Raw genomic sequence first — 202,500 nt, forward strand, 5'->3', positions numbered from 1 at the left:
ATGGACGCAAGGAACGGAGCAGTGAGCGGAGAAGCCGCTACGCTCTGGCCGCGCGTCGCCGAAGGCCTGCGCCGCGATCTCGGCGCGCGTACCTTCGACCATTGGCTGAAGCCTGTCCGCTTTGCCGATTATTGCACCCTGTCGGGCGTCGTGACGCTCGAGACGCAGAGCCGCTTTTCGGCGAACTGGATCAACGAACGCTTCGGCGACCGGCTCGAACTCGCATGGCGCCAGCATCTGCCCGCCGTGCGCGGCGTGACCGTGCGCGGCGGAGCCGCCGCGGCCGCCCGCGCCGAGACGCTGGCGACCCAGCCGCTGCCGGCGTTCGAGCCGCCGCAGCCCGTCGCCGCCAACCCTGCATTGCTCGGCTTCGATCCGCGCCTGTCGTTCGATCGTTTCGTCGTCGCGCGCTCGAACATCCTCGCCGCCAACGCCGCGCGCCGCATGGCGATGGTCGAGACGCCGCAGTTCAATCCGCTCTATCTCTGCTCGGGCACCGGCCAGGGCAAGACGCATCTGCTCCAGGCGATCGCGCAGGATTATGCCGCGGCGCATCCGACCGCGACGATCATCCTGATGTCGGCCGAGAAGTTCATGCTCGAATTCGTCGGCGCGATGCGCGGCGGCGACATGATGGCGTTCAAGGCGCGGCTGCGCGCCGCCGACCTGCTGCTGCTCGACGATCTGCAGTTCGTGATCGGCAAGAATTCGACCCAGGAGGAACTGCTCCACACGATCGACGATCTGATGACCGCGGGCAGGCGCCTCGTCGTCACCGCCGACCGTCCGCCCGCGATGCTCGACGGGGTCGAGGCGCGCCTGCTGTCGCGGCTGTCGGGCGGTCTCGTCGCCGATATCGAGGCGCCCGAGGATGACCTTCGCGAACGGATCATCCGCCAGCGGCTCGCCGCGATGCCGATGGTCGAGGTGCCCGACCCGGTTGTCGCTTATCTGGTCAAGCATTTCACCCGCAACATCCGCGAGCTCGAAGGCGCGCTCAACAAGCTGCTCGCCTATGCCGCGCTGACCGGGACGGTGATCGACCTGGCGCTGGCCGAGGACCGGCTTGCGGAAAATGTCCGCAGCGCGCGCCCGCGGATCACGATCGACGAGATTCAGCGCGCGGTCTGCGCACATTACCGGCTCGACAAGGCCGAAATGGCGTCGAAGCGCCGCGTCCGCGCGATCGCGCGCCCGCGTCAGGTCGCCATGTATCTGGCGAAGGAACTGACGCCGCGCTCCTATCCCGAGATCGGCCGCCGCTTCGGCGGGCGCGATCATTCGACGGTGATCCACGCGGTGCGCACGGTCGAGGCGCTCCGCGTCCACGACAGCGAACTCGATGCCGAGATCGCGGCGATCCGGCGCAGCCTTAACGGCTGATCCACAGCTTTATCCCCAGGATCATCCCCGCCGCTGACGTTTGCTTTAGGGTGACGAGACGTGGAAGGTTCGCAACCGGTCGACCGCCGTCGTTCGTCTCAGCCCTCGGCCGGGCCCTCGAACGCCTCGATCACCCAATCCTCGGCCTGCGCGCCGCCGATCCATTCCTGCATGTGCGGGTGGCTGATCACCGCCTGGCAATAGGGAATGGCGAAGCGGGGGAGCGGGATCGAGTAAGTGATGAAGCGGGTGACGACGGGCGCGAACATCATATCGGCGGCCGACCAGTCGCCGAACAGATAATCGCCCTCGCCGCCGAAACGCGCGCGCGCCTCGGCCCAGATCTGCATGATGCGGATGACGTCGGCCTGGACGTCGGGCGCGAGTTCGGCGGCGGGATAGATGCGGCGGATGTTCATGCTGCAACTGCGGCGAAGCGCCGCGAAGCTCGAATGCATTTCGGCCGCCATCGACCGCGCCATCGCCCGCGCGGCCATATCTTCGGGCCAATAGCCGCGGGTGCCGCCAGTCTTTTCGTTCAGATAGTCGATGATCGCCAGGCTGTCCCAGACGACGGTGTCGGCACCGTCCCACAGGATCGGCACCTTGCCGCCCGACGGCGCGAACTCGTCGCCCTCGCGGCGGTTCGACCAATCCTCGTCATAAAGCGGGACGGCGACTTCCTCGAAGGGCAGCCCGCTGTGCCGCGCCGCGAGCCAGCCGCGCAGGCTCCAGCTCGAATAGGCCTTGTTGCCGATGAACAGTTTCATCTAAATTCTCCTCCCTCCCCCTGAACGGGGGAGGGTTGCGTAGACTTGCCAGCTTGCTGGCTAGTCGAAGCTGGGAGGGGGTGATGCGAGCTTTCGGCTCGCGCGGCCCCGCTACCCCTCACCAAGTTTCGGTAGCGGACAAGTCCGCAACCTGCATTATCCTCTCCCGCAAGGGGAGAGGATAAACCAGTCCTAACTTTCCACCGCCTCCAGCACCGCAGTGCGCAGCTCGGCGATGCCCAGGCCCTTTTCGCTGCTCGTCGCGATCACCTCGGGATGCGCGGCGGGGTGCTTGCGGGCTTCGGCTTCGGTCGCGGCGTGGACAGCGGCGAGGTCGGTCGCCTTGATCTTGTCGGCCTTGGTGAGCACGAGGCGATAGCTGACCGCCGCGGTGTCGAGCATTTCGAGCACCTCGCGGTCGACGTCCTTGATGCCGTGGCGGCTGTCGATCAGCACCAGCGTGCGCTTGAGCACCTGCCGGCCGCGGAGGTAATCGTTCACCAGAAATCGCCATTTCTTGACGACATCCTTCGGCGCCTTGGCGAAGCCATAGCCGGGCATGTCGACGAGCCGGAACGCCAGGGGCGCGCCGACGTCGAAATAGTTGAGTTCCTGCGTCCGCCCCGGCGTGACCGAGGTACGCGCGAGGCCGTTCCGGTTCGTCAGCGCGTTGAGCAGCGACGATTTGCCGACGTTCGAACGGCCCGCAAAGGCAATCTCGGGCACCGAAGGCGCGGGCAGATGCTGGAGCGCGGGCGCCGATTTCAGGAAGGCGATCGGGCCCGCGAACAGCTTGCGCGCGCGTTCGGGGAGCGTGGGGTCGGTTTCGCCGCCGGTCATGGCATGTGTCCCCGCGCAGGCGGGGACCCAGAGAAAGGTTGCGCCAGCGCCGGCGTCCTGCCGCTCTGGACCCCCGCCTTCGCGGGGGAACACAGATGGTTGGCGCAGGTTTCCGTCACTTGACCGGCGCCGCCCGAAGCTGCGGGAACTTGCGGTACATGAACTGCTGCTGCGCGATCGACAGGCAGTTGTTGGTGATCCAGTAGAGCAGCAGGCCCGCCGCGAAGGGCGCCATGATGAACATGAACAGCCACGGCATGATCTTGAACACCTGCTGCTGCACCGGGTCGGTCGCCTGCGGATTGAGGCGGAACTGCAGGAACATGGTGACGCCGAGGATCAGCGCGAGCGGCCCGAGGGCGAGCAGCGACGGCGGCGTGAAGTTCAGGAGGCCGAACAGGTTGAGGAAATGCGCCGGATCGGGCGCCGACAGATCCCGGATCCACAGCGCGAAGGGCTGGTGGCGCATTTCGATCGTCAGCATCAGCACCTTGTAGAGCGCATAGAAGATCGGAATCTGCAGGACGATCGGCAGGCAGCCCGCGAGCGGATTGATCTTCTCATCCTTGTAGAGCTTCATGAGCTCCTGCTGTTGGCGTGGCTTGTCGTCCTTGTAGCGTTCCTGCAGCGCCTTCATCTTGGGCTGGACGAGGCGCATCTGCGCCATCGAATGGAACTGGCGCTGCGCGACGGGGAACATCAGCGCGCGGATGATCACCGTCAGCAGCATGATCGCGACGCCGAAATTGCCGACCTGCTGGAACAGCCAGTCGAGCAGCTTGAAGATCGGCTTTTCGAAGAATTCGAACCAGCCCCAGTCGATCGCGTTCGACAGGCGCGGGATGCCCGCGTCCTGATAGGCCGACAGGGTGCTGACCTCCTTCGCGCCGGCGAAGATGCGGCTGGTCGTCGTGACCTGCTTGCCGGGAGCAACCGTCGCGAAGGGGCGCGCGAAGAGCGTCTGGTACGTGTCCGCCGCGGGCGCGGTGATCGACGCGGTGACGCGCTCGTCCTGCGCCGGGATGACGGCGGCGAGCCAATATTTGTCGGTGAAGCCGAGCCAGCCCGCCGCGCCATATTTGAACGCCTCGCCCTTATCGAGATGCTTGTAGTCGACGTCGAACACCGACTTGCCGTCGAGGTAGCCGGTCGGGCCGATGTGGTTCGTCCAGCTGCTCTGCTCGTGCGGGTCGGTCGGCTTGCCGAGGCGGTCGATCAGCGCGAAGCTGCTGGCGTTGACCGATGCCGTGCCGGTGTTGGCGATCGTCTGCTTCGCGGTGATCAGATAATCGGCATCGATGCTGTAATCGATGCGAAAGCTCTGGCCGGTGCCGTTCGCCCAGCTCAGCGTCACCGGGGTTGCCGGGGTGAGCTTGGCGCCGCTCGCGGTCCACACGGTTGCGGGGCCCGGAACCTCGACGCCCTGCTGCGCGGCCCAGCCGACGCTCGCATAATAAGCGGCCTTGGTGTTGCCGGGGGCGAAGAGCCGGACGGGGGGCGAATCCTTCTTGATCGTCTGGCGATATTTGGTGAGCGTGATGTCGTCGATGCGGGCGCCGACAAGGTTGATCGAGCCCGACAGCGCCGGGGTTTCGATCGCGACGCGATTGCCTGCGGCGAGCGCGGTTTCGAGCGGCACGACTGCCGGGGCGGCCGGAGCGATGGCGCCGGGTGCCGCCGGGGTGCCGGGCTGCGCGGGCGCCGCCGGGTTCGCCGCCCCGTTCGCGCCCGCGACGGTCTTCGTCACATCGGGTTTCGGCGGGGTGGGCAAGAATTTCTGCGAGACGAAGTTCCAGCCGAGCAGGATAGCCGCCGACAGCAGGATTGCCGTGATCCAGTTACGCTTGTCATCCACGCTGCTTGGTCTCTCTTCGTCTCAAAATGTCGGGAAAGGACGCCTTACGGCACCGGGTCGGAACCATGGCCCCCCCAAGGGTGGCAGCGCAATAGCCGCTTTGTCGCCAGCCAGCCACCCTTGATCGCACCATGGCGTTTCAGCGCAATGATCGCATATTCGCTGCACGACGGCGCATAGCGGCACGTCGGCGGCAGGATGCGCGACGGGCCGAGCTGCCAACCGCGCGCGATCAGGATGAGCAGGCGGGCGATCATGCGAAAGGCTCGGAAAACTGCGCAACTTCACTCGCAATGCGCATGTTCGACACGGGCAGAAATAGGCTCATGCCGAAATCTTATGCCAGCGAAGCAATGTAGGACAGCCGGTCATTTCGCGAGCTTCTTCGCCGCGCGCTTCAGCGCCGATTCGAGATGGCCGGCCAGTTCGGCAAAGGCGATGGCGTTCCCGCCCGGCCGGCCGATCAGCACATGGTCGGCACCGGCGATTCCCGATTCGGGCAGCGCAGCGCGCGCCAGTTCGCGAAACCGCCGCTTCATCCGGTTGCGGGTGATGGCGTTGCCGACTTTTTTGCTGACGGTAAAGCCGATGCCCGGCGCAGCGTCATCGTCGCCGCGCGGGCGGACGAGGAGGACGAAGCCGGGCATGGGAAAGCGAAGGCCGCGGTTCGCGGCCAGAAATTCGCTGCGTTTGTAAAGCGTTCGCACCAGCCCAGATCCTTCCAGGCTCGGCGGCGAAGCGTCGGCGCTTAGGCCGACAGCTTCTTGCGGCCCTGCGCGCGACGGTTGGCCAGAACCTTGCGGCCGCCGACGGTCGCCTTGCGGGCGCGGAAGCCGTGACGGCGCTTGCGCACGAGGCGGCTCGGTTGATAGGTGCGCTTCATCGCGGTTTTCCCTAGATCTCGTCAAATGCTGCAACAGAAAAGGGCCGCCAAACGTGGGCGGCCACTGTCGGGGGCGCGGATAAGCGGGATTCGGGACAAAGTCAATCATCATCGAGGATATCCTCGATCCGGTCGCGGGCGCGGCGGCGCGCGGCGCTGACGCGGCGCATCACCCGGTCGGTCCAGTCGCCGTAGCGCGGATGGCGCCATTTGAAGCGGACGTAGCGGCGTTTCGCCCAGGCGTTGTTCTGCAAGGCCAGCATCAACCCGACCGGAAAGAGGATGATGAAGCCCGGGCCGGGGAGCGGGCCGATAATGACGCCGGCGATCATCAGCAGCACGCCGAGGCAGAACAGAAGCGTGCGGACCTGCGCGTTCGATCGCAATCGCTGGTAGAGGCTGCGCTTCGCCATGCAGGGCGATGTGGGAGCGGGCGAGGTGAGTTGCAAGGGTAAAACACGCCGCCTTCGCGCGGGCGGAGATGTTGCGCTGTAGTGAACTCAGTTCAGCGTCACGAAGCGCGCCATGTCGGCGCGGGTCAGATACCGGACATCGTCGAACGGCGTCGCGTTGGTGAGCGCGTAAAAGGCGCGCGCCTTGGCGTCGTCCATGCCCATTTCGCGATAATAGCTCAGATATTCGGCGTGGACCGGATCGTCGGCGGGATAGTCGTTGGCTTCGCGGCCGGTTTCGTCGGCCCAGCTATGGACGCCGAATTCGGCGTCGGCCGCGGCGCGGCGGACGGCGCCGGCCAGCCAGAGCTCGACCGCGCCCGACCGCACCGAACCGCCGCTCGGGACGATGGTTTCGAGGCCGGCGCGGCGGATCGCGCGGGCGAGGATCAGATTCGCTTCCTCGTCGAGGCTGCCGGGGCAGTCGATCATCTCGAGCCGCTTGAGGCCCGGAAAGGCCGCGAGCATCGCCGCGAACTGGCGCGGCGTTGCCGAGGTGACGTCGCCCGCCATCCGAACCGTCGTTCCGTCGATGACCGCGAAGGGGCCGAAGCGCGCCTTCGCCTGGCCGAGCGTCGCGAGAGTGGCCGAGGGCGCATAGCGGCGCGTCGCGCCGAGGTCGGCGTCTTCGGCGAGCCTCCCGTCAGCAAGCTCTTCATCGGCGAGCAGCGCGGCGCTTTCGTCGATGACGTCGCCATCGTCCGCGTCAGCGCTGTCATCGCCCGTGTCATGGGTCCACGTCACCGTCGTGGTGACGGTCACGATCTGCTGGGCGCTGGCCGGGACGAACGCCAGCAGCGCCGCGAAAGCGGCGATAAGGAGGGTGCGGACGAGAGCGGCCGGCGAAACCATGGGCCCGCCTTCGCGCGCGCGCGGTTTCCAAAGGACGAAGCGGCAGCGTCAGTGCGGCGTTAACCGCGATATGGGACGGCGTTTGTAATATCCTCGTCATCCCGGCGAAGGCCGGGATCTCGCCCTATCGGAATAACGCTCCGATGAGATCCCGGCCTTCGCCGGGATGACGGAGGGGCGTTCAATCAACCTCGCACAGCGCCTTCAACTGCTCGGCGACCGCGCCCCAGCCGGGGGTGAAGCCCATCTCCTCGTGGCTTTTCACCGCCTCGTCGGTCCAGTGGCGCGCCCAGCCGGTGAAGCGGGTGCCGCCCGCTTCGGGTTCGATTTCCCAGCCACCGATCATGAAGGGGCCGGCGGGGGCGAGGCGGCCGCTTTCGTCGCGGACGACCGCGTCGGTGGTGACGAAGCGTCGGCCCGGCACGACTTCGAGGAATATCCCGTCGCTCGGCATCGTCTCGCCCTCCGGCCCGTGCATCGTCATCGCGCAGCGACCGCCGGTGCGGAGGTCGATCGCGTCGAGCGTGACGGTCCAGGGTTTCGGGCACCACCATTCGGCCATGCGGTCGGTCATCGCCTGCCAGACCTTGTCCGGCGGCGCGGCGATGAAGGTCGATACCGAGAGTTCACGGGGTTCGCTCATGTCTCTTCTCCTGACGTCAGTCGCGGTCGGGGGCGCCGAGCGGGAAATAGGCGCGATAGGGGCGGGCGTCCTCGACGCAGCGCGCGACCGATGGATGCGCGAGCAGGCGGGCGCGATAGGCGCGCAAATTCGCGTGGGTTCCGGCGATCGGATGGACCCAGTCGGCGTAGAAGAGCGACGGCGCTGCGGCGCAATCGGCGAGGCTGAAGCCGCCCGGCGCCGCCCAGCCGCCCGCCGCCAGTTCCTTGTCGAGCCAGCCATAGATGGTCTCCAGCCGCGCTTTCGCCTGATCGACGATCATCGGCAGGTGATTTTCAGGGCCGCGCAGCGCGTCGTTCACCACTTCCTGCATCGGGGTCATGACATGATTGTCGAAGACGCGGTCGAGCAGGCGGACCTGCATCGCCGCTTCGAAATCCTGCGGGATCAGCCGCGGTTCGGGCGTCAGCCGGTCGAGATATTCGATGATGATCGATGCCTCGAACCAGGCGCGGCCGTCGTCGCCGACGAGCAGCGGGAATTTGCCGATCGGCCAGTGCGATTTCAGTTCCTCGCCATGCTGCGGCCATTCGGCCTCGAGGATGCGATAGTCGAAGGCGATGTCCTTTTCGTAGAGCGCGATCAGCGCCTTCCAGGTGTAGCTCGAAAAGGGGTGACCATAGAGGATCGGCATCAGACGGCCTTTCGTGTCAGCCATGCCAGCGGCAGGCCGATGAAGAAAATGTGGGGAAAGAGCGCGACCGCGCCCTTGACGAGTTCGGCGGGCGGGAAGGGTGCGCCGAAGCGGAGCGGCAGCACGAGTGCGTTCATCACCAGATAGAGGATGACGCCATAGAGCGTGCCGGTGAGCCACCATGGTTCGCGGAGCACCGGCGCGCGGCGGGCGGCGGCGAACCAGAAAGCGACCATCGCACCCATGATCGCATAATGCGTCGCAAGCCCCGCGAGCGCGCCGCCGAGGCCCCAGTCGGCGGTGCCGTCGCCGAACGGTCCCTTGGCGACGCCGCGCAGCATTCCGCCGACGGTGCCGCCCGCAAGCACGCTCCACACCGAGGCATAGACGATGTCGAGCGTGCCGCAGAGCGCCCAGGCGAAGAGCGGGCGATTAGCCAACGGCCTCACCCCGGACCGCGGCCTCGATTGCGGCGATGTCGATCTTTTTCATCGTCATCATCGCGTCGAAGGCGCGCTTCGCGACCGCGGGGTCGCCGCCCATCGTCGCGTCGGTCAGGGCGCGTGGGGTGATCTGCCAGTTGAGGCCCCATTTGTCCTTGCACCAGCCGCAGGCGCTTTCCTGCCCGCCGTTACCGACGATCGCGTTCCAGTAACGGTCGGTCTCTTCCTGCGTGTCGGTGTGGACCTGAAAGGAAAAGGCCTCGCTCTGCGGAAAGACCGGACCGCCGTTGAGGCCGACGCAGGGAATGCCGAGGACGGTGAAATCGACCGTCAGCGCATCGCCTTGCTTGCCGCCGGGAAAATCGCCCGGCGCGCGGTGGACGCTGCCGACCCGGCTGCCCGGAAAGGTCGCGGCATAGAAATTGGCGGCTTCCTCGGCATCCTTGTCGTACCAGAGGCAGAGGGTCACGGCCTGGCCCGTGGGTTGATTTAGGGGTTGGTTCGACATTATTTCTCTCCTTTGACGGGCCCGCCGATCGACCAGAGATGGCCGAACGGATCTTTCACCTGGGCATAGCGGTCCCCCCAGAAAGCATCGTGCGGTTCGAGCGTCGACGCGGCTCCCGCCGCGAGCGCGCGTTCGTACCAGGCGTCGGTGTCATCGACGCTGAGGTGCAGGGTCATGCCGGTCGGTGCCGCCATCGCGTGCCCTGTATATTCGGGGAAATCGTCGTGCATCATCAGCGATGCGCCGTTGACGGTGAGGTGCGCGTGCATCAGCCGCACCCCGTCGTCGGCGGGGACGCGCATCCGCTCGGTCGCGCCGAACGCCTTGCGATAGAAATCGATCGCCTCGGTGCCGCGCTTGTCGGGGATGGCGATATGCGGGGTCAGGCCCGAGCTCGGGCGCTGGTCGGGTTGGTTCGGCATGTCTCTCTCCTTTCAGTTCGTCACCCCGGCGAAGGCCGGGGTCTCGCCCGCGCTTCTTGACCGATCCGTCGAGATCCCGGCCTTCGCCGGGATCTCGAATGGGGGCGAGTGTTTATCGTTCAGCTCTTCCGCGGTCCCACCAGGCCGAAGGCGGCGCCTTGGGGATCGACGCCGTTCATCGCATATTCCCCGCCGGGGATCTCCATCGGTTCGGTCAGGATGCGGCCGCCGTTCGCGGTCACCGCGGCATGGGCGCGGTCGATGTCGTCGACGCCGATGTAGAAGCTCCACATAGCGGCAGGCATGCCGGGCATCAGCGGCATCACCGCGCCGATGCCCACGTCGCCGCGCTGCAGGAAGCGGTAGGCGCCCATGTCGCCCATATCCATCGCGCCGTCCTGCCCCCAGCCGAAATGCCGGGTGTAGAAGGCGATGGCGGCGTCGGGATCGCTCGTCGACAGCTCGTTCCAGCGGACGCGCTGCGGCTGGTCGACCGAGAAGACGTCGCTCTCCATGCCCTCCATGCCCGGGGGCGGCACCGGGTCCATGATGTAGAAGGCGGCGCTCTGCGGGTCGGACACCATCGCGATGCGCCCGACGGGCAGGTCGGTCGCGGGCATATGCACCGCGCCGCCGTCGGCCTTGATCGCGGCGATCGCGGCATCGACGTCGGGGGTGTGGATATAGCCGAGCCACGCCGGCCGCGCGCCGCCGGCGAGCATGTCGGCATTCAGCGCGAGGATGCCGCCGGCATTGCCGCCGTCGCTGCGGCCGATCATGCGATAGTCGACGTCGCCCGCGGCGGGGTCGCGTGTCGCGGCGATCGTCCAGCCGACGACGGCGCCATAGAAGCGCGCGGCGCCCGCCGGGTCGGGGGTCATCAGTTCGTACCAGATGAAGTTGGCGGCGTCGGTCATGGCTTGGTTCCTTCCACGGTCGGGAAATAATCCCCGCGGCCCTCGGGGGTCATGTCGAGCAGGCCCCACAGCGAATCGACGAGGTCGCCGGCGCGGTGGTGCTGGCCGGGGTCCGACGGTGCGAACGCCATCTCGCTGCCCCAGTGATGGCGGACGGTATCGCCGTCCTTGCGGAAGACGTTGAAGATCGTCTCGTCCCACTCCTCGCCGTCGTTCAGATTGCGGTCGGCGCGCATCGCGGGCGGAAATTTGCGCGTGTCGCCGAAATAATCGGCCGAATAGCGGGTGGTGACGTCCGACAGGAAGCTCAGGTGATGCCAGCCGCGCAGCCGCGCCCATTCGACGAGCCGCGCGATCGGCGATTTGGCGACGATATAGAGCGGCGCGCGGTCGTCGATATAGCGCGCGCCGCCGTCGACCGAATCGAGCATGTGCGTGCAGCCGGGGCAGGGGACATCGCGGTCGGGGCCGAACATGAAGCTGTAAAGGATGATACTCGGCCTTTCGCCGAACAGTTCGGATAGCGTCACCGTCTCGGGCCGCTGGTGCGTGCCGATGCGTTCGAAGACATAATCCTCGGCGATCTCGCCGCCGGGCGGCAAGGCGCGGCGCTGCGCGGCGACCGCCTCGATCCGACGGCGGAGCGCGATCTCCTCGTCCAGAAGCGCGTTGCGCGCGGCGCGATAGGCGGCGCTTTCGTTGGGATAGGCGATATGGTTCATAATCTCTCTCCAGATCCTCCCTGCCGCGCAACGGTGGGGAGGGGGACCGCCGCGAAGCGGTGGTGGAGGGGCCGCGACGTCGCGCCAGTGCCCCTCCGTCAGCCCTTGCGGGCTGCCACCTCCCCATGGCTTCGCCACAGGGAGGAAAGGGCTTACGCCTCGACGATCGGCGCGAAGCCGCCGTAGATCATGCGCTTGCCGTCGAAGGTCTGGTCGTTCGGATCATGCTGCATCCGCTCGTCCTTCATCACCTTGTCCCAGCCGGCCATGCGCGTGTCCTTGTCGGGCCATTCGACCCAGCTGAAGACGACCGTCTCGCCGTCCTGCCGGTGCGCGGCGCGGTGGTAATCGGTCACCTTGCCGTCGGGCACATCGTCGCCCCACGCCTCGACGACGCGCGTCGCGCCATGGTCGCGGAAGACTTCGGAGGCCTTGGCGGCCATCGCGCGATAGGCGTCCTTGTTGCCGTCGGGGACGGGGACGAGATAGCCGTCGACATAGCCCATCGTGCCCGCTGCCCGATCGTCGATCATCGAATCGAAACCGGCGAAGATCATCCGCATTCCGTCGAAGGGCATGTTCGCGCCCATCGCCTCCATGCGCGGATCGCTCATCATCTTTTCGTTCGCGGCGTTGCGGGTGGCGCGGTCGGGATATTCGAACCAGCTGAAGACGACGGTTTCGTCGGGCTTCGCCTGCACCGCGCTCTTGAAGTCGTTGACCTTGCCGTCGGGGACGTCGTCGCCCCAGGTCTCGACCATCCGGGCCGCGCCATATTCCTTGAACAGCGGGGCCGCGTCGGCGGCGTGCTTGCGATAAGCTTCCTTGTTGGCGGTCGGTACCGCGAGCACGAATCCTTCCACATAGGTCATCTTGTCTCTCCTCGGGGGCTGGAGTTCGGGATCAGGCGGCGGGCGGTCCCGCTTCTTCGCTGAAGGCGGCAAGCTGCGCGGCGAGCGCGCGCTGGAAGGCGGAGCGAGCGAGGCAGCGGTCCAAATAGCCCTGCAGCCGTGGCTGCTCGGCGACCAGGCCGGCCTCGACGGCTTCGCGGAGCACGGTCGCCATTGCGATGTCGGCGACGGTGAAGTCGCCCGCCAGATAGGATTTGTCGCCGATGGCGTCGTTCAGGCGGCCGAGCCGGCCCTGAATGAACTCGATCAGGCTCGGGCGGCGGAGTTTCGCCCATTCCTCGTCTTTCGCGAACAGGTCGACATTGCCGAGTTCGAACAGCATCGGCTCGACGCTGTTATAGGCGGCGAAGAGCCAGGCGAGGGTGTTGGCGCGCGCCTGACCGTCGCGGGGCAGCAGCCGCGCGTCCTTTTCGGCGAGATGAAGCAGGATCGCGCCGCTTTCGAACAGGCGGACGCCGCCGTCGTCGAGCACCGGCACCTGACCCCACGGCTGGAACAGGAAATGATCGGCGGGGCGGTTGATCGCGCTGATCAGATGCTCGGCATAGTCGAGTCCGATCTCCTCGCACGCCCAGCGCGGGCGGAGATCGCGGACGAAGCCGCGCGCGAAGTCGGGCACCCAGTCGAAAGCGGTGATTTCGAGGCGGCTGTCGGGGTTCACGGGCATGGCTCTATTTCCTCGCTTGAGTTTGGGGGTCAGGCAGGCAGCGGTTCGCCGACCGCGCAGTCGGCGAGATGCGCCGCCATCGCGCTTTGAAAGGCCGGGCGCGACGTGCCGCGCGCGACATAGGCGGTCAGATTGGGGTGCGGGGCCAGCAACTCCGGGTTTGCGTTGCGCAGCACGTCGACCATGACGATGTCGCCGATCGAAAAATCAGCTTCCAGCCAGTCGCGGTCCCCGAGCGCCTGTGACAAGCGCGCCAGCCGCTGCTCGGCAAAGGGTTTCGCCGCTTCGATCGCGCCGGCGAGCCAGTCGGTGCCCTGTCCCTTGACGGTCAGCACGACGAGGGTCTGGATCATCGGTTCGACGCTGTTGAGCGCCGCGATCATCCAGCTGATCGCGCGTCCGCGCCCCTTCGCATCGCGCGGCAACAGGCGCGCGTGGGCTTCGCCGATGTGGATCAGGATCGACCCCGTTTCGAACAGGATCAGGTCATCCTCCTTGTAGACCGGAACCTGTCCGAACGGCTGATCGGCGAGATAGGCGGGCGCCTTGTCCTCGAAAATGCCGCCGATCAGCCGCGTGCTGTAAGGCCTTCCGATTTCGTCGAGCGCCCAGCGGACACGGATGTCCTTGATGCGGCCGTAGGCAAAGTCGGGAACCGATCGATAGGCGGTGATTTCAGGCACGGCGCTTCCTCCTCTTCCCCGGCGGGATCGTCAGGCGGCGGCTTCTGCGGGCTCGCCGGCCGGGATCGCTGCCGGGTCCATCCACATCACTTCCCAGATATGGCCGTCGGGGTCCTCGAAGCTGCGGCCGTACATGAAGCCATAATCCTGCGTCGGGGTCGGGTCGGCCTTGCCGCCGGCGGCGACCGCCTTGTCGACCTGTCCGTCGACCGCGTCGCGGCTGTCGGCCGAGACGCAGAGCAGCACCTGCGCGGTCTTATGCGCGTCGGGGATCGTCTTCGAGGTGAAGGTCGCCCATTTGGCGTGCGTCAGCAGCATGACGTGGATCGACCCTTCGGCGACGACCATGCAGGCGGCGGTATCGTCGGTGAAGGCGGGATTGTTGACCGCGCCGACCGCCTCGTAAAAGGCTTTCGACTTTTCGAGGTCGGTGACGGGCAGGTTCACGAAAATCATCTGGGGCATCGTTTCTCTCCTGGGGATATATGCTGTTGTCAGGCGGCGGCCTCGGGAGCCGGCGCCTCGCCACTGGCGACCGCGGGGTCCATCCAGAACGGGCCCCAGACATGACCGTCGGGGTCGAGGATGTCGCGGCCGTACATGAAGCCATGATCCTGCACCGGGTTGATGTCGGCGGTGCCGCCGGCGGCCGCGGCGGCCTCGGCCATCGCATCGACCGCCTCCTTGCTGCCGAGCGCCAGCGCGAGCGACACCTCGCTCGACCCGCGGTCGGCGATCGGGCGGTCGGTGAAGCTCTTCCACTTGTCGTGGGTCAGGATCATCACGAAGATCGTCTCCGACCAGACCATCGCGGCGGCGGTGTCGTCGGTGAAGCGCGGTTCGTTGGTGAAGCCGATCGCTTCGTAAAAGGCCATCGAGCGGGCAAGATTCGCGACCGGCAGATTCACGAAGATCATCCTGGGGGTGTCGGACGCAGTCATGGGGGGACTCCTCTCGCTTGTCGGCTTGGTCAGGTCCGCCCGAAGATCATGCGGACATAACGTGTCAGGTGGGCGACGCTTTCCCGGGCAATCGCCGGATCGTTCGTCGTTTTCGCCAGAACGAAGCCGCCTTGCAGCACCGACTGGATATGGCGCGCGAGATCGAGCGCGGTCATGCCGTCGGGGGCGCCATAGGCGTCCATCGCCGCCTCGATATCGGGTGCCAGCGCTTCGCAATAGGCGGCGATGCTCGCCTCGCAGGCGAGGCGGATCGGCTCGCTCGTCGCATAGGCGTCCTGCACCATCGTGCCGATGAAGCAGGTGAAGCCGTCGACCGGGCCGTGGAGCAGCGAAAAGCGGAAATCGATATGGCCGAGCAGGCGGTCGAGCGGATCCTCGAGTTTCGTATGCGGCAGCATGTCGAACATCGGCCGTGCGCGTTCAGTCCACGCCTCGGCGGCGGCGACCGCGAGCGCTTCCTTCGATTCGAAATGATGGAAGAAGGCGCCCTTGGTGACCCCGGCGGCGGTGCAGATCTGATCGACCGTGGTCGCGGCATAGCCCTGCCGCCGCACCTCCTGATGCGCCGCGGCGATCAGCCGCGCGCGGGCGCTGCCACGCGGGGTGCGGGCGGGAGGGTTGGAGGAGGAGTGAGTCGCGGTCATGCGAATCCACATACCGACTGGTTGGTATGTTGTCAAATCATCTGCGATGACGAAACCAAGACGGTGCTAAAAGGACTCGACCTTCATGCGCCTCGGTTTAAAAGCATAAAAGAACAAAGGGGGATCATGGTCGCGATCGTTTCAACCGCCGCCTATCTCGGCATCGAAGCGCGCGGGGTCGAGGTGCAGTGCCAGATCACGCCCGGCCTGCCGCGCTTCGTCGTCGTCGGTCTGCCCGACAAGGCAGTCGGCGAAAGCCGCGAGCGGGTGCGCGCCGCGATCGCCGCGATCGGGCTCGCGCTGCCGCCCAAGGTGATCACGGTCAACCTGTCGCCCGCCGACCTGCCCAAGGAAGGCTCGCATTACGACCTGCCGATCGCGCTCGCTTTGCTCGGCGCGATGGGGGTGATCGATGCCGAGACGCTCGCTTCCTACGTGGTCGTCGGCGAACTCGGCCTCGACGGGCGCGTCGCGCCGTCGCCCGGCGTGCTGCTTGCCGCGATCCACGCGGGGAGCGTCCAGCGCGGGCTGATCTGCCCAGCGGCGCAAGGCTCCGAAGCGGCGTGGGCAGGGCATGTCGAGGTGATCGGCGCGCCCGACCTGCTGGCGCTGCTCGGCCATTTCAAGGGGCAGGCGATCCTGCCGCCGCCGCAGCCGGGCGAGGTCGAGGCGCCGATGCGCACGGCGGATCTCGCGCAGGTGAAGGGGCAGGAGACCGCCAAGCGCGCGCTCGAAATCGCCGCGGCGGGCGCGCATAATCTGCTGATGTCGGGGCCGCCAGGGTCGGGCAAGTCGCTGATGGCGGCGTGTATGCCGGGCATATTGCCCGACCTGACTCCCGCCGAAGCGCTGGAGGTGTCGATGATCGCCTCGGTCGCCGGCGGGCTCGAGGGCGGGCGGCTCGTCCGTGCGCGGCCGTTTCGGGCGCCGCATCATTCGGCGTCGATGCCCGCGCTCGTCGGCGGCGGGCTGCGCGTCCGGCCTGGTGAGGTCAGCCTCGCGCATCTTGGCGTGCTGTTTCTCGACGAGCTTCCCGAATTCCAGCGCGGAGTGCTCGACAGCCTGCGCCAGCCGCTCGAGACCGGCGAGGTCAGCGTTGCGCGCGCCAATGCGCATGTCACCTTTCCGGCGCGGGTGCAGCTCGTCGCGGCGATGAACCCGTGCCGCTGCGGCCATCTCGGTGACCCGGCGCTCGCGTGCAGCCGCGCCCCGCGCTGCGCCGCCGACTATCAGGCGAAATTGTCGGGGCCTTTGCTCGACCGCATCGACCTGCATGTCGAGGTCGAGGCGGTGAGCGCCGCCGACCTCGTCCTGCCGCCGCCCGCCGAGGGCAGCGCCGAGGTCGCGGCGCGCGTCGCGGCGGCGCGCCGGGTCCAGACCGAACGCTATGTGGGGCACAAGGCGCGCACCAATGCCGAGATCGACGGCGAACTGATGGAGGCGGTCGCGACCCCCGACGAGCCGGGGCGGCAATTGCTCGCGCAGGCGGCCGCGGCGATGCGGTTGTCGGCGCGCGGCTATACGCGGATGCTCCGCGTCGCGCGCACCATCGCCGACCTTGCGGGGGCGGAAGCTGTCGGCCGCATCCATATCGCCGAGGCGCTGAGCTATCGGCGGCAGGCGCCGCGGAACTGAGCGATGGACGACGAAGCGATCCTGTTCGATGGGGTGATCTTCGAATGGCGGGGCCCGGCGCCCTTTCTGTTCGTCGCGGTTCCCGACGCGCATCTCGGCGCGATCCGCTATGCGGGGCTGTCGCTAAGCTATGGCTGGGGCGTCGTTCCGGTTGTCGCAGAGATCGGCGAAACGCGCTTTGCGACATCGCTCTTTCCGCGTGACGGCGGCTATCTGGTGCCGGTCAAGGCCGCAGTCCAGAAGGCCGAGCGGATCGGGATCGGCGACCGGGTGGAGGTCGCGCTGAAAGTCGGCCGACCGTAAAGGCGCCAAAGACAGGCAGGGAGAGGTTGAATGCCGGAACCAATCAGGGGATCGTGCCTTTGCGGGGCGGTCTCGTTCGCGATCGAGGGCAAGATCGGTCCGGCCGGGCAATGCCATTGCTCGAAATGCCGGAAGGTGTCGGGGACCGACGGTAATGCCGTTTTCTATATGTCGGCGCAGAGCTTCCGCTGGCTGGGCGGCGAGGCGAATATTGCCCGCTTCGTGGTGCCGGGAAGCGATGGCTGGACGTCGAGCTTCTGCGAGACGTGCGGAAGTCCCACGCCGCATACCGACCCCGAAGAGAAAATCTATTTCGTGCCCGCGGGCCTGCTCGACGACGATCCGGGATTCCGGGGCTATGCCGCGCATATCTTCGTCGGGTCGAAGGCGCCGTGGGTCTGCATCACCGACGACGCGCCGCAATATGTCGAGGGCTTCGGGTCGCCGTTGGTGGAGCGGGCGCGTTCGTGAGCCCCGGGCATGTGCCCCCGCCCTTTCGTCATTCCCGCGAACCCGGGCACACCTTTGTTATAACTCGGTCGGCGCCCGGTTGCGCGTTGTCATTCACGAAGTCGAGAATGCCCATCAGTGAGCCGTGGAGCGTCGCATGAACCTCACCGCGTTTCTCACCAGAATGCAGCACGATCTTGCCGACGAGTGAGCGGATGTCGGCTGACGCATCAAGCCGCGTCTCCGGGTCTTTGAGCGTTTCCGTGAGCCGTGCGACCTTGCGCTTGTAAATTTCGGCAATGCCGGGATGGATATCGGGAATACCGGCAGGTGCTTCGGCGAGCCGCGCGGTGATCTCCGCTTTCTCGCATTCGAGTTCAGCCATGCGCGCCTTCATGCTCGGCTGATAAAGCCCGTCCTCGATCGCGGCCATGATTCCCGCAACGGCCTTGTCGATCTTCGCCAGCGCGCGCGTGTCGGCATCGGCCTGGATGCGACGCTCACGGTTCTCGCGGTTGATATGGTTCGCATAGGCGGCAACGGCGGCGTCGATCTTGTCGGCCGACACCAGCCGGTCGGCGATACCAGCAAGCGCCCGGCGCTCCAGTTCCTCGCGCCGGATCGTCCGACTGTTGGAGCAGGTACGGCTGCGATGATGGCCGACGCAGCCGTAGCGGTCGCCGACGACGATGGCATAGGTGCCGCCGCACTCACCGCATTCGAGCAGGCCCGACAGGAGATAGACCGGACGCCGCAGCCCGTTGACGCTTCGCGCCTGGGCCGCTTCCTTCATGCCCTTGTTCCGCGCGGCGAGTGCTTCCTGCTGGCGCTTGGCTGCGTCCCATAGTTCGTCGCTGACGATCCGCAGGTCGGGCACGGCCTTGCGTACCCATTCGGATTCGGGGTTGAGCCGCGTGACGTCCTTGCCGGTGTTCGGATCTTTTACGTAGTGCTTGTGGTTCCAGACGCGAACGCCGACGTAGAGTTCGTTATTGAGGATACCGAGCCCCCGGCGCGGGGTGCCCCGGATACTCGTGTCACGCCATGGCTTTCCCGAAGGCCCGGCGATGCCTTCGGCGTTGAGATCGCGGGCGATGGCGATCGGACTTTTCCCGGCGGCAAACTCGCGAAAGATGCGCTCGACGATCAGCGCCTGCGCCGGATCGATCTCGCGCTCACCGCGGACCAACTCGCCTTCGCTATTCAGGCGCCGGACCATCCGATAGCCATAGCCGACCGCCCCAGCGGAGAAGCCCTTCTCGACCCGGCCGCGCAGGCCGCGATGCGTCTTCTTGGCAAGGTCTTTCAGGAACAGGGCATTCATCGTGCCCTTGAGCCCGACATGCAGTTCGGAGATTTCACCTTCGGCCAGCGTCACCAGTGGGACGCGCGCGAACTGCAAATGCTTGTAGAGCGTCGCGACATCAGCCTGATCCCGCGACACGCGGTCGAGGGCTTCCGCCACCACGATATCGAACTTGCCGGCCTGCGCATCGGCCAGCAGCCGCTGGACACCGAGGCGCAGGATCATGCTCGATCCGGAGATGGCGGCGTCCTCATAGGTCGCCTCAATGTGCCAGCCCTCGCGCGCGGCGTGCTCGCGGCAGAGGCGCTGCTGGTCGGCGATCGACGCAGCATTCTGCTGGTCGGACGAATAGCGGGCATAGAGCGCGGCGCGGATCATGACGTTTTCCCCTTTCTGTCACGCGGCTTTGGTCAGCATGAAATCGACATGGACCGCATCATAAGGAAAGACGATGCCGCGCTCGGCACGGTCGATCACCCCGGCCGCGAGCAGCGCCTGGACATCACCATGCACCGCCTTGACGTCGCGCCCGACGCGCCGCGCGGCTTCGCGGATCGACATTACGCCTTGCCCCGTCATCGCCTGGAGCAGTTCCCAGCGCTTGCGCGTCAGCGTCTGCCAGAGCAGGTCGGTCGACCCGAAAGAATAATGCGCACCCTGCGCCTTCCCATCGAACGCCGCCAGCGCGCGGGCATCGACCGCTTCGCGCGAAGCGACGGAGAGGGTCACGATGTTCATTCGGGTTTCCATTGATCGACATCCTTCCAGAAGTCCGCCAGCAGAGCCGCCGGAGTGTTGAAGGCATAGGGTGTCTCGCTCTTGCCGACGTGGCGATGGTCGCCTTTGCCGGCCTCGTTGTCGTAGCGCAGCACACAGATGCCGCCGACGACATAAGCGAGGGCATATTTGAGATCATGGTCCGACCCCGGCACCCGCCGGGGTACGCGCCATATCCGCAATTCCACGAATGCCTCGGCGCTGAGTTGGTGGCGTTCGTGAAGAAGCGGCTCCGCCTTCATGTTGGATTTTCTACCAACGATCGGCCTCATTGTCAATGACTCCATCACCCTTTGTCGATGGGATCATTGTCATTCGCGGCGCGAAGCGCACGAATATGCTCGCGCGCGATATGGCGACCGATCGCCTCGGCGATCCGCGTCAGCGCGGCATCGGCATCCGCCGCACGCAGTACGGGCGCATTGTCGTTGGCCGGGACGATGCCCCGTTCGGGCCGCGCATCATCCTCGTGCATGGCTCGTCCCCGCGTCGTCGTCATTGTCCGCACGATAGGCGGCGGGATTGGCGACCCAGCGGTCGATCGCGGATTCATGCCAACCGGCGCCGTGGACGCTGATCTTCACCTGACGCGGGAAAGTGCCTTCGGTGATCTTGCGGTAGACGGTTGAGCGCGAAAGGCCCGTACGGGCGAGGACGGTCTTGAGACGGACAATTCGTTCGGGAGCGGACACGGGGGCTATCTCCAACTTCTGGCGGTTGACGATGCTCCCTGCGAAGCAGCTTTCTTGATCGAAACCCGATTTGCAAGTGCCTCTTCGAGGCAATCCGGCGCAATCGAAGCATAGGATGCAAAGACAGGCGATAGCTCACAATAGCGCATGAACGGCGGCTCGCGGCGCGAAGAGGCAGGAAAAGGAAAGCTTAGCGCAGGATAGCGCTGGCTCTTGTAGGCGGCGCGGATGGACGATCGCTTTGCGGTATCTGTTCGCATGTCTTCGCAGACCTCCGACTCGGTGGTCCGCCCGCCGTGCGCCAGTCTGCGTCACCCTGTCCGATCCATGCAATGGGGAAGGCATTGTCGTGCCGATCCGGGCACACATCTACAGCGTGGTGCCGATAAGTCTTGCCAAGGACCGGAGATTGGCTGAAGATTCCGGCGATGCGCACCGACGTCGATTTTCTTCCTGCCGCGAAGCAGCGCGAGCTTGAGCGCGTCGTCGAGATATTGTTCGACGAGTTCGGCCAGAACACCGAAAACGCGACCGGGCGCCGCAAGGCCGCCCGCATTTTGAAGATCATCCTGTTCGGCAGCCACGCGCGCGGCGATTGGGTTGATGCGCCGCTGTCAGCGAACCAGTATAAATCCGACTACGACATTCTCGTCATCGTCAGCCAGAAGGAGCTGACCGACCGCGCCGCCTATTGGGCGAAGGCCGAGGAACGGCTCATTCGCGCCTATACGATCGAGAAGACGCTGCGGACACCGGTCAATTTCATCGTCCATTCGCTTCACGAAGTGAACGACGGACTCGCGCATGGCCGGGTCTTTTTCATGGAAGTCGCCAAGGATGGCATTGCGCTGTATGAAGCGGATGACCGCGAACTGGCGACGCCCAAGCCCAAGACGTCTGAACAGGCGGCGGGAACAGCGAAGGAATATTTCGAGGAATATTATCCGAGCGCCGCCGCCTTCAAAGACGGTGCAGAATTTTATGTCGGCAAGGGGCGCCTAAAAGAAGCTGCGTTCTCGATGCATCAGGCAACGGAGCGACTATACGTCTGCCTATTGCTGACGCTGACCTTCTACACGCCGTATAACCACAACATCGCATTCCTGCGTGCGCTGGCCGAAGGGCTCGACCGTCGACTGTATGGCATCTGGCCTGAGACCAATCGTCGCGAGCGTGCGATGTTCCAGAAGCTCAAAGAAGCGTATACGAAGGCAAGGTATTCAAAACACTACCGGATCAGCGAGGAAGAGTTAACGTGGCTCGGCGAACGCGTCGAGGAACTCGGCCGCGTCGTCCATCAGGTCTGTTCGGAATGTATCGCCGAACTCGAAAAGGCCGCGCGCGAATAGGCGCATCTCCGCTCGGCTTGCCGGGACTCCGAGATTCTGGCATGATCCGCTGCACGGGATGGAAAGACTGGCGGCCATCCCCGGGATAACCCTGCCAGGCATCATGTAGGTTCGGCCATCACGGTCGGGCAGTTGCTGTAAGCCGCAGTTGCGGCACCAGACAGCGGACACTGCTTGCACATTCGCGCCTCGACGCGCGGACCGCCGGTGTGCGAGCTGCAAATGAATACCCCGAAATCGAAAGCGAACGACGTTTACGCGCGCGAAGTCGTGATGGCGCGCGTTGACCATCTCATCCGCCGCAAGCAGCAGGAGGTCGAGCGTATCGCGCGCATATTGCGCGCCTGCTTCGATCCCGATGCTGTGCAGGCACCCGAGCCGGGCGAGATTCGCCGCATCATCTTGATCGGACCCTATGCCCGGAAGAATTGGTATGAAGACGACGAGACGATCAATTTCTCCGATTACGAGTTCTGGATCGTCGTCAATCATCCGCTGTTCAAGGAAGCGGAATGCTGGACCCGCGCCCGCGATGTCATCGACAGCGAGCTTGGCAACCGCTGCGCGGTCGGCCTTGAACTTTACTCCAAGGCCGACATCCGCGTCGCCAGGGCGGAGCGCGACACCTTCATCCTCGACCGCATCGAGGCGGGCATTTGTCTCTATCGCGCCTCGCGCGATGCGCCGCTGAATGCGCGCGAGCGCAAGGGAGCGCGGGAATGACCGCCCGCCCGGAGATCGCGACATTCGAGGATGTCTACCGTGCCGAATATCCGCGCCTGCTGCGCAGGCTGACGCGGCGGGTCGGCCCCGATGATGCGCGCGACTTTGCGCAGGAGGCCTTCGCCCGGTTCCACCACAGCGGAAAGCTGCCGGTGCTCAACCAGCCGGGCGCCTATCTCAACCGGATCGCGCGCAACATGCTGATCGATCGTGCCCGTCGGAGGAAGAAGCAGGATCGACCGATCTTCTTCCCGTTCGAGGAAGACCGTGACGCGGTTTCGCGCGCCGAGCAGACATGGCGGATCGAGGCAATCGACCTGCTGCGCCTCTATCGGCAGGCGGTGCGCGCCATGCCGCCCAAAACGCGGCGCGTCTTCGTGATGCACCGCATCCACCGCCTGACCTACAAGGAGATCGCGGAGCGGGTCGGCATTAGCGCCGCGACCGTCGAGTACCACATGATGCGGGCGTTGACGCTTTGCCGCGCCGCGGTCGCCGTACAATGGTGATGACCACGCATGTCGGCTGCGGTGACGCCGACACAAGCAAACGCGAGGCCCGTTCGGCTGCCACGTCGCCCCGTTCGCCTGCCGTTGCATTCGATGCCTTCTATCGAGCCGAACACGCACGGATGCTCGGCTATTTCAGGCGAAAGGCTGGACGCGACGACGCCGCCGACCTGGCGCAAGACGCCTTCACGCTGTTCCTGCGCAGCGGCGCGCTGGACAGGGTCGATCATCCCCAGGCCTATCTGATCCGGATCGCGCGCAACTTGCTGATCAACCGGGCACGCGGGCAGAAACGGGCTGGCGCCGTCTTCTATCCATTCGATGAAGAATGCGATGCGCCGGTTCCTCCCGATCAGTTGCGACGGATCGAAGAAATCGACATCCGGCGCGTCTTTCGGCCGACGCTACTGGCGATGCCGCCGAGGACGCGGCGCATCTTCCTGATGAGTCGGCTGCGGCAGCAGACTTACCGCGAGATCGCACAGCAACTCGGCATCACCGACAAAGCCGTCGAGCACCATATATCGCGCGCGCTGGCCCGATGCCGCAAGGCGTTCGCCGCGCGATACGCTTGAAGCGGCGCCGACATATCCCGCCTCATGGCGCGCCCATGGCAATCGAATTATTGTCGGGCAAGGCGTCCGCCTCGAACGCGCGCTTGCCGCGACGCTTCCACAGCGCGGCGGCATGATCTCCCCGTTCGCTTCGCAGCTTGTCGGCCATCCATAGGAACGCGCCATAGAGCATCGCGCGATCATCGTCGGTGAGATCGACAAGTCCCGCTTTCGTGACGAGGCCGCCCAACTCGATCAGTTGGCGCGTTCGCTCGCGGCGTTTCACGACCCATTCGCGCATGTCGGTCCGAGCCTTTCGTGCTTCAATGCGATGCCGCGCCGCCGTCGAGCGGTAGAGTGCCGTCCGGCTGGCGTTCAGATCGCGGCGCAGACTTGCGTTCCTTGCTGCGAAAGAATGCGGCGCCCGCCTTGCGCCAGCCCTCCTTCGCGCCTGCGTCTTTCATCGCAACCGCGCCGAGCAATGCGCCGGCGAGGATGTCGGCGTCGAGCGCATCGGCGCCCGTCGCAATGACGAGTTCACCGAGTTGACGAACGCGGCGTTCCTTGAGGGTCTTCGCCTTGGCTTCGAGCGCGGCGAGTTCCGAATCGATATCGCGGGGTTTACGCATCGCAAAGTCTCCATTGAGTGACGATGCCACCATGATAGAAGAAGCGTGACACCAGCGCAGTAGAGTCGCCGGGACAGTCTGACACCGCCTAGTCCCTGCCGAGAATTTATTCGAGGAGGGCGCGCTTATACGTCGTGCCGACGTGCGCTTGAGGCAGTAGATGGTATGTCGCTATGGCGATCTACCATTTCTCCGTTCAGGTCATCGGCCGCGCGCAAGGGCGCAGCGCCGTCGCAGCCGCCGCCTATCGGGCTGGCGAGCGGTTGCACGATGAGCGGCTGGACCGCGACCATGATTTCCGCGCCAAGTCAGGCGTCGAGCATAGCGAGATCATGCTGCCCGAAGGTGCGCCTGAACAATGGCGCGACCGCGAACGCCTCTGGAATGACGTCGAGGCGTTTGAGAAGCGCAAAGACGCACAGCTCGCCCGCGAGGTGGAATTTTCCATTCCGCGCGAAATGACGAAGGGCGATGGCATCGAGCTTGCCCGCGACTTTGTGCAAGCCGAGTTTGTCGAACGCGGCATGATCGCCGACCTCAATGTCCATTGGGATATCGGCGCGGACGGCATAGCGAAACCTCATGCCCATGTCATGCTGACAATGAGGGAAATTGGGCGCGAGGGGAGCGAAGAAGGCTTCGGGCAGAAGGTCCGCGACTGGAACCGCACAAGCCAAGTCGAGCAATGGCGCGAACGTTGGGCCGATCACGTCAACACGCGCCTTGCCGAACTGGACATAGACGCTCGCATAGATCATCGCAGTTTGGAAGCGCAGGGCATCGACCTGGAGCCACAGGGCAAGATCGGTCCCGCCGCTTCGCGCATGGCGACACGCGGTCTGGAATCCGAACGCGTCGAGGATCACCGCGCCGTCGCGAGAGCCAATGGCGAGCGCATCATTGCCGAGCCGCGTATCGCGCTGGATGCGATCACGCACAGCCAAGCCACATTTACGAACCGCGACATGGCGATGTTCGTGCATCGCCACACCGACGGCAAGGAACAATTTGATGCCGCCATGTCGGCAGTACGTGCATCGCCTGACCTCATCGAACTGGGCAAGGACGGGCGCGGCGAAGATCGGTTCACCAGCCGCGACATGATCGAGACCGAGCAGCGGTTGCAGCGCGCCGCTTCGATAATGGCCGAGCGCGAGCAGCACACCGTCAGCGAGGCGGACCGGGAGGGCGCGCTGGCGCGCGCGGCGGAGCGCGAGCTTGTCCTGTCCGGGGAGCAGCGCGCAGCGTTCGAGCATGTGACCGACCGGCAGGGGTTGAGCGTCGTCGTCGGCTACGCAGGCACCGGCAAAAGCGCGATGCTGGGCGTCGCGCGCGAAGCATGGGAGGACGCGCGGCTGAACGTGCGCGGCGCGGCACTGTCAGGCATCGCGGCGGAAGGGTTGGAGAATGGTTCTGGCATCGCGTCGCGGACCATCGCCAGCATGGAATATGGCTGGTCGCAGGGCCGCGACCTGCTGACCTCGCGCGATGTGCTTGTAATCGACGAGGCGGGCATGGTCGGCACGCGCCAGATGGAACGGGTGCTGTCCCATGCCGCCGATGCCGGCGCGAAGGTTGTGCTGGTCGGCGATCCGCAGCAGTTGCAGGCGATCGAGGCGGGCGCGGCGTTCCGCGCGATCCATGAGAGGCATGGCGGCGTCGAGATTACCGAGGTGCGCCGCCAGCATGAAGGCTGGCAGCAGGACGCGACCCGGCATCTGGCCACGGGCCGAACCGGCGAGGCGATCCATGCCTATGGCGAGCGCGGCATGGTCCATGCGGCCGACACGCGCGAACAGGCACGCGGAGAGCTTGTCGAACGGTGGGACCGCGAGCGCATCGCAGCACCCGATCAGAGTCGCATCATTCTCACGCACACCAACGCCGAGGTGCGTGACCTCAACGAGGCCGCCCGCGACCGGATGCGGGACGCAGGCCAGCTTGGCGACGATGTCCGCGTGAAAACCGAACGCGGCGACCGGGACTTCGCATCGGGCGACCGCATCATGTTCCTGCGGAATGAGCGCAGCCTTGAGGTCAAGAACGGGACGCTCGGGACCGTCGAGCGGGTCAGCCAGCAAAGCATGACCGTCCGCACCGATGACGGACGCAGCGTCGCGTTCGACAGCAAAGATTATGCCCATGTCGATCATGGCTATGCGGCGACGATCCACAAGGCGCAGGGCATGACCGTGGACCGCAGCCATGTGCTCGCCACTCCCGGCATGGACAGCCATGGCGCCTACGTCGGCCTGTCGCGTCACCGCGAAGGCATGGCGCTTCATTATGGCCGCGACGACTTCAGGGACGATGCGCGCCTTGTCCGCACCCTGTCGCGCGAACGCGCCAAGGATATGGCGAGCGACTATGCCACGGCCGATCCGGCGCGCGACTTCGCTGAACGGCGCGGGATCAGCATCCGCGAACGGGTCGCGGAGATTGTTCGCACCGGGAAAGAGAAGGCGCGCGGGATCTTCGACGGCTTGCGCCTCTCGCGGCCCGGTCCGCAGCGCGAGCCGGGCATGTTCGCGGGCTTCCGTCCGCCCGAACGGACGAGCGAGCAGGCGAAGGCGGAGCCTTTCCATGTCAGCGGCCAGCGTCGCGCGGTCGAACGCTATGCGCGCGCTGTCGATGACATCGCCCGGATGCGCGACAGGGGCTTGCCGGTGTTGCCCCACCAGCTTGACGCCCTGAGCCGGGCAGGAGAGGCGCTGGACGCGATTCGGCCTCATGCCACCACCGACCTCGGCCATGCCCTCCAGCGCCAGCCAGAGCTCGTCCACGAGGCCGCACAGGGTCGAGGTCAGGCCGCGGTGCGCGCGATGAACAACGAGGCGGAACTTCGCGCCGACCCCTTCCAGCGTGCCGACCGCTTTGTCGAAGGCTGGAAGCAGCTCCGGCAGGCCCATGACGATCTACGCCGCGACGGCGATGTCCGGGGCGCGAAGCGCGTCGGCCAGCAAATGGCAGTCATGGCGAAAAACCTCGAACGCGACGCGCAGGTCGAATCGCTGTTGCGCGGGCGGCGGCAGGACCTTGGCATCAGAACCAATATGGCACGCGACGTTGGGCGCGACCTCGCGGTGTCGATCCCCGCCGATCTGGGCAAGAATCTTGGCATGAGCCGATAGGAGGACGATATGAACGACGACAACGCGATACCCCGACTGCCCTATGACGATCCCGGCCCCGATCCGGCGACAGAGGCGTTCACCCGCCTCGAAGGGGAAATGGCGATGATGCGCCGCGCGGTCGAGCACCTCGCCACCGAGAAATCCGAAATCGACATTCCGGACTACAGCAAGACGCTGGGCGAGATAGCGAACCGGCTTATCGCCATCGAGCGCCAACCCGCCATGCGGATGACCCCCGAAGACTTCGAGGCGCGGATGACGGCGGCGGCGGCGCGAGCGCGACGCGACGACGAGGTCCTGATTGTGGCTGCGAAGCGGGAGCGTGGCGAGGCCATCCGCGACCTGCGGGCGATCATCGGCACGGCCAACTCCATCTACGAGCAAAAGCGACTCCGCTGGTGGTATGTCGGCGGCGGCTTGTTAGCCGGGTGTCTCCTGTGGTCGGTGCTCCCTGGTTTTGTCGCGCGTATCCTGCCGACAAGCTGGCATCTCCCCGAGCGTATCGCGGCGCGCACCGTTCGCGCGCCAACCCTGTGGGAGGCCGGAACCCGGATCATGCAGGCCGATAGCCCGGAGGCTTGGGCGGCTATCGCCGAAACCGCCGAGATGCGCCTTGAAAACAGCGAAGCCATTGATGTTTGCCTCCTGAGGGCAGTAAAGGTCAGGCAGCCGGTGCGGTGCACGATCAGGGTGAGGGCGCGGCGACCTTGAGCGCGCCGCGTCGGTCAAGCCGACCGTCAGCAATCGTCCGTTGTCAATCAGAAGCGACACCATGCACCGTTCTCGCTGACGGAACTTTGCCGGTTGGGATCCGTGTATCCGCGGAGGGACTTTGATCAAAGATGGGAAGCGCATGACCTACACCGCATTGGCGTTCTAATATCCCTGGCATCGCGGGCCCAAGATCTCGCAACGAGGACTTCAAAATGACAAGCCCCACTACAGGTGCCGTCACCAAACCGAGACTATGTTCGGCCACCTGCAAAGCTGTAGGCGTTGCGCAACGAGCTCTATCGTATGTCGCGCCCAGGGGATGAACGCGCATACTTTTTGGCTCTATCCCACTAGATCCCACTAGCGGCCGCCGAATTTGACGTCCAGGGCGACGCCCAAGAGCCTCTCAGCGTCCGGGCTGGGCCATTGGACCGAGATTCCCGCGCCGCCATACACGCCCTGGCCGGTGACCCGGTTGACGAAGTGCTGGTCCAGGATGTTGCGGGCAAAGAAGGACAGCCGCCACTTGTCGTCGTCGGGCCCGAAGCCAATATTGGCGTTCAGCAGGCCGTAGGCGCCCTGCGTCATCAGCGGATTGCCGGCTGCGTCAAAGCTTACTTTGTCGCGCCAGAACCAGTTCAGAGATGTGTCAATGCGATAGTCGCTCACCCTGCGCTGATAGCTTGCGGTGACGCTGTAGGTTAACTTCGGCGAGTTGGAGAGCGGATTGCCGTCGCCGTAGGTAACCGACTGCGTCGGCGTGATCAGGATGCACTCGCGAGGAGAGGTTCGCGGCGTCCCGAGCGGCAGCACCGTCTGGCCCGAGTAGCAGGAGATGTTCTTGAAATCGGCATAGGTGCTGTCGGCATAGGTCAGCGAACCGTTGAAGGACAGGCTGGGCAGGGGGCGGACCTGCAAATCTGCTTCCACGCCGCGTGTGCGCAGCTTACCCGCATTTGAAAGAATGAATCGCGCGGGCATCTCCCTGACATCGAAGACCGAAGCCTGAAAATCCTTGAAGTCGGTAGCGAAGCCGGTGATGTTCAGGGTGACGGCGCGGTTCAGGAACTGCGACCGCAGCCCGATCTCATAGCTCGTCGGGATTTCCGGTCGGATTATCGTGAGGTTGGATGATATAACCCCCTGCGTGTCGACGCCCGGTCCCTTGTACCCACGCGCAACCGACGCATAGACCATGATGTCCTTGTCGAAGGAATATTGGAGCGTTGCCCGGCCGGAGAAATTCTCGACCGACGAGCGCCCTTGCACCGGCCCGATGAATCGCCCTGGAGTCCCCAAGGTAGATGATGGCATCGTGTACATATTGCCGACAAAGTCGACCTTTTCCGCCGTGTAGCGACCACCGACAATCAATTTCAGTCTCTCGATGGGCTCGTATGACAGTTGTCCGAACACCGCCGCACTGTTGTTCTTCGTCACGCTGTCGAGTGCGCTGCCGTAGTACAGGGTACCGGGCTGGGTCTGCCCGCGATTGCCCGCCGCCTCCACGAGGCCACGATTCTTGGTATAGTTCAGGAACAGTCCACCGACCCATTCAAACGGCCCGCCGGAAGGCGATGTGACACGGAATTCCTGTGAATATTGGTCCAGCCAGCTGGCGCCGCTGTTAATCTCCAGAAAATTGATCGGAAGAATATCGGCATCGTTATTGTCGGCCGTCTTCCAGAATCGATAGGCGGAAATCGACGTAAGGGTCGCCCAGCCGGCATCGAGGTCGACCTGAAGCGACGCGCCCCAGTTCTCGCTATTCTGATAATATGGTGCGTTCGCCGCGATTTCCAGATTCTTCGGCCCCGGCGTGATGCCCTCGGCGGCATTCAATTGACCGAATAGCGATGTGACAGGCGCGGTGCGTGCGGTCCAGGCGCAGCAGAGCTGCTTGCTCTTGCCCCAGTCGGCGAGCAGGTTGACGGTGAGATTGGACGCCGGTTCCCATAACAGCCTTGCGCGAACGCCTCTGGAATCGCGGCCGTTGAGCAGCTCGTTGCGTTCGATGTTCCTGATGATGCCGTCCCGCGTCGTCTGTGCATAGGCGATACGAAATGCCGCCGTATCGGACAGTTTCAGGTTGGCGATCAGGTTCGCTTTCACCTCGTCTTTTGTAGCGTATGAAATACGGCCCTGCAGGCTGTTGGCATATTCCGGCTTTTTCGTGGTGATCGAGATGACGCCGGCGGAGGCGTTTTTCCCGAACAACATACCTTGCGGCCCGCGCAATACTTCGACCCGCTCGATGTCGATCAGGTCGGCCACGGCCTGCCCGGGCCGTGCTAAGGGCACGCCGTCGATGACGACGCCGACGCTCTGCTCGACGGTGTCGGAAAAGACGGCCGTGCCGACGCCGCGAACGGCGAAACCTTCGCCGCGGGTGTTGACGGAATTCTGGAAGTTCAGGCTCGGCGCCACATAGCGAAGCTCCATCGGATTATTGATGCCAAGCGTCTCCAACTGATCGCCGGATACGGCGCTGACGGCCAGCGGCACATCCTGCAATCGCTCGGTCCGCTTCTGCGCGGTGACGATGATCTCCTGACTCTCGCCCCCACTGGCTTCCGGAGCTTCCTGAGCAAAAGCAGGCGTGACCGCGCTGAAAACCGCCGCCGCAGTCACCAACAACTGCTGCTTCCTGAACTTGCTGGACATAAATCCTCCCCAAGGTTTCTCCGATTCCGGATGTCTTCGGGAGTCTTGTAACAAAGCATATGAAATTATAAAAATTCATATAATGAATTTTTTATAATTCATCGTAAGAATGACATGCGGGCTCGGAGTGCGCCATTGCGGCCACATCCATCCGCTTCCAAAATATTAAAATACTTTAGAATCAAATTTTTGCCTCGGAAACTGACGATTTCTCAAACCGCAGATTCATCCCGTGTCGGCTCGCCCTATTGTACTGATATGCATCTGTATCAGGCAGGCATTAGATGACGCCTTGTGTGCGCAGCGCTTCAATCTCATGTTCCGGGCGGCCGAGCAGGTCACGCAGCACCCGATCGGTATGTTCGCCGAGCGCCGGGGGCGGCAGGCGCGGCTCCCCCGCCGCGCCGTCTATGCGGATCGCCGTGCCGACCTGCGGCACATCGCCGCCGCGTGCGGGCGTGCGGTAAAAGATCCCGCGCCGCAGCATCTCCGTGTCGGTCACCACTTCATCGATACGGTTGATTGGTCCCGATGGCACGCGCGCGCGCGTGAATTCAGCAAGCCAGTCCGCGCGCGGCCGCGTGAGCAGGATCGCCTGGATGCGCTCGACGATCGCGGTGCGCTGCTCGCGGCGCAGCGCATTGGTCGCATAGCGCGAATCGCTGACCATCGACGGATCGCCCAGAACCTCCCAAAAGCGCGCCCAGATCGCGTCGTTTCCAAGGCCCAGGGTGATCGGCTCGTCGGCAGTCTCGAACGCCTGATAGATGGCAATCACGCTGTCCTTCGCGCCCGTGCGCTGCGGCACTTCGCCCGATCCCAGATAAGGCGTGATGCGGCAGGCGAGGAAGCGCGTCATCGAATCGACGAGTGCGATATCAACGAGGGCGCCTTCCCCTGTCGCCTTACGGCGGAACAGCGCGGCGAGCGCACCAAAGGCAGCATCCTGCCCAGCAAGCATGTCTGCTGCGGGCGCACCAATTTTCTGTGGTTCGCCGCCCGCTTCGCCCGTGATGTCCATGATCCCCGAATAGCCCTCGGCGATTAGGTCATAGCATGGCCGGTCGGCCCGGTCGCCGTCTACGCCAAAGCCGGTGATCGAGGCATAGACGAGGCGCGGGTTAAGCGCACGCATCGCACCATGGTCGATACCCAGCTTCGCCGCGACGCGCCCCGGTGCATTGACGATCATCACATCGGCCGCGCGTACCAGATCCTCCAGGATCGCACGGCCCTCGGGCTTTGCATAGTCGAGGCGTACGCTTTGCTTGTTGCGGTTGACGCTGAGGAACCAGAGCGATTCCCCGTGCAGGAAGGGTGGCCCCCACGCACGCGCATCGTCGCCGCCGGGCCGTTCGACCTTGACCACCTCGGCGCCCATGTCGCCGAGCAGCATCGCCGCATAAGGACCTGCGACCGAGCTGGTCAGGTCGAGCACGCGCACGCCCGTCAACAAGTCGAATCCGCCCCCGGACGGCACGAGCGGAAGCGCTTCGAGAGGAAGCGTGTGGTTCATGTCAGATCGCTCCCCGGCCTTTTCGACCGGCAGCGGCGGCAAGGCCTCGTTTGAGCCACGCGCGCGTGTCGGCGGGATCGATCACCGCGTCGATATCGATGAATTGTGCCGCCGCCACGGCTTTCCCACTCGAATAAAGCGCGGCAACGAACTCCTGGAAACGAGCTTCGCGCGCCACCGGATCGGCGATCGCCTCCAGCTCGCGGCGATGGCCGAGGCGGACCGCGCCCTCCAGCCCCATGCCGCCCAACTCGCCGGTCGGCCATGCGATCGTGAAGGCGCCGGCGTGGAGCGATCCGCCCGCCATCGCCATAGCGCCGAGGCCATAACCCTTCCGGATCACGATCGTGAACATTGGTACGCGCAGCGAAGCAGCGACGGTAAACATATGCGCGCCTTTGCGCACCGTGCCGGTTTTCTCCGCCTCCGGCCCGACCATGAAGCCGGGTGTATCGCACAGCGACAGGATCGGAATTCCGAACCTGTCGCAAAGCTCAAGGAAATCCGTTGCCTTGCTGCATCCGTCAGCGTCCATCGCGCCTGATAGGCGACGGCAGTCATTGGCGATCAGCCCCAGCGGGCGCCCGTCGACCCGCAGCAGCCCAGTTATCATCCCCGGGCCGAACCCGGCGCGCAGCTCGGTCCAGCTCTCATGATCGGCGATCACTTCGATCGCCTTGCCGATATCGAATATGCGCAGCCGGTTTTCAGGGACGACCTGGCGGAGCAAGCGCTGGTCGGCATAGTCGGCCTGGCCGGTTCGACCCTGGAAATAGCCTAAGAGTTGCTTGGCGGAGGCGGTCGCGGCGGCTTCGTTGACCACACTTACGTCTACCACGCCGTTCGCCCGCATCACTTCGATCGCCCCGATCTCCTCGGGAGCGAAGGTGCCAAGTCCTCCGCCCTCGATCATTGCCGGGCCGCCGAGCCCTATGTTCGAATCCTCCGTGGCGATGATGATGTCGCAGCAGCCGAGCATGACCGCATTGCCCGCGAAACAGCGCCCCGAAGCGATCCCGATGCGGGGGATAAGCCCAGAAAGAGCAGCGAGATCGTGAAAGCTCGGTCCGGCTAGGCCGGTCGACCGGCGCCCCTCGCTGCCGTCGCTGGGGCGACCTCCGCCGCCCTCGGTATAGAAGACCAGCGGAAGCTCGAGGTCACGCACGACGGCGAGCAGCCGGTCGGTCTTCGCATGATTGATCCGGCCCTGCGTGCCCGCAATTACCGTGAAATCATAAGCGAGCGCTGCGCATTTCGCCTTTTCCTCGCCGAATTCGGCGGCATTGACGGTGCCAATACCGGTGACGAGGCCATCGCCCGGCGTCGTCCGCATCAGATCTTCAACAGTGCCGCGCCGCCCGCTGGCTATGGCAAGGCCGCCATATTCGATGAAGCTGCCAGGATCGAACAGGTCGGAAAGATTCTCACGCACCGTCCGCTGGCCGGACCGGCGTCGCTTGGCGACCGCGTCCGGGCGATGCTCGTCGAGCGTTAGCGCGATGCGCGCATCCAACTCGACGAGATCAGGTCGGCGCGCATCGAGATCGATCGCCGTCGATTCAGACGTCTCACTTTCGCCGATCTCGGCGGGCTCGAGGAACAACAGCGGCGCCCCTTCACCGAACACCTCTCCCGGCGTCGCGACGATCGCGCGAACCAGCCCGGAAAACTCCGCCGTGATGACATGCTGCATCTTGAGCGCTTCCATCACCGCGAGCGGCTGTCCCGCGCGTACGGCGTCGCCGGGACCTGCGTCAAAAGAAACCAGCAGCCCCGTCAGCGGCGCCGGAACCGCGACGGTGCCAGGCGGGGTGACAGGATGAGCGGCAGAGGGCGCCCGCATGGCCAGGCCGAAATCCCGCTCGACACGGACCTCAGCGGCCAGCAGGTCCGGCAGCGCCCGTTCGAACCAGCGCGTATCGATCGTCGAAGCGGCGAATTCGGGGCGGTCGAGCAACGCCGCCAACAGCGCCAGATTATTCTCTGCCCCGTCGATCCGAAAATCGGCGAGCGCGTGGCGCGCCCGGCGAATCGCGGCGGCAAAATCCTCACCATGGACGATCAATTTGGCTACCAGCGAGTCGAACCGCGGATTGACCATGTAGCCCGTATAGCCCGCGCCATCGACGCGCACGCCCGGTCCGCCCGGCACCTCATAGGCAGTGATCGCGCCGCTGGCGGGACGGATGTTGCCCTCAGCGTCGATGCTTTCGGCATTGATACGCAACTGGATCGCGCATCCGCGCGGCGCAGGGCCTTGATCCAGCCCAAGGTTGACGAGCCGGGCGCCGCCCGCGATGTGAAGGCTCGCCTTGACCAGATCGACGCCAAAGACCTCTTCGGTGACGGTATGCTCGACCTGGATACGCGGATTGACCTCGATGAAAGCGAAAGCATGCCGGTCCCCCGGCGCGGCGTCGCAATCGACCAGGAATTCCACTGTCGCCAGTCCGCTATAAGGCGCGGCGGCGATCAGACGGTGTGCGGCAGCAACGATGCGCGCTTCCAGATCGGAGGCGAGCGCGGGGGCCGGCGCGATCTCCACCAGTTTCTGGTTGCGGCGCTGGAGCGTGCAGTCGCGCGTGCCGATCGTAGTGACCTTGCCGTCGGCATCGGCGACCACCTGCACCTCGATATGGCGGGCCCGCTCGACGAAGCGTTCGACGATCACCGCTCCCGATCCGAACGCGGCCTCCGCCTCCGCCGCGCAGGCTGCCATCGCGGCCTCAAGCTCGGCAGCGTCGCGGACCAGCCGGATACCGCGCCCGCCTCCGCCCGCGACGGCCTTCACCATCACCGGCCCCGTGGCAAGCAACGCTAGCGCCGCCGAGAGATCGGCATGATCGATGCCCTCGAGCGTGGGCACCCCCGCGCTTTCGGCCAGCTTCTTGGCGTGCAGCTTGTCGCTGAACCGTTCCAGAGCTTGGGGCGACGGGCCAATGAACCGGATTCCTGCATCAGCACACGCACGGGCGAAGTCGGCATTTTCGCTGAGAAGCCCATAACCGGGATGCATCGCATCGCATCGGTGCACGACGGCCGCTTTCACCACTTCCGCAATATCAAGGTAAGCGGCGGGCCCGTTGCCCGGAAGCTCCACCACTTCGTCGGCCAAACGAAGGTGAAGCGCCCGCGCATCGTCGGACGAATGGACCGCGACTGTCGCGATGCCGAGCTCCCTTGCTGCGCGTGCGATGCGGATCGCGATTTCTCCGCGATTGGCGATCAGCAGTTTCTCGATCTTCCCGCTCACGTCATTCCGCTCCGGCCTTCACAGCATAGCTCCAGGCCAGCTTCGCTAGCGCCGCGACGCGCGGTTCCGCATTGGCCGCGTCGGGATGGTTCGCGGTCCCGTCACGCACGCGCCCCAATATGCCCTGCGTGATGCCCGCCAGCCGGAAGAAATTATAGGCGAAGAACCAGTCGAGATTTTCGATCCCCGACCGTCCGGTGAGGCCGCAATATTGCTCGATCGCTTCCTCCATCGCCGGAATACCGTGCGCCGCGAGATCGGTGATCTGTGAAACCGGTCCATTGATCCAGTTGGTCAGCACATAGGTAAAATCCGCAAGGGGATCGCCCAGCGTTCCGAGCTCCCAGTCCAGAACCGCGGCAACATGCGGCTCCGTCGGATGGAAGATCATATTGTCCATGCGATAGTCGCCATGCACCACTGACAGGCGGTCCTGCGGCGGCACCGTCGTCGGCAGCCAAGCGGCCAGGCGCTCCATCTCATCGATATGACGGGTTTCGGAAGCTTTGTACTGCCGCGCCCAGCGATCGACCTGTCGCGCCATATAGTTGCCGGGCCGACCATAGCGGGAAAGGCCGATCGCCGCATGATCGAGATTGTGCAACGAAGCGAGCGTCCCGATCTGCGCCTTGAAAATAGCGTTGCGTTCGACGGGTGCGAATTGCGGCAAGCTCTGGTCCCAGAAGATCCGTCCCTCCACCATCTCCATGATATAAAACCATGTTCCGATGACATCATCGTCCGTGCAAAGGGCAAAGGGACGCGCCACGGGAAAGCCGGTTGGGTAGAGCGCAGAAATCACTCTGAATTCACGGTCGACCGCGTGAGCGGAAGGCAGAAGCCTGCCCGGAGGCTTGCGCCGCAGGACATAGCTCGCCGTGGGAGTGCGGAGTTGGTACGTAGGATTGGATTGCCCGCCCCTGAATTGACGGACCGCAAGCGGGCCATCATAGCCTTCGACATGGGCCGTCATCCACGCGGCGAGCGCGGCAGGATCGAAGCGATGGGCCTCTTCGGGCTCCTTGGTGCCGGTATTGGCCCGCTCGCGCGCCTGCGCGGCGGAAAAGCCCGGGATTTCGGACATGGCCTGCTCTTTCATGTATCGCTGGGAATCGATGATCCGGGACCGGAAACGGAGCGAGCCGCCAAGAAGAACATCACGGCGGCTGCTAGAAACGCGGCGCAAGGGACGAGCAGCGCCCAGCGCAATGCGTCCTCTCCAAAGCGCGGTGTGATGATGTCGCTGATAGCACCCGAGATGAAGGGACCCAGCCCGTTGCCGAATATGGCGATCGCAAACACCATAATCGCAATCCCCATGGCCCGTCGATGCGGTTCACAAAACGACTGGATCGAAGACAGCGCGACGCCCGATGCGCCGCCAGCAGCCATCGATGCGAACACCTGCATCGACAGGGCGGTCGGCACGTCCGGACTGAGGAGCACAAGACCATATAGCGGGGCAGATGCAATGGACGTGATCATCGGCAGCCGCATTTCCCAGCGCGCATCCTTCTGTATAAGACGAACAGAGAGCCCGCCCCCCAGCAGTACGCCGAAAATTCCCCCTGCTGCCGAGGCGGCCCCCATCCACGCCCCAGCCTCCGCCACGCTGAGGTGATGAGAGCGTATGAAATAGGGAATCATCCACAATTTCAGACTGTAGCTGGCGAACGCTCCGAATGTGTTTGCCGCCACAATATGACGGTAAGGCGCCCGCTTCATCAAAGCCACGAAAGCCGTATGCCACGGCTCGCCTGCCTCGGACCGGGCTTCCCGCGGCGCTGGTTCGGGTAGAGTGAGGAGGATGAGCAGTGCCAGCGGCAGGCCGCATAACCCGAAAGCCAGAAGCGTCATACGCCAGCCGAACTGCCCGGTCAGATAGGCCGCAATGATCAACCCGATGCTCAGGCCCGCGATACCACCGGCCTGGAACAGGCTGATCCCCAGCGCCCGGCGTCGCGGAGACATATAGTCACCGATAACAGAATGCGATATTGGTATACAGCCAGCTTCCCCGATCGCCACGCCCATTCGGGCGACCGCGAGAGACAGGAACGAGCCGGCGAACCCCATCATTGCGGTCGCCACACTCCAGATCGCAACGCACAATCCCAGGATTCTGACGCGCACGGTCCGATCTGCTAGCCGCGCGATGGGAATGCCGGCGGCGGCATAAACCAGGGCGAATATCAGCCCCGACAGCAACCCCACATTCGCGTCGCTGAGGCCAAGCTCGCGCTTGAGCGGCTCGGCGATCACCGACAGGACCATCCGGTCGGCATAATTGAAGAAGCTCACCAAGGCGAGAACACCAAGCGCATATCCCGTCATCTTTGGACTGATGCCGAATTGCTCCGGACTGGCTTGCTCGCGCTGATCCGCGATGTCCGACATCTCAGACATCGTCCTGAAGCATCACGCCATGCCCACGAGGTCCATGCGACAAGCGCAGTTTTCTTGGCCTTTTTGACATGACCTCTCCCAATGCTCTCGCCCGTCGATTCCGGGGCGACAATTAGTGCAGCCTAGGGTTGTCGATTCAATTATCAAAATTCATACGTTGAATTTTTCATAATTCGTAATACGAATGAGATATGGTGGACCTCCCCGACAAGACCCCAAGTCTCAAGCGCCTTCGGCGACAGGATCTGAACCTCTTCGTCGTGATGGACGCTATTTATCGCGAACAAAGCCTGACGGCGGCCGGAGAGCGGCTAGGCTTGACACAGCCTGCGATGAGTCATGCCCTCAGGCGGCTCCGCGAAATGCTCGGCGACGACCTTTTCGGTCGGCAGGGCGCCAGCATGACACCCACCCCTTTCACTCGAAACATCATCTCCGACGTCCGACGGGCCCTACTGCTTCTGGAAGGGCGTCTCCACGAACAGCGGCGCTTCGATCCGGTCAACGCGAACCAGATATTTCGCCTTGGCCTTTCGGAGCGCACGGAAATCATCGTGCTGCCGGATTTGATCGACTGGCTTGGCCGGGAGGCGCCGGGCGTTAGCGTTGTCTCGGCCAGCACGCGATCCGACGAGATCGAAAGCGGCCTTGCCAGCGGTCACGTCGACCTTGTCCTGGAGGCATCCGTCCCAGTTGGTGCTGCGATACGACGCCGAATGCTGACACAAGACGAACTGGTGGTGGCGGTTCGTCGCGGGCATCGCCAGCTAAGCGGCAAGCAGTTGAGCCTAGAGGAATATCTTGCGCTGAATCATGTTCTCGTCGCCGGAAATCGAGGCGCCGGCGTGGAGGATCACGAACTAAGCCGACGCGGATTGCGCCGGACCGTGGTCGTTCAATGCCAGTCGCACAAAAGTGCGCTGGAAATCATCCTGCGTTCCGACATCGCGCTTACGCTCTCACGGTTGGAAGCAGAAACGATCACGGCCGCAGATGAACTCGAATTCCACCCGTTCCCGCTCGATTCCCCTATGCCGCCACTAACGCTATATTGGCACGCGTCGATGCAGGACGACCCCGCCAATTCCTGGCTTAGACAGGCCATCAGCTTGTTGATGTTGCAAGATAAAATCCCGTAATCCGGAATCAGGCCAGCGCACCGCGCTTTTGCGTGGTCAGCACACCCAGAAGAGCAAAGAGATTTTTCCTCAATGTTTCCGCCGCTTGGTCGGGAACGCGCGGATGCCGCCAGGCGCTTCCTTCCACGACCGCAGACCAGAGGTCGGCAGCCTCGGCCGGCGACATGACAAGCTGCAGGCCCACGGCATCCACCAGTTCCGCGATCCGCTGGCCGAGGTTGGCCGCCAGCCGTTCGGCGATCGCCTCATAGCGTTCGGCGACATTCGCATTTCGCGCGGCCAGCAGGCGGAATTCGGCGTGCAAAAGCCTCCACTTCGCGTCATTCGCTTCCGTCAGAGCATAACGGTGGGCAGCAGCGCCCAGCGGGTCGGGATGATCCGCAACGCCGATCCACAAGCGCGCCAAGCGGCTGGCTAGACGCCGAGCCTCCTCGTCGAACACGGCAATGAACAGGTCTTCCTTCGATGCATAGCTGGAATAAAAGGCTCCTCGCGTCATATTGATGCGCTGACAGATCGCATCGAGGCTCGCCGCCTCGAAGCCCCGTTCCGCAAAAATATCGCAAGCCGCCTCCAAAAGTCGCGCCGCCGTGTCGGCCCGGCGCATCTTCACCCTCGGCATGGGCGGCTTAAACGCCGTTGCCATCATCATCCTCCGCAATTGACATACCAATCTGAATCGGCCTACCAAGCAAATATACGAACTCGTATATTAGCTTGGACCCGTTGAGAGGATAGCACGTGGCCACTGCAAAGTCCGATGAAAAAGCCGTTCCATCCAAGGAGGAGGAGCGTACTTCGCGCCCCATCGCTCCTCCGCCCCATCTGAGCGAGATGGCGCAGCAGCTTCTCTCGACGCCGCCCGCAGCCAGGCCTCCGTTCCCGTCGACGGACGATCCGGAGAGTTGGATACCCTATATTGAATCGATGAACGACCGGTTCCGGAACTTTATGAACCCCCGCCTGCGCGAACGGATGCAACGAGTCCGGACTACCTCGCTGGGAGGCTCCTTGTGCTATGTAGCCGAACCGGAGCAGAATGTCGTCGCGGGCAAGGTTTGCCTGTCGCTCCACGGCGGTGCGCTGATGCTTCAGGGCGGCGATCTCGTTGCCTATGATGTTCTGAAGACAGCCTCGCAAAGCGGCTACCTGACCTTTTCGGTCGACTATCGAATGCCGCCGCACGATCCCTATCCCGCCGGTCTCGATGATTGCCTTGCTGCCTATGCCCACCTGCTGGAAAGCTGGCGCGCGCAGGATATCATTGTCATCGGCATTTCGGCGGGGGGCAATCTCGCCGCGTCGATGGTCCTGCGCGCCATCGACGAAGGGCTGCCCGCTCCAGCCGGGCTTGTGCTGCGCTCGCCAGAGGTCGATCTCACGGAATCGGGCGACACCTTCCACACAAATTTCGGGATCGACAATGTCCTGCCGGTCAAGTTGATGCCGATCAACCGCGTCTATGCCGGGGGACAACCGCTCGATCATCCCTATATCAGCCCGCTCTTCGGCGGCTTCACGTCGGCTTTCCCGCCAACCTTCGTGCAGTCGGGCACGCGCGACCTGTTCCTGTCGAACTCCGTTCGCATCCACCGGAAGCTGCGCGATGCGGGCGTCGATGCCGAACTCCATGTCTGGGAAGCCATGCCGCATGCGGGTTTTGGGGGATTGAGCCCCGAGGATGAAGAGGTTTGGGCCGAAATCCGCCGGTTCATGGCCAGATGCTTCGGCAAAAGCAACGGACAGGCTCCGCGCGCCCGCAAGTCGCGCTGAACGGCAACACCAGATAATAAAAGAGAGGAATGCCACAGTGGCAATTGATTTCGAGATTCCCGAAGAAGCCCAGAAAATCCGCGACGAAGTGCGCCAATGGGTGCAAGACGAATGCATCCCGGCGGAAAAGCGCGTTGTCGACGAAGAATCCTACAAGTCCGTTTTAGCCGAGCTTCGCGCGAAAGCGCGCGCCCAGGGTCTGTGGCTGCCTTTCGTGCCCAAGGAATATGGCGGCATGGGGTTAGGGCCGCTCGCCAACGCGCTGGTGCAGATGGAACTCAGCCAGAGCCATCTCGGTACACTCAGCCTGAACACGCAGGGACCTGACGACGCCACCATCCTCACGCTGCTGGAATATGGCACCGACTATCAGAAGGAGAAATTCCTCAAGCCGCTACTGAACGGCGACAAGCGCGTCTGCTATTCGATGACGGAGAAGGCCGCGGGCGCCGACGCCACCGGTATGCGAACCACCGCCGTCAAGGATGGCAACGCGAACTATATCCTCAACGGCGAGAAATGGTTCACCTCTGCTGCCAGTGCTGCCGATATCGCCGTCGTAATGGCGCGCACCGACCCGGACGCGCCGCGCCACCGGCAATTCTCTACCTTCATCGTCGAACTGCCGAATCCTGGCTATGTCATCAAGCGCGATGTCCCCACCATGGCCCTCGCAACCCCTATGTCGCACGTCATGGGCGCCAGCCACTCCGAGATAGAGATCAGAGATCTGGTAGTTCCCGCGGAGAACCTGCTGGGCGGCGAAGGAAACGGCTTTGCCATGGGGCAGCATCGGCTTGCCTATGGCCGCCTGCGACACGGCATGCGCAACATCGCCATGGCGCAGCGCGCGCTGGACCTTGCCGCCGCGCACGTCACCAGCCGCGAAACCTTCGGCAAACCCCTTCATGAGCGCCAGGCCGTGCAGTTCATGATGGCCGAGTGTGCAAGTCAACTCTACATCGCCCGCCTCATGCTGCTGCACATCGCCTACAAGGCGGAGAAGGGCGCGGACCTGCGCCAGGAAAATTCCATAGCCAAGGTCTACCTCGCCCACATGGTCCACAAGGTCGTGGACACCGCGATCCAGCTTCACGGCGCGCTGGGCTATAGTCAGGATACGCCGCTGGCGGCCTGGTATGCGGATATCCGTTCACAGCGGCTGGTCGACGGTCCGGACGAGGTCCATCGTTGGATGGTCGGGCGCAACGTCATCAAGGCCTATCAGCAGACGGGGACGACGGCGAGCGCATGCGGCGGGGACATGCTCTGAACGGCATGGCGGCCATGCCGTTCGGCCCGGTCTCCGCCGATGGAAAGAAGAACACCATGAAATGGCTGTCACTCACGGCGTTGGTGCTCCTGCCGGCGCCGGCACTCGCCCAGAACATCTCCGCACCCACGCTCGCTTCTGCACCAACCGACAATATCAATGGAGATCGCATGATCTATCGTGACAGGACCGCGCCGCGCGAGGATCGCGTCGATGACCTGATGGCGCAGCTGACGCTGGACGAGAAGATAGCGCTGCTCGCGGGCGCCGGATCGATGACGCTCAACGCCGTTTCCCGGCTCGGCATCCCGGAGATCAAGATGACCGACGGACCGACCGGCGCACGCTCCCCCCAGGGCGATCCAGCGACAGTCTTTCCCGTCGGCGTGGCGCTGGCGGCGACATGGAATCCCGACCTCCTGCGCTCAGTCGGCGGCGCGATCGCCGAAGAGGCGCGCGGCTATGGTGCATCGGTGCTGCTCGCTCCGACCGTCAACATCGTCCGCACGCCGCGATGGGGGCGCAACTTCGAAACATATTCGGAAGATCCGCTGCTGGCCGGCCGGCTTGCGGTCGGCTACGTTCAGGGCGCCCAGCAGGCCGGTATCGGTGTCTCACTCAAGCATTTCGCCGCCAACAATCAGGAAACCCACCGCTTTGTCACCAACTCGCGGGTGAGTGAGCGCGCGCTGCGCGAAATCTATCTGCCTGCGTTCGAAATGGTGGTGAAGGAGGTGGATCCGTGGTCGGTGATGGCTTCATACAACAAGCTCAATGGCCCCCATGCCAGCGAAAATCGCTGGCTGCTCACCGACCTGCTCAAAACAGAATGGCATTATCAGGGGTTCGTCGTGTCGGACTGGGGCGCGACGCGGTCGACCGCCGCGGCGGCCAATGCCGGGCTCGACCTCGAAATGCCGGGGCCGCCCCGATTTTTCGGCGACAAGCTGGAGGCCGCAGTCCGGTCCGGTGAGGTCAGCAAGGCGCAGATAGATGACAATGCCCGCCGGATCGCGCGCCTGATCGTACGCAGCGGATTGCTCGACGGCCCTTTGCCGCCCGGCGAGATCGGCGGCGACCATCACCGCGCGATCGCGCGCGCAGCGGCCGACGAAGCGATCGTGCTGCTCAAGAACAGTGGCGTGCTGCCGCTCAGGCCGGGAATAAGGACGCTGGCGGTGATCGGGCCCAACGCCGATGTCGCGCGTATTCAGGGAGGTGGTAGTTCGGCGGTGAACCCCTTCGCGATGCTCCAGACTCCACTCGATGCGATCCGCGCTGCGCTGCCCGGCGTCGACGTGATCCATGAGAAGGGCGTCGACAGCGAGGAAACGCCGCCCACAGCGGACCCGGCGCTGTTCAGCCCGGCGGCCGACAGCGACGAAATCGGACTCACGGCCAGCTATTTCGCCGATTCCGACCTTGCCGGCTCGGCGCTTCGGACCGAACGCGCGACCAGCTTTGTCAAGCGGATCAGCGGAAATATCGCGGGGCCGCAAGCAAGCGGATATGCCGCGTTGCGCTGGGCGGGTGTGTTCCGCGCGCCCGTCAGCGGAACCTATGAGTTCAGCGTACGCGGCACTGGCGCCGCTATGCTGGACTTCGACGGCAGGACCATCCTCGACGGGACAACGCCGTCCGTGATCGACAATCGCGACGTCATCGGCTCGCCGGTTGAGCGCCGGACGATAAAGGTCGAACTGGAAGGCGGCAAAACCTACCCCGTCCGTCTCGATTATCGCAACGGCCAGACGCGATACGAATATCTGTCGTTCGACGTTCGCCTGCCACGACCCGATTTCGATGCGGCGATCGCGGCGGCGAAGCGTGCCGATGTCGCGATCGTCATTGTCGGATCGGGAACGCTGACGGAGGGCGAAGGTTATGACCGTCTGTCCATCGACCTGCCCGGCGATCAGGACAGGCTGGTATCACAGGTCGCGGCCGTCAATCCATCGACAGTGGTCGTCGTCAACGCAGGCGCCGCAATGGCGATGCCCTGGGCCGAACAGGTGCCGGCGATCCTCGATATGTGGCTGCCCGGACAAGAGGGGGCGGCAGCGCTGGCCGATGTATTGACCGGCAAGACCAATCCATCGGGCAAGCTGCCGGTCAGCTTCCCGATGCATACCACCGATGATACCGTGGTATTAGACACGGTAGAGAGCGACTATGACGAAGGCCTGCTGGTCGGATATCGCGGTTATGAAGCGCGGGGCATCACACCGCTCTTCGCCTTCGGCCATGGGCTGTCTTATACCAGCTTCGACTACGAGGAGATGGCGATGGCAGCGCCGCCCGAGCCCGGCGCGCCCGTCAAGGTCCGCCTTTCGCTGCACAACAGCGGCAAGATGGCCGGCAAGGAAGTCGTCCAGCTTTACATCGCGCGCGCCGACCGCACGCCTGACGAACCGATCAAGCAACTCGCGGCCTTCGCCAAAGTCGATCTCGCTCCCGGCGAGACGCGAAGTGTCGAATTGACGCTCGATCCACGTGTCTTTTCATCCTGGGACGTGGGGGCGCAGCGTTGGACGGCGCGCCCAGGCGCCTATCGGTTGCTGGTGGGCGGCGCGTCGGACGCTATCCGGTTGACCAAAGCCGTACGCCTCACGCCGACAGGCGAGGTCCGGCCGCAAGTCGGGGATTGACCATTGTTCCTCACAGATACTCTTCCCCCTGTATGGCCCGCGATGTCGCTTGCCGAAGCAACGGCGACGCTGACCGCGCCCGGTGCGAACTTCGAAATGGAGACGATCCCTATCCAGGGAATCGCGACGCGCGTGTGGAAGAATGCGCTGCCCGGCCTCGACGCGCTACTCGACCTGTCACGCACGCACGGGGAACGGCTGTTCACCACCCTCGACGACCAGCGCATCAGCTATGAAGCAAACTGGCGCGCGACCGCGGCGCTGGCGCGCGCTTTCTTCCAAATGGGAGTGCGCAAGGGCGACCGCGTGGCTTTTGCGATGCGTAACCTGCCCGAATGGCCGGTGATCTTCTTCGCGATCACGACGATCGGTGCGATCGCAGTGCCGCTCAATGCATGGTGGACGGGGGCCGAACTGGCCTATGGTATCCGCGATTCCGGCGCGAAGCTGCTGATCGTCGACACCGAGCGCCATGCACGCCTCGCCGGACATCTGGACGCGCTGACCGAGCTTGAACGGGTGATCGTCGCGCGCGCGACAGAGCCCGTCGCGGGCGCTACGGCGCTGGAGGATATTGTCGGCGTCCCCGGAAACTGGGCAGACCTTCCCGATCTGCCCCGCCCGCAGGTCGATCTCGATCGCGACGACGACGCGACCATCTTCTACACCAGCGGCACGACAGGCAGCCCCAAGGGCGCGCTCGGCACGCACCGCAACCTGATGACCAACATATTGTCAGCCGCTTTTTCGGCCGCGCGCAGCTTCCTGCGCCGTGGCGAACTGGTGCCGGAGCCACAACCGCGCACGACGCTGACCGTCATCCCACTGTTCCACGTCACCGCCTGCTCGGCCATATTGATGGGCGCGATGGCTGCCGGGCACAGGATCATCTTCATGCGCAAGTGGGACACGGTGCAGGCGATGGAGATCATCGAGCGCGAGAAGGTCAATATGACGGGCGGGGTTCCAACGATCGCGTGGCAGTTGATCGAGCATCCCGACCGCACGAAATACGACCTCTCCTCGCTGGACGTGATCTCCTATGGCGGCGCACCTTCCGCGCCCGAGCTGGTGAGGCGCATTCATGAGGAATTCGGCGCGCTGGTCGGCAATGGCTGGGGGATGACGGAGACGATGGCAACGGTGACTTCGCACAACGCGGAGGACTATCTGAACCGCCCGGATAGCGCCGGGCCGCCGGTCGCGACCGCCGACCTCGAAATCCGCGCCGACGACGGCGTGACGGAGCTGCCGACAGGCACGGTCGGCGAACTATGGGCACGCGGGCCGATGATCATAAAGGGCTATTGGAACAAGCAGGAAGCGACCGCCGAAACCTTCGTCGACGGATGGGTGCGCACTGGCGACCTCGCGCGGATCGACGATGAGGGCTTCCTCTTCATCGTCGACCGCGCCAAGGACATGGTGTTGCGCGGCGGCGAGAATATCTATTCGTCGGAGATCGAGAATATTCTTTACGAGCATCCAGCGGTCACCGACTGCGCGATTGTTGGCATCCCGCACCGCACACTGGGCGAGGAACCAGCGGCGGTCGTCCATCTCGCGCCGGGCATGAGCGCAACCGAGGCCGAGTTGCAGGACTGGGTGCGCGCTCGCCTCGCCGCATTCAAGGTTCCGGTCGTAATTCGCTTAGTTGCGGACACATTGCCACGCAACGCCAACGGCAAGATATTGAAGAAGGATTTGAAGCTATTGTTTACTCCGAGCGAATGAACGGTTTTCGAGCTTCATAGCCGGCCTGGGCTTTGAAATTCCTTCTGGCACGGATTCTGCGGGTTCGTCGGACGATGAGAGAAAAAGATCCTTGCTCAATGTCGACCTCGGCGCTTTCACCGTCGGATCGAACACTTGGCCAGAAACTCCGACACGACGCGCATAACCATCGCATTCTCGCACCCAAACGCTTCAAATGGCGACAGCGAGCAAGTTATAACATCGGTGCCCCCGCGAAAGCGGGAATCCAGCTTCCCTCTCTCAATTCTTCGCGCCTTTGCGCGAGACTTCAAAAACCTCACGCAAAGGCGCGAAGGAAGAAGAAAAAGCTGGATTCCCGCTTTCGCGGGAATGACGAGGGTTCGGTGTTAGGGCGGGGTGCTTCTCCGCGGTAAAGATTTCCCAAGATATTGGTGCGATAGGGGCGCGCATGACTGCCGGGGGAGCTCTTCTGACGAACATGTGCGGCCGGCTTGCGCTCGGCTTCGCGATGCTCGTCGCCGTGCTGCTGGGCGGGCCGGCGCAGGCCGAGACGCTGGCGATCGATCGCCAGCTTTGCCATGCACAAAGCGCGGTGGACGCCCCCGACGACAGCCTGATCGCGCTTCGTTTTTCCTGTGCAGGAACTCCTGCGGGCTATCACCGCGCGAGTCTGTGGCTGCGCACCGACCCCGCGCGTTTGTCGATCGCGCGCAGTGACCTGGCGCTGCTGATCCACCAGTCGCGTTTCGACCGGCTCGCGGTTGCGTTCACCTATGCCGACGGCGGGGTCCGCTGGCAGGAGGTGCGGCAGGGCGACTATGGATCGCACTGGCGCGCCGGCGGGCAGATAATGTTCGAGGCGCCCGAGCGCGGCGCGCCGCTGACCGGGGTGACGATGCGCTTCGACCGGCTCGCGAGCCTTGGCCTGCTGCATGCCCGGCTGATCCCCAAAACCGACGCCGTTGTTCAGTCGACGGGGATGGCGGTCGCGGTCGGCGCCGCGCTGACCTTGCTGCTCGTCAGCGCGATCTACAGCCTCTCGCTCGCGGTGGCGGTGCGCCGCCAATATCTCGCGTGGCAGGCGGGCTGGTCAGCGGTCATGCTGCTGTGGGGCGCGGTCTGGTCGCAGGCGCATCTCGGCCTGTTTCCGGGGCTCGCGGGCACGGTGTCGGCGCAGCTCGGAACCTTCCTCGCCTGTCTTGCGATCGCCATCGCGACCGCGAGCGCGGTGCTGGCGGTCGCGCCCGAGCTCGTGTCGCGGCGCCTGCGCGCCGCCGCGCTGCTGCTCGGCGGCTTCCTCGGCCTCGTCGGGGTGCCGCTGGCGCTGATCCGCAGCGAAAACCTGACCCTATGGGGTGACATGCTGGCGCTGGTCATTCTCGCTGACCTGCTCGCGGTTGCCGTCTACCTAGGGCTGGCGTGGCGTCGCGGTTCGGTGGAGGCGCGCGACTTCCTCGCCGCCTGGTGCCTGCCGATGGCGGTGCTCGCCTTCGTCCATATCGTCGATGTCGACGACGGGCTTTGGGGCGGCGGGTCGAAGATCATGGTGCTGCTCGCCGCGACATGGCAGGCGCTCTGGCTTTCGGCCTCGGCGACGCGGCGGCTCGCGCTGCTGCGGGTCGAGCGCGACCGCGCCCGTGCGGCCGAGGCTTTTGCCCAGCAATTGGCGGCGCGCGACCCGCTGACCGGGCTGCTCAACCGGCGCGGTTTCATCGACAGCGTGACGCCGCTGCTCGACCGCGCCCATGCCGACGATCTGGCGGCGGCGCTGCTCGTCGTCGACATCGACCGCTTCAAGGCAATCAACGACGTCCACGGCCACGACATCGGCGATGCGGTTTTGTGCGAGGTCGCGCGCCGGATCGAGCGGTGGGAAGGGCCGATGTGCACCGTCGCGCGGCTCGGCGGCGAAGAGTTCGGCCTGCTCAGCGTCGGGATGGAGGGGCTGGTCCTCGCGCGCTTCGCCGAAAGCGTGCGTCGCGGCATCGCCGCCTGCGACCATAGCGCGGTGATCGGCGAGGGAACGGTGACCGCCAGCATCGGCGTCGCCGAGGTGCGACCCGCGAGCGATTTCCAGAAACTCTACCGGCTGGCCGACGAAGCGCTCTACGACGCCAAGCGCGCCGGGCGCGACTGCGTCGTCGTGCAGCGCTATTTCACCGACGTCGCGGGCAATGCCGGGAACGGCGAGGCGGCGGCGCTGTCGAGCTGAGGCTCCCCTCCCGACGGCTGGGAACGATGCGCGCTGCCCCGCGTATCGCAGGACGCAGGAGAAACGCCATGCTCGACATCATCGACAGCGCTGACGACGTGATCGCCGTCCGGGTTGCGGACCGGATCAGCGGCGATGAACTTGATACGATCATGGACCGTCTCGACGGCGCGATGGCGCGGCATGACAAGGTGCATGTCTTCGTCGAGACGCGATCGATCGACGGGATCGAGATCGCGGGCCTTGGCGCCTATATGGCGCGGGCGATGCCGCTGCTCGGCAAGCTCGATCGTTTCGGGCGGGTCGCGGTGGTCGCCGATCAGGCGTGGATCCGCACCGTCACCAGGATGGAAAGCGCGGTCCTGCCGCACATCAGCTATCGCGTCTTCGAGCCCGAAGACCGCGACGCGGCCTTCGCCTGGGTGACCGGCGGCGCGTAAGCGCCGGGCCGGGTCAGAGGCCGACCGACTTGTTCTCGACCACTTCGAGCGGCGGCGGGGCCTTTGCGGCACCAGCGCCGGCACGGCGGTGGCTGAGCTTGCCTTCGACCTTGCCGCCGTTCTCGATCGTGATGTTTTCGTAGAAGACGTCGCCGGTGATCCGCGCGCTGGCGTGGACGATCAGCGTCTTGGCCTCGATCGAGCCGTCGACGAGCCCCGCGAGTTTCGCGGTCTCGGCGGTGACGGCGCCCTTGATCTCGCTCGCCTCGCCCTGGACGAGGTTCGCGCATTTGAGGTCGCCCTCGATCTTGCCGTCGACGTGCAGATCGACGCTGGCCGCGACATTGCCGGTGATCGCGACGTCCGACCCGATGATCGAGAAGGTGGTATGGCGCGCGCCGGTCGCCATCTTAGCGGGCACCGCTGCGGGCGGGGACGGCGGAAGCGAGGGCGCCGACTCGCTGTCGGGCGTCGGCTTTGACTTCAAGAACATCGGCTTTGGCCTCCAGGAAGCGGCGCGGATTGACCGCGACGCCGTTCAGACGGACTTCGAAATGCAGATGGCTGCCGGTCGAGCGGCCGGTCGAGCCCATCTTGGCGATCTGCTGACCGGCGGCGACCTGCGCGCCGACCTGCGTCGTGAAGCCCGACAGATGCGCGTAGCGGGTGAGGATGCCCTGACCGTGGTCGACCTCGACGACATTGCCATAGCCCGACCTCTGCCCGACGAAAGTGACGCGGCCGGGCGCGGCGGCGAGGATCGGGGTGCCGAGCGGGCCGGGGAAGTCGAGCCCCGAATGCATCGCGCCCGCGCCGGTGAAGGGATCGCTGCGATAGCCATAGCTCGACGACAGCATCAGCACATGCGCGGGCTGGCCCGAGGGAATCGCGACCAGCGTGCGTTCGAGCACTTCCATGCGGAACAGCGCGCCTTCGAGCGCCGCGAAGCTCTTGCCGAGCGCGCCGGCCTGGCCGGTGCGGCCGCGGAAGGGAATGAAGGGACCACCGCGCCCGGCCGCGGCGTTGCGGACGAGGCCGGCCGGGTCGAGCCCGAGCTGCGCGACCGCGACTTCGGCCTTGGCGGCGCGCGCCTTGACCGCCGCGAGCAGGTGCGCCGAAAAGGCTTCCTGGCGCGCTTCGAGACGTGCGAGCGCCTGCGCCTCGGGGGGCAGGCGCGGGTCGATCGCGCTGGTTTCGAGCGGTTTTGCAGCGGTTTCGCCGGTGCCAGCCTCGCTCTTGGCGTCGGCGGGCAGCGGCTCGTCGCCGAAATAATCCTTCTTCCACTCCTCGAGCTGGCCCTGGCGCTCGTCGAGGTCGGCGGCAATCTCGGCGACACGGTCGCGATATTTGGCGATGCGGGCTTCGGAGGCGGCGGCGGCGGCCTGCTTGGCGGCGACTTCGGCGCGCTCGCCCGAGGTCAGAAGCTGGTTGACGAACACCGCGAGCGTCACCCCCGCCCAAGCGAAGAGGACGAGCCCGGCGATCAGCGCGACACGCTTTTGCCAGACCGCGCTGATACGCAGGAAACGCACGTGACCGTGCGTGCGAATGAAGATTTCATGGTCCTGGAACAGCGCCGAAAAGCGCTGGCGCCAATGGCGCAGACCCGTCGATTGCGAAGACAAGCTACGACCCCGTCTTGTTGTTTTTGTGGAGCCCTCCGCCCCGACTTGGCGGCGCGTGTAACAGGGTGCGGGAGTGGGGGCGAATCTTTGGGGGATGACTCGCGCCGAATCGAAATGGACTCGCGGTGAACGGTGGCAGGTGCAGGAAATGCTGCCATTTTGGCGGGAAATAGCACCGCGAATCGGCCGCTTTACGTGGGAGCGACAGTGCGGGGAGATTGTCATTGCGAGCGGAGCGAAGCAATCTCCAGCTATCGGTGACATGGAAGGCTGACTGGAGATTGCTTCGTCGCTGCGCTCCTCGCAATGACGCAAAGTAAAGGGATGCCGCAATATTATTGACGGCTTGCTTACCATTTCCGCCTAAGGGGGGCCAGTGACTCCTATGCCCGATATCGTGTCGCCCGAAGGGGCGCGGTCTGTCGAAGCCGCCGACTCACAGGCGAATCGGCCGCGTTCGGCGGTCAGCGCCGGGGTGGGGATCGTCGGTCTGATCGGCCTCTTCACCTATCTGCTCGCCGCGCGTCACGCGCCCGCCATCGCGGGCTGGCTCGGGATCGACTGGGGGCAGCGCGGCCCGATGAACGGGCCCAATTCGGCGATCGCGAGCGTTCTCGCCTGCGGCGTCCCGATGGTGCTGTGGTCGGTCTTCGTCGACAAGGTGCACCGCAATCCGTCGACGGGGATCGACTGGTCGCTGCGCCGTCCGTGGCGCGAGACGATCGACATCAGCCTGACCAAGCTCGCCGGCCTGTGGGCGACCTGGGCGCTGATCGCGGGCTTCTACGTCACGATGCGCTATTATTGGGAAGGCAGCTACGCCTTCTCGATGAACCTGCTCGAACGGGTGGCGCCGTGGCTGCTGCTCGTCTCGATCCCCTATATGCTCTGGCTCGACCGCCGCATGGTCGAGCCGCGCGACGGCTGTTACCAGTTCGGTCGCTGGCTGACGGCCCCCGGAAGGCCGGTCGACGGCCGCGCGATCGCGCATCATTTCCGCGCCTGGGCGGTGAAGGGCTTCTTCACCGCCTTCATGCTGTCGATCGTGCCGGGCAATTTCGCGGCGCTCGTCTCGGTGTCGATGAACGAAGTTCTGGCCAATCCCTATATGACGAGCCTGTGGACGATCAATCTGCTCTACCTCGTCGACGTCCATATCGCGACCGTCGGCTATATATTGACGATGAAGCCGCTCGATTCGCACATCCGCACCGCGAATCCCTATTTCATGAGCTGGATGGCGGCGCTCGTCTGCTATCCGCCCTTCGTGATGATGGACGGCGGCCCGCTCGACTATCGGGTGAACGGCGCCGACTGGGGCTATTGGCTACAGGGCCACGACCATCTGATGATGCTGTGGGGCGCGGTGCTGGTTGCGCTGGTGGCGGTCTATGCCTGGGCGACGATGGCGTTCGGCATCCGCTTCTCGAACCTCACGCATCGCGGCGTGCTTACCCACGGGCCTTACAGGCTGACGCGTCACCCCGCCTATGTGTCGAAGAATCTGAGCTGGTGGGTCGGCTCGATGCCCTTTCTCGTCACCGCGGGCGGCTGGGCCGAGGGGCTGCGCAACACGCTGCTGCTCGCGGCGGTCAGCGGCATCTATTACTGGCGCGCCAAGACCGAGGAGAAGCATCTCCTCGCCGATCCCGCCTATGTCGCTTACTGGAACTGGGCACAGGGAAATGCGCTGGTGCCGCGGCTGTTTGCGAAGCTGAGCGGGCGCGACCGGCCGTTGATCCGGCTGGAACCCGATCCGCGCGTGGGACCGGTGGCGTAATTCTTTTTTCCCCTTCCGCCTGCGGGAGAAGAGATTCAGGTCAGAAGCTCAGCTCGTCATAAATCTTCGACAGATCGTGGCCCCACGGCCCTTCGTAGCGGTCGAGCAGGTCGTGCGCGGGGGATTTGCCGCTCGCGGCGATGCGGCGCAGCGGTTCGAGGAAGCCGACCTCATTATCGCCCATCGAATTGACCTCGCCGCGCGCCGCGAGACCCGCCGCCGCGATGTCGAGGACGCGATGCGCGAGGTCGCCGACGGTGCCGCCGCCCGGCGCGGGCGCGCAGAGCCCGTCGCGCGGCACCGCGTCGCGCAGCGCCTGCTGCTCGGCGATGCTCCAGCCCTTGACGAGATCCCAGGCGGCGTCGAGCGCGCCCTGGTCATAGAGCAGCCCGACCCACAGCGCGGGGAGCGCGCAGATGCGGTTCCACGGGCCGCCGTCGGCGCCGCGCATTTCGAGGAAGCTCTTGAGCCGCACCTCCGGGAAAGCGGTCGAGAGATGGTCGGTCCAGTCGGACATGTGCGGCAGCTCGCCGGGCAGCGCGGGAAGCTCACCTTTCAGGAAGGCGCGAAAGCTCTGCCCCGCGGCGTCGATATATCGGCCGTCGCGAAAGACGAAATACATCGGCACGTCGAGCATATAATCGACATAGCGGTCATAGCCGAAGCCGTCCTCGAACACGAAGGGCAGCATTCCGGTGCGCGCGGGGTCGGTGTCGGTCCAGATGTGGCTGCGATACGACATATAGCCGTTCGGCTTGCCGTCGGTGAAGGGCGAGGCGGCGAAGAGCGCGGTCGCGAGCGGCTGCAACGCCAGGCTGACGCGGAATTTCTGCACCATGTCGGCCTCGCTCGCATAATCGAGGTTGGTCTGGATCGTGCAGGTGCGCAGCATCATGTCGAGCCCCATCGTGCCGACACGCGGCATATGGTCGAGCATGATCTTGTAGCGCCCCTTGGGCATCCGCGGCAGCTCGTCGCGGCTCTTGTCGGGCCACATGCCGAGGCCGAGGAAGCCGAGGCCGAGTTCGGCGCCGATTTCCTTGACCTGCTTCAGGTGGCGGCCGGTCTCGGCGCAGGTCTGGTGGAGATTTTCGAGCGGCGCGCCCGACAGTTCGAGCTGCCCCGCGGGTTCGAGGCTGATCGCGCCGTCGCTGCCCGAGAGGGCGATGACGTTCCCGCCCTCATAGACGGGCTCCCAGCCGAAGCGGGTGAGCGCCATCAACAGGTCGCGGATGCCGCCGGGCTCGTCATAGGAGGGGGCGCGGTGATCGGCGGTGCGATAGACGAATTTCTCGTGCTCGGTGCCGATGCGCCAGCGGTCGCGGGGCTTTTCGCCCTTGGCCATGGGGGCCGCGAGCTGGTCGCGGCTTTCGATGATGGGATCGTTTTGATCTGAAACCGTCCGCGTGCTCATCTCCGCGCCATTAGGGCCGTGCGCGAAAAATGCAATCGGGCGCGTCGGCCGATCCGGGTTTCGCCGGCCGTCGCGAATGAGGTCGGAAGATGTTGCAACGGCGAGGACCGGGCAAGCATGGTCGCGTCGCTCGCCAAGGTGCGTCTACTGGCCCCCACGCCAGCGAATGGGCACCGGTCCTGCCGTTGCGGATACGGCATTGCAGCAATCATGGCTAATTTGAAGTTAATCGCTGCCAGGTTGAAAGCAATTTCTGTCTCGAAACGGGACATTATCTCCAGTCGCCGTGGAGCCCCATCCACAGCCCGACCGCGGCGATCGCGGCGGTTTCGGCGCGCAGGATGCGGGGACCGAGCGACAGGCGGCAGACCGCGGAGCAGCCGAGCAGCGCCTCGCGCTCGCGCGGCGTAAAGCCGCCTTCGGGGCCGGTCAGGATCGCGGCGGGGGCGGGCGCATCGATCGCGGCGAAGGGCGTGCCGCCTTCCTCGTCGGCGAAGAGAAGCGCGCGGTCGGCGGGCCAGTCCCTGAGCAGGTGCGGTAGCTTCACGGGTTCGGCAAGCTCGGGAAGCGCGGTGCGGCCGCATTGTTCGCAGGCCTCGACGATCTGCGCCTCGATCCGCTCGCGCTTGACCCGCTCGACGATCGTCCGTTCGGTGATCACCGGCTGCAGCCGCGCGATGCCGAGTTCGGTCGCTTTCTCGATGATCCAGTCGAGCCGCGCTTTCTTGACCGGAGCGAAGCAGAGCCAGAGGTCGGGCACCGTTTCGCGCGCGCGGGTCCGGCGTTCGATCCGGACGGTCAGCGATCTCTTGCCCGCGTCGGCGATGACCCCGAGCCACTCGCCGCTGCGATCGTCGAACAGCAGCAGCGGATCGCCGACCCGCAGCCGCATGACGTTCAGCAGATAATGCGCCGCTGCCCCCTCGATGACCGGGGCGGCGTCGGGTCCGAGCGGGAGGGGAGTGAACAGGCGGGGCGTACTGGCGGGCGGCCAGGCGGGGATTGCGGGCATCGCGATGCGATAGCAGACCGCTTCCTGTTGCGCACCTGCCGCCGAGACGGGCCGCCTCTGTCCCGATCCGGGTCAGAAGCCGCCGAATTGCCGCGCGCGCGCCGGCCCCGCTTAGCAATTTGGTAAGCAGTTTCCCCCTAGTGCGAGGATACCAGTCGCGCATCTGGGTGGGTGGCGCCTCTGGCTAGAGGGGTTTAGACCATGCGAGGGACCATTTTCAGCCGCCTGCGGGCTGGCGCCTCGAACCTGTTTCGCGATCAGCGCGGCAACGCGATGATGCTGACCGCGGCCGCGATCGTGCCCGTTGTCGGCATCGTCGGGTCGGCGGTCGACATCGGGCGCGCCTATATGACCCAGCTTCGCCTGCAACAGGCGTGCGACGCCGGCGTGCTCGCCGGCCGGCGCGCGATGGCCGGCGCCCTCTATACGGACCCGGCGAAGACCGAAGCGAACAAGATGTTCAACTTCAATTTCCCGGACGGAAATTTCGGCAGTCACGCGGTGTCCTTTTCCTCCTGGGGTGTCGGGTCGTCGGATGTCGCCGGCCGCGCGACCGCGATCCTGCCGACCGCGCTCATGTATATCTTCGGCAAGGACCAGTTCGACCTGGCGGCCAATTGCACCGCGAAGCTCGAAATCTCGAACGTCGATGTGATGATGGTGCTCGACGTCACCGGGTCGATGGCGCGCAAGGCGGACAGCGACGACGACGACACCAAGATCGAGGCGCTGCGCAAGGCGGCGGTCGATTTCTTCGATACGCTGACCAACGCCGACGTCGGCGACGGGCGGATTCGCTTTGGGGTGGTTCCCTACAGCTCGTCGGTCAACGTCGGACAGATATTGATCGCGAAGAATCCCGACTGGCTGGCGGACTCCGAGTGGCTCCCCTCGCGTTCGCCGAAAACCAAAGAAATATGGAGCGATGCGCGAACGGTCGATTCCACGGACTTTGACGCGACCCCGCCCATCGCCGACAAGAAAAATGGGAAGGACAACTGGCAAGACGCAGGGACGGTCGACAAGGTCCAGGAGGATTGCGTCGACTGGGATGAGAGCGCGTCACCCAAGATCATCGATACCAAGAACCAGAATGTCCAGAATCCCGTTATCGACGGCAGCACACGTATCACCGTCAGCGATCAGAAGCGGACGTATGAATATTATTCCTATGACGCCACTTGGCAGCCCGCCACCAAGAAGAAGCCCGGCAGTTGTCAGATCAAAAAGCTCCGCTGGACGTTCACGCGCACCTATTACAAGGTGCAGACGGTCGAGACCCTGACCAGGGTTTTCGACGGCGCCTATAATTATCTCGATCGCGAATTCGACACGCGTCCGCTGAAGACCGGATCGACGATCGAGTCCGATACCGGCGATGAGGGCGCGACGGTCACCACGAGCTGGGGCGGGTGCATCATCGAGCGGATTACGACGAAATTCGCGTCCAACGAGACGGCTCCTTCGAACGCCCTCGACATGGATATCGATACGCTCCCGACAGCTGGCGATGCGGATACCCAATGGAAGCTGTTCCTCCCCGACGTCACCTATAATCGCAGCCAGGAGAAGCCGCTTTCGGGCTCGACGAAAGATCTCACCAATTTCGTCGAAAAGGGCGGTGACTATGCCGCCTGTCCGGCGGCGGCGATGAAGCTGGAGACGATGACGAAGACGGACCACGACAAGTTCGCGGCCTATATCAACACGCTGCAGCCCAAAGGCTATACCTATCATGACGCGGGCATGGCGTGGGGCGCGCGGCTGCTGTCGCCGAGCGGCCTGTTTGCCGACGAGAACGGACCCTATAACGGCCGTCCGGTCAGCCGCCACGTCATCTTCATGACCGACGGCGACATGATGACGCCGCGCGACAATCTGTCGCATCAGGGACAGGAACGGTCGATGCCGCGAATCGGCGCGACGAGCGACGATGACGCGATCGCGCGGCACAACAACCGCTTCGTCCAGCTTTGCCGGGCGGCGCGCCAGCGTGCGATCACCATCTGGGTGGTGTCCTTCGGGGTCGGCAGCAACGCCAACCTCAACAGTTGCGCCTCGTCGGGCCAGGCGTTCGAAGCCAGCAATGCGTCGCAGCTCAACGACCAGTTCCAGGCGATCGCCCGTCAGATCTCCAAGCTGAGGCTGTCGCAATGAGCCCGGTGTCCGCTCTGCTTCGCCGCCTTCGCCGCCATCAGCGCGGCACGGCGCTGATGGAATTTGCGCTGACGGCCCCGGTCTTTCTCCTCGTCCTGATGGGGATCTTCGACTATTGCTGGCAGATGTATGCGCAGCAGGTGCTGCAGGGCGCGGTCGCCAAGGCCGGTCGCGACGCGACGATCGAAACCTATGCCATCGATCAGTCGAAGCTCGATACCTTCGTGAGCAACCAGGTGCACAAGGTGTTCAAGGGTGCCGAAGTGAGCTTCAAGCGCCGTGCCTATGACGATTTCAGCAAAATGAAGGAGCCGCGCACGGTCGATTATGACGGCGACGGCGTGGTCGACTGCGTCGAGGACGGAGGCAAGACAGGCAACGGCGGTGCCGACGACGTGGTTCTCTATACCGCCTCCATGCGATTCAAGCGCATCCTGCCCGTGTGGCGGATGTTGGGGCAGTCCGAATATAAGACGCTGTCATCGACGACCGTGCTACGCAACCAGCCCTTTGCTGCGGGAAGCGAAATAGCGGCGGAGATATGCGCATGACCGGCCCCGTTCTTCATCGTCTGCGCGTTCAGGCGCGGCGCCTCGCCCGCAGCGTTCGCGCGACCGTGCTCATCGAAATGGCTTTTTCGATCCCGCTCCTCGTGCTGCTTGGCTTCGGGGGGCTGGAAATCGCCAATCTGACGCTGATCAACACCCGCATCAGCCAGATCGGACTCAACACCGCCGACAATGCCTCGCGCATCGCGGCGGGCAGCAACCTCGCGCAGCCGCAAGTTCGCGAGATCGACGTCAACGAGGTCTTCACCGGGGTCGAGAAGCAGGCGGGTGGCCTCGACTTCAAGAACCGCGGCCGCATCATCCTGTCGAGCCTCGAGCAGAACAAGGAAGGCGGCCAGTGGATCCACTGGCAGCGCTGCTATGGCAATATGAAGGTTACCTCGGCCTTCGGTCCGGAAGGGACCGGGGCGACGGGCACGAACTTCAAGGGTATGGGGCCGAAGGATCACGAGGTCACCGCGGTCAGCGGCACCGCGGTGATGTTCGTCGAGGTCGTCTATCAATATAAGCCGCTCCTCTATGGCAAATGGCTGGGACCGAAAACGATCCGGTCGGCCGCCGCCTTCAACATCCGCGAGCCGCGCGACCTGACGAAAATCTACCCCTCGACCGGGGTGACCGCGTCGACCTGCACCACCTGAGTCCCCTGAACGGGCGCGCGGCGGCGATAGGCATTTATCCCGCGCGCGACTGCTGCTATCGCCCGCGGCATCGATGACCGCCGCGACGCATCCTCCCGACAGCCAGCATCAGGGCTTCCTCGGCCTGCTTCCCGCGCCGCTGCGCCCCTATGCGCTGCTCGCGCGCTTCGACCGGCCGATCGGCTGGTGGCTGCTCTATTGGCCGTGCGCCTGGGGGCTGGCGCTCGCGGGCGGGGTGCGGAGCCATTGGCCCTTGTTCCTGTGGATGCTGCTCGGCGCGATCGTCATGCGCGGCGCGGGATGCGTCTATAACGATATCGTCGACCGCGACCTCGACGCGAAGGTCGCGCGCACCGCATCGCGCCCGGTCGCAAGTGGCGCGGTGTCGGTGCGCGGCGCCTTGCTGTGGACCGCGTTGCTGTCGTTGATCGGGCTGGTCGTGCTGGTGCAATTGCCGCTTCCCGCCGAGATCGTGGCGGTCGCAAGCCTCGCGCTCGTCGCTGCCTATCCCTTCATGAAGCGCATCACCTGGTGGCCGCAGGCGTGGCTGGGCCTCGTGTTCAGCTGGGGCGCGCTCGTCGGCTGGATCGCGGTCGGCGGAGGGCAGGGGTTGGCGCTGCCGTTGCTCTATGCCGGCTGCATCGCCTGGGTGATCGGCTACGACACCATCTATGCGCTGCAGGATATCGAGGACGATGCGCTGGTCGGCGTCAAGTCGAGCGCGCGCGCGCTGGGGCGCCATGTGAAGGGCGGGGTTGGCCTCTGCTATGGTTTCGCGCTCGCGGGCTGGGCGGGGGCGCTGTGGAGTGTGCGGCCCGATCCGCTGGTGCTTGTGGCGCTGGTGCCCGCGGCGCTGCACCTGACAGGACAGGTGGTAACGCTTGACCCCGCGAACGGCGCCGATGCGCTGGCGAAATTCCGCAGCAACCGCTTCGCCGGGCTGCTCGTGTTCGCGGCGATGCTGGTGGTGGGCAGCGCGCCCTGAATAATAGGGACTGTCCCTATTTAATCATTCCGCCGCCAGCAATTCCTCCGCCCCACCGAGGTCGACCGACACCAGGCGGCTGACGCCCTTCTCGATCATCGTCACCCCGAACAGGCGATGCATCCGCGCCATCGTCACCGCATTGTGAGTGACGATCAGATAGCGGGTGTTGGTCTCGCGGCTCATGCGGTCGAGCAGGTCGCAGAAGCGCTCGATATTCGCGTCGTCGAGCGGCGCGTCGACCTCGTCGAGGACGCAGATCGGCGCGGGGTTGGTGAGGAAGAGGCCGAAGATCAGCGCGACCGCGGTCAGCGCCTGCTCGCCCCCCGACAGCAGGGTCAGCGTGCCGAGCCTTTTGCCCGGCGGCTGCGCCATGATTTCGAGACCAGCCTCGAGCGGATCGTCCGAATCGACGAGTTCGAGGTGGGCCTGACCGCCGTTGAACAGCGTGGTGAAGAGGCGCTGGAAATGCTCGTTGACGGTCTCGAACGCGGCGAGCAGGCGGACGCGGCCTTCACGATTGAGATTGCCGATCGAGCCGCGCAGCCGATTCACCGCCTGCGTCAGTTCCTCGATCTCGGCAGCGCTCTTCTCGCGCTCGACGTCGAGTTCGGCAAGCTCGTCGGCGGCGACGAGATTGACCGGGCCGAGCCGCTCGCGCTCGGCGATCAGCCGGTCGTGCTGCGCCGATTCGGTGCTCGCATCGCCGACGCTCGCGCTCTCGAAGCCCGCCTTTTGCGGCAACAGCGGCGGCGGGCACTCGAAGCGCTCGCCCGACAGGCGGCCCATTTCGACGCGCCGCAGCTCGGCATTCTCGGAGCGCGCGGCGGCCCCGGCGCGGGTCTCGCGCGCAGCGGCGACGCGCTCGCGGATCGCGGTGAGCGCGGCCTCGGCTTCGCGGAGCGCGGCCTCGGCCTCGCGTTCGTGCGCTTCGGCGGCCGCGACCTGTTCGCGCAGACCGGCCTGCCGTGTCTCGGCATCGGCGCGGTCGGCGGCGAGCTTGTCGGGGAGACCGGCGAGCTTCGCGGCCTCGGCGGCGAGCGCTTCGGCGCGCTTGTCCATGTCGGTGACGCGCCGCGCCGCCTCGCCCGCGCGCGCTTTCCAGCTCTTGATCTCGGCGCCGACGACCGCCTGGCGTTCGCTCAGCGCCGCGAGTGTGCGGTCGTGCGCGGCGAGCGTGCCCTGCGCGTCGTTCGCGCCGGCGCGGGCGCGGTCGGTCGCGGCTTCCTGGGTGTCGAGCGCGGCGCGCGCGAGGCTTTCGTCGGGGAGCGCTGCAAGCACCGTTTCCTGCGCGGCGAGTGCTTCGGCGGCCTCCGTCGCGGCGGCGGCGATTTCGGCGAGGCGGCGACCCAACAGCGCGGCGGCGTCGCGGTGGCGGTCGAGCGCCGCTTCGGCCTGATCGGCGGCGCGCAACGCGGCGCGGCGGGCCTCGTCGGCCTGTGCGAGACCCTTGCGCGCGGCGGCGGCGGCTTCGGCGAGTTCGGCGGCTTTTGCCGCGGCGGCGTCGCGGCGGTCCGTCAGTTCCTGCACACCGAGCTCGACTTGCGGGCGCTGCGCCGCGAGCTCATCGAGCCGGTTCTGGCGTTGCAGCCGCTCGGTCGCGGTCGCACCGTCGCCGCGCGTCACGAAGCCGTCCCAGCGGCGCATCACTCCGTCCAGCGTGACGACGCGCTGGCCGACCGCGAGCGGCTGACCGCTGTCGGTTTCGGCGACCGCGACCTGCGCGAGACGGCGCGCGAGCGCGGCGGGGGCCTGCACATAGTCGGCGAGCGATTCGGTGCCGGCGGGCAGAGGCGGGTCGTCCGGGCGCTGCTCGGCGCCGCCCCAGACGCGTGCGGCGGCGGTGTCGGTCCCGGCGTCGAGATCGTCGCCGAGCGCGGCGGCGAGCGCGGCTTCGTAGCCGGGAGTCACGCGCAGCCGGTCGAGGATGCGGTCGTCGCCGCTGCGCGCGGCGGCGAGCGCGCGTTCGAGTGTTGCGGCTTCGCCGTCGAGCGCCGCGAGCGCGGCGCGCGCTTCGGCGAGCCCGGCTTCGGCGGCGGCGAGGTCGGCGGCGGTCGCTTCGCGGTCGGCCTCGGCCTCCTGCAAGGCGGCTTCGGTGGCGGCGATCGCGGCTTCGGCCTGCTCGGCCGCCTGCGCGCTTTCGGCGCGGGCCGTAGCGAGCGCGGTGCTGTCGCCGAGCGCGGCGATGTCGGCATCGACGCGCGCTTTTTCCTGCTCGACGCGGCGGACGGCGGCTGCGGCACCATCGTGCGCCGAGACCGCGATGCGGCGGTCGGCCGCCTCGCTCGCGGCGCGTGCGCGCGCCTGCGCCAGCGCGACCTCGGCATCGCGAAGATGCGCCTGCGCGGCCTGATGCGCCTCGACGAGCGTGGCCCGGCTCGCCCCGTGCGCGGCGATATCCTGCGCAAGCTGCTTCGCCTCGGCATCGAGCGCGGTGAGTGCGGCGTGGGCTTCGCGCGCGAGTTCGCCTTCGCGGGTGCGGTCGTCGGCCAGGCGTTGCTGCTGCGCCGCGAGATCGTCGAGCCGCTGGCGCGCGGCGCGTTCCTCGCCCTGCAGGCGGACGAGCGTCGCGGTCGCTTCCGCGAGCGCGTCGCGCCGCGCCTGCGCCTCGGCGCGGGCGGCGCCGACGCGGGTCGCGACTTCGACCTGCGCCGCCGAGACGGTTTCGAGTTCGGCCTGCGCCGCCTTCACCGCGGCGTCGGCGGCGTCGGCGTCGCGGCGCGCCTGGTCGGCGGCGGCCGCGGCATCGCGCCAGCGCGCATAGATGAGCCGCCCCTCGGCGACGCGGATGTCTTCGGACAGCTTCCGGTATTTTTCGGCGGCGCGCGCCTGGCGGCGCAGTGCATTCGCGCGCACCTCCATGTCGGTGACGATTTCGGAGAGCCGCGTGAGGTTGGTCTCGGTCGCGCGCAATTTCTGCTCGGCGTCCTTGCGGCGGACGTGCAGGCCCGCGATTCCGGCAGCCTCTTCCAGCATCGCGCGGCGGTCGGTCGGCTTGGCGGCGATGACGTTCGCGATCTTGCCCTGGCTGACGAGCGCCGGGCTGTGCGCGCCGGTCGCGGCGTCGGCGAAAATCAGCGCGACGTCCTTCGCGCGCACGTCGCGACCGTTGGCGCGATAGGCCGATCCCGCGCCGCGTTCTATGCGGCGGATGATTTCGAGCTCGTCGCCCTCGCTGGCGTCGGACAGGCCGGCGACGACCCCGCCCTCGGTATCGCAATGGATTCCGACCTCGGCGAAATCGCGCGGCGGGCGCTGCGCGGTGCCCGCGAAGATGACGTCCTCCATCCCGCCGCCACGCATCGATTTGGGCGAGGATTCGCCCATCACCCAGCGGATCGCTTCGAGCAGGTTCGACTTGCCGCAGCCATTGGGGCCGACGACGCCGGTCAGGCCGGGCTCGATGCGCAGTTCGGTGGGTTCGACGAAGCTTTTGAAACCGGTCAGGCGCAGGCGCTTTATCTGCACGGGCAATCCCCGTGCAGGCGGCCGAATCGGAGCTGTTGCAACCTTTGCGTCACATTTCCCCCTGACGCTGTCATGGCGCGCTCAGGGGGGAGTCGCAAGGGCTCTCACATCTTGTTATCCCGGCGAAGGCCGGGATCTCATCCTTGCGTTCTGGCGCATCGGCGAGATCCCGGCCGTCAGCTTTGCTGAAGTTTATCCTGAGCGCCTGCCAAGGCAGTCGAAGGGCCGGGATGACGGAGATGAGCTAAACCGTCGTTCAGCGCGCACCCATGGTGCGCAGATGATCGCGCAGCGGACCCCAGGCGGCGACGCCTTCGAGAACCTGGCCGTTGACGACGAAGGTCGGGGTGCCCTGGATCTGATATTTCTCGGCCGCGGCGTTGGTGCCCTGTTCGAGCTTCGAGATATTGTCGACGTTGGACAGGCAGGCGTTGATCTGCTCGCCGGTCACGCCGCGCGATTGAAAGAAAGTGTCGAGCTTCAGCGCCTTGGCGAAAGCGGGGAAGCGCTGCGCGGGGGGCAGTTTCATCGCGGCGTCGGCGGCGGCTTCATTGCCCTTCACGCCCGCGAACAATTCTTCCTGCGAGGCGAAGACATTGTCCTGCAACGGGAAATAGCGGTCGACCGGCGCGCAGCGGATGATCGCGGCGGCGGTGGCGTCGAGCGGGTCGCGGATGAAATTATGGACCTCCAGGCTGACGCGGCCGGTGTCGATGAAGTCGCGGCGGAGTTCCTCGTGGCTTTCGGTCGAGAAGACCGCGCAATGCGAGCAGGTGATCGACGCGAATTCGATGACCTTGATCGGCGCGTCGGGGTTGCCCATCACATAGCCGCCGTCGGCATTCTTGCTGACCGTCTGCGACCAGCTCTTGCCCGCGGGCGCGGCGACCTTGGCGATGACGTCCTGCTGCTTGGTCTGGTCGGTCTTGCTTTCGCCGCATGCGCTGAGCGCGAGCGCGCCGAGCGAGGCGAGGAGGAGGATGCGCAGCTTGGGCTGGATCATGGTCGGGCTTTCCTTGGGCATGATTGGGGGATGATGACTGGAGCGGGCTTTTACGAGCCCTTGAGCGCGGCGTCGAGTTTCGTTTTCAGCGCGGACCAGGCGGTGACTTCGGCGTCGCGGCCGTTGACGAAGAAGGTCGGGGTGCCGCGGACGTGATCGGCCGAAAGCCCGATATTGGTCATGCCGGTCACTTCGGCCTGCGCGACTTCGCTGTCGAGGCAGGCGTTCACCTGCGCCGCCGAATAGCCGCGCTTCTGCATCAGTGCGGCGAGGCCGGTGTCGGCGGCGATCTTGCGCGCGCGCGCGCCGGGTTCGCCCTGATACCAGCTTGCCCTCTGCGCTTCGCTCATCTTGACCACCTTGTTCAGCCATACCGGCTGCGCGGCGAAGATCGCCTCGTGGTTGCCGGCGAAGGCGCTCGCCGGGCCACAGCGCGCCAGCAGCGCGGCGGTCAGGTCGACGGGGTCGCGGACGAGGTTGCGATATTCGAAGAGGACGAGACCCTTGTCGATATATTGCGCCTTGAGCGGCGCCGAGCCGAGCTTCGCGAAATCGGCGCAATGGCTGCAGGTATAGCTGAAATATTCGACCAGCTTTATCTTCGCCTTGGGGTTGCCGACGACATAGGCACCGATCGAATTGACGCTGACGGTCGCCGACCAGCGTGCCGGTTTCGCGGGTGTGGCGGCGACGAACAGGGTGAGCGCGGCCGCCGTCAGGGTGGCGATCGCGGCGCGGCGGGCGAGAGGCGTGACATGAATTTTCGACATGGCGAACCTTCAACTGATCTTGGGGATGTTCGGCGTTCCCGCTAGCCCCGCCGCCATGCGTTCGAGCACGGTGCGCAGTTCCGGGTCGCCGATGTCGCGCAGACTGTCCCCCAGTTCGGCGGGTACGGGTTTCAGCATTGCCGGTGGCTGAACGGCGGCGGCGGGGGTGACCTGGCCGTGGGTCATGCGCACGGTGGCGATCGCGGCATAGCCGAAGAAGCGGTTGACCGACGCGATGATGTCGGGTGCGACATGCTGGAGCATCGGGGCGTGTGCGCCGCTGATCGTCAGGTGCAGCGTCCCCCCCGCCTTTTGCCCGGCGGGAAAGCGGATCATCGCGGGCTGGGTCACGTCGGCGAGCCGGTCGCCGACGATTTCGCGCCAGCGGCTGACCACCGACGACTGGATGAAACCGAATTTGCGGAAGGCGGTGCGGCCGATTTCGGGGACGAGGTCGGCGATCGAGCGCGCCTCGCCGCCGCGCGGCCGCTCATAGGCGCGCGCTTCGGGCTTTTTCTTCGCCTTCCGCTTGGCGCCGTCGCCGTCGTTGCTCCCCGCTTTCGCCATCGCCGCCGCCATGCCATAGGCGGGGGGTGAGCGTCCAGAGCATCGATAGTTTCGCAGGCCGTCTGCTCGGCTGGTACGACCGCGCGGCGCGCGATCTGCCATGGCGCATACCGCCGGGCCGCGAGACGGTTCCCGACCCCTATCGCGTCTGGATGGCCGAGATCATGCTCCAGCAGACGACGGTCGCGGCGGTCGCGGGCTATTTCATGCGCTTCGTTCGGCGTTGGCCGACGGTGGCCGATCTGGCGGCGGCCGACGACGCCGACGTCATGGCGGCGTGGGCGGGGCTCGGCTACTATGCCCGCGCGCGCAACCTGCTCGCCTGCGCGCGGACGGTGGTCGCCGGGCATGGCGGGCGCTTTCCCGACAACGAGGAGGGGCTGCGCGCCTTGCCCGGCGTCGGCGATTATACGGCGGCGGCGGTCGCGGCGATCGCGTTCGGCCGACCCTCGGTCGTCGTCGACGCCAATATCGAGCGGGTGATCGCGCGGCATCGCCTGATCGAAACGCCGCTGCCCGCCGCGAAGCGCGAGATCCGCGCCGCGCTGGCGCCGCTCGTCCCGCAGGGGCGCCCCGGCGATTTCGCGCAAGGCTTGATGGATCTCGGCGCGACCATCTGCACCCCGCGCGCCCCTGCGTGCGGCATCTGCCCGGTGAGGACCGACTGCCGCGCGCGTGGACGCGCCGATATCGAGAAGCTGCCGGTCAAGCCGCCGAAGAAGGCGAAGCCGCAGCGCTATGGCGTCGCCTGGTGGATCGAGCGGGACGATGCGATCTGGCTGGTGCGCCGCCCCGGCAAGGGGATGCTCGGCGGGATGCGCGCGCTGCCCGGTGGCGAGTGGACCGACGAGGCGCCGCCCGAGTCCGGCCTCGTCCATGTCGATCATGGCTTCACCCATTTCGACCTGCGGCTGACCCTCATCGCGCGCGAAAGCGAGCTTGCCGCAGGGGAAGGCGAATGGTGGCCGCTTTCGGCGCTTGACGCGGCGGGATTGCCGACGCTCTATCGAAAACTGACCGACAGGATGCGGGAGAGGATTGCATGAACATGATGGTTTCGCGCCGCGCGATGCTCGGCGGAATCGCGCTCGGCGGCGCGGGGATGCTGCTGCCGCGCGCGGCCTTCGCGTGGAAGGCCGACGGCGCCGCGCTCTATCCCGCGACCGATGCCTTCATCGAGGGCTTCGTCGACCGCCGCGAACTCGCGGGCACGCTCGCCGCGATCGGCAAGGCGCAGGGGGCGCTCGACGTCTTCGGCGCGGGGACGCAGGCGATGGATTCGGCGAAGCCGGTCGATGGCGACACGATCTGGCGGCTCTATTCGATGACCAAGCCGGTCACCGGCATGGCGGCGATGATCCTGGTCGAGGAAGGCAGGCTGAAACTCGACCAGCCGATCGCCGACATATTGCCCGCCTTCGCGAAGATGAAGGTGCAGAACACCCCCGACGGCTCGCTGACCGATGTGCGCGACGCGAAGACGCTGATCACCGTGCGCCACCTGCTCACCCACACCGCGGGGCTCGGCTATGGCATTATCCAGAAGGGGCCGCTGCGCGACGCCTATAATGCGGCGGGCATCCTTGGCGGGCAGGTCAGCCGACTGCCGATTCCCGGCATGCCGACGTCGGCGTCGGCGCCGAGCCTTGCCGAATTCGCCGACCGGCTCGCCAAGCTGCCGCTCGTCTATGAACCCGGCACCCAGTGGAGCTATTCGGTCGGGCTCGACCTGATGGGCCGCGTGATCGAGGTCGTGTCGGGACAGCCCTTCGACGCTTTCCTGAAGGCGCGCATCTTTGATCCGCTCGGCATGACCAGCACGGGCTTTCAGGTCGCGGCGGCCGATGTCGCGCGGCTCTCGACCAACTATGCGCCCTTCGGCGGTGCGCTGCTGCCGATCGATCCGGCGACGAGCTCGATCTATCTCGACAAGCCGCCGATCCCCTACGGCGGCGGCGGCCTCGTCGCGAGCGCGCGCGATTACGACCGCTTCCTTGCGATGTTGCTCGGGGAGGGCGAGACGGGCGGCGTCCGCATCCTGAAACCCGAAACCGCGCGGCTCGCGATGTCGAACCTGCTGCCCGAAGGCGCGACGACGAAGAACAGCTTCGTCGAGGGCGAAGGCTTCGGCGCCGGTGGGCGCGTATCGCTGGCGTCGTCGCCGACGGGCGAGGGCGTCTATGGCTGGGGCGGCGCGGCGGGAACGATCGGCTTCGTCGATCGCACGCGCGGGTATCGCGTTGGCGGCTATGCCCAATATATGCCCGCCGAAGCGCTGCCCTTCCAGCGCGATTTCGGCAAGGCCTTCTACAAGGATGTGATGGCCTGATGCCGCTGCCGCTGGGATTCACCGGCGCGCGGCTCGACCGCGCCGATCCGCTTCGCACCGATGCCGAGGCGTTCGCGGCGGCGACGCGCGACCCGCGCGCGACCTGTCTCGCGATGGACGGGATCGACCCGGTGCCCGGCGAGCGCGGCGGGCTGATCTGGGAGCCGCTCGATCCGGCCGACGAGCGGCCGCTGCTGCTCCTCGGGATCGACGATGCCGGGGCGCCGCGCTTCGTGCGCGGTCCGGCGCCGGGGGCGCGGATCGACGCGCGCTCGCGCACCGTGATGCGGCTGCTGCCCCTGCTATCGCCCGAGGAGGCCGCGCTCTACGGCGGCGCGCGCAGCCTCGTCGACTGGCACGCGCGGCATCGCTTTTGCGCGGTGTGCGGACAGGGAACCGAGATTTTCCGCGGCGGCTGGGGGCGTAATTGCGGATCGTGCCGCGCCGAGCATTTCCCGCGCGTCGACCCGGTGGTGATCATGCTTGCCGAATATGAAGGGCGCGTGCTCGTCGGGCGCCAGCCGGGCTTTCCGCCGGGATTCTTCTCGGCGCTCGCGGGCTTCGTCGAGCCCGGCGAATCGCTTGAGGAAGCGGTCGCGCGCGAATTGTTCGAGGAGGCCGGTATCCAGGTTTCGGACGTCAGTTATGTGGCGAGCCAGCCCTGGCCCTTCCCCTCGTCGCTGATGATCGGCTGCCGCGCGGTCGCGCGCGATCCCGCGCTGAGGCTCGATACGACCGAGATCGAAGCGGCGATGTGGGTCGACCGCGCCGAGGTGCTTGCGGCGCTCGCGGGCGACATGGGCGCGAGCTTCGTGGCCCCGCCGCCGCTGGCGATCGCAAGATATCTGCTGGAGGATTGGGCGGGATAGAGTGCTGCACCTTCATTTGACTCACCGTCCCGTTCGTGTCGAGCGAAGTCGAGACACCCATCGGCCTTGCGCTGCCCCGATGGGTGTCTCGACTTCGCTCGACACGAACGGAATGGGGGTGGTGCCGATTTAACGCGCGGCGCTCTAAAATTCTCCCCATCGCTGCGCGGCAGGGATGATCGCAGGGCCCTAGAATTTCTTCCCGGTAATCCGGCTGATTTCCTTCGCCACCATCGCCTCGACCATCGCGGGGAGATTGGCGTCGAGCCAGTCCTTGAGCATCGGGCGAAGTGCTTCCAGCACGACCTCTTCCATCGTGCGGCCCCCCGCGGGAGCGGATGCCGTGGGCGCGGCCGGCGAGACCGCGGCGTTCAGCGCCTCGAGCGACTGGCGTGCGGCGTGCGCGCTCGCGGCCGACACCAGTTCCTCTTCGGTCGGGATCGCGGGGGTCGGGATCGCCGCCGTCTCGTCGGCTTCGTCCGATTCTTCGTCGTGAAGGTCGAGCACGTCCTCGCCGCGCTGGATGCGGGCGCCCGGTGCCTCGTCGCGGGCAATCACCCGCCGAATCGACGACAAGATATCTTCCATAGACGGCTCGCGCGACAGATCGCCCATATTTGCCCCCTTACCCCACGAATCCGGGCCCCACGCCATCGTGGGTTGCCCTTCAAGGGCGGTTAACCATCATCCTACCGGCGCGAAGCGGCTTTTGCCAAGCTTATTGTGGCTATTGGGGGAGCGGGGTGTCGATCGACGGCGGGACGCTTGCGTCGGCGGCGGGGATGGCCTTGGTGTCGGTCGCGACCTGCTGCGGCTTCGGATCGTCGGCCCAGTCCCAGATCTGACCCTTGACGCGGCGGTAATTGGCCTCCGGGTCATAGAGCGCGCCGCCCTCGATCCCCAGATCGCGCGCTTCGGCCTTGCCCATCGCGGCGAGCACCGAGAAAGCGGCGACATAGCTATTGCGGCGCGCCGAGACGAGCTGGACCTGCGCGTTCAGATATTCCTGCTCGGCGTTCAATATGTCGAGAATCGAGCGGGTGCCGACGCTGTTCTCGGCGCGGACGCCTTCCAGCGACAGGCCGTTGGCGCCGACCGCCTGCTCGGTCGCGGCGATGATTCGCTCGTTCGCCTGCCACGCGGCATAGGCGCCGCGCGTCTGCGCGATCACGTCGCGTTCGACCGCGACATAATTTTCGATCGCCTGGCTGCTGCGCGACTGCGCCTGGCGCACTTGCGCCGAACGGCGGCCGCCGGTGAAGATCGGCAGCGTGACCTGGACGCCCGCCGCGGCGCTCGACGTCTCCTGCAGGACGCTGACGCCTTCGACGCCGCTGTTCAGCGAGCCGAGATAATTATTGTAGCCGCCGTTCAGGATCGCGGAAACCTTGGGTGCGCGCGTCGCCTTGGCGGTGCCGATATCGGCGTCGCTCGCCTTGAGCAGCTGGTTCGCCGAATCGATGTCGGGGTTGTTGTTCAGCGCGATCGCGACCGCATCCTCCGCGCTCGCCGGCAGGTTGGGCAGCGCCGGCGGCGGCTGCAGGTCGACGGGCGCGTCGCCGACGAGCTTGATATAGGTTTCGCGGCTGCGGATCAGGTTCGATTCGGCGGTGCGCAGATCGCCTTCGGCCAGCGCCAGCCGCGCCTGCGACTGGGCGACGTCGGTACGCGTCAGATCGCCGATCTCGAAACGGTCGCTCGTCGCCTGCAAATTGGTCTTGAGGACCGCGACATTCTTTTGATTGAGCTGGACGATCGCGATGTCGCGGATGACGTCCATATAGGCGCCGACGACCTGCGAGAAAATGCTCGCTTCGGTTGCGCGGAGGTCGGCCTGCCCTGCCTCGACGCGATATTTGGCGGCCTTCACCGCATTGCGGACGGCGCCGCCCTGATACAGCGGCACCGTCAACTGTCCGCCGGCCGTCAGCGAACGCGCGGGAGAATTGAAACTGTTGCCCGGCACGATGACATTTTCGTCATAGCTCGCCTGCGCCCCGACGTCGGGGAGTCCGTAGCTTTTCTGGATCGGCACATTCTCGTCGTTCGCGCGCTGGCCCGCGCGCGCGCCGGTCAGCGTCGGGTTGTTCTCATAAGCCTTGGCGAGCGCGCCCTGCAGCGTTTCGGCGTGCGCCGGCGCGGTCAGGACCAGCGCCCCCAGCGCCAGTCCGGCAAGCCAGCGAGCGCGTCGGCCGATTTCGATATGTCTCTTGTCGTGCATTATGATGTTCAGCCTGAAGCGGGGAGGAAAGGGGGCCGTCGGAAGCCCTCAGAATCGGAAACCCTTCGGCGCCGCAAAGCCGGGAAGCGGCGCGACATCCATGTCGGCAAACGAACGGAGCGCTACGGCGCCGCCGGTCTTCACGCCTTGGACGAGGCGCGTCACGCTGCCGTCGCGCTGTGCGGCGACGATCCGCCCGCCCTCGGCCAACTGTGCGGTGAGGGCATCGGGCAAGATCTCGATCGCGCCGTCGATGATGATGCGGTCGAAGGGCGCGGCCTTCGGCGCGCCGGCGGTGAGCGGGCCTTCGGTCCAGTGGACAGTCGCGTCGGGCGTTGCAGCGCGCGCGGCGGTGAGCAGGTCGGACGATTCCTCGACCGCATGGACCTCGGCGCCGAGCCGGGCGAGCAGCGCGGCGGTATAGCCCGTCGCGGCGCCGATCAGCAGCACGCGCTGGCCGGCACGGATGTCGGCGGCCACGAGCAACCGGCCGGTGACGAGCGGCGGGTTGAGCGCGCGGCCCGCGCCGAGATCGATCGCGCGGTCCATATAGGCGACGCCGGCAAGCGCCGCGGGCACATGCGCCTCGCGCGCCACCGCGCCCATCGCGCCGATCACCGCGGGGTCGATGACGTCGTTCGTCCTAAGCTGGCTGTCGATCATCGCGGCGCGCATGTCGGCCGCCCCCATCTCGCTCAATTTCGTCGCCATCATCCGATTCCGATTCTCTGGACCCAAAGCGTTGCGCGCAGCCCTAGCCCATGCCATGCTGTATTGCAATAGTAATACAGCCCTGCCGTCAACCTGCGCCGCGCAATAGCTGGCAACGGGGGAGCCGCCAAGCCCGCATCGTTGCGGATCGATGCCAATCGTCGGCGATCGCCCAATAATCGCATTGCCAGTGCGAAGCGAAATCGCTAGGGGCGCTCTCTCCACGCAAATCTGCGCCTGAGGCCCGATGGCGGAGTGGTGACGCAGCGGACTGCAAATCCGTATACGCCGGTTCGATTCCGGCTCGGGCCTCCAAAAACCTGTCATCCGAGGTGTGCTGGTGGTTGAAAAAACCGCTGATTTCCGATAGTTTAGGACCATTCGCTGATTGCCAGTGATGGCCTCTGTTTGCCTGTAGTTGCAAACGTTGGGGGCCTAATCAGGGGGCTCCGCCAAGCCTCCATGGATGCGAGGCCCCCATCGTGCTAACCGACACCGCAATTCGAAAGGCGAAGCCCAAAGAGAAGCCTTACAAGGTCTCGGATTCGCAGGGCTTATACCTGCTGGTCAATCCAAGGGGTAGCAAACTGTGGCGCGTCAAATATCGCATGAACGGCGTAGAGCGGAAACTGGCGTTAGGTTCCTACCCTGAAATCACCTTGGCCGAAGCGCGTAGCGCCCGCGACGCAGCACGAAGGCAACTGGCTCATTCGATCGATCCCAATTTTGTTAAGCGCCAAGAGCGCATCGAGGCGGGGATTCGCGCCAGCAACAGCTTTTCCAGTGTGGCGCAGGAGCTGATCGAGAAGAAGGCGCGCGAGGGGATGGCGGAGCCCACCCTCGCAAAGATGCGCTGGTTCGTGAAACTTCTCGGAAACGATTACGGCAAACGGCCGGTGGCCGAGATCACCCCGCAGGAATTGTTGCACGAGTTGCGGAAGCACGAGCGTCGGGGCCGGCTGGAGACCGCAAATCTCTTGCGCGCCTTTGCCAGTCGAGTGTTTCGCTATGCAGTTGCGACGGCGCGGGCGGAGCGCGATCCGGCTCAATTGCTGATCGGCGCGCTGACAACCCCGAGGGTCAAGCATTTTCCGGCAATCACCGATGCGGTCACATTCGGGGCGTTGCTTCGCGCGATCGAAGATTATCAAGGTGACCCAGCCGTGATGCACGCGCTTAAGTTGACGCCCCATGTGTTCCAGCGCCCCGGCGAAATACGTCATATGGAATGGACGGAGGTAGATTTTGGCAAGGCGGTCTGGATCATTCCGGAAGGGAAGATGAAGATGCGCCAGCCTCATTCGGTGCCCTTGTCGCGGCAGTCGCTAGCGATCCTCACCAACATGCGGACCCTGTCCGGTTCTGGACGCTATGTGTTCCCGTCGATCAGATCGCGGACACGGCCGATCAGTGAGAATACGATCAATGCGGCCCTCCGCCGGATGGGCTATCCCAAGGACCAGATGACGGCCCACGGCTTTCGCACATCGGCATCCTCGCTTTTGAACGAATCCGGTAAATGGAACCCCGACGCTATCGAGCGGGCGCTGGCGCACATGGTCGCGGGCAGCGTCCGGCGCATATACAATCAGTCGGCCTATTGGGCTGAACGTGTTGAAATGGCGCAGTGGTGGAGCGACTATCTGGACGAACTGCGCGAAGGAGGAAACAGATGACAGGTCGTCCCGGAGAAGGTTGGAAAATCTTCGCAGACGGGGACGAAGCCGATAATGTACCTCTCTGGAAAGTGTTGGCTCAATTCAGATCGGACGATCTGGATGAGGGCTTGAGCCTTAACGCCGCGATCATCAATCACGCCAAGCCATCGCCGGTTCGATATTATAATCTAGCCTTCATCATCAGCTTTGCTTTCGGGTTCCTGTCCGTCCTCCTCTTGATCGGCCTCCTTGTATCGGGCCACTCGGCAGCAACGGACCTCTTCTTCTACCTCACATTGGCCGCGCTAGCGGCGACGATAGCGCCCCACCTTTGGCGGCAGGCTTATCAATATGGCCTGAAAATCCCCGACGCGCCGTTGAAACTGCCCCACGCGCCGGACAGGCTCTTTGACGAGGTGCTGGGCTATTTGCAGAAGGTGGACGGCCCGAAAGCCTATTATCTTTCCCGCTTCCGCAAGCAGCGGGTTCCTCTCAAACGCAGGCAGTTTTTCGGCAGGCTGCGCTATTTTCTGTTCTCCGAACACAGCAAGGATCGGGGGATGGTCATGCGTTACCCGACCGCCATGTCGCTACCCACCGACGTTTATCTTCATCGCGATGATGTCGAGACGATGCTCGCGATGAGCAGACCCAAGCGCCGAGGTGGGCCCGGTCGAAATACCAAATACCGCTATGACGATGCGATTATCGCCCTGATCGGCGATCCCCGGCTACGGGCATTGGATGTGAAGGATCGACCGGCGGCGATTAGCACCGTCAAGGATTGGTTGTCGGAATGGTTCGAAACAAATGCCGATGCGTCCGGTGACGTGCCGCGCCGCGATCAGTTGACGCGCTATGCGGAAAAAATCTGCACGCATTTGGAGACGAACGCGTCCGCCGAAGGCCGCTGACCAGCGTTATTGTTTTTCGATCGCCGCCATTGGATTTTTGGACCCCAGCCGTGCATTTCTGTAATGCGCGTCATCGGCAGACTTCGACGGCTTTCGCATTGCTGGACGACACGCCAGCAACCATGTGCAACTTGGCATGTCTCTCGCCGCGAATCGGCAGCATGGAGACACGCACATGGAACCTATTGCCATATCGATTAATGACACCGCCAAGGCGCTCGGCGTCGGACGGTCGTCGGTTTACGCCCTGATAAAATCCGGTGGCCTCGACGCCATCAAGATCGGCAGGCGAACCCTGCTGACCACCGAATCCATCCGGCGCTTGGCACAATCCCGCACCGCCGTCTGACCCGTAGGCGCTCCACGGCCCCAGCCTTTTGAACTGGCGGGCCGCTCCGCGCCTGCTCCCCGAAGCACCTGAGAGCTTTGCATCGTGATTTCACGAAAGGATTCCCCATGTCCATTTTTCGCCGCGTCATGGATCGGCTGGCCCATCACTTATGGGTGGGCCGCGAGGTCACGCTCCACTTCACTGCCGACTATCGCATCGCCCGATTCACCCTGCCGCTCATCGAGCGGCTGCTCGCGGACGACGAGGACGGCGAAACCTATCGCAGTTCCATCGCGCATTGGACGCTCAATGAGCGCCCGTCGCTCCATATCCACCGGGGCGAGGTTTCAAGTTTGCGGATCGACGGCCCGTTGCAGAAGGCAGGCGTGAGCTATCTTCCGCTGGGCGGGTTGATCGAGTCTCCCGGCGTGACCACGCATCTCGATCCGGTTGAAGCCCATCGCCTCGACCGGCGCGTGCAGGAGGCGGTCGAGCGAGCAATACGCGACTGGATCGTCGAACATGGTCTTTACGATCAGCCGCGCCAGCGCCGCGAGATCGACAGCCCCAAGACCGACCGAGAAGTCCGTGCGGTAATCGCCCGATGGGTGGACGAGCATTCCGCCAAACGGGCAACCGGCGCCATGCCGAACGCGAGCGATCGACCTGGCGATTGCTGCTCCGGCGAACCCGACGGCTCCTTGTGCGATGCTTGCCGGAAAGGTTCGGACCATGCCTGATCCGGCCGCCCTTATGGCGAGGTCGCAGGGCCGCGATGCTACGCATCGGACCCATAAATTAGATACACACCTCACGCACGGGTGCATCCAGCTTTTCCGCCACTTTTCGAGGCGGCGATCCGACAGCGGCTTTTCTGGCGCACTCGGAAAGCACGGATTTCTGCCGTTGGATGAGGCAGCGGATCGCTGTCGCATGGGAGGCGGCCGATGAAACTCGTCCGCCACACCATCCGCGTGCCCGTGTCGCTCGACAAGGCGCTTCGCGCGCTCGCCGAGCGCCGAGGCATCAGCGTCTACGCGATGCTCCAGCGCAGCGTGAAGGCGGGCGTCGCGACGCTTGCCGATCCCGCCGCGCGCGATGCCATATCGGGGGAACTGGTCTCCGAACTGACGTCGATCAGCAACCGCATTGTCGATGTCGAACATATGTTGGACCGGGCGTTGTTCACGGCTTGCGCCGCTTATTGCTACGCCCGCAGCGCGGGGCTGGGCGAGCGCACCACTGATGAGATCGCCGTCGCCGAGATCAACGAGGCCTACGATCGCCAGCGGCGCCTCTCGAAGGGGAAGCGGCCATGACCCAATCCAACGATCGCCGCATCCATGCCGACGCGTTGCGCCGGCATCATAGGCTGAGCCAGTGGCAGCGGTTCAAGCGACAGGCCGGCATTATGCTCGCATCGGTCGCCTTGGGTTCGATCGGCGCGCCCTACGCGATGCTCCACAAAGACGAGCAATGGGCGATCGGCGTTTATGCCTATGCGCGCGGAGCGCTTTGGATCGCTTTCAGCCCCGATCCGGCGATCAACGTCACATATCAGGGAAAGCAATATCGTGTCCCCGCCCGCGCGGTGGTTGCTGATCGCTATTATCGCGGATCGATATCACGTCTCTTATCGCTATCGGTCAAAGGCGGCCTGCTCGGCTTCGTGGTCTGGCTGTCATGCCTGCTCCTTTTGCGTAACGTCAGGGCGCGTCGCCGCGAGCGCGCCTTGCGCGATCGTGTCATCGCCGGAACCCTCGTCACCACCGAGAAGCAGCTTGCGGCGCTAACCGCCGCCGAAGCCGGCACCCGCGCGCTCGCCATCGGCGCGGTGCCGATCCCGTCGCGGCTCGAGACGCGGCACATGGCGATGATCGGGACGACCGGCAGCGGCAAGACTACCGCTCTGCGCCAGATGCTCGATGGGATCGAGGCGCGCGGCGAAGCGGCGCTGGTCTATGATACCAGCGGCGAGTTCATCGCGCATTATTACGATCCAGCGCGTGGCGACATCATCCTGAACCCGTTCGATGCCCGCTGCGCCTTCTGGTCGCCCTTCGCCGAGATCGCGCACCCGGCCGACGCCGACCGCATCGCGCAGCAGCTTATCACCGAGACCGGCCAGCACGATCGCGATGTCTGGCTCGAAACAAGCCGCATCCTCGTCGCCAACATGATCCGGGAATTGTGGAAGGAGAAGAAATGCACGCTGCCGGACCTGCTCGACGCGCTTCAAAAGTGGGACAAGGACAAGCTGAAGAGCTGGCTGAAAGACACATCGTCGGCCCGGACATTCTCCGACGATGCCGACCGGGCCACCGGCAGTGTGCTGTTCATGCTCGCGAAGGCCGCGAATCTCATCCAGTTCCTGCGAATGCCGAAGGATGGTGAGAATGCCTTCGCCTTCCGCGATTTTATCGCGGGCCTCGACAGGCGCACCGGCGTCCGCCCGTGGATATTCGTGCCGCGTAAGGAGGATTATTTCGAGGCGTCGAAGCCGCTGCTCGCTTGCTGGCTCGAATGTGCGGCGAGCGCCGTGCTGGGGCTTTCCCCATCGCCCGACCGCCGCATCTGGTTCGTGCTCGACGAACTGGCCGACCTGCCGCGCGTCGATAATCTTGCGCGGCTGCTCCCCGAGGGCCGCAAGTTCGGCGCGGCAGTCGTGCTGACCTTTCAGGCGCTCGGCCAGATGCGGCACCGCTATGGACCGCAGATCGCGGAATCGATGCTGGGGTGCTGCAACACCAAGCTGTTCCTCCAGACCATCGACAGCGAGACGCGCGTCTGGGCCAGCCAGACGATCGGCGAATGCGAAGTCGAGATCCAGACGATCACCGACGCGCTTGCCGATGGCGACGATACGGCGCGCACGACCTTGGGCCGGATGCGAAAGATGCGGCCCGCCATTCTCGAAAGCGAACTCCGCCTGCCGAAGTTTGAGGGCTATTTGCTCTTCCCCGATGGCTTGCCGGTCGCGCGGATCAAACTCACCGCCGATCATATCGCGCGGCGCGGGAAAGCGCGCCAGCGGGTGTTTGTCGCGGGCGATCCGAAAACCACGCTTTGGCAGCAGGCGGTGCAGACTGCGCCTTCGTCTCCGGCTCTGCCTCCATCGCCGCCCTTGCCGCCGACACCCAAGAGCCGGGGGCCGGTCTGATGGTTGCGTCGGTATCGGCGCTGACAAGTTCGGCGCAAGCCGCGAGCTATTACGAGGCCGACGATTATTATTCCGAAGGCGGGTTATCGCCTTCGGAATGGCACGGCGCGGGCGCGGAGGCGCTGGGCCTGTCCGGCGAGGTGGACCGCGACCAGTTCCGGGATTTGCTGGACGGCAAGGTGGCGGGCGAGCAGCTTGGCACGTTTCGCGACGGCCAGCTTGAGCATCGCCCCGGCTGGGACGTGACCTTGAGCGCGCCCAAGTCGGTGTCGATCATGGCCGAGGTCGCGGGCGATCGGCGTTTGATCGCGGCGCATGGCGAGGCAGTGAAAACCGCGATGGCGCATGTCGAGACGCATATGGCCGCGACCCGCATTCGCGATGGCGGCACCGTCGCTCGCGAAGCGACCGGCAATCTGGTCGTCGCCAGCTTCCAGCATGGCACCAGCCGCGCCCAAGACCCGCAGCTTCACACCCACAATATCATCATAAATGCGACGAAGGGCGAGGACGGCACATGGCGCAGCCTTGAACCGCGCGCCATCTATCAGCTCCAAAAGCAGATCGGCGCGATCTACCGGCAGGAACTGGCGCTGAAGGTTCGCGAACTCGGCTATGAGATCGAGGTGGGCAAGGACTCGCTGTTCGAGATCAAGGGCGTGCCCAGCGAGATCATCGGCGCGTTCAGCACCCGCAGCGCCGAAATCGAGGCGGCATTGGCCGAACGCGGCACCTCGCGCGACGCCGCCAGCGCCGCCGAAAAGCAGGTCGCCGCGCTAGACACCCGGCAAGCGAAGGTTGCGACCGATCATGCCGCCCTTGTTGCCGATTGGCGGGAGACGGCGAGCGCAGCCGGGTTCGGAACGGACGCGCGGGTGGCGATGGTCAGGCAGGCCGAAGCTCATGCCGCCAGCCCCGCGCATCGCGCCGACATGGCGGAGGAGGCGATGATGGCGGATCGCGCCGTCGCTTACGCCGCCGACAAGCTCGGCGAGCGGCAATCGGTCTTCTCTGCCGCCGCCTTGCAGGAGGAAGCCGGGCGGATCGGGTTGGGCAAGGTAAGTTATGCGGAGATTGGTGCTGCCATCGACGCCGCCGCGAGACAGGGCGAGTTGATCGATCGGACCTATCTTGACCGGCGCGGCGCGGAGTTTGCCGGGTTCACCACCCGCCAGAATGTCGAAACCGAAGCAAAGATGCTCCGGATCGAGGCCGAGGGGCGCGGTGCGCTGTCTCCGATCGCTTCACCGCTCGCCGCCGCCAAGGCTGTTGCCACCGCATCGGCGCAGGCCGAGCGCGCGGGTTTCGGCTGGAACGCCGATCAGCGCGCTGCCACCGAGCGACTTTTGGCCAGCGGCAACCGCGTCACCGCCGTTCAGGGCTATGCGGGCACCGCCAAGACCACGACTGTTCTCGCGACCTTCGCCCGCGAAGCCGAGGCACGGGGCGTATCGGTCGTGGCGCTTGCTCCCACCGCATCCGCAGCGATGGTGCTGGGTGAGGCGCTGGGCGCGCGCAGCAATACGGTCGCGCGCCATTTGTTATCGCCCGAGCAGTCTCCTCTGGGTCAGCCCGCCGTGTGGATCGTGGATGAGGCATCACTTCTCTCCGCCCGCGACACCGCGCGGCTGTTCGACCTGGCCGACAAGCATGACGCCCGCGTCATCCTCGTCGGCGACGTGAAACAGCTTGGCTCGGTCGAGGCGGGTGCGGCGTTGGCGCAGTTGCAGAGCGCGGGCATGGAAACCGCTAAGCTCGGCGAGATCGTCCGACAGACCAATGCAGCGACCAAGGAGGCGGTGTTGGCGTCGATCGAAGGGGACGCCAAGAAGGCGCTCGCGGCGCTCGATCGCGGCGGCGGCCAGATCATCGAGAGCGCCGATCGCGCGGAACGGTTCGCCGCTATCGCCGAGCGATATGCCGGGCTGGACAAGGCCAACCGCGCCCGCACGCTTGTCATCGAACCCTCGCGTGAGGGGCGCGATGCGCTGACGGCTGATATTCGCGCTGCGCTCACCCGGAGGGAGGCGCTCACCGGCCCCGCCGTCACCATGCAGAGCCTTGCCAACAAGGGGCTGACCCGCGCCGAGGCGCGCGATCCATTGAGCTATGACATAGGCGATGTGGTTCGGTTCGCCCGCGACTATGCCGACAAGGGCGTGAAGCGCGGCGAAGCCTATCGCGTCGAATCCATCGACCCAGCTAAGGCCGCCGTCGCGCTCAAATCGGAGGATGGGCGCGAGGTGGATTGGCGGTTACGACAATGGGGTGCGGGCAAAAGCCAAGCGTTTGCACCGCAGCCGCTGGACCTGAAATCCGGTGAAAGCATCCGGTTCACCCACAACGATCGCGAGGCGGGCCGCGTCAACGGTGGGCGCGGTGAGGTGATCGCCGTGGATGAGCAGACTCGCACCGCCATCATCCAGACCCCGGACGGCAAGACCGAGACGCTCAATCTCGATTCCGCCCGCGACCGGCATATCGCCCATGCCTATGTTGACACCGCCTTTGCCGCCCAAGGCCGCACCGCCGATCATGTGATAATCCACGCCGACAGCAAGGCGACCAACCTTGTCGATCAGAAATCCTTTTACGTGGGCATATCTCGCGCAAAGGAATCCGCCACAATCTTCACCAATGATCGCGGCAAGTTGGTGTCCGCCATCAACGAGCGCGCCGGTCAGTTGCAGACCGCCATCGCGCAGGCCGCCATGCCGACGCCAGTTGCCGAAAAGGCGATGGGGGCCGGAATAGGGTAAAGCCGGGAAATATGTCGCGACCCCCCATGGTTTGGGATGACATTCTTAGTCCGTCCCTCTAGTTCTCCATTAGGGGAACGCATCTTGGCATTCGCCACGCGCCGCACGCCCACCTAAATAAAACTGGAATATGGTTGAGTAATGAACGCCGTTGAGATCGAAGAAGCTGTTTCCGCACTGGCGGAACGCCCGTTCGATGCGGCGGAATTTCCGTTTCAGTTCCTTGAAGCCTTTGGGAACAAGGCGACAACAATTAAGCGCTTGCGCGCCGTCAAAGGCTCGACCAACGCCTCTGAACTTCCCGGCGCGGTATTGCAGCGCAACAATATCCATATTGCCGTTGCCGCGCCCGGCGAGGTTTCTGCCGCCTTCGCCGCGCTCAAGGCCAGTCCCGCGACCGCCAAGGCAAAGGCCAAGTTCATCCTCGCCACGGACGGCGACACCTTTGAAGCCGAGGACACCGATTCCGGCGAAACCGTCGCCTGCACCTTCGCCGAGTTTCCTGACCATTTCGGGTTTTTCCTGCCGCTTGCTGGCATCACCACCGTCCGGCAGGTCCGCGAAAGCAGTTTCGACATCCGTGCGACCAGCCGCCTCAATCGGCTGTATGTGGAACTGCTGAAAGACAACCCCGAATGGGGCAGCGCCGAGCGTCGCCCCGACATGAATCATTTTATGGCCCGTCTGATCTTCTGCTTTTTCGCCGAGGATACGGACATCTTTCATCGCAGCTATCCTTTCACCGGCACCATCGAGAAGATGAGTGATCGGGATAGTTCCAACACCCATGAGGTGATCGGTGAGCTGTTCCGCGCGATGAACACGCGCAAGGAGGATCACGAAGCCTCGAATATCCGCAACTGGGCGCGTCCCTTCCCTTACGTTAACGGCGGACTGTTTTCCGGCAGTCTCGACGTGCCGCGATTCAGCCGCATCGCGCGATCCTATCTGCTGCATATCGGCAGTCTCGATTGGACCAAGATCAACCCCGACATCTTCGGGTCGATGATTCAGGCCGTCGCTGATGATGAAGAGCGCGGCGCGCTGGGAATGCACTACACCAGCGTTCCCAACATCCTGAAAGTCCTGAACCCACTCTTTCTGGACGACCTGCGCGCGCATCTGGCCGAGGCTGACGACAACCCGCGCAAGCTGTTGAACCTGCGCAACCGCATGGCGAAAATCCGCGTGTTCGACCCCGCGTGCGGCAGCGGGAATTTCCTTGTCATCGCCTACAAGGAAATGCGGGCCATCGAGGCCGAGATCAACCGGCGGCGCAATGAGGACGGCCGCGTGTCCGATATTCCGCTCACCAATTTTCGGGGGATCGAGCTTCGCGATTTTCCCGCCGAGATCGCGCGCCTCGCGCTTATCATCGCGGAGTTCCAGTGCGACGTGATGTATCGCGGAGAGCGGCTCGCCTTGGCCGAGTTTCTGCCGCTCAACGCGCAGAACTGGATCACCTGCGGCAACGCGCTGCGGCTCGACTGGTTGAGCATCTGCCCGCCGACCGGAACTGGCGTGAAGCTGACAGGGGATGACCTATTTGCGACGCCGCTCGATCAGGCGCAGATCGACTTCGAGAACGAAGGCGGCGAAACATACATCTGCGGCAATCCGCCGTATCTCGGCTCTACATGGCAGGATAGTGAACAGAAGGCCGAATTGCAGGCCATCTTCGGTTCCAGAACGAAAAACTGGAAATCTCTCGACTATGTGGCGGGCTGGTTCATGAAGGCGGCCGATTACGCCACAGCGACCAAGGCTGCCACGGCCTTCGTGTCCACGAACTCAGTCTGTCAAGGTGAGCAAGTGCCGGTCCTTTGGCCGCTGATATTTGGGACCGAGAATAAAATAGCCTTTGCCCACACCTCATTCAAATGGGCCAATCTAGCAAGCCACAATGCTGGCGTGACTGTGGCAATTATCGGCTTGGAAATCGCACCTAGCCCTACCCGAAAACTATATTCCATTGGCGATGATCGCGCAGCCATCGTCAAGGAGGTTTCCAATATTAACGCTTACCTTGTCCCTGGCCCAGACTTAATCGTGGAAAAGGTAAACCGAACATCGCTGGACCGGGCACTTATGCTGTGGGGGAACAAGCCCACCGATGACGGCAATTTCTTCATGGACCACGATACAGCCAACCGCTTGATTGGCGAATATCCAGAAGCCCGCGAATTTATCAGACCTTACTATGGCTCAGCGGAATTTATCCGAGGCATACAACGGTATTGCCTTTGGATTGACGACCGCGACGCGGACAGGGCCGCGCAGATACCGGAGATCGCGCGCCGGTTGGAGAATATCAGAGAGTTTCGTGCGAATAGCATTGCAGCCGAAACGCGACCTGCCGCCGATTTTCCGCACCGCTTCCGGCAGATTCAGGGTGTCGGTGAACGCATGTCACTGATTGTTCCCCGCGTAAGTTCTGAGAGAAGGCCATATCTACCCATCGGTTTGCTACCAGAGCGTTCCATCGTCGCCGATAGCTCATTTGCTCTCTATGATTCCCCCCTTTGGAACATGGCTCTGATAGCCTCACGACTCCACCTTGTCTGGGTCGCCACCGTGTGCGGCAAGTTGAAAACCGACTTTCGCTATTCCAACACGCTCGGCTGGAACACCTTTCCGGTGCCGACGCTCACCGAGAAGAATAGGGATGACCTGACCCGCTGCGCGGAGGACATTCTGTTGGCGCGGGAGGTGCATTTCCCCGCCACAATCGCCGATCTCTACGATCCCGAAGCGATGCCCGACGAATCGGCGCGGAAACCGCGCGTATTCTCGCGGAACGCGGCGCCAAGGTGGCCATCGCCGCGCGGCGCAAGGACAGGCTCGACGAGGTCGTCGCGGACATCGCCGCAATTGGCGGCACGGCACGTAGCTACGCGCTGGACGTGACCGACAAATCGGCGGTCCAGTCCGTGGTCGCCGCAATCATTGCCGACTTCGGCCGCCTCGACGTGCTGATCAACAACGCCGGGCTGATGCCGATCCGTCCGATGGCCGAGGTCAACACCGACGAGTGGGACCAGATGATCGACGTCAATCTGAAGGGTACGCTCTACGGCATCGCGGCGGCCCTTCCCGGTTTTCTCGAGCAGGGCAGCGGTCACATCATCAACTTGAGCTCGGTTGCGGGCATCAAGGTCTTCGCACCGGGCGGCACGGTCTACTCCGGCACCAAGTTCGCCGTCAGCGCGATCAGCGAGGGCTTGCGCCACGAGGTGGGGGAAAAGGTGCGGGTCACGTCAATCGAGCCTGGAGCTGTCGAAAGCGATTTGAAGTTCACGACCTCTGGCGCGGCCGCCGAGACGGTGCTGGACTTCTACAAGCAGGCCATCCCGGCGGCATCGGTGGCGCGTGCTATCGCGTTCGCTGTCGAACAACCTGATGACGTCGACGTCAACGCGATCGTCATCCGGCCGACCGCACAGGAGTTCTGATTTCCACGAGGAGGCGGGGCCGCGTGTGCTCCGCCTCATGGGGAACGTACCGGCCCGCTCGTCCGTTACCTTGCCGTATAATATCTGTCCGTTTCACTTGAGGAGTCATTTATGCCCAAACTTGCCCTGTATGTACCACTGAAGGCCAAGCCCGGAAAAGAGCGCGATGTCGCCGATTTCCTGACCTCGGCATTGCCGCTCGTTCAAGCTGAGGCGGGCACTCTGACCTGGTATGCGATCGAGGAAGGTCCCGGTGCGTACGCGATCTTCGATACGTTCGACACTGAGGAGGATCGGCAGGCCCATCTTGACGGCAAGGTTGCCGCCGCACTGATGGACAAGGCAGAAGAACTGTTTTCCGAACCGCCGCAGATTCACAAGTTTACCCTGCTGGCCGCGAAATAGCGGAGCGGTCGGCACCCTAAGCTGCTGTTTGGCTGCAGGGTAAGGCTCGTGTTCCATCCGGAATGGATGGCCCGACCGAATCGGGAAATGAATAAATGAATACGACAGGCCATCCGCGATAGTGGATGGCCTTTTCTTTTGCGCTCATCACACCTCTGCATTTGCTGATATGGCGCCGTTGATGTGTCGCGGCGGAACGGCACTATTGGTTAGCGGGAAATTCCTGAGCACTTCAATTTGGCGCGTTGTTCGGCCGTTCTGGCCCAATCGTTCAGAAAACCGCCGTAAATCGATCAAAGAATGGCCCTCCGGGAAGGAACCTCTCAGGTAGCAGCAGGTTCAGCAAACTGAGAACACTTGGAAGGGTGCGATGTCCTCCACCGTTGCGATGGACCGGATCACCACAAGCTCTCGATTTGATGACGCGTTGAGAAGAGCTGCGAAAGGAAAAGATCCGTGAAAGCTGTCGTATACAACGGGCCCAAACCCTCCTTAAATCACAACCTCAAATCTGTGCCATGGGCGCTGACGGCGGACAGGACGATCGAGATCATCAAGCGGTCCGACCACGCCAAGGGCTTCGAGGTCTTGCCCAGACGCTGGGTCGTCGAGCGGACCTTTGCATGGCTCGGTCGTAACCGGCGTCTTGCCAAGGAGTTCGAGCTGACCATCGCCTCAGCAACCGCCTAGCTCTTCATCGCCTCAATCCAACTCTTCACACGTCGCATCGCAAGACTATGAAATTACGCTGGATAATTTCGAATCAGACTCTCAGAGGCCGTCCGGAATTGCACCAAAGATGATGAAAGCTGGCAGGAGATCGTCAGGCCTCCTTGAAAAGTATGCTGACTTGCTGCCGGAGCCATTGATTTGCAGGATCGTTATGCGCCCTGGAATGCCAGACCGAGCTGATGGAATGCTTGGGCAGATCAACCGGGAATGGCATGCTTTTCAGTCCGAAAGCCTCGTCGATCACTGTGGTGTATTTTTCCGGTACGCAGGCGGCGAGATCGCCGACCGCTAGCAAAGGGGCAAGCGTTCCGAAGTTGGATGTCCAGACCACGATGTTGCGATCCATGCCCACCTTGAGCAATTCGGCATTCACGCTTGCCAATCCGGATCCCTCAGAGCGTACGCCAATCCAGCGACAGGCCAGCAGGTCCTCGCGCGGCGCTTTGCTCGAAAATATGGGATGATCTTTACGGGCCAAAATGCTCCAACCCTGATAAAATAGACGGAATACGAACATGTTTGTTATGAGATCGGGCCGAAACCCGATAAGTATATCTACTTCACCATTTTCTAAAGAGTCGACAATATGTGGCCTGTTGTTTCTAACAAACTCTATAGTTATATCCTGTGATATGTCTCTGATATGAGAAATGAACTTTGGCCCGAAATACATATCTCCTAGGTCAGAGGTTGCGATTACGAAATGCCGTTTGTCGCGCTTGGGATCGAAACTCTCCGATGCCTCTATGGCGATTTCGAGCGTCTTGAGCGCGTAGGAGATCGGTTCGGCCAATTGCATGGCGTATTGTGTCGGGGTCATGCCACTCCTGGTGCGGACAAACAATTCATCGTTGAACAGCTCGCGCAGCTTTTTGAGCGCGTTGCTGACAGCAGGCTGCGAGATCCCAAGGATCTCGGCTGCCTCCATAACCTTTCTGGTTTGAAACACGCATTCGAAGACGCGCAGCAAGTTCAGGTCGACATCGCGGATCTTCACCACACCAACTTCCCTCAACCAAGAAATCGTTCCGCAGCGTAAACAGGCCCAACAAGGCGCGCAATCGCCTTGGCTGCGCCTCTGTCCGTTCTCGACCCCGACTGCCCAGGCCAAAGGACTGGTGCCCGGGTTCTGCAACCTCGCCTCAATTCCGCAGGCCGCCCCCCGCGTTCGGGAGACTCGGGTATTCGAGGAAATATCACTGTCCGTGATGGAGTCTATTTGAACCTGCTGTTTGACGCAACGAGGTTCCAAGCTATCCGCATTAGGAGACTTGGGGACTTGAATTCTGGATAAGGCGCGGGTGAGCACATGCGAAAGGCAGTGGCAAAAGTTGAGGCAGTTCCGCCGGGGGAGATGCTTCCCGTGGACATCGAGGGGCTGCCTCCAATCGTGATCTTTAATCTGGATGGAGAATTATTCGCGACCAGCAATATTTGCACGCATGCCGTCGCCCGGCTCAGCGACGGTTTTTTCGAGGAGGGGGTTATAGAGTGCCCGCTTCATTCCGGGTGCTTCGATGTGAGAACCGGCGAGGCCACGGAATTTCCATGTGAAATACCGCTCAAGACCTACAACGTCGAGGTCGATGGCGATGACATCCTGGTTGAATTTGACGAGGCGTGAATTGAATTCAGTTAGCCCGTGAAATGGGCCTAGTGCAGGAGAATGAGGAAGATGACTGGGGATCAATCAGTTATTAAGCGCCATCAGGAATTGGCGCAAAACTTGCTCCAGCCGGTTTACGGGCACTACATCAATGGCGAGTGGGTTGAGTCTCGCTCGTGCGAGACGATTGACATGGTCGATCCGACGACCGGCCAGACGCTAGCGAAGATCCAGTCAGGCGTTGGGGAGGATGCTGTGCGTGCCGTTGAGGCAGCGGCGGCGGCTTTCCCATCCTGGTCTGCGACTTCGCCGGCCCAGCGCCAGGAGATCCTGGCCGAAATGGGGCGCCGGCTGAAGGCGCGGGCCGAGGATTTCGCGATGATCGACACGCTCGACAATGGCAAGCCGTTCATGGAGGCGATGCATTTTGACATCCCGATGGCCATTGAGCAGTTCCAGGTCTTTTCCGGGATGCCATGGTTGATTCATGGTCTCACCATGGAGGTGCCGAACGGCTTGGGGTTGGTGTTGCGCGAGCCGCTGGGGGTTTGCGCCCAGATCATCCCCTGGAACGTGCCACTCATCATGATGGCGTCGAAGATTGCGCCCGCGCTAGCGGCGGGCAACACCGTTGTCCTCAAGCCGGCCGAGACGGTCTGTCTTTCGGTTCTCGCATTTGTCAAGGAAGTGCAGGATCTCCTGCCGCCGGGCGTTCTCAACGTGGTGACCGGCTATGGGCCGAATATCGGCGAGGCGCTCGTCACGCATCCCCTGGTGCGCAAGGTGGCGTTCACCGGCTCGCGTCCCACGGCGCAAAAGCTGATCCAATACGCATCGGTCAACATCATTCCCCAGACCATGGAGCTGGGTGGCAAGTCGGCCAACATCGTTTGCGCCGATGCCAATCTCGATGGCGCGGCCGAAGGGGCTGCAATGTCGACTGTGCTCAACAAGGGCGAGGTGTGCCTTGCCGGCAGCCGGACCTTCGTTCACGTGGATGTTCTCGAGGAATTCACCGAAAAATTCCTGGCCTTGCTTGCTCGCGTGCCTTCGGGCGACCCTACCGAACCGGGGACGGTTCTGGGGCCGCAGGCTTCGCGGATGCAATATGACAAGATTTTGGGCTATATCGATGCGGGGCGCAAGGAAGGCGCGCAATGCCTGATTGGGGGTGGCCGTCGCGAGGTCGAGGCTTGCCCGGACGGGTTGTTCATCGAGCCGACGGTGTTTGCCGGTGTGCGCAATGAAATGCGTATCGCGCAGGAGGAAATCTTCGGACCGGTCAATGTCGTGATCCCATGGAGCGACGAGGATGAGGTCATTCGCATGGCCAACGATAATCTCTATGGTCTGGGTGGTGGCCTTTGGACGCGCGATCTCAATCGTGCGCACCGCATGGCGCGTCGGATGGAAACGGGAACCGTCTGGATCAACCGCTATTACAACTTCGTCGGCGGCATGCCGATCGGCGGTTACAAAGGCAGCGGCTTCGGCCGCGAGTTTGCGGCCGAAGTTCTCAACCATTACACGCAAACCAAGAGCGTCATCATCTCGCCCGACGATGGCCCGATGGGGGTCTTCGGCGCATGAAGACGGGTTCATGCCCCGGCAAGGTCTCGATCCGAATCGCCGACAGCGATATCGACTTCCATGCCGAGCCGGGCGATCCGCTTTTGCGCGCGGCCCTGCGCAGCGGTATCGGCATGGCGTATGACTGTAATTCGGGCGGCTGCGGTTCGTGTCAGATCGAGCTGGTGGAAGGCGAAATCGAGGACACCTGGCCCGAAGCGCCGGGGATTGGCGCGCGTGCGCGCAAGAGGGGGCGGTTGTTGGCGTGCCAGTGCCGCCCCCTTTCCGATTGTGTGGTGGAGGCCCGTGTCGAGGATCGTTTTCGTTCCGTTGTCTTGCCGCAAAGAAGGTCGGTCCGGTTGGTCGGTTTCCGACCCATCACGCATGATCTGGCCGAATTCACCTTTGCCAGCGAGGATGGAAAGGCCGATTTCCAGCCCGGTCAATATGCGATGCTGGCGATTCCCGGTGTCGAGGGCGAGCGGGCTTATTCGATGGCCAACCTTGCCAATGCCGAGGGGCAATGGTCATTCGTGATCAAGCGGATGGCCGGTGGCGCCGCTTCGAACCGCTTGTTCGACGAGCGCGAAGCGCTCGAAGGGCTTGAGCTCGATGGACCCTATGGCACCGCCTACCTGAGAGAGGAAACGCCAAGAGACATCATTCTCGTGGCCGGTGGTTCAGGCCTTTCGCCCATCCTGTCGATTGCCGCTGGTATCGCCCGGAGCGAGAAGCTGGCGGGCAAGCGCGTCATGGTCTTTTACGGTGGGCGCGAGGCCAAGGATCTGTGCGCGGCCCGCCAACTCGACCGCCTTTTCCCGGACGGGCATCGGTTTGAAGTGATCGAAGCGACTTCCGAAGGCGAGGAAGGCGCCTGGGAGGCGGGAGCTTCGCGCGTGCAATACAAGGGCTTTATCCATGAGGTCCTTGCCGCGTATCTCAAGGAGAACGCATTGGATTTCGGCGGCTTTGGTTATTATTTCTGTGGCCCTCCGCCGATGACCAACGCATTGCTCAGAATGCTGCAGCTGGAATTCAATGTTCCAGAAGATCAGTTGTTCTTTGATAGCTTTCTCTGAGCGGTTTTGGATTGGAGAAAGCAATAATGTCGACGATACGAACTCTGGAACATTCGACGCCGAGCAGCATAGATTACCGGATCTACGATGATCCCGAGATATTTGCCCTCGAGCAGGAAAGGATTTTCCGGGGTCCGGTGTGGAGCTTCCTTGGGCTTTCAAGCGAGGTTCCTGAAGAGAATTGCTACAAGAGCACCTTCGTCGGCGAAACTCCGGTCGTCTTGGTCGGGGGCAAGGATGGCGCCTTGCACGCTTGGGTCAATCGCTGCGTACACAAGGGGGCCAAGGTCTGCCGCAATGCGCGAGGAAGGGCGGAGGGCGGCGCCTTCGTTTGCGTCTATCATCAATGGGCTTACGATGCGACCGGCGCCTTGCGCTCGGTTCCCTATCGCCGCGGCATGGTGGGCAAGGGCGGGATGCCCGCAAGCTTCGACATCAAGGCGCACAGGATGATGCCGCTACGGGTCGATAAGGTGGGCGACATGATATTCGCAACATTCTCGGATGAGGCGCCCGATCTGCGCAGCTTTCTCGGTCCGGCCATGTGCCGGGCCATCGAGCGGATCTTTGTCCGCCCAACCAAGGTAATCGGACGGGTTGCGCAACGCATAGAGGCGAACTGGAAGCTCTATGCCGAGAACAGCCGTGACAGCTACCATGGCGGCCTGCTGCACCTGTTTTACACCACTTTCGGGCTGTGGCGTCCGGCTCAGGATTCCAAGGCCGAGATCGACGAGGTTTATGGATTTCACAACTCGTTCCAGATCCGCAAGCCGCAGCAAGCAGAAGATCCTCAGAAGCACAAGGAGGAAACCGCCCGTCCGCTCGACGCGATGACCTTGCTTGACCCCACATTGCTTGAATTGCGACAGGATATCGGGGACGACATTTCCCTTTCGATCCAGTCGATTTTCCCATCCGTCGTATTGCAGCAGATTGGCCAGGCCCTTGCCGTGCGGCACATGATCGTCCGCGAACCGGGCGCCATGGACCTTGTCTGGACCTATTTCGGTTTCCAAGATGATGAGGAGGAAATGACACGTCACCGCTTGCGGGCCATCAACATGGTCGGGCCGGCTGGCTATGTTTCGGTTGAAGATGGAGAGGCGGTCGAAATCTGCACCGATGGCATCAAGGGCCCTGACTGCCATTCGCTCATCCTGATGGACATTGAGAAAGCCGAAAACCCAACGGTCCCGATGGGGCTCGATGAGAATGCTGTGCGCGGATTCTGGAAGGGCTATCTTAAACTGATGCGCGCGGGAGAAGGGCAATGACAGGCGATCGGAAGATGGAGGGGCTTGCCGCGGCCGTCGATCGTTTCAATACGCATTACGTCTATGTTGTCGACAATGACGTTTCCAGCTGGCCGGAGTGCTTTGCGGAAGATGGCGGCTATCACGTCCTGACGAAGGACAGCGCATCGGAAGATCTTCCGGCGGGTTTCCTCTTCTTCGAGCGCAAACCCCAGCTTATCGACCGGATCAATGCCTTGCTCAATGCGAGCATCTATCCAAAGGCAAACCTGCGCCACCTGATCGGCGCATGCAAGATCCACGAGGCAACAGGCGATCGGATCAAGGCGACCGCGCCCTTCGTGGTTTACGAATCGCGCGAACAGGAAGTGCCGAGCGTTTACGCGACCGGCCAATATGAAGACGAATTTATCCGGAACGAGGGCGGAGAATTGCTCCTCTTGTCGCGGCGATGCGTGCTCGACAATGACATCGTCCGCACGATGATGGCGCTTCCTCTTTGATACGCATTTGCTGAAAAATCGAATAAGATCTCAGTCAGGAGAAGAATAGATGTCTGGTCCAATTATTGAGCTCGGCTACATGGGCCTTTCGGTTTCGAACGCAGATGCATGGAAGAATTATGCCGGAAAAATAATGGGCCTTGAGATCAGCGACGAAGGTGAAGGCGACCGCTTTTACCTTCGAATGGACGAGTGGCATCATCGTTTCGTCGTTCATGTCGATGGCCAGGATGACCTTGCTTACATGGGGTGGCGCGTGGCCGGCCGACAGGAACTCGATCAAGCGGCTCGGCTGCTGGAAGCCAATGGAGTCGAGGTCAGCTTCGGTTCACCCGAGGAAGCGGCCGAACGGCGCGTTCTTGGCTTGCTCAAGCTCCAGGACCCGGGCGGCAATCCCACGGAAATCTTCTATGGCCCGCAGGTCGATGCCCATCGTCCCTTCCATCCCGGTCGGCCCATGCACGGTCGTTTCGTCACCGGCGCGCAAGGCATGGGGCACAGCATCCTTCGCCAGTCGGACGATGACGCGGCCTATGCCTTTTACGAAATGCTCGGCTTTCGTGGCGACGTGGAATACCACTTGCCCCTGCCCAATGGGATGACGGCCAAGCCGATCTTCATGCACTGCAATGAGCGCGATCATTCGGTCGCTTTTGGCATGGGTCCGATGCCCAAGCGCATCAATCATTTCATGTTTGAATACACCGATCTGCGCGATTTCGGCAGGACGCATGATCTTATTCGCAAGGAAGGCACCGATGTTGCGCTGGCACTGGGGATGCACTCCAATGACCGGGCGCTCACCTTTTACTGCGCCAATCCATCGGGCTGGCTGTGGGAGCCGAGCTGGAATGGACGGCCGTCGAGCGATGTGCAGGAATATTACGTTTCCGATATTCTTGGCCATGACAATGAAGCAGAAGGCTATGGGATGGACCTTAGGCTGAAGTCGTAGCCTGTGCGGGAGTTGCGAAGTCGTAGGCGGAATTCGGCGCAACCATCAAGGGGCTGAGAGCGGATTCGGTCGAGCGAATTTGCCGATGCGCTACGCCAGCATGGCTCGATTTGAGGCTGCCTTGGAATCGGATTACTTCATGGCCTCGCGATCTGTTTGCGTGATCGCTTGGCGCAAGGACTTGGCGTGATCGCTTGACCTCTTGGCGGTGCGATCCAGAAAGCAAGGCGCAGCCGATGCCGCCTGCGCGCCATCCTCTCCACGCCGCCCGCATATCATCTGGGATATGGCGAAGGGGGGGCGGGGCGGCCTTTGGCGAGAGCCCAATATCGGATCTGGTGATATGGTTTATCAGGCAATCGGTCTGTGCATATATCGCTGACCCCTTTAAATTGGGTTCTAGCCTAACCGAGTGAGGCGTGGACGTGCGTCGATGCCTGAAAGCTCTGTCGAATTAACAGATCCAACGAACTGGGAGGGGGTGAACATGTTGATGAATGAAGCAACCGGTAAGAAAAATATCTCTACGAAATTGACCGGGTCGGTCATGGTGCGCGGATCGCTATTGGCTTTGGCTGTCAGTCTGGGGTCTGCGGCTCATGCGCAAGATCAAGGCTCTGCGGCTCATGCGCAAGACCAAGGCTCTGCGGCGCAGGCTCAAGACCAAGGCGAAGGCGGCGACGGCGCCGTGGAACAGGCGCGATCGGGCGGATTGGATGAAATCGTTGTGACCGCCCGGAAAAGGGAGGAAAATCTTCAGGACACCCCCATTTCCGTGACGGCCTTCAGTAATGAGGCGCTTGAGCGGCGTCAGGCGGATACGGTTGGCGATGTAGGTCGTTTTGCGCCCAACGTAAGCCTTGAACCGGCCGCCAATATTTCCGGCTCAAGCGCATCGATCACCACCTTCATTCGCGGTGTCGGACAGACCGACTTCAATATCACCGTCGATCCAGGCGTGGGGCTATACTACGACGGAGTTTATGTCGCGCGGACAGCGGGGGCATTGCTCGACCTTGGAGATGTGCAGAGCATCCAGATCCTGCGTGGACCGCAGGGAACCTTGTTCGGCAAGAACACTATCGGGGGCGCCATTATCGTCAATTCAATTCCGCCTTCCAATGACTTTGATCTGGAAGGCGAGATCGCAACCGGTAGCTTCAATCGTCTCGATGCCAGGGGGATGATCAATGTCCCCGTCTCCGATCGGGTCGCTGTTCGCGCTGTGGTCGGATTGCGGACCCGCGATGGCTATCAGGAGCGTCTTTCCGATGGGGGACGCCAGGGCAACGTCGACACTCTGGGCGGTCGCATTGCCATTCGTGCGGAGCTGACCGATGATTTCAAGGCGACGCTCAGCTTCGACGCCAACCGGCGGCGCGAGCAATCCGCGGCCAACACATTGCTTCAAGTGTCTGAAGGATTTGATGTTATCGGAGTAGCGGGTGGCTTTCCGGTAACCAATGGTGGCTTTCAGAGTTTCTTCTGGAACAAGGTGCTTCAGGCGCCCAATTGCGGACCGGTGGGAACTCCGGCTCCGGCAACAGTCAATTGCTATGGGCCGCACTGGTTCACCAACAATATCGATAAAACCTGGGGGACGAACCGGAATCTCTCCAATTTTGATCTGTGGGGCACAAACCTCACACTCGATTGGGAAATCGGTTCCGTAGACTTCAAGTCAATTACCGCCTATCGAGAAACCAAGGCACACTTCTCCTTTGATTTTGATGGCTCGCCCATTCCTCTTGGTGAGAGCTTCAACAATATCGATCAGAAGCAATTCTCGCAGGAGTTCCAGTTAACCGGAACTTTATTCGATGGCGTGGTCGATTTCACTGGAGGCCTTTATTACCTGAAGGAGAAGGCCACCGATAGCAATCTTCTCACCTTCGCCTTTGCAGACTTTGTCAGCGGCGGTGATGTCGACAACGATAGCTATGCGGCCTATCTCCAGGCAACCATCAATGTAACGGATCGGTTCTCGATCACCCCGGGCATCCGTTATACCGACGAGACCAAGCGTTTCGACCCATCGCACCAGCGGATCACCGACGATCGAACCGGGGGCGCCTTGCTCCTTCTGAGCCGCTGTTTCGTGCGGCAGACGCCAATCATTCCGCCCGATCCGGCGCTGTGCCCTACGCCGGATACGACGCTCAATCCGCAGGGTGACCATATTCTGCCGGCTGTCGAGGTGCAAACGAAGGCGAGCGAGTGGACGCCCGCGCTCTCGCTGGACTACAAGGTCACCGACCAGACGCTGATCTATGCCTCCTATTCCAAGGGGTTCAAGAGCGGTGGCTTCACACAGCGTATCTTCCCGCCCGAGCCGGCGGCCACGCCGTTCGCGCCGGAATTCGTGGAAAGCTATGAAGTCGGGGTCAAGAGCGAATGGTTCGACCGTCGCCTGCGGCTCAACATTGCGGCGTTCCAGGCGGATTACACCGACATTCAGATTGTCGTGAACGAAGGAATCGCACCGAAGGTTCGCAATGCGGGTCGTGCGCGTATCCGGGGTATCGAGGTCGAAACGCAGGCGAAACTGGCTGACTTCCTTACCATTCAGGGTGGCTTTGGCTATCTCGATGCCTATTACCGGGAGGTTTCGCCGACTGCCGCGCCGGTGAACGTCAATTCGCGCTTCCCTCAGGTGCCGAAATGGACAGCCTCCGGTTCGTTCGACGCTGAGCTTTACAAGGGCGATGCGGGCACACTCAGCCTCCATGGCGACTGGAGCTACAAGGGTGGCCACTTCAAGGACGCGATCAACACGCCCGCGCTTTACCAAGACGGGTACAGCATGTTTGGCGCGAACCTGAGTTACGAACTGCCCGGGGGTAACTGGGATGTGAGAGTCGGGTTCACGAACCTGACTGACAAGCGCTATCTCCTGGGCGGATATTCCGACCTTCAACAGACCGGCGCCACGACTGGGGCCTATTCTCGTCCTCGCGAGTGGTTCCTCAAGCTTCGTTATCGTTATTGAACGGTTGAGCCAGAGGCAGGAAGGATCGGATTATTGCAATGGCTAGTCATAGAGTAGGGGTGGCTGATGTGCAGGGGGTGTGGGCCATCATGCCCACACCGTCCAAGCCCAACGCAGAGGACCCTAATGCGCGCGATACGGTGGATCTCGACGAAACCGCGCGGGTCGTCAAAGCGCTGATCGACTCAGGGGCCGACGGCATCCTGACGCTCGGTTCGCTGGGGGAGGTGGCCACGCTGACCTGGGATGAGAAGCGCGATTTCATGAAGGCGCTTGTCGAGGCTGCAGGCGGCAGGGTGCCTGTCTTTGGGGGGACTTCGACCCTGTCGACGCGCACCACAATCGATGAAACGCGCGCGGCGCGCGATATCGGGGTCGATGGCACCATGGTCGGTCCGCCGATGTGGTGCGCGCCCGATGTTCCCACGGCCGTGCAGTTCTACCGCGATCTTGCGGAAGCCTGCCCCGACATGTCGATTTGCATCTACGCAAATCCGGAGGCCTTCAAATTCGAATTCCCGCGCCCCTTTTGGGCGCAGGTTTCCGAGATCCCGCAGGTTGTCACTGCAAAATATCTGGGCATTGGCGCACTGGTGCCGGATCTCAACCTGACGAAAAGACGGATCCGCTTTTTGCCGATCGATATTGACTACTATGCGGCGGCGAAGATCGATCCGGAATTCTGCACGGCCTTCTGGTCGAGCGGCGCGGTATGCGGTCCCAACCCGGTGATCGCTTTGCGTGATGCGGTGGCGCAGGCCAAGACGTCAGGCGATTGGAGCAAGGCCGAAGAGCTGACCGGCGCGATGGCACAGACCTATCAGACGCTCTTTCCGCAGGGCTCGTTCAAGGTCTTTTCTTCCTATAACATCCCGCTCGAAAAGGCGCGGATGGATGCCGCAGGATGGATGAAGGCTGGTGCTTGTCGTCCGCCCTACAACATTGTTCCCGAGGATTATCTCGAAGGCGGGCGCGAGTCCGGGCGGCGTTGGGCAAAACTTCACAAGAGCTTGGCGTGAGGCGCGAGTGATGGAGCAGCGCACCAAGGTGATCGATTTCTTTTTCGATTTCATGAGCCCGTTTGCCTATCTGGCGCATAGCAAATTGCCGGAGCTTGCGCGCAAGCACGGTTATGAACTGCGCTATCGCCCGATCGATCTGCCTGCGGCCAAGTTGGCTGCAGGCAATACCGGTCCGCCCAATGTGTCGATGCCTATCAAGTTGCGCTATCTGCGTAAGGATCTCGATCGCTGGGCTGAGCGGTACAAGATCCCGATCTCCTTTCCTCCATCCCTGAAGTCGGAGCTGGCCAATAAGGGCGTGTTTTTCGCCGAGGCCAAGGGGCAGTGCGAGGATTATGTCCGCCATGTTTGGTCCCATTCCTGGGGTGAGGGGCAGGACATGTCGAGCGAGGAGCTGCTGGCTGAGATTGCGAGCGAGCTGAGGTGGGAGCCAGATCCCTTTCTCGCCTATGTTCACTCCGAAGAAGCCGAAGATGCCTACCGATTAAGCAATGAGGAAGCGCATTCGCGCGGCGTATTCGGCGCGCCGATCATGATGATTGGCGAGGAAATGTGGTGGGGGAACGACCGATTGTTCTTCCTTGATGAATATCTATCGAGCCAGTGAAGAATTGAAATAGGGATTTATGCTATGGATGACCTGATCGACACCAAGCGTGGTTTGCAATCCGCCAGTATGTTCATCGATCCACATCTTTATGAGTTGGAGATGGAGAAGATTTTCGGCCGTTGCTGGCTCTTTCTCACTCATGAGTCGGCCATTCCGAATTATGGCGACTTTGTTACTGCGAAAATGGGCGAAGACGAAGTCCTCGTGGTTCGCCAAGCGGACGGAACGGTCAAGGCCTTTCTCAATGTCTGTCGGCACCGCGGTGCTCGCGTATGCCCTGTCGAGGCGGGGAACCGGCGTGCCTTCGTCTGCAGCTATCACGGGTGGTCCTACGCCGCCGATGGGTCATTGGCGACCGTCCCCTTCGAGAAGGAGCTTTATGGCGGCAAGATCGACCGCTGCGCGCACGGTTTGAAAGAGGTGGCAAAGGTTGATAGCTATCGCGGCTTCCTGTTCGGCAATTTCGATCCAGGGGCGATCTCGCTTGAAGACTATCTGGGCGATGTCCGCTGGTATCTGGATATCTGGATGGAAGCGAGCGGGGGTGTGGAACTGATCGGTGCGCCGGCGCGCTCGATCGTTCATTGCAACTGGAAAGCGCCGACTGAAAATTTTGTTGGTGATGCCTATCACGTTGGGTGGACTCATGCTTCCTCTTTGGCGGTGAGCCGTTCGATGTTTTCCCCGATGTCGGGAAATCAAAGGCTGCCCCCCGCAGGGGCTGGTGCGCAGATTGCAACGCGCTTTGGCCACGGGCTGGGCATTCTTTACGATGTCAATCCGGGCGGCCAACCCGCGCAGACGGCCGAGAAAATCCTGGCCTGGCAGGCCACGAAAAAGGGCAAGATCGCGGAGAAATACGGGGAGCTCAAGGCACGTTTCTACGGTTCGCATCTCAACGGTTCGTTGTTCCCGAATGTTTCCTACCTTTGGGGGACCAACACGTTCAAGATCTGGCAGCCGCGTGGTCCGAGCGAGACGGAAGTTTGGACCTGGGCGATCGCGGAAAAGGATACGCCCGAGGATCTGAAGCGGGATATCTACAACGGCGTACACGGAACCTTCGGAACCGCAGGCTACTGGGAAGCTGACGACAACGACAACATGGAATCGGCTTCGCTTCTTCCGACAGGTTGGCAGTCGCGCAAGTTGCGACTCAACGCCCAGATGGGGATCGGCAACGACACGGTGATGGACGAAATGCCCGGCGTGATCGGCCAGGCGGCGATCGGCGAAACGTCCTACCGCGGATACTACCGCTTTTATGACGAGATCCTGAAGCTTCCTTCTTGGGATGCTTTCGATCTGAATGACGAGGGATGGAAGCAGCAATTGATCGACGCCGATTGCTGATCATCCCTTTGCAAAATCTAGGCTTTCAGGATGCTATAAAATGGAAAACGCAAATCAAATCGTCAAAACGATGGGCGCGGATGTATGGGATGGCGATCCGGAGCTGATCGCCGATCACGATCTGCTTCACAGGGTGCAGGCTTTCACCAATCGCGAAGCGAGGTTGCTCGATACCGGGCGGGTGCGGGAATGGCTCGACGAGATGATCCATCCCGACATTTGTTATGTCATAATCAGCCGACAGCTGCGATACATCGAAGAGCGTCGCTATTCGCTGCCCGACAGCGTTTTCATCTACGACGATGATCACGGTGCGCTCGATGCACGTGTGGAGCAGCAGTTGCATCCGCAGAATTGGCGCGTCAATCCACACGAGGCTTATGTGCGGATCGGCACAAACCTCGAGGTTACCAAAGGTAGCGCAAAAGACAGGCTTTTCGTGCGGACGAATTGGCACCTTCGTCGCATGCGTCGGCAGTATGAGGTCGACGATTTCATCTATTCCCGACACGACGAGCTGGTCATCACCCCGGATCAGGGGTTCAAGTTCGTGAAGCGCTTCATTGCGTTCCCGGAGCGCTGTGTGCAGGGCCGTAATATGACGCTGTTCCTGTAAGCGCCTGCATAAAGCAAGAAATCTGTAGGCTCGACCTTGTTTGAGCGCTGGGTCGGCGTGCGGATCAAGGAGGACAAGAATGGGTTGGTTGGAAGGTAAGATTGCGTTGATCACTGGCGGAGGCGCTGGCCTTGGGCTGGCACTGACGCGGCGTTTTGTCAAAGAAGGCGCGCGTATTCTCGTCATGGAGCGCGATGCAGAGCGCGCGGCCAAGGTCAAGGACGAGCTGGGCGACAAGGTGGAGATTCATGTTGGCGATGTCACGTCTTATGCCGACAATGAAGCCGCGGTTGCCAAGGCGGTTGAGAGCTTTGGCCAGCTTGATTGTTTCGTGGCCAATGCGGGCGTCTTTGACTTTTTCAAGCCCCTTGCCGAATACAAGGGGGATGAGCTGGCGGCCGCTTTCGATGAGCTGATGACCGTCAACCTCAAGGGTGGGCTCCTTGGCGCTCGCGCTGCTTTGCCCGAGCTGGTCCGCTCCAAGGGCAACATGATCTTCTCGATCTCCAACTCCGGGTTCTATACTGGTGGAGGCGGACCGGTCTACACTGCGTCCAAGCACGGGGTGGTCGGGCTGGTGAGGCAACTGGCTCACGAGCTGGCGCCCAAGGTGCGGGTCAATGGGGTCGCGCCAGGCGGAATGCATACCAATCTCTCGGGGCTCAAGGCGACCGATACGGACAACCAGAGCCTCAAGGAGATGGAGGGTTTCGACGAGCTGATCATCGGAATCACGCCGCTGCGTATGGCGCCGACGCCCGAGCAATATTGCGGGCCTTATGTCCTGCTCGCCTCTGAGGAGAACGCGGCACCGACGACGGGCGTCGTCATCAATACCGATGGCGGCCTTGGCGTGCGGGGTATCATGAACGTCAATGGCGGCGACGAGCTCGAGATCTGAGCGCAGACACACAGAGAGGCGGAGCAGATGAGAATCTGCAGGTTCAATACGGATCGGGTCGGGATCGTCGAGGGCGATGAAGTTTTCGACGTCAGCGGGGCATTGGCTTGCCTTCCCGACAGCCGCTGGCCGTTTCCGCAAAAGGACATATTCATCGCGGAGCTTGCACGATTGCTCCCGCTCATGTCGGAATTGAAGGAACAGGCCACGCCCACGCCGATCGCGGATGTCCGGCTCGAAGCCCCTGTCGCCAACCCATCGAAGCTGATCAACGCGCCGATCAACTATCGCGCGCACATCGAGGAAACGGCGGCCAACCAGGAAATTGCCCATGGTCGCGACATGACCAAATGCATCTGGCATTGGGGGCTGTTCCTAAAGGCCAACAGCGCCCTTTCCGGGGCTGGCGAACCTATCCGCCTGCGTTATCCAGGGCGCAGGATCGATCATGAGATCGAACTTGCGGTGATCATCGGCACACAGTGCCACGGTGTGACGCGCGATGAGGCCCTGAAATATGTGGCGGGCTATACGGTCGGATTGGACATCACCATCCGGGGGCCGGAACTGCAAAGTTTCCGCAAGTCGGCTGATAGCTTTGCGGTGCTTGGCCCGTGGATGGTCACAGCGGACGAGATTGACGATCCGGGGTGTCTCGGCCTGGAATTGCGGGTCAACGGCCAGATTCGTCAAAAGGCCAACACCCGCGATCTTGTCTACGACGTTCCCAAGCTGATCGAATACGCCTCCTCGATGTATCAACTCAATCCTGGCGATGTCATTTTTACTGGCACGCCGGAAGGAGTCGGGCCCATCGAAGCGGGAGATAGGATCGAGGCGAGGATCAGCGAGATCGGCGAATTGCGCGTCGATGTGGCTCCTGAAATTGTCGCGCTTCCGCGACACGATCCTGTTCTCAAGGAAATGCAATGCTGAAATCGGCATGATCGTCCAAGTCAAACCGATACGCAGGATCGTGCAATGCGACGAAGGCGAAGGGTTGCTCGACGTGCTTCTTCGGGAAGGTCTGCCCATTTCTTACAGCTGCAAGACCGGCAATTGCGGTATGTGCGAGGTGGAACCTTTCGATCTGTTTGCGCCCGATCGCCACAAGCAGTCTGTCCTGATGCAGAAGAACAAGGCCTTTCTTGCGTGCCAAAGAAACATCTCGATGGACATGGGGGTGCGTCTCCCATCGGTCAGACCGGCGGTGAACGTCCCCTTCCAGTATCATCGCGGCCGGATCACTGCTCTTGAAGAGATAGAGACCAACGTCATCCAGTTTGACTTCGATATCGGGCGAAGGCCGGCGCGTTTTTTCCCAGGGCAGAAATATGCTCTTGCCATGGATCGGGGGCGCTCCCCTCTCCTGTTTCCCGCCAATGCACCTGGTCAGTCGACCCTGAGCTTCCTTGTCGAAGCAGACACAGCGCCACAGTTCCTTGTTGAATTGAAGAAGGGGATATCCGCCGGGCAGGAATTCAAGCTCGTCGGACCCATCGGAAAGGGCTATGTCCTGCCGCAAGACGAGGCCGCTGCCCTGGTTTGCGGGGTTGGCCCTGGAATGGTCGCGGTGCGCTCGATCGTTGAGGCGCTGATCGCGCAGAATCCGAACCGAGCGGTGCAGTTTCTGTTGCAGCCGTCGGCTTCCTTCATGCACCTGGTCGACGGTATCTGCAATTTGTGCACGCAACATCTGCCCAATAGCGAGCTCGTCGTGTTCAACGGACCGCAGCCGAAGGCATCGATGAGGCTGACCAGCCGACGTGGTTCGACGACCGAGATGATCGATTTCATCCAGCTCGAACGCCATCGGATCAAGGCGGAGCAGGCCAATGTCTTCGCCCCCGGCTTCGCTGTTTTGCCCCTCATGATGAGCCTGATGAAAGCTGGCCTCGATCAGGACGCAATATTTTTCACCGAGGCCGAGATCAATTTTGTTGAAGAGGAGGGCGTCAATGTCTCCTGATGGTAAGACGGCGAGCCAAGGGCACAATATCCGCCAGGCATTTTATGAAAAAATTGATCCTCACAACCTTACCCCCTTGTGGGAAGTGCTCGGAGCGCTCGTTCCCGAAACGCCCACTCCTCGCGCGCAAGCCTACAAATGGGATTTTGCCCAGGCGCGGGACTATCTCATGGAGGCGGGCGATCTGATCTCGGCAGAAGAGGCCGAGCGCCGGGTTCTGGTGCTGGAAAATCCGGGCTTGCGCGGGCAATCGCGCATTAGCGACGGTCTCTATGCGGGCCTTCAACTGATCCTCCCCAACGAGGTGGCTCCTGCGCACCGCCACACGCAATCGGCTCTCCGCCTCGTCTTGTCGGGGGAGGGAGCCTATACGGCCGTCGATGGCGAGCGCACGACCATGCGGCGCGGGGATTTCATCATTACGCCGGCCTGGACCTATCACGATCATGGCAATGAAGGTGACCAGCCAGTCATCTGGCTCGACGGGCTCGATATCCCGATCGTTGAATTGCTGAACGCCGGTTTTCGCGAGGGCGCTCCGGAAAAATCGCAGATCGTTCAGAGACCGGAGGGCGATGCGCGTGCGCGTTACGGTAGCAACATGCTGCCCGTCGATTTCGAAGGCGAGCAGGGGATGGCCACCAAGCTCTTCGTTTATCCCTATGTCGATGCGCTCCGATCGGTCGAAAAGATCGCCAGTTCGCCGACCGATGACCATTTTGGATACAAGCTTCGCTATATCGATCCGACGACGGGCTCCTCCCCCATCCCGACGATCGGAGCATTTCTCCAGCTCTTGCCCCGAGGGATGCGCACGCGAGGCTATCGTTGCACGGATTCAACAATTTATGTCTGCCTCGAGGGGCGAGGAACTTCCTTTATCGAAGGCCAGGAATTCCCCTTCGCACAGAACGATATTTTCATCGTGCCTTCTTGGCATCAGCTGGAAATCGCTGCGGCCGAAGAGACGGTTCTCTACAGCTATTCGGACCGGCCCGTCCAGAAAATGCTCGGCTTGTGGCGCGAGGCGCGATTGTAACGTGCATGACTGAATTTTCAGGGGAATTATCTTGAGAGAACTTTGCTTTGAACTTCCGCCATCTCCTACCTTGACGATCGAGGAGAGCGATAAATGCTTTCCGGTCAACCGTATCTACTGTGTGGGAAAGAATTACGCGGCCCATGCCCGGGAAATGGGGCGGGATGAACGCGAGCCGCCGTTCTTCTTCATGAAGCCGGCCAATGCAGCGGTGGATGCAGCCCATCCGATCGAACTCGAATATCCACCGCAGACCAGCAATTTCCACTATGAGCTCGAACTGGTGGCCGTGCTGGGGGCGCCATTGCAAAACGCCACACAGGAAGAGGCGATCGAAGCCATTTTCGGCTATGCTGTGGGCCTCGACATGACCCGGCGCGACCTGCAGCTCGAAGCGCGGGAAAAGGGGCGCCCTTGGGAGCTTGGCAAATCCTTCAGCCGATCAGCGCCGATCGGAGCGATCCGTCAAGCCAAGGAGTGGCCGGATTCGCAGATCGTCCTCACCGTCAATGGCGAGGCCCGCCAGGAGAGCCGAACTTCCATGATGCTTTGGGGCGTGGCGGAGAGCCTCGCCTTTCTCTCGCAATTTGACACGCTTGAACCAGGCGATGTGTTGATGACCGGAACGCCTGCCGGGGTCGGTCCGGTAACACCCGGCGACAAGATGGTGGGAACGATCACGCAATTGCGGCCCATCGAGGTGCTCATCACCGAGCCCAAGCAGGATAGATGACCGGAGGTTAAGGCAATGAAACAGGATGACCTGAAAGAAGCGATCGGATGGGAAGGCGGAGATTGCGCGACTATTCCTCTCAGCATCTATACCGATAGAGAGGTTTACGAGCGTGAACTGGAACGTCTCTTTTACAACGGGCACTGGTGTTACCTTGGGCTTGAGGCAGAAATTCCCAATCCGGGCGATTTCAAACGCACGGTCATCGGGGAGCGTTCGGTCATCGTCGTGCGCGACAAGAGCGGTGCGATCAACGGCTTTGAAAACCTGTGCGCACACCGCAAGATGAAATTCTGCCGGGCTCGCGATGGCAATGTTGGGGAATTCGTCTGCCCCTATCATCAGTGGATTTATGATCTGCAAGGCAATCTGCGCGGCGTGCCTTACCAGCGCGGACTGCGCCAGGACGGCAAGCTTTCCGGGGGTATGCCTTCCGATTTCAAACGGGAAGAAAATGGCCTTCGCAAGCTGAAAATTGCGACACGCGGGGGCGTGATCTTCGGTTCTTTCGATCAGGATGTCGAGAGTTTCGAAGATTATCTTGGCGAAGAGGTGTTGCGCTATTTCGACCGGATATTCGATGGCCGCAAGCTCGTCATCCTTGGCTACAACAAACAGAGGATCCCTTCCAACTGGAAGTTGATGATGGAGAACATCAAGGATCCTTATCATGCGGGCCTTCTGCACACCTGGTTCGTGACCTTCGGTCTGTGGCGCGCTGACAGCAAAATGAGGCTCCTGATGGATCCGACAAAGCGCCATGCCGTGATGGCGGGCACGCGCAGTGTTCAGCAAGCGCAGGCCGAGCTCGTTTCCGGTGTCACGAGCTTCAAGGCGGACATGGCCCTTAACGATCCCAGCCAGATCGACATCGTCCATGAGGAATGGTGGGGCGAATATACGGCAACTATGATGACCTTGTTCCCAAGCGTCATCATCCAGCAGCAGGTCAACAGCCTTTCCACCCGGCATATCCAGCCATCCGGACCGAATGCCTTTGACTTTGTCTGGACTCACTTCCGCTTTGAGGACGACGACGAGGAAATGCATGCGCGCAGGCTCAAGCAGGCCAATCTGTTTGGTCCTTCGGGCTATGTCTCTGCCGATGATGGAGAGGTGCTCGAATTTTCTCAGGAAGGCTTCTCGGCCAATCCGTCGGATCGGATGATTGCGCTCATGGGTGGGCGTGGTACCGAAGAAGCCAACGTCATTGCAAGCGAGAACCTGATCCGCGGCATGTATAAATACTGGCGCGAGGTAATGGAGGTTTAAGATGCCTGACAATTTTGAATTGAATAGGATAGCGCAGCTTTATGCCTCCTACGAAAGAGCGATAAACCAGCGTGAGTTTGAATCCTGGGTAGATATTTTTTCATCGGAACCATACTACCGTATCACCGCGCGCGAAAATTTCGAAAAAAATCTGCCGCTTTCCACTCTTGTCCTGAGCAGCAAGGGAATGATGAAGGATCGCGCCTATGGTATTACGCAAACCATTTTCCATGACCCTTATCATCAACGCAACATAACCGGTTTGCCCTTCGTCTCCAGCGTCGAGGACAGTGCATCAGGCAAGGGCAGGCTCGTGCAGTGCGAGGCCAATTTCAGCGTCTTTCGCACCAAGCTGGATAAGTTGAGTGAGGTCTTCTGCGTCGGTCGTTATTTCGATGAAATCGTCGAGGAAGACGGCGCATTGAAGTTCGCCAAGAGGGTGTGCGTCATCGACAGCGAGATGATCCCCAATGCGATCATCTACCCGATCTAGGAACCCGATCCCATGCTGAAACTCTACGAATTTTTTCGTAGCTCTGCATCATACCGCGTCCGGATTGGGCTCAACCTGAAGGGTCTGGACTACACGTCTTGTCCGGTCAACTTCCGCAAGGACGAGCAAATGTCGGAGCCATTCACCTCCCTCAATCCGGCAAAGCTCGTCCCAGTGCTGGAAACCGGGGATGGTTGGTCTTTGGCCCAATCGGCGGCCATTCTCGAATATCTGGATGAGGTCTATCCGGAAAAACCGTTGCTGCCCAGGGATGATCCGAAGGATCGTGCCTTTGTCCGACAATGCGCGCTTGCTGTCGCCTGCGACATTCACCCTTTGAACAACCTGCGCGTTCTCAAATATCTCGTTGGCCCGCTGGGTCTGTCCGATGAAACCAAGAACGAGTGGGTCCGGCACTGGATCTGCGAGGGGTTCGAGGCGCTCGAAGCGATCATTTCAGCGCACAATGGACAACAGGCGCGCTTTTGTTTTGGCGATGCGCCCACGCTCGCGGATTGCTGCCTGATCCCGCAGATATACAATGCGCGCCGTTTTGAGGTCGATATGGCGCAATTCCCGATTCTCGAAAGAATCGACAAGAACTGTGGGGCATTGGAGGCTTTCGCAAAGGCTCATCCCGACGCCGTAGCCTGAAATGGATGACCGCCCAGCTTGCCAAGCTTTCACGCAATCACGATCTCGCCAAGGCGATCAACTATATGTTGCGCCGCTGGGATGCGTTCACGTTGACGTGACCCCCTGATTTTCCTCCAAGCTTGATTAGAGTCCGGCCCTACGAGAAGGACGGACGAGATGAAGAGATCGAGGTTTACAGAGGAGCAGATCATTGGCGTGCTGAAGGAGGCGGAGGCAGTCGCGAAGACTGCTGACGTAGCCCGGGCGGCACGGGGTGTCGGAAGCGACGATCTACAACTGGAAGTCGAAGTATGGCGGGCTGGAGGTGTCCGAGGCCCGTCGGCTGAGGGAGCTTGAGAGCGAGAACGCGAAGCTCAAGCGACTGCTGGCCGACACGATGCTGGACAACGTGGCGTTGAAGGATCTCCTGGCAAAAAATGTATGACCCGCCCTGTCCATGCAAGGGTCGATTGGTGTTGACGGTGCCAGTCTGCACAAATGTATCCGGCCTCTCGCGAGTGGGCCGCTGTTGCGGCCAGGCCTTGATGAGATCCGCGCGCCTCGTTCCCAGATATGAGGATCAGCGTGCAATAGGCACCCCCTTCGTGGGGTGATCGGCGTGCAAAAAGGACCCCTTCATCCCGGGGATTTAGTCGGCCGACTGGTTTTGATCAGTTGGCGAGAACGGGATGTTGATCGTGGAGACAGTGGTTCGGATTCGGCGTGAGCATGCAGCGGGTAAGGCGATCAAGGCGATCGCTCGTGACCTTCGTTTGTCGCGGAAGGTCGTCCGCAAAGCGATCCGGTCGCCGGAGGCGGCGTTCAACTATCAGCGCAAAGTCCAGCCGCTGCCGCGGATCGGTCCTTATCAGGATCGTCTCGATGCGCTGCTTGAGGAGAACGAAGGTCGCGGCCGCCGCGATCGGCTACGGATGACGCGTATCCATGACCTGCTGGTGCGCGAGGGGTTCGATGGATCCTATGATGCGGTGCGCCGCTATGCGGCGCGCTGGCGTGCTGCGCGGCGGAAGGATGCTGGCGAAGGCGCACCGGCGTTCATCCCGATGACCTTCCAGCCGGGTGAGGCCTACCAGTTCGACTGGAGCCACGAGGATGTGGAGATCGCCGGCAAGCCGATGCGGGTGAAGGTGGCGCATATGCGTCTCTGCGACTCGCGCGCACCCTATGTCCGGGCCTATCCGCGCGAGGGCCAGGAGATGCTGTTCGATGCCCATGCCCGGGCGTTCGCGTTCTTCGGCGGTGTGCCGCGACGCGGTATCTACGATAATATGAAGACGGCGGTGACGGCCGTGTTCACCGGCAAGGAGCGTGTGTTCAACCGCCGCTTCCTGATCATGACCGATCATTACATGGTCGAGCCGACCGCCTGCTCGCCGGCGGCGGGATGGGAGAAGGGCCAGGTCGAGCAGCAGGTCCAGACGATCCGAGGCCGCTTCTTCCAGCCGCGACTCCGGTTCGCCAGCCTGGCCGAGCTCAACGGGTGGCTGGAGGCCGAGTGCCGGCGCTGGGCCGAGCATCATGCCCATCCCGAACGCGGGGATATTACCGTCGCCGAGGCGCTGGATATGGAGCGACCGGCCCTGCAGCCGATCCTGGCACCGTTCGACGGCTTCCATGAGAGCGAGCATGCCGTCACCGGCACCTGCCTCATCAGCTTCGATCGCAACCGCTACTCGGTCATGTCGACGGCCGCACGCCGGACCGTTCAGGTGCGCTCCTATGCCGATCGCATCGTCATACGCTGCGGCGATGCGATCGTCGGGGAGCATGAGCGCCACTTCGGTCGGAACCGCACGATATACGATCCCTGGCATTATCTGCCGGTCCTCGCGCACAAGCCCGGCGCGCTGCGTAACGGCGCACCGTTCCAGGACTGGGATCTGCCGCCCGCCCTGCACCGATTACGGCGAAGGCTCGGCACCGGGGACGAGGCCGATCGCAGGTTCGTACGGGTCCTCTCGGCGGTGCTCACCGATGGCCTGGAGCCGGTAGAGGCTGCCGTGCGCGAAGCGTTGGCGAACGGAACGGCCAGCGACGAGCTGATCCTCAACATCCTCTCCCGGCGCCGCGAGCCGGCGACACCCCACAGCATCGTCACTTCGGAAGACCGGATGCTGCAGCATCCTCCGCTCGCCGACTGTGCCCGCTATGATCTGCTGCGAGGCTATGATGCAGCGGCATGATATGATCGACACGATGCGCGGCCTCGGACTCAAGGGCATGGCGGCGGCGTTCGACGAGGCGGTCACCACCGGCCTCCAGCGCAAGCGCACCACCATGGAGATACTGACCGACCTGCTCCGTGCTGAGGCGACCCACCGGGATGCAGCCTCCATCCGCTATCGGATGACGGCTGCGAGGCTGCCCGTGGTGAAGGACCTGGAGCGGTTCAGCTTCGAGGGCACACCGATCAATGAGGAGATGATCCGCTCCCTTCACGATGGCTCCTTCCTCCCGCCTCGCCGCAATATCGTGCTGGTCGGCGGCACGGGGACAGGCAAGACCCACCTCGCCATCGCGATCACCGCCAATGTCGTGCGAAGGGGCGCTCGCGCCCGCTACTTCAACACCGTCGATCTGGTGACACGCCTCGAAGAGGAGACCCGGATCGGCAAAGGCGGGACCCTGGCGGCGCAGCTGTCGCGGCTCGACCTGATCGTGCTCGACGAGCTCGGTTATCTGCCGTTCGCCCGCTCGGGAGGGCAGTTGCTGTTCCACCTCATCAGCAAGCTTTATGAGCGGACCAGCGTCATCATCACCACGAACCTCGCCTTCGGCGAATGGCCGACCGTGTTCGGCGATCCCAAGATGACCACGGCGCTGCTCGACCGCGTCACCTGACCGGCCCCCACCGAGTGGTCCGATCGGATTGTTAGTGCATTGACGCCTCCATCGCCAGTGTTGGCCGTAGGTGGAGCGAAGCGGAACCGGAGGGCGACACTGGCGATGGAACAGCCTCTGGCGCCGGTGGTCGATATCCCAGCGAGCTGTGCGGCCGGACGGTGTTGTAATGACGCCTCCACGCCTCGATCAGGATACGAGCCTCGGCGAGCGAGTAGAAGATTTCGCCGTTGAGCAGTTCATCGCGCAGCGACCCGTTGAAGCTTTCGCAATAGCCATTCTCCCATGGCGATCCGGGCGTGATGTAGAGCGTCTTCACGCCGATCTGGGCGAGCCATTGCTGCACCGCCGTCGCGATAAACTCCGGACCATTGTCCGACCTGATATGGGCCGGCGGCCCACGCGCGACGAACAGCTCGGCGAGTGCCGCCAGCACGTCATCGCTCCTGAGCTTGCGCGCGACCGGCAGCGCCAGGCACTCCCGGCTCGCCTCGTCGATGATCGACAGGATCCGGTATTTGCGACCATCGTGGGTCCGCCCTTCGACGAAGTCGTAGGACCAGACATGCCCGGGATATTCCGGCCGGAGCCGGATGCACGATCCGTCGTTCAGCCACAGCCGCCCGCGCTTCGGCTGCCTTTGCGGCACCTTGAGCCCCTCGCGCCGCCAGATGCGCTCGACCCGCTTGCGGTTCACATGCCACCCCGCATCGCGCAGCAACGCCGTCACCCGGCGATAGCCATAGCGACCATATTGCCGGGCCAGCGCGATGATATCCTCGGTGAGAGCGGCTTCGTCATCCGCCCCGCGAGGCGCCTTGCGCTGTGTCGATCGGTATTGCCCGAGCACGCGGCAGAGCCGCCGCTCGGACACCGGCATCATCCTTCTGATGTGGTCGATACAGCGCCTTCGGCGCGCGGGGCTCAGAAGTTTCCCCGGGCAGCTTCCTGCAGGATCAGCTTGTCCAGCGTCAGGTCGGATATCGCACGGCGAAGCCGCGCATTCTCTTTCTCCAGGTCCTTCATCCGGCGCGCCTGATCGGTCTTCAGGCCGCCGTATTCCTTGCGCCAACGATAGTAGGTCTGCTCGCTGATCGCGATCCGACGGCACGCCTCGGCGGTCGTGGCGCCCTGCGCCAGCACAACCTCCGCTTCACGCAGCTTGCCAATAATCTCTTCCGGGCGATGCTTCTTGCTCGGCATTCCGTATCTCCTTCGTCGTCCAAAATATCATCAATTTTGGACCACTCAGAAGGGGGCAGATCATTATTTCAAGACCGTGGGACGCTCGCCGATCCCCTTGCCCGCCACATCGCTCGCCGCACAGCCGGACTTGCTGGAGCGGAGCCGGGGACAGGTGGCGCATGATGGTGATGTCTGGTTCGCCGAACCATGCGAGGAAATCGCCCTCGCCTCGGATCAATATGACTTCACCATTTCCCTGCTGCATCTTGAACCCGTCATTCGCCTGAGCCGCTTTGACGAGGCCGAGGAGGACGAGGACGCTTTCGACGTGATGAGCCGCCGCCTGACCGGCAGACGCTAGGTTTCCCGCGCCTTTGCGGTGAATAGCCGCCCTATTCGCCGCAGGATATGCGGTGATTAGAGATGGGGGTTTATGGATGGCACGAAACGCTAAGTGAGACTTAGCGTTTTGGTAGAATTATAAACTCGACAGTGGTTTACGAATCTGTCAAAATGCTAAGCATGGCTACGCGTTTTGACAGCAAGTTAAACCGGCTCCAGCAGGAACTCCCCGAGGGTTTGCTTGCCGATGCCGCGTGGATGCAAGCCCACGGCTATTCATCGGCCCTGCGCAGCCAATATGTCCGCGCCGGTTGGCTCGATAGCCCCGCGCGGCGCGTCTATCGCCGCTCGCGTAGCCCCCTGACATGGCAGCAGGTCGTTATCTCGCTTCAAAGCGTGCTCGACCTGCCGCTCGCCGTTGGTGGGCGCACCGCGCTCGAACAGCAGGGCTATGCTCATTATCTGTCGGCGGCGGTGCGGGAAGTGCACCTTTACGGGCCGAAGCATCCGCCGACCTGGCTGGCCAGCCTGCCGCTCGACGTGGCCTTTCGCTGGCACAACAGCCTGCGCCTGTTTCCCGGCGATGCTGATGCACCGCCCGAACCCGCGCCAGTCATGGTCAGCGCCGCCGGTCTGACCCTGCCCATCCGCTATTCCAGCAAGGAACGCGCCGTCCTCGAATTGCTCGACGAACTGCCCGAGCATGAGAGCTTCCATCAGGTCGATGCCCTGATGGAAGGCTTGAGCGATTTGAGCCCACGCCGCCTGCAAACGCTCCTTGAGGCTTGCGCCAGCGTGAAGGTGAAGCGGCTCTTTCTGTTCTTCGCCGACCGTCACCGCCATGCGTGGCTATCCCGCCTCGACACGTCCCGCGTCGATCTTGGTGCGGGCAAGCGCGTCCTCGTCAAAGGCGGCAAGCTCAACCCGCGCTACAATATCACCGTTCCCGCCGATCTTGAGGCGCATTGATCGTCATGACATTTCTCGACACCTACCGGCAGCAAGTCGCCCTTCTTATCCGTACGCTTCCCTTCGTGGCGGAGGAGAAGATATTTGCCCTCAAGGGCGGCACCGCCATCAACCTGTTCGTGCGCGACCTGCCGCGTCTCTCGGTGGACATCGACCTGACCTATCTGCCGGTCGAGGATCGCGCCGCTTCGCTTGCCGCGATTGACGCCGCCATGCTGCGCATCAAGGAGCGGATCGAAAAGGGGATAAAGAGAAGCCGGGCCAATGCCTCGCGCTCGGCTGATGAGAAAATCGTAACCAAGCTGATCGTCCGCGCCGACGACGTGCAAATCAAGATTGAGGTGACGCCGGTGCTGCGCGGCACCGTTTACGATCCCGTCGTGACGGGGGTGACGCCCGCCGTCGAAGATGCCTTCGGCTTTGCCGAAATACAGGTCGTGTCCTTCGCCGACCTCTACGCAGGCAAGATCGTGGCGGCGCTTGACCGCCAGCATCCCCGCGACCTTTTTGACGTGCGCGACCTGCTGGCAAACGAGGCCGTGACGGACGAATTGCGCCGCGCCTTCCTCGTCTATCTTGCCCGTCATAACCGCCCGATGGCCGAAGTCCTGGCCCCGACCCGCAAGCCGCTCGGCTACGAGTTCGAGCGCGGTTTCGCCGGAATGACGCAGGAGCCGGTCGCGCTTACCGAGCTTGAAGCCGCGCGCGAGACGATCATCGCCGCGATGGTCGATGATATGCCCGACGATCACCGGCATTTTCTGCTCGGCTTCAAGCGGGGAGAGCCGGACTGGAATCTTCTTGGTATCGCCGACGCGCAGAACCTGCCCGCCGTCCTGTGGAAGCAGCGCAATCTTGGCAAGCTGCCCGACGACAAGCGGCGCGAGCTGACCGACGCGCTTGCGAAAGTGCTGTTCCCCACGCGAGGCGGAAAATGACGGATGGGCTAGGCCCGGACAACGCCATTTGGGATGATGGCGAGTGGGTGAGCTGGGACGAGATCAACCAGCAAATCCAGTATAAGGAATGGCGCGCCCGCTATCCCAACGCCGACCTGTCGTTGGTCCCGGTGTTTGAATCGCTGATCGGCACCGCCGAGGAATACTCTATCTCACCGGCAGGCACCTGCAAGTCTATGGCGACATAGGCGAGTTGTATGGCGCGATCACGCACGGCATCAAGCTGCATCGCAATTACGCCAAAGGGTCGGATGGCCGTCTCGGCAATCATTTCGTGGAAGTGAAAACCATCACGCCATTCAAGAATTGCGATGTCGTCGAGATCAATCTTGAGCGCCATTTCAGCAAAGTGCTGATCGTGAAGATCAACGCCGATTTCGAGGTGCGGGGCAAACTGATCGACCGCAAGGCCCTTCCCAAAGGCGAGATCAAGGGCAACCGGCTCCGCATCGACTGGGCGCACGTCGAAGCGAAATAGCCAACACCTATTCAATATCGGCGGTTTTTTGGCGTCCCCTACGGGCCGGGCTTTATCGCTGGCGCGACGGAACCCCCATGCGGGGTTTCCGCCCCTTCGGATGACAATCCCTGACTCGGAATAGGGTGGGCAAGCCCGCCCCGCATTGAGCGCCGCTGGCGGCGCACCTTCAACATTTGATCGAGGAAGAAAGAGGCGCTGCCTCTCTCTCCCTGCAAGGTGCCGCTTTGGGGCCGTGGCTCACTGCGCTGCGCCCGCACCACCCCCGGCACCGGACCTTGCCCCCACTCTCTCCGCCCCTCGCCGGGTCGGCAGGGGTCATGCGCGGCATGACCCCTGCGCGGATCGGAAGGGAGTGAACATCATGACCAAGCAAGACCCTCACAGCCGCATCACGGACCGCATCTTGGCCGAGCTTGAGCAGGGCACTCGCCCGTGGCTCAAACCGTGGAGTGGCGGCGAAATGGCGGCATCAGGCCAGACCCGCCCCTTGCGCGCCACCGGCCAGCCCTATCGCGGGATCAATGTGCTGCTATTGTGGATCGAGGCGCAGGCGTCCGGTTTCGTCAGCCCGTCATGGATGACCTACAAGCAGGCGCAAGCCTTGGGCGCGCAGGTCCGCAAGGGCGAGCATGGCGCAACCGTGGTCTACGACGGCGACAGCAGCAAGACCGTGCGGGACGAGGGCAGCGGCGAGGACCGGGAACAGGCGTTCCGATTTCTGAAAACCTATACCGTGTTCAACGTGGCGCAGATCGACGGATTGCCCGAGCGATTTCATGTCGTGCCGGCACCCGCGCCGGAGGTGGAGCGCATCGAAGCGGCGGAGGCGTTCTTTGCCGGCATTCCCGCGACCGTGAACCACGGCGGCGACAAGGCATATTATATCCCGTCAGCCGACCGCATCCAGCTTCCGCCGTTCGCCGCGTTCCACGATGCCCACGGATATTACACCACGAGGGGCCATGAAACCGTGCATTGGACTCGCCATGAGAGTCGTCTTGATCGCAGCTTTGGCCGCGAGAAATGGGGCGACGAAGGCTATGCCCGCGAGGAGCTTGTTGCCGAAATGGGCGCCGCTTTCCTTGCCGCCGACCTTGGGCTTTGCATCGAGCCGCGCCCCGATCATGCCAGCTACATCGCGAGCTGGATCAAGGTGCTGCAAAACGACACGCGCGCCATCGTGCAGGCCGCCGCCCATGCCGAACGCGCCGTTGCCTATCTTCATCAACTGGCGAACCCCGAGGAGGTGAAAGAGGCGGCGTAGCCGCCGATCGGCGAGGCCGCCCCTGTCAGGGGCGGCCGCTTCGTTTGCCCGCCCACCCGATCCCATGTGCGGGCCGCTCCTTCCGGTCGCGGCCTGAAATCCTTTTCCTTGCCTTCTATACTCTCGCCACCGCGTCCGGTCTGGGTCAGAGCAGCGTAGGGTAGCCGCTGCGTCAATTTCCGATTTCTAGGGGACGCCGTGTCACAGGAACGGGTCGCGATAACTCTTGCTAATGGTCGGCGATTGCTCGAAGATTCGCGGGTCTATGCGCACCGACATCGATCATCTTCCCGCCGCGAAGCAGCGCGAGCTTGAGCGCATCGTCGAAATCATCTTCGACGAATTTGGTACGGCGACGGAAAATGCGACCGGCGCGCGCAAAGGCGCGCGCATTCTCAAGATTATCCTGTTCGGCAGCTATGCGCGCGGCGATTGGGTTGATGCGCCGACGTCGGCGAACCAGTATAAGTCCGACTATGATATTCTCGTCATCGTCAGCCAGAAGGAGTTGACAGACCGCGCCGCCTATTGGGCGAAGGCCGAGGAGCGGCTGATCCGCGCCTACACGATCGAAAAGACGCTCCAGACGCCGGTCAACTTCATCGTCCATTCGCTGCATGAGGTGAACGACGGGCTCGCGCATGGCCGCGTTTTCTTCATGGAGGTCGCGAAGGACGGGATTGCGCTTTACGAGGCCGATGACCGTGAGTTGGCGACGCCTAAGCCCAAGACACCGGAACAAGCGCTATCCGCAGCCAAAGAGTATTTCGAGGAACACGTCGCGAGCGCCGCTGAATTCCTTGAGGGATACAAATTCTACATGGGGCGGGAAAGCTGGAAGAAAGCTGCCTTCCTATTGCATCAGGCAACGGAGAATATTTACGCCTGCGCGCTTCTAACGCTGACATATTACTCGCCATATAACCACAATATCGCCTTCCTGCGTTCCCTCGCCGAAGGTCAGGATCGACGTCTTTTCGGCATCTGGCCAGAAGCGACACATCGCGAGCGGGCGATGTTCCAGAAGCTCAAGGAAGCTTACACCAAGGCTCGCTATTCCAAGCACTACCGGATCAGCGAAGAAGAGCTGACCTGGCTCGGCGAACGGGTCGAAGAACTCGGCCGCGTCGTTCATCAGGTCTGCACCGGTCGCATCGCCGAACTCGAAAAGGCGACGGCGTCCGCATAGCGCGCCGCCCACTGGCTTGCCGGGAGTCCCCGATTCTGACATAATCCCGCCCACGGGATGGAGTGACTGGCGGCCATACCGAGGATTATCCTGCCAGCATCACGCAGGTCCGGCCGAGGTCGGACAGTTGCTGTAGACCGCTTTAGCGGCGTACAGCGGACACCGCTTGCACATTCGCGCGCGATTGCGCGGACCGCCGCTGTGCGAGCTGCAAATGACTACCCCGACACCAAAAGACTTCTACGCGCGCGAAGTCGTGATGGCGCGCGTCGACCATCTCATCCGCCGCAAGCAGGGCCAGATCGAGCGGATCACGCGCATCCTGCGCGCTTTCTTCGATCCCGATCAGGTGCAGGCCCCCGAGCCGGGCCAGATCAGGCGGATCATCCTGATCGGCCCCTATGCGCGGCGGTCGTGGTATGAAGACGACCAGACGATCAACTTTTCCGATTACGAACTGTGGATCGTCGTCAATCATCCGCTCTTCAAAGAGGAATGTTGCTGGACCCGCGCCCGCGAAATCATCGGCAGCGAGCTTGGCGATCGCTGCGCGGTCAGCCTCGAACTCTATTCCCGCGCCGACATTCGCATCGCCAAGGCCGAGCGTGACACTTTCATCCTCGACCGGATCGAAGCAGGCATCACCCTCTATCGCGCCTCGCGCGATGCGCCGCTCAACGAGCGCGAACGCAAGGGAGCGCGGCCATGACTGCGCCCGCTTCGACCGCCGCCTTCGAGGACTTCTATCGCGCCGAGTATCGGCGCCTGCTGCGTAAACTGCGGCGCCGGGTCGGCCCCAACGAAGCGCCCGATCTGGTGCAGGAGGTATTCGCGCGCTTTCTGCGCAGCGAGGCGCTGGGCCGTGTGGAGAATCCGGCCGCCTATCTGTCGCGGATTACCCGCAACATGCTGATCGATCGCGCGCGCCGGAAACGGCATGGCATGCCGATCTTCTTTCCCTTCGACGACGAGCGCGATGCGACGTCGCGCGCCAGTCAGACATGGCGGATCGAAGCGATCGACCTGTTTCGTCTCTATCGGCAGACTGTTCGCGCCATGCCGCCGAAGACCCGGCGTGTATTCGTGATGCGCCGGGTGAAGCGCATGAGCTACAAGGAGATCGCGGCGGGCCTCGGCATCAGCATCGCGACCGTCGATTACCATATGGTGCAGGCCCTTGCGCGCTGCCGTGCTGCGGCTACCGCGCAATGTTGACCGGGGCATATATCGGGCGCGACCGCGCCGCCGACGTTCGAGAACGGGCGGAAACTCGTGCCTCGCCCGGTTCGGGGACTGATTTCGCGGCCTTCTATCGCGCTGAGCGAGGGTGGTTGTTCCATTATTTCCGGAGGAGGATCGGGCGTGATGCCGCGCCCGATCTTGTGCAGGAAGCTTTCACGCGGCTGCTCCGCAGTGGCGCGTTCGATCGGGTCGAATATCCTCGCCCCTATCTGGCGCGAATAGCGCACAATCTGCTGATCGAGCGAGCGCGCAAGATTATGCGCGAGGGAGGCACCGCCTGTCAGTTCGACGAAACCTGCGATGCACCCGTGGCGCCCGAGCAGGAACGGCATGTCGAAGCAATGGAATTGCGGAGGGCCTACCGGCGGGCGCTTCGCCCCCTGTCGCGAAAGACTCGGCGCATCTTCCTGATGCACCGCCTGCGCGGGATGACATATCGGAATATCGCCGACGAACTTGGTATCAGCAGCAAGGCCGTCGAGAAGCATATCGGACGCGCACTCGCACGGTGTCGCAGAGTCGCGCTCGCGTATCGGGAATAGCATCGCGCATGGATTACTGCGCAATGCACTTGGGAGTCGGTTCGATTACTTCTGAAGGAAAAAATTCTCGGGGCCTAATTGGGGGCATCCACGTCGCACGAACTCAATATGTGATTGTAATAAAATCAGAAACTTTGAGTTGTTCGATTCCGGCTCGGCAACCATGTTCGTCGAACCGAAAAATGGCCGATTTCGCCGGTTAAACGGCGCGATTCTTCGCATCGTCCGTCACGCATCGATCATTCCACCGCAATTGCGATGAGTTCGCTTGACACGCTTTTCGCAAGCCCTTCAGAGACAGAGGCAATCTCCTCAGCGAAAGGCTTTTCATGCGACGCACCGCTCTCGTTCCTCTGGCCGCGATCCTGTCCTTGCCCCATGTCGCCATGGCGGCGGACCCATCAAGGCCGGAAGCGGTCTTGAAGGCGAAAGCTTATGAAGAGTCGGCCAAAATTCTGGACCGCGATCATGATCGCCTCGTGGCGGAGATCGTCAAACTCACCGAAATCCCAGCGCCGCCGTTCAAGGAAGCCGCGCGCGCAGCCGCCTATCGCGATATGCTGCTGGATGCGGGGCTGAGCGATGTCGAAATCGATCCGGAAGGCAATGTCACGGGTGTCTATCGCGGCACCGGGCCCGCGGGCGGTCCGGTCGTGATGATCGCGGCCCATCTCGACACGGTTTTTCCCGAAGGCACGCCGATCAAGGTTCGCCGCGAAGGCACGCAGCTTCACGCCCCGGGCATCGGCGACGATACGCGCAGCCTGGCGGTTCTGCTCGCCTATGCGCGGGCGATGAAGGAAAGCGGCGTCAAGGTGCGGCAGGACATCGTCTTCGTCGGCAATGTCGGCGAGGAAGGCCCCGGCGACCTGCGCGGCGTCCGCTATATGATGGCCAAGGGCAAATATAAGGACCGTATCAAGACCTTCATCTCGATGGACGGCACCGATCCGGCGCGCATCGTCACCGGCGGCGTCGGATCGCGGCGCTACCGCATCACCTACAAGGGACCGGGCGGGCACAGCTATGGCGCCTTCGGCCTCGTCAATCCGATGGTCGCGATGAGCCAGACGGTCGTCGATTTCTACAGGATTCCGGTGCCCGCCAAGCCCAAGACCACCTATTCCGCCAGCGTCACGGGCGGCGGCACCTCGGTCAATTCGATCCCGAACGAGGTCTTCATGGAATTCGACATGCGTTCGGAGAATCCGGAGGAACTCGCCAAGGTCGAGCAGGCTTTCCTCGCGATCGTCAAAAAGAGCGTCGCGGACGAGAATGCCGCGCGGTCGATCAAGGAGGGGCCGGTGACCGCCGACGTCAAGCTGATCGGCGATCGCCCGGCGGGGCAGACGCCCGCGACCGCCGAGGTCGTTCGCAACGCCGAAGCGATCATCCGCGCCAAGGGCCTGACCCCCATCGCCTCCTATTCCTCGACCGATTCCAATATCCCGATGAGCCTCGGCATCCCCGCGATCACGATCGGTTCGGGCGGACATGCCGAACGCGGCCATTCGCTCGACGAGTGGATCGACGTCGAAAAGACGAAAAGCGTGCACGGCGCCAGCGTCGGCCTCGGCATCCTGCTCGCGACCGCGGGCGTCCAATGATCCGATAAGGCTTCCCCTTCGGTCCTCGCGCCGGAGGGGGACGAAAAAAAGGGCGGGCATCGTGCGATGCCCGCCCTTTTCCTTGCCTATGATCCGGGGGCGATCAGAGGCGGAGCTTGGCACCGACCGTCACATAGCTGCCGATCGAGTCATAATGGATCGATCCCGCCGGGCTCAACGGCGGATCGCGATCGAACAGATTGTTGACGTTGGCGAAGAGCGTGAAGCGCTCGTCGACATTCACCTGCGCGTTGAGGTCGACATAGACCCGGGCCGAGGTGTCGTTGTTCGCGATGTTCAGCAGATGGTTATATTCTCCGCCGCCGACATAGCGGACGCGCGCCGTGAAGCTCGCGTTATCGCTGCCGTAGGTAACGCTGCCGGTCCCGCGCCAGTGCGGCGTGCCGAAGGTGACGTCGCCGACGTCGCCGGCGCGATCGATGACCGAGATGCCGTCGTCGATCACGACCTTCGACACATAGGTCGCCAGTGCGCGCAGGCGAAGCGTACCGCCGCCGACCGGCTGCTGATAGCTCGCCTCGATGTCGACGCCGCTGGTCTTGTACTGCGCCAGGTTCAGATAGGTCGAGTTGATCTCGGTCGGGCGGCCCTGGCCGTCGCGCGTGATCTGCGAGCAGGCGTTCTGGTTGCCGTTGCCGCACGCGGTGATGACGTCCTGGGCGTTCGGCGAGGTGATCGCGTCGCGCAGCTTGATGTCGAAATAATCGACCGCGAGATTGAAGCCCGGCAGGAAGGTCGGGGTAAAGACCGCCCCGATCGTCAGCGTGCTGCCGACTTCGGGCTTCAGGTTGGGGTTGCCGCCGCCGTAGCGCGTGACGCTATAGGTCTGACCATCTTCCGACACGGTCGAGAAGGTGGTCGTGCGCGTCGTGAACAGTTCGGCCAGGCTGCCCGAACGAATGTCGCGCGAGCGCGACACGCGCAGCAGCAGATTGTCGAAGATGCGGTCGGTGGCGCCGAGCTTCCACGACCAGATGCCGCCGCTGGTGCTGTAATGGCTGTAGCGGGCGGCGGCGCTGAAATCGAGCTTGCTGAACGGCTGGTCGAGCAGCGGCACCGCGACTTCGCCGAAGCCTTCCTGCACGTTGAAGCCGCCGTCGAGCGGCGAGAAGTTGAAGCGGCTGAACCCGCGCGCCGTCGAAATCGGGTCGATGCTGTTCGTCACCTGCTTTTCCCAGCGCGCCTCGCCGCCGAACGCGACCGAGACCGGGCCGGCCCAGGTCGAGAAGAGGTCGCCGCGCAGGCTGGCGCCCATGCTGTCGAGCTTGGTCGTGTAGACGACCTTGGCGAGGTCGCCGAACACATAGTCGATCGCGGCGGGATCGGCACGGCCCGCGCCGAGGATGTTCAGCGGACGGCAGGCGGTGGTCGGATCGGTCAGCGCGACCGCGCAGACGATGCTGTCGCCGACGCGGACCGCGTCGAGCGCCTCGGTCATCTTCGAGCCGACGATCTGGTTGTGATAGCTCTGCATGTTGCGCAGTTCGCCATGGTTGTAATAGGCCGAATAGCGCCATGCTCCGTCGGCGAAGCTGCCGTCGACACCGATGCCGCCTTCGACGTTCTGGCGGTAATAATCGAAGGTGCGCATGCCGTAATCTTCGAAGACGCGGCCGATCTTGACCGTCGTCTCTCCCGCGCCGAGCTGGCTGCGGATGCCGTCGAGATAGGGGTTCGAGGCCTTCAGCGTGTAATTGCCATATTCGGCATAGAAGGGATATTTGGCCCAGATGCGGCTATAGAGGCCGTCGATCCAGAACGTCGCATCGCCGACCTCGAAGCTCGCGCGGGCATAGCTGTTCACGCGCTGATAGGGATTGGCGAGCGACTTCTGGTCGCCGATGCCGCGGCCTTCGCCGCCGACCATCAGCGTTCCGTCCTGATTGATCATGCTGCCGTATTGATAGGGGCGCAGCGAGCCGTCGGCGGCGAAGGTCATGCCCTTGAGCGCGCCGGTGGTGATCAGGCCGTCGAGGCCCGTGTTGGCCGGGTTGACGTCGCGCACCAGGATCTGTTCGTCGCTGCCCGCGGGCGTGAACAGGTCGGCGCTGCCGACATTCTTGCGTGCGTTACGGCTGAGAATGCCGTTGTCGTTCTGATATTCGCCGCCGATCATGAAATGGCCGCGGCCGCCGGCGAATTCGGTGCCGAAGCTGCCGTTGATGCTGTAGCGATAGCCGTCGCCGCGCGTCGACATGCCGTTCTGGACGCCGAGCTTCAGGCCGGTCAGATTGTCGTCGAGGATGATGTTGACGACGCCGCCGATCGCGCCCGAACCCCAGGCCGCGCTCGCGCCGCCGGTGACGATCTCGACCCGTTTCACCATATCCTGCGGGATGCTGTTGAGGTCCGACGCGCCGTTGAAGCGGCGGTTGTTGAGCAAGGTCAGCGTACGGGTGGCGCCGAGGCCGCGAAGGTCCATCGCCGAGGTGCTGGAGTTGGTGTTGGCGTTGGTGCTGTTCGGCGACACGGTCGCGCGGAACTGCGGCAGGTCGTTCAGCACCTGAGCGATGCTAGGGCGCGCGCCCTGCGCCAGTTCGGATTCGCCGACCACGGTGGTCGGGGTCGGCGCATCGAAGCCCTTGCGGTCGATGCGCGAGCCGGTGACGACGATCGCCGAATCCCCGGTGTCGGCTTCGTCGCCAGCCTCCTGCGCCGCCGCCGCGCCGCTATAGGCCAGCGCGAGCATCAGGCCCATCGCGGCGCTGCCGCTCCTCAACAGGCTTTTCAGCCCGGTCCGATCGTTACGCATGGATATTCCCCTTTTTTGAATGGCGTTGAATGAAATCGGCGGTCAGTCCGCTCGCGTGAAAAGCAGGTCGAAGGCGCGGTTCTCGCCAAAGCGGAGCGCGGTGACGGCGCCCGCGGCGTCGCGCTGGAACTTGACGACGACGCGCGAGGCGCGCGGCGCGGCGTCGCCGGTGAACACGTCGCGATAGGCCGGCGTCAGCATCTGGTCGGCCCAGCGCGGGCCGCTGTAGACAAGCTGGCCGCCGCGCGCCTGAAAGCTGAGACAGGTTCCGGTGTCGGCCGAGCAGAAGCGCCCGGCATAAGGCGCGGGATCGGCCGCGGTCACGGCGTCGACCTTGCGATAGGGGATTTTTTCTCCCTCGCGCGTTTCGCGGACCAGCGCGCCCTTCGTGCCGAAGGCGAAAACATCCTCGCGCAGCATCCAGCGGCCGGGGCCGACCGGAACGAGCGCGCGGCCATCGGCGCGCAAGCCGCCCTTGCCGTCGGCCTCGAAGCGCAGCGGCGCACCGCTGACGCCATCGGCATAGAGACCGGTCGGCGCGGCACCCCGCGGCGCATAGGCCGGTTCGGCGCTTTCGTCCGGCAGGAAGATGTCGGCGGCGGCGCGCCCGAGCACCGGCGTATCGGCATCGCCCGCATTGCAGAGCAGCGACACGGCGAGCCGCTGAGCCGGATAACGCGCCATCCAGGCGCGATAGCCGCCGGTCGAGCCCGAATGGCTGACCTCCTGCTCGCCGCGATGGTCGAGGTTCACCAGCGCGAGCGCATAGGCGATCGGCGTGCCGTCATTGAGTTTCGTCGTCTGCTGCATCTGGGCGGTGAAGCCCGGCCCGAAGGCATCGCTGTCGAGCGCCGCCTGCCATTTGACGAGATCGCCGACGGTGGTGAGCAGACCGCCGTTGCCATAGGCGTCCTCGATCACCTGCTCGTTGCGCCAGACGCCGTCCTCATATTCATAGGCACCGGTGCGGCCGAGCACGATGTCGCCATGATCGTCGCGCCAGCGCGTGCTGGTCATGCCGAGCGGCGCGAAGATGCGGTCGCGGGTGAAATCGGCGAGCGATTGCCCGCTGACCCGGTCGACGACGATCGCCAGCAGATTGTAATTGCTGTTGCTATAGAGATAATGGCTGCCCGGCGCGAAATTGAGCTCGGTCTGGCGCGCGGCGATTTTCAGCACATCGTCGTTGTTCGCGGTGCGCGAATTGCGCGGCCATCCCTCGATCGCCGCGACCGATCCCCAATCGCGCAGGCCGCTGGTGTGGTGCAGCATGTGCGCGATCGTCACCGGCGCGGCATAAGCGGGCAATTCGGGAAGATATTTGCGGACGTCGTCGTCCAGCGACATCTTGCCCTCGCGCACCAGCATCAGGATCGCGGCGGCGGTGAACTGCTTCGAATCCGATCCCGCCTCGTAGATGCTGTCGACGGTGGCCGGAACGCCGAGTTCGAGGCTGGCCATGCCATAGCTTCGCATCGCGATCGGCTGTCCGTTCCGCGAAATCGCGATCGAACAGCCCGGGGTATCGTCATGCGCCCAGCGCGCGAAGAGCGCGTCGAGTCGTGCGCCGGCGGCGTCGGGACTCGCCGCCGGCGCGGCCGCGGCCGATGGCGCTGCGGCCCATAAGGACAAGGTCGCTCCCGCGAGCTGGGGCAGGTTGATCTTCATGTTCCGATTCTCCGTCGGCGCGGCGGGCAAGGCGCGAATGCGGCCGCCTTACCGGGGATCGCTGTCACGAAGCTGACACCGGATGCGGATGCGCGGCTTTGGCGCAAGGAATGGAAAATTATCGGCCTCAAGCGTGACATTTCCATATGCCTGGATAGAGGCAGGCTGTAATTTCCGGTGGAAAGACGAGGAGGCGAAGCGGGATCGGGTCATGCGCGTGCTGTTGGTGGAGGACGACGAGCGATTGTCGCGCGGCATGGCCGCGTCGCTGGAAGCGGCCGGCTTTGCGGTCGATTGTCTGGCGAATGGCGAGGACGCGCTGCAGCTTGCCGACCGCGAACCCTATAGCGCCATCGTCCTCGACCTGGGGCTGCCCGACATCGACGGGCTGGACGTGCTGGGGGCGCTGCGCGCGCGGGGGGTCGCGACGCCGATCCTGATCCTGACCGCGCGCGACATGATCGACGACCGCGTTACCGGCCTCGACCGCGGCGCCGACGACTATATGGCCAAGCCGTTCAGTCCGCGCGAACTCGAATCGCGCCTGCGCGCGCTCGTCCGGCGCAGCCAGGGCACGGCCGACCCGGTGCTGCGGATCGGCGCGCTGTCGTTCGACCGGTCGAGCCGTACCGTATCGCTCGAAGGCCGGATCATCGACCTCCGCCGCCGCGAACTGGCGGTGCTCGAAACGCTGATGGGGCGGCCGGGCAAGGTGATTCCGAAAGAAAGGCTGGCCGCCGAAGTCTTCAATTTCGAGGATGCGGTCACGCCGAACGCGCTCGAAGTCTATGTCGGCCGCCTGCGCCGCAAGCTGCAGCCGTCGGGTCCAGCGATTCGCACCGTCCGCGGGCTCGGCTATATGATCGAGACCGATTGAACCGATGCGCCGCCTGCCCCCTTCGCTGCGCTTTCGCCTGACCGCCGCGGTCCTCCTACCGCTCACCGCGCTCGTGCTGTTCTTCGGTATCATCACGACGCTGGTCGCGCGCAACAATGAGGCCGATACGGTCGACCGGGTGCTGATCGGATCGGTGCGCACCCTGAGCCTCGCCTACAACAGCCCGGCGAGCGACCGCGAGCGGCTGGTGCCGCTCGCGGTTCACCTGCTGAAACGGCGCGCGCGGCCGGTCGTCCACTATAGCGTCTGGCGCGGCGATCGGCTGATTGCGGGCGATGCGGCGCTGCGCCCGCCCGCCGACTATAGCCCGGTCGGCGACGGCACGATCGACCGTCACCCGCCGACCACCTTTACGAACGCCTATCGCCGGACCGAACTGATACGCGGCTATCTCGACCCCGCCGACGCGCGCGAGGTGACGCAGGCCGCCTATCTGCGCGACGGAACATTGCACGGAAAGCCCGCGCGGATCGCGATGGAAATCCGCCGCGCGCATGGCGACGACCGACTGATCGCGATCCAGATCGCCGATTATGTCGACGATCGGCTGGCGCACGAACGCGCCTTCCTGCACCAGGTTCTGATGATCGGGCTGACGGCGCTGGTCGTCACCGGCCTGCTGTTCTGGCTGGCGATCCGTTGGGGTCTGCGCCCGCTCGCCACGCTGACCGGACAGGTCGAGGCGGCCCGGCGCGCGGCCTCTCCCTCGGTCCGGCTCGACGCGGACGAAGCGACCCCGACCGAAATCCGCCCCTTCGTCGCCGCGTTCAACGGGTTGATGGCGCGGCTGGAGCGCGCGAGCGAATCGCTGCGCCAATTCACCTCGAACGCTTCGCACCAGATGCGCACGCCGCTGGCGGTCGCGCGCGTGCAGCTCGACGTGCTCGAACGCTATGGCCCTCAATCGCGGCAGGGCCAGGCGGCGCTGACCGACATTCCTCACGCCCTCGACACGCTCGAGCAATTGCTGCGCCAGTTGATCGCGCTCGCGCGGAGCGAGGATCAGGGGACGATATCGGTGCAGCCGTTCGACCTTGCCGACATCGCCGCCGGCGTGACCGGCGAGCGCGCGGCGCAGGCTTCGGCCGATCGGGTCATCAGCTATGAAAAGGAGGGCGAGGGTCCGGTGATGGCGATGGGCCAGCCGACGCTTGCCGCCGAACTGATCGGCAATCTGCTCGACAATGCGATACGCTACAGCCGTCCGGGCGGGATGGTCTCGGTCCGCCTGACGAACGGTGCTGGCGGACCGCTGGTCGAGATCGACGACGACGGCCCCGGCATTCCCGAACAGGAGCGCGAGAAGGTGTGGGATCGCTTCTATCGCATCCAGGGACGCGGCCAGCCGCCGGGGACCGGCCTGGGCCTGCCGATCGCGCGCGCGCTGGCGCAGCGCATGGGCGCGGAGATCGAGCTGGCCGATGGCCGGACGGGGCGGGGGCTGTGCGTGACGGTGCGATTTCTCCGCGCCGATTGACCTGTGACAGGTTGGTGTCAGCGCCGCCGCCTATTTGCTGTCGCTTCACATCAGGGGAGCATCAGCATGTCGATCCATTTCGCCCGTCCCTTTGCCCGCTCCGGGGCGCTGCGCCTTCTGGCGCTCACCGGATCCGCCGCGATCGCGCTGACCGGGCTTTCGGTTCAGGCCCAGCCGCGCGGCGGCGAAACGCTCGAAACCACGCCGGTCCCCAGCACGCCGATCGCGGGCGATTTCAGTCTCGCCGCCGTCGGCGACCTCATCTATCTGCGCCCGATGCTGGCGACGCTCGAAAAGCAGGCGCCCGATATGCTCCGCATTCTGCGCGGCGCCGACGTGACCTTCGGCAATTTCGAGACGACCGCGCTCGACCTCGCGACCTTCAAGGGATCGCCGCAGGCCGAATCGGGCGGCACCTGGATGCTCGCCGATCCGGGCGTGCCGAAGGAGGTCGCCGCCATGGGGATCGACATCGTCGGCCACGCCAACAACCACGCGACCGACTGGGGCGTCGAAGGGATGATCGAGACGCTGAAGCTGCTCGATGCCGCGCATCTGGTGCGCGCCGGAACCGGCCGCACGATGGCTGAAGCGCGCGCGCCCGCTTATTATGACGGACCGCAGGGGCGCGTCGCGCTGGTCTCGGCGACGACCACCTTCACGCCCATGACGCCCGCGGCCGATCCGCTGGGCCGCGTGCCCGGCCGCCCCGGCGCCAATACGATCCGCAGCACCGAGGTCGGACAGCTATCCGAGGCCGACCTCGCGGTGCTGGCCCGTATCACCGGCACGAAGCCGGGCGCGCCGGTGCGAATCAAGGGCCGGGACTTTCGCGCGGTCGAGGCGCCGACGACCCCGATGACGATCGGCTATGACCTCAACCCGAAGGATCTCGCCGCCAATCTGCTCGCGGTGCGGCAGGCCAGGCAGAACGGAAATTTCGTCGTTTTTTCGCTGCACAATCACGAACCCGGCAACGCCAGCCAGACCCCCGCCGACTTCGCGCCCGGCCTCGCCCACCAGATCATCGACGCGGGCGCCGACGTCTATATGGGGCACGGGCCGCACCAGCTTCGCGGCATCGAGATCTACAAGGGCAAGCCGATCTTCTATTCGCTCGGCAACTTCGCGATGATGAACAATTCGCTCGACGACGTGCCCGCCGATATGTTCGACCAGTTCGGTGTCACGCCGGGCAGCGTCACGACCCCCGAGCTGCTTCAGGCGCGCAACGCGAAGAGCTTTTCCGATCCCAATCTTTATGAATCTGTGATTGCGACCACCCATTTTCGCGACGGACGGCTGACCGAGGTGCGCCTCTATCCGATCGACCTCGGCGTCACCGCGACCGGTGCGGCGCGCGGGGTGCCGCACATGGCGGACGCGGCAACCGGCGCCCGCATTCTCGAACGGCTCCAGCGATTGTCGGAGCCTTTCGGCACGCGCATCGACATCGTGAAGGGCGTCGGCATCATCCGCATCGCCGCGAACTAGGAGGGGGCGGTTGAAGCCGCTATAGCCGCCGGCAAACGCTGGGCGGTCGAAAAGGAGCAGGAATTGCAGACAGCCGATTTTCTGATCGTGGGCGGCGGCATCGCCGGCGTATCGGCGGCCGCGCGGCTCGCACCGCACGGCCGAACCCTCCTGCTCGAGGCCGAGGACAGCTTCGGCTATCATTCGAGCGGCCGGAGCGCGACCTATTATCATTTCGGCATTGGCAAATCGGTCGTGCGCGGCATGACGGCGTTCAGTCGCCCCCATTTCGAAACCGTGGGCGCGAACGGCACCGCGCTGTCGCGCTCGTCTCCCGCGCTGTTCATCGCGCCGCCGGAGATGCTCGCGGGGCTCGACGAACTCGAGGTGGAGATGCGACCCTATAGCGACGGGCTCGAACGCCTCGACGCCGATGCCGTGCGGGGCATCGTTCCGGTCCTGCGGTGCGGGGGTGACGGGATCGTCGCCGCCGTGCTCGACCGGACCGCTCGCCGCCTCGACAGCGAAGCGCTGCAGCAGGATTATCGCGCCGCGATCAAGCGCGCGGGTGGCAAGTCGATTGCGGGTGCCCGCGTCGTCGCGGTCGCGCGCGAAGGGAGGGATTGGGTCGCGACCACCACGGCCGGCGACCGGTTCGCGGCTCCCGTCCTCGTCAACGCGGCGGGCGCCTGGTGCGACGAAGTCGCGCGCCTGGCGGGCGTCGCGCCGCTCGGCCTCCGCCCGCTGCGCCGGACGATCATCGTTTTCGATGCTCCGCCGGATCAGGAGATCGGCGACTGGCCGTTCACCAAGACCGCGGTCGACGATTTCTACATGCTGCCCGAATCGGGGCGGCTGCTCGCCTGTCCCGTCGACGAGGTTCCGAGCGAGCCGACCGACGCCCAGCCGGAGGACTATGACATCGCGCTCGCGGCGGCGAAGGTCGAACATTATACCTCGCTCGCCGTCCGGCGGATCAGCCATAGCTGGGCGGGGCTGCGCACCTTCACGCACGACCGCGTTCCGGTCGCCGGCTTCGCGCCCGATGCGGAAGGTTTCTTCTGGCTGGCGGGTCAGGGCGGCTATGGTCTGCAGACCGCTCCTGCGATGGCTGCCGCCACGGAGGCGCTGATCACGGGTGGCGACTGGCCCGCCGGTCTGGCGGATTGGGGCGTCGATCGGTCCGATCTTGCCGTGGAGCGCCTCCAACGCGGCAACCCGGCAGGGTGAACGCCCGCACGGGTTCGGCTCCCTTCTGTCGCTGAAGGCGCGAGGATTGCCTCGGGCAGTCTGCCTCTGGCGATACCCGGCCCGCTCGGGCTATTGCGTCGCTTGCACAGCCGGCGGTCTGCAGTATCGGGTCAGCGGCTCGCCGGTCTCTTCGGATATCAGGCAGATATAGCCGGGCTCTCCCGCCGGGACCGGCACGCCTTTCGCTATCACGAGCGTGAAGGACTGGCCTCCGTTCAAGTTGATCGGGAAATGCGGAATTGGCCGAACGAGCCGGTATCGATCGGAAGCTTCCCTGACCAATGTGCCCGATCCGATCAATTGAGCGAGACCCATTGTACCCGGCATGACCTGATAGGATTCGACCGAAGTCCGTGCGATGACGTCGCGCGGATTTATGGTGACGACTCCCGCCTCCCAGCTTTGCAGCGCCTGTTTCCACATCTCGGGATCGAAGCCGCTGGCAACCGGCGTTTCCCGTTCATCCGCGCGGATCACGTCGCCCGAAGGCAGCGACAGACGTTGCGCCTTGGGGCTGGAAAGAATGACATCCGGCGGACGTCGCAACGATATCTGAATGGACGCGCGTGCCTTTTCCGGCTCGCTGTAACTCATGGTTCCGAAGGCTTCCGGGCAATCGGACCGTGAAATCGTGACCTTCGATTGGGGCATTCCGACAACGCCTGATGCCGAAACATCGCTTTCGGCGGCGCTCGATGACGAGACGACGACATGGGCGACGCGGCGCGTTTCTCCGCTGAGGCGCCACAGCATCGATTGGCGGGAAACCAGTATCAGGTAGAGCTGCTCGCTTCCCGGCTCGATGGCAACATCGAGGAGCGTGGTTGCCTTGTCGTTCCCGCCGATCGCGACCGACGAGAGCGCCTGTGCATCGTTGCTGCCGTAAAGGACCAGCTTTGCGTTGGCGGGCACCGGCGGCAAGGGGCAGGTCGCGGCGTGGCGCAACAGGCGCGCTTCTTTCCACTGCGCCTCGATCGCCGAGAACTCGGCCTTCGACAACTCGCCGTCGCCATCCTTGTCGAGCGCCTCGAATAGAGCCTGCGCGAGTAAACGCAGTTCCTTTGCGCTGAGTTTGGCGTCACCATCGGGATCGAGCGCGAGCAGATCGTCGAGCTGCCGGGTCGGTCCTCGATCGCGCACCCCCGCGGCAATTTCCTGAAGCGTGATGGCGCCGTCGCGATTGCCGTCGAAGCGGCGAAACATCTCTTTCGTCTCGTGGCTTCGCGACTGATTCCGGCCCAGCGCAGCCCATTCGACCTCTTCGCGCGTGACCCGGAAGTCGCCATCGAAATCGTGGGTCAGGACACGCTGAATCTCGCCAGCGCGGGTGCGGGCCGCGCGCTCGGCCATCTCGAACCTTATGTCGTCGGCATCGAGACCATCGTCCGCTCGATCGACCGACCGGACCAGCCGAACCATCTCCGCGACATAGTTTTCGATCTTGGCTCCTTCGCGAAGCGGTTCGATCAGCACGGCCGGCATGCCATCAACCGCAGCCTGCTGAGCTTCCGCGACCGAACTGGTGGATGACGCGAGCCATAGGGCCGCAAGAATCGCGCTGTTCGGTTGCCGCATCGTTCGCCCAGCCTGTTGCTATCGGACCGAAAATAGAGCGCGACCAGTTAATATATACTGTGCCGGCCGGCAGCTTTCGGTGCTTGTTTTCCCGGCGGGAATCGTGTGGACTGGACCCCGATCAAAGCGGGGCGCCATTCATCTGATGACCACTTCCTTGTGCGACGCAGCCGGCCGCCATGACCAAGCGTCGCGGGGCGATGTGGCTCGGATATTCGCGCTGTCCGACCGTCAATCGGAGCTTCTGTGGCACCTCGTGGAAACCGGCGGCCTGCGCGAGGCGGCACGATCGATGGATTGTTCCTACGTATCGGCGCGCAACATGCTCGCGGAGATCAAGACGAAGTTCGGGCTCGATACGATTCCCATGCTCGTGGGACAGACGCTCGCGATGAGTGACGATCGGGACGTCGGCGCCGCCTTTCATGACCTTTTCGGGTTGACCGACCGTCAGTTCGCGATCGCGCGCGCGATCGCCGTCCGCAAGAGCCGCGCGGAGATCGCCGATGCCCTGGGGCTGTCGGACGCGGTCGTCGATGCCGAGATGAAGAATATCCATCTCATCCTCGGCGCGAGCAATGCGGCGGAAATCGTGCGACTGGTCTCCGCCGCCCTGTCGCACGACCAGGTCGATGCCGAACCCGAAGTGTCGATCCTGGGCGGCCATGTTCTTCCCAATGCGTCGATCCAGGTCGGTGGCCGTACGGTCGCCTATTCGGATTATGGACCGGTGGGCGGGCGGCCGGTTCTCATCCTCCACAGCACGATCACGGCGCGGGCGCCGCCGACCCGCCTCGTGCGGGTGCTGGCGAAGCGGGGCTTCCGCGCGCTGGCGATCGATCGTCCCGGATTCGGCGACACCGACGCGCCGCGCGATCAACTGCCGCCGTATCGCGTGGCGTCGGACGATGTCGCTGCGCTATGCCACAGGCTGGGCATCGAAAGGATCGACTTGATCGCGCGGGGCAGCGGGCAGGCGGCCGTGAGCCTGGCGCTCCACCAACCCGATCTTGTCGATCGCGCGATCCTCGTCAATCCGACGCCCGCCATCTCGCACACGCCGCATGATCGCGGCCCGCTCGGCATCGTGAAACGGCGATTCGCGGCGAATCCGGCCCTTATCGAACTGACGATCCGCACGCTCGCCCGTTTCGGGACCGCGACGCGGCTGCGCGACGGCATGATCCGCTCGTTCCGCGACAGTGCCCCCGATCTCGCGCTCGCCGAAAGCGATCCGCAGTTCATCGCCGATTATCTGCGCGCGACGCGCGATTTCGGGCGCGGGCGCATTCGCGGCTATGTCGAGGAGCAGCGCGCCTGGGCGACGGGTTTCGACGTCGCGCCGCTGCCCGGCAAGGATCGGTGGCGCATCGTCCAGGCGGCCGACTATGTGCTCCACGCGCCCGAAGTGGCGATCGCCTATTGGCGCGCCCGATTGCCCGATACGCCGCTGCAGCGGGTCGAGGGCGCCGGCCAGATGCTGGCCTATTCCCATCCCGAACATGTCGCCGATGCGCTTGGTCCGGCATGATTTTTTGAAACGACCATACATTCCGGGATGGACGCTTTCGGGCCGCGGCCGATAGCATGAGGGCCTGTCACGGATCCGCCGGGGGGCGGATCGGATGGGGCAATGCCATTGCGGCGCGCGCGGATTGACCACCCGCCGCGGTCGCGCGGACGGGGGTAGAAAAGCGGATGCGGCAGCGGCACCCATATGATTGGGACGATCTTTTTCTCGATGCGGCGCTCGATCCCGGCAAATGGCTCGGCGCGCTCGACACGATGGCGAGCCGCACGGGTTCCTCCCGCGGGCAGCTGATCGGCGTCGGCGCGGGGCGGGATATCCCCTTCAACATGGTGACCAGCTTCACGCCCGCCATGATCCGAAAGCCCGAAAGCCATGACTGGTACAGCGAAACGGCCAATTTTCGCGTCGCGGCCTCGAACCGCCAGGTCGCCCGCGGACATTATGATCCGATCCTGCACGAAGATCATTATGACGCGGTGATCCCGAGCCTCGCATCGCGCGACTATATCGAATGGTGCGAGGAAATCGGTATTCCCTTCGGCTGCCAGACCAATCTGGTCGTCGACGATTTCGGGATCGTCGGGCTGTCGACGCTGCGCAGCCGGCGCGACGGGCGAACCACTCCGGCCCAGCGCCAGATCTTTGCGGAGGCCGCCGTCGCAGCGCGCCGCGCGGTGCGGTTGCAGGAGAAGCTCGAGGGACATCAGGCGCATTTATTTGCGGGTGCCTTCGACGCGATCGCCATCAACGCCTTCATCATCGACGCGCGCGGCCATCTGCTCGCCCATACCGTCGCGGCGGAGGCTCTGTTGCAGTCCGGGGCCGTGCGGTGTGTGGGGCGGTCCATCGACGCCAACGGTGCGCCCCACACGCTGCGCGCCCTGATCCAGGAACTTTTGGTGGAGGGTGGCGCGCCGCATGTCCGCACGATGCTCGCGGCGACCGATGAATCGGAACCGCTGATGATCGAAGGCTTTCGGTTGCCCGAGCGCGAGTGGTCGCTCGGCAGGCTGCCCCACGCGATTCTGGTCGTCAACGCACCGCGGCGCGACCGCGCGGGCGTGACCGCCTATCTGTCGGCGATCTATCGACTGAGCCTGGCCGAAGCCGATATCGCGCTGCGGCTGTTCGAGGGGAAGACGCGGCCGCAGATCAGCGAGGAACGCGGCGTCACGAGCGAGACGCTGCGCGGCCAGATCAAGCAAATCTATCAGAAATGCGGCGTCAATGGCGAGGCGGCGCTGATGCGCCGGTTGGCACCATTTTTTGCGTGAAGACCCCCCCGCCGGGGGATGACGCCAAGACGGCGGATAAAATAGGGCTGTTGTTAAGCGGTTAATAAGCCGTCGATCACGGGGGTCGTGACGAACATCGCGGAAGAAGGAAGGCCGGAGCGCAGTGCGCTTGCGGAGACCCTTTCGCTCGGACTTCAGAACCAGGGGGTAAGCATATCATGTCGACCATTTCAAAATCGCGCCTGCTCGCGACGAGCGCGATCGCCGGACTTTCGATTCTGCAACTCGGAACGCCGGCGCAGGCGCAATCCTTCGGCATCCACAATGATCAGCCCGATACGCAGGAAATCTCGGTCGGTGCGGACGAGGAAGTCGTCGGGGACGACATCGGCATCTATGCCGACAATGGCGCGGTGATCGTCGATAATGCGGGGGTGATCCGCGGCAACGGCAATAGCCCGGGCGGGCTCGACAGCCGCCCGAGCGGCGGCATCGTGATCGCGCAGCCGGGTTCGGAGATCACCAATAGCGGCGAGATCAGCGGCGCCGCGAACGGCATCGCGACCTCCTATTTCTTCAGCGAGGACGAAGAGGGCGAAAATCTTCCGCCCGAAGCACGCGCGGCCGACACGGTGGTCGTCAATAGCGGCCTGATCAGCGGCGAGGCCGGGGCCGGCGTGTCGCTGACCGGCGGCGGTAGCGTCACCAACGACGGCACGATCCGTGGTCTGAACGGCTTTCCCGGCAGCGGCGTCAACGGGATCGGCGTCGCGATCTCCGAATTCCCCGACGCGATCGCCGAGGGTGTCGATGGCATCGGCACGATCGTCAACAACGGCGATGGAGCGATCGAGGGACAGACTTTCGGAGTGGTGCTGTCGGGCGGCGGGACCATCGAGAACCATGGCGCGATTCGCGCCACGGGCCAATATAACCCGACGATCCCCGGCGCCCAGACCCCGATCGGCATCGTCATGGGGGCTACCCCCGAGCAGGAAGGGCGCAGCGCGACGCTGACCAACGAGGGGCTCGTTCAGGGCTTCATCGGCATTGTCGCGGCGGGATCGCTCGACACCGTCACGATCGAAAACGATGGCATCATCAACGGGCAGGTGTTTGGCCTGTTGGGTGCGTCGAACGGCGCGCTGGTGGTCGATAATGCGGAAGACGGCCAGATCCTCGCCGGCGGCAACGCGGTCGGCACGAACACGAGCACGCTCGCCCTGACCAATGCCGGCCTGATCCAGAGCCAGAGCCAGAACGGCGTCAATATCCTGAGCGCCGATGCGGTGATCGAGAACAGCGGCACGATCCGCGGCGCTCTGTCGGGCATCACCACCAATGTGCTCCAGAGCAGCCCGGGAGTCTTCGAGGCGCTGGCGGCCAATAGCAGCGTCACCAACAGCGGCACGATCATCGGCGGCGGCGGCGCAGCGGTCGCGCTGACCGGCGGCGGTTCGGTGGTCAACAGCGGCACCATCCAGGGCAGCAACAGCGCCACTGGCGCGGCGGGAATCGGCGTCGCGATCAGCGAATTCGAAGGCGTGATCGCCGAGGGGGTCACGGGCATCGGGTCGATCGTCAACGACGAGGACGGCCTGATCGAGGGGCAGACCTTCGGCGCCGTGCTGTCGGGTGGCGGGACGATCACGAACAGCGGCACGATCCGCAGCACCGGCGTCTACAACCCCGCTACGGCGGTCACGCCCATCGGCATCGTGATGGGCGCGACTCCCGAACAGGAAGGCCGCAGCGCGACGCTCGACAATAATCAAGGCGTGGTGACCGGCTTCCTAGGTCTCGTCGCCGGCGGCTCGCTCGAAACCGCGACGATCAATAACGCCGGGATCATCAATGGTCAGGCGCTCGGCATCGTCGGCCAGTCGACCGGCGACCTTGTCATAAACAATGCGGAAGATGCCGAAATCGCTTCGGGCGGAACCGCCATCACGGCCAATACCAGCCGGCTGATCGTCGAGAATGACGGCATGATCCGCGGCGATGCGCAGACCGGGATCAATATCCTGACCCCCGATGCACTGATCACCAACCGGGGCACGATCGTGGGCGGCCAGTTCGGCATCACCACCGGCCCCTTTCAGGTCAGCCCCGGCGTCTTCGAGGGCCGGGCGACCGGTACCAGCGTCGTCAACGAGGGCACGATCATCGGCGAGAGCAGCGATGGCGTTCGTCTGATCGGCGGTGGCAGCGTGACCAACAGCGGCACGATTTACGGCCAGATCGGAAGCGACGCCGATGGCATTTCGATGTATGCGCAGGTCGATCAGGCGAACGAGGATTACAGCGCGCTCGTCACCAATCAGGACGGCGGTTCGATCGTCGGTCAGCGCTTCGGCATCATCCTGTCGGGCGGCGGCGCCGTCGACAATGCAGGCGAGATTACGGGCGTCGCCGGCGGCGTCTTCATCCAGGGAACGGCGATCAACACCGATGTGAGCGAAGACCGCAGCGGCCTGACCGCCAGCATCATCACTTCGGGGACGATCCGCGGCACCGGCGAGCTCGGCGGTAGCGGAGGCGGCGGCTATGGCGTCGGCTTCGGCAGCGACATGTCGACCGCTACTCTCGAGAATAGCGGCACGATCGTCAGCGATTTCGGTGCCGCCGTCTCGCAGGGCTCGCGCGCCGACGTGACGGTCACCAATGCCGAGGGCGCGACGATCACCGGCGCGACCTCGGGCATCTATTCCTTCGCGACCGGCACGCTTGCGGTGAACAATGCGGGCACCATCCGCGGCGACGGTAGCTATGACGGCTTCGACGCGGCGCCCGATGCGGGCATCACGATCACCACCGCCGCGTCGAGCGTGACCAACAGCGGCACCATCTCGGGCGCGGGCGCGGGGATCACCACCGCCTATCAATTCGATGAAGACATCAATGGGCTGGTTGGCCTCGCCATCGGCACCGAGGTTGAAAACAGCGGGACGATCGCGGGCGAATCGAACGACGGCGTCCGCCTGATCGGCGGCGGCAGCGTCACCAACAGCGGCACGATCACCGGAACGGGCAGCGCGCTCGCCGACGGCATCTCGATGTTCGCCTATGACGGACAGGATGCCGCGGACTATGCGGCGAGCGTCGTCAACAGCGAAGGCGGCACGATCGGCGGCGACCGCTTCGGCATCATCCTGTCGGGTGGCGGGTCGGTCGAGAATGCCGGCACGATCGACGGTGCCGTCGGAGGCGTGCTCATCCAGACCGATCTCGCCGACACCGCGGGGCTCACCGGCGTCTTCACCAACAGCGGCACGATTTCGAGCGCGGAGGGCGCGGCGATCATTGCCCATGTCCAGTCGAACGTCACCAATTCGGGGACGCTCACCGGCGGAGGTGGGGTTGCGGTTCAGCTCGACGCCTATGACGACAATGTGACCCTGCGCACCGGCAGCGCCATCACCGGCCTCGTCGATGCGGGCGAGGGGGCCGACAAGCTGATCCTCGACGGCGACATATTGGAACTCACCGAAGCGCAGCGGCTTACCGCGGCGGCGGGGTTCGAGGAATTGCAGGTCGCGGCGGGCTATTGGTCGACATCGGGCGTGGTCGGCGAGTTCGGCCATGTCGCGATCGACGAAGGCGCGGCGCTTCAGGTCAATGAGGTGACGGTCGGCGGCGAAGCCGATTCGCCGATCCTGACCGCGTCGGTCGTCACCAACGGCCTCCTCGTGCTGAACTTCGGCGACGACGAGACCGTGTCCAACCTCGACGAACTGACGATCAGCGGCAGCGGCAAGCTGCAACTGATCGGCGACGCGGTGTTCACCGTCGATACCGATACGGTGGGACACACCGGCGGCACCATCGTCTCGAACGGCGGGCTCGTCCTGACCGGCCTGCTCCAGGGCGATGTCGTCACCGAAGGCAACGGCTATTTCGAACTGGGCGCGGGCGGCACCGAAGGCAGCTTCGAGGGCAATATCGTCAACGACGGCCGCTTCGTTTTCAACCGGTCGGACGATTATGACTTCCTCGGCGCCTTCTCGGGCAGCGGCACGCTCGACAAGCGCGGCGCCGGCACGCTGACCTTCATGGGCGACTATGCCTTCCAGGGCGTCACCAACATCTTCGGCGGCGCGGTCCGCATCGGCGGCATCATCAACCCCGAAACCGAGTTCAACCTCGGCGAAGGCGGTTCGCTCGATATTACCGGCAACGACCAGACGATCGGCGGTCTGGCGGGCGAGAGCGATGCCCAGGTCGTTCTCGGCGACAACCAGCTCACCGTCGACCAGAGCACGAACAGCGAGTTCGCGGGCGCGATCTCGGGCAGCGGCGGCTTCGTCAAGACGGGCGACGGCACGCTGAACCTGTCGGGCGACAGCGACTATACCGGCCCGACCACGGTCGACGGCGGCAAGCTCGCGGTCAACGGCTCGATCGTCTCCGAGGTCACCGTGAACGCGGGCGGCGCGCTCGGCGGCAACGGCAGCGTCGGATCGACGACGGTGGGCGGCGACGGCAAGCTGACCCCGGGCAATTCGATCGGCCGTCTGACCGTCGCGGGCGACCTGACCTTCGCGGCGGGTTCGGTCTATGAGGTCGAGGTCAATGCCGCGGGCCAGGGCGACCGGGTCGATGCGACCGGCACCGTCACGATCGACAGCGGTGCGAGCGTCGCGGTCCTCGCCGAGGACGGCGACTACAACGGCCGCACCGATTATGTGATCGTCACCGGCGCAGGCGGCGTCGACGGCAGCTTCGGCTCGGTGACGAGCGACCTCGCCTTCCTCGATCCGCTGCTGCGCTACAGCGCTACGGCTGTGACCCTGTCGCTCTATCGCAACGACGTCGATTTCGCCGATGTCGCGATCGGCTTCAACCAGGCGGGCGTCGCCGCCGCGGTGCAGTCGCGCGGCATCGACGATCCGCTGTTCGAGGCGGTGGTGAACCAGAATGCGGCGGGCGCGCAGGCGGCGTTCGGCGACCTGTCGGGCGAAATTCTCGCGAGCACGATCAGCGGCCTCACCGACGACAGCCGTCACCTGCGCAACGCGCTCTACGGGCTGACGGGGCCGGAGGAAGCGAGCCTGTTCGTCTGGGGTTCGGCCTTCGGCGGCTGGGGCGATTTCGACGCCAAGGCAGGCCGCTTCGCGATGGACACCGATCACAAGGGCTTCGTGACCGGCATCGGCTATGGCGGCAAGGGCTTCGCCGCGGCGCTGTCGGCAGGGATCGGCAATTCCGACTTCCGTTTCGGCGGCCGCAGCGACCGGGCAAAGGCCGACAGCAAATATCTGGCCGCGCATCTGACCTATGGCACCGGCGCGGGCTTCCGCGGCGCGGCCGGGCTCGCCTATGGCTGGCACGATGTCGATACGGTGCGCACGATCGGCTTCACGCCGCTCGCGCAGACGCTCGAATCGAACCGCGACGCGACCACGCTGCAACTGTTCGCCGAGGCCGGATATGATGTGAAGACGGGCAGCCTCGCGCTGACCCCCTTCGCCCGGATCGCGCATGTCCGCACCAAGAGCGACGCCTTCGTCGAGACGGGCGGTAATGCCGCGCTCGCGCTCGCCAAGGCCGAGCAGGAAACGACCTTCCTCAGCCTCGGCGCCCGGGCGCGTCTCAACGCCGATCAGCTGGGCTTCCAGCCCTATCTGTCGGCGGCGTGGAACCGCGCGTCGGGCGACCGCGGCGCTCCGGCCCTGGCCGGCTTCGCGACCGGCGGCGGCAGCTTCGCGCTGCTCGGCACGCTGATCCCGAAGAACTCGGCCGAGGTCGAAGCGGGCTTCGACTATAGCGCGGGCAATCTGCGGATCGGCGCGGCCTACAGCGGCACGCTCGCGTCGGATCGCAGCACGCATGGCTTGCGGATAACCGCGCGGATCGCCTTCTGACCATACTACCCCGGTTGGATGGAAGACGCGCGGTTCGGGGCCGGAGCAGGGTCAATCGCTTCGGCCCCATTCGATAGAGACGAGATATCCCGATGCTCGCCGCGACCCTGAGCAGAAGGATGGGCCTCCGGCATGTCATGTGCCGGAGGCCCGAAAGGGCCCGCCTGCCGGTGGGCCCTTTCCATTGCGGTTCAACGAAAGAGGGTTCCCCGCGATCGCGGCCGTTCTCCCGCGGCCCGCATCTCGGGCACGGGAAATGCGCCTGTGCTTGCGCATTGCATTCGTAATCGGAACCGTTCCGCAATCCTTCTCCCGCCCGGATGGCTGTTGCCGGTTGTCGCTGGCATGCCCATATAAAAGCGTTTGAATTCAATATCCTTTCAAGCGGCATCCGGACAGGCGGATGCGTCTGACCATCCCATGCAACGATCGATCCGCCGCCGCGTCCGATGCAGGGCGACCCGGTGGGACGCATTGACAAAGGGAACGTTATCATTTAGGTGAACGTTCACATGAAAACGCCGTCATCAGAGCGGCTCAATCGGGAGGGTTCAGGATGCAGGCTTCGCACAGGCATTGGCTCGCCAGGCTTTTGGTCGGCACGTCGGCGCTGTCGCTGATGGGGGCGGCGCAGACCGCGATGGCGCAGGAAGCGCCGGCGGACAATGGCGGCGGCGACGAGATCGTCGTGACCGGTATCCGCGCCAGCCTCGAATCGGCGGCTGCGATCAAGCGCGACGCGCAGGGCGTCGTCGATGCGATCTCGTCCGAGGACATCGGCAAATTCCCCGACACCAATCTCGCCGAATCGCTCCAGCGCATCACCGGCGTGTCGATCGACCGTTCGAACGGCGAGGGCTCGACCGTTACCGTTCGCGGCTTCGGCCCCGAATTCAACCTGGTGACGCTGAACGGCCGCCAGATGCCGACCGCGATCATCGGCGACGGCGGCAGCGCGCCCTCGTCGCGCTCGTTCGACTTCGCCAACCTCGCGTCCGAAGGCATCGCCGCGGTCGAGGTCTACAAGAGCGGTCGCGCGACGGTCGAATCGGGCGGCATCGGCTCGACGATCAACATCCGCACCCCGCGCCCGCTCGACAAGCCGGGGATGCACGGCAGCCTCTCGGTCAAGGGCGTCTATGATTCGTCGCGCAACGAAGGCCATCCGATCACGCCCGAAATCTCGGGCATCTTCAGCACGACGTTCGCCGACGACAGGATCGGCATCCTGATCACCGGCTCCTATCAGAAGCGCAAGTCGAGCACGAACCAGGCCAATGTCGGCTGGCGCGACGGCTATCTCGGGTCCGATGAGAATATGTGGGGCGGACTGGCCTTCCCGGGCGATCCGCGCTTCGCCAACATCACCAACCGCCCGGGGCCGGACGACGTCTATCAGGTGCCGCAGAATGGCTCCTACGACCTCAACGATATCGACCGCGAGCGCATCAACGGCCAGGCGGTGCTGCAATTCCGCCCCGTCGACGGGCTGACCGCGACGCTCGATTACACTTATTCGCGCAACACGGTGCAGACGCGGAACAGCAATGTCGGCATCTGGTTCAACCATGAGGATACGACGAGCGCGTGGACCGACGGTCCCGTCGCGGGGCCGATCTTCTATTCCGAACATTTCGCGGCGCCCGCCGCGCCGCCGAGCGAGACAACGCTGAACAGCGGCAAGGATCTGTCCTACAGCGGCGCGCTCAGCGACAACCGCGCCGAAAACCGTTCGCTGGGTTTCAACCTGACCTGGCAGGGCGACGACGGCGTGACGATCGACCTTGACGCGCATCATTCGACCGCGACAGTGAAGCCCGTCAATCGTTTCGGGTCGAGCATGTCGGTCGGCAACGCGATCTTCGGCGTTCAGAACCAGACGATCAATTTCGAGAACGACCTGCCGATCCTGTCCTACGAAATGTATCCGGGGATCGATCCGCTGAACGCCGCGCTGATCCAGCCGACGGGCAATGCGTTCCGCGCCGCCTATTTCCGCGACGAGATCAACCAGGTGCAATTGCACGGCCGCTATGATCATGAGGGCGGCTTCCTCGACAGCATCGATTTCGGCGTATCCTATGTCGAAAATAACGTGCGGTCCGCCTTCGGCACGATCCAGAACGATACCTGGGGCGGCGCGGGCCCCGCGTCGGACATTCCCGACGACATCTTCACGCTCCAGACGCTGCCCGACAAATTCCCCGGGCTCGCGCAGCCGGGGATGATCCAGAGCTTCTATTCGTTCGATTTCGAGCGGATGGCCGACCTGATCGAAAATCTCTACGGCACCTGCAGCAGCCCGCTGACCGGCGCGCAGGCGATCCCCGGCACCTGCATCGCGGCCTACAACACCGACCGGCGCATCACCGAAAAGACGCTGGCGCCCTATGTGCAGGTCGCGACCAAATTCGATCTGTTCGACAATCCCGCGCATTTCGTCGCCGGACTGCGTTACGAAAGCACCGATATTTCGTCGGCAGCGCTGGTGCCGGTCCCCGTCGACACGCGCTGGGTGGGCGAGAATGAATTCAACATCGTCCTGTCGGGCGACAGCGACTTCACGCGCTTCAAGGGATCGTATGAAAACTGGCTGCCGGCGTTCGACCTCGACGTCTCGCCGCTGCAGGACGTCAAGCTGCGCGCGTCGTACAGCCACACGATCACCCGCGCCGACTATGCCAATATGCAGGGCGGGCGCACGCTCGACACGCTGTTTCGCGTCGGCGGCGGCACGGGGGCGCAGGGCAATCCGGGGCTCGTCCCCTATAAATCGAAGAATATCGATCTGTCCGCCGAATGGTATTACGCGCCCGGCAGCTATGTGTCGGTCGGCTGGTTCCACAAGGATGTCAGCAACTTCATCTCGACCACCCGCGTCGATACCCCGGCCTTCGGGTTGACCACTCCGGTGAACGGGCCGCGCTGGAACGCTGCGGTCGCGGCGATCGGGCAGGGGGCGACGGTGTCGCAGATCCGCCAATATATCTTCGAACATTATCCCGATACGGTGACGATCACCGGCGGCGCGCCGGGCACCTATGTCGGCGTCATCAACAGCGCGCCCGGCGATCCGCTGCTCAATTTCCAGATCACGCAGCCGATCAACAGCGATCAGACCGCGTCGCTGAACGGCTGGGAGTTCGCGCTCCAGCACAGCTTCTGGGACACCGGCTTCGGCGTTCTGCTGAACTATACGATCGTCAACGGCGATGCGGTCTATGACAATACGCAACCGGCGTCGGTGCCGCAGTTCGCGCTCACGGGGCTTTCCGACAGCGCCAACGCGGTCGCCTATTACGACAAGGGCGGCCTGCAGGCGCGCGTCGCGTGGAACTGGCGCGACAAGTTCCTGCAATCGACGGGGCCGAACCCGACCTATGTCGAGGCCTATTGGCAGATCGACGCCAGCGCGAGCTATGAATTCATTCCCGGCTTCACCGCCTTCGTCGAGGCGATCAACCTGACCGGGGAGGGGCGGCGCGCGCATATGCGAAGCAGCAATAATGTGACCTTCGTGTCGCCGGGCTTCGCCCGCTACGCGGCCGGTATCCGCTTCAACTTCTAGGCGCGGCAACCCCTCCCTGCCGCCAACCGGCGAGAGAGTCGTGCCTTCGGGGCGCGGCTCTTTTGCGTGACGGGCGGGGACGGGTGGCGTAAGAACGTTCCCAATGGCGCAAACCGCTGCTGCCGAACGGGAGACAAAGGATCGGATGACCAGCCACGCCCCCCTCGACAACCAAAGCCACCGCGACCTTCGCGTCCGCGCCGACGCGGGAGCGGAACTGGGCGACGGGGTGATGGCGACGCTGATCGTGTCGTCCGAATTCCGCCGCGTGCAGGCCGATTTTCCGATCCTCTTCCGGCGCGAGGCGGGGCAGGAGCGCTTTTTCGCAGTCGCGTTGCTGGGGTTCGAGACGGGCGAGAATCTCTTTCTCGACGGCGCTGGCTGGAATGCGGGCTATCGCCCGCTGTCGCTGGCGATCCAGCCTTTCCTGATCGGCCGGCCGGCGAGCGACGAGGGACCGGGGCAGGTGCATGTCGACCTCGCGCATCCGCGTATCGCGCAAGGCGACGACGGCGTGCGGCTGTTCGATGCGAACGGTCTGGCAACGCCCTTTCTCGAAGACATCGCCGAAAAGCTCGGCGAACTCGACGCAGGCTATCGCGAGAGCGGCGCCTTCTTCGACGCGCTCGCCGAGCATGGCCTGCTCGAACCTTTCACCTTCGAGGTGACGCTGGACGACGGGTCGCTCCATTCGCTTGTCGGCTTTCACATCATCGACGAGGCGCGGCTGCGCGCGCTCGATGCCGATGCGCTCGGCACGCTGCACGCGGCGGGGCATCTGATGCCGATCTTCATGGCGCTCGCCTCGCTGTCGCAGCTCGCGGCGCTCGCGCGGCGCAAGAACTGCGGGCGGCGCGATGGCTGAGCGGGACGCCCCGATCGACGCCCGCGCCCGGCGTGTGCCCGAGCGCGAATGGCGGGACGCGGGGCTCGATGCGCTGCTCGACGGCGCGCGCGAACCGTTCGTGCTGCGCGGGCTCGTCGCCGACTGGCCGCTCGTCGCCGCGGGCCGGACCTCGGCGGAGGCAGCGCGGCGTCATCTGCTCGATCATGCCCGCGACCGCGCGTTCAAGGTCTCGATCGGCCCGCCGGGGCACGACGGGCGATTGTTCTACGACGCCGACATGGCGATGAATTTCCGCACGGGCACGGGGAAGCTCGCCGACATTTTCGCGGGGCTCGCGAAGGGTGAGGAACTGGGCGACATCCGCACCGTCTATCTCGCCTCGATCGACATTCCGACGCATTTCGACGGGCTCGACGCGGCGAACCCGATCGATCTCGGCGCGCGTGACCCGCTCAAGAGCATCTGGATCGGGACGAGGACGCGGATCGCCGCGCACAACGACTATCCCGACAATCTCGCCTGCTGCGCGGCGGGGCGGCGGCGCTTCACGCTGTTTCCGCCCGATCAGTTCCGCAACCTCTATCTGGGGCCGATCGACAATACCCCCGCCGGCCGCACCGTCAGCATGGTCGATTTCGCCGCGCCCGACCTCGCCGCTTATCCGCACTTCGCGGAGGCGATGGCGCACGCGCAGACGGCGGAGCTCGAACCCGGCGACGCGATCTTCATCCCCTCGATGTGGTGGCACCATGTCGAGGCGCGCGCCGACTTCAACATATTGGTCAATTACTGGTGGCGCCGCACCCCGGCGTGGTTCGGCCAGCCGCAGGAAGCGCTCAACCACGCGATCCTCGCGATCCGCGACATGGCGCCCGCGGACAAGGCGATCTGGCGCGACCTGTTCGATCATTATGTTTTCGACAACGACGGTCGGGCGACCGACCATATCCCCGAACCGGCGCGCGGCGTCCTCGCTCCTCTCACACCCGAGAGCGCGGGGCGGCTGCGCGCCTTCTTGCTGAGGACATTGAGTAGATGAGCGAAGACAGGCTGAGCGAAGACAGGCCGCGCCGCCGCGTCGTGATCGCCGGCGGCGGGACCGCGGGGTGGATGATGGCGGCGGCGATCGCGCGGACGATGGGGGTGACGGTCGATTTGACGCTCGTCGAATCGGAGGCGATCGGAACCATCGGCGTCGGTGAATCGACAATTCCGCCGCTCGTCAATTTCAACCGCATCCTCGGGATTCCCGAGCCCGATTTCATGCGCGCGGCGCAGGCGACCTTCAAGCTCGGCATATTGTTCGACAATTGGAAATATGACGGGCACAGCTATTTCCACAGCTTCGGCCTCAGCGGCAAGGATCACTGGTCGGCCGGCTTCCAGCATTTCTGGCTGCGCGCGCGGGCCGCAGGCTATCCGCACAGCTATGACGATTATTGCCTCGAACTCGTCGCCGGGCTGCAGGGCAAGTTCGCGCATCTGCCCGAAGAGCGGATGAATTATGCCTATCATGTCGATGCGACGCTCTATGGCCGCTTCCTGCGGGGGCTCGCCGAGGCCGACGGGGCGAAGCGCGTCGAGGGCAAGATTCAGTCGGTCGAACTCGACGGCGAGACCGGCAATATCGCCGCGCTGCTGCTCGACGGCGAGCGGCGTGTCGAGGGTGACATGTTCGTCGACTGCACTGGCTTTCGCGGCCTGCTGATCGACGGCGCGCTTCACGCGGGGTTCGAGGATTGGGGGCATTGGCTGCCCAACGACAGCGCGGTCGCGCTCCAGTCGAAGCATCAAGGGCCGCCGATGCCCTATACGCGCGCGATCGCGCACGACGCCGGCTGGCAATGGCGCATCCCGCTCCAGCACCGGATGGGCGCGGGGATCGTCTATTCGAGCCGCTACCTGTCACGTGACGCGGCGCTCGACCGCCTGCTGTCGTCGCTCGGCGAGCCGCTGGTCGAGCCGATCGACATCAAGTTCCGCGGCGGGGTGCGGCGGCGGCAATGGGTCCGCAACTGCGTCGCGGTCGGGCTCGCGGGCGGTTTCGTCGAGCCGCTCGAGGCGACGACGGTGCATCTGATCCAGCGCGCGATCCTGCGCTTCATCCGCCTGATGCCCAACGGCCGGGTGAGCGAGCGCGACGCGATCGAGTTCAACGAGCAGCAGCGCCGCGACATCGAGCAGATCCGCGACTTCGTGATCCTGCACTACAAGGCGACCGAGCGCCGCGACAGCCCCTTCTGGCGCCATGTCGCGGCGATGCCGATCCCCGACAGCCTGCAGCAGAAGATCGAGCTGTTCCGCGAAACCGGCCGGGTGTTCCGCAAGAATGAGGAATTGTTCGGCGAGAATAGCTGGGTGCAGGTGATGATGGGGCAGGGGATCGAGCCGCAAAGCTGGCATCCGATCGCCGAGAAATTATCGCCGGACGAGCTCGACCGCTTCATGGCGGGCTTGCGCGAAAGCGCCGCGCGCACCGCCGCGACATTGCCCGACCATCACGCCTATGTCGCGCGCTATTGCGGCGCGCGGGAGCCGCAAGCGGCGTGAAAAAGATGGAAATCGCGCGCCTTGTCATCTGGCCATGCGCCTGCCGCGGCCCTATCAGGGCCGGGACTGAAGCGGTGGGGAACGGAACGAACTGATGGGGCGCCGGCGGCAATCGGTGACGATCAAGCATGTGGCGGCCGATGCGGGGGTGTCGCTGCAGACGGTCAGCCGCGTCATCAACAACGAACCGAACGTGCGCCCCGAAATGAAGGAGCGCGTGCAGGCGTCGATCGACAAATTGGGCTATGTCCCGTCGATTGCGGCGCAGCGGATGAGCGGGTCGCGATCCTATCTGATCCTTGCGATCAACGACCGCGAGCGCACGATCGCCGACTGGAAGGCGCGGCAGGGCACCGACTGGGTCGACCAGATGCTGTTCGGCGGGATGCTGAAATGCGCCGAATATGGCTATCGGATGATCTTCGAACTGGTCGATACGCACAACGACCATGTCGAGCGCGAATTGCGCGCGACGATCGCGGCGCTTCAGCCCGACGGGGTGATATTGACCCCGCCGCACTCGGACAATCCACTGATCGTGAACCTGCTCCATGCGCAGAAGATTCCTTTCGCGCGCATCGGCTCGCACGGCGGCGAGGCGGGGATCGCGCTGACGATGGACGACGAAGGATCGGCCGCCCGCGCGACGCGGCACCTGATCGGGCTCGGCCACCGGCGCATCGGTTTCATTTCGGGGTCGGTCGAATATGACCTCAGCCACTGGCGCATCGACGGCTGGAAGGCGGAGATGGCGGCGGCGGGGCTGCCGGTCGAGGGGCTGCTCGCCGAGGGCGATTTCAGCTATGCCTCGGGCGAGGCGGCGGCGCGGCGCCTGCTCGAGGGTCCGGCACCGCCGAGCGCGATCATCGCGAGCAACGACCAGATGTCGCTCGCGACGCTGGAGGTCGCGCGCGAACGCGGGCTCGACGTGCCGCGCGACCTGTCGCTGGTCAGCTTCGACAATACGCCGATCGTCCATTTCGCCCAGCCGCCGCTGACCGCGGTCGACCAGCCGGTGGCGGCGACCGTCGCGCGCGCGGTCGAACTGATCATCGCGGCGCAGCGCGGCGAGAAGCGGCCCGACGCGCCGACGGTGGTCAGCGGCAGCCTGATCGAGCGCGGATCGACGGCGGCGCCCATTGGCTGACGGCCCATTGGCCGACGGCGACGCGCCGCCGCGCCGCCAGTCGGTGCGTTTCCTGCTGCTCTATGCGCTTGCGGCCGCGGGCGGCGCGATCGCCTATGTGCCCTTTCTGACCCTGTTGCTTCCCGCGCGCATGGCGGAACTCGCGGGCGCCGACGATGTGCGCTGGCTCGGCTATCTGACCTTCTTCGGCGCGCTCGCGGCCAGCGCGGGCGGGCTGCTCTTCGGCTGGCTCAGCGATCGCACGCAAAGCCGCCGTCCGTGGGTGCTGGCGGGGCTGGTCCTCACCATCGCGCTGCTGCTCGCGGTGCCGCACGCGCATGATATAGCGACTCTGCTCGCCTTGCTGCTCGCGTGGCAACTTGCGCTCAACATGATCCTCGGGCCGCTGTCGGCCTGGGCCGGCGACGCCGTTCCCGACGCGCAGAAGGGACTGCTCGGCGGTCTCCTCGCGCTCTCGCCCGCGCTCAGCGCCTGGTCGGGTGCGCTCGTCACGCTGCCGGGGCTCGTATCGATGGAGCAGCGCGTGACGGCGATCGCGCTGCTCGTCGCAGCGGCGATCCTGCCCGCGCTGCTCTTCGGCCGCCCGCACGCCTTTCCCGAGCTGATGGCGGTCGAGCCCCGTTCCGAGCGCCCCGTTGCGCATCCGGCCGTCCGCATGTGGCTGGCGCGGCTGCTGGTCCAGATCGCCGAGGCGGCGCTCTTCGCCTATCTCTATTTCTGGTTCCGGTCGATCGACCCCACGATGGGCGACCATGAAAAGGCGCGAATCTTCAGCCTCGCGCTGACCATCGCCGTGCCGGTCGCGCTGCTCGCCGGGCGCTGGGCCGACCGCCGGAACCGCCCCTTCGTGCCGCTCGCCGCCGCCGCGGTGCTGACCTGCGCCGGGCTGATCGGCATGGCGCTCGCCGCCGATCCCACGTCGGCGAAGGCGGCCTATCTGATCTTCGGGATCGCGACGACCGCCTTTCTGTCGCTCCATAGCGGACAGACGCTGCGTGTCCTGCCGCGCGCCGACCATCGCGGGCGCGACCTCGGCATCTTCAACCTCACCAACACCATCCCCTCGCTGATCATGCCGTGGCTCACCATCTCGCTCGTCCCCGGTTTCGGCTTCGACGCGCTGTTCCTGCTGCTCGCGGCGCTCGCGGCGGCGGCGGTGCTGCTCCTCGCCACGATACCGCGCACCGCCTGATTCCCGTTGCCGAACAGGATGCTTGATTTCGCGGAGGGGCTGTGCGAGAGGAAAATTGATAACGTTCACAAATGTCGAGGATGGGAGAGACGATGCGGAAGGCGATGGCTCTGGCGACGGCGCTGCTGCTGGCGGGAAGCGCCGGCATGGCGATGGCGGACAGCCCCGCGCCGGGTTCGGCGACGGTCCATCCCGATCGCTGGCCGGAAGCGAAAAGCCCTGCCGCGATCACCGATGCCGCGACCGAAGCGCGGATCGACGCGCTGATCGCGCGCATGACGATCGAGCAGAAGGTCGGCCAGCTCATCCAGGCCGACATCAGCACGATCACCCCCAAAGACCTCGAAACCTACCCGCTCGGTTCGATCCTTGCGGGCGGCAACAGCGGCCCCAATGGCAATGAGCGGTCGAGCGCAGAGGATTGGGCGAAACTGGTCGGCGAATTCCGCGCCGTGTCGCTGCAGCCGCAGGCGAATGGCGTCGCGATCCCGATCATCTTCGGCGTCGACGCTGTCCACGGCCACAACAATATCCCCGGCGCGACGCTGTTCCCGCATAATATCGGCCTCGGCGCCGCGCACGATCCCGAGCTGATCCGGCGCATCGGGCAGGTCACCGCCGCCGAGATCGCGGGCAGCGGCATCGAATGGACCTTCGCCCCGACGCTCGCGGTGCCGCAGGATCTGCGCTGGGGCCGCAGCTACGAAGGCTATGCGTCCGACCCGAAACTCGTCGCCGATTATGCGAAGGCGATGGTGCTCGGGCTGCAGGGACCGCTCGTCGCCGGACGCTCGGTCGACGGCACGCATGTCGCCGCGACCGCGAAGCATTTCCTCGCCGACGGTGGCACGTTCGAGGGCAAGGATCAGGGGGACGCCCGGATCGGCGAGGAGGAGCTGATCGCGAAGCACGCGCAGGGCTATCCCGCGGCGATCGACGCCGGCGCGCTGACCGTGATGGCGAGCTTTTCGAGCTGGAACGGGGTCAAGAACCACGGCAACAGGGGGCTGCTCACCGACGCGCTCAAGGGCCGCATGGGCTTTCAGGGCTTCGTCGTCGGCGACTGGAACGGCCACGGCCAGGTCGCGGGATGCAGCGTCACCGATTGCCCGCAAACGATCATGGCGGGGCTCGACATGCTCATGGCGCCCGACAGCTGGAAGGGCCTCTATGCCTCGACGCTTGCCGAGGCGAAGGACGGGCGCATCACCGCGGCGCGGCTCGACGATGCGGTGCGGCGCATCCTGCGCGTGAAATACAAGCTCGGCCTGTTCGACGTCGAGCATGTCGACCGCGGCGACGTCGCGGCGGTCGGCGCGCCCGAGCATCTGGCGATCGCGCGCGAGGCGGTCGCGAAATCGCTTGTTCTCCTCAAGAACAATGGCGGCGTGCTGCCGATCCGGCCCGGTGCGCGCGTGCTCGTGACCGGCCCCGGTGCCGACGACATGGCGATGCAGGCCGGCGGCTGGACGATCAGCTGGCAGGGCACCGACGTCACCCACGCCGATTTCCCGAACGGCCAGACGATCTGGGAAGCGCTGGACAAGGCGGTGCGCGACGCGGGCGGGACCGCGACGCTGTCGGAGGGCGGCACCTATACGGAAAAGCCCGACGTGGCGGTCGTCGTCTTCGGCGAGCGCCCCTATGCCGAGTTTCAGGGCGACGTTCCGACGCTCGACTATCAGCCTGCCGAAGCGAAGGACCTGGCCGTCCTGAAGGCGCTGAAGGCGGCGGGGATTCCGGTCGTTGCGGTCTTCCTGTCGGGGCGGCCGCTGTTCACCAATCCCGAGATCAACGCCGCCGATGCCTTCGTCGCGGCGTGGCTGCCGGGGTCGCAGGGCGCCGGCGTCGCCGACGTGCTGGTCGCGCAGCGCGACGGCAGGGCGGCGCGCGACTTCACCGGCACGCTGCCCTTCGCCTGGCTCGCTGACGCGCGCTCGCCGATCGAAAAGCCCCAGTTCGCGGTCGGCTATGGCCTGACCTATGCCGACCGGAAGACCGTGCCGCACCTTTCCGAAAAACTCGGGGTCGACATCGCGGCGATGCTCAATGTCACCAATTTCTTCTCGGGCGGCCGCGCCCGCGCGCCGTGGCTGCTCTCGATCACCGACGGCGGCGGCTCGCGGCAGGTCGAATCGGCGCCGGTGGACAGCAGCTACGGTCTGCTCAGCGCGCGCTCGGTCGATGTCGCGGCGCAGGAGGATGGCAAGAGCTTCGTGTGGACGGGCCCGGCTTCCTTCCGGCTCGCGGGGCCGCCCGCCGACATGACGCGGCAACTGAACAACAGTTTCGCGCTCAGGATCGACTGGCGGATCGACGCGGCGGGTCCGGCGACGCTGGCGTTCGGCGGCAAGGCCTTCGACCTGACTGCGCTCGTCGCGGCGGCGCCCGCAGGTAAGGTAGCGACGATCAAGATCCCGCTCCGCTGCTTCGCCGACGCAGGTGCCGATCTGGCGCATGTCGATTCGCCGGTGACGATTACGGGCGACAAGGGGCTGGCGGTGACGCTGGTGAATACGAATGTCGAGGCGGTGGGTGAAAATCTGGCTTGTCCACCCGCAGCGCACGGCTAAGCAAGTAAGCCAAGTCAAAAGGGGCCGCGCTACGGGTCCGAGGGATAATCTGGGGAGAAGACCATGGCATTGGCGCCGAATGTCGCGACGAGCACCGATCCGAACCCGGAGGCAGGCAAGAGCGGCGGCAGCACGCGGGTCGTGCTGATCCTCGCCTTTGCGGTGTTCTTCCTGCTCGGCGGGGTGACGAACATCAACGACCTGCTGGTCGGCAAGTTCAAGCCGATGTTTCACCTGACGCACGCGCAGGCGAATCTGGTGCAGATGGCGTTTTTCATCGCCTATGCCGCCTTTTCGATCCCCGCCGGCATCATCATGTCGAAGCTCGGCTATATCCGCACCTTCGTGCTCGGCTTCGCGATCGTCGCGGCGGCGGCCTTTCTGTTCATTCCGGCGTCGGCCGCGGCATCCTACCCCGGCTTCCTCGCCGCGCTCTTCTGCATCGGCGCGGGGATCACGGTTCTGCAGGTGGCGATGAATCCGGTGATCACGACGCTGGGGCCGGTCGAAACCTCGCACAGCCGCCTGACCTTTGCGCAGGCGTTCAATTCGATCGGGGTGTTCCTGATGGTCTATGGCGGCGCCACCTTCCTGCTCGGCGATTCGCAGCCGCTCGACGCCGAGACCGCGAGCGAAGCGCAGATCCAGGCGTATCGCGTCGCCGAGGGGGCTTCGATCGGCACCGCCTATATGTGGCTCGGCCTGTTGATGCTGGTGATTGCGGCGCTGTTCTGGATGTTTCGCTCGGCGCTCGATCGCGCCAAGGCCGACGATGTGAAGCTCGAGGGCACCTGGGGCCTGCTCGCCCACAACCGCCGCGTCCAGTTCGGCGCGCTGTGCCTCTTCACCTATGTCGGCGCCGAAGTGGCGATCGGCTCGAACCTGATCGCCTATCTCGGCGAACCGAGCGTCATGGGGCTGGACCTTCAGGCCGCGGGCAAGCTGGTCGCGATCTATTGGCTGGGAGCATTGGTCGGACGGCTGCTCGGCGGCTTCATCCTGCGGCTGGCGAAGCCCGGGCGCGTGCTCACAATCTTTGCCGCCGGGGCGATTTCGCTGATCATCCTGTCGGCAGTGACGACCGGCACGGTGTCGGGCTGGGCGCTGATTCTCGTCGGTTTGTGCAATTCGCTGATGTTTCCGACGATCTTCAGCCTGGGGACCGAGGGGCTGGGCGAGCAGACGCCGCAGGGATCGGGCATCATGTGTACCGCGATCGTCGGCGGCGCGATTGTCCCCTATCTGTTCGGGACGGTGGCGGATATCGGCGGCAACATCCGGCTCGCGCTCGTGGTGCCGTTGATCTGCTACGCGATCATCGCGAGTTTCGGGCTGTGGGCGGCGCGCCGCGCGGCGGCCTGACGATCCTGCGGCCCCCCGCTTGCGCCGCTTGCCCGGGCGGGGCATGGCTGACGCGCGCGCACCGTCCGCGCGCACGGCAGGAGCAAGGCCATGGCCCAAGGCATCGCACGTATCGGCAAGGACCGCTATCGCACCGAGATCGAGGTCGGCGGCCGCCCGCTCGTCGCCGACGAACCGCCGGCGCTCGGCGGGCAGGGTGCGGGCTTCGCGCCTTATGACCTGCTCCTCGCGAGCCTTGGCGCCTGCACCGCGATCACGCTGCGCATGTATGCCGACCGCAAGAGCTGGCCGCTCGAATCGCTCGAGGTCGGCCTTCGTCTCCATGGGCAGGAAGAACGCCGCATCGCGCGGACGCTGACCATCGCCGGCCTCTACGACGAGCAGAAAGCCCGCCTCGCCGACATCGCCGAACGCACCCCGGTGACGCTGACGCTGAAGAACGGCCTGCCGATCGACACGCGGCTGGGGTGACGTGAAAAAATTGGCCCTGCCGGACTATGGGCGAACGCCTTCGGTACTCGGGGCGATGACGGGTTTCCGAGTCTCCAGAGATTTGAACGTAAATTAACTATTTTCTAAATATCTTAAGGGCCTGCCCGGTTGGGAAAAGCCGAAATAATTTAGGGCGGCCTCGGTCGTGGCCGTAGCGCCAAAAGAAGGGGCGCTTGGGGGCGGTGGCTCGCGAAGATCAAAATAATCATTTTATATTATGCAATTATAAATATTAAAAAGCGGCTTCAGGTTGAAGCCGCTCTTGGGGCGCTCGTTCATTGCGGTAGGATTTGATGCAGGCGATGCCCTGAAATGAGACGCCAGCCACAGGTGCGCGCGATTCGGACTCGACAATGATTTAATAAAAGTTAAGTTCCTCCTAACCGCAGCTTTTGCGGTCAGCGCCGCGTTAGCCGCGGCTCTTTAATCCCATGATGGGATCGGACCTTTACGGATGGGGGAATATCAATGAAAAAGCTTCTTCTCGCCGCTGCTGCGGCGTCTGTTTTTGCGGCTGCACCGGCTTTTGCGGCTGATTCGGACACCGAAGATTTCGACATCAATGCCAGTGTGCCGGCAACCTGCACGATCAGCGATCCGGGCACTTTCGAAATGGGTCCGCTGAGCATCAACCTGACCGCCGCGCAGGCGAGCACGCTGAGCATCAATACGAGCATCGACAAGCGGCAGGATTTCTGGGTCAGCTGCAATGACACCAACAAGATGACGCTGTCGTCGGACAACAACGGTTTCCTGAAACGTGACGGCGCAGCGCCGACTGCGGCGGAAGCAGCGGAGGGCTTTACCGACAAGATCGGCTATGGCGTCAGCCCCTATAATTATCTCGACACCGGCACCTGGCAGGTTCAGCCGGCGCTGGTGACGGGCGCCACGTTCCATCAGGGCACCTCGCGTGGTGCGATCCACCGGAATGTGGAAATGTATGTCCGCATTCGCACGACCGATCAGGCCGCGAATACGCGTCCGCTGGCGGGCGACTACACGGACAATGTCACGGTCACGGTCGCAATCGCGGCGTGATGGATTGGAAGGGGCGGTGGCCGTGAGGGCTGCTCGCTCCTTCCTCGCATAGATGAGCGCCGGACTAGCGGCGGCGCCGGTGAAGGGGGCGCGTGCCCCCTTCGTTCGTTCGGGTGATCCTGACATGCCAAAAAAATGGGGACATATCGTGTCGTACAGGCCTTTCCTGTGGGCGCTGATGGCGGCTGTATCGGGACTGGGCGCGGTATCGGCGGAGGCGGCGCGCGTTACCCCGATGATCGTGGAAATGACACCGACGGGTCGCGGTGCGACGGCGCGGGTCGAAGTCACGAACACCGACGCGATCGACCTGCCGGTCGAAATCCGCATGTATCGCGGAAAGATCGATGAAACAGGGCAATTGGAACTGGAACCCGCGGAGGATCATTTCGCAGCCTATCCGCCCCAGGTCGTGATTCCGCCCAATGGGCGGCAGATATTCCGCGTCCAGTTCATCCCGCAGGGCGAGATGACGCAATCGGAAATCTATTACGCCAGTATCAGTCAGCTTCCCGTGAAGCTGGAGGAGGCAGGCTCGCGCATTCAAATGTTGATGCGTTTCAACATATTGCTCAACGTCGTTCCCGATGGGACGGTTGCGAAGCCGGCGCTGGAATCGGTGCAGTGGGTCGATCGCATGGTAGAACTGCCGCCCGATGCCGCCAAGGCCAACGCCGACAAGAATGTTCCGCCTCCGCATGAGCGCGGCCTAGAGGTGCGGGTGACCAATGGAGGAACGCGCTATTTCGCGGCCGGTCGGACTCCCTGGTCCGTAAAGGGCGTCGATGAAACGGGCGCCGTCATCGATCAAAACTACGACGTGCAGGCGATGTCGGGAATGATCGGCATGGGAATCGTCGCGCCGGGGCGGGCGCGGACTTTCGTTATCCCCATGGAGCGGAAACCCGTCATGAATAGCTTGAGCGTTAGTTTCGAACACTGACCGACGCGATCGGTTGGAGGGGGAGCGTTGGGTTCAGCCATATTCACCAGCGTCGCGCTGCTGCTGCTCGCCGAATCCCCGGCGGCGAAAGCCATGGCCGACGCTCCTTCAACGGCGGACGGCGCGCGGGGTGAGCAGCCCGCGGTGGCTGATAATCCCGAGCCGGTGCCGCTTCCCGCGGGTCCGGCAACGCATATGACGCTGCCCATTATCAGTAATGATCGGGTCCATGGCGACGTCTTCGTCGATCTCTATCCCGACGGCCAGATTCGCTATGATCGGAAAAGCCTGATCGAGCAACTCGCGCCGCTGATCTCGGACCAGTCGCGACCCAGTTTCGTGCGCTTGCTGGGCGGCGGCGATACGCTGACCTCCGAGCAGGTGGCGCTGGCGGGGGTGACCTTGCGCTACGACCCCGGCCTGCTTGAAATCCATGTCGACCGGATCGCGCCGGACATCGCGCCCGTCCGGCAATTGGGGGGCGCGCCAAACGCCAACCAGCCGCCGATCACGATGCAGCCCGAACGGTTCAGCGCCTATCTCAACATCGTCGGCGATTTTCTGGTCGAGGATTTCCGCGATTTCGACCGCCCCGCCTTCCTGTTGAACGGCGCCATCCGCACCGGCGGCATGGTGCTGGAATTCGATGGCGGTTATGACAAGCACCTGGCGACCGGTAGCGGCTTCTATCGTCGGGCGGTGCGACTGATCCGCGATGAACCCGACCATCAGCGGCGGTGGAGCGCCGGCGATATCCAGATTCCCAGCCTGAGCCTGATCGGTGGTACCTTTCTGGGTGGTGTCGGCGTCGAAAAGGGGCGGCAGAATTTCATAGGCGCCAATCCGCTGACTTCGATCGGCGGCCAGCAGATTCTGCTGCAACGCGACGCAACGGTGGACGTGGTTGTCGACGGACAGCAGGTTCAGACCATGCAGCTGGCGGCTGGTCCCTATGATCTGGCGTCGCTGCGCGCGCAATATAGTGGGCGGAACGCCCAGCTTTTCATCACCGACGTGACCGGGCGCCGTCAGCTTACTGATTTCGATACCTATGCCAGCACGATCGACTTGGCCCAGGGGGAGGAGGAATATAGCGCGGCGATCGGATTTTTGCCCCGCGCCTTCAATCTCAACCCCAGCTATCATGGCGCCCCAGCCTTTTCGGGTCATTACCGTCGCGGCATCTCCAACCGGCTCTCGTTGGGCGGTGCGCTCCAGCTTTCGCGTGGCACCCAGACGCTCGGCGCAGAGATCGTGGCGGCGCCCCGTGCGATCCCGGGACGCTTCGATCTGTCCGGCGCGGTGAGCCGAGGCGACGGTTTCGGTTATGCGCTGCGCGGCAATTATTCGCTGGCTATCGGAGGGGATCAGGGCGGCGGCCAATTTTCGATCGCGGCCGATTATCGCAACGCTCGCTTCACCACCCTGATCGACCAGACAGGATTCGTGCAAGGCGAGGCGCTGAGCATCAATGCCAATTACGCGCAAAGCCTCAATGAGCGGCTTATCCTGACCGTTGGCGCCAACTGGTTCAAGCGCGAAGGGATCAGAGTTAACCGCAGCGCCTATGCCGACCTCACCTATCGCGCTCGAACATACCGGCTGGTGGGCGGGATCGAATATGGCGAAGGGGGAGGGCAGCGGCGAAACTTCGGCATTCGGATCGGTATCTCCGTGCCATTCGGCCGATCGACTCGCGGCGACGCCAGCTATAATAGCCGCCGGGATGAGACGCGTGCCTTCGTGTCGCGGAGCGAAAGCGACACAGTCGGATCCTGGGGCTATAATGTCGGGGTGCGCCGCTCGCCGGGATCGGCATCGCTCGATGCGTCCGGCGCTTATATCGGCAACCGTTTCTACAGTCGCGCCACTATCACATCGACCGGGTCGGGGCTCGACCGGATCGACGATCGCCAGACTGCGCGTCTGCAAATTGGTACCTCGATTGCCTATGCGGGAGGCGCGTTGGCGATCGGACGGCCGATCAACGACAGTTTCGTGATCGCGTCCCCGCACGAGGGCATGGAGGACCAGCAGGTTGTGATCGGCCAGTCGGTCCAGTCGCGCCGCTACGATGCGCTCAGCGGCTCGCTGGGTGCTGCGTTGGGCCCGCGTCTCACATCCTATTCGCGGCAGAGCATCCTCTATGATCTCGCCAAGGGCGCGCAGGGCTATGACATTGGCCCTGGCGTCGAAACGGTCGAGCCGCTCTATCGCAGCGGCTATCGCCTAGTCGTCGGTACCGACGCTACGGTCTCCGCCATCGGCTTTCTCAATCTGGGCGCTGAGCGGGCAGGCCTGGTGTCAGGCACCGTCACTTCGTCCGACGATGACGAGTTCGGGACTCAGCCCTTCTTCACCAATTCGGCAGGGCGGTTCGTTATCAGCGGGCTCAGACCCGGCAAGACATACGAGGCGCGATTGTTCGACTCGGCGGGGTTCTATAGGATCAGCGTGCCGAAGGATTCCGGCTCGCTGCTTCAACTAGGCGATGTTGCGATTGCGCCGGGAGTGACCGCAAAGGACAAGAGGCAGGGCGAAAAATGATGCGGACAAGATTTGGCCTGGTAATCGGCATTGCGGCATTTTTATTGCCTGCGGCCGCACATGCGGCATGCGAGCCCAGCCTTGTTGACACAGTGGCCTCCGTGCCGATCGTTCTGGCGCCGTCGTTTGAGGCCGAGCGAGTGACCGAGCGTATCAATGTGGATATCCGCAACAACGGTAGCGATGCCTGTGTTCTGCGGCTGGCTGTCGGTCGGGAAACGGCTACATCGGATCCGCGCTTTCCGCCTTTTACGTTGACCGGGCCCAGCGGTGTGGTGCTGGTGGGTGATAGTGCGGGGGCGATGTCCAACCCCAATGCCTCCACTCAGATCACCATAGCGGGGGGCGCAAAGATCAGCATCCCCTACGAAGTCAGCTTTGGGGCCGGGTGGGATCTGCAGGCCGGCAATTATGAGCAATATCTGATATTTCAGCTCTTTGAACCGGATGCGCCCACCGAACTGGCCAGTCACCGCACCCGCCTCGATCTTGAGATTCCGGCGATGGCGCGCATCCGTTTTGCGGGAGCGAGCGGCGCTCAAGGGCCCGCAAAGATCGAAATGGGCGATTTATCGCCGGTCGCACCGACATCTTCCCCACCCTTTGCGATTCGGGTGTTCAGCACCTCCGTCTATCGCATGGAATTTTCGTCGCAGAATAATGGCACATTGCTGCGGGTCGGAGGAAGCGAGCGGATTCCCTATCACCTGTCGGTCGATGGCCGCCCGCTCAATCTGAATGCCGCCAGTGACGGCGTCGATGTCACAAGCCATCCCGGTCCGGCGGGAAGTGTTCATCCGCTGTCGATCGTGATCGACCCCGACCCGACCCGCCACGCGGGCACCTACAATGACCGCGTGACGATCACCGTAACCCCCATCTGATCGCCGCCGGCCGTCTGGCGTGGGCGCAGGGGGATCAGAAATAGGTGATGGTCAGGTTGATCGTGAGGGGCTGGGCGAGATTGTCGTGCCAAATGCTAACCGGCCTCGCACCATATTGCGCGCCTGCGCGATTGGCGATCACCTGCCAGCCGTCGGCATGGAGTGAGTTCGACTGGCCGGCATAGGTCAGCGTGATTTTCTCTTCAGGGTCGAGCGGCCGATAGGAAGCTACGACCTGAAAGCCGCGCTGCGTATTGCAGCTTTCGAGTACCGTACCGGCAGCAAGGCCCGACCCCGTATCGACCGTCAGGTCGGGGACGACGATCTCGCAGGCCTCCGGCACGGTGGCCGAAATCCGGAAGTTCGTCGAAGCATCGCTGCTGGCGTGTGCGGCAGTGGGAAGGGCGGCACAGGCAAGGCAAGACAATAGGGCGAACGACGAAGAAAGGCGCATGGGAAGTCTCCTTCCCTGCGGCAATCGCAGAAAGTGATTAAGATGAACGATGCGTTTTTGGTAAACAGAATATGACGGTTTTGGGATGATTATTACTTGAGCCGCAGGCATCTTCCCGTGGAGGGGGACTTTGCATTTTGGCAAATGACCATCATCCTGCACCTGCTTCATGTTCGATCGCGCAGAGCGCCGCAGCCCCCCTCCAGCCATCGTTTACGCCGCCTTTACCACTCCCGGTGCATGACCGTGGGTGATGTTTGCGACTGGGGACATGTGATGGACAGCTTGCGCGGACTGCTTTCGGGCAGCCACGACCAGGACGAGAGCGCGATTGATGCGCCGCCCATGGTCGGGGTCGACGAACGGCGGATGCAGGTCAGGGCCTATAATTATTGGGCGTCGCTGCTGGCCGATCGCGCCTATCCCGCGGTCGAGGACCTCGACCTCGACGGCGCCGATTTCGGCCCCTATTCGGTGCTGCTCGATTTCACCGCGGGGATGGAGAATCCGGGCCTTTCCTATATCGGCGAGCGGCTGCGCGCCGAATCGGGGATCGACGACGAGGTTCATTACATCAACCAGATCCCGGGCCGCTCGCTGCTGTCGCGGCTGACCGACCATTATCTCCAGATCATCGCCAACCGCGCGCCGATCGGCTTCGAGGCCGAGTTCGTGAGCGATCGCGGCGTGACGATCATGTATCGCGGCATCCTGCTGCCCTTTTCGTCCGACGACGACACGATCGATTTCATCATGGGCGTGATCAACTGGAAAGAGGTCGCGCCCGCCGACCAGGCCGAGGAACTGCAGCTTTCGGTCGAGCAGGCGCTGCGCAGCGCCGCGCCGCTCACCGCGCCGGTGCCGGTATGGGCCGACGGACCCGATTCCGGGCATATCGAGGACGAAGCCGACGCCGCGCCGGGCTTTGCCGCGTTCGCCGACGAAGGAGCGATGCCGGAGGCCGGGGCCCCGGACGAGCACGCCGCCGCAGACGCGCTTCCGGGCGCCGACGCCGCGCTCGCCGATTGGCTGGCGCTGGCGCGGGAAACCGCCGAGCGCGCGCTTGCTGCCGACAGCCGCAGCCGCTCCGCCCTCTATCAGGCGGTCGGCAAGGCGTGGGATTTCGCGCTCGCGGCCGAGGCACAGCCCGACGCTTTCGCCGAACTGCTCGCCGATGCCGGGATCGCGGCGCAGGCGCGGGCGCCGTTGACCCCGCTCGTCAAGCTGGTCTTCGGCGCGGGTTACGACAAGACGCGGCTGGCCGAATATGCCTGTGTGCTCGGCCACGCGAAGGAAGAAGGGGTCGGCGCGGGGGCGCTGGCGGCCTATCTCGACCGCTATCCCGGCGGCCTCAAGGGGCTCGTCAAGGATGCGCGCGCGCGCCGCAAGACGGATGCGCCGGACCGGGCCGACGCGGATACGAAGCTGGAGGCGCTGCGCGGCGCCCATCCGGCGCTGATCCTCGAACATGACGCAGGCGAGGCCGAATTCGTCGTGCTGATCGCGCGCGCGATGCCGGGCGGCCACATCGGAATCGTCGCCAAGGCGGCGGACGATGCGGCGCTGGTCGCGCGGCTCGCGAAGAAGGCGGTCCCGATCAGCGGCGTTTAAGTCGTGATCGGGTTAGGCTGAAACATCGCCTTCCTTATCTCGTCATCCCGGCGAAGGCCGGGATCTCACCATCTCGACCTGACGCACCGGCGGGATCCCGGCCTTCGCCGGGACGACGATTCCGTCAAAAATGACCATGCTCGAGGATCGTCGCGGCGTTCGGAAACGGTCGCGGCAGGCAAAAGCTGCATCGCGGCCGGCGCGACATCTTCGGGTCTTTGCGCCAAATATTTCCGTAAGCCGCCATTCGGTCGGCATCGTTTCTCAAAGAAACTTGAAGAAACGGAACGAAGCCGGAGCCAATTTGCTGCTGCGCAACAGGAAATCCGAAAGTTGAAATTATTTTGCGTGAACCCCGCGCAGGGGTTGAGCCGCGCGCGCCGCGGGCGCATAGGGGCGGAGCGAAAGGGTTCATTGCCATCCCCCGGGCGATGACCCGCCTCTTTTCGTTCGGGATGCTGCAACCCTATGTCTTCCAAATTGACCGAATCCGTCGACGCCGAATCCTCTTCGGCGGCGCCCGCCGCTGTTAAGATCGCCCCCCAAATCTCCAAGGCTTATCAGGCCGCGCTTGCGGGCAGCGCGCTGCCGGGCGAGGGCGACGACCTCGATGCGAAGATGCTCGCGACCGCGGGCGATTTCGCCGCGCGCGCGTCGCTCGAGCGCGGCGAGGGCAAGCCGTCGCTGCTTCTCGAACCGATGGCGGGCGATGGTCCCGACCGCCGCATGCGGCTGGTGGTCGTCAACGACGACATGCCGTTCCTTGTCGACTCGACCTCGCAGATCGTGAGCTCGCAGGGGCTGGCGATCCACCGTATCCTCCACCCCGTCGTCTCGGTCGAGCGCGACGCGAAGGGCCGGCTGACGGGCGCCGACGCGGGCAAGGCCGGCAGTCGCCGCGAATCGGTCATCTATATGGAGATCGAGCGCGGCGATGCGCGCGCGCGCAGGCGCCTGCTCGACGCGCTCGAAGCCTCGCTCGCCGATGTGCGCGCCGCGGTCGCCGACTGGAAGGCGATGCGCGCCGCGATGCTCGCCGATGCCGCGATGCGCGCCGACGGCGAGGCCGCCGAACTGCTGCGCTGGTTCGAGGGCGGAGCGATGACGCAGCTCGGCCACGAATGGCGCACCCGCGACGGCGCGGTCCACGACGCGCTCGGCATTTCGACGAGCAGCCCGGGCCAGCTTCTTTCGCCGAACGCGCTGAAGGCTGCCTTCGACTATTTCGACCGGGGCGGCGCCTCGCCGCTCCTCCTCAAGTCGAACCGCTTGTCGGCGGTCCACCGCCGCGTGCTGCTCGATCTGGTCGTCGTTCCCGAATATCAGGGCAAGAAGGCCGATCGGCTGTCGATCCATGCGGGGCTGTGGACCAGCGCCGCGCTGTCGACTCCGCCCGCGAAGGTGCCGGTGCTGCGCGCGCAGCTTCAGGCGCTGATGACGAAGTTCGGGTTCGATCCGACGGGCCATGCGGGCAAGGCGCTCGCGCATGCGCTCACCGCGCTGCCGCACGACCTGCTCATCGCGTTCGACAGCGCCTCGCTCGAGGAACTGGTGCTGACCTCGATGTCGATCACCGACCGCCCGCGGCCGAAGATCGTGATGGTGCGGAGCGCGCTCGGTCGCCACCTCTTCGCTTTCGTGTGGCTGCCGCGCGATGAAGTGTCGACGGGCCGCCGTCTCGCGGTCGAATCGCTGTTGGTGCGCGAGGCGAAAGCCGGGGTGATCGGCTGGACGATGGTGCTCGAGGATGGCGGCGCTGCGCTGCTCCGCTTCACGCTCGACCTGCGCGGCGACGGGGTGGTGCCCGACGCCGACGCGCTCGGCACCCAGCTCGAACAGATGGTGCGCGGCTGGCAGCCCGAGGTCGAGGCGGCGCTCGCCCGTCGCGGCGACGCGGGCCGTGCCGCGGCGCTCGCCGCGCGCTTCGCCCCGCTCTTCCCCGCCAATTACCGTAACCTCTACAATCCCGAGGAAGCGGCGCGCGACATCCTGCGACTGCGCGACCTCGACGCCGAGCATCCGCGCAGCGTCCGGCTCGCGAAGAAGAGTCTCGACGGCGACGATCGCCTGCGGCTCAAGGTCTACAGCGCCGCGGGTCCGCTCGCGCTGTCCGACGTCGTTCCGGCGCTCGAACATTTCGGTTTCGAGGTGCTCGAGGAAATCCCGACCGAACTCCATGTCCGCACTGCCGACGACGAGGCGGGCGAGCAGCCGACCTTCATCCACGATTTCTCGCTGCGCCTGCCCGCGTCGGTCGACGAGACCGCGCTGCTGCCGCATGTCGAGACGATCGAAAAGGCGATCGCCGCGGTGCTCGACGGCCAGGCCGAGAATGACGCGTTCAACCAGCTCGTGCTCGTGACGCAGACCGATCCGCAGGCGATCGTCTGGCTGCGCGCCTGGTTCCGCTATCTGCGCCAGGGCGGCTCGTCCTATGGCCTCGACACGGTGGTCGCGGCGCTGCGCCACGCGCCGAAGCTGACCGCGGCGCTCGTCGAGCGCTTCCGCGCGCTGCACGATCCCAAGGCGAAGGATGCCGCGCGCGCCGAGGCGTTGGGTGCCGAAATCCTCGCCGATTTCGCCGATATCGCGTCGATCGACGACGATCGCATTCTGCGGCTGTTCCACGCGGTGATCGGCGCGACGCTGCGCACCAACGCTTTCGCACCCGCCGCCGCCGAAGCGCTGGCGTTCAAGATCGATTCGAGCCAGGTTCCCGGCCTGCCGAAGCCGCTGCCGTGGCGCGAGATCTGGGTCTACAGCCCGCGCGTGGAGGGCGTGCACCTGCGCGCCGGCCCGGTCGCGCGCGGCGGGCTCCGCTGGTCCGACCGCCGTGACGACTTCCGCACCGAAATCCTCGGGCTGATGAAGGCGCAGCGCGTCAAGAACGCCGTCATCGTGCCGACCGGCGCGAAGGGCGGCTTCTATCCCAAGGCGCTGCCCAGCCCCGCCGAGGACCGCGATGCCTGGTTCGCCGAGGGCACCGAATGCTATCGCATCTTCATCCGCTCGCTCTTGTCGGTCACCGACAATCTGGTCGGCGGCAAGGTCGTGCATCCGAAGAATGTCGTGATCCGCGACGGTGACGATCCCTATTTCGTCGTCGCTGCCGACAAGGGCACCGCGACCTTCTCCGACGTTGCCAATGCGCTGGCGATGGAGCGCGATTTCTGGCTCGGCGACGCGTTCGCGAGCGGCGGCTCGCACGGCTATGACCATAAGGCGATGGGCATCACCGCCAAGGGGGCGTGGATATCGGTGCAGCGGCATTTCGCCGAAATGGGTGTCGATGTGCAGACCGACCCGGTGCAGGTCGTCGGCTGCGGCGACATGTCGGGCGACGTGTTCGGCAACGGCATGCTGCTGTCGAAGTCGATCCAGCTCGTCGCGGCGTTCGACCACCGCCACATCTTCCTCGATCCCGATCCCGACGCGGCAAAGAGCTGGAAGGAACGCGACCGGCTGTTCAAGCTGCCGCGGTCGAGCTGGGACGATTATGACAAGAAGCTGATCTCGAAGGGCGGCGGCGTTTTCGCGCGCAGTCAGAAGAGCATCCCGCTCAGCCCCGAAGTGCAGGCGGTGCTCGGCCTGTCGCAGGCGGAGATCGAGCCGACCGCGCTGATCTCGGCGATCCTCAAGGCGCCAGTCGACCTGCTGTGGTTCGGCGGTATCGGCACCTATCTGAAGGCGGCGAGCCAGAATAATGCCGAGGTCGGCGACCCCGCCAACGACGCGCTGCGCGTCGATGCCGAGGATCTGCGCGTCCGCGTCATCGGCGAAGGCGCGAACCTTGGCGTGACGCAGGCCGCGCGTATCGCCTTTGCGGCGAAGGGCGGGCGGATCAACGCCGACTTCGTCGACAACAGCGCGGGCGTCGACTGCTCGGACAATGAGGTCAATATCAAGATCGCCCTGAACCGCGAGATGGCCGAGGGTCGCCTGGTGCAGGACGATCGCGACGCGCTGCTCGTCCGCATGACCGACGATGTCGCGGCGCTGGTGCTCGAGGACAACCGCCTGCAGGCGCTTGCGCTGTCGATCGCCGAAAAGGGCGGGTCGGCGGCGGTGCCGTCGCTGGTGCGGATCATGGAAACGTTCGAGGCATCGGGCCGGCTCGACCGCAAGGTCGAGGGGCTGGCGGCGAACGACGAACTGCTGCGCCGTGCGCAGGAAGGGCGCGGGCTGACGCGGCCCGAGCTCGCGGTGCTGCTGTCGACCGCGAAGCTCGCGCTGCAGGACGCGATCGAGGACAGCGAGCTGCCGAACGATCCGGCGCTCGCCGGTGACCTCGCTGCGGCTTTCCCGGCGGAGATGCAGCGCGATTTCGGAGCCGCGATCGCCGAGCATCAATTGCGGCGCGAGATCATCGCGACCAAGCTCGCGAACCGAATGATCAACCGCATGGGCGTCGTCCATCCCTTCGAACTGGTCGAGGAGGAAGGCTGTTCGCTCGGCGAGGTCGCGGCGGCCTTCGTCGCGGTCGAACGATTGCTCGACATGAAAGATCTGTGGAGCAAGCTCGACGGTGCGAAGATCGACGAGAGCATTCGTCTGTCGCTGTTCAGCCAGGCGGCGTCGGCGATGACCTCGCAAATGGCCGACCTGCTCCGCGTCAGCCCGGCGCTGGCGCAGCCGGGGCCGATCGTCGCGCGTCTCGAACCCGGCGTCGATCGCCTGACCGCGACCGTCGATACGCTGCTCAGCGCGTCGGTTCGCGGCCAGTGGGACATGCTCGCGCAGCAACTGCTCGACGCGGGCGCACCCGAGCCGCTGACCGCGGCGGTGGTGCGCCTGTTCAAGACCGACGGCGCGATCGGCATCGTCGATCTCGCCGCGCGGCGCGGCGACGACGAGGTCGCGGTGACCAGCGCCTTCACCCATCTGGGCGAAGCGCTCGGGCTCGACTGGGCGCAGACGCTGGCGGCGCACATGAGCCCCGCCGACCCGTGGGAACGCCTGCTCGTCAACAGCCTCGCGCGCGACTTCCAGCAGATGCGCCTCGGCTTCCTCGCCGGGCTGCCGAAGGGCGATCTCGACAAGGCGGTGACCAAATGGCTCGCGGACAATGCGCCGCGCGTCGCGCAATTCCGCGCCACGGTCGACCGCGCGCGGACGATCCCCAACCCGAACGGCGCGATGCTCTCGCATATCGCGGGGCAGGCGCGCGGCTTGCTGGGGCGGTGATCTGAACACGCCCTCCCTTTCAACAGGGGAGGGCAGCAGACTTGGCGGTCTGCTGCCTGGAGCATGATCATTTTAGGCCGAACCGTCATCCCGGCGAAGGCCGGGATCTCACCGGTGCGTCAGGTCGATACGATGAGATCCCGGCCTTCGCCGGGATGACGAGATAAGTAAGAAGCTGTTTCAGTCTAATCCGATCACGATCCAGGAAAGCTCTGCCATGCCCTACCAGCCGCGCGTCGCGATCCTCGTCCCTGCGCCGGGCTATTATGAGAAATGGCAGCCCGCCTTCGCGCGCAAGGCGGCGGCGCTGACCGCCGCCGGGCTGGCCGTCGAGCAGCGCCCGTGGACCGATCCCGGCGAGCTTGCGGGTTTCGACCTGATCCTGCCGCTCTTCGCCTGGGGCTATCAGCGCGACGTCGCCGCCTGGTACGGCCTGCTCGACCGGCTGGAGGCCGAAGGACTCCCGGTCGCGAACCCGGTGCCGGTGCTGCGCTGGAACAGCGACAAGGCCTATCTCGCCGAACTCGGTGCAAAGGGCGTGGCGGTGGTGCCGACGGTCGAGGTCGCGGCGCTGGACGATGCGGGCCTCGCCGAAGCGCGCGCCGCGCTCGGCGCCGAAGAGGTGGTGATCAAGCCCGCCATCTCGGGCGGCGCCGATGGCACCCACCGTCTTGCGCCCGGCACGCCAATTCCGGAGGAGGCACGCGGTCAGCGCCGTCTTGTTCAACCGCTGATGCAGGGAATATTGGTCGAGGGCGAGATGTCGCTCTTCTTCTTCGACGGCCGCTTCAGCCATGCGATCGTGAAGCGTCCCGCTTCGGGCGACTTTCGCGTTCAGGAACAGTTCGGCGGCCGCGAAGGTGACTGGCACGCCACCCCCGTCGCCCACGATCTTGCCGCTGCCGCGCTCGCCGCGGCGCCCGCCGCTCCGGTCTATGCGCGCGTCGACATGGTCGGCGATGACGCGGGCGCGCTCCACATCATCGAACTCGAACTGATCGAACCGTCGCTGTTTCTGCACCATGCCCCCGACAAGGGCGCCGCGTTCGGGCGGGCGGTCGCGGGGGCGGTCACTGGTCTGGCCGCCGCGCGCTGATCGCCAGCCAAGGCCCCTGCCGGCCATCATAGCCACCACCGATATAGTCCTCGATCGCGTCGATCTGCCACGGTGCCGCCGCGGCATAGGCCGCGCGGAGAGCTTCGGCGTCGGGATAATTGAAATAGCGCCCCGCCGCATCGCGCCCGGCGGTCCCGCCGCCCTTGTAAGTCGCGAAATGGAGGCCGCCCGGTTTGAGGGCATCGAAGACGCGCCTCAATATGCCGGGCAGCGCGAGGCGGGGAACGTGTAGCAGGCTGGCATGCGCCCAGACGGCATCATAAGCGTCGCGCACGTCGAGTTCGTCGAAACGCATCACGCGCACGGGGCAGCCGAGGCGCGCGCCGGCGAGCGCGGCCATCGCGGGTGTGCCGTCGGTCGCATCGACATCATGCCCCGCCGCGATCATCGCTTCGGCGTCGCGGCCGCTGCCGCATCCCAGTTCGAGAATGCGTGAACCCTTCGGCAACCGGTGGAGGAAGGCGGCGAGCCATCGGCTGACGCCGCCGGGGCCGCTCGCGACATAGTCGGGCGCCTCTTTCGTATAAAAGGCCAAAGTGGCGGGATCGAAGCCCGTGTCGTCCGCAGCGGGGTTCATTCCCGCACCCCGCGTTCTCGCCATAACCATTGCCGGATCGCCGAGGTCAGGTTCGGCGGCTCGTCGGCGTCCATCCGCTCGACGTCGATCCGCGCGACAAGGGCGTTGACCGGCAAGCCCCGCCGCCGGGCTTCGTCTTCGAGCGCGGCCCAGAACATCGGTTCGAGGCTGATCGAGGTCGGATGACCGGCGATGGTGACCGAACGTTTGACGGGCGGGTGGAGAGGGGCAGGGCCATCCATCCCCCTTATCTGCCGTTCGCACCGCGCCAAGTCGAGAGGCTGTCGAACAGACGCTGCGCCTTGGGTGCGATCGACCTTGCGTAAAACAACTGCGTCCCCGCGAAGGCGGGGACCCATCTCCTGCCGGTTCCATCTTGCACCGGCCGGAGATGGACCCCCGCCTTCGCGGGGGAACACGGGTTTCAATCGAAGACGATCATGCTCCGACTTATCGTTCGCTTTGCGAACGCTTTCGTTACGCGCCTGCCGCCGTCAATACATATGCTGCCCGCCGTTGATGCTCATCGTCGATCCGGTGACGAAACCCGCATTTTCGCTGCACAGGAATGCCACGCCACGCGCGATTTCCTCGGCCTGGCCCAGCCGCCCGACCGGAATCTTCGCGACGATCTTTTCGAGCACCGGCGCGGGCACTGCGGCGACCATGTCGGTGTCGATATAGCCCGGCGCGATCGCGTTGACCGTCACGCCTTTCTTGGCGCCTTCCTGCGCGAGCGCTTTGGTGAAACCGTGGATACCCGATTTGGCGGCGGCGTAATTGACCTGGCCGTACTGCCCCGCCTGGCCGTTGATCGAGCCGATGTTGACGATGCGGCCCCAGCCGCGCTCGACCATGCCGCCAAAGGTCGCCTTCGCCATGTTGAAACAGCCGCCGAGGTTGACGCGCATGACATCGTGCCAGTCGTCGTAGCTCATCCGCGCGAGGGTGCCGTCGCGGGTGATGCCGGCGTTGTTGACGACGATATCGATGGGGCCGAATTCGGCCGCGATCGCCGCGCAATTGTCGATGCACGCCTGATGGTCGCCGACGTCCCATTTGCGCGCCGCGATGCCGGTGCGTTCGGTGAAGGCGCGCGCTTTTTCGTCATTGCCGGCATAGTTGGCGACGACGGTGACGCCGGCCTCCTTCAGCGCGAGGCTGATCGCCTCGCCGATCCCGCGACTGCCACCCGTGACGACTGCGATTCGTGCCATGTTCGATGCTCTCCCAAAAGCGATCCTGCTCCTTGCTTAAGACGCGGATTCGCGCCCCGCAAGTTGACCGGAACGTCAAGGGAGCATGGATGCTAATCCTTTCCCAGAACCCGCATCCGCGAAAAATCGCCCACGGCCAGATCGGCCTTGCGGATCGTGAAGACCGGCGAGGCGCCGTTGGGGTGCGTGAGGCCGAGCATGCCGGTCGGCGACAGTTCGAGCAGCACGGTATCGCGCTCTTCGTCGAAGCCCGCGACGGGGCGTGACGGGCGGTCGGCCATCATGCCGATTCCGTTCGCCGCCATCGCCTGCCACAAAGGCTCGAAAAAACCGCGCGTCGGGGCGGAGAGCCGGTCGGGATTCGCGCAATAGGCGTGCCGGGCCTGATCGAACAGCAGCGCGCGATAGGCGTCGACCCACAGGTCGCCGTCGGGGCGGCGACGCGTCAGCGGCAGGGTGAGCGTTTCGACGGCATCCTCACCGCTTTCGGGGTCGGGATGCGCCGAGACCTGCGTCCAGCGGATGGCGTGGAGCGCCGCCATTACCGCGGTCGCATCGCTGGGCAGAAAGCCGGCGTCGGCGGCGGCGCTTTCGCGGATGATCGCGACGATCTCGGCGGTGCGCTCGGCGGCGTCGCGATTGGCCTCGGCGGCGTCCTCGATCGCCTGCGCCAGTTCGTCGTTGGCGTCCGCGGGCGGCACGCCGTCGGTAGGCAGCGCGAGGATGCGGCTTTCGAGCATCGCGGCCATCGCGAGCATCGAGGGCCAGTCGAACGGGTGAAAGGCGGGGTCGGCGATATCGTAATCCGCCGCGAGCAGCGCCGTCGCATCGGCATCGCGCGCGTCGGCGGCTTCGGTGGTCATGTCGACCGGCCATTCGGGCAAGGCCCGAACGACCAGCGCGGCCATGTCGGCGTCCTCCATTCCAAAGGCATGGAAATAGGCGGGGCCCACGGTGCGGGGCGGATCGCGCGGCGCGCCGTCTTCGGTCAGATGCAGCGCGGTCGCCGCGCCGCTGTCGGGATGAGTGAAGAAGGCGAGCCAGCCGCTGCGCGGGCCGAGCCCGTCCCACAGCATCGGCGGCAGGTCGGCGCAGGCGATCTGCGCGATGAAATCGCCCTCGCGGCCGTCGATCACCGGCCAGGGTGTCATGGCGGGAAGGCGCGGGCGGCCGCCGACCCAGCTTTTGCGCAGGATCGCATCGCGCGGCGGAATCTGTGGCATCAGCCGGACGCCGGTCGTTGCGGTCGGGGCCGGATCGACGCCATGCGCCTGCCGCTCGACCTCGGCCGCAAGCGCGTCGAGCGCCGCTTCGTCGATCGGGGGCATTTCGGAAGGTCGGTCGTCGGCCGGCAAGGATGGTGCAGGATCGGGTGCTTCGTGCAGATCGACTGTTTCATGCACCCAAGTCGGCTCTGCCGATGCCGCTTCAGCCTCGGCGGGCGCTTCGGCGACCGGATCGGGGTCGTCGAACGCCATCGGCTCGATCGGCCGTTCGACCGCAGCGCGGCTGATCCGCGCGAGGCGCGCCGGCGCGATTTCAACGGGCTCGACCGCGGGTTCCTTCTTCCGCGCCAAGCCTGAAAAGCGGCTTTCGCCGGGTTCGCGCGCGATCTTCGGCATCTTCAGCATCTTTGGCGCAGCGGGCGCCGGACGCGGGCGGCGCGCGCGCCAAACCGCGAACAGGAGGATCAGGAAGGCCGCCGTTAAGCCGGCCAATATCAATGCCGCCCGATCGAGATCGCTCATGATCCACCCTTTGCAAAGCGCAGCACCGGCCAGACCCGGCACCGCCAGACGGCAAGTCTAATGCAAGGAGTTAAAAAGGAGGTAAGCGCGAACCCTTAGGGTTCTGGTCTAGCACCATCCAGCGAGTTCGTGGCGGACGAGCGTTTCGAGCATCGCCATCCCCGCCGCGCTGTCGTTCAGGCAGGGGATATAGGCGAAATGCCGCCCTCCCGCCGCCTCAAACCCCGTCTTGCCGCGAATCGCCAGTTCCTCGAGCGTTTCGAGGCAGTCGGCGGCGAAGCCGGGGGCGAGGATGGCGACGCTGCGGCCTTCGCGGCCGAGCCGCGCGAGCGTCGCGTCGGTCGCGGGTTCCAGCCATTTGGCGCGGCCGAAGCGCGACTGGAACGCGACCTCGACCGGGCGGCCCAGTGCTTCGGCGAGCAGGCGCGCGGTCGCGAGACACTGGTTATAATAGGGGTCGCCGAGCGCGCGCGTCCGCTCGGGCATGCCGTGAAAGCTCGCGACCAGCGTGTCGGGAGTGAAATCGAGCGCGGCGAGCCCTGCCTCGACCGACGCCGCGAGTGCTTCGATATAGGCGGGATCGGCGGGATAGGACGGTAGGAAGCGCAGCGCGGGCTGTTCGCGGAGCGCCGCGAGATGCGCGGCGACCGCATCGACGGCGGTGGCGGTCGTCGCGGCACAATATTGGGGATAGAGCGGCGCGATCAGGATGCGGCGGCATCCCGAAGCCATCAGCGCGTCGATCGCGGCGCCGATCGCGGGTTCGCCATAGCGCATCGCATAAGCGACCTGGACATGCTCGCCGAGCGCCGCTTGCAGGGCTGCCGTCTGGCGGCGGGTGATCGCGGCGAGCGGCGAGCCTTCGTCGGTCCAGACCTGCGCATAGGCCTCGGCCGATTTGCGCGGCCGCGTCGGCAGGATGGCGCCGCGCAGGATCGGCTGCCACAGCAGCGCCGGAATCTCGACGACGCGCGGGTCGGACAGGAATTCGGCGAGATAGCGGCGCACCGACGCGGGGGTCGGCGCGTCGGGGGTGCCGAGATTGACGAGCAGGACGCCGATGGCGGACATCAGAGCGGCTGCGCGGACAGCGGCAGGCGGCGGATGCGGTGCCCGGTCGCGGCGAACATCGCATTGGCGATCGCGGGCGCGACGGCGGGAACGCCGATTTCGCCGAGCCCGCCGGGATCGCGGTCGCTGTCGACGAATTCGATCAATATCTCGGGAATCTGCGCGAGGCGGGGCAGGCCGAGCTGGCCGAATTTGCGCGCGGTCGCGAGGCCGCTTTCATAATCGGTCGTCGCACCGACCGCCGCAGCGAGGCCGAAGATCAGCCCGCCTTCGATCTGTTGGCGCGCGATCGCGGGGTTCACCAGCCGCCCGGCGTCGACGACCGCGACGAGCTGTTCGACCTGCAGCCCGCGCTCGCTCGGCCGCGCGGTCGCAACCAGCGCAATATGGCTGCCGCGCATCGCATGGCAGGCGAGGCCCTGCGCCGTGCCCGACAGGCCGCCCTCCCACCCGGCGAGGCTGGTCGCGGTGAGCAGGCAGCGCGCGAGCAAAGGCGATTTGCCAAGCATCGCCATGCGGTAGGAGAGCGCGTCCGACCCCGCGCGCGCCGCCATCTCGTCGATGAAACATTCGGTGAAGAAGGCGGTGTAGCTGTCGGCATTGCCGCGCCAGCGCGCGGTCGGCAGGCCGATGTCGGCCGGGCAATGATCGACCGCGAAATGCCGGATGTCATAGGCGTTCGCCAGCCCCTCGACCGCGACGGCGTCGGGTACGCCCGCGGCATCGCGCTGCGCGACGTCGGCGGGGGTGTTGTCGAACAGACGGGCGCGGACCTCGTGATTGGTCGGCGGCACCGCGATGCGCGCGACCAGCGCGTCGATGCCGCCTGCGGCGTTGAGCGTCGCGATCATCTTGGCGCGCGCCGGCGCGCGCGGGATGTCGCGCATGATCTCTTCGGCGCGCGACCAGGCGAGCTGGACCGGGCGTTTGACCTGCAATGCGATGATCGCCGCCTGCACCGCCACACTGTGATCGAGGCAGGCGTCGAATGATCCCCCCGCCATCATCGGAAAGAGAGTGACGTCGGACGGAGACAGGCCGGTCGCCGCTGCGATCGCGTCGCGGCACTGGGCGGGTGCCTGCGTCGCGACCCAGACGCGCAGCCGCCCGCGATCGGGGGCGGCGGTCGCGGTGCGCGTCTCGATCGGGGCGTGGAGCGCGGGGGCGACGGCATAATGCGCCGAGACCTTCGTCCGCCCTTCCATCGCCTCGGCGACGTCGCCGGTCTTTGCGATGCGATAGCCGTCGGCCTTGAGCGCGGCCGCCAGTACCTTGTCGATGCGGTCCGAAGAAATGGGGGTTCCGGCGGTCTCGAACACCGGCGCGAAATGGTCGAGCGCGCGGTTTGCCGCCCACCAGTTGCGCGCCACCGCCGCGAACCAGCGGTCGTGCTCGACGATGTGGAGCAGGCCGGGCGATTTCATCCCCGCCTTGCGGTCGATGCTCTTCAGCCGCGTGGCGCCGAGCGGCCCCTGCCGGATTGCGGCGAAGACCATGTCGGGCAGGCGGATGTCGCCGGCATAATTGGCCGACCCGTCGACCTTCGACGGCAGGTCGAGCCGCGTCAGTTCCTTGCCGTAGAGCGGATCGGCGCTCGCGGCGCGATAGACGGGCTCGGCGGGCGGTTCGAGCAGCGCGGCGGCAGCAGCAACATCGCCGAAGCGCAATTTCTTCTTGCCGAAGGTGACGAAGCCGCCCTCGGTATCGCATTGCTGCCAGTCGGCGTCCCAGCGCCGCGCCGCCGCCATCATCAGCAACGCGCGCGCCTGCGCCGCGGCGTCGCGGCACGGGCCCTCGAACATCCGCACCGACGAGCTGTTCGCGGTCAGCATCACCGCGTGGCGCACCGCCCATTCGCGCCGCGCCCAGCCCCGCACGTCGGACACGAAATCGGGGACGAGGCGGCGCGGGGTGAAGACCGCGCTATCCTCGTCGACGACCAAAGTGTTGGTGTAGAGCGGGTTGATCGGCGCGGTCTCGACCGCAATCGTCCGCCAGTCGGCGCCAAGCTCGTCGGCCATGATCTGCGGCAGCAGCGTGGTGACGCCCTGACCCATCTCGCATTGCGGGACGGCCATCGCGATATGGCCGTCCTCGCCGATCTTGAGGAAGGCGTTGAAGATATGCTCTCCGCGCGCGGCGGTAAGGTTGGGCTCATAGTCGCGCGGCCAGAAGGTCCAGGCGAGCGCCAGCCCGCCCGCGGCGGTCGCGCCGACCAGCATCTGGCGGCGGCTGACATGCGGCAGCCGCGCCCGCCCACTTTGCCCCACCTTGTCCCTGATGCCCGTCATTGCCCACGCTGATAGTCGGCGCGGTTGAGGGAGGCAAAGGCTTTCCCGTCAAATCGGCATTACCTCAATTCCGTTCGTGTCGAGCGAAGTCGAGACACCCATCTGGGTGGCGCTGCCTCGAGGGGTGTCTCGACTTCGCTCGACACGAACGGGAAAAGGGATGGGCTTGTATGCGCCGCTTTACCGCAGCAACCCCAGCCGCGGAATCTCGACCTTCGGGCAGCGGTCCATCACGACGGTCAACCCCGCCGTCTCGGCGCGCTGCGCCGCGGCCTGATCGATCACACCGATCTGCATCCACACCGCCTTTGCGCCATGGACGATCGCCTCGTCGACCGCCGCGCCCGCGTCGGCGCTGTTGCGGAAGATGTCGACGATCTCGGCGGGCGGCTCGACATCGGCGAGGGTCGCGACGACGGGCGCGCCGTGGATCGTCTTGCCGGCATGGCCGGGGTTCACCGCGATCACGTCGTGCCCCTGGCGGATCAGGAAGGCGAGCACCTCGTTCGAGGCGCGCGCCGGGTTGGGCGAGGCGCCGACGACGGCGATACGGCGCGGCTGCCCCAGCAGGTCGCGGATTTCAGCCTCGTCGTTGATTGCCATCATTTGCCCTTTCTTGCCGCGAGCCAGTCGGCGACCTTTGCCGCTATCGCGTGGAACGGCTCGCCGAGCGGGTCGGTTCCCGCCGCCGGCGGCACGCCGCCGTCGCTTGCGAGACGCAGCCCCATCGACAGCGGTACGCGGCCGAGAAAATCGAGCCCCATCGTCTTCGCCGCCGCTTCGGCACCGCCGCTCCCGAACGGGTCGCTGACCTCGCCGCAATGCGGGCAGGCATAGCCCGCCATATTCTCGACCAGCCCGATCAACGGCACGTCGGCTTGCTCGAAAAAGCTGATCGCGCGCGTCGCGTCCATCAGCGCGAGGTCCTGCGGGGTCGAGACGATGACCGCGCCCGCAGGCTTGTGTTTCTGGATCATCGTGAGCTGAACGTCGCCGGTGCCCGGCGGCAGGTCGACGATCAGCGTGTCGACGTCGCCCCAACTCGCATCGACGAGCTGTTCGAGCGCCTTGCCCGCCATCGGCCCGCGCCACGCGATCGCCTGTCCGGGCGCGGCGATCTGCCCGGTCGAAAGCATCGGCACGCCATAGGCGTTGGGAACGGGAACGAGCTTCGATCCGCGCGCTTCGGGTTTCACGCCCTCGCTGTCCATCAGGCGCGGCTGCGAGGGGCCATAGATGTCGGCGTCGACGATCCCGACCTTCACCCCGCGCCGCTGGAGCGCGACCGCGAGGTTGGCGGCGAGCGTCGATTTGCCGACCCCGCCCTTGCCGCTGCCGACCGCGATCAGCGTCAGCCCCTTGCGCTCGGCGGTCATCGCAACGCGCACCGAGCTCACGCCGGGCCGGGCGAGCAATCCGGCGCGGAGCTTGTCCTCCAGCGGCTTCCGCTCTGCCTCGGCGAGGCCGGTGACGTCCAGCACGATCGCGAGCGTGCCCTGATCGTCGAGAAAGCGGAGGCCCGAGGTGCGCCCGCCGCTGAGGTCGGTCGCGATGCTGGCAAGCGGTGCGGTGTCGGTCATACCCCGCGCAGATAGGCGCGGCGCGGGTGAAAGCCAGCCATTTTCTCTTGCCCCCCTGTTAATCGCGCTGGTCCTCCCTATAAAAGCAGGCATGAGCAACGAAAGTGACGGCAGGATGGCAGGCCGCTTCCCGATGGGAATGCGGCGATTTTTCCATCAGATCAGCCAGATGGCGAACAGCCCGTGGGGCAACGGCCCCAAGGGCGGGAAGGACGGCGGCAAGGATGACGGCGGCGACCGCAACGGCCCGCGCAATCCGTGGGTGACGCCCGATCCCGCCGACCCGGCACGCGGCCGCAAACCGCGCGGCCCCTCGGCGCTCGACGAATTGCTGCGCAAGGGGCGCGGCAGCTTCGGGGGCGGCGGCGGCTCGGGCGGCGGGGACGGCCTCAACTTCGGCGATTCGGCGAAGGTCTGGAAATGGGGCATCGGCGCGCTCGTCGTGGTCTGGTTCGTCTTTTCCTCCTTCCACATCGTGCCGCCCGAAAAGGAAGGCGTCGTCACCCGGCTCGGCAGCTATTCGCGCACCGTCGGGCCGGGGGTCAAATTCACTTGGCCGGCGCCGATCGAACGCATCCGCCTGGAGGATGTCCGCGCCATCCGCACGATGCAGATCGGCTCGCCCAATGCGACCGACGAGAATTTCGTGCTGACGCGCGACCAGAGCATCGTCGACCTCGCCTATGAGGTCCGCTGGTCGATCCGCGATCCAGAACTCTATATCTTCCAGCTCGCCGACCCCGACGGAACGCTCCGCGAAGTCGCCGAAAGCGCGATGCGCGCGACGGTGGCCAATTTCGACCTCGTCCAGGCGATCGGGCCCGGTCGCGTCGAGATCGAGCGGCAGGTGCAGCAGCGGATGCAGGAGTTGCTCGACCAGTATCGCGCCGGGGTGACGATCCAGGGGATCGCGATCCGCCAGGCCGATCCGCCGAGCCAGGTCGACGAAGCGTTCAAGGAAGTGACCGCCGCGCGCCAGAAGCGCGAATCGGACATCAACCTCGCACGCGCCTATGAACAGCAGGTGCTCGAGCGCGCGCGCGGCGACACCGCCGCGTTCGACAAGATTTACGAACAGTATAAGCTCGCGCCGGGCGTGACCCGCAAGCGGCTCTATTATGAAACGATGGAGGGCGTGTTGTCGAACATCGACAAGACGATCGTCGAGGCGCGCGGGGTGACCCCCTATCTGCCGCTGAACGAAATTCAGCGGCGGGCGAATGCGGCCCCCGAGGCCGCTGCGAAGGGAGGCCAATGATGTTCGAGGGCCTGTTCCGCCATCCGCTGCGCCTGCTCGTCGGCACCGTGGCGCTGCTCGTCATCCTGTCGCAGACGCTCGCGATCGTTCCCGAGGACAAGCAGGCGCTGATCCTGCGCTTCGGCGAGATCGAGCGCACGGTGAACCGCTATAAACCGAAGGAAAGCTTCGGTCATTCGGGCGCCGGGCTCGTCCTGCGCGTGCCCTTCACCGATGGCATCCAATATATCGACAAGCGCATCCTCGGCATCAACATGGAGCGGCAGCAGGTGCTGTCGACCGACCAGCAGCGGCTGCAGGTCGACGCCTTCGCGCGCTTCCGCATCACCAATCCGGTGCGCATGTACACCGCGATCCGCACCGAGGAGCGGTTGCAGCAGCAGCTCGCGACGATCCTCGGCTCGTCGCTGCGCAACGAGCTCGGCAAGCGCACCTTCGCAACCCTGCTGTCGCCCGAACGCGGGCAGGTGATGGACAATATCCAGATCGCGCTCAACCGCGAGGCCAACAAATATGGCGCCGAGATCATCGACGTGCGGATCAAGCGCGCCGACCTGCCCGAAGGCGCGACGCTCGAGGCGGCCTATAACCGGATGCGCACCGCGCGCGAGCAGGAAGCGATCACGATCCGCGCCGAGGGGCAGAAGGAAGCGCAGATCATCCGCGGCAACGCCGACGGCGAAGCGGCGCGCATCTATGCCGCGAGCTTCGGCAAGGATCCCGAATTCTATGATTTCTACCGTGCGATGCAGAGCTATCGGCAGACCTTCCTGGGTGAAAACAACCAGGGCACGACATCGGTGATCCTGTCGCCCGACAATGAATATCTGCGGCATTTCAAGGGAGGCTGACGAAAGTTCGGCACGTGAACGGAACCTGCAAGTCCCGTTCATGTTCAAATGAGGTTCAGCCGGCGCCGAGCAGATAGCGTCGCGCCGGGGTCAGAGTTTTTTCGCGAACAGAAGAGGATTTGCGATCGTGCGTTATGTTTATGGCATCACTTCGGCCCTGCTGATGGGCGGCACGGCGCTGGCGCTCGTCACCCAGTCGCCGGTGATCGCGCAGGTTGCGCAGAACGAGAGCAGCGAGATCGCGAAGGCGGTGCCGCGCGCCGGCGCGCCCGAAAGCTTCGCCGACCTCGTCGAACAGCTTCAACCCGCGGTGGTCAACATCTCGACCAAGCAGGAGGTGACGCTCGGCGTCCGGCTCGATCCCTTCGCGGGAACGCGCGAGCCGGTGACGCAGGAGCAGCAGGGCGGCGGCTCGGGCTTCCTGATTTCCGACGACGGCTATATCGTCACCAACAACCATGTCGTCACCGGCGGCCCGCGCGGCGATGCGGTGAACCAGGTCACGGTGACGCTGACCAACGGCAAGGAATATAAGGCGCGCATCGTCGGCCGCGACGTCGCCTCCGACCTCGCGCTGCTCAAGATCGATGCGACGGGCCTGCCCTTCGTCAAGTTCGGCGATAGCGCCAAGGCGCGCGTCGGCGACTGGGTGGTCGCGATCGGCAACCCGCTCGGCCTCGGCTCGACGGTGACCGCGGGCATCATCTCGGCGGTGCAGCGCAACCTCGGCGGCGGCGGTGCCTACGACCGCTATATCCAGACCGACACCGCGATCAACCGCGGCAATTCGGGCGGCCCGCTGTTCGACCTCAAGGGCAATGTCGTCGGCATCAACAATATGCTGATCTCGCCCGTCGGCGCGAACATCGGCGTCAATTTCGCGATCCCCGCCGAAGCGGCGATCCCGGTGATCAATGCGCTCAAATCGGGTGAGAAGATCGAGCGCGGCTATCTCGGCATCGGCATCGCGCCGATCGGCGAGGATCTGGCCTCGGCGCTCGGCCTGCCCAAGGATCGCGGCGAATTCGTTCAGCGCGTCGAGGACGACGGCGCGGCGGCGAAGGCCGGCATCAAGCGCGGCGACGTCGTGACCAAGGTCAACGGCAAGGACGTGACCCCGTCGCAGAGCCTGTCCTACATCGTCGCCAACACCAAGCCCGGCACGCGCATCCCGATCGAGGTGGTGCGCGACGGCAAGACGATGACCCTCAATGCGGTCGTCGGCACGCGCCCGCCCGAGGAACAGCTCGCGGGCACGACGTTCGACCCCGAGGACGAGCAGGCGATGCCCGACGATCCGAAGGGCAGCGCCGACACCGCAATCCAGAACGAACTCGGCCTTGCCGTGCAGCCGCTGACCCCCGACATCGCCCGGGCGATCGGCGTCGATACGGGCACCAAGGGCCTTGTGATCGCCGCCGCCTCGTCGAGCAGCGACGCCGGTCGCAAGGGCCTGCGCCGCGGCGACGTGATCGTCAGCGCCAACCGCGCGTCGGTGACGACCAGCGACGCGCTCGCCAAGGTCATCGCCGATGCGAAGAAGGCGGGCCGCGACGCGGTGCTGCTCGAAATCCTGCGCCGCGGCGGTCCCTCGGCCTTCATCGCGATCCGCATCAAGGGCGGCTGATTTCCGCACGTCGCGCGACAGGCAAAAAGAGCGCCGCGACCCTCGGGTTCGGCGCTCTTTTTCTTTGCCTGGCAGGTTAAATGTTCCTATTATGTTCACATCATGACGAGTCGGGAGAGAGACGATGATCGGATATGTGACGCTGGGCACCAACGACCTCGCCAGGGCGGCGGTCTTCTATGACGCGATCGCTGGCGAACTGGGCGTGCCGCGGATGATGGACTATGACGGCTTCATCGCCTGGGGCAAGGAAGGCGGCGGCGCCGGCATCGGCCTCACCCGCCCGTTCGACGGTGAGGCGGCGACCGTGGGCAACGGCGTGATGGTCGCGCTCGAGGCGAAGGACAAGGAGCAGGTCCACCGCCTCTACGACATTGCTCTCGCCAACGGCGGCACCTGCGAAGGCCCTCCGGGTCCGCGCGGCGAAGGCTTCTATGCCGGTTATTTCCGCGACCCCGACGGCAACAAGCTCAACGCCTTCATCATGGGGTGAGGGGCGTTGGGTGGGGGCGGATATTCCCCCCCTCTCTTCGTCATTCCCGCGCAAGCGGGAACCCAGGGCGTGCCTCGGCTGACCCCACACTGGGTTCCCGCTTGCGCGGGAATGACGACGTTATGAGATGCTAGGCGTCGTTTTCCGATCTCTTTCAGAATCTCGTCATCCCGGACTTGATCCGGGATCCATTCTCTCAGCACTGGATGAATGGATCCCGGATCAAGTCCGGGATGACGATGAAGGATAGCTCCGCCTTCGGTCGAAACTAGTCAGTCCCTGCTGCTGATACCGTATCCCGGCGAATTGCGAATGAAGTTGCGCAGTTTTCCGCCATGCTCGGTCCGATCTTCACCGCGTGCTGCCGCCGCCCGCGGCTTTGCCGATTGCCCGACGCCGCGCGTCGTTCTAGACCTTCGGCAAGGTGCCCAGAGTGGAGGAATGCATAGTGAGCGACGGCAGCGAAGCGACCGAAATCTACATCGGCCTCGGCGGCGGAGGGGCACCCGACGGGCCGCGCCAGTCGCTGGTGCTCAAGCGCGCGAACCGTCACGGGCTGATCGCCGGCGCGACCGGCACCGGCAAGACGGTGACGCTGCAAGGGCTGGCCGAGGGCTTTTCGGCGGTCGGCGTCCCGGTGTTCGTCGCCGACGTGAAGGGCGACCTGTCGGGCATGGCGATGGCGGGCAGCCCGACCGCGAAGACGCACGAGGCCTTCGCCAAGCGCGCCGCCGAAATCGGCGATACCGGCTGGGCCTATCACGACAATCCGGTGATCTTCTGGGATCTGTTCGGCGAGCAGGGGCATCCGATCCGCACCACCATCTCCGAAATGGGGCCGCTGCTGCTCGCGCGGCTGATGGGGCTGAACGAGGTGCAGGAGGGCGTGCTCGCGATTGCCTTCCGGGTGGCCGACGAGCAGAATCTGTTGCTCCTCGACCTTGGTGACCTCCAGGCGATGCTCGCATGGTGCGCCGAGAATGCCGACGAGCTGACGACCAAATATGGCAATGTGTCGAAGGCCACGGTGGGCACGATCCAGCGCCAGCTCCTGACGCTCGAGACGCAGGGCGGCGACCATTTCTTCGGCGAGCCCGCGCTCGACATCCAGGACATGATCCGTCTCGACGACAATGGCCGCGGCTATGTCAACATCCTCGCCGCCGACAAGCTGATGGCGAGCCCCAAACTCTATGCGACCTTCCTGCTCTGGCTTTTGAGCGAGATGTTCGAGACGCTTCCCGAGGTCGGCGATCCCGACAAGCCCAAGCTCGTCTTCTTCTTCGACGAGGCGCATCTGCTGTTCGACGACGCGCCGCCCGCGCTGACCGACAAGATCGAGCAGGTCGTCCGCCTGATCCGCTCGAAGGGCGTCGGCGTCTATTTCGTGACGCAGAACCCGATCGACGTGCCCGAGGCGGTCGCGGGCCAGCTCGGCAACCGCGTCCAGCATGCGCTCCGTGCCTTCACGCCGCGCGACCAGAAGGCGGTGAAGGCGGCCGCCGACACTTTCCGTCCCAATCCCAAGGTCGATGTCGCGCGCGAAATCACCGAACTCAAGGTCGGCGAGGCACTCGTCTCGCTGCTGATGGCCGACGGCGCGCCGTCGCCGGTCGAACGCACGCTGATCAAGCCGCCCTGCTCGCGCGCCGGTCCGCTCGACGTCAAGGAGCGCGCGATCATCAAGTCGATCTCGCCCGTCGCCGACAAATATGACACGCCGGTCAACCGCGAGAGCGCCGAGGAACTGCTCGCCGCCAAGGCCGAGCAGGCACAGGCCGCCGCGGTCGAGGCAAAGGCGCAGGCCGAGGCCGACAAGCAGGCGGCGATTGCCGCGAAGGAAGAGGCGAAGCGCAAGGCGGCCGAGGAACGGGTACGACTGCAGCAGGAAAAGGCCGCGGCGCGCGAAGCCGCCAAACCGTCGATGGCGGACAAGATGATCCAGTCGGCGGCGCGCTCGGCGGCGACGAGCCTCGGCCGTCAGGTCGCGGGCAAGTTTGGCGGTCAGCTCATGCGCGGGATTTTGGGCAGCCTGTTCAAATAAAGCGCGACACACCCATCCTCGTCACCCCCGCGAAGGCGGGGGGCCAGCTTCAACGCGATGCCGGAAAGCTGGATCCCCGCCTTCGCGGGGATGACGAAGACAGGATGGTTTCGGCCGCCTATTTCCCCTTCAGCCAGCTCGCGACCTCGCCCTTGATCCGCGGGCGGCTGACGCTGCGTTCCTTGAGGGTCGCGATCGTCTTGTCATAGGGCTTGCGGACGTCGGCGGGCAGCGGTGCCGCGATTGCCTCCAGCTTGGCGACCATCGCCGGATCGGTCGAGGAAGCGGCGAGCCCGGCGAGGAAGCGCGCCCGCGCCGAAGCGTCGATCAGCCGGTCGACCGCGGCCTGGTTGGCCTGCGCGAAGTCGACCGCCATTCCAGCGTGATTCCGGGCGACCGCGCCGATGATCGCGGCGCTCGTCGTCTTGCCCGGCTCGTCGGTCAGCGCGAGGTCGAGCGCGCGCCTGGCGAGCGCTGTGTCCTTGGCGTTGCCGAGCAGCGTATAGAAGGTGCTGCGTTCGACCGCCGATTTCGAACCCTTCGCCATGGCGCGCAGCTTGTCCCACTCGGCCGCGCCCGCATGGGCCGCGACGATGCCGAGCCAGCGCGATTTGAGCGGCCCGTCGAGCGCCGCTGGATCGTGGTCGAGCAAGAAGAAGCGACGGCGTGCCTCTGCAAGCACCGTGGCGTCGCCGATCGCCCCCAGTGCGCCGATCAAATCGGAGCGCAGCACGCTGTCGAGCGCGGGTTCGCCCGGCCGTGCGTCGAAGCCGAGCCGCCGCATCGCGGGCGCAAGCGCCGCGCCGGCGCGCGCCGCGATCTGCTTCTGCACCGCCGGCTGGTCGTCGAAGAGGTTGTAGAGCGCTTCATAGCGGCCCGCGACGTCGCCGGTCAGCTTCTGGTTCGCTTCCTTCGGCGCTGCGGTGAGCAGGTCGAGCGCCGCGCCCATCGGCTGATAGCCCGCATAAGCGAGCGCGAAATTGTCGCCGAGCAGCCCGAGCTGATCGATCGGCGCGAGGCCGGCGAAGCGGCCGCGCAGCGCGGTAAGCGCGGCGGGCGAATAGAGGGTGCGATAATAGCCCGCCTGTCCCGCGTTGATCAGTACCGGCCCGCAGCCGGGCAGGGTCAGCGTTCCCGCGCCGCCCGTGATCACCTGCCGCGCCACCGCGCCGTCACCGGCGCGCGCCAGCACCGGCACCTGCCAGCGCCGCCCCTCGGCGTCGATGCTGTCCTTGCGGTCGCGCGAAAATTCGCTCTGCGTGACCTGGACGGTCGTGGTCCCGCCTGTGCAGGCGATGGCGCCGACGCGCAGCAGCGGGATGCCCGGCTGGCCCGTGAAATCGTGGGCGATCGCGGTCAGCCCCGTCGCGCCCGCCGCCTCGACCGCGTTCCACAGATCGTCGGTGCGCGTGTTGCCATATTTATGCTGCGCCATATAGGCGCGCAGCCCGTCGCGCCACTTGTCGGCCCCGGCATAGGCCTCGAGCATCGTGATCACCGCTTCGCCCTTCTGATAGGTGATCGCGTCGAACGCCTGATTGCTATCCTCGACGGTGCGGATGGTCTGGACGATCGGGTGCGTCGTCGCAAAGGCATCGAGCCCCATCGCAGCCTCGCGCCCGCCGACGCGGCCCAGCAACGGCTGCCAGTCGGGGTGGAAATGGTCGCTCGCCTTGGTTTCCATCCAGCTCGCGAAGCCTTCGTTGAGCCACAGATCGTCCCACCACGCCATGGTGACGAGATCGCCGAACCATTGGTGCGCGACCTCGTGCGCCTGCACGGCATAGATGTCTTGCCGCGTCGCTTCGCTCGTGATCTTGGGATCGTCGAGCAGGATACGTTCGAAAGTGAAGATCGCGCCCCAATTTTCCATCGCGCCGAAAAATTGCGACTGGCCGGGGCCCGCGACATTGTCGAGCTTGGGCAATGGATAGGGCTGGCCGAAATAATCGCCATAATAGGTGAGCAGCGGCGCGAGGCTGTCGAGCGCGAAGCGTGCCTGTTCGCCCGACCCCTTGGGCGAGACGATGCCGACCTCGGCGCCGCTTTCGCTTTTCTTGGCGAGCCGCTCGAACGGGCCGGTCGCGAAGAAGAGGAGATAGGACGACATTTTCGGTGAAATCTGGAAGCTCACCTTCTTTCTGCCGCCCGCGACCGGGGTTTCGCTCGCCGCGGGCATGTTGCTCACCGCGAGGTCGTCGGCGGGAACGATCGCCGACAGGCTGAAGGTCGCCTTGTAGCTCGGCTCGTCGAAGCTCGGGACGAAGCGGCGTGCGTCGGGCGCCTCGAACTGGGTGAACAGCCCGCGCGTGTCGGCGCCGCTCGTCTTGTCGGGATAATCGAGCGCGAAAAGGCCGTTCGCCTGAGTATTGATGATGCCGCTATAATGAGTCGCGAGGCGATAGGTGCCCGGCGCGATCGGCGCGGGGGCGGTGAAGGTCACCGTCTGCGCCGTGGCGTCGGTCGTGGCGGTCAGCGGGAGAGGCTTGCCGTCGGGGCCGGTCAGCGTCGCGCCCGCAAAGGCGAGATCGAGCGCGTTCATCACGATCGTCGCCGAGGGCGCATAGAGTTCGAGATCGATGGCCGCGTCGCCGGTGAAGGTGAGCGCCTTCGCATCGGGCGTGACGCTGATATCGTAATGGAGCGGGCGCGTGATGCGCGGAAGCTGGCTCGGCACGCTGGCATCGAGCGGCGCGCCGGTCGGCGCCGGCATCAACGCCACAGGTGGTGCGGGCGATGCGACCCCCGGCTGCGCGGCGCAGGCGGAGAGGCCGAGCGCCGAGACGGCGCTGACGAGCAGAAGGCGTGTCGAAATTTTCATGGCTGCGCTCCCCGGTTATGATGCGGACCGGGCTACGCCGATGCCCGGGTCCACGCAACGGCCCCTTTCGGCGAGCGGTCCATGGCTCTCGACAGACGGCAAAAACTGAGGCAGCTTCGGTTGCATGACAAAACCTATATTGCCCGGAGAGGTATCCGCCGCCGTCGTCGACCCCGCCGCTTATGGCGAATGGGACGGGCTGCACGAACAGCTTGCCTGGGCGCGCGCCAACGCGCCGCTCGCGGTCGCTGAGAACCCCGATCACGACCCCTTCTGGCTGGTGACGCGCCACGCCGACATCATGGCGATCGGCCGCGACCCCCAGCGTTTCGCCAGCGCCATCCGCCCGACGGTGCTGACCAACCGCGAGGGCGAGGCGCTGGCGCGCGCCGCGACGCCGGGGAACGACGGCCATCTGATCCGCTCGCTGGTGCAGATGGATGCGCCCGACCACATGAAATACCGCTTGCTGACGCAGAGCTGGTTCATGCCCAAGAATCTGAAGATCGTCGAAGAGCGCGTTCGCCACCATGCGCGCGCCGCGGTAGAGCATATGTTGTCGCTGGGGGGCGAATGCGACTTTGCGCGCGACGTCGCGGCGCATTATCCGTTGCGCGTGATCATGGATATCCTCGGCGTTCCGGCCGAGGATGAGCCGCGGATGCTGATGCTGACGCAGCAGCTCTTCGGGTCGACCGACCCCGAACTCAACCGCAACAAGGTCGAAATAACGAGCGCCGAACAGGCGATCGCGATGCTCCATTATGTCATTGCCGATTTCGAAAATTATTTCCGCGAGCTCACCGCCGACCGCCGCGCCAATCCGCGCGAGGACATTGCGACGGTAATCGCCAATGCGACGATCGACGGCGGCCGGATCCCCGACCGTGAGCTGGCGGGCTATTACATGATCGTCGCGACCGCCGGCCACGACACGACGAGCGCCTCGACCGCGGGCGCGATCATGGAACTGGCGAAGAATCCGGCGCTGTTCGCGCGCTTCCAGGACGCGGGGGCCGAGAAGGCGGGGCTGATCGAGGAGGCGATCCGCTGGACGACCCCGGTCCAGCATTTCATGCGCAGCGCGAAGGCCGACGTCGAAATCGGCGGGCAGACGATCCGCGAGGGCGACTGGCTGATGCTGAACTATGTCTCGGCGAACCGCGACGAAGCGATCTTCGATGACCCCTTCGGCTTCGATCCCGACCGCGCGAAGAACCAGCAGATCGCCTTCGGCTTCGGCGCGCATGTGTGTCTCGGCCAGCATCTCGCGCGGATGGAGATGCGGATATTGATGGAGGAATTGCTGCCGCGTCTGAAGAGCCTCGAACTCGCGGGCGACCCGGCGCGGGTCGAATCGGTGTTCGTCGGCGGGCTCAAGCGGTTGCCGATCCGGTTCGAGGCGGCGTAGGGCCGCTAGCGACCGATTGCGGCCACTCTTTCTCCCCTCCTGCAGGCGGGAGGGGGCGGGGGTGGGCAGCGACGGCGCAATGGCCCACCCCGCTGCGACTAACGAACAAAGTTCGTAAGTCTCGCTGCCCCTCCCGCTTGCTGGAGGGGAAACATGCTTTGCCTTCAAATGTCCGCTCCCCACCCCGAAGCTGACGGGCCGAAGCCGAAACCTCAGATTTTCTCGCCCGGAAAGAAGCGCGCGATCACGTCGCTGGCCAGCCGTGCGGGGCGCAGCGTTTCGGCGTCGATGCAGCACCAGCTCGACTTGACCTCGGCGAGCACGTCCTCGCCGCGCTTGATGATCGTTTCGTAGAAGGCGCGCGCGCCCTGCACCTTTTCGAGGATGACGGTCGCAATGACCTGATCGTCGAGGAAGGCGGGGCGGCGATAGGTGATCTCGTGCTTCAGCGCGACCCACAGATGCTGCGCGACCGCCTCGGGCGGCGCGATCTTGCGCCAGTGCGCCAGCACCGCATCCTGCACCCAGCTCAGATAATGGGCATTGTTGACATGCCCCATGAAGTCGATCGCGTCGGGACCGACCTTGATGTCATGGTCGTGGGGAAGGGCTGCGGCGGTCATGGCGTTGACACTAATGTCAATATTTGATGACGGAAAGATGAAATTCGTTTCTTTTTTGTTTCCGCTTTGCGGAAACGCGCCGCCCCGGCCCGCTCCCCCTCCCGGCCTCCCTAGGTTACTATCGTCGGGGAGGCCGGGAGGGGGAGCGGGCCGGGGCCGCTTCCGACGTCAGTCGAAAAAAACAATTATCCGCGCCCGCGATAGGGGGCGACGCCCTGGTCGGGGAGCCACAGGCCCACGGGCGGCGGACCCGATTGCCAGAAGACGTCGATCGGAATGCCGCCGCGCGGATACCAATAGCCGCCGATGCGCAGCCATTTCGGCCGCATCTCGTCGAACAGGCGGCGGCCGATGCCGACGGTGCAATCTTCGTGGAAGCCCGCATGATTGCGGAACGAGCCGAGAAACAGCTTGAGGCTCTTCGACTCGACGATCGTTTCGCCCGGGGCATAGTCGATGACGAGATGCGCGAAATCGGGCTGGCCGGTCACCGGGCAGAGCGACGTGAATTCGGGCGCGGCGAAGCGGACGAGATAGAGATCGCCGAGGCGCGGATTGGGGACATAGTCGAGCACCGCCGCCTCGGGCGAGGCAGGCAGTTCGCTGGATTGGCCGAGATGTTTCGGCGCAAGCGGGGGATGGCTGGAATCGGACATGGAAACCGTCTAGTGCGCAGCGCGGCCCCTGTCATCCCGAAGTCATCCCGGATCACCGGCGAACGACGGGGGACCGGGGTTCAGCGCCGATTCAGAGGCGCAGCGGAATGGCCAATACGGGATTGCGGATTCGGAAAATGACGGTGCGAAAACTCGGGCGAGGGGAAAGAGCGGCGCGCTTGTCGCTGGCGGCGCTGGCGGCTTCGCTGGTGGCGGGCGGGCTTCCGCCCGCGGCCGCGCAGACCGAGCAGCCGACCCCCGCGCCTTCGCCGACCCCCGCGCCCACCTCGACGTTCCGCCTGCCGCCCGCCGACGACGGGCGGACATCGGGCGTGCAGGGACCGTCCGACAACGGCCTGCCGCCGCTCGCTCCGGGGGAACGGCGCGGCCCGCCGACTCCGGCGCCGACGCCTGCTCCTACGCCGCGCACCACGACGCCCACGGTAGTTCCGACCCGGCCGGCGCCGACGCCCGCTCCATCCGCGCCCACCGCACGCCGCGATACGCCGCCCGCGACCACGAGCGCGCCGCGCGCCGCACCCGAGCCCGCGACCAGCGCGCCCGTTTCCACCGCGCCCGTGGCGGCGGCTCCCGATTCGGCGACACCGGCCGTCGAAGCGCCGTCGCCCGCGACGCCCGGCTTCTCGGTCGATCCGACCGCGCCGGTGCCGGAGGCGTCGCCTAGCGATGGCGCGGCTCCGGCGACCGGCGGCGACGGAAATCCGCCGCTGTGGGCGTGGCTGCTTGCCGGGCTCGTCGCGGTTGGCGCGGGCATCTGGTACTGGCGTCGCCGTCCGGCACTCGCGGGCGATACGCCCGGCGAGTCCGAACCGCCGCAGCCCCTGCCGCGTGCCGCCGACCCCGTTCCCGCGCCGCGCCGCGCCGCGCCCGTGGCGCCGCCCGCTCCGCGCCCGCAGCCCGTGGCGCCACCGGCCCAACCCGTCCCGTCGCCGCTGGTGACGCGCCCGACGGCCGAACAGCGGGCGCAGGTGGCGATGACGCTCGATATTCGCGGCATCCGCATGACGAGCGAGCAGCTCATCGTCGCTTTCACGCTGGGCCTGAAGAATGAAGGACCGGTCGCGGCGACCGGGCTGATGATCCGCATCGCGCTCAACCAGGGGTCGGCGATGACCGAGCCGGTGCTCGCGCGCTTCTTCGACGGCGCGGGGGGCAGCGTGCTGCGCGACGACATGGCGCTGGCGCCGGGGGCGGGCGAGCAGGTCGCGACCGAGGTTATGCTGCCGCGCGCCGCGGTCGAGCCGCTGATGATCGGCGGCAAGCCGATGCTGATTCCCGTGCTCGTCTTCGACGTCACCTATCATTGGGACGGCGAGGGCGAGGCCTTCGGACAGAATGCCGGCAGTTTCGTGCTCGGCCGCGAACAGGGTGCGAGCGGAAGCGAGAAGCTCGCGCCGCTGCCGCTCGACCACCCCAATCTGGTCGTCAATCGGCCGGGCGCGCGAACGACCGCGATCCGGCGCATTCAATAGGTTTTCTGTTGCAGTGCAGCATGGACTGGGGCAGACCGCGACCGTGCTTGAAAAAGGGCACGCCGGGGCATAGGCTTGCCGTCCCCGGAAAGAAGAGAGCGACGCAGGACTGATCGCGGCGAGGGACAGGCAAGAAGGTCTCCGCGCGGTCGCAACAGGAGCATGACATGGACGCCTTGGTCTCAACCGACTGGCTGGAACGCGAACTGGGGGCATCGGACCTGCGGGTGGTCGATGCGACGAAATTCATGACCGGAACCGATCGCGACGCGCGCGCGGAATATGAGGCGGGGCACATCCCCGGCGCGGTGTTCATGGACCTGGCCGAACTGGCCGACACCAACAGCAATATCGAGAATATGGCGCCGACCGCCGAGAAATTCGCAAGCCGCATGCAGTCGCTCGGGCTCGGCGACGGCAGCCGCATCGTCATCTACGACGACAGCCCGCTGAAGAGCGCGGCGCGCGCCTGGTGGCTGCTCAAGCTGTTCGGCGCCCACGACGTCGCGCTGCTCGACGGCGGGCTCGCCAAATGGAAGGCCGAGGGGCGCCCGCTCGAAATGGGCAAGCAGACGCTGCGCCATCGTCACTTCACCGTGTGGCGCGACGCGAAGGCGGTCCGGACCAAGGAACAGGTGCTCGAAAATATCGCTGGCGGCAGCGAGCAGGTCGTCGATGCACGCCCGGCGGCGCGCTTCACCGGCGAGGAACGCGACCCGCGCCCGGGCATGGCGCCCGGCCATATCCCGGGTTCGGTCAGCCTGCCGCACGGCAGCCTGTTCAATAGCGACGGTACGTGGAAGCGCGGCGATGACCTCAAGGCCGCGTTCGACGCGGCGGGCGTCGATCTCGACAAGCCGCTGATCACCACCTGCGGCAGCGGCATGACCGCGACCGTCGTCGCCTTTGGCGCGCATCTTCTCGGCAAGGAGGATGTCGCGGTCTATGACGGAAGCTGGACCGAATGGGGCGCCGACCCGGCGACGCCCAAGGCGACCGGCGCGGCGTAAGGAGCGCGCCGCGCGGCTTTGGGGTCGCGCGGCTTTTTCTTGCTTGTCCAACCCCGGTGCCCGGAGCTAATCTGCGGGCATCGGGGCGAGGCAACCCCCCGGTCAGGCATTCGCCCAAGCGTTGCTTTTTCACCCGGCTTTGGCCGGCTGGAGAAGCGTGACGATGACCGACCCTTCCGTACCTGCAATGCCGACCTTCGCCGAGGCGGTCCGCACCTATGCCCGCATCGGCCTCCTGAGCTTCGGCGGTCCCGCCGGGCAGATCGCGCTGATGCACCGCGAATTCGTCGATGAACAGTGCTGGGTCGACGAAACGACCTTTCTTCACGCGCTCAATTTCTGCCATCTGCTTCCCGGTCCCGAGGCGCAGCAACTTGCAACCTGGATCGGTTGGCGGTTGCACGGCTTTCGCGGCGGCCTTGCGGCGGGGTTGCTGTTCATCATCCCCGGCGCGCTCGTCATGTTCGGCCTGTCGCTGCTTTATGTGATGGCGGCGGGACTCGACTGGTTCGCGGCGCTGTTTCTCGGCATCAAGGCGGCGGTGCTGGCAATCGTCGTGCAGGCGCTGCTCCGGATCGCCGGGCGCGCGCTGAAGACGCCACTGCTACGCGCCGTGGCGCTGCTGTCCTTCGTGGCGATCGCGCTGCTTGCCCTGCCTTTTCCGCTTGTTGTGCTGGCTGCGCTGCTCATCGGCTGGGCGGCGGCACGCTGGCGACCCGACTGGCTGAAGCTGGCGTCGGCCAAGGCCCATTCCGCGCCGCTTGCCGGCTCGGCATGGCGGCAGAGCCTGCGCGCGATCGGGCTGTGGGGCGCGATCTGGGCGGCGCCGATGCTCCTGATCCTCGCGACGCTCGGGCGGCACCATGTGCTGTGGGACATCGGTGCCTTCTTCTCGCAACTCGCGGTCGTGACCTTCGGCGGCGCCTATGCGGTGCTCGCCTATATGGCGCAGGAAGCGGTGAACGGCTTCGGCTGGCTGCGGCCGGGCGAGATGGCCGACGGGCTGGGGCTGGCCGAGACGACGCCCGGGCCGCTGATCCTGGTGACCCAGTTCGTCGGCTTCCTCGCCGCGTGGCGCGACGCTGCGCCCTTCACCCCGCTCGTTGCCGCGATGCTCGGCGCCGGGCTGACCCTGTGGGTGACCTTCGCGCCCTGTTTCCTGTGGATCTTCGCTTTTGCTCCGTGGATCGACCGGCTCGAACGCGCGGCTGGGCTGAAGGGCGCGCTCGCGGCGGTGACCGCGGCGGTCGTCGGGGTGATCGCCAATCTGTCGCTGTGGTTCGCGCTCCACGTGCTGTTCCGCCGGCTCGATCGGACGGCGTGGGGCGTCGAGGCGCCCGTGCTGTCGAGCATCGATCTGGCCGCCGTGCTGCTTTCGATCCTCGCCTTCGTGCTGCTTTTCCGCTTCCGGCTCGGGATCACCCCGATGCTGGCGGTCTGCTCGGCGGGCGGGCTGATCCTCGGTCTCGGCGGGCCGCTACTGGATTTTGCGTAGGGGCGCGCTAACAAGGCGCAATGAGCAAGAGCGACGATGACAGCCTCCGCCCCGCGACGAAACTGGTGCAGGGCGGGCGGCGGCCCGAATGGACGGGCGACCCGCGGCTCGGCGGCGGGGTCGTCAATCCGCCGGTGTGGCGTGCCTCGACGATCCTTTACGACAGCATCGCCGACCTCAAGGTGCGGGGCCACGCGACGCATGACAAGCTTTATTATGGCCGGCGCGGAACGCCGACGGTCTGGGCGCTCGCCGATGCGCTGACCGGGATGGAGCCGGGGGCCGACGGTACCTTGCTTTACCCGTCGGGAGTCGCGGCGATTTCGGCGGGGCTGCTCGCGCTGCTGTCGCCCGGCGACCATCTGCTGATGGTCGACAGCGCCTATGAGCCGACACGCGCCTTCTGCAACGGCATGCTCGCGCGGATGGGGGTGCGGACGACCTTCTACGATCCGCTGATCGGTGCCGGCATCGCCGATCTGATCGAGCCCGAAACGAAGCTGATCTTCCTCGAATCGCCGGGCAGCCTGACCTTCGAGGTGCAGGACATCCCCTCGATCACCGCCATCGCGCGCGGGCGTGGCGTGCTGACGATGCTCGACAATACCTGGGCGACACCCTTGCTCTTTCCCGCGCTCGCGCACGGCGTCGACGTGACGATGATGAGCCTCACCAAATATGTCGGCGGGCACAGCGACGCGATGATGGGCAGCCTGACCGCCACGAAGGCGGTGTGGCCGAAGCTGCGTCATGCGACCTATCAGCTCGGTCAGGCGGTCTCGCCCGACGATTGCGCGCTGATCCTGCGCGGCCTCAGGACGCTCGACGTGCGGCTGGCGCGGCACGGCGAGAACGGTCTTGCGGTCGCGACCTGGCTCGCCGGCCGCGCCGAGGTCGGGCGCGTGCTGCATCCGGGGCTGCCCGGCGATCCGGGCCACGCCCTCTGGTCGCGCGACTTTTCGGGGACCAGCGGCCTGTTCGGCTTCACGCTGAAGGGCGCCGACGACGCGGCGCGCGCGCGCTTCATCGACGCGCTCGCGCATTTCGGCATCGGCTTCAGCTGGGGCGGCTATGAAAGCCTCGCCGTGCCGGGCGATCCGCAGACGATCCGCACCGCGACGCGCTGGACCGATCTCGATGCGCTCGTCCGCCTGTCGATCGGGCTCGAGGATCCCGCCGATTTGATCGCCGACCTCGAACGCGGCTTCGCGGCGCTATGAGCGCCAAGGAAAGCCTGCGCGACAGCGTCGGCCGCGTCGTCGAGGCGATGCAGGCGATCGGGCTCGACGTCGGCTCCTACCGACTGTCGCTCTATGGGCTGGTCTCGGCGATCATCGTCGCGGTGCTGCTGTGGGTCGCGGTCAAGCTCGTGATGCGCGCGATCAAATGGCTGCTGCGCCGCAACACCCAGATCGACCAGGCGCAGCGGCTGCTCACTGAAAAGCTCATCGCGATCGCGCTCTTTTCCTTCGCATTGCTGCTCGGCATCGACCTGCTCGGCATCGACCTGACGACGCTTGCGGTCTTTTCGGGCGCGGCGGGGCTCGCGATCGGCTTTGGCTTGCAAAAGACGGTCGGCAATCTGATCGCGGGGATCATCCTGCTGATGGACCGCTCGATCCAGCCCGGCGACGTGATCGTCGTCGGCGACGCCGCATCGATGGGCAGCGGGCCGCTGCCCGGCGGCGTGCCCAATGTCGGGCGGGTCGCGAAGATCGGCGTGCGCGCGGTCAACGTCGTCACCCGCGACGGCAAGAAGCATCTGATCCCGAACGAACTGCTGATGACCCAGCCGGTCGAGAATTGGAGCTATTCGAGCCGCGACGTGCGGGTACGGATGCGCATTCCGGTCGCCTATGAATGCGATCTGCACGCGGCGCAGGCGATCATCGTCGAGGTTGCGAAGGCCAATCCGCGCATTCTCGCCGATCCCGAGCCGGTGGTATGGATCACCGCCTTCAGCGAACGCGCGGTCGAGCATGAGCTGCGCTACTGGATTTCGGACCCCGAATCGGGGCTCGGCAATATCCAGGGCGAGGTGTTCCTCGGGATATGGGAACGTTTCAAGGCGGCGGGAATCCGCATCCCCTATCCGCGGCAGGATCTGCGGCTGGTCGAGCAATAGGCGTCATCCCAGCGGAAGCCGGGATCGCAGGCGTTCCTTCAGAACGATAGCAGCCCCAGCTTTCGCTGGGGCGACGCTTTTCCTCAAGCCCCGTGCGCCTTGGCGCGTTCGATCCCGTCGAGAATGATCTGCTTCGCCTCGTCGACGTCGCCCCAGCCGCCGAGCTTGACCCATTTGCCCGGCTCGAGGTCCTTGTAGTGGGCAAAGAAATGCTCGATCTGCTGGAGCACGATCTCGGGCATATCCTTGTAGGTCTTGACCTTGTCGTAATAGGGGAAGGTCGCGCTGACGGGAACGCAGAGCAATTTTTCGTCGCCGCCGGCATTATCCTCCATCTTGAGCACGCCGATCGGGCGGCACTTGACCACCGCGCCTGCGACCACCGAGGTGCGCGCGACGACGAGCGCGTCGAGCGGGTCGCCGTCGTCGCCCAGCGTGTGCGGGATGAAGCCGTAATTGGCGGGATAGCGCATCGGGGTGTGGAGGAAGCGGTCGACGAACAGCGCGCCCGACGCCTTGTCGAATTCATATTTCACCGGCTCGCCGCCGATCGGTACTTCGATCAGCACGTTCAGGCTGTCGGGCGGGCTGTCGCCCGCGGGGATCAGGTCGATGCGCATGGGAGATGTCCTTTTGTATTTTTGGAATCGCGCGCGCCTTTAGCGCCGGATAGCGCGGAAAGTCGAGGGGGTGGGGCGGTTATCTTTGCGCGTCATTGCTTCGCTTCGCTCGCAATGACGGCAGGAACGAGATCGGGACATCCCGTTTTATTTCCTGTTGCCGCTCAAAGCGCCCGTTTCGACGCGAGCAGGCGGTCGAACCAGTCGGGTCCGGCGCCGGCCTTTTCGAGGTGCGGCCAGCGCAGCCCGCCATGATAGTCGATGTCGATCGTCCGATAGCGCCCGCCGCGCTCGACGAGCAGGCTCACCGGGGTCTTGCCGTCGGTCGCGGCGCGGATCGCGGCTTCCATGCGGTCCTTGGCATAGGCGACGCCGTCGACCGCGACGATCTTCGTGCCGTTGACGATATCGGCGCGGAAGGCGGGACCATCCCACAGGATGCTGCCCGCGACGCCGTCCTTGTCAATCACCATGCCGAGCGAGTGGGTGAGGTCGTAATTTTTCGCGCGCGCCATGCGGCCGCGGTCATAGGCGTTCGGCGTGTCGCGCCAGACGAGGCGATAGCCCGCGCGCTCGATCCCCGCGACCGGCGCGGGCTGGCCGGGAAGCTGCATATGCTCGTGCAGGAATTTCGCCCAGTCATAAGGGTGGACGGCGTTCAGCGCTGCGACGACATCGTCGAAGTCATAGGTGACCTCGCCCCAGTCGCCGGTCTTGCCGCCGAAAAAGCTCCTCGCGAAATCGTCGAGGCTTTTCCGGTCGTTCGTCGCCTGGCGGATGATCATGTCCGCCTCCAGCCACATCAGCGAGCCCTCGTTGTAATAATCCTCGGTACGCGTCGCGCTGGGGAAGGGACGCGGCTTGCGCGCCGCGATCACGGGGTCGAGCGTCGTATCCTCGACCGAGCGCCAGTCGCGGCCCGGCTGGACGCTGTAAAAGGCGGCGTTGGTCGCCCATTCGGACAGGATCATGTCCTTCGACTGCATCCCCGAGCGGCCCGCGAGGACGAGATCCCAGAAACTCGTCTGTCCTTCATAGACCCAGAGGAGATTGCCCTGCATCGGCGTGCGGAAGTCGGGGGTCCAGAGCTTGGCAGGGCGGCGGTATTTGCCGTTCCAGCTATGGGTGAATTCGTGCGGCAACAGGCCGCGCAGCGTTTCGCCGTCGTCCCATTTGATGAAATAATCGGGGCTGCTGCTGTTCTCGCTGCTGCGATGATGTTCGAGCCCGATGCCGCCGAGCTCGTCGGTCAGCGCGAGCAGGAATTCGTAGCGGTCGAAATGGCGGGTGCCGAACAGCGCCACCGCCTCCGCCACCATCGCGGCGTGGCGCGCGATCTGGTCGGGCTTGGCGCCCAGATATTGGGCCTCGTCGGCGACGACGTTCAGCGTGACATTCTGCCCCAGATCCCATTTGCGATAATAGCGGCCCGCGAACATCGGGCTGTCGACCAGCGTCTCGTAGCTCGTCGGCGCGTAGCTGTAGCGATTGCCCGAGATTTTGAGGCCGTCGAGCGCGGCCGCGCCGGTCCAGCCGTCGGGCAGCGTCACGTCGAGCTGCACCGGAATGTCGCGGGTGAAATATCCTGCGGGATAGAGGCTCACCTGCTCCCATTGCAGGTTCATCATCGCCGGGGTGACGACGACGCGGCCTTCGCTGGTCCGCGTCGGCGACAGGAAGTCGAAGGCGACATCGATGCTCCTGGTGCCTGCGGGCACATCGATGTCGAAGGCATAGACATCGGCCGGTTGACGCGTCCAGATGAGCGGCTTGCCGTCCGCGCTCGCCTTGAAGCCCGCGATCTCGGCGATCGCGCCGCGCGGCGCGTGCTTGCCGGGCAGCCATTGCGGATAGAGCAGGGTGAGCTTCCCCGCTTTCGCGACCGGAATTGTCTGCCGGACGCGGAAGATGCCGCGCATATAATCGGTGGCGTCGACCTTGAGCAGCATCGTCCCCGGCCAGGGCTTGTCGGCGGGCAGCGGAATGACGTGCGGCTGAATCACCGGCTGCGGACGGCTGTTGCCGTCCTCTGCGTGCGCAGGGGTGGTGAGAGCGACGAGAGCGGCTGCGATCAAGCGTGTCTTTTTCATGATGGCTCTCTGCCGGGAAACGCTCTTTTCTACAACCTTCTCCCCTTGCGGGAGAAGGATACGCAGCCATGGCGCGAAGCGCCTAGGCGCAGTTGGATGAGGGGTTGCGGTCGCTCAGCGACCGCGCGAGCCAGTGGCTCGCAACCCCTCACCCAGCTCCGACTAGGCAGCAAGCTGCCAAGTCTTCGCATCCCTCTCCCGCAAGGGGAGAGGGGGCTTTGCGCAATATGCAAAATCGACTAGACGCCGCCGCCATGAGCAAGGACAAATCCGCCAAAATCCCGACGCCGCAGCCGGTGCGCGGCACTCAGGACATGCTCGGCGATTTCGCCGACCGCTTCGGCCATGTCGTCGATGCGTTCGACCGGGTGCGCCGCCTTTATGGCTTCAAGCGGGTCGAGGTGCCGGTGATCGAGCCGACCGCGGTGTTCGCGCGCTCGCTGGGTGAAACGACCGACGTCGTATCGAAGGAAATGTATTCGTTCGAGGATCGCGGCGGCGAATCGATCACGCTGCGCCCCGAATTCACCGCGGGGATCGCGCGCGCCTACATCAGCAATGGCTGGCAGCAGTTCGCGCCGCTCAAAGTGGCGACGCACGGCCCGCTGTTCCGCTACGAGCGGCCGCAGAAGGGGCGCTATCGCCAGTTCCACCAGCTCGACGCCGAAATCATCGGCAGCGACAGCCCGCTCACCGACGCCGAACTGCTGATCTTCGCCGACCAGCTTTTGAAGGAGCTGGGCGTCACCGAGGGCGTGACCTTAACGCTCAACACGCTCGGCGATGCGGACAGCCGCGAGGCGTGGCGCACGGCGCTGGTCGAGCATTTCATGGGCCATCGCGCGAGCCTCAGCGAGGACAGCCTCGCGCGGCTCGACAAGAATCCGCTGCGCATCCTCGACAGCAAGGATGCGCAGGATCGCCCGGTCGCCGACAGCGCGCCCGACATCGACGCCTATCTGACGAGCGAAGCGCAGGATTTCTTCGGTGCGGTGACCGCCGGGCTCGACGCGGCGGGGGTTGCGTGGGAGCGCAACGCGCGGCTGGTGCGCGGGCTCGACTATTATCGCCACACCGCGTTCGAATTCGTCACCGACCGGCTCGGCGCGCAGGGCACGGTGCTCGGCGGCGGGCGCTACGACGGGCTGATCGAGACTCTGGGCGGGCCGCCGACCCCGGCGGTCGGCTGGGCGGCAGGGATCGAGCGGCTGGCGATGCTGCTGGCCGACGATGTGATCGACACCCGGCTCGACGCGGTGATCGCGGTCGAGGACGACGGCCAGCTTGCGCGCGCGATGCGGACGCTCGCCGATCTGCGCGCCGCGGGATTTGCCACCGAGATCGTCGCGACCGGCTCGCCGCGTAAACGCTTCGACAAGGCGGCGAAGATTCCGGCGTACGCACTGGTCTCGGTCGGCACCCGCGACGGCGCGGCGCATATCAACGTGCGCGGCGACGGCGAGCGGGCGAAAGAGGTCGAGACGATCGTTCGCGATGTGGAAAAGGACTGATGCCTTATTCTTCGTCATCCCCGCGAAGGCGGGGATTCAGCTTTTCGACGTTGATGATCAGCCGGCGCCCCAGCTGGATTCCCGCCTTCGCGGGAATGACGAGGTTGGGGATGTGACGTGACCTCCGTCTCAGAAAAACAGATCGATGCGATCATCGAGCGCCACGCCGCTTTGCAGGCGCGGATGGCGACGGGCGATATGGCGCCCGCGGATTTCGTCGCGGCGTCGAAGGAGTTCGCCGAGCTCGAACCCGTCGCGAAAGCCGCCGGGGAAGTGACGCGGTTGCGCGGCGAACTCGTATCGCTCACCGAAATGCTCGCCGATCCCGAAATGAAGGCGATGGCCGCTGAGGAATTACTTGCGGTCGAGGGCGCCTTGCCCGCCGCCGAGCACGACCTCGCGATCAAGCTGCTCCCGAAGGACGTCGCCGACGAGCGCGCCGCGATGCTCGAAATCCGCGCCGGCACCGGCGGCGACGAGGCGGCGCTGTTCGCGGGCGACCTGCTCCGCATGTACAGCCGCTATGCCGATGCGCAGGGCTGGAAGGTCGAGGTCATCTCGGCGAACGAGGCCGAGGTCGGTGGTTACAAGGAAGTCGTCGCCAGCGTCGCGGGGCAGGGCGTATTCGCGAAATTGAAGTTCGAAAGCGGCGTTCATCGCGTCCAGCGCGTCCCCGTCACCGAAAGCGGCGGTCGCATCCACACCAGCGCCGCGACCGTCGCAGTGCTGCCCGAGGCCGAGGAGGTCGATGTCGCGATCGACGAACGCGACCTCAAGATCGATATCTACCGCTCGTCGGGCGCGGGCGGCCAGCATGTCAACACCACCGATTCGGCGATCCGCATCACCCATATCCCGACCGGCCTCGTCGTGATCCAGCAGGACCAGCGCAGCCAGCACAAGAACCGCGCCAAGGCGATGCAGGTGCTGCGCGCGCGGCTCTATGACCTCGAACGCGCGCGCGTCCACGATGCCGAGGCGTCGGCGCGCAAGTCGATGGTCGGGTCGGGCGATCGCTCCGAACGCATCCGCACCTATAATTTCCCGCAGGGCCGGGTGACCGATCACCGCATCAACCTGACCCTCCACCGCCTGCCCGAGATTTTGGAAGGGCAGATGGACGAACTGATCGACGCGCTGATCGCCGAGGATCAGGCGCAGCGGCTGGCGGGGCTGGGCGATGGCTAGCCGCGAAGGAGATATCGGCGACAATCTCCGCACCGCGACCAGCCTTCTGTCGGCAACCAGCGATACCCCGAGGCTCGATGCCGAATTACTGATGGCGCACGCGCTGGGGATCGAGCGGCAGGCGCTCCTGCTCGATCCGGCGCGCCATGCGGTGCCCGAAATCTATGCCCACCTCGTCGCGCGGCGCATGGCGAACGAGCCGATCGCCTATATCGTCGGCTATCGCGATTTCTGGACGATTCGCGTCGAGGTCGGCCCCGGCATGCTGATTCCGCGCCCCGACAGCGAGGCGCTGATCGAGGCCTGCCTCGATATCCACCGTGAAAGGGGCGGCGGCTGGCCGCGCCGGATTCTCGATCTCGGAACCGGGCCGGGCACGCTGCTGCTCGCGGCGCTCAGCGAGTTTCCCGATGCGACGGGGCTTGGCGTCGATGCGTCGGAATATGCGCTCGCTTACGCCCGCGACAATGCCGAAGGGCTTGGCCTCGCCGACCGCGCCGCCTTCTTGTCGGGCGATTGGGGCAGGGGGGTGGAGGGGCCGTTCGACCTCATTCTCTGCAATCCGCCCTATATTGCCGGGACCGAAACGCTGATGCCCGACGTCGCCGATCACGAGCCGGCCGAAGCCTTGTTCGCCGGAGCCGACGGGCTCGACGATTACCGCCGGATTATCCCCGATCTGCCGCGGCTCCTGACGACGGATGGCATGGCGGTCCTTGAAATCGGGCACCGGCAACGCATATCGGTAACCGAGCTTGCCGAAGCAGCGGGATTCGCCGTCCGGTGCCGACAGGATCTGGGCGGCCGAGACAGGGCGCTTTTGCTGACCCGCGCCTGACAGACCCGCACAATTATTCGCTTGGTTTCCGCCGCAAAGCGCTGTAGGGGCGGGCTCACAGACCCGGCACGGTTCCCTCGACGGTCCGGCTGGTCTGTTTCCCACTTACGATGCTGGTGCGGGACCGTGGGGTCCGGCGCAAGCGGTAAAGGGCAAGAACCGCGCGGATAGCGCGGGCGCGACGCGCAAATGGCGCAGTCGGCCAAAAGGGGTTGGCGTAGCTTATTAGCTTATCAGGATGTCTCAGTTGAACATGAACAACCGACAGAGCGGTCGCCGTCGCGGCCGCAACAACAACGGCAGCAACAATAATCGCTCGCAGTCGGGCGGCCGTGGCGGTGCCGACCAGGCCAATCGCATCGACAGCCGCGCGCGCGGAAACGCCGCCCAGATGATCGAGAAGTACCGCAATCTTGCGCGCGACGCGCAGCTTTCGGGCGATCGGGTCCAGACCGAATATTATCTCCAGTTCGCCGACCATTATTTCCGCGTGCTGAGCGACTTCCGCGCTCGCCAGGAAGAAAAGGCCGCAGCGAACGGACAGGAACGCAGCCCCGAGCGCCATCGCGAAATTCGCGGCGTCGAGGATTTCGACGGCCATGACGACAGCGACTTCGAGGCCGACGTCCCCGCCGAACGCGCCGAGAGCGGTCGCGACAATCGTGAGCGGCAGGGCGGTGAGCGCAATGGTGGCGAACGTCAGGGCGGCGAGCGCCGTGACGAGGACGATAATCGCGGCAATCGGCAGCCGCGCGAGCGCGGCAACAACCGCCGTGATCGCGACGAAAACCGTGCCCAGCAGCCCGATGCCGAAGATGGCGGCGAAGCTGCGGCCGAGGAAGCGGCGCCCGCGCCGCGCGCCAATCGCCGCGGTCCGCGCCGCGCCCGCCCGGCCGATGCCGAGGAGGGCAATGCCGGTATCGACACCGCGGTGCTGCCGCCCGCGATCGGGCGTCCCGAACCTGCCCCCGAAGCGAATGCCGCGGAAAGCGCCGATACCGCTGCGGAAGCGCCCGCGCCCAAGCCGCGCCGCACCCGCCGCACGCTGGCGGCGCGCGATACCGGGGTCGAAGCGGCCGAATAAGCCCGCGATTTCGCGCTGGTTTTTGTGAAGAACATGCCATAGCCTCCCCCCGGACAGCCGTTCGGGGGAGCTTTTTATGCGCGCTTTGACAGACACTTGTTTCCTGGCGCTGGCGCTCGCTGCCGGCCCCGCCATGGCGCAGGATCCCGCCGCCGGCAACGCGCAGGGCGATGTTGCCGTCACCATATATAATAACGGCCAGTCGCTGGTGCAGGACGATCGTCAACTCAGCGTCACGCGCGGCCGCAATCGTATCGAATTTCCCGATGTGTCGGCGCGCATCCGGCCCGAGACGGTGACGCTGTCGGGACCGGGACTCGGCATTGTCGAGCAGAATTTCGATTTCGACCTGCTGACCCCCGACAAGCTGATGGACAAGGCGGTCGGCCAGTCGATCACGCTTGTCCGCACCAACCCCGCGACCGGCGCCGAAAAGACCGAGCGCGCGAAGGTGCTCGCGGCGAACGGCGGCATCGTGCTCCAGATCGGCGAGCGGATCGAGGTGCTGCGCGACGACGGCCTGCCGGTGCGCGCGGTGTTCGACCGCCTGCCGCCCAATCTGCGCGCGCGCCCGACATTGTCGGTTACGGTCGATGCCGCCGACGCGGGAACGGTTCCGGCGCGCCTCTCCTATCTGACCCCCAATCTCGGCTGGACCGCCGACTATGTCGCGCTGTTCGACGCCGCGAAGGGCGCAATGGACATTCAGGGCTGGGTGACGCTGACCAACAGCACCGGCACGACCTTCACCAATGCGCGCACCTTGCTTGTGGCGGGCAATCCGGGCGGGGGCGGCGGTTTCCGCCAGCTCGACGGCGCGATGGATTCGGCGGGGACCGAGAGCAATGATCGCGAGCGGCTCGGCGATTACTATCTCTATCCGCTCGCCGAGCGGACGACGATCGCCAATGCGCAGCAGAAGCAGGTGAGCTTCCTCGACGTGAAGGGCGCGCCCGCGCGCTCGACCTATGAATTCGTCAACAACTGGCTCGGCAGCAGCACCGAACCCGTCAGCACCGCGAGCGTGTTGCGCTTCTCGACCTCGAAGCAGGGCGGGCTCGGCGACCAGCTCCCGGCGGGGACGATTCGCGTTTATATGCGCGACGCGCGGGGCGATCCGCAATTCATCGGCGAGAACAGCATCGGCCACACGCCGATGGGCTCGGCGATGTCGCTCCGCACGGGCGACGCCTTCGACGTCAAGGTGCAGACGACCGTCGTCTCGCGCACCCGCAAGGGCGATTCGCGCTGGGTGACGAAGATGAAATATGTCGTCAGCAACGCGCGGCCCGAGCCGGTGACCGTGCTCGTTGCACAGGACGGGCTCTATGGCGACGTGCGGATCGCCGACGAAAGCCTGAAGAGCGAACGCGTCTCGGCCGACCGCGTCGAATGGCAGGTGCCGGTGAACGCGAACGGCAAGGCCGAACTGACCGCCACTTTCGACACGCGCTACTGATCGCCCTGGACGTGCGCCTTTTGCAGAAGCTGCCACAGGAAAACCATGTGTCCCCGCGAAGGCGGGGACCCATCACCTGCCGGTTCCATCCTGCACCGACCGGAGATGGGCTCCCGCCTTCGCGGGAGCACGCAGTTTTTTCCATATCGGGAAGCGATTCTCCGTGAAGCGGGGCTGGCCCTTGCCGGCCTGGGCCGCGGCGGCGCTGCTGGCGCCGGTGCCGGCGCTCGCCCAGACCGCTGCGCCCGCGCGGCCGGTTGTCGTCTCGGCGCAGATCGCCGACGTCGCGGTGACCGTCTATCGCGCGCCGAATCGCGGCAGCGGCGGGATCGATCCCAAATGGCCGCAGGGCTTCGCCTTCATTACCGAGACGCGCAAGGTGACGCTTCCGGCCGGCGTGTCGGTGCTGCGCTTCGAGGGGGTGGCCGAAGGGCTGCTTCCCGAGACGGCGGTGGTGAGCGGGCTTCCCGACGGGGTGATCGAGAAGAATCGCGACGCGCGGCTGCTTTCGCCTGCCGGGCTGGTCGACGCCTATCTGAAACGCAGCGTGACGCTGCGGCGCACGAACCGCGCGACGGGCAAGGTCGTTGAGCAGGAGGCGCTGATTCAGGCCGGGCCGACGGGCGGGGTGATCGTCCAGACCGCGAGCGGGTATGAAGCGCTCGGCTGTTCGGGGCTTCCCGAGCGGATGCTCTACGCCCGCGTGCCGAAGGATCTGTCGGCGAAACCGACGCTGTCGGTGCTTGTCGAAAGCAAGGCGGCGCGGACGATGACCATCCAGCTTCTCTATCTGGCCGAGGGGTTCGACTGGGCGGCGAACTATGTCGCCGACCGCGCCGCCGACGGCAAGACATTGGGACTGACCGGCTGGATCACCGTCGCCAACGGCGGCGTGACGAGCTTTCCCAAGGCGCAGATGAACGTGATCGCGGGGCGGCTCAACAAGATGTACAGCCCGCCGCTGCCGCGTAGCACGCCGGGTCCGCTGGTGCTCAAATGCTGGCCGATGGACATCACCAGCACGCACCCGCTGTGGGAACTGCCGCCGATCATCGAGGTTGAGCGGGCCCATGATGAGGAGATGATCGTCACGGCGCAGCGCGTTGACCGCCTTGCTTATCGGGCGGCCCCTGTGGCGGCGCCGGCACCACCACCTCCGCCGCCACCTCCACCCCCGCCGCCGCCCGAGGATCTCGGCGACCTCAAATTCTATCGCATCCCGTTCCGCGTCGACGTGTCGGCGAAGGGACAAAAGCAGGTCGCGCTGCTCGCGAGCGACAAGGTTGCGGTCGAACAGCTTTATGCCGGGACGCTCTATCAAAATTATGGCGGACGCCCGGTTCCGCTGACGATGCGGCTGCGGGTGCAGAATCGCGAATCGGACGGACTCGGTTTCGCGCTGCCCGCGGGCATGGCGACGGTGTTCGAGACGGTCGGCGGACGTCGGCTGCTCGTTGGCGAGGCGAAGATCGGGGACAAGGCGAAGGACGAGCGCGTCGATTACGACATCGCAGCCAGCCCTGCTGTGCAGATGCAGACCGCCGTGCAGGTCGATCCCGACGACAAGGCACGCCGGCTGTGGCAGGTCACGCTGACCAACGCCCGGCCCTTCGACGCCGAGGTCGAGATGCTGATCCCCCTGCGCATCGACCCTGAGCCCGAGGGATGGGAGCGGCGCGGCGATTCGTGGGTGTGGCGCGTTCGCGTTCCGGCGAACGACAGGATTGTTCAGACGTTTCGCGTGAAATAGCCGTCAGGTGGGCGGTAGCGGCCGCGGGCGGTGATTCGCGTCGAGCGCGACGAAGGTGAAGACGCCCTCGGTCACTTTCACCTCATTCTCGCCGCGGTCGCGGGTCGCGACGACTTCGAGTCGAATCGCGAGCGACGTGCGGCCGCGCCGTTCGATATGCGCGTAAATGGAAATGATATCGCGCAGCAGGATCGGCGCGATGAATTCCATCGTCTCGATCGCGACCGTCGCGACGGCGCCCTGCGCCTCGCGCCCCGCGACGATGCCGCCGGCGATGTCCATCTGGCTCAGCACCCAGCCGCCGAAGATATGGCCGTTGGCGTTGATGTCGGCGGGGCGGGGGACGACGCGCAAAATCGGGTCGCGCGGGGGCGAATCGACGGCCCTATCGGTCATGATTCATGTCCGGATCGTCTGCGAACGGGTCTTCGATCGCCTCGTCGTGGCCGCTGCCGCTCGACAGAAAGACGAGCCCCATCAGCGCGGCGCCGA

Annotated in this window: 174 protein-coding genes, 1 tRNA gene and 2 pseudogenes (1 of these 177 only partly in view); 111 read left to right on the forward strand and 66 right to left on the reverse strand. The window is 64.7% G+C overall.

The genetic code is table 11. The features are described 5' to 3' along the window. On the forward strand, window positions 1–1,383 hold the full coding sequence (gene dnaA / locus ACVENA_RS00005; RefSeq protein WP_449327125.1) for a chromosomal replication initiator protein DnaA: 1,383 nt from the start codon (window positions 1–3) through the stop codon (window positions 1,381–1,383). Window positions 1,384–1,481: 98 nt separating this feature from the next. On the opposite strand, the gene ACVENA_RS00010 is transcribed toward dnaA, so the two are convergent. The 21 genes from ACVENA_RS00010 to ACVENA_RS00110 form a co-directional block, all read right to left on the reverse strand. Then, window positions 1,482–2,153 carry a glutathione S-transferase family protein gene (locus tag ACVENA_RS00010; RefSeq protein ID WP_449327126.1) on the reverse strand — a complete coding sequence of 224 codons (672 nt, stop codon included), beginning with the start codon at window positions 2,151–2,153 and terminating at the stop codon, window positions 1,482–1,484. Between the two features lie 192 nt (window positions 2,154–2,345). Beyond that, window positions 2,346–2,993, reverse strand: coding sequence for a ribosome biogenesis GTP-binding protein YihA/YsxC (yihA, locus tag ACVENA_RS00015; protein WP_449327127.1), 648 nt, complete (start codon window positions 2,991–2,993; stop codon window positions 2,346–2,348). 115 nt (window positions 2,994–3,108) lie between these two features. Beyond that, window positions 3,109–4,848 (reverse strand): membrane protein insertase YidC, encoded by a 1,740-nt coding sequence (gene yidC, locus ACVENA_RS00020; RefSeq protein WP_449327128.1) that lies wholly within the window; start codon window positions 4,846–4,848, stop codon window positions 3,109–3,111. Between the two features lie 44 nt (window positions 4,849–4,892). Then, window positions 4,893–5,105, reverse strand: a complete 213-nt coding sequence (gene yidD / locus ACVENA_RS00025) for a membrane protein insertion efficiency factor YidD (RefSeq protein WP_449327129.1) — start codon at window positions 5,103–5,105, stop codon at window positions 4,893–4,895. Window positions 5,106–5,216: 111 nt separating this feature from the next. Then, on the reverse strand, window positions 5,217–5,555 hold the full coding sequence (gene rnpA / locus ACVENA_RS00030; RefSeq protein ID WP_449327130.1) for a ribonuclease P protein component: 339 nt from the start codon (window positions 5,553–5,555) through the stop codon (window positions 5,217–5,219). Between the two features lie 41 nt (window positions 5,556–5,596). Then, window positions 5,597–5,731 (reverse strand): 50S ribosomal protein L34, encoded by a 135-nt coding sequence (gene rpmH, locus ACVENA_RS00035; protein WP_054586364.1) that lies wholly within the window; start codon window positions 5,729–5,731, stop codon window positions 5,597–5,599. A gap of 101 nt (window positions 5,732–5,832) precedes the next feature. After that, window positions 5,833–6,144: a PGPGW domain-containing protein gene (locus tag ACVENA_RS00040; RefSeq protein WP_449327131.1), complete on the reverse strand. Its 312-nt coding sequence runs from the start codon at window positions 6,142–6,144 to the stop codon at window positions 5,833–5,835. Between the two features lie 87 nt (window positions 6,145–6,231). Further along, window positions 6,232–7,035, reverse strand: coding sequence for an alpha/beta hydrolase (locus tag ACVENA_RS00045; RefSeq protein ID WP_449327132.1), 804 nt, complete (start codon window positions 7,033–7,035; stop codon window positions 6,232–6,234). A gap of 181 nt (window positions 7,036–7,216) precedes the next feature. Further along, window positions 7,217–7,678 carry an SRPBCC domain-containing protein gene (locus ACVENA_RS00050; protein WP_449327133.1) on the reverse strand — a complete coding sequence of 154 codons (462 nt, stop codon included), beginning with the start codon at window positions 7,676–7,678 and terminating at the stop codon, window positions 7,217–7,219. A gap of 16 nt (window positions 7,679–7,694) precedes the next feature. Further along, window positions 7,695–8,375: a glutathione S-transferase family protein gene (locus tag ACVENA_RS00055; RefSeq protein WP_449327134.1), complete on the reverse strand. Its 681-nt coding sequence runs from the start codon at window positions 8,373–8,375 to the stop codon at window positions 7,695–7,697. Then, on the reverse strand, window positions 8,351–8,800 hold the full coding sequence (locus ACVENA_RS00060) for a hypothetical protein (protein ID WP_449327135.1): 450 nt from the start codon (window positions 8,798–8,800) through the stop codon (window positions 8,351–8,353). Before ACVENA_RS00060 ends, ACVENA_RS00055 begins: the two co-directional genes overlap by 25 nt. Next, window positions 8,784–9,302 carry a VOC family protein gene (locus ACVENA_RS00065; protein ID WP_449327136.1) on the reverse strand — a complete coding sequence of 173 codons (519 nt, stop codon included), beginning with the start codon at window positions 9,300–9,302 and terminating at the stop codon, window positions 8,784–8,786. The genes ACVENA_RS00060 and ACVENA_RS00065 overlap by 17 nt, the downstream gene beginning before the upstream one ends. Continuing rightward, complete coding sequence (locus ACVENA_RS00070; RefSeq protein WP_449327137.1) at window positions 9,302–9,724, reverse strand: VOC family protein; 423 nt, start codon at window positions 9,722–9,724, stop codon at window positions 9,302–9,304. The genes ACVENA_RS00065 and ACVENA_RS00070 overlap by 1 nt, the downstream gene beginning before the upstream one ends. A 119-nt stretch (window positions 9,725–9,843) precedes the next feature. Beyond that, window positions 9,844–10,641, reverse strand: a complete 798-nt coding sequence (locus tag ACVENA_RS00075; RefSeq protein ID WP_449327138.1) for a VOC family protein — start codon at window positions 10,639–10,641, stop codon at window positions 9,844–9,846. Then, window positions 10,638–11,363: a DUF899 family protein gene (locus ACVENA_RS00080; RefSeq protein ID WP_449327139.1), complete on the reverse strand. Its 726-nt coding sequence runs from the start codon at window positions 11,361–11,363 to the stop codon at window positions 10,638–10,640. Before ACVENA_RS00080 ends, ACVENA_RS00075 begins: the two co-directional genes overlap by 4 nt. A gap of 152 nt (window positions 11,364–11,515) precedes the next feature. Beyond that, window positions 11,516–12,235, reverse strand: coding sequence for a DUF1428 domain-containing protein (locus ACVENA_RS00085; protein WP_449327140.1), 720 nt, complete (start codon window positions 12,233–12,235; stop codon window positions 11,516–11,518). A gap of 31 nt (window positions 12,236–12,266) precedes the next feature. After that, window positions 12,267–12,941 carry a glutathione S-transferase family protein gene (locus ACVENA_RS00090; protein WP_257547346.1) on the reverse strand — a complete coding sequence of 225 codons (675 nt, stop codon included), beginning with the start codon at window positions 12,939–12,941 and terminating at the stop codon, window positions 12,267–12,269. Window positions 12,942–12,970: 29 nt separating this feature from the next. Next, window positions 12,971–13,624 carry a glutathione S-transferase family protein gene (locus tag ACVENA_RS00095; RefSeq protein ID WP_449327141.1) on the reverse strand — a complete coding sequence of 218 codons (654 nt, stop codon included), beginning with the start codon at window positions 13,622–13,624 and terminating at the stop codon, window positions 12,971–12,973. A gap of 30 nt (window positions 13,625–13,654) precedes the next feature. Further along, window positions 13,655–14,089, reverse strand: a complete 435-nt coding sequence (locus ACVENA_RS00100; protein WP_449327142.1) for a VOC family protein — start codon at window positions 14,087–14,089, stop codon at window positions 13,655–13,657. A gap of 29 nt (window positions 14,090–14,118) precedes the next feature. Continuing rightward, window positions 14,119–14,565 carry a VOC family protein gene (locus ACVENA_RS00105; protein WP_449327143.1) on the reverse strand — a complete coding sequence of 149 codons (447 nt, stop codon included), beginning with the start codon at window positions 14,563–14,565 and terminating at the stop codon, window positions 14,119–14,121. Window positions 14,566–14,594: 29 nt separating this feature from the next. Further along, window positions 14,595–15,230, reverse strand: coding sequence for a TetR/AcrR family transcriptional regulator (locus ACVENA_RS00110; protein WP_449327144.1), 636 nt, complete (start codon window positions 15,228–15,230; stop codon window positions 14,595–14,597). Window positions 15,231–15,356: 126 nt separating this feature from the next. Between ACVENA_RS00110 and ACVENA_RS00115 the strand changes: the two genes are divergently transcribed. Genes ACVENA_RS00115 through ACVENA_RS00125 form a run of 3 tightly spaced genes read left to right on the forward strand, consistent with a single transcriptional unit; the run spans window position 15,357 to window position 17,639 of the window. Next, on the forward strand, window positions 15,357–16,865 hold the full coding sequence (locus tag ACVENA_RS00115; RefSeq protein WP_449327145.1) for a YifB family Mg chelatase-like AAA ATPase: 1,509 nt from the start codon (window positions 15,357–15,359) through the stop codon (window positions 16,863–16,865). Between the two features lie 3 nt (window positions 16,866–16,868). After that, on the forward strand, window positions 16,869–17,168 hold the full coding sequence (locus ACVENA_RS00120; RefSeq protein ID WP_449327146.1) for a DUF1905 domain-containing protein: 300 nt from the start codon (window positions 16,869–16,871) through the stop codon (window positions 17,166–17,168). Between the two features lie 30 nt (window positions 17,169–17,198). Beyond that, entirely contained in the window at window positions 17,199–17,639 is a 441-nt protein-coding gene (locus tag ACVENA_RS00125; protein ID WP_449327147.1) for a GFA family protein, read from the forward strand. 28 nt (window positions 17,640–17,667) lie between these two features. Here the strand turns inward: ACVENA_RS00125 and ACVENA_RS00130 are convergent, their stop codons facing one another. Genes ACVENA_RS00130 through ACVENA_RS00150 form a run of 5 tightly spaced genes read right to left on the reverse strand, consistent with a single transcriptional unit; the run spans window position 17,668 to window position 20,393 of the window. After that, window positions 17,668–19,302, reverse strand: coding sequence for a recombinase family protein (locus tag ACVENA_RS00130; RefSeq protein ID WP_449327148.1), 1,635 nt, complete (start codon window positions 19,300–19,302; stop codon window positions 17,668–17,670). Between the two features lie 18 nt (window positions 19,303–19,320). Beyond that, the gene (locus ACVENA_RS00135; protein ID WP_449327149.1) at window positions 19,321–19,662 is read right to left on the reverse strand and encodes an HVO_A0114 family putative DNA-binding protein; all 342 of its coding nucleotides are present in this window, start codon (window positions 19,660–19,662) and stop codon (window positions 19,321–19,323) included. Continuing rightward, a complete protein-coding gene (locus ACVENA_RS00140; protein ID WP_449327150.1) occupies window positions 19,659–19,943 on the reverse strand; it encodes a toxin-antitoxin system TumE family protein in 285 nt (94 codons plus the stop codon). Before ACVENA_RS00140 ends, ACVENA_RS00135 begins: the two co-directional genes overlap by 4 nt. A 44-nt stretch (window positions 19,944–19,987) precedes the next feature. Next, complete coding sequence (locus ACVENA_RS00145; protein ID WP_449327151.1) at window positions 19,988–20,176, reverse strand: hypothetical protein; 189 nt, start codon at window positions 20,174–20,176, stop codon at window positions 19,988–19,990. Next, window positions 20,163–20,393: a helix-turn-helix transcriptional regulator gene (locus tag ACVENA_RS00150; protein ID WP_449327152.1), complete on the reverse strand. Its 231-nt coding sequence runs from the start codon at window positions 20,391–20,393 to the stop codon at window positions 20,163–20,165. Before ACVENA_RS00150 ends, ACVENA_RS00145 begins: the two co-directional genes overlap by 14 nt. A gap of 428 nt (window positions 20,394–20,821) precedes the next feature. On the opposite strand from ACVENA_RS00150, the gene ACVENA_RS00155 reads away from it, so the two are divergent. From ACVENA_RS00155 to ACVENA_RS00170, 4 genes are all read left to right on the forward strand, one after another. Further along, window positions 20,822–21,742 (forward strand): HEPN domain-containing protein, encoded by a 921-nt coding sequence (locus ACVENA_RS00155; protein WP_449327153.1) that lies wholly within the window; start codon window positions 20,822–20,824, stop codon window positions 21,740–21,742. Window positions 21,743–21,964: 222 nt separating this feature from the next. After that, window positions 21,965–22,465 carry a hypothetical protein gene (locus tag ACVENA_RS00160; RefSeq protein ID WP_228383623.1) on the forward strand — a complete coding sequence of 167 codons (501 nt, stop codon included), beginning with the start codon at window positions 21,965–21,967 and terminating at the stop codon, window positions 22,463–22,465. Next, on the forward strand, window positions 22,462–22,974 hold the full coding sequence (locus ACVENA_RS00165) for an RNA polymerase sigma factor (RefSeq protein ID WP_081997317.1): 513 nt from the start codon (window positions 22,462–22,464) through the stop codon (window positions 22,972–22,974). The genes ACVENA_RS00160 and ACVENA_RS00165 overlap by 4 nt, the downstream gene beginning before the upstream one ends. Continuing rightward, a complete protein-coding gene (locus ACVENA_RS00170) occupies window positions 22,974–23,549 on the forward strand; it encodes a sigma-70 family RNA polymerase sigma factor (RefSeq protein WP_160292405.1) in 576 nt (191 codons plus the stop codon). Before ACVENA_RS00165 ends, ACVENA_RS00170 begins: the two co-directional genes overlap by 1 nt. Window positions 23,550–23,571: 22 nt before the next feature. Here ACVENA_RS00170 and ACVENA_RS00175 read toward each other — a convergent pair whose 3' ends face one another. Together ACVENA_RS00175 and ACVENA_RS00180 are read right to left on the reverse strand one after the other, a co-directional pair. Further along, window positions 23,572–23,829, reverse strand: coding sequence for a conjugal transfer protein TraD (locus ACVENA_RS00175; protein WP_039574925.1), 258 nt, complete (start codon window positions 23,827–23,829; stop codon window positions 23,572–23,574). A gap of 22 nt (window positions 23,830–23,851) precedes the next feature. Beyond that, window positions 23,852–24,157, reverse strand: coding sequence for a conjugal transfer protein TraD (locus tag ACVENA_RS00180; RefSeq protein WP_039574926.1), 306 nt, complete (start codon window positions 24,155–24,157; stop codon window positions 23,852–23,854). Window positions 24,158–24,330: 173 nt separating this feature from the next. On the opposite strand from ACVENA_RS00180, the gene traA reads away from it, so the two are divergent. Continuing rightward, entirely contained in the window at window positions 24,331–27,288 is a 2,958-nt protein-coding gene (traA, locus tag ACVENA_RS00185) for a Ti-type conjugative transfer relaxase TraA (RefSeq protein ID WP_449327154.1), read from the forward strand. Window positions 27,289–27,297: 9 nt separating this feature from the next. Further along, window positions 27,298–28,002, forward strand: coding sequence for a DUF6118 family protein (locus ACVENA_RS00190; RefSeq protein ID WP_449327155.1), 705 nt, complete (start codon window positions 27,298–27,300; stop codon window positions 28,000–28,002). Window positions 28,003–28,365: 363 nt separating this feature from the next. Here the strand turns inward: ACVENA_RS00190 and ACVENA_RS00195 are convergent, their stop codons facing one another. From ACVENA_RS00195 to ACVENA_RS00215, 5 genes are all read right to left on the reverse strand, one after another. Then, on the reverse strand, window positions 28,366–30,669 hold the full coding sequence (locus ACVENA_RS00195; protein WP_449327156.1) for a TonB-dependent receptor: 2,304 nt from the start codon (window positions 30,667–30,669) through the stop codon (window positions 28,366–28,368). Window positions 30,670–30,949: 280 nt separating this feature from the next. After that, entirely contained in the window at window positions 30,950–32,185 is a 1,236-nt protein-coding gene (locus ACVENA_RS00200; protein WP_449327157.1) for a CaiB/BaiF CoA transferase family protein, read from the reverse strand. A gap of 1 nt (window position 32,186) precedes the next feature. Next, a complete protein-coding gene (locus tag ACVENA_RS00205; protein WP_449327158.1) occupies window positions 32,187–35,438 on the reverse strand; it encodes a DUF3182 family protein in 3,252 nt (1,083 codons plus the stop codon). Window position 35,439: 1 nt separating this feature from the next. Next, window positions 35,440–36,522, reverse strand: coding sequence for a phosphotransferase family protein (locus ACVENA_RS00210; protein WP_449327159.1), 1,083 nt, complete (start codon window positions 36,520–36,522; stop codon window positions 35,440–35,442). Between the two features lie 11 nt (window positions 36,523–36,533). Beyond that, the gene (locus ACVENA_RS00215) at window positions 36,534–37,835 is read right to left on the reverse strand and encodes a spinster family MFS transporter (RefSeq protein ID WP_449327160.1); all 1,302 of its coding nucleotides are present in this window, start codon (window positions 37,833–37,835) and stop codon (window positions 36,534–36,536) included. 200 nt (window positions 37,836–38,035) lie between these two features. On the opposite strand from ACVENA_RS00215, the gene ACVENA_RS00220 reads away from it, so the two are divergent. Then, the gene (locus ACVENA_RS00220) at window positions 38,036–38,983 is read left to right on the forward strand and encodes a LysR family transcriptional regulator (protein WP_449327161.1); all 948 of its coding nucleotides are present in this window, start codon (window positions 38,036–38,038) and stop codon (window positions 38,981–38,983) included. 7 nt (window positions 38,984–38,990) lie between these two features. On the opposite strand, the gene ACVENA_RS00225 is transcribed toward ACVENA_RS00220, so the two are convergent. Continuing rightward, a complete protein-coding gene (locus tag ACVENA_RS00225) occupies window positions 38,991–39,635 on the reverse strand; it encodes a TetR/AcrR family transcriptional regulator (RefSeq protein ID WP_449327162.1) in 645 nt (214 codons plus the stop codon). Between the two features lie 359 nt (window positions 39,636–39,994). On the opposite strand from ACVENA_RS00225, the gene ACVENA_RS00230 reads away from it, so the two are divergent. From ACVENA_RS00230 to ACVENA_RS00255, 6 genes are all read left to right on the forward strand, one after another. Then, complete coding sequence (locus ACVENA_RS00230; RefSeq protein ID WP_449327163.1) at window positions 39,995–40,756, forward strand: alpha/beta hydrolase; 762 nt, start codon at window positions 39,995–39,997, stop codon at window positions 40,754–40,756. A gap of 37 nt (window positions 40,757–40,793) precedes the next feature. After that, window positions 40,794–42,029, forward strand: coding sequence for an acyl-CoA dehydrogenase family protein (locus tag ACVENA_RS00235; protein ID WP_039574934.1), 1,236 nt, complete (start codon window positions 40,794–40,796; stop codon window positions 42,027–42,029). A 56-nt stretch (window positions 42,030–42,085) separates the two neighbouring features. Beyond that, complete coding sequence (locus tag ACVENA_RS00240) at window positions 42,086–44,677, forward strand: beta-glucosidase H (RefSeq protein WP_449327164.1); 2,592 nt, start codon at window positions 42,086–42,088, stop codon at window positions 44,675–44,677. A gap of 42 nt (window positions 44,678–44,719) precedes the next feature. Continuing rightward, on the forward strand, window positions 44,720–46,411 hold the full coding sequence (locus ACVENA_RS00245) for a class I adenylate-forming enzyme family protein (RefSeq protein ID WP_449327165.1): 1,692 nt from the start codon (window positions 44,720–44,722) through the stop codon (window positions 46,409–46,411). Window positions 46,412–46,871: 460 nt separating this feature from the next. Then, window positions 46,872–48,605, forward strand: a complete 1,734-nt coding sequence (locus tag ACVENA_RS00250) for a GGDEF domain-containing protein (protein ID WP_449327166.1) — start codon at window positions 46,872–46,874, stop codon at window positions 48,603–48,605. A gap of 68 nt (window positions 48,606–48,673) precedes the next feature. Continuing rightward, window positions 48,674–49,045, forward strand: coding sequence for a SpoIIAA family protein (locus tag ACVENA_RS00255; RefSeq protein WP_257547368.1), 372 nt, complete (start codon window positions 48,674–48,676; stop codon window positions 49,043–49,045). 13 nt (window positions 49,046–49,058) lie between these two features. Here ACVENA_RS00255 and ACVENA_RS00260 read toward each other — a convergent pair whose 3' ends face one another. Further along, a complete protein-coding gene (locus ACVENA_RS00260) occupies window positions 49,059–49,454 on the reverse strand; it encodes a bactofilin family protein (protein ID WP_257547370.1) in 396 nt (131 codons plus the stop codon). Between the two features lies 1 nt (window position 49,455). Next, complete coding sequence (locus ACVENA_RS00265) at window positions 49,456–50,670, reverse strand: M23 family metallopeptidase (RefSeq protein ID WP_449327167.1); 1,215 nt, start codon at window positions 50,668–50,670, stop codon at window positions 49,456–49,458. 385 nt (window positions 50,671–51,055) lie between these two features. Here ACVENA_RS00265 and ACVENA_RS00270 point away from each other — a divergent pair, with 385 nt between their 5' ends. Further along, a complete protein-coding gene (locus ACVENA_RS00270) occupies window positions 51,056–52,450 on the forward strand; it encodes a methyltransferase family protein (protein ID WP_257547374.1) in 1,395 nt (464 codons plus the stop codon). Between the two features lie 40 nt (window positions 52,451–52,490). Here ACVENA_RS00270 and ACVENA_RS00275 read toward each other — a convergent pair whose 3' ends face one another. Together ACVENA_RS00275 and ACVENA_RS00280 are read right to left on the reverse strand one after the other, a co-directional pair. After that, complete coding sequence (locus tag ACVENA_RS00275; protein WP_449327168.1) at window positions 52,491–53,864, reverse strand: glutamate--cysteine ligase; 1,374 nt, start codon at window positions 53,862–53,864, stop codon at window positions 52,491–52,493. Between the two features lie 271 nt (window positions 53,865–54,135). Next, on the reverse strand, window positions 54,136–54,876 hold the full coding sequence (locus tag ACVENA_RS00280; RefSeq protein WP_449327169.1) for a 16S rRNA (uracil(1498)-N(3))-methyltransferase: 741 nt from the start codon (window positions 54,874–54,876) through the stop codon (window positions 54,136–54,138). A gap of 201 nt (window positions 54,877–55,077) precedes the next feature. On the opposite strand from ACVENA_RS00280, the gene ACVENA_RS00285 reads away from it, so the two are divergent. The 4 genes from ACVENA_RS00285 (at window position 55,078) to ubiA (ending at window position 59,228) form a co-directional block, all read left to right on the forward strand. Further along, window positions 55,078–57,033, forward strand: a complete 1,956-nt coding sequence (locus ACVENA_RS00285; protein ID WP_257547382.1) for a TadE/TadG family protein — start codon at window positions 55,078–55,080, stop codon at window positions 57,031–57,033. Next, on the forward strand, window positions 57,030–57,584 hold the full coding sequence (locus ACVENA_RS00290) for a TadE family protein (protein ID WP_257547384.1): 555 nt from the start codon (window positions 57,030–57,032) through the stop codon (window positions 57,582–57,584). Before ACVENA_RS00285 ends, ACVENA_RS00290 begins: the two co-directional genes overlap by 4 nt. Beyond that, window positions 57,581–58,243 (forward strand): hypothetical protein, encoded by a 663-nt coding sequence (locus ACVENA_RS00295; protein WP_257547386.1) that lies wholly within the window; start codon window positions 57,581–57,583, stop codon window positions 58,241–58,243. The genes ACVENA_RS00290 and ACVENA_RS00295 overlap by 4 nt, the downstream gene beginning before the upstream one ends. A 73-nt stretch (window positions 58,244–58,316) precedes the next feature. Continuing rightward, on the forward strand, window positions 58,317–59,228 hold the full coding sequence (gene ubiA / locus ACVENA_RS00300; protein ID WP_449327170.1) for a 4-hydroxybenzoate octaprenyltransferase: 912 nt from the start codon (window positions 58,317–58,319) through the stop codon (window positions 59,226–59,228). A gap of 24 nt (window positions 59,229–59,252) precedes the next feature. Here ubiA and smc read toward each other — a convergent pair whose 3' ends face one another. The 4 genes from smc to ACVENA_RS00320 all read right to left on the reverse strand — a co-directional run bounded on the left by smc (window position 59,253) and on the right by ACVENA_RS00320 (window position 65,036). After that, window positions 59,253–62,696, reverse strand: coding sequence for a chromosome segregation protein SMC (gene smc / locus ACVENA_RS00305; protein WP_449327171.1), 3,444 nt, complete (start codon window positions 62,694–62,696; stop codon window positions 59,253–59,255). A 256-nt stretch (window positions 62,697–62,952) separates the two neighbouring features. Beyond that, window positions 62,953–63,699: a thioredoxin domain-containing protein gene (locus tag ACVENA_RS00310; protein ID WP_449327172.1), complete on the reverse strand. Its 747-nt coding sequence runs from the start codon at window positions 63,697–63,699 to the stop codon at window positions 62,953–62,955. Window positions 63,700–63,749: 50 nt separating this feature from the next. Further along, a complete protein-coding gene (locus ACVENA_RS00315) occupies window positions 63,750–64,469 on the reverse strand; it encodes a thioredoxin domain-containing protein (protein ID WP_449327173.1) in 720 nt (239 codons plus the stop codon). A 9-nt stretch (window positions 64,470–64,478) separates the two neighbouring features. Beyond that, entirely contained in the window at window positions 64,479–65,036 is a 558-nt protein-coding gene (locus ACVENA_RS00320; protein WP_449327174.1) for a DUF721 domain-containing protein, read from the reverse strand. A 26-nt stretch (window positions 65,037–65,062) separates the two neighbouring features. Here ACVENA_RS00320 and ACVENA_RS00325 point away from each other — a divergent pair, with 26 nt between their 5' ends. Genes ACVENA_RS00325 through nudC form a run of 3 tightly spaced genes read left to right on the forward strand, consistent with a single transcriptional unit; the run spans window position 65,063 to window position 68,234 of the window. Further along, window positions 65,063–66,082 (forward strand): A/G-specific adenine glycosylase, encoded by a 1,020-nt coding sequence (locus ACVENA_RS00325; RefSeq protein WP_449327175.1) that lies wholly within the window; start codon window positions 65,063–65,065, stop codon window positions 66,080–66,082. Next, window positions 66,079–67,365: a serine hydrolase domain-containing protein gene (locus ACVENA_RS00330; protein WP_449327176.1), complete on the forward strand. Its 1,287-nt coding sequence runs from the start codon at window positions 66,079–66,081 to the stop codon at window positions 67,363–67,365. Before ACVENA_RS00325 ends, ACVENA_RS00330 begins: the two co-directional genes overlap by 4 nt. Then, a complete protein-coding gene (nudC, locus tag ACVENA_RS00335) occupies window positions 67,365–68,234 on the forward strand; it encodes an NAD(+) diphosphatase (protein WP_449327177.1) in 870 nt (289 codons plus the stop codon). Before ACVENA_RS00330 ends, nudC begins: the two co-directional genes overlap by 1 nt. Window positions 68,235–68,423: 189 nt before the next feature. Here nudC and ACVENA_RS00340 read toward each other — a convergent pair whose 3' ends face one another. The 3 genes from ACVENA_RS00340 to ACVENA_RS00350 form a co-directional block, all read right to left on the reverse strand. Then, window positions 68,424–68,849 carry a DUF2497 domain-containing protein gene (locus ACVENA_RS00340; RefSeq protein ID WP_449327178.1) on the reverse strand — a complete coding sequence of 142 codons (426 nt, stop codon included), beginning with the start codon at window positions 68,847–68,849 and terminating at the stop codon, window positions 68,424–68,426. A 112-nt stretch (window positions 68,850–68,961) separates the two neighbouring features. Next, on the reverse strand, window positions 68,962–70,455 hold the full coding sequence (locus ACVENA_RS00345) for a TolC family outer membrane protein (protein WP_449327179.1): 1,494 nt from the start codon (window positions 70,453–70,455) through the stop codon (window positions 68,962–68,964). A 48-nt stretch (window positions 70,456–70,503) separates the two neighbouring features. Next, on the reverse strand, window positions 70,504–71,166 hold the full coding sequence (locus ACVENA_RS00350) for a protein-L-isoaspartate O-methyltransferase family protein (protein ID WP_449327180.1): 663 nt from the start codon (window positions 71,164–71,166) through the stop codon (window positions 70,504–70,506). A 241-nt stretch (window positions 71,167–71,407) separates the two neighbouring features. Between ACVENA_RS00350 and ACVENA_RS00355 the strand changes: the two genes are divergently transcribed. From ACVENA_RS00355 to ACVENA_RS00410, 12 genes and pseudogenes are all read left to right on the forward strand, one after another. Further along, a tRNA-Cys gene (locus tag ACVENA_RS00355) sits at window positions 71,408–71,481 on the forward strand. Window positions 71,482–71,645: 164 nt separating this feature from the next. Further along, a complete protein-coding gene (locus tag ACVENA_RS00360) occupies window positions 71,646–72,842 on the forward strand; it encodes a tyrosine-type recombinase/integrase (RefSeq protein ID WP_449328987.1) in 1,197 nt (398 codons plus the stop codon). Next, entirely contained in the window at window positions 72,839–73,738 is a 900-nt protein-coding gene (locus ACVENA_RS00365) for a hypothetical protein (RefSeq protein WP_449327181.1), read from the forward strand. The genes ACVENA_RS00360 and ACVENA_RS00365 overlap by 4 nt, the downstream gene beginning before the upstream one ends. A 175-nt stretch (window positions 73,739–73,913) precedes the next feature. After that, the gene (locus tag ACVENA_RS00370) at window positions 73,914–74,087 is read left to right on the forward strand and encodes a helix-turn-helix domain-containing protein (protein WP_449327182.1); all 174 of its coding nucleotides are present in this window, start codon (window positions 73,914–73,916) and stop codon (window positions 74,085–74,087) included. 128 nt (window positions 74,088–74,215) lie between these two features. After that, the gene (locus ACVENA_RS00375; RefSeq protein WP_449327183.1) at window positions 74,216–74,809 is read left to right on the forward strand and encodes a hypothetical protein; all 594 of its coding nucleotides are present in this window, start codon (window positions 74,216–74,218) and stop codon (window positions 74,807–74,809) included. Window positions 74,810–75,016: 207 nt separating this feature from the next. Continuing rightward, a complete protein-coding gene (locus ACVENA_RS00380; RefSeq protein WP_449327184.1) occupies window positions 75,017–75,388 on the forward strand; it encodes a hypothetical protein in 372 nt (123 codons plus the stop codon). Beyond that, window positions 75,385–77,229 (forward strand): type IV secretion system DNA-binding domain-containing protein, encoded by a 1,845-nt coding sequence (locus ACVENA_RS00385; RefSeq protein ID WP_449327185.1) that lies wholly within the window; start codon window positions 75,385–75,387, stop codon window positions 77,227–77,229. The genes ACVENA_RS00380 and ACVENA_RS00385 overlap by 4 nt, the downstream gene beginning before the upstream one ends. After that, window positions 77,229–79,988, forward strand: coding sequence for a MobF family relaxase (mobF, locus tag ACVENA_RS00390; protein ID WP_449327186.1), 2,760 nt, complete (start codon window positions 77,229–77,231; stop codon window positions 79,986–79,988). The genes ACVENA_RS00385 and mobF overlap by 1 nt, the downstream gene beginning before the upstream one ends. Before the next feature lie 141 nt (window positions 79,989–80,129). Then, the gene (locus ACVENA_RS00395; RefSeq protein ID WP_449327187.1) at window positions 80,130–82,895 is read left to right on the forward strand and encodes a class I SAM-dependent DNA methyltransferase; all 2,766 of its coding nucleotides are present in this window, start codon (window positions 80,130–80,132) and stop codon (window positions 82,893–82,895) included. Continuing rightward, complete coding sequence (locus ACVENA_RS00400) at window positions 82,799–83,440, forward strand: SDR family oxidoreductase (protein ID WP_449327188.1); 642 nt, start codon at window positions 82,799–82,801, stop codon at window positions 83,438–83,440. The genes ACVENA_RS00395 and ACVENA_RS00400 overlap by 97 nt, the downstream gene beginning before the upstream one ends. A 111-nt stretch (window positions 83,441–83,551) precedes the next feature. Then, window positions 83,552–83,845 (forward strand): putative quinol monooxygenase, encoded by a 294-nt coding sequence (locus tag ACVENA_RS00405; protein ID WP_062344850.1) that lies wholly within the window; start codon window positions 83,552–83,554, stop codon window positions 83,843–83,845. 540 nt (window positions 83,846–84,385) lie between these two features. Further along, window positions 84,386–84,586 (forward strand): annotated as a pseudogene (locus tag ACVENA_RS00410) (transposase); the annotation flags it as partial. Window positions 84,587–84,668: 82 nt separating this feature from the next. Here ACVENA_RS00410 and ACVENA_RS00415 read toward each other — a convergent pair. Next, window positions 84,669–85,574: a LysR family transcriptional regulator gene (locus tag ACVENA_RS00415; RefSeq protein ID WP_449327189.1), complete on the reverse strand. Its 906-nt coding sequence runs from the start codon at window positions 85,572–85,574 to the stop codon at window positions 84,669–84,671. A 324-nt stretch (window positions 85,575–85,898) separates the two neighbouring features. Here ACVENA_RS00415 and ACVENA_RS00420 point away from each other — a divergent pair, with 324 nt between their 5' ends. From ACVENA_RS00420 to istB, 22 genes and pseudogenes are all read left to right on the forward strand, one after another. Beyond that, the gene (locus ACVENA_RS00420) at window positions 85,899–86,201 is read left to right on the forward strand and encodes a non-heme iron oxygenase ferredoxin subunit (RefSeq protein ID WP_311735652.1); all 303 of its coding nucleotides are present in this window, start codon (window positions 85,899–85,901) and stop codon (window positions 86,199–86,201) included. A 42-nt stretch (window positions 86,202–86,243) separates the two neighbouring features. Next, window positions 86,244–87,773, forward strand: coding sequence for an aldehyde dehydrogenase family protein (locus tag ACVENA_RS00425; RefSeq protein ID WP_449327190.1), 1,530 nt, complete (start codon window positions 86,244–86,246; stop codon window positions 87,771–87,773). Next, on the forward strand, window positions 87,770–88,831 hold the full coding sequence (locus ACVENA_RS00430) for a 2Fe-2S iron-sulfur cluster-binding protein (RefSeq protein WP_449327191.1): 1,062 nt from the start codon (window positions 87,770–87,772) through the stop codon (window positions 88,829–88,831). Before ACVENA_RS00425 ends, ACVENA_RS00430 begins: the two co-directional genes overlap by 4 nt. A gap of 26 nt (window positions 88,832–88,857) precedes the next feature. Next, window positions 88,858–90,108: an aromatic ring-hydroxylating dioxygenase subunit alpha gene (locus ACVENA_RS00435; RefSeq protein ID WP_449327192.1), complete on the forward strand. Its 1,251-nt coding sequence runs from the start codon at window positions 88,858–88,860 to the stop codon at window positions 90,106–90,108. Then, a complete protein-coding gene (locus ACVENA_RS00440) occupies window positions 90,105–90,590 on the forward strand; it encodes an aromatic-ring-hydroxylating dioxygenase subunit beta (RefSeq protein WP_095386341.1) in 486 nt (161 codons plus the stop codon). Before ACVENA_RS00435 ends, ACVENA_RS00440 begins: the two co-directional genes overlap by 4 nt. 49 nt (window positions 90,591–90,639) lie before the next feature. Further along, window positions 90,640–91,545, forward strand: coding sequence for a VOC family protein (locus ACVENA_RS00445; protein ID WP_449327193.1), 906 nt, complete (start codon window positions 90,640–90,642; stop codon window positions 91,543–91,545). A gap of 487 nt (window positions 91,546–92,032) precedes the next feature. Beyond that, the gene (locus tag ACVENA_RS00450) at window positions 92,033–94,534 is read left to right on the forward strand and encodes a TonB-dependent receptor (RefSeq protein ID WP_449327194.1); all 2,502 of its coding nucleotides are present in this window, start codon (window positions 92,033–92,035) and stop codon (window positions 94,532–94,534) included. A gap of 59 nt (window positions 94,535–94,593) precedes the next feature. Next, window positions 94,594–95,553, forward strand: a complete 960-nt coding sequence (locus tag ACVENA_RS00455; RefSeq protein WP_449327195.1) for a dihydrodipicolinate synthase family protein — start codon at window positions 94,594–94,596, stop codon at window positions 95,551–95,553. A gap of 10 nt (window positions 95,554–95,563) precedes the next feature. Further along, window positions 95,564–96,163 (forward strand): 2-hydroxychromene-2-carboxylate isomerase, encoded by a 600-nt coding sequence (locus ACVENA_RS00460; protein WP_449327196.1) that lies wholly within the window; start codon window positions 95,564–95,566, stop codon window positions 96,161–96,163. Window positions 96,164–96,187: 24 nt separating this feature from the next. Next, entirely contained in the window at window positions 96,188–97,519 is a 1,332-nt protein-coding gene (locus tag ACVENA_RS00465; protein WP_449327197.1) for an aromatic ring-hydroxylating oxygenase subunit alpha, read from the forward strand. 40 nt (window positions 97,520–97,559) lie between these two features. Further along, on the forward strand, window positions 97,560–98,135 hold the full coding sequence (locus ACVENA_RS00470) for an aromatic-ring-hydroxylating dioxygenase subunit beta (RefSeq protein ID WP_449327198.1): 576 nt from the start codon (window positions 97,560–97,562) through the stop codon (window positions 98,133–98,135). Window positions 98,136–98,214: 79 nt separating this feature from the next. Further along, complete coding sequence (hcaB, locus tag ACVENA_RS00475) at window positions 98,215–99,036, forward strand: 3-(cis-5,6-dihydroxycyclohexa-1,3-dien-1-yl)propanoate dehydrogenase (RefSeq protein WP_449327199.1); 822 nt, start codon at window positions 98,215–98,217, stop codon at window positions 99,034–99,036. A gap of 27 nt (window positions 99,037–99,063) precedes the next feature. Further along, on the forward strand, window positions 99,064–99,972 hold the full coding sequence (locus ACVENA_RS00480) for a fumarylacetoacetate hydrolase family protein (RefSeq protein WP_095386348.1): 909 nt from the start codon (window positions 99,064–99,066) through the stop codon (window positions 99,970–99,972). Then, window positions 99,908–101,005 carry a 2Fe-2S iron-sulfur cluster-binding protein gene (locus ACVENA_RS00485; protein ID WP_176473486.1) on the forward strand — a complete coding sequence of 366 codons (1,098 nt, stop codon included), beginning with the start codon at window positions 99,908–99,910 and terminating at the stop codon, window positions 101,003–101,005. The genes ACVENA_RS00480 and ACVENA_RS00485 overlap by 65 nt, the downstream gene beginning before the upstream one ends. Continuing rightward, the gene (gene gtdA / locus ACVENA_RS00490; RefSeq protein WP_095386349.1) at window positions 100,995–102,044 is read left to right on the forward strand and encodes a gentisate 1,2-dioxygenase; all 1,050 of its coding nucleotides are present in this window, start codon (window positions 100,995–100,997) and stop codon (window positions 102,042–102,044) included. The genes ACVENA_RS00485 and gtdA overlap by 11 nt, the downstream gene beginning before the upstream one ends. A 70-nt stretch (window positions 102,045–102,114) precedes the next feature. Continuing rightward, entirely contained in the window at window positions 102,115–102,777 is a 663-nt protein-coding gene (locus tag ACVENA_RS00495; protein WP_255247065.1) for a fumarylacetoacetate hydrolase family protein, read from the forward strand. 15 nt (window positions 102,778–102,792) lie between these two features. Further along, window positions 102,793–104,049, forward strand: a complete 1,257-nt coding sequence (locus ACVENA_RS00500) for an SRPBCC family protein (protein ID WP_449327200.1) — start codon at window positions 102,793–102,795, stop codon at window positions 104,047–104,049. A gap of 1 nt (window position 104,050) precedes the next feature. Next, on the forward strand, window positions 104,051–104,542 hold the full coding sequence (locus ACVENA_RS00505) for an aromatic-ring-hydroxylating dioxygenase subunit beta (protein ID WP_095386352.1): 492 nt from the start codon (window positions 104,051–104,053) through the stop codon (window positions 104,540–104,542). A gap of 12 nt (window positions 104,543–104,554) precedes the next feature. Continuing rightward, window positions 104,555–105,196, forward strand: a complete 642-nt coding sequence (gene maiA, locus ACVENA_RS00510) for a maleylacetoacetate isomerase (protein WP_095386353.1) — start codon at window positions 104,555–104,557, stop codon at window positions 105,194–105,196. Window positions 105,197–105,355: 159 nt separating this feature from the next. Further along, window positions 105,356–105,620: pseudogene (locus ACVENA_RS00515) on the forward strand (transposase); the annotation flags it as partial. Between the two features lie 247 nt (window positions 105,621–105,867). Further along, complete coding sequence (gene istA / locus ACVENA_RS00520; RefSeq protein ID WP_021238707.1) at window positions 105,868–107,382, forward strand: IS21 family transposase; 1,515 nt, start codon at window positions 105,868–105,870, stop codon at window positions 107,380–107,382. After that, on the forward strand, window positions 107,369–108,040 hold the full coding sequence (istB, locus tag ACVENA_RS00525; RefSeq protein WP_449328988.1) for an IS21-like element helper ATPase IstB: 672 nt from the start codon (window positions 107,369–107,371) through the stop codon (window positions 108,038–108,040). Before istA ends, istB begins: the two co-directional genes overlap by 14 nt. Before the next feature lie 31 nt (window positions 108,041–108,071). Here the strand turns inward: istB and ACVENA_RS00530 are convergent. Beyond that, a protein-coding gene (locus ACVENA_RS00530) for an IS3 family transposase (protein WP_449327201.1) occupies window positions 108,072–109,243 on the reverse strand; the annotation gives its coding sequence in 2 pieces (ribosomal slippage) (window positions 108,072–108,979 and window positions 108,979–109,243; 1,173 coding nt in all). Between ACVENA_RS00530 and ACVENA_RS00535 the strand changes: the two genes are divergently transcribed. The 11 genes from ACVENA_RS00535 to ACVENA_RS00585 all read left to right on the forward strand — a co-directional run bounded on the left by ACVENA_RS00535 (window position 109,233) and on the right by ACVENA_RS00585 (window position 117,820). Next, window positions 109,233–109,586 (forward strand): hypothetical protein, encoded by a 354-nt coding sequence (locus ACVENA_RS00535; RefSeq protein WP_449327202.1) that lies wholly within the window; start codon window positions 109,233–109,235, stop codon window positions 109,584–109,586. The two genes, ACVENA_RS00530 and ACVENA_RS00535, sit on opposite strands and share 11 nt — an antisense overlap. A 161-nt stretch (window positions 109,587–109,747) precedes the next feature. Further along, window positions 109,748–110,536, forward strand: a complete 789-nt coding sequence (locus ACVENA_RS00540) for a type IV toxin-antitoxin system AbiEi family antitoxin domain-containing protein (RefSeq protein ID WP_449015065.1) — start codon at window positions 109,748–109,750, stop codon at window positions 110,534–110,536. Window positions 110,537–110,541: 5 nt separating this feature from the next. Next, complete coding sequence (locus ACVENA_RS00545; RefSeq protein ID WP_449327203.1) at window positions 110,542–111,474, forward strand: nucleotidyl transferase AbiEii/AbiGii toxin family protein; 933 nt, start codon at window positions 110,542–110,544, stop codon at window positions 111,472–111,474. Continuing rightward, window positions 111,471–111,683, forward strand: a complete 213-nt coding sequence (locus tag ACVENA_RS00550) for a hypothetical protein (protein WP_449327204.1) — start codon at window positions 111,471–111,473, stop codon at window positions 111,681–111,683. Before ACVENA_RS00545 ends, ACVENA_RS00550 begins: the two co-directional genes overlap by 4 nt. Window positions 111,684–111,688: 5 nt before the next feature. After that, window positions 111,689–111,973, forward strand: a complete 285-nt coding sequence (locus ACVENA_RS00555; RefSeq protein ID WP_449327205.1) for a hypothetical protein — start codon at window positions 111,689–111,691, stop codon at window positions 111,971–111,973. Between the two features lie 364 nt (window positions 111,974–112,337). Next, entirely contained in the window at window positions 112,338–113,240 is a 903-nt protein-coding gene (locus ACVENA_RS00560) for an ArdC family protein (RefSeq protein ID WP_449327206.1), read from the forward strand. 265 nt (window positions 113,241–113,505) lie between these two features. Continuing rightward, entirely contained in the window at window positions 113,506–114,429 is a 924-nt protein-coding gene (locus tag ACVENA_RS00565) for a nucleotidyltransferase domain-containing protein (RefSeq protein WP_449327207.1), read from the forward strand. Between the two features lie 214 nt (window positions 114,430–114,643). Continuing rightward, a complete protein-coding gene (locus ACVENA_RS00570) occupies window positions 114,644–115,138 on the forward strand; it encodes a hypothetical protein (RefSeq protein WP_449327208.1) in 495 nt (164 codons plus the stop codon). Beyond that, window positions 115,135–115,644: a sigma-70 family RNA polymerase sigma factor gene (locus tag ACVENA_RS00575; RefSeq protein ID WP_449327209.1), complete on the forward strand. Its 510-nt coding sequence runs from the start codon at window positions 115,135–115,137 to the stop codon at window positions 115,642–115,644. Before ACVENA_RS00570 ends, ACVENA_RS00575 begins: the two co-directional genes overlap by 4 nt. Next, window positions 115,638–116,213 (forward strand): RNA polymerase sigma factor, encoded by a 576-nt coding sequence (locus ACVENA_RS00580; protein WP_449327210.1) that lies wholly within the window; start codon window positions 115,638–115,640, stop codon window positions 116,211–116,213. Before ACVENA_RS00575 ends, ACVENA_RS00580 begins: the two co-directional genes overlap by 7 nt. A gap of 329 nt (window positions 116,214–116,542) precedes the next feature. Next, window positions 116,543–117,820 carry a M20/M25/M40 family metallo-hydrolase gene (locus ACVENA_RS00585; RefSeq protein WP_257547412.1) on the forward strand — a complete coding sequence of 426 codons (1,278 nt, stop codon included), beginning with the start codon at window positions 116,543–116,545 and terminating at the stop codon, window positions 117,818–117,820. A gap of 103 nt (window positions 117,821–117,923) precedes the next feature. Here the strand turns inward: ACVENA_RS00585 and ACVENA_RS00590 are convergent, their stop codons facing one another. Together ACVENA_RS00590 and ACVENA_RS00595 are read right to left on the reverse strand one after the other, a co-directional pair. Then, the gene (locus ACVENA_RS00590; protein ID WP_257547414.1) at window positions 117,924–120,593 is read right to left on the reverse strand and encodes a TonB-dependent receptor plug domain-containing protein; all 2,670 of its coding nucleotides are present in this window, start codon (window positions 120,591–120,593) and stop codon (window positions 117,924–117,926) included. A gap of 42 nt (window positions 120,594–120,635) precedes the next feature. Continuing rightward, a complete protein-coding gene (locus tag ACVENA_RS00595; RefSeq protein WP_449327211.1) occupies window positions 120,636–122,261 on the reverse strand; it encodes a serine hydrolase domain-containing protein in 1,626 nt (541 codons plus the stop codon). Window positions 122,262–122,472: 211 nt separating this feature from the next. On the opposite strand from ACVENA_RS00595, the gene ACVENA_RS00600 reads away from it, so the two are divergent. The 4 genes from ACVENA_RS00600 (at window position 122,473) to ACVENA_RS00615 (ending at window position 127,339) form a co-directional block, all read left to right on the forward strand. Continuing rightward, the gene (locus ACVENA_RS00600) at window positions 122,473–123,138 is read left to right on the forward strand and encodes a response regulator (protein WP_297665803.1); all 666 of its coding nucleotides are present in this window, start codon (window positions 122,473–122,475) and stop codon (window positions 123,136–123,138) included. Window positions 123,139–123,142: 4 nt separating this feature from the next. After that, complete coding sequence (locus ACVENA_RS00605; protein WP_449327212.1) at window positions 123,143–124,636, forward strand: ATP-binding protein; 1,494 nt, start codon at window positions 123,143–123,145, stop codon at window positions 124,634–124,636. Between the two features lie 66 nt (window positions 124,637–124,702). Beyond that, entirely contained in the window at window positions 124,703–126,130 is a 1,428-nt protein-coding gene (locus ACVENA_RS00610; protein ID WP_449327213.1) for a CapA family protein, read from the forward strand. Between the two features lie 63 nt (window positions 126,131–126,193). Beyond that, entirely contained in the window at window positions 126,194–127,339 is a 1,146-nt protein-coding gene (locus ACVENA_RS00615) for an NAD(P)/FAD-dependent oxidoreductase (RefSeq protein WP_449327214.1), read from the forward strand. 90 nt (window positions 127,340–127,429) lie between these two features. On the opposite strand, the gene ACVENA_RS00620 is transcribed toward ACVENA_RS00615, so the two are convergent. Next, on the reverse strand, window positions 127,430–128,833 hold the full coding sequence (locus ACVENA_RS00620; protein WP_449327215.1) for an EF-hand domain-containing protein: 1,404 nt from the start codon (window positions 128,831–128,833) through the stop codon (window positions 127,430–127,432). A gap of 304 nt (window positions 128,834–129,137) precedes the next feature. On the opposite strand from ACVENA_RS00620, the gene ACVENA_RS00625 reads away from it, so the two are divergent. The 16 genes from ACVENA_RS00625 (at window position 129,138) to ACVENA_RS00700 (ending at window position 156,711) form a co-directional block, all read left to right on the forward strand. Then, on the forward strand, window positions 129,138–130,466 hold the full coding sequence (locus ACVENA_RS00625; protein ID WP_449327216.1) for an alpha/beta fold hydrolase: 1,329 nt from the start codon (window positions 129,138–129,140) through the stop codon (window positions 130,464–130,466). Window positions 130,467–130,633: 167 nt separating this feature from the next. Next, on the forward strand, window positions 130,634–131,740 hold the full coding sequence (locus ACVENA_RS00630) for a helix-turn-helix transcriptional regulator (protein WP_449327217.1): 1,107 nt from the start codon (window positions 130,634–130,636) through the stop codon (window positions 131,738–131,740). Window positions 131,741–131,919: 179 nt separating this feature from the next. Then, entirely contained in the window at window positions 131,920–137,565 is a 5,646-nt protein-coding gene (locus tag ACVENA_RS00635; protein ID WP_449327218.1) for an autotransporter domain-containing protein, read from the forward strand. A gap of 556 nt (window positions 137,566–138,121) precedes the next feature. Continuing rightward, complete coding sequence (locus ACVENA_RS00640) at window positions 138,122–141,133, forward strand: TonB-dependent receptor (RefSeq protein ID WP_449327219.1); 3,012 nt, start codon at window positions 138,122–138,124, stop codon at window positions 141,131–141,133. Window positions 141,134–141,278: 145 nt separating this feature from the next. Continuing rightward, window positions 141,279–141,998 (forward strand): SapC family protein, encoded by a 720-nt coding sequence (locus ACVENA_RS00645; RefSeq protein WP_449327220.1) that lies wholly within the window; start codon window positions 141,279–141,281, stop codon window positions 141,996–141,998. After that, entirely contained in the window at window positions 141,991–143,019 is a 1,029-nt protein-coding gene (locus tag ACVENA_RS00650; RefSeq protein WP_449327221.1) for a cupin-like domain-containing protein, read from the forward strand. Before ACVENA_RS00645 ends, ACVENA_RS00650 begins: the two co-directional genes overlap by 8 nt. Then, the gene (locus ACVENA_RS00655) at window positions 143,016–144,530 is read left to right on the forward strand and encodes a tryptophan halogenase family protein (RefSeq protein ID WP_449327222.1); all 1,515 of its coding nucleotides are present in this window, start codon (window positions 143,016–143,018) and stop codon (window positions 144,528–144,530) included. The genes ACVENA_RS00650 and ACVENA_RS00655 overlap by 4 nt, the downstream gene beginning before the upstream one ends. A gap of 94 nt (window positions 144,531–144,624) precedes the next feature. Next, a complete protein-coding gene (locus ACVENA_RS00660) occupies window positions 144,625–145,677 on the forward strand; it encodes a LacI family DNA-binding transcriptional regulator (protein WP_449327223.1) in 1,053 nt (350 codons plus the stop codon). Next, window positions 145,670–146,869: an MFS transporter gene (locus ACVENA_RS00665; protein WP_449327224.1), complete on the forward strand. Its 1,200-nt coding sequence runs from the start codon at window positions 145,670–145,672 to the stop codon at window positions 146,867–146,869. Before ACVENA_RS00660 ends, ACVENA_RS00665 begins: the two co-directional genes overlap by 8 nt. Before the next feature lie 71 nt (window positions 146,870–146,940). Continuing rightward, window positions 146,941–149,442 carry a glycoside hydrolase family 3 N-terminal domain-containing protein gene (locus ACVENA_RS00670; protein WP_449327225.1) on the forward strand — a complete coding sequence of 834 codons (2,502 nt, stop codon included), beginning with the start codon at window positions 146,941–146,943 and terminating at the stop codon, window positions 149,440–149,442. Between the two features lie 63 nt (window positions 149,443–149,505). Continuing rightward, window positions 149,506–150,804, forward strand: coding sequence for a sugar MFS transporter (locus ACVENA_RS00675; RefSeq protein WP_449327226.1), 1,299 nt, complete (start codon window positions 149,506–149,508; stop codon window positions 150,802–150,804). 90 nt (window positions 150,805–150,894) lie between these two features. Then, window positions 150,895–151,275 (forward strand): OsmC family protein, encoded by a 381-nt coding sequence (locus ACVENA_RS00680; protein WP_449327227.1) that lies wholly within the window; start codon window positions 150,895–150,897, stop codon window positions 151,273–151,275. A gap of 489 nt (window positions 151,276–151,764) precedes the next feature. After that, window positions 151,765–152,337 carry a spore coat U domain-containing protein gene (locus ACVENA_RS00685; protein ID WP_257547452.1) on the forward strand — a complete coding sequence of 191 codons (573 nt, stop codon included), beginning with the start codon at window positions 151,765–151,767 and terminating at the stop codon, window positions 152,335–152,337. A 52-nt stretch (window positions 152,338–152,389) separates the two neighbouring features. Beyond that, window positions 152,390–153,280 (forward strand): fimbrial biogenesis chaperone, encoded by an 891-nt coding sequence (locus tag ACVENA_RS00690; protein WP_449327228.1) that lies wholly within the window; start codon window positions 152,390–152,392, stop codon window positions 153,278–153,280. A gap of 27 nt (window positions 153,281–153,307) precedes the next feature. Further along, window positions 153,308–155,827: a fimbria/pilus outer membrane usher protein gene (locus ACVENA_RS00695; RefSeq protein WP_449327229.1), complete on the forward strand. Its 2,520-nt coding sequence runs from the start codon at window positions 153,308–153,310 to the stop codon at window positions 155,825–155,827. 101 nt (window positions 155,828–155,928) lie between these two features. Beyond that, a complete protein-coding gene (locus ACVENA_RS00700; RefSeq protein WP_449327230.1) occupies window positions 155,929–156,711 on the forward strand; it encodes a hypothetical protein in 783 nt (260 codons plus the stop codon). A 34-nt stretch (window positions 156,712–156,745) separates the two neighbouring features. Here the strand turns inward: ACVENA_RS00700 and ACVENA_RS00705 are convergent, their stop codons facing one another. Beyond that, window positions 156,746–157,165, reverse strand: coding sequence for a hypothetical protein (locus ACVENA_RS00705; protein WP_449327231.1), 420 nt, complete (start codon window positions 157,163–157,165; stop codon window positions 156,746–156,748). A gap of 276 nt (window positions 157,166–157,441) precedes the next feature. Between ACVENA_RS00705 and ACVENA_RS00710 the strand changes: the two genes are divergently transcribed. The 4 genes from ACVENA_RS00710 (at window position 157,442) to ACVENA_RS00725 (ending at window position 165,056) form a co-directional block, all read left to right on the forward strand. Continuing rightward, complete coding sequence (locus ACVENA_RS00710; protein ID WP_449328989.1) at window positions 157,442–158,776, forward strand: PAS domain-containing protein; 1,335 nt, start codon at window positions 157,442–157,444, stop codon at window positions 158,774–158,776. 130 nt (window positions 158,777–158,906) lie between these two features. Then, window positions 158,907–159,113 (forward strand): hypothetical protein, encoded by a 207-nt coding sequence (locus ACVENA_RS00715; protein ID WP_257547466.1) that lies wholly within the window; start codon window positions 158,907–158,909, stop codon window positions 159,111–159,113. A 131-nt stretch (window positions 159,114–159,244) separates the two neighbouring features. Then, window positions 159,245–163,960: an NAD-glutamate dehydrogenase gene (locus ACVENA_RS00720; RefSeq protein ID WP_449327232.1), complete on the forward strand. Its 4,716-nt coding sequence runs from the start codon at window positions 159,245–159,247 to the stop codon at window positions 163,958–163,960. Window positions 163,961–164,177: 217 nt separating this feature from the next. Then, window positions 164,178–165,056, forward strand: a complete 879-nt coding sequence (locus tag ACVENA_RS00725) for an ATP-grasp domain-containing protein (RefSeq protein ID WP_449327233.1) — start codon at window positions 164,178–164,180, stop codon at window positions 165,054–165,056. Here ACVENA_RS00725 and ACVENA_RS00730 read toward each other — a convergent pair. From ACVENA_RS00730 to ACVENA_RS00765, 8 genes are all read right to left on the reverse strand, one after another. Next, on the reverse strand, window positions 165,031–165,654 hold the full coding sequence (locus tag ACVENA_RS00730) for a class I SAM-dependent methyltransferase (RefSeq protein WP_449327234.1): 624 nt from the start codon (window positions 165,652–165,654) through the stop codon (window positions 165,031–165,033). The genes ACVENA_RS00725 and ACVENA_RS00730 overlap by 26 nt on opposite strands. Further along, entirely contained in the window at window positions 165,651–165,896 is a 246-nt protein-coding gene (locus ACVENA_RS00735) for a ribbon-helix-helix domain-containing protein (protein ID WP_257547475.1), read from the reverse strand. Before ACVENA_RS00735 ends, ACVENA_RS00730 begins: the two co-directional genes overlap by 4 nt. Before the next feature lie 252 nt (window positions 165,897–166,148). After that, window positions 166,149–166,871, reverse strand: a complete 723-nt coding sequence (phbB, locus tag ACVENA_RS00740; RefSeq protein WP_257547477.1) for an acetoacetyl-CoA reductase — start codon at window positions 166,869–166,871, stop codon at window positions 166,149–166,151. Window positions 166,872–166,963: 92 nt separating this feature from the next. Continuing rightward, entirely contained in the window at window positions 166,964–168,619 is a 1,656-nt protein-coding gene (locus tag ACVENA_RS00745; RefSeq protein WP_449327235.1) for a DUF1963 domain-containing protein, read from the reverse strand. Window positions 168,620–168,727: 108 nt separating this feature from the next. Further along, complete coding sequence (hemH, locus tag ACVENA_RS00750) at window positions 168,728–169,690, reverse strand: ferrochelatase (RefSeq protein WP_449327236.1); 963 nt, start codon at window positions 169,688–169,690, stop codon at window positions 168,728–168,730. Next, on the reverse strand, window positions 169,690–171,981 hold the full coding sequence (locus ACVENA_RS00755; RefSeq protein WP_449327237.1) for a xanthine dehydrogenase family protein molybdopterin-binding subunit: 2,292 nt from the start codon (window positions 171,979–171,981) through the stop codon (window positions 169,690–169,692). Before ACVENA_RS00755 ends, hemH begins: the two co-directional genes overlap by 1 nt. Before the next feature lie 180 nt (window positions 171,982–172,161). Then, the gene (locus ACVENA_RS00760) at window positions 172,162–172,584 is read right to left on the reverse strand and encodes a CoA-binding protein (protein WP_449328990.1); all 423 of its coding nucleotides are present in this window, start codon (window positions 172,582–172,584) and stop codon (window positions 172,162–172,164) included. Continuing rightward, complete coding sequence (locus ACVENA_RS00765; RefSeq protein ID WP_449327238.1) at window positions 172,584–173,561, reverse strand: Mrp/NBP35 family ATP-binding protein; 978 nt, start codon at window positions 173,559–173,561, stop codon at window positions 172,584–172,586. Before ACVENA_RS00765 ends, ACVENA_RS00760 begins: the two co-directional genes overlap by 1 nt. Before the next feature lie 91 nt (window positions 173,562–173,652). Between ACVENA_RS00765 and hflK the strand changes: the two genes are divergently transcribed. The 5 genes from hflK to ACVENA_RS00790 all read left to right on the forward strand — a co-directional run bounded on the left by hflK (window position 173,653) and on the right by ACVENA_RS00790 (window position 179,834). Beyond that, a complete protein-coding gene (gene hflK, locus ACVENA_RS00770) occupies window positions 173,653–174,819 on the forward strand; it encodes a protease modulator HflK (protein ID WP_449327239.1) in 1,167 nt (388 codons plus the stop codon). Then, window positions 174,819–175,670: a protease modulator HflC gene (hflC, locus tag ACVENA_RS00775; RefSeq protein WP_257547490.1), complete on the forward strand. Its 852-nt coding sequence runs from the start codon at window positions 174,819–174,821 to the stop codon at window positions 175,668–175,670. Before hflK ends, hflC begins: the two co-directional genes overlap by 1 nt. Window positions 175,671–175,797: 127 nt before the next feature. Continuing rightward, window positions 175,798–177,297, forward strand: coding sequence for a Do family serine endopeptidase (locus ACVENA_RS00780; RefSeq protein ID WP_449327240.1), 1,500 nt, complete (start codon window positions 175,798–175,800; stop codon window positions 177,295–177,297). A 124-nt stretch (window positions 177,298–177,421) separates the two neighbouring features. Beyond that, window positions 177,422–177,790: a VOC family protein gene (locus ACVENA_RS00785; RefSeq protein WP_449327241.1), complete on the forward strand. Its 369-nt coding sequence runs from the start codon at window positions 177,422–177,424 to the stop codon at window positions 177,788–177,790. Window positions 177,791–178,238: 448 nt separating this feature from the next. Continuing rightward, entirely contained in the window at window positions 178,239–179,834 is a 1,596-nt protein-coding gene (locus tag ACVENA_RS00790) for a helicase HerA-like domain-containing protein (RefSeq protein ID WP_449327242.1), read from the forward strand. Between the two features lie 118 nt (window positions 179,835–179,952). On the opposite strand, the gene ACVENA_RS00795 is transcribed toward ACVENA_RS00790, so the two are convergent. Then, the gene (locus tag ACVENA_RS00795) at window positions 179,953–182,655 is read right to left on the reverse strand and encodes a M1 family aminopeptidase (protein ID WP_449327243.1); all 2,703 of its coding nucleotides are present in this window, start codon (window positions 182,653–182,655) and stop codon (window positions 179,953–179,955) included. A 124-nt stretch (window positions 182,656–182,779) separates the two neighbouring features. On the opposite strand from ACVENA_RS00795, the gene ACVENA_RS00800 reads away from it, so the two are divergent. Continuing rightward, window positions 182,780–184,066, forward strand: coding sequence for a cytochrome P450 (locus ACVENA_RS00800; RefSeq protein WP_449327244.1), 1,287 nt, complete (start codon window positions 182,780–182,782; stop codon window positions 184,064–184,066). 212 nt (window positions 184,067–184,278) lie between these two features. On the opposite strand, the gene ACVENA_RS00805 is transcribed toward ACVENA_RS00800, so the two are convergent. Both ACVENA_RS00805 and queF read right to left on the reverse strand, forming a co-directional pair. After that, a complete protein-coding gene (locus ACVENA_RS00805) occupies window positions 184,279–184,689 on the reverse strand; it encodes an acyl-CoA thioesterase (RefSeq protein ID WP_449327245.1) in 411 nt (136 codons plus the stop codon). 185 nt (window positions 184,690–184,874) lie between these two features. Next, window positions 184,875–185,345 (reverse strand): preQ(1) synthase, encoded by a 471-nt coding sequence (gene queF, locus ACVENA_RS00810; RefSeq protein ID WP_449327246.1) that lies wholly within the window; start codon window positions 185,343–185,345, stop codon window positions 184,875–184,877. A gap of 179 nt (window positions 185,346–185,524) precedes the next feature. On the opposite strand from queF, the gene ACVENA_RS00815 reads away from it, so the two are divergent. From ACVENA_RS00815 to ACVENA_RS00835, 5 genes are all read left to right on the forward strand, one after another. Beyond that, entirely contained in the window at window positions 185,525–186,838 is a 1,314-nt protein-coding gene (locus ACVENA_RS00815) for a hypothetical protein (RefSeq protein WP_449327247.1), read from the forward strand. Between the two features lie 167 nt (window positions 186,839–187,005). Further along, complete coding sequence (gene sseA, locus ACVENA_RS00820; RefSeq protein WP_449327248.1) at window positions 187,006–187,848, forward strand: 3-mercaptopyruvate sulfurtransferase; 843 nt, start codon at window positions 187,006–187,008, stop codon at window positions 187,846–187,848. A 163-nt stretch (window positions 187,849–188,011) separates the two neighbouring features. After that, on the forward strand, window positions 188,012–189,343 hold the full coding sequence (gene chrA, locus ACVENA_RS00825) for a chromate efflux transporter (protein WP_449327249.1): 1,332 nt from the start codon (window positions 188,012–188,014) through the stop codon (window positions 189,341–189,343). Between the two features lie 20 nt (window positions 189,344–189,363). Then, entirely contained in the window at window positions 189,364–190,563 is a 1,200-nt protein-coding gene (gene metC / locus ACVENA_RS00830) for a cystathionine beta-lyase (protein WP_449327250.1), read from the forward strand. Continuing rightward, entirely contained in the window at window positions 190,560–191,468 is a 909-nt protein-coding gene (locus ACVENA_RS00835) for a mechanosensitive ion channel family protein (protein ID WP_449327251.1), read from the forward strand. The genes metC and ACVENA_RS00835 overlap by 4 nt, the downstream gene beginning before the upstream one ends. An 83-nt stretch (window positions 191,469–191,551) precedes the next feature. On the opposite strand, the gene ppa is transcribed toward ACVENA_RS00835, so the two are convergent. Both ppa and ACVENA_RS00845 read right to left on the reverse strand, forming a co-directional pair. Beyond that, window positions 191,552–192,088 (reverse strand): inorganic diphosphatase, encoded by a 537-nt coding sequence (gene ppa, locus ACVENA_RS00840; RefSeq protein WP_449327252.1) that lies wholly within the window; start codon window positions 192,086–192,088, stop codon window positions 191,552–191,554. 164 nt (window positions 192,089–192,252) lie between these two features. Further along, window positions 192,253–194,178: a M61 family metallopeptidase gene (locus tag ACVENA_RS00845; RefSeq protein WP_449327253.1), complete on the reverse strand. Its 1,926-nt coding sequence runs from the start codon at window positions 194,176–194,178 to the stop codon at window positions 192,253–192,255. Window positions 194,179–194,432: 254 nt separating this feature from the next. Between ACVENA_RS00845 and hisS the strand changes: the two genes are divergently transcribed. From hisS to ACVENA_RS00875, 6 genes are all read left to right on the forward strand, one after another. Then, complete coding sequence (gene hisS, locus ACVENA_RS00850; protein WP_449327254.1) at window positions 194,433–195,689, forward strand: histidine--tRNA ligase; 1,257 nt, start codon at window positions 194,433–194,435, stop codon at window positions 195,687–195,689. A gap of 117 nt (window positions 195,690–195,806) precedes the next feature. Continuing rightward, a complete protein-coding gene (gene prfA / locus ACVENA_RS00855; RefSeq protein WP_449327255.1) occupies window positions 195,807–196,877 on the forward strand; it encodes a peptide chain release factor 1 in 1,071 nt (356 codons plus the stop codon). Beyond that, entirely contained in the window at window positions 196,870–197,715 is an 846-nt protein-coding gene (prmC, locus tag ACVENA_RS00860) for a peptide chain release factor N(5)-glutamine methyltransferase (RefSeq protein WP_449327256.1), read from the forward strand. Before prfA ends, prmC begins: the two co-directional genes overlap by 8 nt. 253 nt (window positions 197,716–197,968) lie before the next feature. Next, window positions 197,969–198,799 carry a DUF4167 domain-containing protein gene (locus ACVENA_RS00865; protein ID WP_449328991.1) on the forward strand — a complete coding sequence of 277 codons (831 nt, stop codon included), beginning with the start codon at window positions 197,969–197,971 and terminating at the stop codon, window positions 198,797–198,799. 76 nt (window positions 198,800–198,875) lie between these two features. After that, the gene (locus ACVENA_RS00870; protein ID WP_449327257.1) at window positions 198,876–200,258 is read left to right on the forward strand and encodes a DUF4139 domain-containing protein; all 1,383 of its coding nucleotides are present in this window, start codon (window positions 198,876–198,878) and stop codon (window positions 200,256–200,258) included. Window positions 200,259–200,475: 217 nt separating this feature from the next. Further along, the gene (locus tag ACVENA_RS00875) at window positions 200,476–202,008 is read left to right on the forward strand and encodes a DUF4139 domain-containing protein (protein ID WP_449328992.1); all 1,533 of its coding nucleotides are present in this window, start codon (window positions 200,476–200,478) and stop codon (window positions 202,006–202,008) included. 3 nt (window positions 202,009–202,011) lie between these two features. On the opposite strand, the gene ACVENA_RS00880 is transcribed toward ACVENA_RS00875, so the two are convergent. Further along, window positions 202,012–202,404 (reverse strand): acyl-CoA thioesterase, encoded by a 393-nt coding sequence (locus ACVENA_RS00880; RefSeq protein ID WP_449327258.1) that lies wholly within the window; start codon window positions 202,402–202,404, stop codon window positions 202,012–202,014. Beyond that, window positions 202,394–202,500, reverse strand: partial view of a hypothetical protein gene (locus ACVENA_RS00885; RefSeq protein ID WP_449327259.1) — the 3' portion only. Its footprint extends 202 nt past the window's final position; only the last 107 of its 309 coding nucleotides appear in the window; the start codon falls outside the window, past its right edge; it ends in the stop codon at window positions 202,394–202,396. The genes ACVENA_RS00880 and ACVENA_RS00885 overlap by 11 nt, the downstream gene beginning before the upstream one ends.

The organism is Sphingopyxis sp. 550A (genome assembly GCF_053569535.1).

What these genes read in the sequence shown, in the direction of transcription:
- dnaA (WP_449327125.1), top strand. Translation starts at nt 1, where the DNA reads ATGGACGCAAGGAACGGAGCAGTGAGCGGAGAAGCCGCTACGCTCTGG.
- ACVENA_RS00010 (WP_449327126.1), bottom strand. Translation starts at nt 2,153, where the DNA reads ATGAAACTGTTCATCGGCAACAAGGCCTATTCGAGCTGGAGCCTGCGC.
- yihA (WP_449327127.1), bottom strand. Translation starts at nt 2,993, where the DNA reads ATGACCGGCGGCGAAACCGACCCCACGCTCCCCGAACGCGCGCGCAAG.
- yidD (WP_449327129.1), bottom strand. Translation starts at nt 5,105, where the DNA reads ATGATCGCCCGCCTGCTCATCCTGATCGCGCGCGGTTGGCAGCTCGGC.
- rpmH (WP_054586364.1), bottom strand. Translation starts at nt 5,731, where the DNA reads ATGAAGCGCACCTATCAACCGAGCCGCCTCGTGCGCAAGCGCCGTCAC.
- ACVENA_RS00040 (WP_449327131.1), bottom strand. Translation starts at nt 6,144, where the DNA reads ATGGCGAAGCGCAGCCTCTACCAGCGATTGCGATCGAACGCGCAGGTC.
- ACVENA_RS00045 (WP_449327132.1), bottom strand. Translation starts at nt 7,035, where the DNA reads ATGGTTTCGCCGGCCGCTCTCGTCCGCACCCTCCTTATCGCCGCTTTC.
- ACVENA_RS00050 (WP_449327133.1), bottom strand. Translation starts at nt 7,678, where the DNA reads ATGAGCGAACCCCGTGAACTCTCGGTATCGACCTTCATCGCCGCGCCG.
- ACVENA_RS00055 (WP_449327134.1), bottom strand. Translation starts at nt 8,375, where the DNA reads ATGGCTGACACGAAAGGCCGTCTGATGCCGATCCTCTATGGTCACCCC.
- ACVENA_RS00065 (WP_449327136.1), bottom strand. Translation starts at nt 9,302, where the DNA reads ATGTCGAACCAACCCCTAAATCAACCCACGGGCCAGGCCGTGACCCTC.
- ACVENA_RS00070 (WP_449327137.1), bottom strand. Translation starts at nt 9,724, where the DNA reads ATGCCGAACCAACCCGACCAGCGCCCGAGCTCGGGCCTGACCCCGCAT.
- ACVENA_RS00075 (WP_449327138.1), bottom strand. Translation starts at nt 10,641, where the DNA reads ATGACCGACGCCGCCAACTTCATCTGGTACGAACTGATGACCCCCGAC.
- ACVENA_RS00080 (WP_449327139.1), bottom strand. Translation starts at nt 11,363, where the DNA reads ATGAACCATATCGCCTATCCCAACGAAAGCGCCGCCTATCGCGCCGCG.
- ACVENA_RS00085 (WP_449327140.1), bottom strand. Translation starts at nt 12,235, where the DNA reads ATGACCTATGTGGAAGGATTCGTGCTCGCGGTACCGACCGCCAACAAG.
- ACVENA_RS00090 (WP_257547346.1), bottom strand. Translation starts at nt 12,941, where the DNA reads ATGCCCGTGAACCCCGACAGCCGCCTCGAAATCACCGCTTTCGACTGG.
- ACVENA_RS00100 (WP_449327142.1), bottom strand. Translation starts at nt 14,089, where the DNA reads ATGCCCCAGATGATTTTCGTGAACCTGCCCGTCACCGACCTCGAAAAG.
- ACVENA_RS00105 (WP_449327143.1), bottom strand. Translation starts at nt 14,565, where the DNA reads ATGACTGCGTCCGACACCCCCAGGATGATCTTCGTGAATCTGCCGGTC.
- ACVENA_RS00110 (WP_449327144.1), bottom strand. Translation starts at nt 15,230, where the DNA reads ATGACCGCGACTCACTCCTCCTCCAACCCTCCCGCCCGCACCCCGCGT.
- ACVENA_RS00115 (WP_449327145.1), top strand. Translation starts at nt 15,357, where the DNA reads ATGGTCGCGATCGTTTCAACCGCCGCCTATCTCGGCATCGAAGCGCGC.
- ACVENA_RS00120 (WP_449327146.1), top strand. Translation starts at nt 16,869, where the DNA reads ATGGACGACGAAGCGATCCTGTTCGATGGGGTGATCTTCGAATGGCGG.
- ACVENA_RS00125 (WP_449327147.1), top strand. Translation starts at nt 17,199, where the DNA reads ATGCCGGAACCAATCAGGGGATCGTGCCTTTGCGGGGCGGTCTCGTTC.
- ACVENA_RS00130 (WP_449327148.1), bottom strand. Translation starts at nt 19,302, where the DNA reads ATGATCCGCGCCGCGCTCTATGCCCGCTATTCGTCCGACCAGCAGAAT.
- ACVENA_RS00135 (WP_449327149.1), bottom strand. Translation starts at nt 19,662, where the DNA reads ATGAACATCGTGACCCTCTCCGTCGCTTCGCGCGAAGCGGTCGATGCC.
- ACVENA_RS00140 (WP_449327150.1), bottom strand. Translation starts at nt 19,943, where the DNA reads ATGAAGGCGGAGCCGCTTCTTCACGAACGCCACCAACTCAGCGCCGAG.
- ACVENA_RS00145 (WP_449327151.1), bottom strand. Translation starts at nt 20,176, where the DNA reads ATGCACGAGGATGATGCGCGGCCCGAACGGGGCATCGTCCCGGCCAAC.
- ACVENA_RS00155 (WP_449327153.1), top strand. Translation starts at nt 20,822, where the DNA reads ATGCGCACCGACGTCGATTTTCTTCCTGCCGCGAAGCAGCGCGAGCTT.
- ACVENA_RS00160 (WP_228383623.1), top strand. Translation starts at nt 21,965, where the DNA reads ATGAATACCCCGAAATCGAAAGCGAACGACGTTTACGCGCGCGAAGTC.
- ACVENA_RS00165 (WP_081997317.1), top strand. Translation starts at nt 22,462, where the DNA reads ATGACCGCCCGCCCGGAGATCGCGACATTCGAGGATGTCTACCGTGCC.
- ACVENA_RS00170 (WP_160292405.1), top strand. Translation starts at nt 22,974, where the DNA reads ATGACCACGCATGTCGGCTGCGGTGACGCCGACACAAGCAAACGCGAG.
- ACVENA_RS00175 (WP_039574925.1), bottom strand. Translation starts at nt 23,829, where the DNA reads ATGCGCGAATGGGTCGTGAAACGCCGCGAGCGAACGCGCCAACTGATC.
- ACVENA_RS00180 (WP_039574926.1), bottom strand. Translation starts at nt 24,157, where the DNA reads ATGCGTAAACCCCGCGATATCGATTCGGAACTCGCCGCGCTCGAAGCC.
- traA (WP_449327154.1), top strand. Translation starts at nt 24,331, where the DNA reads ATGGCGATCTACCATTTCTCCGTTCAGGTCATCGGCCGCGCGCAAGGG.
- ACVENA_RS00190 (WP_449327155.1), top strand. Translation starts at nt 27,298, where the DNA reads ATGAACGACGACAACGCGATACCCCGACTGCCCTATGACGATCCCGGC.
- ACVENA_RS00195 (WP_449327156.1), bottom strand. Translation starts at nt 30,669, where the DNA reads ATGTCCAGCAAGTTCAGGAAGCAGCAGTTGTTGGTGACTGCGGCGGCG.
- ACVENA_RS00200 (WP_449327157.1), bottom strand. Translation starts at nt 32,185, where the DNA reads ATGAACCACACGCTTCCTCTCGAAGCGCTTCCGCTCGTGCCGTCCGGG.
- ACVENA_RS00210 (WP_449327159.1), bottom strand. Translation starts at nt 36,522, where the DNA reads ATGTCCGAAATCCCGGGCTTTTCCGCCGCGCAGGCGCGCGAGCGGGCC.
- ACVENA_RS00215 (WP_449327160.1), bottom strand. Translation starts at nt 37,835, where the DNA reads ATGTCGGACATCGCGGATCAGCGCGAGCAAGCCAGTCCGGAGCAATTC.
- ACVENA_RS00220 (WP_449327161.1), top strand. Translation starts at nt 38,036, where the DNA reads ATGGTGGACCTCCCCGACAAGACCCCAAGTCTCAAGCGCCTTCGGCGA.
- ACVENA_RS00225 (WP_449327162.1), bottom strand. Translation starts at nt 39,635, where the DNA reads ATGATGATGGCAACGGCGTTTAAGCCGCCCATGCCGAGGGTGAAGATG.
- ACVENA_RS00240 (WP_449327164.1), top strand. Translation starts at nt 42,086, where the DNA reads ATGAAATGGCTGTCACTCACGGCGTTGGTGCTCCTGCCGGCGCCGGCA.
- ACVENA_RS00245 (WP_449327165.1), top strand. Translation starts at nt 44,720, where the DNA reads ATGTCGCTTGCCGAAGCAACGGCGACGCTGACCGCGCCCGGTGCGAAC.
- ACVENA_RS00250 (WP_449327166.1), top strand. Translation starts at nt 46,872, where the DNA reads ATGTGCGGCCGGCTTGCGCTCGGCTTCGCGATGCTCGTCGCCGTGCTG.
- ACVENA_RS00255 (WP_257547368.1), top strand. Translation starts at nt 48,674, where the DNA reads ATGCTCGACATCATCGACAGCGCTGACGACGTGATCGCCGTCCGGGTT.
- ACVENA_RS00260 (WP_257547370.1), bottom strand. Translation starts at nt 49,454, where the DNA reads ATGGCGACCGGCGCGCGCCATACCACCTTCTCGATCATCGGGTCGGAC.
- ACVENA_RS00270 (WP_257547374.1), top strand. Translation starts at nt 51,056, where the DNA reads ATGCCCGATATCGTGTCGCCCGAAGGGGCGCGGTCTGTCGAAGCCGCC.
- ACVENA_RS00275 (WP_449327168.1), bottom strand. Translation starts at nt 53,864, where the DNA reads ATGAGCACGCGGACGGTTTCAGATCAAAACGATCCCATCATCGAAAGC.
- ACVENA_RS00280 (WP_449327169.1), bottom strand. Translation starts at nt 54,876, where the DNA reads ATGCCCGCAATCCCCGCCTGGCCGCCCGCCAGTACGCCCCGCCTGTTC.
- ACVENA_RS00285 (WP_257547382.1), top strand. Translation starts at nt 55,078, where the DNA reads ATGCGAGGGACCATTTTCAGCCGCCTGCGGGCTGGCGCCTCGAACCTG.
- ACVENA_RS00290 (WP_257547384.1), top strand. Translation starts at nt 57,030, where the DNA reads ATGAGCCCGGTGTCCGCTCTGCTTCGCCGCCTTCGCCGCCATCAGCGC.
- ACVENA_RS00295 (WP_257547386.1), top strand. Translation starts at nt 57,581, where the DNA reads ATGACCGGCCCCGTTCTTCATCGTCTGCGCGTTCAGGCGCGGCGCCTC.
- ubiA (WP_449327170.1), top strand. Translation starts at nt 58,317, where the DNA reads ATGACCGCCGCGACGCATCCTCCCGACAGCCAGCATCAGGGCTTCCTC.
- ACVENA_RS00310 (WP_449327172.1), bottom strand. Translation starts at nt 63,699, where the DNA reads ATGATCCAGCCCAAGCTGCGCATCCTCCTCCTCGCCTCGCTCGGCGCG.
- ACVENA_RS00315 (WP_449327173.1), bottom strand. Translation starts at nt 64,469, where the DNA reads ATGTCGAAAATTCATGTCACGCCTCTCGCCCGCCGCGCCGCGATCGCC.
- ACVENA_RS00320 (WP_449327174.1), bottom strand. Translation starts at nt 65,036, where the DNA reads ATGGCGAAAGCGGGGAGCAACGACGGCGACGGCGCCAAGCGGAAGGCG.
- ACVENA_RS00330 (WP_449327176.1), top strand. Translation starts at nt 66,079, where the DNA reads ATGAACATGATGGTTTCGCGCCGCGCGATGCTCGGCGGAATCGCGCTC.
- nudC (WP_449327177.1), top strand. Translation starts at nt 67,365, where the DNA reads ATGCCGCTGCCGCTGGGATTCACCGGCGCGCGGCTCGACCGCGCCGAT.
- ACVENA_RS00340 (WP_449327178.1), bottom strand. Translation starts at nt 68,849, where the DNA reads ATGGGCGATCTGTCGCGCGAGCCGTCTATGGAAGATATCTTGTCGTCG.
- ACVENA_RS00345 (WP_449327179.1), bottom strand. Translation starts at nt 70,455, where the DNA reads ATGCACGACAAGAGACATATCGAAATCGGCCGACGCGCTCGCTGGCTT.
- ACVENA_RS00350 (WP_449327180.1), bottom strand. Translation starts at nt 71,166, where the DNA reads ATGGCGACGAAATTGAGCGAGATGGGGGCGGCCGACATGCGCGCCGCG.
- ACVENA_RS00365 (WP_449327181.1), top strand. Translation starts at nt 72,839, where the DNA reads ATGACAGGTCGTCCCGGAGAAGGTTGGAAAATCTTCGCAGACGGGGAC.
- ACVENA_RS00370 (WP_449327182.1), top strand. Translation starts at nt 73,914, where the DNA reads ATGGAACCTATTGCCATATCGATTAATGACACCGCCAAGGCGCTCGGC.
- ACVENA_RS00375 (WP_449327183.1), top strand. Translation starts at nt 74,216, where the DNA reads ATGGATCGGCTGGCCCATCACTTATGGGTGGGCCGCGAGGTCACGCTC.
- ACVENA_RS00380 (WP_449327184.1), top strand. Translation starts at nt 75,017, where the DNA reads ATGAAACTCGTCCGCCACACCATCCGCGTGCCCGTGTCGCTCGACAAG.
- ACVENA_RS00385 (WP_449327185.1), top strand. Translation starts at nt 75,385, where the DNA reads ATGACCCAATCCAACGATCGCCGCATCCATGCCGACGCGTTGCGCCGG.
- mobF (WP_449327186.1), top strand. Translation starts at nt 77,229, where the DNA reads ATGGTTGCGTCGGTATCGGCGCTGACAAGTTCGGCGCAAGCCGCGAGC.
- ACVENA_RS00395 (WP_449327187.1), top strand. Translation starts at nt 80,130, where the DNA reads ATGAACGCCGTTGAGATCGAAGAAGCTGTTTCCGCACTGGCGGAACGC.
- ACVENA_RS00405 (WP_062344850.1), top strand. Translation starts at nt 83,552, where the DNA reads ATGCCCAAACTTGCCCTGTATGTACCACTGAAGGCCAAGCCCGGAAAA.
- ACVENA_RS00425 (WP_449327190.1), top strand. Translation starts at nt 86,244, where the DNA reads ATGAGGAAGATGACTGGGGATCAATCAGTTATTAAGCGCCATCAGGAA.
- ACVENA_RS00430 (WP_449327191.1), top strand. Translation starts at nt 87,770, where the DNA reads ATGAAGACGGGTTCATGCCCCGGCAAGGTCTCGATCCGAATCGCCGAC.
- ACVENA_RS00435 (WP_449327192.1), top strand. Translation starts at nt 88,858, where the DNA reads ATGTCGACGATACGAACTCTGGAACATTCGACGCCGAGCAGCATAGAT.
- ACVENA_RS00440 (WP_095386341.1), top strand. Translation starts at nt 90,105, where the DNA reads ATGACAGGCGATCGGAAGATGGAGGGGCTTGCCGCGGCCGTCGATCGT.
- ACVENA_RS00445 (WP_449327193.1), top strand. Translation starts at nt 90,640, where the DNA reads ATGTCTGGTCCAATTATTGAGCTCGGCTACATGGGCCTTTCGGTTTCG.
- ACVENA_RS00450 (WP_449327194.1), top strand. Translation starts at nt 92,033, where the DNA reads ATGTTGATGAATGAAGCAACCGGTAAGAAAAATATCTCTACGAAATTG.
- ACVENA_RS00460 (WP_449327196.1), top strand. Translation starts at nt 95,564, where the DNA reads ATGGAGCAGCGCACCAAGGTGATCGATTTCTTTTTCGATTTCATGAGC.
- ACVENA_RS00465 (WP_449327197.1), top strand. Translation starts at nt 96,188, where the DNA reads ATGGATGACCTGATCGACACCAAGCGTGGTTTGCAATCCGCCAGTATG.
- ACVENA_RS00470 (WP_449327198.1), top strand. Translation starts at nt 97,560, where the DNA reads ATGGAAAACGCAAATCAAATCGTCAAAACGATGGGCGCGGATGTATGG.
- hcaB (WP_449327199.1), top strand. Translation starts at nt 98,215, where the DNA reads ATGGGTTGGTTGGAAGGTAAGATTGCGTTGATCACTGGCGGAGGCGCT.
- ACVENA_RS00480 (WP_095386348.1), top strand. Translation starts at nt 99,064, where the DNA reads ATGAGAATCTGCAGGTTCAATACGGATCGGGTCGGGATCGTCGAGGGC.
- ACVENA_RS00485 (WP_176473486.1), top strand. Translation starts at nt 99,908, where the DNA reads ATGTGGCTCCTGAAATTGTCGCGCTTCCGCGACACGATCCTGTTCTCA.
- gtdA (WP_095386349.1), top strand. Translation starts at nt 100,995, where the DNA reads ATGTCTCCTGATGGTAAGACGGCGAGCCAAGGGCACAATATCCGCCAG.
- ACVENA_RS00500 (WP_449327200.1), top strand. Translation starts at nt 102,793, where the DNA reads ATGAAACAGGATGACCTGAAAGAAGCGATCGGATGGGAAGGCGGAGAT.
- ACVENA_RS00505 (WP_095386352.1), top strand. Translation starts at nt 104,051, where the DNA reads ATGCCTGACAATTTTGAATTGAATAGGATAGCGCAGCTTTATGCCTCC.
- maiA (WP_095386353.1), top strand. Translation starts at nt 104,555, where the DNA reads ATGCTGAAACTCTACGAATTTTTTCGTAGCTCTGCATCATACCGCGTC.
- istA (WP_021238707.1), top strand. Translation starts at nt 105,868, where the DNA reads ATGTTGATCGTGGAGACAGTGGTTCGGATTCGGCGTGAGCATGCAGCG.
- istB (WP_449328988.1), top strand. Translation starts at nt 107,369, where the DNA reads ATGCAGCGGCATGATATGATCGACACGATGCGCGGCCTCGGACTCAAG.
- ACVENA_RS00540 (WP_449015065.1), top strand. Translation starts at nt 109,748, where the DNA reads ATGGCTACGCGTTTTGACAGCAAGTTAAACCGGCTCCAGCAGGAACTC.
- ACVENA_RS00545 (WP_449327203.1), top strand. Translation starts at nt 110,542, where the DNA reads ATGACATTTCTCGACACCTACCGGCAGCAAGTCGCCCTTCTTATCCGT.
- ACVENA_RS00550 (WP_449327204.1), top strand. Translation starts at nt 111,471, where the DNA reads ATGACGGATGGGCTAGGCCCGGACAACGCCATTTGGGATGATGGCGAG.
- ACVENA_RS00560 (WP_449327206.1), top strand. Translation starts at nt 112,338, where the DNA reads ATGACCAAGCAAGACCCTCACAGCCGCATCACGGACCGCATCTTGGCC.
- ACVENA_RS00565 (WP_449327207.1), top strand. Translation starts at nt 113,506, where the DNA reads ATGCGCACCGACATCGATCATCTTCCCGCCGCGAAGCAGCGCGAGCTT.
- ACVENA_RS00570 (WP_449327208.1), top strand. Translation starts at nt 114,644, where the DNA reads ATGACTACCCCGACACCAAAAGACTTCTACGCGCGCGAAGTCGTGATG.
- ACVENA_RS00575 (WP_449327209.1), top strand. Translation starts at nt 115,135, where the DNA reads ATGACTGCGCCCGCTTCGACCGCCGCCTTCGAGGACTTCTATCGCGCC.
- ACVENA_RS00580 (WP_449327210.1), top strand. Translation starts at nt 115,638, where the DNA reads ATGTTGACCGGGGCATATATCGGGCGCGACCGCGCCGCCGACGTTCGA.
- ACVENA_RS00585 (WP_257547412.1), top strand. Translation starts at nt 116,543, where the DNA reads ATGCGACGCACCGCTCTCGTTCCTCTGGCCGCGATCCTGTCCTTGCCC.
- ACVENA_RS00590 (WP_257547414.1), bottom strand. Translation starts at nt 120,593, where the DNA reads ATGCGTAACGATCGGACCGGGCTGAAAAGCCTGTTGAGGAGCGGCAGC.
- ACVENA_RS00595 (WP_449327211.1), bottom strand. Translation starts at nt 122,261, where the DNA reads ATGAAGATCAACCTGCCCCAGCTCGCGGGAGCGACCTTGTCCTTATGG.
- ACVENA_RS00600 (WP_297665803.1), top strand. Translation starts at nt 122,473, where the DNA reads ATGCGCGTGCTGTTGGTGGAGGACGACGAGCGATTGTCGCGCGGCATG.
- ACVENA_RS00605 (WP_449327212.1), top strand. Translation starts at nt 123,143, where the DNA reads ATGCGCCGCCTGCCCCCTTCGCTGCGCTTTCGCCTGACCGCCGCGGTC.
- ACVENA_RS00610 (WP_449327213.1), top strand. Translation starts at nt 124,703, where the DNA reads ATGTCGATCCATTTCGCCCGTCCCTTTGCCCGCTCCGGGGCGCTGCGC.
- ACVENA_RS00630 (WP_449327217.1), top strand. Translation starts at nt 130,634, where the DNA reads ATGCGGCAGCGGCACCCATATGATTGGGACGATCTTTTTCTCGATGCG.
- ACVENA_RS00635 (WP_449327218.1), top strand. Translation starts at nt 131,920, where the DNA reads ATGTCGACCATTTCAAAATCGCGCCTGCTCGCGACGAGCGCGATCGCC.
- ACVENA_RS00640 (WP_449327219.1), top strand. Translation starts at nt 138,122, where the DNA reads ATGCAGGCTTCGCACAGGCATTGGCTCGCCAGGCTTTTGGTCGGCACG.
- ACVENA_RS00645 (WP_449327220.1), top strand. Translation starts at nt 141,279, where the DNA reads ATGACCAGCCACGCCCCCCTCGACAACCAAAGCCACCGCGACCTTCGC.
- ACVENA_RS00650 (WP_449327221.1), top strand. Translation starts at nt 141,991, where the DNA reads ATGGCTGAGCGGGACGCCCCGATCGACGCCCGCGCCCGGCGTGTGCCC.
- ACVENA_RS00655 (WP_449327222.1), top strand. Translation starts at nt 143,016, where the DNA reads ATGAGCGAAGACAGGCTGAGCGAAGACAGGCCGCGCCGCCGCGTCGTG.
- ACVENA_RS00660 (WP_449327223.1), top strand. Translation starts at nt 144,625, where the DNA reads ATGGGGCGCCGGCGGCAATCGGTGACGATCAAGCATGTGGCGGCCGAT.
- ACVENA_RS00670 (WP_449327225.1), top strand. Translation starts at nt 146,941, where the DNA reads ATGTCGAGGATGGGAGAGACGATGCGGAAGGCGATGGCTCTGGCGACG.
- ACVENA_RS00675 (WP_449327226.1), top strand. Translation starts at nt 149,506, where the DNA reads ATGGCATTGGCGCCGAATGTCGCGACGAGCACCGATCCGAACCCGGAG.
- ACVENA_RS00680 (WP_449327227.1), top strand. Translation starts at nt 150,895, where the DNA reads ATGGCCCAAGGCATCGCACGTATCGGCAAGGACCGCTATCGCACCGAG.
- ACVENA_RS00685 (WP_257547452.1), top strand. Translation starts at nt 151,765, where the DNA reads ATGAAAAAGCTTCTTCTCGCCGCTGCTGCGGCGTCTGTTTTTGCGGCT.
- ACVENA_RS00690 (WP_449327228.1), top strand. Translation starts at nt 152,390, where the DNA reads ATGAGCGCCGGACTAGCGGCGGCGCCGGTGAAGGGGGCGCGTGCCCCC.
- ACVENA_RS00705 (WP_449327231.1), bottom strand. Translation starts at nt 157,165, where the DNA reads ATGCGCCTTTCTTCGTCGTTCGCCCTATTGTCTTGCCTTGCCTGTGCC.
- ACVENA_RS00710 (WP_449328989.1), top strand. Translation starts at nt 157,442, where the DNA reads ATGGACAGCTTGCGCGGACTGCTTTCGGGCAGCCACGACCAGGACGAG.
- ACVENA_RS00715 (WP_257547466.1), top strand. Translation starts at nt 158,907, where the DNA reads ATGACCATGCTCGAGGATCGTCGCGGCGTTCGGAAACGGTCGCGGCAG.
- ACVENA_RS00720 (WP_449327232.1), top strand. Translation starts at nt 159,245, where the DNA reads ATGTCTTCCAAATTGACCGAATCCGTCGACGCCGAATCCTCTTCGGCG.
- ACVENA_RS00725 (WP_449327233.1), top strand. Translation starts at nt 164,178, where the DNA reads ATGCCCTACCAGCCGCGCGTCGCGATCCTCGTCCCTGCGCCGGGCTAT.
- ACVENA_RS00730 (WP_449327234.1), bottom strand. Translation starts at nt 165,654, where the DNA reads ATGAACCCCGCTGCGGACGACACGGGCTTCGATCCCGCCACTTTGGCC.
- ACVENA_RS00735 (WP_257547475.1), bottom strand. Translation starts at nt 165,896, where the DNA reads ATGGATGGCCCTGCCCCTCTCCACCCGCCCGTCAAACGTTCGGTCACC.
- phbB (WP_257547477.1), bottom strand. Translation starts at nt 166,871, where the DNA reads ATGGCACGAATCGCAGTCGTCACGGGTGGCAGTCGCGGGATCGGCGAG.
- ACVENA_RS00745 (WP_449327235.1), bottom strand. Translation starts at nt 168,619, where the DNA reads ATGAGCGATCTCGATCGGGCGGCATTGATATTGGCCGGCTTAACGGCG.
- hemH (WP_449327236.1), bottom strand. Translation starts at nt 169,690, where the DNA reads ATGTCCGCCATCGGCGTCCTGCTCGTCAATCTCGGCACCCCCGACGCG.
- ACVENA_RS00755 (WP_449327237.1), bottom strand. Translation starts at nt 171,981, where the DNA reads ATGACGGGCATCAGGGACAAGGTGGGGCAAAGTGGGCGGGCGCGGCTG.
- ACVENA_RS00760 (WP_449328990.1), bottom strand. Translation starts at nt 172,584, where the DNA reads ATGGCAATCAACGACGAGGCTGAAATCCGCGACCTGCTGGGGCAGCCG.
- ACVENA_RS00765 (WP_449327238.1), bottom strand. Translation starts at nt 173,561, where the DNA reads ATGACCGACACCGCACCGCTTGCCAGCATCGCGACCGACCTCAGCGGC.
- hflK (WP_449327239.1), top strand. Translation starts at nt 173,653, where the DNA reads ATGAGCAACGAAAGTGACGGCAGGATGGCAGGCCGCTTCCCGATGGGA.
- hflC (WP_257547490.1), top strand. Translation starts at nt 174,819, where the DNA reads ATGTTCGAGGGCCTGTTCCGCCATCCGCTGCGCCTGCTCGTCGGCACC.
- ACVENA_RS00785 (WP_449327241.1), top strand. Translation starts at nt 177,422, where the DNA reads ATGATCGGATATGTGACGCTGGGCACCAACGACCTCGCCAGGGCGGCG.
- ACVENA_RS00795 (WP_449327243.1), bottom strand. Translation starts at nt 182,655, where the DNA reads ATGAAAATTTCGACACGCCTTCTGCTCGTCAGCGCCGTCTCGGCGCTC.
- ACVENA_RS00800 (WP_449327244.1), top strand. Translation starts at nt 182,780, where the DNA reads ATGACAAAACCTATATTGCCCGGAGAGGTATCCGCCGCCGTCGTCGAC.
- ACVENA_RS00805 (WP_449327245.1), bottom strand. Translation starts at nt 184,689, where the DNA reads ATGACCGCCGCAGCCCTTCCCCACGACCATGACATCAAGGTCGGTCCC.
- queF (WP_449327246.1), bottom strand. Translation starts at nt 185,345, where the DNA reads ATGTCCGATTCCAGCCATCCCCCGCTTGCGCCGAAACATCTCGGCCAA.
- sseA (WP_449327248.1), top strand. Translation starts at nt 187,006, where the DNA reads ATGGACGCCTTGGTCTCAACCGACTGGCTGGAACGCGAACTGGGGGCA.
- chrA (WP_449327249.1), top strand. Translation starts at nt 188,012, where the DNA reads ATGACCGACCCTTCCGTACCTGCAATGCCGACCTTCGCCGAGGCGGTC.
- metC (WP_449327250.1), top strand. Translation starts at nt 189,364, where the DNA reads ATGAGCAAGAGCGACGATGACAGCCTCCGCCCCGCGACGAAACTGGTG.
- ACVENA_RS00835 (WP_449327251.1), top strand. Translation starts at nt 190,560, where the DNA reads ATGAGCGCCAAGGAAAGCCTGCGCGACAGCGTCGGCCGCGTCGTCGAG.
- ppa (WP_449327252.1), bottom strand. Translation starts at nt 192,088, where the DNA reads ATGCGCATCGACCTGATCCCCGCGGGCGACAGCCCGCCCGACAGCCTG.
- ACVENA_RS00845 (WP_449327253.1), bottom strand. Translation starts at nt 194,178, where the DNA reads ATGAAAAAGACACGCTTGATCGCAGCCGCTCTCGTCGCTCTCACCACC.
- hisS (WP_449327254.1), top strand. Translation starts at nt 194,433, where the DNA reads ATGAGCAAGGACAAATCCGCCAAAATCCCGACGCCGCAGCCGGTGCGC.
- prmC (WP_449327256.1), top strand. Translation starts at nt 196,870, where the DNA reads ATGGCTAGCCGCGAAGGAGATATCGGCGACAATCTCCGCACCGCGACC.
- ACVENA_RS00865 (WP_449328991.1), top strand. Translation starts at nt 197,969, where the DNA reads ATGAACAACCGACAGAGCGGTCGCCGTCGCGGCCGCAACAACAACGGC.
- ACVENA_RS00870 (WP_449327257.1), top strand. Translation starts at nt 198,876, where the DNA reads ATGCGCGCTTTGACAGACACTTGTTTCCTGGCGCTGGCGCTCGCTGCC.
- ACVENA_RS00880 (WP_449327258.1), bottom strand. Translation starts at nt 202,404, where the DNA reads ATGACCGATAGGGCCGTCGATTCGCCCCCGCGCGACCCGATTTTGCGC.